The 230,686-nt window shown below is 42.7% G+C and carries 186 protein-coding genes, 1 tRNA gene and 1 pseudogene (2 of these 188 running past the window's edge); 88 read left to right on the top strand and 100 right to left on the bottom strand.

Annotation, left to right across the window (positions count from 1 at the left end; all coding sequences use genetic code 11):
- From eutC to SIO70_RS26745, 6 genes are all read left to right on the top strand, one after another.
- Positions 1-702, top strand: partial view of an ethanolamine ammonia-lyase subunit EutC gene (gene eutC / locus SIO70_RS26770; protein ID WP_320575989.1) — the 3' portion only. Its footprint begins 72 nt before the window's first position; the window shows 702 of its 774 coding nt (coding positions 73-774); its start codon lies beyond the left edge, outside the window; it ends in the stop codon at positions 700-702.
- A gap of 162 nt (positions 703-864) precedes the next feature.
- The gene (locus SIO70_RS26765) at positions 865-1,422 is read left to right on the top strand and encodes a sigma-70 family RNA polymerase sigma factor (protein ID WP_320575987.1); all 558 of its coding nucleotides are present in this window, start codon (positions 865-867) and stop codon (positions 1,420-1,422) included.
- Positions 1,423-1,468: 46 nt separating this feature from the next.
- Positions 1,469-2,389, top strand: coding sequence for a FecR family protein (locus tag SIO70_RS26760; RefSeq protein ID WP_320575985.1), 921 nt, complete (start codon positions 1,469-1,471; stop codon positions 2,387-2,389).
- A 33-nt stretch (positions 2,390-2,422) separates the two neighbouring features.
- On the top strand, positions 2,423-5,578 hold the full coding sequence (locus tag SIO70_RS26755; RefSeq protein ID WP_320575982.1) for a SusC/RagA family TonB-linked outer membrane protein: 3,156 nt from the start codon (positions 2,423-2,425) through the stop codon (positions 5,576-5,578).
- A 3-nt stretch (positions 5,579-5,581) separates the two neighbouring features.
- Positions 5,582-7,081, top strand: a complete 1,500-nt coding sequence (locus SIO70_RS26750) for a SusD/RagB family nutrient-binding outer membrane lipoprotein (protein ID WP_320575980.1) — start codon at positions 5,582-5,584, stop codon at positions 7,079-7,081.
- A 56-nt stretch (positions 7,082-7,137) separates the two neighbouring features.
- Entirely contained in the window at positions 7,138-8,163 is a 1,026-nt protein-coding gene (locus SIO70_RS26745) for a glycosyl hydrolase (protein WP_320575978.1), read from the top strand.
- Between the two features lie 65 nt (positions 8,164-8,228).
- On the opposite strand, the gene SIO70_RS26740 is transcribed toward SIO70_RS26745, so the two are convergent.
- On the bottom strand, positions 8,229-8,648 hold the full coding sequence (locus SIO70_RS26740) for a hypothetical protein (RefSeq protein WP_320575976.1): 420 nt from the start codon (positions 8,646-8,648) through the stop codon (positions 8,229-8,231).
- 91 nt (positions 8,649-8,739) lie between these two features.
- Here SIO70_RS26740 and SIO70_RS26735 point away from each other — a divergent pair, with 91 nt between their 5' ends.
- Positions 8,740-8,943 carry a hypothetical protein gene (locus tag SIO70_RS26735; protein ID WP_320575974.1) on the top strand — a complete coding sequence of 68 codons (204 nt, stop codon included), beginning with the start codon at positions 8,740-8,742 and terminating at the stop codon, positions 8,941-8,943.
- 226 nt (positions 8,944-9,169) lie between these two features.
- Positions 9,170-10,342: an AGE family epimerase/isomerase gene (locus SIO70_RS26730; RefSeq protein WP_320575973.1), complete on the top strand. Its 1,173-nt coding sequence runs from the start codon at positions 9,170-9,172 to the stop codon at positions 10,340-10,342.
- A 102-nt stretch (positions 10,343-10,444) separates the two neighbouring features.
- Here SIO70_RS26730 and SIO70_RS26725 read toward each other — a convergent pair whose 3' ends face one another.
- From SIO70_RS26725 to msrA, 3 genes are all read right to left on the bottom strand, one after another.
- Positions 10,445-11,497: an SGNH/GDSL hydrolase family protein gene (locus SIO70_RS26725; RefSeq protein ID WP_320575972.1), complete on the bottom strand. Its 1,053-nt coding sequence runs from the start codon at positions 11,495-11,497 to the stop codon at positions 10,445-10,447.
- Positions 11,498-11,526: 29 nt separating this feature from the next.
- Positions 11,527-12,207 (bottom strand): hypothetical protein, encoded by a 681-nt coding sequence (locus SIO70_RS26720; protein ID WP_320575971.1) that lies wholly within the window; start codon positions 12,205-12,207, stop codon positions 11,527-11,529.
- A 138-nt stretch (positions 12,208-12,345) separates the two neighbouring features.
- Positions 12,346-13,002: a peptide-methionine (S)-S-oxide reductase MsrA gene (gene msrA, locus SIO70_RS26715; RefSeq protein WP_320575970.1), complete on the bottom strand. Its 657-nt coding sequence runs from the start codon at positions 13,000-13,002 to the stop codon at positions 12,346-12,348.
- A 185-nt stretch (positions 13,003-13,187) separates the two neighbouring features.
- Here msrA and SIO70_RS26710 point away from each other — a divergent pair, with 185 nt between their 5' ends.
- From SIO70_RS26710 to SIO70_RS26680, 7 genes are all read left to right on the top strand, one after another.
- Positions 13,188-15,311: an endonuclease MutS2 gene (locus tag SIO70_RS26710; RefSeq protein WP_320575969.1), complete on the top strand. Its 2,124-nt coding sequence runs from the start codon at positions 13,188-13,190 to the stop codon at positions 15,309-15,311.
- 166 nt (positions 15,312-15,477) lie between these two features.
- Entirely contained in the window at positions 15,478-15,912 is a 435-nt protein-coding gene (locus SIO70_RS26705) for a MarR family transcriptional regulator (RefSeq protein WP_320575967.1), read from the top strand.
- 258 nt (positions 15,913-16,170) lie between these two features.
- On the top strand, positions 16,171-17,052 hold the full coding sequence (locus SIO70_RS26700) for an AraC family transcriptional regulator (protein ID WP_320575965.1): 882 nt from the start codon (positions 16,171-16,173) through the stop codon (positions 17,050-17,052).
- 448 nt (positions 17,053-17,500) lie between these two features.
- A complete protein-coding gene (locus SIO70_RS26695) occupies positions 17,501-18,697 on the top strand; it encodes an efflux RND transporter periplasmic adaptor subunit (RefSeq protein WP_320575963.1) in 1,197 nt (398 codons plus the stop codon).
- A gap of 186 nt (positions 18,698-18,883) precedes the next feature.
- Complete coding sequence (locus SIO70_RS26690; protein ID WP_320575961.1) at positions 18,884-22,051, top strand: efflux RND transporter permease subunit; 3,168 nt, start codon at positions 18,884-18,886, stop codon at positions 22,049-22,051.
- A gap of 20 nt (positions 22,052-22,071) precedes the next feature.
- Entirely contained in the window at positions 22,072-23,553 is a 1,482-nt protein-coding gene (locus tag SIO70_RS26685) for an efflux transporter outer membrane subunit (RefSeq protein WP_320575959.1), read from the top strand.
- A 255-nt stretch (positions 23,554-23,808) separates the two neighbouring features.
- A complete protein-coding gene (locus SIO70_RS26680; RefSeq protein ID WP_320575958.1) occupies positions 23,809-24,267 on the top strand; it encodes an RICIN domain-containing protein in 459 nt (152 codons plus the stop codon).
- A 64-nt stretch (positions 24,268-24,331) separates the two neighbouring features.
- On the opposite strand, the gene SIO70_RS26675 is transcribed toward SIO70_RS26680, so the two are convergent.
- Both SIO70_RS26675 and SIO70_RS26670 read right to left on the bottom strand, forming a co-directional pair.
- Positions 24,332-24,793 (bottom strand): GNAT family N-acetyltransferase, encoded by a 462-nt coding sequence (locus SIO70_RS26675; protein ID WP_320575956.1) that lies wholly within the window; start codon positions 24,791-24,793, stop codon positions 24,332-24,334.
- 574 nt (positions 24,794-25,367) lie between these two features.
- Positions 25,368-26,267 (bottom strand): helix-turn-helix domain-containing protein, encoded by a 900-nt coding sequence (locus SIO70_RS26670; RefSeq protein ID WP_320575954.1) that lies wholly within the window; start codon positions 26,265-26,267, stop codon positions 25,368-25,370.
- A gap of 393 nt (positions 26,268-26,660) precedes the next feature.
- On the opposite strand from SIO70_RS26670, the gene SIO70_RS26665 reads away from it, so the two are divergent.
- Together SIO70_RS26665 and SIO70_RS26660 are read left to right on the top strand one after the other, a co-directional pair.
- Positions 26,661-28,157, top strand: a complete 1,497-nt coding sequence (locus tag SIO70_RS26665) for a S8 family serine peptidase (protein ID WP_320575952.1) — start codon at positions 26,661-26,663, stop codon at positions 28,155-28,157.
- Between the two features lie 9 nt (positions 28,158-28,166).
- Entirely contained in the window at positions 28,167-28,406 is a 240-nt protein-coding gene (locus SIO70_RS26660) for a hypothetical protein (RefSeq protein WP_320575950.1), read from the top strand.
- A 34-nt stretch (positions 28,407-28,440) separates the two neighbouring features.
- Here the strand turns inward: SIO70_RS26660 and SIO70_RS26655 are convergent, their stop codons facing one another.
- Positions 28,441-28,923 carry a GNAT family N-acetyltransferase gene (locus SIO70_RS26655; protein WP_320575948.1) on the bottom strand — a complete coding sequence of 161 codons (483 nt, stop codon included), beginning with the start codon at positions 28,921-28,923 and terminating at the stop codon, positions 28,441-28,443.
- A 68-nt stretch (positions 28,924-28,991) separates the two neighbouring features.
- On the opposite strand from SIO70_RS26655, the gene SIO70_RS26650 reads away from it, so the two are divergent.
- Positions 28,992-29,402 (top strand): hypothetical protein, encoded by a 411-nt coding sequence (locus SIO70_RS26650; protein ID WP_320575946.1) that lies wholly within the window; start codon positions 28,992-28,994, stop codon positions 29,400-29,402.
- Positions 29,403-29,462: 60 nt separating this feature from the next.
- Here SIO70_RS26650 and SIO70_RS26645 read toward each other — a convergent pair whose 3' ends face one another.
- The 4 genes from SIO70_RS26645 to SIO70_RS26630 all read right to left on the bottom strand — a co-directional run bounded on the left by SIO70_RS26645 (position 29,463) and on the right by SIO70_RS26630 (position 34,445).
- Positions 29,463-29,846 carry a hypothetical protein gene (locus tag SIO70_RS26645; protein WP_320575944.1) on the bottom strand — a complete coding sequence of 128 codons (384 nt, stop codon included), beginning with the start codon at positions 29,844-29,846 and terminating at the stop codon, positions 29,463-29,465.
- A gap of 657 nt (positions 29,847-30,503) precedes the next feature.
- Positions 30,504-30,632: a hypothetical protein gene (locus SIO70_RS26640; protein ID WP_320575942.1), complete on the bottom strand. Its 129-nt coding sequence runs from the start codon at positions 30,630-30,632 to the stop codon at positions 30,504-30,506.
- Positions 30,633-30,689: 57 nt separating this feature from the next.
- A complete protein-coding gene (locus tag SIO70_RS26635) occupies positions 30,690-32,396 on the bottom strand; it encodes an amidohydrolase family protein (protein ID WP_320575940.1) in 1,707 nt (568 codons plus the stop codon).
- 18 nt (positions 32,397-32,414) lie between these two features.
- Positions 32,415-34,445, bottom strand: a complete 2,031-nt coding sequence (locus tag SIO70_RS26630; protein WP_320575938.1) for a gliding motility-associated C-terminal domain-containing protein — start codon at positions 34,443-34,445, stop codon at positions 32,415-32,417.
- A 148-nt stretch (positions 34,446-34,593) separates the two neighbouring features.
- Here SIO70_RS26630 and SIO70_RS26625 point away from each other — a divergent pair.
- Both SIO70_RS26625 and SIO70_RS26620 read left to right on the top strand, forming a co-directional pair.
- A tRNA-Ser gene (locus SIO70_RS26625) sits at positions 34,594-34,678 on the top strand.
- A 292-nt stretch (positions 34,679-34,970) separates the two neighbouring features.
- Complete coding sequence (locus SIO70_RS26620) at positions 34,971-36,272, top strand: site-specific integrase (protein ID WP_320575936.1); 1,302 nt, start codon at positions 34,971-34,973, stop codon at positions 36,270-36,272.
- Positions 36,273-36,303: 31 nt separating this feature from the next.
- On the opposite strand, the gene SIO70_RS26615 is transcribed toward SIO70_RS26620, so the two are convergent.
- The 18 genes from SIO70_RS26615 to SIO70_RS26530 form a co-directional block, all read right to left on the bottom strand.
- Complete coding sequence (locus tag SIO70_RS26615) at positions 36,304-36,591, bottom strand: hypothetical protein (protein ID WP_320575934.1); 288 nt, start codon at positions 36,589-36,591, stop codon at positions 36,304-36,306.
- 206 nt (positions 36,592-36,797) lie between these two features.
- The gene (locus SIO70_RS26610) at positions 36,798-37,154 is read right to left on the bottom strand and encodes a hypothetical protein (RefSeq protein WP_320575932.1); all 357 of its coding nucleotides are present in this window, start codon (positions 37,152-37,154) and stop codon (positions 36,798-36,800) included.
- Between the two features lie 23 nt (positions 37,155-37,177).
- Positions 37,178-38,290: a hypothetical protein gene (locus SIO70_RS26605; RefSeq protein WP_320575930.1), complete on the bottom strand. Its 1,113-nt coding sequence runs from the start codon at positions 38,288-38,290 to the stop codon at positions 37,178-37,180.
- A gap of 53 nt (positions 38,291-38,343) precedes the next feature.
- Positions 38,344-39,510, bottom strand: coding sequence for a hypothetical protein (locus SIO70_RS26600; RefSeq protein WP_320575928.1), 1,167 nt, complete (start codon positions 39,508-39,510; stop codon positions 38,344-38,346).
- Between the two features lie 40 nt (positions 39,511-39,550).
- Entirely contained in the window at positions 39,551-40,387 is an 837-nt protein-coding gene (gene traN, locus SIO70_RS26595) for a conjugative transposon protein TraN (protein ID WP_320575926.1), read from the bottom strand.
- Positions 40,388-40,408: 21 nt separating this feature from the next.
- Positions 40,409-41,716 carry a conjugative transposon protein TraM gene (gene traM, locus SIO70_RS26590; protein WP_320575924.1) on the bottom strand — a complete coding sequence of 436 codons (1,308 nt, stop codon included), beginning with the start codon at positions 41,714-41,716 and terminating at the stop codon, positions 40,409-40,411.
- Between the two features lie 9 nt (positions 41,717-41,725).
- Positions 41,726-42,196 carry a hypothetical protein gene (locus SIO70_RS26585; RefSeq protein ID WP_320575922.1) on the bottom strand — a complete coding sequence of 157 codons (471 nt, stop codon included), beginning with the start codon at positions 42,194-42,196 and terminating at the stop codon, positions 41,726-41,728.
- Between the two features lies 1 nt (position 42,197).
- Positions 42,198-42,815: a conjugative transposon protein TraK gene (traK, locus tag SIO70_RS26580; protein WP_320575921.1), complete on the bottom strand. Its 618-nt coding sequence runs from the start codon at positions 42,813-42,815 to the stop codon at positions 42,198-42,200.
- A 24-nt stretch (positions 42,816-42,839) separates the two neighbouring features.
- On the bottom strand, positions 42,840-44,066 hold the full coding sequence (gene traJ / locus SIO70_RS26575) for a conjugative transposon protein TraJ (RefSeq protein ID WP_320575919.1): 1,227 nt from the start codon (positions 44,064-44,066) through the stop codon (positions 42,840-42,842).
- Positions 44,067-44,090: 24 nt separating this feature from the next.
- Positions 44,091-44,726, bottom strand: coding sequence for a TerB family tellurite resistance protein (locus tag SIO70_RS26570; RefSeq protein ID WP_320575918.1), 636 nt, complete (start codon positions 44,724-44,726; stop codon positions 44,091-44,093).
- An 11-nt stretch (positions 44,727-44,737) separates the two neighbouring features.
- Positions 44,738-45,373 (bottom strand): hypothetical protein, encoded by a 636-nt coding sequence (locus SIO70_RS26565; RefSeq protein ID WP_320575916.1) that lies wholly within the window; start codon positions 45,371-45,373, stop codon positions 44,738-44,740.
- A 12-nt stretch (positions 45,374-45,385) separates the two neighbouring features.
- Positions 45,386-46,057 carry a conjugal transfer protein TraI gene (locus tag SIO70_RS26560; protein WP_320575915.1) on the bottom strand — a complete coding sequence of 224 codons (672 nt, stop codon included), beginning with the start codon at positions 46,055-46,057 and terminating at the stop codon, positions 45,386-45,388.
- Positions 46,054-48,510: a TraG family conjugative transposon ATPase gene (locus SIO70_RS26555; protein ID WP_320575913.1), complete on the bottom strand. Its 2,457-nt coding sequence runs from the start codon at positions 48,508-48,510 to the stop codon at positions 46,054-46,056. The genes SIO70_RS26560 and SIO70_RS26555 overlap by 4 nt, the downstream gene beginning before the upstream one ends.
- A gap of 177 nt (positions 48,511-48,687) precedes the next feature.
- Positions 48,688-49,029: a DUF4133 domain-containing protein gene (locus tag SIO70_RS26550; RefSeq protein ID WP_320575911.1), complete on the bottom strand. Its 342-nt coding sequence runs from the start codon at positions 49,027-49,029 to the stop codon at positions 48,688-48,690.
- A 47-nt stretch (positions 49,030-49,076) separates the two neighbouring features.
- On the bottom strand, positions 49,077-49,529 hold the full coding sequence (locus tag SIO70_RS26545; RefSeq protein ID WP_320575910.1) for a hypothetical protein: 453 nt from the start codon (positions 49,527-49,529) through the stop codon (positions 49,077-49,079).
- A 2-nt stretch (positions 49,530-49,531) separates the two neighbouring features.
- Complete coding sequence (locus SIO70_RS26540) at positions 49,532-49,861, bottom strand: DUF4134 domain-containing protein (RefSeq protein WP_320575908.1); 330 nt, start codon at positions 49,859-49,861, stop codon at positions 49,532-49,534.
- 355 nt (positions 49,862-50,216) lie between these two features.
- Positions 50,217-50,618, bottom strand: a complete 402-nt coding sequence (locus SIO70_RS26535; RefSeq protein ID WP_320575907.1) for a hypothetical protein — start codon at positions 50,616-50,618, stop codon at positions 50,217-50,219.
- 217 nt (positions 50,619-50,835) lie between these two features.
- Positions 50,836-52,053: a hypothetical protein gene (locus SIO70_RS26530; RefSeq protein ID WP_320575905.1), complete on the bottom strand. Its 1,218-nt coding sequence runs from the start codon at positions 52,051-52,053 to the stop codon at positions 50,836-50,838.
- A 344-nt stretch (positions 52,054-52,397) separates the two neighbouring features.
- On the opposite strand from SIO70_RS26530, the gene SIO70_RS26525 reads away from it, so the two are divergent.
- Positions 52,398-52,745: an AraC family transcriptional regulator gene (locus tag SIO70_RS26525; protein ID WP_320575903.1), complete on the top strand. Its 348-nt coding sequence runs from the start codon at positions 52,398-52,400 to the stop codon at positions 52,743-52,745.
- A gap of 277 nt (positions 52,746-53,022) precedes the next feature.
- Here the strand turns inward: SIO70_RS26525 and SIO70_RS26520 are convergent, their stop codons facing one another.
- Positions 53,023-53,301: a hypothetical protein gene (locus SIO70_RS26520; protein ID WP_320575901.1), complete on the bottom strand. Its 279-nt coding sequence runs from the start codon at positions 53,299-53,301 to the stop codon at positions 53,023-53,025.
- A gap of 427 nt (positions 53,302-53,728) precedes the next feature.
- On the opposite strand from SIO70_RS26520, the gene SIO70_RS26515 reads away from it, so the two are divergent.
- From SIO70_RS26515 to SIO70_RS33525, 11 genes are all read left to right on the top strand, one after another.
- Positions 53,729-54,241, top strand: a complete 513-nt coding sequence (locus tag SIO70_RS26515) for a hypothetical protein (RefSeq protein WP_320575899.1) — start codon at positions 53,729-53,731, stop codon at positions 54,239-54,241.
- A 58-nt stretch (positions 54,242-54,299) separates the two neighbouring features.
- The gene (locus tag SIO70_RS26510) at positions 54,300-54,572 is read left to right on the top strand and encodes a hypothetical protein (RefSeq protein WP_320575898.1); all 273 of its coding nucleotides are present in this window, start codon (positions 54,300-54,302) and stop codon (positions 54,570-54,572) included.
- Between the two features lie 78 nt (positions 54,573-54,650).
- Positions 54,651-55,109 (top strand): hypothetical protein, encoded by a 459-nt coding sequence (locus SIO70_RS26505; RefSeq protein ID WP_320575896.1) that lies wholly within the window; start codon positions 54,651-54,653, stop codon positions 55,107-55,109.
- 16 nt (positions 55,110-55,125) lie between these two features.
- The gene (locus tag SIO70_RS26500; protein ID WP_320575894.1) at positions 55,126-55,560 is read left to right on the top strand and encodes a hypothetical protein; all 435 of its coding nucleotides are present in this window, start codon (positions 55,126-55,128) and stop codon (positions 55,558-55,560) included.
- 11 nt (positions 55,561-55,571) lie between these two features.
- Positions 55,572-55,994, top strand: coding sequence for a hypothetical protein (locus SIO70_RS26495; RefSeq protein WP_320575892.1), 423 nt, complete (start codon positions 55,572-55,574; stop codon positions 55,992-55,994).
- 243 nt (positions 55,995-56,237) lie between these two features.
- On the top strand, positions 56,238-56,582 hold the full coding sequence (locus SIO70_RS26490; RefSeq protein ID WP_320575890.1) for an AraC family transcriptional regulator: 345 nt from the start codon (positions 56,238-56,240) through the stop codon (positions 56,580-56,582).
- Between the two features lie 230 nt (positions 56,583-56,812).
- Positions 56,813-57,229, top strand: coding sequence for a hypothetical protein (locus SIO70_RS26485; protein WP_320575888.1), 417 nt, complete (start codon positions 56,813-56,815; stop codon positions 57,227-57,229).
- Positions 57,229-57,669 (top strand): MauE/DoxX family redox-associated membrane protein, encoded by a 441-nt coding sequence (locus SIO70_RS26480; protein WP_320575887.1) that lies wholly within the window; start codon positions 57,229-57,231, stop codon positions 57,667-57,669. Before SIO70_RS26485 ends, SIO70_RS26480 begins: the two co-directional genes overlap by 1 nt.
- A complete protein-coding gene (locus SIO70_RS26475; RefSeq protein ID WP_320575885.1) occupies positions 57,648-58,976 on the top strand; it encodes a serine/threonine protein kinase in 1,329 nt (442 codons plus the stop codon). Before SIO70_RS26480 ends, SIO70_RS26475 begins: the two co-directional genes overlap by 22 nt.
- A gap of 417 nt (positions 58,977-59,393) precedes the next feature.
- Entirely contained in the window at positions 59,394-59,591 is a 198-nt protein-coding gene (locus tag SIO70_RS26470) for a DUF6520 family protein (protein WP_320575883.1), read from the top strand.
- A gap of 102 nt (positions 59,592-59,693) precedes the next feature.
- The gene (locus SIO70_RS33525) at positions 59,694-59,936 is read left to right on the top strand and encodes a DUF6520 family protein (RefSeq protein WP_414017881.1); all 243 of its coding nucleotides are present in this window, start codon (positions 59,694-59,696) and stop codon (positions 59,934-59,936) included.
- A 78-nt stretch (positions 59,937-60,014) separates the two neighbouring features.
- Here the strand turns inward: SIO70_RS33525 and SIO70_RS26465 are convergent, their stop codons facing one another.
- The 4 genes from SIO70_RS26465 to SIO70_RS26450 form a co-directional block, all read right to left on the bottom strand.
- On the bottom strand, positions 60,015-61,355 hold the full coding sequence (locus SIO70_RS26465) for a redoxin domain-containing protein (protein ID WP_320575881.1): 1,341 nt from the start codon (positions 61,353-61,355) through the stop codon (positions 60,015-60,017).
- Positions 61,356-61,360: 5 nt separating this feature from the next.
- On the bottom strand, positions 61,361-62,794 hold the full coding sequence (locus SIO70_RS26460) for a RagB/SusD family nutrient uptake outer membrane protein (protein WP_320575878.1): 1,434 nt from the start codon (positions 62,792-62,794) through the stop codon (positions 61,361-61,363).
- Positions 62,795-62,816: 22 nt separating this feature from the next.
- A complete protein-coding gene (locus SIO70_RS26455; protein WP_320575876.1) occupies positions 62,817-66,182 on the bottom strand; it encodes a SusC/RagA family TonB-linked outer membrane protein in 3,366 nt (1,121 codons plus the stop codon).
- 139 nt (positions 66,183-66,321) lie between these two features.
- On the bottom strand, positions 66,322-67,431 hold the full coding sequence (locus tag SIO70_RS26450; RefSeq protein WP_320575874.1) for a FecR domain-containing protein: 1,110 nt from the start codon (positions 67,429-67,431) through the stop codon (positions 66,322-66,324).
- 547 nt (positions 67,432-67,978) lie between these two features.
- Between SIO70_RS26450 and SIO70_RS26445 the strand changes: the two genes are divergently transcribed.
- The gene (locus SIO70_RS26445; RefSeq protein ID WP_320575872.1) at positions 67,979-68,566 is read left to right on the top strand and encodes an RNA polymerase sigma-70 factor; all 588 of its coding nucleotides are present in this window, start codon (positions 67,979-67,981) and stop codon (positions 68,564-68,566) included.
- An 8-nt stretch (positions 68,567-68,574) separates the two neighbouring features.
- On the opposite strand, the gene SIO70_RS26440 is transcribed toward SIO70_RS26445, so the two are convergent.
- Entirely contained in the window at positions 68,575-70,167 is a 1,593-nt protein-coding gene (locus SIO70_RS26440; RefSeq protein ID WP_320575870.1) for a hypothetical protein, read from the bottom strand.
- 210 nt (positions 70,168-70,377) lie between these two features.
- Here SIO70_RS26440 and SIO70_RS26435 point away from each other — a divergent pair, with 210 nt between their 5' ends.
- Positions 70,378-70,881, top strand: coding sequence for a hypothetical protein (locus SIO70_RS26435; protein ID WP_320575869.1), 504 nt, complete (start codon positions 70,378-70,380; stop codon positions 70,879-70,881).
- A 460-nt stretch (positions 70,882-71,341) separates the two neighbouring features.
- Here the strand turns inward: SIO70_RS26435 and SIO70_RS26430 are convergent, their stop codons facing one another.
- The 3 genes from SIO70_RS26430 to SIO70_RS26420 all read right to left on the bottom strand — a co-directional run bounded on the left by SIO70_RS26430 (position 71,342) and on the right by SIO70_RS26420 (position 73,918).
- Positions 71,342-71,878 (bottom strand): outer membrane beta-barrel protein, encoded by a 537-nt coding sequence (locus SIO70_RS26430; RefSeq protein WP_320575867.1) that lies wholly within the window; start codon positions 71,876-71,878, stop codon positions 71,342-71,344.
- A 201-nt stretch (positions 71,879-72,079) separates the two neighbouring features.
- Positions 72,080-73,009, bottom strand: coding sequence for a hypothetical protein (locus SIO70_RS26425; protein WP_320575865.1), 930 nt, complete (start codon positions 73,007-73,009; stop codon positions 72,080-72,082).
- A 6-nt stretch (positions 73,010-73,015) separates the two neighbouring features.
- Positions 73,016-73,918 carry a hypothetical protein gene (locus SIO70_RS26420; RefSeq protein WP_320575863.1) on the bottom strand — a complete coding sequence of 301 codons (903 nt, stop codon included), beginning with the start codon at positions 73,916-73,918 and terminating at the stop codon, positions 73,016-73,018.
- Positions 73,919-74,484: 566 nt separating this feature from the next.
- Here SIO70_RS26420 and SIO70_RS26415 point away from each other — a divergent pair.
- Together SIO70_RS26415 and SIO70_RS26410 are read left to right on the top strand one after the other, a co-directional pair.
- Positions 74,485-74,880: a single-stranded DNA-binding protein gene (locus SIO70_RS26415; RefSeq protein ID WP_320575861.1), complete on the top strand. Its 396-nt coding sequence runs from the start codon at positions 74,485-74,487 to the stop codon at positions 74,878-74,880.
- A gap of 60 nt (positions 74,881-74,940) precedes the next feature.
- Positions 74,941-76,833 carry a ParB/RepB/Spo0J family partition protein gene (locus SIO70_RS26410; RefSeq protein ID WP_320575858.1) on the top strand — a complete coding sequence of 631 codons (1,893 nt, stop codon included), beginning with the start codon at positions 74,941-74,943 and terminating at the stop codon, positions 76,831-76,833.
- Between the two features lie 458 nt (positions 76,834-77,291).
- Here SIO70_RS26410 and SIO70_RS26405 read toward each other — a convergent pair whose 3' ends face one another.
- Entirely contained in the window at positions 77,292-77,576 is a 285-nt protein-coding gene (locus SIO70_RS26405) for a hypothetical protein (protein ID WP_320575857.1), read from the bottom strand.
- A 146-nt stretch (positions 77,577-77,722) separates the two neighbouring features.
- On the opposite strand from SIO70_RS26405, the gene SIO70_RS26400 reads away from it, so the two are divergent.
- The 3 genes from SIO70_RS26400 to SIO70_RS26390 all read left to right on the top strand — a co-directional run bounded on the left by SIO70_RS26400 (position 77,723) and on the right by SIO70_RS26390 (position 79,995).
- Positions 77,723-78,346 carry a hypothetical protein gene (locus tag SIO70_RS26400; protein WP_320575855.1) on the top strand — a complete coding sequence of 208 codons (624 nt, stop codon included), beginning with the start codon at positions 77,723-77,725 and terminating at the stop codon, positions 78,344-78,346.
- A 61-nt stretch (positions 78,347-78,407) separates the two neighbouring features.
- Entirely contained in the window at positions 78,408-79,046 is a 639-nt protein-coding gene (locus SIO70_RS26395) for a hypothetical protein (protein ID WP_320575853.1), read from the top strand.
- Between the two features lie 67 nt (positions 79,047-79,113).
- A complete protein-coding gene (locus SIO70_RS26390) occupies positions 79,114-79,995 on the top strand; it encodes a toprim domain-containing protein (RefSeq protein WP_320575851.1) in 882 nt (293 codons plus the stop codon).
- Between the two features lie 65 nt (positions 79,996-80,060).
- Here SIO70_RS26390 and SIO70_RS26385 read toward each other — a convergent pair whose 3' ends face one another.
- Complete coding sequence (locus tag SIO70_RS26385; RefSeq protein WP_320575850.1) at positions 80,061-80,222, bottom strand: hypothetical protein; 162 nt, start codon at positions 80,220-80,222, stop codon at positions 80,061-80,063.
- A 160-nt stretch (positions 80,223-80,382) separates the two neighbouring features.
- Here SIO70_RS26385 and SIO70_RS26380 point away from each other — a divergent pair, with 160 nt between their 5' ends.
- The 4 genes from SIO70_RS26380 to SIO70_RS26365 all read left to right on the top strand — a co-directional run bounded on the left by SIO70_RS26380 (position 80,383) and on the right by SIO70_RS26365 (position 86,346).
- A complete protein-coding gene (locus SIO70_RS26380) occupies positions 80,383-80,772 on the top strand; it encodes a plasmid mobilization protein (RefSeq protein WP_320575848.1) in 390 nt (129 codons plus the stop codon).
- Entirely contained in the window at positions 80,760-82,127 is a 1,368-nt protein-coding gene (locus SIO70_RS26375) for a relaxase/mobilization nuclease domain-containing protein (RefSeq protein WP_320575845.1), read from the top strand. Before SIO70_RS26380 ends, SIO70_RS26375 begins: the two co-directional genes overlap by 13 nt.
- 26 nt (positions 82,128-82,153) lie before the next feature.
- Positions 82,154-84,136, top strand: a complete 1,983-nt coding sequence (gene mobC, locus SIO70_RS26370) for a conjugal transfer protein MobC (protein ID WP_320575842.1) — start codon at positions 82,154-82,156, stop codon at positions 84,134-84,136.
- A 1,082-nt stretch (positions 84,137-85,218) separates the two neighbouring features.
- Positions 85,219-86,346: a terpene synthase family protein gene (locus SIO70_RS26365; RefSeq protein WP_320575841.1), complete on the top strand. Its 1,128-nt coding sequence runs from the start codon at positions 85,219-85,221 to the stop codon at positions 86,344-86,346.
- On the opposite strand, the gene SIO70_RS26360 is transcribed toward SIO70_RS26365, so the two are convergent.
- A complete protein-coding gene (locus SIO70_RS26360) occupies positions 86,328-88,067 on the bottom strand; it encodes a hybrid sensor histidine kinase/response regulator (protein WP_320575839.1) in 1,740 nt (579 codons plus the stop codon). The two genes, SIO70_RS26365 and SIO70_RS26360, sit on opposite strands and share 19 nt — an antisense overlap.
- Before the next feature lie 491 nt (positions 88,068-88,558).
- Here SIO70_RS26360 and SIO70_RS26355 point away from each other — a divergent pair, with 491 nt between their 5' ends.
- On the top strand, positions 88,559-89,632 hold the full coding sequence (locus SIO70_RS26355) for a DUF932 domain-containing protein (RefSeq protein ID WP_320575837.1): 1,074 nt from the start codon (positions 88,559-88,561) through the stop codon (positions 89,630-89,632).
- 77 nt (positions 89,633-89,709) lie between these two features.
- Here the strand turns inward: SIO70_RS26355 and SIO70_RS26350 are convergent, their stop codons facing one another.
- The 3 genes from SIO70_RS26350 to SIO70_RS26340 all read right to left on the bottom strand — a co-directional run bounded on the left by SIO70_RS26350 (position 89,710) and on the right by SIO70_RS26340 (position 92,659).
- On the bottom strand, positions 89,710-90,039 hold the full coding sequence (locus SIO70_RS26350; RefSeq protein ID WP_320575836.1) for a hypothetical protein: 330 nt from the start codon (positions 90,037-90,039) through the stop codon (positions 89,710-89,712).
- A gap of 1,016 nt (positions 90,040-91,055) precedes the next feature.
- A complete protein-coding gene (locus tag SIO70_RS26345; RefSeq protein WP_320575834.1) occupies positions 91,056-91,412 on the bottom strand; it encodes a hypothetical protein in 357 nt (118 codons plus the stop codon).
- 542 nt (positions 91,413-91,954) lie between these two features.
- Positions 91,955-92,659 (bottom strand): hypothetical protein, encoded by a 705-nt coding sequence (locus SIO70_RS26340; RefSeq protein ID WP_320575832.1) that lies wholly within the window; start codon positions 92,657-92,659, stop codon positions 91,955-91,957.
- 420 nt (positions 92,660-93,079) lie between these two features.
- On the opposite strand from SIO70_RS26340, the gene SIO70_RS26335 reads away from it, so the two are divergent.
- From SIO70_RS26335 to SIO70_RS26320, 4 genes are all read left to right on the top strand, one after another.
- Positions 93,080-98,194 carry a DUF5977 domain-containing protein gene (locus SIO70_RS26335; RefSeq protein ID WP_320575830.1) on the top strand — a complete coding sequence of 1,705 codons (5,115 nt, stop codon included), beginning with the start codon at positions 93,080-93,082 and terminating at the stop codon, positions 98,192-98,194.
- A 4-nt stretch (positions 98,195-98,198) separates the two neighbouring features.
- Entirely contained in the window at positions 98,199-102,515 is a 4,317-nt protein-coding gene (locus SIO70_RS26330) for a DUF6443 domain-containing protein (protein ID WP_320575829.1), read from the top strand.
- Positions 102,516-102,560: 45 nt separating this feature from the next.
- Complete coding sequence (locus SIO70_RS26325; RefSeq protein ID WP_320575827.1) at positions 102,561-103,004, top strand: hypothetical protein; 444 nt, start codon at positions 102,561-102,563, stop codon at positions 103,002-103,004.
- 673 nt (positions 103,005-103,677) lie between these two features.
- On the top strand, positions 103,678-104,121 hold the full coding sequence (locus SIO70_RS26320; protein WP_320575825.1) for a hypothetical protein: 444 nt from the start codon (positions 103,678-103,680) through the stop codon (positions 104,119-104,121).
- A 71-nt stretch (positions 104,122-104,192) separates the two neighbouring features.
- Here SIO70_RS26320 and SIO70_RS26315 read toward each other — a convergent pair.
- Positions 104,193-105,318: pseudogene (locus tag SIO70_RS26315) on the bottom strand (IS630 family transposase).
- A 514-nt stretch (positions 105,319-105,832) separates the two neighbouring features.
- Between SIO70_RS26315 and SIO70_RS26310 the strand changes: the two are divergent.
- Positions 105,833-106,933: a hypothetical protein gene (locus SIO70_RS26310; RefSeq protein WP_320575824.1), complete on the top strand. Its 1,101-nt coding sequence runs from the start codon at positions 105,833-105,835 to the stop codon at positions 106,931-106,933.
- 39 nt (positions 106,934-106,972) lie between these two features.
- Here SIO70_RS26310 and SIO70_RS26305 read toward each other — a convergent pair whose 3' ends face one another.
- The gene (locus SIO70_RS26305) at positions 106,973-107,368 is read right to left on the bottom strand and encodes a hypothetical protein (protein ID WP_320575822.1); all 396 of its coding nucleotides are present in this window, start codon (positions 107,366-107,368) and stop codon (positions 106,973-106,975) included.
- A gap of 968 nt (positions 107,369-108,336) precedes the next feature.
- On the bottom strand, positions 108,337-109,209 hold the full coding sequence (locus SIO70_RS26300) for an alpha/beta hydrolase (protein WP_320575821.1): 873 nt from the start codon (positions 109,207-109,209) through the stop codon (positions 108,337-108,339).
- 512 nt (positions 109,210-109,721) lie between these two features.
- On the opposite strand from SIO70_RS26300, the gene SIO70_RS26295 reads away from it, so the two are divergent.
- The gene (locus tag SIO70_RS26295; RefSeq protein WP_320575819.1) at positions 109,722-113,285 is read left to right on the top strand and encodes an RICIN domain-containing protein; all 3,564 of its coding nucleotides are present in this window, start codon (positions 109,722-109,724) and stop codon (positions 113,283-113,285) included.
- Positions 113,286-113,491: 206 nt separating this feature from the next.
- Positions 113,492-115,507, top strand: a complete 2,016-nt coding sequence (locus SIO70_RS26290) for a M13 family metallopeptidase (protein WP_320575817.1) — start codon at positions 113,492-113,494, stop codon at positions 115,505-115,507.
- A gap of 236 nt (positions 115,508-115,743) precedes the next feature.
- Here the strand turns inward: SIO70_RS26290 and SIO70_RS26285 are convergent, their stop codons facing one another.
- Entirely contained in the window at positions 115,744-116,256 is a 513-nt protein-coding gene (locus SIO70_RS26285; RefSeq protein ID WP_320575814.1) for an AidA/PixA family protein, read from the bottom strand.
- A 764-nt stretch (positions 116,257-117,020) separates the two neighbouring features.
- A complete protein-coding gene (locus SIO70_RS26280) occupies positions 117,021-121,727 on the bottom strand; it encodes an MBG domain-containing protein (protein WP_320575813.1) in 4,707 nt (1,568 codons plus the stop codon).
- Positions 121,728-122,270: 543 nt separating this feature from the next.
- On the opposite strand from SIO70_RS26280, the gene SIO70_RS26275 reads away from it, so the two are divergent.
- Both SIO70_RS26275 and SIO70_RS26270 read left to right on the top strand, forming a co-directional pair.
- Complete coding sequence (locus tag SIO70_RS26275; RefSeq protein WP_320575811.1) at positions 122,271-123,260, top strand: manganese catalase family protein; 990 nt, start codon at positions 122,271-122,273, stop codon at positions 123,258-123,260.
- 5 nt (positions 123,261-123,265) lie between these two features.
- A complete protein-coding gene (locus tag SIO70_RS26270) occupies positions 123,266-123,979 on the top strand; it encodes a DsbA family protein (RefSeq protein WP_320575809.1) in 714 nt (237 codons plus the stop codon).
- Between the two features lie 7 nt (positions 123,980-123,986).
- Here the strand turns inward: SIO70_RS26270 and SIO70_RS26265 are convergent, their stop codons facing one another.
- The 13 genes from SIO70_RS26265 to SIO70_RS26205 all read right to left on the bottom strand — a co-directional run bounded on the left by SIO70_RS26265 (position 123,987) and on the right by SIO70_RS26205 (position 157,362).
- On the bottom strand, positions 123,987-125,636 hold the full coding sequence (locus tag SIO70_RS26265) for a Na+/H+ antiporter (protein WP_320575807.1): 1,650 nt from the start codon (positions 125,634-125,636) through the stop codon (positions 123,987-123,989).
- A gap of 56 nt (positions 125,637-125,692) precedes the next feature.
- Positions 125,693-128,866 carry a chemotaxis protein CheB gene (locus SIO70_RS26260; RefSeq protein WP_320575805.1) on the bottom strand — a complete coding sequence of 1,058 codons (3,174 nt, stop codon included), beginning with the start codon at positions 128,864-128,866 and terminating at the stop codon, positions 125,693-125,695.
- A gap of 526 nt (positions 128,867-129,392) precedes the next feature.
- Positions 129,393-129,599, bottom strand: coding sequence for an SDR family NAD(P)-dependent oxidoreductase (locus SIO70_RS26255; RefSeq protein WP_320575804.1), 207 nt, complete (start codon positions 129,597-129,599; stop codon positions 129,393-129,395).
- Between the two features lie 123 nt (positions 129,600-129,722).
- Complete coding sequence (locus tag SIO70_RS26250; protein ID WP_320575802.1) at positions 129,723-130,889, bottom strand: glycosidase; 1,167 nt, start codon at positions 130,887-130,889, stop codon at positions 129,723-129,725.
- Positions 130,890-130,913: 24 nt separating this feature from the next.
- Positions 130,914-132,743 (bottom strand): sodium:solute symporter family protein, encoded by a 1,830-nt coding sequence (locus tag SIO70_RS26245; RefSeq protein ID WP_320575800.1) that lies wholly within the window; start codon positions 132,741-132,743, stop codon positions 130,914-130,916.
- A gap of 3 nt (positions 132,744-132,746) precedes the next feature.
- A complete protein-coding gene (locus SIO70_RS26240; RefSeq protein ID WP_320575798.1) occupies positions 132,747-133,874 on the bottom strand; it encodes a glycoside hydrolase family 26 protein in 1,128 nt (375 codons plus the stop codon).
- Positions 133,875-134,030: 156 nt separating this feature from the next.
- Positions 134,031-135,122, bottom strand: coding sequence for an IPT/TIG domain-containing protein (locus SIO70_RS26235; protein WP_320575796.1), 1,092 nt, complete (start codon positions 135,120-135,122; stop codon positions 134,031-134,033).
- 11 nt (positions 135,123-135,133) lie between these two features.
- A complete protein-coding gene (locus SIO70_RS26230; RefSeq protein WP_320575795.1) occupies positions 135,134-136,774 on the bottom strand; it encodes a RagB/SusD family nutrient uptake outer membrane protein in 1,641 nt (546 codons plus the stop codon).
- An 18-nt stretch (positions 136,775-136,792) separates the two neighbouring features.
- The gene (locus SIO70_RS26225) at positions 136,793-139,966 is read right to left on the bottom strand and encodes a TonB-dependent receptor (RefSeq protein WP_320575793.1); all 3,174 of its coding nucleotides are present in this window, start codon (positions 139,964-139,966) and stop codon (positions 136,793-136,795) included.
- Positions 139,967-140,614: 648 nt separating this feature from the next.
- Positions 140,615-142,432: an OmpA family protein gene (locus tag SIO70_RS26220; RefSeq protein WP_320575791.1), complete on the bottom strand. Its 1,818-nt coding sequence runs from the start codon at positions 142,430-142,432 to the stop codon at positions 140,615-140,617.
- Positions 142,433-142,443: 11 nt separating this feature from the next.
- The gene (locus SIO70_RS26215; RefSeq protein WP_320575789.1) at positions 142,444-143,460 is read right to left on the bottom strand and encodes a type IX secretion system membrane protein PorP/SprF; all 1,017 of its coding nucleotides are present in this window, start codon (positions 143,458-143,460) and stop codon (positions 142,444-142,446) included.
- Entirely contained in the window at positions 143,436-147,026 is a 3,591-nt protein-coding gene (locus SIO70_RS26210) for a gliding motility-associated C-terminal domain-containing protein (RefSeq protein ID WP_320575787.1), read from the bottom strand. Before SIO70_RS26210 ends, SIO70_RS26215 begins: the two co-directional genes overlap by 25 nt.
- 355 nt (positions 147,027-147,381) lie before the next feature.
- Complete coding sequence (locus SIO70_RS26205; protein WP_320575785.1) at positions 147,382-157,362, bottom strand: T9SS type A sorting domain-containing protein; 9,981 nt, start codon at positions 157,360-157,362, stop codon at positions 147,382-147,384.
- Positions 157,363-157,666: 304 nt separating this feature from the next.
- Between SIO70_RS26205 and bla the strand changes: the two genes are divergently transcribed.
- Positions 157,667-158,524: a subclass B3 metallo-beta-lactamase gene (gene bla, locus SIO70_RS26200; protein ID WP_320575784.1), complete on the top strand. Its 858-nt coding sequence runs from the start codon at positions 157,667-157,669 to the stop codon at positions 158,522-158,524.
- Between the two features lie 268 nt (positions 158,525-158,792).
- On the opposite strand, the gene SIO70_RS26195 is transcribed toward bla, so the two are convergent.
- The 10 genes from SIO70_RS26195 to SIO70_RS26150 all read right to left on the bottom strand — a co-directional run bounded on the left by SIO70_RS26195 (position 158,793) and on the right by SIO70_RS26150 (position 176,845).
- Positions 158,793-160,616 carry an amidohydrolase gene (locus SIO70_RS26195; RefSeq protein WP_320575782.1) on the bottom strand — a complete coding sequence of 608 codons (1,824 nt, stop codon included), beginning with the start codon at positions 160,614-160,616 and terminating at the stop codon, positions 158,793-158,795.
- 111 nt (positions 160,617-160,727) lie between these two features.
- On the bottom strand, positions 160,728-162,578 hold the full coding sequence (locus SIO70_RS26190; RefSeq protein WP_320575780.1) for a hypothetical protein: 1,851 nt from the start codon (positions 162,576-162,578) through the stop codon (positions 160,728-160,730).
- A gap of 2 nt (positions 162,579-162,580) precedes the next feature.
- The gene (locus SIO70_RS26185; RefSeq protein ID WP_320575778.1) at positions 162,581-163,360 is read right to left on the bottom strand and encodes an SDR family oxidoreductase; all 780 of its coding nucleotides are present in this window, start codon (positions 163,358-163,360) and stop codon (positions 162,581-162,583) included.
- Between the two features lie 6 nt (positions 163,361-163,366).
- Positions 163,367-164,929 (bottom strand): sodium:solute symporter, encoded by a 1,563-nt coding sequence (locus SIO70_RS26180; RefSeq protein WP_320575776.1) that lies wholly within the window; start codon positions 164,927-164,929, stop codon positions 163,367-163,369.
- Positions 164,930-165,185: 256 nt separating this feature from the next.
- Positions 165,186-166,406 (bottom strand): enolase C-terminal domain-like protein, encoded by a 1,221-nt coding sequence (locus tag SIO70_RS26175; RefSeq protein ID WP_320575774.1) that lies wholly within the window; start codon positions 166,404-166,406, stop codon positions 165,186-165,188.
- Positions 166,407-166,409: 3 nt separating this feature from the next.
- Positions 166,410-168,914: a glycoside hydrolase family 95 protein gene (locus SIO70_RS26170; RefSeq protein WP_320575772.1), complete on the bottom strand. Its 2,505-nt coding sequence runs from the start codon at positions 168,912-168,914 to the stop codon at positions 166,410-166,412.
- A 347-nt stretch (positions 168,915-169,261) separates the two neighbouring features.
- Positions 169,262-170,458 carry a DUF4998 domain-containing protein gene (locus SIO70_RS26165; RefSeq protein ID WP_320575770.1) on the bottom strand — a complete coding sequence of 399 codons (1,197 nt, stop codon included), beginning with the start codon at positions 170,456-170,458 and terminating at the stop codon, positions 169,262-169,264.
- An 18-nt stretch (positions 170,459-170,476) separates the two neighbouring features.
- Entirely contained in the window at positions 170,477-171,700 is a 1,224-nt protein-coding gene (locus SIO70_RS26160) for a DUF4959 domain-containing protein (protein WP_320575768.1), read from the bottom strand.
- Positions 171,701-171,711: 11 nt separating this feature from the next.
- A complete protein-coding gene (locus SIO70_RS26155) occupies positions 171,712-173,610 on the bottom strand; it encodes a RagB/SusD family nutrient uptake outer membrane protein (protein ID WP_320575766.1) in 1,899 nt (632 codons plus the stop codon).
- Between the two features lie 10 nt (positions 173,611-173,620).
- On the bottom strand, positions 173,621-176,845 hold the full coding sequence (locus SIO70_RS26150) for a TonB-dependent receptor (protein WP_320575764.1): 3,225 nt from the start codon (positions 176,843-176,845) through the stop codon (positions 173,621-173,623).
- A 142-nt stretch (positions 176,846-176,987) separates the two neighbouring features.
- On the opposite strand from SIO70_RS26150, the gene SIO70_RS26145 reads away from it, so the two are divergent.
- Both SIO70_RS26145 and SIO70_RS26140 read left to right on the top strand, forming a co-directional pair.
- The gene (locus SIO70_RS26145) at positions 176,988-177,887 is read left to right on the top strand and encodes an AraC family transcriptional regulator (RefSeq protein WP_320575762.1); all 900 of its coding nucleotides are present in this window, start codon (positions 176,988-176,990) and stop codon (positions 177,885-177,887) included.
- Positions 177,888-178,137: 250 nt separating this feature from the next.
- Complete coding sequence (locus SIO70_RS26140) at positions 178,138-178,401, top strand: hypothetical protein (RefSeq protein ID WP_320575760.1); 264 nt, start codon at positions 178,138-178,140, stop codon at positions 178,399-178,401.
- Positions 178,402-178,414: 13 nt separating this feature from the next.
- On the opposite strand, the gene SIO70_RS26135 is transcribed toward SIO70_RS26140, so the two are convergent.
- Positions 178,415-178,924: a hypothetical protein gene (locus tag SIO70_RS26135; RefSeq protein ID WP_320575758.1), complete on the bottom strand. Its 510-nt coding sequence runs from the start codon at positions 178,922-178,924 to the stop codon at positions 178,415-178,417.
- A gap of 190 nt (positions 178,925-179,114) precedes the next feature.
- Between SIO70_RS26135 and SIO70_RS26130 the strand changes: the two genes are divergently transcribed.
- The 4 genes from SIO70_RS26130 (at position 179,115) to SIO70_RS26115 (ending at position 181,727) form a co-directional block, all read left to right on the top strand.
- A complete protein-coding gene (locus SIO70_RS26130) occupies positions 179,115-179,540 on the top strand; it encodes a hypothetical protein (protein WP_320575756.1) in 426 nt (141 codons plus the stop codon).
- Positions 179,541-179,806: 266 nt separating this feature from the next.
- Positions 179,807-180,346 (top strand): hypothetical protein, encoded by a 540-nt coding sequence (locus SIO70_RS26125; protein WP_320575754.1) that lies wholly within the window; start codon positions 179,807-179,809, stop codon positions 180,344-180,346.
- 15 nt (positions 180,347-180,361) lie between these two features.
- Complete coding sequence (locus SIO70_RS26120; protein WP_320575752.1) at positions 180,362-180,778, top strand: nucleoside deaminase; 417 nt, start codon at positions 180,362-180,364, stop codon at positions 180,776-180,778.
- 160 nt (positions 180,779-180,938) lie between these two features.
- Positions 180,939-181,727, top strand: a complete 789-nt coding sequence (locus SIO70_RS26115; protein WP_320575750.1) for a class III extradiol ring-cleavage dioxygenase — start codon at positions 180,939-180,941, stop codon at positions 181,725-181,727.
- A gap of 92 nt (positions 181,728-181,819) precedes the next feature.
- Here the strand turns inward: SIO70_RS26115 and SIO70_RS26110 are convergent, their stop codons facing one another.
- Together SIO70_RS26110 and SIO70_RS26105 are read right to left on the bottom strand one after the other, a co-directional pair.
- Positions 181,820-182,578, bottom strand: a complete 759-nt coding sequence (locus SIO70_RS26110; protein WP_320575748.1) for an SDR family NAD(P)-dependent oxidoreductase — start codon at positions 182,576-182,578, stop codon at positions 181,820-181,822.
- Positions 182,579-182,760: 182 nt separating this feature from the next.
- Positions 182,761-183,111, bottom strand: coding sequence for a helix-turn-helix domain-containing protein (locus SIO70_RS26105; RefSeq protein WP_320575746.1), 351 nt, complete (start codon positions 183,109-183,111; stop codon positions 182,761-182,763).
- Positions 183,112-183,218: 107 nt separating this feature from the next.
- Here SIO70_RS26105 and SIO70_RS26100 point away from each other — a divergent pair, with 107 nt between their 5' ends.
- The 6 genes from SIO70_RS26100 (at position 183,219) to SIO70_RS26075 (ending at position 188,309) form a co-directional block, all read left to right on the top strand.
- The gene (locus SIO70_RS26100; RefSeq protein WP_320575744.1) at positions 183,219-183,971 is read left to right on the top strand and encodes a glucose 1-dehydrogenase; all 753 of its coding nucleotides are present in this window, start codon (positions 183,219-183,221) and stop codon (positions 183,969-183,971) included.
- A complete protein-coding gene (locus SIO70_RS26095; protein ID WP_320575741.1) occupies positions 183,961-184,197 on the top strand; it encodes a hypothetical protein in 237 nt (78 codons plus the stop codon). Before SIO70_RS26100 ends, SIO70_RS26095 begins: the two co-directional genes overlap by 11 nt.
- A 159-nt stretch (positions 184,198-184,356) precedes the next feature.
- Positions 184,357-185,298 carry an amidohydrolase family protein gene (locus SIO70_RS26090; protein WP_320575739.1) on the top strand — a complete coding sequence of 314 codons (942 nt, stop codon included), beginning with the start codon at positions 184,357-184,359 and terminating at the stop codon, positions 185,296-185,298.
- A 14-nt stretch (positions 185,299-185,312) separates the two neighbouring features.
- A complete protein-coding gene (locus SIO70_RS26085) occupies positions 185,313-186,170 on the top strand; it encodes a helix-turn-helix transcriptional regulator (protein WP_320575738.1) in 858 nt (285 codons plus the stop codon).
- A gap of 216 nt (positions 186,171-186,386) precedes the next feature.
- Positions 186,387-187,358 carry an NADP-dependent oxidoreductase gene (locus tag SIO70_RS26080; RefSeq protein ID WP_320575736.1) on the top strand — a complete coding sequence of 324 codons (972 nt, stop codon included), beginning with the start codon at positions 186,387-186,389 and terminating at the stop codon, positions 187,356-187,358.
- A 39-nt stretch (positions 187,359-187,397) separates the two neighbouring features.
- On the top strand, positions 187,398-188,309 hold the full coding sequence (locus tag SIO70_RS26075) for a helix-turn-helix transcriptional regulator (protein WP_320575734.1): 912 nt from the start codon (positions 187,398-187,400) through the stop codon (positions 188,307-188,309).
- 40 nt (positions 188,310-188,349) lie between these two features.
- Here SIO70_RS26075 and SIO70_RS26070 read toward each other — a convergent pair whose 3' ends face one another.
- On the bottom strand, positions 188,350-188,952 hold the full coding sequence (locus SIO70_RS26070) for a Crp/Fnr family transcriptional regulator (protein WP_320575732.1): 603 nt from the start codon (positions 188,950-188,952) through the stop codon (positions 188,350-188,352).
- A 4-nt stretch (positions 188,953-188,956) separates the two neighbouring features.
- On the bottom strand, positions 188,957-189,652 hold the full coding sequence (locus tag SIO70_RS26065; RefSeq protein ID WP_320575730.1) for an alpha/beta hydrolase: 696 nt from the start codon (positions 189,650-189,652) through the stop codon (positions 188,957-188,959).
- A gap of 539 nt (positions 189,653-190,191) precedes the next feature.
- Between SIO70_RS26065 and SIO70_RS26060 the strand changes: the two genes are divergently transcribed.
- Both SIO70_RS26060 and SIO70_RS26055 read left to right on the top strand, forming a co-directional pair.
- Positions 190,192-190,680 carry an SRPBCC domain-containing protein gene (locus SIO70_RS26060; RefSeq protein ID WP_320575729.1) on the top strand — a complete coding sequence of 163 codons (489 nt, stop codon included), beginning with the start codon at positions 190,192-190,194 and terminating at the stop codon, positions 190,678-190,680.
- A 64-nt stretch (positions 190,681-190,744) separates the two neighbouring features.
- Positions 190,745-190,987: an Atu4866 domain-containing protein gene (locus SIO70_RS26055; RefSeq protein ID WP_320575727.1), complete on the top strand. Its 243-nt coding sequence runs from the start codon at positions 190,745-190,747 to the stop codon at positions 190,985-190,987.
- An 11-nt stretch (positions 190,988-190,998) separates the two neighbouring features.
- Here SIO70_RS26055 and SIO70_RS26050 read toward each other — a convergent pair whose 3' ends face one another.
- Positions 190,999-191,730, bottom strand: coding sequence for an FAD-dependent monooxygenase (locus tag SIO70_RS26050; protein WP_320575725.1), 732 nt, complete (start codon positions 191,728-191,730; stop codon positions 190,999-191,001).
- Between the two features lie 13 nt (positions 191,731-191,743).
- On the bottom strand, positions 191,744-191,947 hold the full coding sequence (locus SIO70_RS26045) for an FAD-dependent oxidoreductase (protein ID WP_320575723.1): 204 nt from the start codon (positions 191,945-191,947) through the stop codon (positions 191,744-191,746).
- Positions 191,948-192,010: 63 nt separating this feature from the next.
- On the opposite strand from SIO70_RS26045, the gene SIO70_RS26040 reads away from it, so the two are divergent.
- Complete coding sequence (locus tag SIO70_RS26040) at positions 192,011-192,961, top strand: AraC family transcriptional regulator (RefSeq protein WP_320575721.1); 951 nt, start codon at positions 192,011-192,013, stop codon at positions 192,959-192,961.
- Positions 192,962-193,319: 358 nt separating this feature from the next.
- On the opposite strand, the gene SIO70_RS26035 is transcribed toward SIO70_RS26040, so the two are convergent.
- Positions 193,320-194,450, bottom strand: a complete 1,131-nt coding sequence (locus SIO70_RS26035) for a nucleotidyltransferase family protein (protein WP_320575719.1) — start codon at positions 194,448-194,450, stop codon at positions 193,320-193,322.
- Entirely contained in the window at positions 194,450-194,725 is a 276-nt protein-coding gene (locus SIO70_RS26030) for a PqqD family protein (RefSeq protein ID WP_320575718.1), read from the bottom strand. Before SIO70_RS26030 ends, SIO70_RS26035 begins: the two co-directional genes overlap by 1 nt.
- 93 nt (positions 194,726-194,818) lie before the next feature.
- On the opposite strand from SIO70_RS26030, the gene SIO70_RS26025 reads away from it, so the two are divergent.
- The 3 genes from SIO70_RS26025 to SIO70_RS26015 are packed head-to-tail and all read left to right on the top strand — an operon-like array spanning position 194,819 to position 197,955.
- Positions 194,819-195,721 carry a hypothetical protein gene (locus SIO70_RS26025; protein WP_320575716.1) on the top strand — a complete coding sequence of 301 codons (903 nt, stop codon included), beginning with the start codon at positions 194,819-194,821 and terminating at the stop codon, positions 195,719-195,721.
- Positions 195,718-196,137, top strand: a complete 420-nt coding sequence (locus SIO70_RS26020; protein ID WP_320575714.1) for a lasso peptide biosynthesis B2 protein — start codon at positions 195,718-195,720, stop codon at positions 196,135-196,137. The genes SIO70_RS26025 and SIO70_RS26020 overlap by 4 nt, the downstream gene beginning before the upstream one ends.
- Before the next feature lie 3 nt (positions 196,138-196,140).
- On the top strand, positions 196,141-197,955 hold the full coding sequence (locus tag SIO70_RS26015) for an asparagine synthetase B family protein (RefSeq protein WP_320575713.1): 1,815 nt from the start codon (positions 196,141-196,143) through the stop codon (positions 197,953-197,955).
- Between the two features lie 342 nt (positions 197,956-198,297).
- On the opposite strand, the gene SIO70_RS26010 is transcribed toward SIO70_RS26015, so the two are convergent.
- The 6 genes from SIO70_RS26010 to SIO70_RS25985 all read right to left on the bottom strand — a co-directional run bounded on the left by SIO70_RS26010 (position 198,298) and on the right by SIO70_RS25985 (position 202,294).
- A complete protein-coding gene (locus SIO70_RS26010) occupies positions 198,298-199,167 on the bottom strand; it encodes a formyltransferase family protein (protein WP_320575712.1) in 870 nt (289 codons plus the stop codon).
- Positions 199,168-199,172: 5 nt separating this feature from the next.
- Positions 199,173-199,748, bottom strand: a complete 576-nt coding sequence (locus tag SIO70_RS26005) for a phage tail protein (RefSeq protein WP_320575711.1) — start codon at positions 199,746-199,748, stop codon at positions 199,173-199,175.
- A gap of 28 nt (positions 199,749-199,776) precedes the next feature.
- Entirely contained in the window at positions 199,777-200,322 is a 546-nt protein-coding gene (locus SIO70_RS26000; RefSeq protein WP_320575710.1) for a phage tail protein, read from the bottom strand.
- A 35-nt stretch (positions 200,323-200,357) separates the two neighbouring features.
- The gene (locus SIO70_RS25995; protein WP_320575708.1) at positions 200,358-200,906 is read right to left on the bottom strand and encodes a phage tail protein; all 549 of its coding nucleotides are present in this window, start codon (positions 200,904-200,906) and stop codon (positions 200,358-200,360) included.
- A 135-nt stretch (positions 200,907-201,041) separates the two neighbouring features.
- Complete coding sequence (locus SIO70_RS25990; RefSeq protein ID WP_320575705.1) at positions 201,042-201,296, bottom strand: hypothetical protein; 255 nt, start codon at positions 201,294-201,296, stop codon at positions 201,042-201,044.
- Between the two features lie 83 nt (positions 201,297-201,379).
- Positions 201,380-202,294, bottom strand: coding sequence for a LysR family transcriptional regulator (locus tag SIO70_RS25985; RefSeq protein ID WP_320575703.1), 915 nt, complete (start codon positions 202,292-202,294; stop codon positions 201,380-201,382).
- Between the two features lie 89 nt (positions 202,295-202,383).
- On the opposite strand from SIO70_RS25985, the gene SIO70_RS25980 reads away from it, so the two are divergent.
- Positions 202,384-202,980 carry an NAD(P)H-dependent oxidoreductase gene (locus tag SIO70_RS25980; protein ID WP_320575702.1) on the top strand — a complete coding sequence of 199 codons (597 nt, stop codon included), beginning with the start codon at positions 202,384-202,386 and terminating at the stop codon, positions 202,978-202,980.
- A 96-nt stretch (positions 202,981-203,076) separates the two neighbouring features.
- Here SIO70_RS25980 and SIO70_RS25975 read toward each other — a convergent pair whose 3' ends face one another.
- The 8 genes from SIO70_RS25975 to SIO70_RS25940 form a co-directional block, all read right to left on the bottom strand.
- A complete protein-coding gene (locus SIO70_RS25975) occupies positions 203,077-203,898 on the bottom strand; it encodes a hypothetical protein (protein WP_320575701.1) in 822 nt (273 codons plus the stop codon).
- A 240-nt stretch (positions 203,899-204,138) separates the two neighbouring features.
- Positions 204,139-204,969 carry an AraC family transcriptional regulator gene (locus SIO70_RS25970; RefSeq protein WP_320575700.1) on the bottom strand — a complete coding sequence of 277 codons (831 nt, stop codon included), beginning with the start codon at positions 204,967-204,969 and terminating at the stop codon, positions 204,139-204,141.
- 67 nt (positions 204,970-205,036) lie between these two features.
- Positions 205,037-205,813, bottom strand: coding sequence for an alpha/beta hydrolase (locus tag SIO70_RS25965; RefSeq protein WP_320575699.1), 777 nt, complete (start codon positions 205,811-205,813; stop codon positions 205,037-205,039).
- 23 nt (positions 205,814-205,836) lie between these two features.
- Positions 205,837-206,415 carry a histidine phosphatase family protein gene (locus tag SIO70_RS25960; RefSeq protein WP_320575697.1) on the bottom strand — a complete coding sequence of 193 codons (579 nt, stop codon included), beginning with the start codon at positions 206,413-206,415 and terminating at the stop codon, positions 205,837-205,839.
- A gap of 51 nt (positions 206,416-206,466) precedes the next feature.
- A complete protein-coding gene (locus SIO70_RS25955) occupies positions 206,467-207,132 on the bottom strand; it encodes a response regulator transcription factor (RefSeq protein ID WP_320575696.1) in 666 nt (221 codons plus the stop codon).
- 51 nt (positions 207,133-207,183) lie between these two features.
- On the bottom strand, positions 207,184-207,924 hold the full coding sequence (locus tag SIO70_RS25950; protein WP_320575694.1) for a sensor histidine kinase: 741 nt from the start codon (positions 207,922-207,924) through the stop codon (positions 207,184-207,186).
- A gap of 15 nt (positions 207,925-207,939) precedes the next feature.
- Positions 207,940-208,602, bottom strand: a complete 663-nt coding sequence (locus SIO70_RS25945) for a hypothetical protein (RefSeq protein ID WP_320575692.1) — start codon at positions 208,600-208,602, stop codon at positions 207,940-207,942.
- Positions 208,603-209,121 (bottom strand): hypothetical protein, encoded by a 519-nt coding sequence (locus SIO70_RS25940; protein ID WP_320575690.1) that lies wholly within the window; start codon positions 209,119-209,121, stop codon positions 208,603-208,605.
- 318 nt (positions 209,122-209,439) lie between these two features.
- On the opposite strand from SIO70_RS25940, the gene SIO70_RS25935 reads away from it, so the two are divergent.
- Positions 209,440-210,057 (top strand): helix-turn-helix domain-containing protein, encoded by a 618-nt coding sequence (locus SIO70_RS25935; protein WP_320575689.1) that lies wholly within the window; start codon positions 209,440-209,442, stop codon positions 210,055-210,057.
- A gap of 154 nt (positions 210,058-210,211) precedes the next feature.
- On the opposite strand, the gene SIO70_RS25930 is transcribed toward SIO70_RS25935, so the two are convergent.
- Complete coding sequence (locus tag SIO70_RS25930; protein ID WP_320575687.1) at positions 210,212-211,657, bottom strand: PLP-dependent aminotransferase family protein; 1,446 nt, start codon at positions 211,655-211,657, stop codon at positions 210,212-210,214.
- 157 nt (positions 211,658-211,814) lie between these two features.
- On the opposite strand from SIO70_RS25930, the gene SIO70_RS25925 reads away from it, so the two are divergent.
- Positions 211,815-212,084: an ArsR/SmtB family transcription factor gene (locus SIO70_RS25925; protein ID WP_083722385.1), complete on the top strand. Its 270-nt coding sequence runs from the start codon at positions 211,815-211,817 to the stop codon at positions 212,082-212,084.
- Positions 212,085-212,153: 69 nt separating this feature from the next.
- Here the strand turns inward: SIO70_RS25925 and SIO70_RS25920 are convergent, their stop codons facing one another.
- A complete protein-coding gene (locus SIO70_RS25920; RefSeq protein ID WP_320575684.1) occupies positions 212,154-213,584 on the bottom strand; it encodes a PLP-dependent aminotransferase family protein in 1,431 nt (476 codons plus the stop codon).
- Between the two features lie 116 nt (positions 213,585-213,700).
- Here SIO70_RS25920 and SIO70_RS25915 point away from each other — a divergent pair, with 116 nt between their 5' ends.
- From SIO70_RS25915 to SIO70_RS25905, 3 genes are all read left to right on the top strand, one after another.
- Complete coding sequence (locus tag SIO70_RS25915) at positions 213,701-214,231, top strand: ArsR/SmtB family transcription factor (RefSeq protein WP_320575683.1); 531 nt, start codon at positions 213,701-213,703, stop codon at positions 214,229-214,231.
- 246 nt (positions 214,232-214,477) lie between these two features.
- The gene (locus SIO70_RS25910) at positions 214,478-215,371 is read left to right on the top strand and encodes a DNA-3-methyladenine glycosylase (RefSeq protein WP_320575682.1); all 894 of its coding nucleotides are present in this window, start codon (positions 214,478-214,480) and stop codon (positions 215,369-215,371) included.
- Positions 215,350-215,880 carry a methylated-DNA--[protein]-cysteine S-methyltransferase gene (locus SIO70_RS25905; protein WP_320575681.1) on the top strand — a complete coding sequence of 177 codons (531 nt, stop codon included), beginning with the start codon at positions 215,350-215,352 and terminating at the stop codon, positions 215,878-215,880. The genes SIO70_RS25910 and SIO70_RS25905 overlap by 22 nt, the downstream gene beginning before the upstream one ends.
- 221 nt (positions 215,881-216,101) lie before the next feature.
- Here SIO70_RS25905 and SIO70_RS25900 read toward each other — a convergent pair whose 3' ends face one another.
- Positions 216,102-216,260: a hypothetical protein gene (locus SIO70_RS25900; RefSeq protein ID WP_320575680.1), complete on the bottom strand. Its 159-nt coding sequence runs from the start codon at positions 216,258-216,260 to the stop codon at positions 216,102-216,104.
- 110 nt (positions 216,261-216,370) lie between these two features.
- Here SIO70_RS25900 and SIO70_RS25895 point away from each other — a divergent pair, with 110 nt between their 5' ends.
- The 7 genes from SIO70_RS25895 to SIO70_RS25865 all read left to right on the top strand — a co-directional run bounded on the left by SIO70_RS25895 (position 216,371) and on the right by SIO70_RS25865 (position 223,623).
- Positions 216,371-217,768: a pyridoxal phosphate-dependent decarboxylase family protein gene (locus tag SIO70_RS25895; protein ID WP_320575679.1), complete on the top strand. Its 1,398-nt coding sequence runs from the start codon at positions 216,371-216,373 to the stop codon at positions 217,766-217,768.
- 146 nt (positions 217,769-217,914) lie between these two features.
- On the top strand, positions 217,915-218,829 hold the full coding sequence (locus SIO70_RS25890) for an EamA family transporter (protein WP_320575678.1): 915 nt from the start codon (positions 217,915-217,917) through the stop codon (positions 218,827-218,829).
- Between the two features lie 90 nt (positions 218,830-218,919).
- Positions 218,920-219,873 (top strand): GNAT family N-acetyltransferase, encoded by a 954-nt coding sequence (locus SIO70_RS25885; protein WP_320575677.1) that lies wholly within the window; start codon positions 218,920-218,922, stop codon positions 219,871-219,873.
- 176 nt (positions 219,874-220,049) lie between these two features.
- Entirely contained in the window at positions 220,050-220,607 is a 558-nt protein-coding gene (locus SIO70_RS25880) for an NUDIX hydrolase (RefSeq protein WP_320575676.1), read from the top strand.
- Positions 220,608-220,750: 143 nt separating this feature from the next.
- Positions 220,751-221,554, top strand: coding sequence for a 23S rRNA (guanosine(2251)-2'-O)-methyltransferase RlmB (gene rlmB, locus SIO70_RS25875; RefSeq protein ID WP_320575674.1), 804 nt, complete (start codon positions 220,751-220,753; stop codon positions 221,552-221,554).
- A gap of 243 nt (positions 221,555-221,797) precedes the next feature.
- Positions 221,798-222,643, top strand: a complete 846-nt coding sequence (locus SIO70_RS25870; RefSeq protein ID WP_320575673.1) for a hydroxymethylglutaryl-CoA lyase — start codon at positions 221,798-221,800, stop codon at positions 222,641-222,643.
- A gap of 2 nt (positions 222,644-222,645) precedes the next feature.
- Positions 222,646-223,623 carry a GSCFA domain-containing protein gene (locus tag SIO70_RS25865; RefSeq protein WP_320575671.1) on the top strand — a complete coding sequence of 326 codons (978 nt, stop codon included), beginning with the start codon at positions 222,646-222,648 and terminating at the stop codon, positions 223,621-223,623.
- 229 nt (positions 223,624-223,852) lie between these two features.
- Here the strand turns inward: SIO70_RS25865 and SIO70_RS25860 are convergent, their stop codons facing one another.
- A complete protein-coding gene (locus tag SIO70_RS25860) occupies positions 223,853-225,337 on the bottom strand; it encodes an MFS transporter (RefSeq protein ID WP_320575669.1) in 1,485 nt (494 codons plus the stop codon).
- Between the two features lie 283 nt (positions 225,338-225,620).
- On the opposite strand from SIO70_RS25860, the gene SIO70_RS25855 reads away from it, so the two are divergent.
- Positions 225,621-227,804: a patatin-like phospholipase family protein gene (locus tag SIO70_RS25855; protein WP_320575667.1), complete on the top strand. Its 2,184-nt coding sequence runs from the start codon at positions 225,621-225,623 to the stop codon at positions 227,802-227,804.
- 125 nt (positions 227,805-227,929) lie between these two features.
- Here the strand turns inward: SIO70_RS25855 and SIO70_RS25850 are convergent, their stop codons facing one another.
- Complete coding sequence (locus tag SIO70_RS25850) at positions 227,930-228,526, bottom strand: tRNA-(ms[2]io[6]A)-hydroxylase (RefSeq protein WP_320575665.1); 597 nt, start codon at positions 228,524-228,526, stop codon at positions 227,930-227,932.
- A 56-nt stretch (positions 228,527-228,582) separates the two neighbouring features.
- On the opposite strand from SIO70_RS25850, the gene SIO70_RS25845 reads away from it, so the two are divergent.
- Together SIO70_RS25845 and SIO70_RS25840 are read left to right on the top strand one after the other, a co-directional pair.
- Positions 228,583-229,695 (top strand): 8-amino-7-oxononanoate synthase, encoded by a 1,113-nt coding sequence (locus tag SIO70_RS25845; RefSeq protein ID WP_320575663.1) that lies wholly within the window; start codon positions 228,583-228,585, stop codon positions 229,693-229,695.
- Positions 229,696-230,027: 332 nt separating this feature from the next.
- Positions 230,028-230,686 carry the beginning of a penicillin acylase family protein gene (locus tag SIO70_RS25840; protein ID WP_320575662.1) on the top strand. Its footprint extends 1,765 nt past the window's final position, so the window shows 659 of its 2,424 coding nt (coding positions 1-659); it begins with the start codon at positions 230,028-230,030; its stop codon lies off the right edge, out of view.

Raw genomic sequence — 230,686 nt, 5'->3', positions numbered from 1 at the left:
GGTAGAACAGGCACTGCTATACCTTTACGTGAAGTACTGAATTTCAGACTGGCGCATGCACATGCCCGCGATGCTGTGTATTCTGCACTATCAGTAAATACTTTACAGGAGCAGCTACAACCTTTTCACATCCCTGTTTTATTATTACACAGCAAAGCAGGAGATCGACATGAATATTTGCAACGGCCGGATAAAGGCAGGCAATTAGATGTGGATAGTATTGCATTATTAGAAAAAACAGATTCCGGATACCTTCATAAAGATGTCGCTATCATTCTTGCCGATGGCCTGTCTGCAACAGCTATGAATGTGCATACAAAACCTCTTTTAGAAGTATTAATCCCATTACTTAAAAACGCTGGTCTGTCATTAGCACCCATTTGTATGGTGCAACAGGGAAGAGTGGCCAGCGGTGACGAAGCGGGTCAGATATTACAGGCAAAATTGACCCTGATGCTGATAGGAGAGCGGCCAGGTCTCAGCGCGGCCGATAGCATGGGAGCGTATATTACTTTTGCACCCAAACCAGGTATAACAGATGAAGCAAGGAATTGTATTTCAAATATCAGGGAAGAGGGATTACAGTATGAGGCTGCCGCGCAGAAAATTTTATACCTGGTCATGGAAGCGATTAGATTAAAGTTGACCGGTGTTGCATTAAAAGATAATACCAGTTTAGAGAATGCCGGCCTATTGGAATAAAATCTTTATTAAAAAACAATCCTTCCTACTCACCTTACCCTAAACCCTCCCCCGACGGCGCCAGCCGAACTAATCGCCCCTTTCCATGCTGCCGCAGGCCCCCTCAAAAAACAGTCAGTTTATCAAAAAATATTAATATTTTACCGCCCAGACACAATCAAAATGACCTGGTACGGAACTGATATTTCTGCCGCAATCGTTACCGAAGGCCTCCGTGACCGGAATATGGAAGTCTTTCAAAAACTATATCTCACCTACAGTGAAGACCTGTTCCTACTCGCCTTCCGCTGGGTAAAAGACGAAAACCTTGCAAAAGACCTTGTACACAATCTATTCGTGCACCTCTGGGAAAAAGGCGCCACCCTCACCATCACCGGCAATGTCCGGCACTACCTCTACCGTGCCGTCACCAACCGTGCTATCAATGAGTTAAAACGCCAATCCCGTCACGTGAGTGAAGACATCCTCCAATGGCAGGCGGATCCGGCCTCCCTTTACGAAACCGCCGACTACATCCTGCTACAAAAAGAAATGATCCAACTCGTCCAGGGCCTCGCCCCCCGCTGCCGTGAAATCTTCTTATTAAGTAGGGTCAACGGCCTGGAACCATCAGAAATCGCTGATAAACTGAATATTACACTAAATACCGTTTATTTTCAGCTATCTGTCGCACTAAAACACCTCCGCATCCACCTGCTGGGTGAAAAAAAAGAAAAATAATTATCAAAGTACCTCCTTCCTGAATTGTCTTAATTAATATACAATCATGAGTGTTGATGATATAAGGGAATTTTTAATCGACTGTCTGGCACATCCTGCAAATGCAGATAAACAGGCAGCACTGGGGCAATGGCTACAGCAATCCGAAGCAAACCGTACGCTTTATGCTGAACTGAAGCGGTTATGGGAGGCTACGGAACACATGCCTGTTACACCTTTTAATAAGGAGCAGGGATGGCAGGCCCTGTCTCAGCAAATTTCTGGTACATCAGCTCACGTTGTTGAATTAAAGAGGGAAATTGCGAGCAGTACCCGGGAAGAAGCACCCGGCGTTACTGCTCCATTTTTAAGGCGATACAGATGGCTGGCAGCTGCATGTTTTCCTTTATTCCTCGTAGCCAGTTACCTGCTCTGGCAAAAGGCGGAGCAACCTGTTACTATTCAGGCTACTGTAAAAAATACCATTTCCCTGCCAGATGGTTCGTCCATCCAGCTACAGCCAGGTACTATCCTGCAATATGACCCCGCATTTACCAACCGCCGCGTTTCTCTTACGCAGGGAGCAGCAGATTTTTCTGTTTCACCAGATGAAAAGCGTACATTTATTGTACAGCTGCCACGCTCCACGGTCACAGTACTCGGTACCCAATTCAATGTAAATGTCAGTGGCACAACGGAAAAAGTAGTCGTGCAGGAAGGAAAGGTTCGCCTGACTACCCTGACAGATACCCTGATTCTGACTAAAGGTCTGGCCGCCCAGGTCACAAAAGGAGGAAAACTACTTCTACCCAAACTGTCCTTTACCAACGAAGAAGCCGGTACAGTGGCTACTGCATTGTCTGAGTTTTACCTGGTGAACATTACATTGCCAGACAGCACATTCAGGAAGAAAAAAATAACAGCCAACTTCCAAAACATGTCAGCCAGTGAAGTACAGCAGGTACTCAATGCGATATTGGAGCAATAGCCGTCAGCTAATCTGACCACTGTATCGCCTATTATGAAAACCAAAGCCATTTGCTGTTTACTCACCCTGTTCCTCGTTATGTGCCACTGCGTAAAAGCGCAGGAAAAATTAACCATTCATGTGGTGAATGAACCCATCATTTCCGTACTCCATCTCATAGAAAAACAGGCAGGTGTTCTATTTGCTTATCGCAATGAAGTCATCGAAGTGAATGACCGCATTACCATCCATTGGGATAATGTGCCTTTAAAGACCATTTTAGACGTTATTTTTCCATCTTCTCTGTATGAATTACGATTCATAGGCAAACAGATTGTGATCCTGAAAAAACAGGTGCCTGTGCTTGTAACCCCGCCACCCCATATTATTGATATCACCCCGGTCGTGATCATCGCATTGGGTATCAGCAGACAACAAAGATCTTTAGGCTATGCCTACGCCGACCTGGGACCGCAAACTTTTACGATAAATCCGGTCAGTACACTATCCGGAAAAGTAAGCGGATTGAATATCACACCTGTCAATAGCGGAGTAGGAGGATCGGCCAAAGTGACCCTGAGAGGATTGAAAATTATAGGTGGTGATAATACGCCTTTGTTTGTAATAGATGGTATTCCTGTCAATAATTCGTCTCCCGGTCAGGCAGATAAATATGGAGGGTATGATTTAGGTGATGGGACTTCCATTATCAATCCTGATGAAATAGCCAGCATCTCCATTTTAAAAGGCGGTTCCGCTTCCGCATTGTATGGTAGTCGCGCTGCAAATGGTGTGATTATTATTACAACAAAGAAAGGAAACAAAGGTCTTTCGGTAGATTACACCACCAATATGCTTGTTGAAAAACTGAATGATAGTTACGACTTCCAGCATGAATATGGTAGTGGTCAGGATGGCTTTTTACCAAAAGATATTTCTACTGCCCGAGTGGATGCACAGAAAAGCTGGGGGCCAAAAATGAATAAAGACAGCACGGTCGTGATCTGGGATGGCAGAAAAGTTCCTTACGTGAATGCAGGTAATGCTATCAGTAAGTTTTTTCGAAAAGGGCTGATACTTACCAATTCCGTCTCATTATCTACAGGTACAGACAAAGCCCAGTTACGGGCTACCTATACGAATGTGAGAAACAATGATATTATTCCCCGTAGTAAACTTGATCGTCATCATATTTCCATGAGAGGTACAGCCAGGCTGTCTTCAAAACTGATGCTTGATGCCAAAGGAACTTATCTTTCCGAAGATGTTTTTAACCGCCCTGCACTCTCTGACAACCCGAATAATATTGGATATGTACTGAGTGGCATTGCTCCCAATATCGATATCAACTGGCTCAAAAAATACAAAGATTCCGCCGGCGATTATATCAACTGGAATAACAATGCCTATCAGGTCAATCCTTACTGGGCTATAAATGAACAACCCAACAACAGCACCCAGCGCCGCTTTATCGGATTCCTCTTATTGAAATACCAGTTGTGGCCGGGGTTATATATTCAGGGACGTACAGGTACGGATTATTCCCGTTTTGCATTTACTGAGTTTATGCAATATTCCACACCTTATTATACAACAGGTGGGATCGCACTCCTGCACCGGAATCTGCAGGAAACCAACTCCGATCTTTTAGTCAATTATCATAAAAAATGGAACAGGTTCTCTCTCGAAATAAATGCGGGTACCAATAGAATGGATTATACAGAAGAGGTGCGCAATGTAACTGGTAGAAATATGAAAACACGAGGCGTTAAAAATCTCAATAATTTTCAGACACAACTGAGCAGCCATCAATTGTACAGAAAGCGGATCAACTCCGTTTACGGAGGCGTCACCATGGGGTATGATGACATTCTTTACCTCGACCTGACTGGTCGTAATGACTGGTCTTCTACATTGTCCGCCGGGCAAAATGCCTATTTTTATCCTTCTGCATCTGCAAGCTTTGTGTTCTCTTCATTATTACCGTCCAGTGCAATATTATCTTTTGGAAAACTGAGAGCAAGTATTGCCCAGACAGGTACAGATGCCATCGCCCCTTATCAGACAGCACTCACGTATGCCACGAATCCCGATATCCCCAGTGTGGGTGGCTATCTCATTGGTGGCGTGGCAACAGATAAAGTACCTTATAAAAACCTGAAACCAAGTATCAGCCGTTCTTATGAAACAGGACTGAACATGGTGTTTTTTGATAACCGCATTAACCTGGATCTGACATGGTACCATTCCAATACAAGGAACCAGATATTGAATGCACCTATTTCACCAACCAGTGGTTACACCAGTGCAGTTATCAATTCAGGAGATGTATCCAACCAGGGTTTGGAGATCTCACTGGGAGGACGACCTATATGCACCAAAGATTTTAAATGGCAGGTGAACGCCAGCTTTGCCCGCAACAGGAATAAGATCATTTCCCTTAGCTCATTGGTCTCCGACTACTACACCCTTGCTTCCGCTCGCTGGGGCAATGCCAGTATTATTGCAAAAACCGGATCCGCCTATGGTATGATCACCGGCAAGAAATTTCTTCGTGATGAGAATGGGCAGATGGTACTGGATGCAAATTATTTACCTCAATATACTGCTACCGATTACAACCTTGGTAGTGCACAGTATAATTGGATCGGAGGTCTCACAAATACATTCACTTATCGCCGCTGGTCCTGCGCTGTCCTGTTAGATATCAAACAAGGAGGTAAGATATTCTCCATGACGAACTTACTTGCCTATCAAAATGGCCAACAGAAAGGTACGCTGGCAGGCAGAGAAGGCTGGGCCAGATCAGAAAAAGAAAGGATCGCTGCCGGGGTATCATCAGCAGATTGGACACCTACGGGAGGATTGCGTGTAAAAGGCGTAAAAATAGTAGGTTTGAACAGACCACAATACGAACAGGTAGATCGATATGTAAATCCTGAAACCTACTGGAAAAGAGTGACAGAAAATATTCCCGAACCTTTTGTATACGATGCAGGTATGGTAAAGATCCGCGAACTCACGCTGGGGTACAGGATTTTGAATGAAGTATCTGTATCAGTGGTTGCCCGCAACCTGCTTACATTAAGTAAACATGTACCCAATATTGATCCTGAATCCAGTTATAATAGTGGCGATGGGCAGGGCTTTGAATATGGATCATTGCCTACCCGTCGTGCCTATGGTATCACCCTGCATGCAAAATTTTGAAAGATGAAGTTTTATCATTATTGCCTTGTAATAATTTTGAGTAGCAGCTGTACGACAAATTTTGGCGTCATAAATACAGATCCTGTCAATGACACTACCATTGCAGCCGGAGAGCAACTCACTGCCGCTGCATACCTGCTGGATGGTGGCCGGGAAATGGGGTATCCAAACTTATATATATTCCAGCCAATGGTGCAATATGTAAGTGGTACATATGGTATGCGTGTAGGTGGCAAGTATATAAGAGATGAATTTTACAATGGATTGATGTGGTCCAACTATTATGGTAAATGCATCAAACAACTGGTAGACCTGTTGAAGCAACATCAGGATGATAGCACACAAGTGAACTATGTAGCTGCTGCGCGCATTTTGAAAGTATACATCTTTTCTTTATTGACAGATGCGTATGGTGATATCCCTTATTCTCAGGCAGGCCTTGCTTATTATGATAAAATTTACACCCCTGTCTACGATAAGCAGGAAGAGATTTACAAAGATTTCTTTGTAGAACTGGAAGCCGCTATTCAACAATTTGATGATCGTAAGCCGGTCATCCTCAATGATATTGTCTACAATGGTAATCTTACCAAATGGAAGCGCATGGCCCGTTCGCTACAACTACGCCTTGCCATGCGCCTGTCTGCCGCTGATCCCACATTGGCACAGGCACAGGCTGCGGCGGCATTTTCCGGTGGCGTGATGCAAAGCAATAATGATAATTTTGTGATGATACATGAAGACTACAGTTACCCTGATCTTCGTGGCAATGGCTATGCGCAGGCATTACAGGAGGAAGGTGCTTATAAATATACCATTGGTACAACCACCTTTGTCAATTATCTTAAAGCAGAAAAGGATCCCCGCTTAGGATTGTTTTTTGTAAATACAGATAGCATTACCAATTATCTTCCTATTCAACCGGGCCTTTACTGGTGGGAGGAATGGTCAGATTTTGTAGGTGAAAACGGTGAGATAGTAGGACAGGCGAATAAATATTGCCACATCAATGCACCTTTCTATCAACAGGGAGGGGCATGGTTACATCTCGGCTATGCAGAAGTAGAATTATTATTGGCAGAAGCAGCCGTTCGTGGCTGGATTGGCGGAGATGCCAATACCCATTATCAGTCAGGCTTGAAAGCGGCTATGCATCAACTGGAAATGTATCCGGGTATGACGCCGTTATCTGGTGGAGCGATCGATAGTTTTGTGGGTACACACGCTTTACCATCCAATGCAATAGAAGCTATCAGTATGCAGAAATGGGTAGCGTTATTTCCAAATGGATATGAGGCTTTTGCGAACCAACGTAGAACTGGCTATCCTGAATTGAACACGATAGTAGACATAGATGGGGAGTCTGAAACCGGCGGCCATCAGCCCAAGCGGTTATTCTATCCTGCTACAGAGGCCACATCAAATCCTGTACATTACCAGGAAGCGATAGACAGGCTGGGAGGGAGCAATGACTGGATGATACCTGTATGGTGGAATAAATGATTATAATATCTCCCGGATTATTTGTAATTCGCACGCTTATAATCATGCGTTCCACTATGTATAAACTTTATCTGGCTTTAACATTAGCTACAGCCCTGCCTGTACTCAACAGCTGCGCCCAAACAAAACTCATCCACACCGCACCTGCACCTCTCTACCGCGACCCCATTTTCGATGGCGCCGCCGACCCTACACTCATCTGGAACGATAAAGAAAAAGCCTGGTGGATACTCTACACCCAGCGCCGTGCCAGCGTCGACGCTGAAAACGTGGCCTATTGCTACGGCAGCAAAATCGGTATTGCCGAATCAAAAGACAACGGTCATACCTGGGTATATAGAGGGGCCCTGAACCTTGAATTCGAAAAAGGCGAAAACACCTTCTGGGCCCCCGACGTCGTTTACAACAACGGTACTTACCATATGTTCGTCGCCTACATTCAGGGCGTTCGTAGCAACTGGGGAGGTCATGCCCGCATCGCACATTACACCAGCAAAGATATGTGGGACTGGAAGTTCGAAGGCTTCCCCCAACTCACCTCCGAAAAAGTGATCGATCCTACGCTATACCAACTCCCGGACAAGACCTGGCGCATCTGGTTCAAAGATGAAGATCATGGCTCAAACACCATGATGGCCAGTAGCAAGGACCTGAATAAATGGACCTACGCCAGTACCAAACCAGCCATCGGCGGCACCGGACATGAAGGTCCCAAAGTATTCCGCTTCAAAGATTACTACTGGATGGTCACCGATGAATGGCATGGCATGCGTGTATACCGATCTGACGATCTGAATACCTGGACCAGGCAGGGATTAATCCTCGACGTTCCCGGCAATCGAAAAGACGATACCCCTACCGGTGCACATGGCGATGTGGTAGTTACCGGCGATCAGGCATACGTGATCTACTTCACCCACCCCGGCAGAAAAGTACATAGCGAAAGTCCGGTGAATGAAGATGGCATACAACCTTACTCTATCCGCCGTTCCAGCATCGAGGTAGCTGAACTGAAGTTTGAAAATGGTACGTTGACGTGTGACAGAGATGCGCCGTTTGATTTTTTCCTGCCTTCGAAATGATTGAGCCGGAGCACCCTGGTTACAAATCCATTTTCATTTTGAAGTATTTTCCTCTTAAAAAGAAATTACATCGTTTCCTGCTCCTCAGGGTGCTTTGGCTTATGCCAGAAATAATAATAAGCCAGGATCACCACCCCCATCAAAAAGGGAATCAGTGTCAGATGCTTGTAAGTAATACTTCCAAAGAGGATCTCCGTATCGAAATGCATAAACTCACTGATCATCCAGTAAGAATTCGCTGTAATCCACACAGTAATGGCCAGATTATGGCAGAGCTCAGACATAAACTGCCGTGTACGCCAGGCAATCACAATAGAAATGATCAGCGTTGGAAAGATCATGATAATCCCTAATACAGGCCATGCCATGCACCAGCTGATATCTTTGAGCAACCAGAAAACGATGTGCAGGTTCTCCATCTGCCGGTATTTAAGGGGAATGCTGTAAACAGGATTTTTCTCCTGCGAAATGGTGGTTTCAGCCATTGTTGATTTTGATTGAGGGGCAAAAATAAAAAATCTGGCATCAATTGGTATAACTCTTGTATTATCTCTAAGGAACCAAAAAAGCAGAGATATGAAAAAGGCATTAATAGCAGCCACTATTGTTGGTGCAGCAGCAGCAGGTGTAATTTATTATCTGACTAACAGAAGTCGTGCAGAACAGATCCTGGACGAATTGAATGATACCGCAGACGAAGGTCGTCGTCTGGCAAAAAAACATTTGCGCAAAACCCGCAAAAAAGTAAATAATATGATTCATGAGCATATGGAGTCTTAGTCAGACTATAGGCAAGCTATAGTACAACAAGTACATTAAAAGGTCACCAAAAGGTCACCTCATTATCCAGGGGATATTGAAGTGACCTTTTAGTGACCTTTTGGTATACTAAACATGACGGCATCGCGCTATGCCTTTAGGGTCAATATTTAGATAAAAAAGTATTATTCCTGCATCCGGAATAACCCTAGCTTTGAAGAAACAGTACCACGTTTTTCAAAAGACTATGGACAAGCGACTAGCGGCTTACAGGCAGGAGGTTACAACAGCGTTATACGATATCCTCCGCTACTGGCAACAATTTACAGTTGATATACAAGATGGGGGATTTTATGGGGCAATAAACAACGACAATGTCGTATTGCAGGGAAGTCCCAAAGGTGCAGTGCTGAATAGCCGCATATTGTGGACCTTTGCCGCCGCATATAAATTCGATCCACAACCACACTTTTTAGCACTGGCAGACAGAGCATACCGGTACTTACGTACTCACTTCAATGATCCTGCATACGGTGGCATATATTGGTCGGTAACCGCCACAGGCGAACCGCTGGAAACACGGAAACAGGTATATGGACAAGCTTTTCTGATCTATGCCTTAAGTGAGTACTATGCCATTCAACCTTCAAAAGAGGTATTAGATTGGGCCATTGATGTATATCGATTGCTGGAAGCGCATAGTTATGATCCTGTAAACGGGGGATACTACGAAGCATTTTCCAGGGAATGGGGGCCTATATCAGACTTGCGCCTGAGTGCAAAAGATGACAATGCAGCCAAAACCATGAATACGCATCTACATGTATTGGAAGCTTATACCAATCTGTATCGTATCTGGCCGGACGCGGAATTGCATAAAAAAATAGAGGAACTCATCGAACTCTTTTTAAATAAGATCATTCATCCTGCCACCCACCAGCAGATCCTGTTCTTCGATACCGCCTGGGAGCCGGAATCAAACGTCGTTTCTTATGGCCATGACATAGAAACATCCTGGCTGTTGCACGATGCAGCAGAGGTGTTGGCAGATGAGCCCCTTTTAAACAAAGTGAAAGAAAACGCCATCCTAATGGCCCATGCTACCATCGCCGGTGTAGAAGAGAACGGAGGTTTGCAATATGAAGATGACAATAAAGAAAAACACTGGTGGGTACAGGCAGAAGCAATGGTGGGATTTTTCAACGCCTGGCAACTAAGTGGGGAGGAAAAATATTTACACTATTCTTTAGATACCTGGACATTTGTAAAAAAATACATCATCGACACGGAAAAAGGAGAGTGGTACTGGGGCGTAACAGAAACATTGACAATCATGCCCGGACAAGATAAAGCCGGGTTCTGGAAATGTCCTTATCACAATAGCAGGGCGTGTCTGGAACTCATTCACCGAATTGTTTAACACGTATATGAACATAAAGGCCGGCATGATTAGCCGGCCTTTTTCTCTGAAAATGGTTTTCATTCCCCGTTGGTGAATTCCCCCTTTCATGAATGTTTTATTTTAATTCCATCCTTTCAGTTTCTTAATATACGCCGTCAGCTCTTTGGCAATCAGCTGATGCTCTTCCAGTGTAGGATGATCTCCACACCCACCATGGTATCTTTTCGAAAAGAAATAATAAGATGCATTCTTATCACCACTGGCGGCCACGATCCTCTTAATATAAGACTTCAATACTGCACTCAGGTCTGCATCTGCCATCGGACTGCTCAACAAAACAATACTGGCATTTGGATAATGCCCTCTCAAGGTACGAATGAACCTCAGGTAGGCATTACAATAGGTAGTGGAATCCTGCTTACCATCATTCTGCCCAAGACATACCGTCACCACATGTGGCTGATATTTATTAAAATCCCATTGCTGGCTATTATCCCGCATGTTGATCTTATCAAACACCTGCGGCATAGTGATCTTCATATCACAGCAGCTATGGATCAACCCAATGCCAGACACGGAAGACAGCATCCAATGTGCATCCAGTGCGCGTGCCGTCAATGGTCCGTAACTCATGTAGGCATTGTGCTGATCATACCATTGCCCCTGTCCACAGGGGAAGGTAGATTGATCACTCCCCGTACCACAGGTAATTGAATTCCCAATAAATTCAAGTCTTCGCGATGGAGTAGCCGTGATGGGAATGAGCTTTTTACACTGGAAACCGATAAACTCCAGGTAACCGATACCTGCTTCTGTATTTTTACAGATAGTGATGATGTGCTCTCCGTCACGCAGGTTGGAGGCGGCTTTGATCACATTGCGCTTTGCCGTGGTCTGCACCCTTTGAGGAGGTTGATTGTCAATCTGAATAGCCAGGTAATTGTGCTGGTTATTCAATACTTCGTCATCAATCACAATATTGCAGTAGGTGCCGCTAAATTTCGCACGGATATATACCCCTGGCTGCCAGAAGCGATATGTCACAAAACTGCTCTTAAAAATACGGCCGGTGTATTGGATATAAGGATGATTGGCCCTGTAGTCGACAAGGTCCTGTGCAAAGGTCTGCAGGCTGCATAGCATGAGCAGCGAAAATAAAATGCGTTGTATCATAGCAGGGAAATAAATCTCTGCGAAAAATACTAAAATAACTTAGAATATAAGCTGCCGATCGTCACCCAGATAGATGTGCGTGAAGTCGGAATTTGTCTACTCAGGTCAGGTATTTCTGCCTGCAATTCATTGTAGAGCATTTCTGCCCGCAGGTGAGAAGGCGAATCGCATTGCAGTTCCAGGATATTAGAGAGCATTATAATCGCCATCTTGTGATGTTTCTTCGCCAGTATACGGGCGGTTTTTATCACCTCCTTACAATATTCTGAGCGGAAGGAATGAAATTCATCCGGCAGTAAATTGAGGAGACAGATGTACGTGATGTCTGCAGTTTCTTCCAGCGCCACAGCATCTACGGCCTGCGCCAGTTGCAACTGATGTCTGAGTGACAATAAGAATCGCTCTTTTTCATTCAGGAATTGCAGGATAGCGGTGTAGCTCTTTTCCTCATTACAATCATCGAGCAGATGTGGATTCGCCATCAGATCGCGCATCAATTGAGTATCTTTCATTTGCAGGCAACTAATGACTGCTGCGGTAAAGACAGGTTCAAAATGAGGGGCGATGATTTGTAGTAATGCTGGTTCATTGTATCTGGGATCGTTGAGGAATCGACCTCCTTTGGGAATAGTTCCTGTTTCCAGAAACGAAATTAAAACCGCATCCCGGCGGATCAGGGTAAATAAGGATTGAGTAGTAACGTGATTCATAGCATAGGTTGGGATTGTACTACAGCAATATAGTAAATTTTTTAATATATAATATTTAAATTTTAAGATCCTGGTTTTAACTGGCATCCCCTATAACAAAAACGCTTTGTCCAAAGGACAAAGCGTTTTTGTTATAAATTAGTTTGCGTCAGCTTTGAGTTTATCCTTAAACACTTTTTTAAACTTCTCCAATTTTGGGGCTATCACAAAGTGACAATAAGGCTGTTCTCCATTCTGCTTATAATAATCCTGGTGGTAATCTTCCGCCTTATAAAACTTCGTAAAAGGCGCAATCTCTGTTACCACCGGTTTATCATAGGCGCCTGACTTATCCAGTTTGTCCTTATACAACTCCGCCAGTTTATGCTGTTCTTCATTATGATAGAAGATCACAGATCTATACTGGGTACCCACATCATTCCCCTGCCTGTTCAGCTGGGTGGGGTCATGGGCGGTCCAGAAAGCCTTTAATAATTCCTCATAAGAGACTTTAGCAGGGTCATAAGTCACCTGGATCACCTCAGCATGTCCCGTTGTGCCGGTACACACTTCTTCATAAGAAGGATTTTTTACCGTACCTCCGGAAAAACCTGACTCTACCTTCAGCACCCCATCCAGGTATTGAAACTGTGCTTCAGTACACCAGAAACACCCTCCGCCAAAGGTTGCAGTCTCTGTTTTCAGGTCTTTAGAAACTTTGATATCACCTGGAACTTGCTCGTTCGATGTTTTGCTCTGCGCACAGGCTACAAAGGTAAGTGCGAGCAAAAAGCTTAATAATGAGTATCTTCGCATGATTTTTTTCGTTTGGAGTAGTTTTGTATGCGTAACCACTTCCACCCCAGACAAGTTAAATTACGATAAGTTTGATGTAACAGATCGCCCAATTAATTAACTTTAACATTCTTTTGAAGGGCCAAAAGCCAATTTTAACCGCCTGTGCTATTGTAACCGCAGGTTTTGTATGGAATTAATTTAAGATGAAGTATTTTCCCGATTCAGCCTTAGTACAGCTGGAATTCGACAAAGTTCAGGCTTTGTTGGAGGAACATTGTAAAACGGAGCTGGGTAAAGAAATGGCGCAGGAACTGCGTTTACATACCCACATTGACTACGTCAAAACAGCATTACAGCAGGCGCACGAATATAAGCAGCTCACGCTGCTGCAGGAACATTTTCCCAACGATTATGTGCTGAACCTGAAAAGTGAATTGCGCTTACTGGGCATCCAGGGAGCCGTATTGAGCGGAGAGCAGGTAATGCAATTGCGCAAGCTGGCCGAAAGCATGGGCAGCATTGTACGTTTTTTTGATCACGACAGGCGCGTTACTTATGCGGGTCTGTTCGAAGTGATTACTCATACCCACTACGAAAAGAAGATCATCCTGATCATCGACGAGATATTGGATGAGGCAGGACTAATAAGGGATAACGCCACTCCGGAGTTATCCAGGATCCGTATGTCCCTGTTCCGCAAGCGAAATGAACTGCGCCGTGTATTTGACCGTAGTTTGTCTAAACTCAGCAAACTGGGCTACCTCGCCGATACAGGCGAAGCTTTTCTGAATGGCAGAAGGGTAGTGGCTATTTATGCCGAAAACAAGCGTATGGTAAAAGGTATTCTCCATGGAGAATCCGATACCCGTCGTACCGCATTCGTGGAGCCGGAAGAAACTATTGAGCTGAATAATGATGTTGCCGCCCTGGAAAGAGACGAAAGCCGTGAGGTGTACAAGATATTGCGTACCCTGACAGCGGACCTGAGCAAGCATTCATTGCTGCTGAACAACTATCATATCATTCTCGGTACTTACGACTTTATCCGTGCCAAAGCAAAACTGGCACTTGATATGGATGGTAATTACCCAATGCTTACACCCACTGCACAACTGCATTTGGTAGATGCATATCACCCACTGTTGCTTTTGTACAACCGTCGTAATACCAAGCCGACCATTCCCATCAACCTCACGCTGGATCAGAACAATCATATCCTCGTGATCAGTGGACCGAATGCAGGTGGTAAGACGGTAACTATGAAAACAGTCGGTTTGATCCAGCTCATGCTGCAGGCAGGCCTGCTGGTGCCGGTACATCCCAGTTCTCAGATCGGTATTTTCAGACAACTGATGATCCATATTGGTGATACACAATCCCTCGAATTTGAATTGAGTACTTACAGTTCGCACCTGAAAAACATGAAGTATTTCATGGAAAATGCGAATGGTAAGACCCTCTTTTTCATCGATGAGCTGGGCAGTGGTTCCGATCCGAACCTCGGTGGCGCCTTTGCGGAGGTGATCATGGAGGAGCTGGCTAAGAAACACGCATTTGGTATCGTGACTACCCACTACCTGAACCTGAAGGTAATGGCCAACAAGGTAAAAGGTATCATCAACGGGGCAATGGGCTTTGACGAGGAGAACCTGTCACCAATGTACAAACTGATCGTAGGTAAACCTGGTAGCTCCTATACATTCTCTATTGCACAGCGAATAGGTCTTCATCCTTCCCTGATCAACAGGGCCAAAAACCTTGTAGATGAAGGCCATTTTCAGCTGGATAAGCTCCTGAACAAGGCAGAGCAGGACCTGCAAAAGGTAGAGGCAAAAGAGAAGGAATTACAGCAGTTACTGCGCGAAAACGAAAAGTTGAAACGTGAGTACGAGATACTTTCTGACAAGGAACGAAAGAACCAGCAGTTCGGCATGATGAAGTTGCAGAACAAGATCAAGGAAGACGAACTGGCCTACCTGAAAGATATGGAGCGCAAAATGAAGCAGATCGTGATTGAATGGAAGCGTACCGACGACAAGCAGAAGGTTTTGAAGCAGGCCGAAGCGCTCCTGTTCAGAAAACGTGAAAAGGCTATCAATGACAAGCTGGAGAAGAAGGTACAGGACAAATTCCAGGAAGTAGTTGGTAGCAACCTCGAGATCGGCAACCTTGTAAAAATTAAAACAAACGGCCAGGTGGGCAAACTGATTGAAATACGTGATAAGCGGGGCATCGTGAAATTGGGTAATATCCCGATGAACGTATTGTTGGCTGATCTGATATTAGTGAAAGAACGTCCTAAAGAAAAGGAGCCCGCCACTAAATAATATTCTTTTGCAGGGGTGATTTCCTGCAATCTTGTTTTTCGGCAGTATTTCAGGTACAATAGCAACAAAAAGACCGCCTCCTTCGAAATAAAACGCTTTTACCGCAGGTAAAAGCGTTTTATTTAATTTTTATTTTATTTAGCCGGCTAATTATTATATTTGCTTCATGAACAAACCGCTTATGTGCAGTACCATTGGTCACCTATTGGTACAAATCGGCAAAGCGCACAGGAACAAAGGGAATCAAATGCTCGCGGCATACAACCTGCACGCCGGCCAGGAGATCTTCCTGCAACAAGTACTATGTCACAACGGCATCATGCTCAGTGACCTTACGACGAACATGGAAGTCACACCCGTGACCGTCACCCGCATGGCTGACCGTCTCGAAAAAAACGGCTTCCTTGTCAAAGAAAAATGCTGTACCGATCAGCGAGCCGTTCGCGTCTCCCTTACTGAAAAAGGCAGGGAAGCCGCTATGCATATCACAGAACAAACCTGGAACCAATTGGAACAACAAATGGTGAAAGGACTAAGTACAGAAGAAAGGATAATCTTAAAACGTCTGCTCATGCAGGTACTGGAAAATCTGAAGAAATAATATTTTTTACTTATTTAATTAGCCGGCTAACAATAATTGCAGATAATAAGTATATTTATCATGTAAAAATAGTTCGATGAAAAATGAAATGTAAATTATATTTTTGTCGCACTATGTAATAGATATAATCTGCTAATCATCTACTGATTACAATCCTGCCGACTAATTAATCCATGCCGATTCTGTAGCTAGAATGGCACTGCCTCTGAACTTTTACAACTGAGCCCTCTTCTTTTTAACGACTAAACTGTATGTGATATGAAGACTAATGTAGTCATACCAGTTTACAATGTTGACGATTGTGTTGATATGCAAAATCCTTTAAAAGGTTTTTTTATCAACCGCACTACCTACCTGGTACAACCAGAAGATCTGAAAGAACCGCATCGCCGTAAGCATTTCAGTATCACCCTTGTGCTATCAGGCGAAACAACTCAATATATCGACTTCGAAAAATATACTGTCACAGGTCCTGCTGTAGTGATGTTATATCCTGACCAGGTACATCAACATACCGGCGATAGTTTATGCGAAGTCGTTAATATTATCTTTTCACAGGAATTCCTTGTGAACGAAACCGGCTTAGGTAGCCCTATCTGTTGGGGTTGTGTATGCGGTACGCCTGTAATCGAACTCACAGATGCACAACTGAAAGAGCTCATGGGATTCGCGCGTCTCATGATGAGAGAAATGGAAACCAGGCAACCATTGCGGGAACTGATTATCCGCAACATGCTACATTCTCTCATTGCTGCTATCTCCCGTTTACCACAACGCGACATTGCCGCTATGCAATCAGATACGCTGCCTAACCGCATCGTACGTCAGTTCGATGAATTGTCCGATGTGCATTACAAAGACAAAACGCAGGTAGCACACTATGCAGATATGATGTATGTAACACCCGGTCATCTCAACGATACAATCAAGGCTGTGTTGGGAAAAACCGCCAAACAGATCATCGACGAAAAACGGGTGATGGAAGCCAAGCGACTTTTGTTTTATGGTGAACATACCATCAAGGAAATCGCGTGGGAGCTTAAGTTTGAAGACGATGGGTACTTCAATCGTTTCTTTAAAAAGCATACTGGTTACACACCAGCAACGTTCCAGAAGAGTATCCGGGAAAAGTACAATTAATACCGTAATTAGTTAAATGAACTTCCTTGCATATCATTGTACTTTTGTAGGGTTATAATAATCATAACATGGTGATGTTGAAATAATGTCGTCCTTAAAAAAACACTAGCACATGAAGTATCTAAATTACTCCTGCTAACCTGTTCATAAGTTTCTCTTAGCAGTAACCAATCAAAAAACTTTGTCATCTGGCTTCCCGGTTCAGGCGGGTGGGGTGGCTTTTCTATCTCCAATAACTGTCGTTATTTATTAACCGGTGACCACCGTATGTGAGAGAGGTAGGTCTTCGTAAAAATGGACCTTGTGTCTTAATCAGGAAGACTTCAAATTTACATCTCTGACAATGGTGGAATGGCTAACTGTGGCCATAGGGAGGCTTTTGCCTAAAATTTCCGCCACTGGCGGTGTGGCTATCTATTGCCATATTTTTCTTAAAATGAACAATTGTATGAATCACTTATTCTTATTACAACAAGCGCACAAAAAACACGGGCCAGCGAGTCTTCTTTATAGTATCATTATTGTCGCGTTCCTTTCATCATGCGCCTCCTCTTCTGCAAAAACAGAAAATGGAGGAGGAGCGCCAGCAGCGGTACTACCCGTGCTGAAAGTAACTTCCGTTCCAGCTACTACTTATCGTGAATACAACGCGACATTAGAAGGAAAGGTAAACGTTGAAATCCGCCCACAGGTAGATGGATACCTCGACAAGATCTTTGTAGATGAAGGTGCTTACGTAAAAGCAGGCCAACCTTTATTCCGCATCAATGACCGTCCTTACCAGGAACAACTGAGTAATGCATCTGCACTCTTACTCGCTGCACAGGCCAATGAAGAAAAGGCACTGGTAGAAGTAAACCGTCTTACGCCACTCGTACAAAATAACGTGGTATCCGACGTACAACTTAAAACTGCCAATGCTGCATATGCAGCTGCGAAAGCCAACGTATCACAGGCACGTGCCAATGTAAGCAATGCTCGTATCAGTGTCGGATACACCCTGATCACTGCACCTGTAAATGGTTACATTGGTCGAATTCCTTTCAAAAGCGGTAGCCTGGTAGGCCGTGGGGAAACACAGCCACTTACTTTATTATCGGATATAAATGAGGTGTATGCTTACTTCTCCATGAGTGAGATCGACTTCCTCCAATTCAAAAATAAAATAGCTGGTAATACCGTAGCTGATAAAGTGAAAAAATTACCGGCTGTAGACCTGGTGCTTCCAGACAATACCATCTACACCGAAAAAGGGCATGTAGAAACAATGGAAGGTCAGTTCGACAAAACAATGGGTTCCGTAAGTTTCCGTGCTATTTTCCCGAATGGTGCAGGGCTGCTTCGTTCCGGTAATACCGGTAAAGTCCGTATTCCTGAACAACTCTCTGCAGCACTGTTGGTGCCACAGGAAGCGACATTTGAAGTGCAGGACAAAGTATTTGTATTCACAGTAGGAGATAGCAATAAAGTGGCGAGCAAGCCAATTATAATCTCCGGTAAATCTGGCGCATACTACTTCGTAGAGAAAGGACTGCAGGCAGGTGAGACTATTGTATATGCAGGATTGGGAAGACTACAGGATGGTGCTGTGATTGCTCCACAGCCAATATCTATGGATAGCCTGCTGAAGGTAAAGCCATTGTAAAATGGGGCGGCTCTCTGAAGGTGATTCCATCATAAATGGATTGCCTGTCTAAAGGTGAAACCTATGTAAATGGATGACGTGTCGAAAGCAGTTCCATTATCATGAATTACCTGTAGATGGCCAAACCAGTGAAATGGATTGCTAGCTAAAGGCAAGTCCATTTGTAAAAAATTCAACTAAAGATTTATGTTAAGAAGATTTATAGAAAGGCCGGTACTGGCTACGGTGGTCTCCATCCTGCTGGTACTGTTGGGGATCTTATCGCTATTCACATTGCCGGTTACTCAGTTTCCGGACATTGCCCCTCCCTGCGTGGCCGTTACAGCATCCTACCCCGGCGCTAACGCCGAAGTGGTAGCCCGTTCCGTAGCCACCCCCATAGAAGAGGCGGTAAACGGTGTAGAGAACATGACCTACATGACCTCTACTTCCAACAACGACGGTTCCATGACCCTGAGTGTGTACTTCAAACTGGGTACGAATCCTGATCTGGCAGCAGTAAACGTGCAAAATCGCGTATCCAAAGCCACCAGCCTCTTACCATCCGAAGTAGTGAGCGCAGGTATCACCACAGAGAAGAAACAGAATAGTATGATCATGGTGGTGAACCTGATGAGTAATACTTCAGAATACGATGAAAAGTTTTTGCAGAACTATGCAAAGATCAACATCATCCCTGAATTACAACGTATCACTGGTGTAGGTCAGGCCATGGTATTCGGTTCCAAAGATTACTCTATGCGTATATGGCTGCACCCTGATCGTCTCGCTGCCAATCACCTGTCACCACAGGACGTACTGAATTCTATCCAGGAACAGAACGTAGAAGCAGCACCTGGTCGTTTCGGTGAAAGTAGTGACAGAGCATTCGAATATGTATTAAAATATAAAGGGAAACTGAACCAGCACGAAGATTATGAAAACATGGTGCTGAAGGCAAATGCAGATGGTTCTTTACTGCGCCTGAAAGACGTGGCAAGAGTGGAGTTCGGTTCCTTTACATATAGCAGTGACACCAAGGTGAATGGGAAATACGGTATTGGTATAGCTATCTATCAAACAGCGGGTTCAAACGCAAATGATATCCAGGTAGCTGCCAATGCCCTGATGAAGAAAGCATCCCTGCTATTTCCTAAAGGTGTAGAATATTTCAATATCTATAGCACCAAGGAATACCTGGATGAATCCATTGACCAGGTGAAACACACCCTGCTGGAAGCATTTATACTGGTATTTATAGTTGTATTCATATTCTTACAGGATTTCCGTTCTACACTGATTCCTGCTATCGCAGTACCAGTAGCGATCATAGGTACATTCTTCTTCATGCAGCTGTTTGGTTTTACCATCAACCTGCTTACCCTCTTTGCTCTGGTGCTGGCTATCGGTATCGTAGTGGATGACGCTATCGTCGTCGTCGAGGCGGTGCACGCCAAGATGGAGAAGATCAATATGTCTCCAAGAAATGCGACCATTACCAGTATGCAGGAAATATCAGGTGCAATCATCTCCATCACCCTGGTTATGGCAGCGGTATTCGTACCTGTTGGTTTCATGCAGGGCCCGGCGGGTGTATTCTACCGTCAGTTCGCTTTCACACTGGCGATCGCCATCCTGATCTCTGCATTGAATGCATTGACCCTGAGTCCTGCACTCTGTGCCCTGTTGTTGAAGAACATACATCATGGAGATGACCATCAACCAAAGCATGTAACAATGGGCTTCGGTAGTCGTTTCTTCAAAGCATTCAATACAGGTTTTAATGCGGTAACAAATAAATATATCAATAGTCTCCGTTTCCTCGTAAGACGTAAATGGATTGCAATAGGTGGTCTGGCGCTGATCACTGCTGTAACGGTATTCCTGGTAAAACGTACCCCTACCGGATTTATTCCTACAGAAGACAATGGTTTCGTAGTATACTCTGTGAGCATGCCTCCCGGTGCTTCATTGCAACGTACCCGGGAAGTTGTGGGTAAGGTGGAAAAAATCATGCACGACTTCGAGTCTGTCAATTCTTATCTGAGCGTTTCCGGTTTTAACATCATCACCAACTCCAGCAGTTCTGCATCTGGCGTAGGGTTTGTAAAACTCAAACCATTCGAACAGCGTGGAAAGGTGAAAGACCTGAAAGCCGTGATGGGTATGATGCAAGGCGCACTGGCAGGTATTCCTGAAGCAAATATCTTCATGTTCAACATGCCTACCGTACCTGGTTTCAGTAACGTAGATGGTTTCGAAGTGATATTGCAGGACCGTAACGGTGGCCCAATGGATAAACTGGCAAATACCACTTACGGTTTTATCGGAGAACTGATGAAGCGCAAAGAAATTGCATTTGCCTTTACCACCTTTAATGCCGGTAATCCGCAGTACAGTGTGCAGATCGACGATAGTAAAGCGAAACAACTGGGTGTGAAAGTATCAGAGATCCTGCAGACATTGCAGGTGTTTTATGGTAGCACCTTTGCATCTGACTTTAACCGTTTTGGTAAATACTACCGTGTCATCGTACAGGCGGATGTACCTGCACGTGCAGAACCTTCTTCACTGGATGAAGTGTTTGTAAAGAATGAGTCAGGTGAAATGGTACCGATCAATGCCGTGGTAAAACTGGAAAGAGTATATGGTCCTGAAACCGTTACCCGCAATAACCTCTTTAATGCGGTGAGCATCAATGGCCAGCCAAAACCTGGTTATAGCTCTGGTGATGCGATCAGGGCTGTGGAAGAAGTGGCGGTTAGTTACCTGCCAAGAGGTTACTCTTACGAGTGGGTAGGTATGACAAAAGAAGAAATTGCAGCTGGTGGTCAGGCAGGTATTATCTTCCTGTTGTGTTTGATCTTTGTATACTTCCTGCTGTCAGCACAGTATGAAAGTTACATTCTGCCATTCTCCGTGATTCTCTCTATTCCACTGGGTATCTTCGGTGTATTTGCCTTCATCAATCTGTTTGGTATAGACAACAATATATATGTGCAGGTAGGTCTGATCATGCTGATAGGCTTGCTGGCTAAAAACGCCATCCTGATCGTAGAATATGCCGTACAAAGGCGCAAGGGTGGAATGGGGCTGCTGGCCTCCGCATTGGAAGCGGCCAGGTTACGTCTGCGTCCTATCCTCATGACATCCTTTGCATTCATTGCAGGTCTGACACCACTTATGAGAGCGACAGGTTCATCTGCACAGGGTAACCGTTCAATCAGTTTCGGTGCAGCAGGAGGGATGTTGACCGGCGTATTGCTGGGCATCTTTGTGATACCGGTGTTGTTCATCATCTTCCAGTATATACAGGAGCGCATCAGCGGTAAACCTGTAAGACAGGAAGAAATGCAGACAGCAGCAGAGTATTAAAAAAATTAAAGTAAAAAGTGATGACTAAAAAATATATCAGTGTCCTAACCGTCTTCATTGCTATAATTATACTGGCAGCATGCCGGGTGGGCCGTGACTACAAACAGCCTGCCCTGGTACTGCCGGAGCGGTTTGGCGACAATGCCTCTTCAGGTACCAGTGCTGCTGGCGATAAGGCTTTTTCCGGTACCAGCACTGCAGGCAGTGATAAAGCTCCTTCAGATACCAGTATAGCTGAGATACCCTGGAAGAACTTCTTTGCCGATACGACACTACAAAGGCTAATCGCCGCAGGGCTGAGTGGCAACTACGACCTGCAACTGGCCGTAAAACGAATCGAAGAAGCATCTGCTTACCTAAAGGAGGCAAAGTCAGCCTGGCTGCCTACTGCCACACTGAATGTAACCGCGAATACCACCAATCCGTCGAATAACAGTTTGAATGGTCTCAGCTTTAGTTCGTTCCTGGGTGCCGATCATATCGAAGACTATTCATTGAATGCAGCAGTATCCTGGGAGCTGGATGTGTGGGGCAAGATTAGAAGACAAAAAGAAGCAGCACTGGCCAGTTATCTGGAAACCTACGAAGGAGCACATGCTGTGCAAACCACCCTCGTATCAGATATCGCCAATGCATACTATAACCTGCTCATGCTGGATGCACAGCTACAGGTAGCTAAAAACAGCCTGTCGCTGAGCGATACCATTGTGCAGATGATCCGCCTGCAAAAAACAGCGGGCGAGGTAACAGAACTGGGAGTACAGCAGGCCATTGCCCAACAGCAAACAGCCGCCTTGCTCATACCTCAGCTTGAACAGGCAATAGCTATCCAGGAAAATTCCCTGCGTATCCTTACAGGTGAATTACCAGGTACCATCGCACGAAGTCAGCAACTGAGTACTAACCTGATGCGCGATTCATTGCCGGTGGGTATTCCTGCCAATCTGATCAGCAAGCGTCCGGATGTGAGAGCAGGAGAGATGGCGCTGGTAGCTGCCAATGCAAAAGTAGGGGTGGCACAGGGGAGCATGTATCCCACTCTGACCCTCACTGCCAACGGCGGATTGAATGCTTTCAAAGCGAGTGACTGGTTCACCGTACCGGCTTCTCTGTTCGGAGTAGCAGCCGCAGGTATCACTCAGCCATTGTTTCAGCACAGACAATTGAAAACACAGTTGGAAGTAGCAAAGATTCAGCGTGAAGAAGCCGTGATCCGTTTCCGCCAACTGGCATTGGATGCAGTGGGAGAGGTGAGCAATTCACTCGTGAAACTGAATAAGTTGAAATCACAGCAAACCATCGCTTCCCAACAGGTGGAAACTACACAATTGGCTACCCGTCAAGCACAATTACTATTCCGCAGCGGTATGGCTAACTACCTGGAAGTGATCACTGCACAGGGGAATTTTTTACAGGCTGAGCTGACACAGGCAGACATTACCCGTCAGCAACTGAGTGCTGGTGTGGAATTGTACAGAAGCCTGGGTGGCGGATGGAATTAAGAAGCGAAGAAAGATTAAGATCTGATTAGATGGGGTCGGAAGAAGAAATGATCAGAATTGAATAGGACCGGAAGTAGATGGAGTCAGATTTAGATCTGATGTGAATAAGATCGGAAATAGATAGAATCAGATTTATATAGAATAAAAAAAATAACAGTTGTAATAGGTAGATAAGTTGTTGTTAACCCGCAGCGCCATATTCCCCGTATGGCGCTGCCTTTTTTTATATATTTGATATAGAAAAATCCAACCAGCATGAAAAGCTTATTCTGTACACTGGCGCTCATCATAGCCACTGTCAACACCTTTGCTCAGACCATCCATGGCACATATGCCATAAAGAACGTAGCCTCCGGCATGGTACTCCGTATCAAAGATGCGAATACAGCCAATGGTACCCCCATTGTTCCATACTCTCCGGTCAACTGGAAATGTGTAACCTGGGATTTCAATAATGTAGAAGGTCAGACCTACCAGCTAAAGAATCTTTTTTCTGGTAAAACATTACAACCAAAAGGAGCATTTCTGGAAGAGCAACCTATTGCGAACCAGCAGTATGAATTTCTGCCTGCAGAAAAGAATAGTTACCTGATTCGGGTAAAGGGAACGGAGTTATACATTACACAGGGGGAGGAGAACATTGTATTAGCTGCAAAGAAAAAAGATGTTCGTTCACAATCATGGACATTGGTAGAGCAGCATCCGACCATGTAGCTTGTGGAGGAAGGTTAATGCTGAACAGACGCTTTGGTCTTATAAATTTGTATGTATTATGGAATTACTCCTTGAGCAGCTTTATATAAAAAGAGTTTTCATTCTTAGGAATACCAAGAGAAGCGAATAATTTAAGTGCAAGTGTATTACTATAATGCGCTTCCAGCTCAATACCCGCAAATTGGGGATGCATACGTTCACTAGCTATTAACAGATCGATGAATTGCTTCGCCGTCCCCAATCTGCGGTATTTTTTTTTGATATATAATTCATCCACCCCCACCATCAACCCACCATATTCCTGACTCCAAAACCGAAAGATTACCGAGTACCCCGCCAGTCCACCATCACATTCAATCATCAATACTTCACCCATATTACTATGCTGCTCATAGAAACGTAGGGTAGCCACAATCTTATTCTCCGTAAAGTCTTTGCGACTGCTTATTTCGGTGTATAGTTCCATCGACATTATGGTGAGTTCTTCAGCATCTATCAGCCGCGCTATTCTATATGAAGTATTCATTCTTAATATTTTTTAAAATAATGCTTAAACTAAATGCTGAAGCGGTTAAACAGTAACGTGGATACCTGATTTTCCTGGAGATAATATTGGATCAAAGCTAGTGGCAACCAAATCCATAACCAATTGCCGGATTATCGCAACTGTTGTACAAATTATCGAAGGCGCTGTACGTATAATGGTTATTTTCAACACAGTGAAATGTACAAGGGAAAACAGTATTTATCAGTTGACTCCCACCCAATACAGGCATAGCTTTGCAGGAATTGTTACAACATAAATAGCTATAAGTGAAACAAATCAAACGAGTGAACAAAGCCGCTGTATTCCTGTTAATGACAGATACTAACTTCGAAACAGAATCTTAAAATAAATATGCCACCGGCCGTTTCCTCACAAAGAGCATGATGGTATGGTTCTGGGATAACTCTCTGCCTGATGCTGCAAAGCGTAAAGAGATCATCAAAGCATTCAAAAAATAATGGGCTTCATAAAATGATAACCTTTAAAAGCCGGCCCCAGGCCACTACGCCCAAAAAAATCGCTTTTGCCGAAGGTAAAAGCGATTTTTTGGGAACTAATTTTCCGGTGTTGTAGAAGCAAATACCAGGCACTCCTTCTTAAAATCAGAAAAATTTGTCCCAGTCGAATTCTTAAAAAACTTACTAAAATGCGCAATATCAGAAAACCCCAGATTCCACGCCACCTCCTTCATACACACATCTGAATACGCTGCTTGTCGCTTCGCCTCCAACACGATCCTTTGCCTGATATGATGACTTGCCGGATACCCCGTAATCTTCTTCACAATCTCATTCAGATAATTCGGCGTCACCGACAGCCCTCTCGCAAAATCCGCCACCTTCTTCTTACTCTTAAACATCGCCTCCACCATATTCTTAAACTTCTCCACCAGTTCAATATTCCTTGTCTGGATCGTCGTCTGCAAAGTTCCTCTTAGTTGTCTTGTCAAATAAATCAAAAAGATCTTCAGGTACCTCCGCATCAACTCCGTTCGTAATAAATACAAATTATCCGCCTCCCGCATCATCTTCAATGTAATCTCTTTCATTTCCACCGCTATCTCGCTATCAACGACTATGCCTGCCGATCGCGAAAACGCCTGAAACAACCCCGAATGATACATTAGATCAAACTCATGCTCCCCCATATACAGGAAGTCTTCCGTGAACTGATAAATGTAGCCCTCAGTATGTTCATTCCCAACCAGCTGATGGATTTGTCCGGAAGTAACACAGTATACACTATTAGCGGGCATCTCATACTTCTGCAAATCTACTATCAGCGTGCTGTGACCTTTCGTTACCCAGATGATCTCAATAAAGTTCTGACGGTGAGGAAGGGCGTTATGTGCTCTGAGAGATTCATCATCCCACCGGAAGGGATGGATTTCAAAAGGAAGATCAGCTTCCTTCTGTTTAAATTCCACCAAAGGAAAATATTCAGGATATTTCATGATAGCTGTGTTTTGCCAGAAAGTGTCATATCCTGTGCCTAACTAAATATGATTGTAAACCAATTGTTTATGAAAATATGCCGGTTTAGAAATTAACGATATATCGTTATATTGTTAAAATTGGTACGAAATATCGTTATTTACTCCATCGGGAAATGTTGTTTCCGGGTCCCCGGTTTTCTCAATTATCAGCCATTAAAAGATTAACGATATTTTATTAGATTCCGAAACAGAGCGCCATTCGCACTTTGCCCGCCGCAGGCCAATTCACGCCCCGCTAATCATATCTGTTACGTACGGTAGTAAATACGATTAGCTATATCTTTAGTACATTCATATTGTTAACTTTTTATACCATTAGAAGAATTCCATTTACTCAAAAAACTACCTGTTATGGCAAAGAGCAAATCAAAGACTGGTAACTACATCCTGCTGCCCGTCACAGATACTGAAACCACTGCCGACACGAATCCTAAAGTTGAAAACTTCCTGACAGCTGTGTTAGAACCTGCAGTAAGCATGGAGGCCGTTAGCCTGAAAACCCGTGGGCCTGAAAAATCTGCAAAGAGAATTCCTGTGAAAGTCCTCGACTCTATCCAGGACAACGGTGCCAAGCTCGTACAACTTAGTCAGGAGGAACTGGCTGATTTTCGTTTCTCCTATCCGGGTCTGCGTATTATTAAAGAGAAATTTTATAAGAAAGCACTGGTATTCCGTGAATCTATTCAACAGAAGGCAAAGAAAACGAAGACCACTAAAAAACTGGATCTGACGGTTACGGATATAGACGGTACCCCCCTGGCTGGTATTTTCATTGTTGCATTTACTGATTTTGAAAACAGAACGGGAGATTCCGGGAATACCAATGCAAAGGGGAAGCTCTCTCTGACCTTGTCCAGCAAGAATATAGAGCGGATTTATGTGTATCCGGAACATACGTACTGGGGATATTACAAAACGGGTTTTTCTGCCACCAGTCTCGCAATCAAACTGCAGAAAATAGATCCCGGTTACACCGACTCCTTACGTCATTTTTACGACACACCACAGTGGCCAAAAATTACACAGAAGCTTCGCATCGGTATTATTGATACGGGTGTAGGGCCGCATAAAGACCTGGTGGTAAGTGGCGGTCTGAATTGTGTGGCGAATGAAGATACTACTGATTATAAAGATAATGGCGAAGGGCATGGTACTCACGTAGCGGGCATTGTAAGTGCCTATGGCGGTGTACATGGACTGGCTGCCGGCGTAGAAATTTATAGCTACAGGGTGTTCCCTAAAAATTCCGATGCGTCTAATTTTTACATTATGAAAGGGTTGGCGCAGGCGATACAGGATGAATGTGATATCATCAACATGAGCCTGGGTGAATCAGAAACGGATGAAGGGATTAGTAGTTATATTAAGCAGGCTTACAATGCCGGGATATTGTGTTTTTGTGCCAATGGCAATGATGATAGGGGACCGGTGAGTTTTCCTGCCAATTACAGTCTGTCGGTAGCGGTGTCTGCAATGGGGCGTAAAAATACTTTTCCAAAAAATACGGTACAAACAGGGATTGTAAAGTCACCTTATGGTACAGATAAGGCTAACTTTATAGCAGACTTTTCCAATATAGGTGCGGAAACTGATCTGACTGCTCCTGGGGTTGGAATTATATCTACCTTTCCGGATGATTTGTATGCGATCATGGATGGTACGAGCATGGCCTGTCCGGCGGCGGTAGGTATGGCAGCGCGGTTATTGGCAGATGCGCCTGATATTTTGGCTTTGCCAAGAGCTTCCGCAAGGGCCGATGAGATGCTGAAATACCTTTCAACAAAGATTCAATCTATGGGATTTGGTGCGAATTATGAGGGAAAAGGTATGTTGACAGAAGAAAAATAATTCATTGTTATGGCAAACTATATATTACAATACAGGGGTAAAGGTATTCCTGATTCACAGCGGGTAAAGGAGACTTTACATATTTGTGGCGTGAATATTATTGATGGAAGTCTGTTGCCGCAGACGGTGCTGTTGGATATGAGTGATGGTGAGGTGGAGAACGTGCGTGGGCGGTTTGAGGCGGAGTGGTCGCTGACTCCTGAAAAGAAATATACTGTGCCGGATACAAAGAAACGTCCTTCAAAGTAAACTGGTTTTGCCATTTATGGCAAAACCAGTTTGTTTATTTCACGTCCATTATCATCCACAGGGTGGTATTATAATGTCCTGAATTTCCCATCGGTTTTTCCAGTGTTCTAAATCCTGCTTTCTCATACATCCCCACTGCAGTCGCCAGCTGATCAAAGGTTTCCAGATAGATCTGCTTATATCCCAATCCTGGTGCCGCGGCAATAGCCTGTTCCATTAATATTTTCCCTAATCCTTTTCCGCGTGCAGCAGGGGAAAGATAAAACTTCACGAGTTCCGCACATTTATCCGGCAATCCATCTGTAGGATACAATCCACAACCTCCTAATACTTCTCCATTTTCTTCTGCTAAATAATAAATACATCCGGGGTGTTGGAAAACTTCATACAATCTGTCTGTATTCGGATCGTCATAAACTGTTCCGATCAAAGGTGCGTCGAATTCAATGAAGATGTCCCTGATTATTTTAGCGAGCGCGCTATTGTCTCGTTGTTCTATTGTTCTGATAGTGGGCATCAATAATTAAAATTAGTAGGCCGTCAAAATAGACAAAATACCTATACTTGCATAACAAAGATTTGTAAATGATAGCAGATACAGACATCCGTGTGGGGAATTTAGTTTATTACTATGATTTGTATATGAATGAAACTACTTTCAAAATAGAAGGTATATTGGAGGGGTATGTCTATAATTCCTGTCTGCCGAAAAGCAAGTTGCCATTGGCAAAAGTGAATCCGATAAAGTTGGAGGTGGATCAGTTGAATGCGTTGGGTTTTGTGAGGGGGGAGAGGGAGTATGGGGAGGATATCAACGTATATTCTTATCGGTATACGCACAAGGATAGTGTTTATATTCGGGATGAGGGGTATTCTTTTCAAATGCTGGCAGAGTCACCGGCAGGACTGGTGCCGTATGGGAGGTCAATGGTGTATGTGCATCAGTTGCAGAATTTGTTTTATGATTTGACAGGTGAGGAGTTGGAGTTGATGTAATATTAATCTCCCCCGAAGAGGAGATTAATATCATTCTAAAAAGTTGTATAATTTCTGCAGCTATTCTGATTTCTTTTTTGCAACTTCATTTAATAATTTTTGAAATTCTATGGTTGCTTCAGGATTATTAAATCCCCCGTTTAGCAATTCTTCTATTTGTTCTGGTGTAAGTTTTTCAACTATTTTGATCATCATCGAATCTTTGATTTTATTTTCTTCTTCTTTTAATTCTTCTTTGAATCTGTATATAAACCACGCTATATGGAGCTCAGTAACTTTTCCATGTGTTCCCAGTAAATTAGATAAATAAGTTCTGCGATAACCTAATATATTAGCTATTTCTTCCTGGTTAATTTTTATTCCCTTTTCGTTATACTTTTCTTTCACCTTATCTACAAGCTTTTGTAGCTCCTCTTTGTTTCTTAGATCTTCGTTGTTGTCCATTTAATTTGGGCTGTGAAGTTTAAAAAGGCCAATAAGTAGTCTGAAATTTTAGACATATATTTGGTTGTCTGAAATTTCAGACATACTTTTGGTGTGTTGTAATTTTAAAAGCACATCATGTGCTTACAGAATGTCGTGCTAAAATAATCAAAATGATAATTGCAGTCTCATATCATGGGGTGATATTATCGCTTTAATATTTTCACAATTAATGTGAGAATGAAAATGTCATTTTGTTATTTAGATACTTATCTTTGCTTTAAGCGAAGCGAGATCGTTTTGCCTGATTGCTCAGGCAATTTTTACCAATGATGATTATGAATCAAATCATAAATAATTGGTACCAGCTTTAAAGAGAGGAATAGAAACTCCCATAGTTTAGGAGAGAGTTTTTTTCTTCGTATAACCATATAAAAACTTTAAGCCAGGCTTCGGCCCAGCGGTTTAGAAATAGGAAAATGCCCGTGCTATCTGTCCAAGGATGACGGGCTTTTCCATTTAGGTATCAAATATCGTTTGTTTTCCGATTATAATAATAATTGTCCATCCATTTTTCTTATCCGAATATTAATCCGTTTTAGCTTTTTCCTTCATTTACAAAAAAAATGAGGCTAGCCTTTCAGCCAACCTCACTAAATTTTTCTTTCAGTAAATCACTCAGCAAAGATTCCTCAAACTCAACCAAACCGTAGTAGTCGGCGCTACATTTTTCTCACCTTTACTCACATTCAGATTTGCAATTTTAATCTTCTGCAGGTTCAGCTTTTTCGCTTGTTGCTTTTTCATACATGTTATTTTGATGGTAATAAAGCAATCAATTTACCCCAACCCACTGCAACAATCCTACAGTGCCATCGCAACTTTCACTATTTTATTATGATCAATAGTATAAATCACTACCGCCGTCAGTGCCTTATCCTTCATCCCTGTTACCCGCTCTTCATCCACCACAGTATTCCCTGACACTATCCTCTTCACCACCTGACAATGCAATTCCGGTGCTGCTTTAAAAAGCGGCCCATAACTCCTCCTCATTGCCTCTTTACCTTCCAGTAACAATTTCCCACTTGCCTGATCATAGATCTTCACACTATCACTATAAGGCGCCAGAAATGCTTCCAGGTTCCCTGCATTATACGCATTCAATTGTTGCTGTGCGAGTATCTCCGGTGTCACCGGCAATAATTTTTCTTTAGTAAAGATCTTTCCATTATGAATAGTCATCGACACATTCCCCAACACATTCAGATCGTGTAACGGATCCTTCTCCAACAAGATCAGATCAGCGATTTTCCCTTTTTCTATACTCCCATAATCTTTCTCCTTCCCAAAACCGATCGCGGCATTCAATGTCGCATCCTTAATAATCTCAGCATTACTCAGACCCGCCTTTTGCATGGCCAACAAATCTTCCAGAAAAGAACTGGCATGCATAGTACCAATATTTCCCGCATCCGTACCTGCCGCCACCAGTACACCTGCCTCCTGGGCAAGTTTCAAATTAGTCGCCATGATCGTATCTGCTTTGTTGGGTACATGAATAAACCCACGCGCTGCTTTATAATCATATGCCTCAGGCATATGCAGTAAATCAGTCAGTGTACCCAGCATAAAAGGATCACTATAGGCCAGTTCATGTGTAGTAAATGGCTGTCGTTGTATCATGGCTCTGTAATATCCATCCATCACTCTCAGTGTCGGAATATACAGGATATGTTTATCCTTCAGCATCTTTAGCATGCCCGCATCCATAACAGCATCATCCACACTATGCACAAGAATGTCGGCACCCGCCTCTACTGCGAGTTTAGCCGTTTCGTACTGTGTAGCATGCACAGCTACTTTCAGTCCGCTGGCATGACTTTCCGCTATAGCAGCCTTCACAATCGGCAAAGTACTATCTGCTTTATGTCCTGGATAGACGATATACCATATCTTGATAAAATCCGGTTTATAAGGCAGCTCTTTTTGCACCTGCCTCTTCGCTTCTTCCGGAGAAGTCACTCTCACAATCGGCGGATCTTTTTCATCCAGTCTCTGCGGCAGGTAGGTAGAAACCAAAGGACCCGTCACCCACGTTGTCGGCGCTGCAGAATCGCTATTTGCTCTATCCCTGATTTCAAAATTAGCCATGGGACCACCTACATCAATGACAGACGTAATCCCACAAGCCAGGTATCTCGCCATGAGGTCGCTCAGGTTTGCTTTTACATAATCCTGGTCTTTTTGATAAGGATGATAATTCGTCAGGTTGATTGCATCGGGGCGTGTATACAAACTTCCACTCTGAAAGTAGTGAATATGTGCATCCGTCATCCCCGGCATGATATACTTGCCTGTACCATCAATGACGGTGGCATCAGCGGGGGCTTTTACTTTATTTGCAGGGCCGGTGGCGACAATGCGATCCTTGGTAATTATAATGGTCTGGTCGGGCAGAGTCACATTCTTTTTCACATCTATCATGTTCACATGGGCAATGCAAATTGTCTGGGCTGCAGCTGACACAGTCAGGCATAGTGCTGCCAGCAGCAAACAAGGGCTCTTCATCGTAAATATTAATTTAGGTTATCTTATCAGGGTGGCTGTCCCTTTTCTAAAAATCTTCTTTCCGGAATCCTTTACTGTGTACCTGAGCATCCACACATAAGTGCCAATATCGGCAGGTTGTCCCTTTACATTTCCGTCCCACCGTTTGGTCCAGTCGGTGGTCTCAAATACCAGTTGTCCTACACGGTTATATACAGCAAAATATAGGTCTATCGCTTTGTATGCGTTCAGTGGATAAAGATAATCATTCACTCCATCATTATTGGGAGAAAATGCATTCGGAACATCTATATAACAACTCGTTACAGCTGTAATGTAATGATCGGCGGTGTCCTTGCAATGGAGTTCGTCCTCCACAATTAACCGGATCAGGTATTGCTGTTCCCGGCTGGTCGGGAAGTATTGCTGTGGCTCTGCAGTTGGACTTACGCTGGTTACCCCATTGCCATAATCCCAGTAGTAACGGATGATATTGCCATAACTACTGTCTTTCGCTATCACTACATCCAAAGGACAGTATGGTCCTGGATCTACTGTGAAATAGGCCCCCAGTGTTTTTTCAAAGCTGATGCTGACAAATGCGGTATCTGTACATACGCCATTGGACACAATCAGTTGTGCGGTTTTGACGCCAAAGGAATTATATACTTTCACCACTTCCTGTGTGGTAGCGGTGGAACTATCTTCAAAAGTCCATAGCCAGCTGTTTACATCGTGGTCGCCATCATGCAAAAAATCAATGGTACTGATCTTACAATTGATATTTCTACTGTAGGAGAAAGTCGCATTTACTGTATCGGCCGTATGAAAAACAGTGGTTTGAGGATATAGTACTGACTGGCCACATTCTCCTAACAAGGTGTTGCCGTCACTGCCGTTTTTGATAGTGACGCTATAATTACCCTTTGTATAGATAGGGCGGGAGAGTTGCAACACGATTGTATCCGTCAGGTTATCACTGTCACAAAGGCCATAAGCGGCTGTAATACTCACTGTTGTGGGCCCGCTTATGGTGAAGTCGCTACCATCGGCCGCGATAGATCCACATCGTACCGGGGAGGATAGTCCTACTTTTAACTGGTCAGGAGCACAGCTGGTAGTTACATCCGAAACGGTGGTGATCACTGATGGCGTACCAATATGGAAATGCAACGTATCACCTACAGGTACCGGGTTGCCACAGGTATTCGCCAGTGTATTGCCATCTGTACCTGCCTGTGCAGCAATGATATAATCTCCGGGAGGTAGTGTGGTATTGAGGGTGAGCGTGATAGTATCCAGATCGAACCCGTTACTACACTGTGTGCTGGAAGCGCCGGTTACCTGGTAACCGCCTGTGGTCACGAAAGTAAAGTCGCTGCCATCTGCAGCGAGTGTCGTACAATTGACCTTTTTGGTGAGGGCCACCTTGATGGTATTATTGAGACAGCGGTAGGTCGCTGACTGCAATTTCGGAACAGTCGGATCTGTAATATCTGCAGTACCGCCATCGAAGGAAAGGCTGTACCCGCTTTGCGAATCGCCGTCGAAGTGACTGATTAGTAACAGGTAGTTATGTCCTTTGGTGATGGTGGGCATCTTACTGAAAAGTGGCTGGCCATAGCCACCACATACATCCAGGGAGGTGCCGGCAGAAGAAGCGCCGGTTTTACCGCCTTCGCCTGACCAGTTCATACAGACATACAATGACTTATCAGTAAAAACAGCATCAGGTGTTTTGTTGGTGATGTCGAAGATCTGCCAGTCGTAGTCGTCGGATAATGTATTGGGGGTGATGGTAAAACCCAGGGTACCGGAAGTATAGCAGGTGAATTTATACCAGTAAGGATTGACGTCTGTGTGGGTACCATCGCCGGGCACGTTACAATTTGGTCCGGGAATTTCGTGGGTGACACAGACGGGGACGGATTGCTGAATAAAAGATTTTGTACCACAAACCGGGAAGGCGGTGGAGGGGGTCTGGCCGATGGAGGTACAGGTTTGCGCTGTAGCAGTTTTCATAAGAGCCAGCACCAACAGGTGGTACAGGAAGAATTTCTTAATTAGCATGTTTTAAGTCGTCCGGGTAAACATTTTAGTTCTTAAAAATAGGTTTTTTTTCTTTGCAAATGCAGACTACGGTTGGATTTTAGTGGGGGATGAGGGTGGACTTGAAAATTTTTTTTTGAAAATTGTTCCAGTTTCCTACTTTTGCACCGGAGAAATGGCAGAGCGGTCGAATGCGGCGGTCTTGAAAACCGTTGACTGTAACAGGTCCGGGGGTTCGAATCCCTCTTTCTCCGCTCAGATTATAAAACTTATAATGAAAACCGTGTTATAATTAACACATTTTCAATAAAGTGCTTTACCAGCCTGCTATCGAAAGATGGCAGGCTTTTTTGTTTCCCCCAAAAAAGCTACCAAATCTTTCAAAAACGCCAAAAAAAAATAGCGTAAATCGTGGCACCTTGCAAAGTCAAAAAAAGGTGCCACGATTTCATAGTAAGTATTTGTATATCAACATGTTCATTAACTTAACATCTTGATTGAGATGACCAATAATTCGACATTTATCAACCTTTAAAATGTAGAATTATGTTGAGTGAAAGTTTTGCAGTCCTGTTTTTTTTAAAGGCCCCTAAAAAGGATTCCGGCCAGCCACGTTCCGTTTACATCCGTATTACGGTAGACGGCATTCCCAAAGAAGCATCTATTCAGCGAAAATGCGCCCATAAGCTATGGCATCAGCAATTAGGCCGTAGCGTAGGCAAAGATGAACTTTCCCAAACCTTGAACTCCTTCCTGACCACTCTGGAAGCTAAAATTGAAAAGAAACGTACAGATTTAATCTCAAGCGACAAGCAGGTAACTGCCGAGATTTTAATTGACTATGTGAAGGGGCGGGACACTCCTAAACACTACCTGCTGGAAGAATTTAAAAAGCATAATGATCAATTAAAGATACTGGTTGAAAAAGAGAAAGCCGCTGACGGGACACGCGAAAGATATGATACCGCTTATATGCATACCCAAAATTATCTCAAATGGAAATATGATAAAGATGATATCCTATTGGCTGATTTAAATTATGATTTTGTCAATGATTTTTATTTCTATCTTATGTCTGAAAGATCATGTTGTAATAATACGGCCTGTAAATATATCTCAAACATGAAGAAGATCGTGCTGAGAGGTGTTAAAAAGAAGTACATATTATCCAATCCGTTTGCTGAGTTTGAAATGCACCTTGATGAAGTTGAGCATGATGCGCTCAACGAGGGAGAACTATACCAGATCGTTAATCACAATTATGAATTTGAACGGCTGGATCGTGTTCGTGATGTTTTTCTATTCTCAAGCATGACCGGCCTGGCCTTTGCAGATGTTGAAAAGCTAAGTATGTCCGATATAGAAGTGGACGAAACGGGCAGTTGGTGGATCATTCAGGACCGTACAAAAACCAAGCGTAAAGCTGATATCCCCTTATTCGATGATGCCCTGAGCATAATAGAAAGATATGCCACCCATCCGAGACGCCAGCAAAAGGGATTACTACTCCCCGTTGTTGCCAATTCCAATTATAACTTATATTTAAAGGAAATTGCCGCAGGACCGCGGATTTCCAAAAGGCTTACCACCCATACGGCCCGCCGCACTTTCGCATCTTTGTGTCTTAATAATGGTGTTGAAATTAAGGTTATATCAAAGATGCTGGGGCATAAATCAGTGAAACAGACTGAAAAATACCTGAGATTAGAAAAAGATTACATCAAAACCAGCATGAACAAACTCAAAACGATCCTGGATGGTAAAGAACTGTCTTTCACCCGTGCGATCCGGAAGACGTTTACACCGGCCGTCAAAAACCGTGTATTGGAATCTGACCAAATAGAATAACAAAAGGGGGTTCCCCTTTTGTTATTCTATCCTATAATTTAATAGTTACCCTGCTGCCTTCTGCAGGATGATAAGACGGCTGGTAATCAATATAGCCGAAACTCTGAAGATCGTTGATGTATTTATGGTAAGTCGGTATGCCTTTGATATGTGCTGTCTCCATAACCACGCGCCTGGTTATTCTAATCTGGTCTCCTGAATTTTGTAACAAGCCTATATAAACCAGCGTTAAAAAGATCGTAATATGTTTAGGTTTTATCCTTTCGTCACGGCTCAATGTACCAATATACATCATGAGCTTTTCTATATCCCCGGCCATTTTACTTGAATAAATTATTTATATCTTTCAGGTTATAGTAATACGAGCCACGAACCTTCTTAAACCGAATCTTGCCGGAGATGCGAAGGTTCTGTAAACTGCCGGGCGACATGTCTAATAATTTTCTGGCTCTTCCAGCTTTTATCCAATCACTCATTAATGGTGAAGCCATCGTATTCAGTTTCTCATCAACAATCTGACGTATATCATTCAGCAGTTGGAGCCTGAAATGCTTTAAATCGTTTTCCGTTACCACATTTTCCATTTTCACTTTGATTTATGATATTAAAATATAAGCTGCTAGGCTCTGTACGCTTAAATGAGGGGATATAGTTGATATATCCGCAACAATGCAAATCTTTAATGTACCGATAATAACTGGCGTTAGACAAAACTTTGGTTAGTTGCTTTGCTTCATAGGAAAACAACTTTAATGGTACTGGAAAATTAAGGTTACGCCAATATTGGTACAGACTGGCGAAAACCCCTAAATGATTCACCCCTATTCGGGGATCATTTTGAGCCGCTAAAAAGAAATCGGCCAATATTTTTAATTCATCCATCACGGCATTTTTTAAAAAATGTCTTAGATACCCTTTGCCTTTGTTTTGCGATTATTGATAGGTGCAGGCCCATCCTTCTCCAGCTTGATCCCATTTTTTTTACTGTTATTAACCGATTGGGTAATCTTGGTTTTTGGATTCTTAACAACACGCTCTGCCTGGTCCTTGGATTTGCCGTTTTTCACGTCTTCGCTGGTAAATTTCTCCCCGCTTTTGTCAATGAAAATGATGTCTTTACGTTGCAAATTCAGCACCATGGTAAATGGCTTAGATTCACCGTTGACCATCACCTCCGCGTTTACAAGATTGCCGGATTTTATATCGCAGGCGATGTTCTTCCGGAAACCGGGTACATTCTTATCTTTAAAGTCGATTTTAGCAATGATATCTTCGATATTGAATGCAGGTGTAGGCTGATGTTCTTTCAGCTTTCGATTCTGATCTATATCACGGTCATTGGGGTCTAAAACAAAGTAGGAGGTCTGGATCTTTCCCTCAGAATACTCATCCCGGCCAATCGGCCTTCCTATGACTAGATTACCCATTTCCAATACTGTGAATAATCTGTCAGTTTTAGCAACATCAATAAAGTCACGGCTGCCTATTACTTTTCCATTTGGATTCTTAATGGATACGTTTAACGCCTCCAAATGAAATTTTTGCAGCTGATCTTTCTTAAACTTAACTTCAATCTCGATGTAATTCAGCTCATTAGTGTAAACTCCAATGGGAACAGTAACCGCTTCGGAATTCTTATTATAATGACGTGGCAGATCTTTGATATAGTCACCCAAATTCAACCTGGTCAATTCATTCCTGACATCTTTGAAATTATTTTGATCCCTCAGTTCATTCTTCTGGTCTATCATTTTCTGCAACTGTGGAGTCAGCAGATTTCGCACAATATTCAAAGGCCACGGATAAATATCTTTTATCAACTTTCTTCTGTCAAGATCGGCAGATTTAAAGGTAGATTTTTCGAAATCACTCAACGGTAGCTTATTGTATTTTGCGCTAAGTTCCTCATAGAAAGTAAGTTTCTCGCTGGCAATCTTTTTCTTTTGATCAGGATATAAGGATCGGAGAGTTTTCTCATGCTCATTCCATTTCATTATATCGTCTAAAACCCTATCCATGTTTGCAAAATTTAAAGAACTTCCCCCTTGAATAATTAAGGGGGAAGTCACCGTTACATTCCAACCTTCCTGCTTCTGGACCTACCGGCAGGTTTTTCACTTGGGGAATTCACCCCTTGCTTATTATTTTTCCCGGATTTTTGCGGTTTTTCATTTTCTGAAGGTGGATTGTTCTTTTTTCCGCCTTTACCAATTTTGTTCTCCGAAACGACCGGGTGCTGTTTTAGGTCTGAACCTGCCTGCAATCCGGCAGTTAATGGCGCTTCTTCTGGCGGCTTTTTCTGGTCGCTGTTTAGATGCTGAGCGCTGGGCGAGGCTGCACCACCAGATAACGATTTCTGATTAGAACTCACCTGTTGACTGGCAGACAACTCCACACCGGATTCCTTCTTTTCCTGCAATACAGGAGCAAGCGGATAGATCAAATCTTTGTACAACTCAGGGTACTTGGCGCTAAACTGTTTAAAATTTTCTTCCAGGTCTTTTCCCACACTGACGCCTTCGGCATAAACATTATGGCTTCTGGCTGGTGGGTATGCGTTGCCGGACACTAAGATTTCCCTTGCGATAGGCTTGTTATCGACTTCTTCAACGAAGACCACTCGCAGATTGGCACTCCGGCCTTTTTCCATCTCGGTATAAGCTAAATCGAGTGTCATTGGAACTTCCTTGACTTTTTTTTCATCTCTGTCGTACACCTTTAATGTATCCTCTGGCCGGTAATCAACAACTGGCAGCCGTTTCAAACTATCTTCCTGCTTGTATCCATACTTATCGTGATAAGTTTTTACCTCGGTCTGATTATGCTCATTAACAATGGCCCCTGCCCATGTATTATACGGTTCTCCTGCCTTGTTATGTAAACCACGCTTATAGACCCAACCGTTCGTGATCATTTGATAGGCTTCATCATAGGTGAACTTAAGCTCGTTTTGATTATTTGAAACCAGATCCTTTACAAAGTTTTGCGGAGCAATCTTTACAGATTCTTTGAAACCATCATAAAACCAGACTTCCGGATTTTTAGTGCCCCGTTTGAAATCCAGTGTTGTCACTACAGCGTTGCCGTCTTTAATGTCAGAAAAAGGATATTTTAGTGCGTTTTCGCCCTTTTGATCTGCAGTCACTAATGCCTGCCTCAAAGGATCTTCAATCCTGTTGGGAAATCCACTTCCCCTAATAACATCCTTTAGGATGTATTCAACGTTCTTTATCGCCATCGCAAATCACTTTCACGTTAATAATTCAATTAAATACACATTATAAAACCGATGCTCTATTCAAGTGCCGGTTGAGGATCTTTAGATCAAGATTCCGCCCGCCATTCTGCTCAGTCATTTGTACATGCAGATATTTCTGTTGGGCAAGCGTAAACTTATTTAACACAAAAACTACGGTCTGTGAGCTACGGCTATTGATACTTTTCGAATTTCCGGCAATGCTGAGCGGCAGCATTTCAATTTCCTGTGAAGCTGTGCGCTTTGATCTTTTTTTATCTGCAATAAAAAACCTGAATTGTTCTAAATCATAGCTGATGTTTGAATTGTTGTTCAGAACAAACTGGAAATAAAAAGCGTCATCTTTGACATATAAACCGGCTAATTTCAAACTGACTAAATCGTGAGCATCCCTCGGGCGATTCAGTTTGCTTTTTTTCGAAACAAGTTGCCAGGCGAAGTCACTGAATTTCGCTTCGTTATCTTTCTGTGCAGTAAAGATCACTGCACCTTTAGAACTGTTCCGGTCAGCAGGAATCTGAATGTCCAAAATACGCGGATCGGGATCATAGGATATAGTAAATGCATAAACAGCCCCGTCACTGGTAATCACCGTTAAATTAGTTGAAGGGAAGCCTGTTTTGGATGCTTTCACCTGTAGTACATTCTCAGTGCCTTTTGCCTTTTGTAATAGAATATCTTTGCTGCCACGGTCAACACTCTTTACGGCAGCTGAAAAAAGAATACTGGTCGTTTTATTTACCGTAACATAAATCTGATCCGGTATATTATGCCTTAAAACCATTGGCTCTTGCGCCATCAATCTAAATGAAAACAGCATCATCCACACCGCTGCCGTTACTACACAAACTCTTTTCATTGTACTAAATTTTAAAAATGATTATTTATTTTTTTGATTTTCGTCTTTAAGAAATACCTGATAGTTCGATTTTACAGCAACCTTCACCAGCTTTACCTTTTTACTCAGTAAACTTTTCGCAGCATCTATCCCGGCACTCATGGCCTGAGCGGAAACAGAAGGATCAAGGGAAGATAAGCCCAGCGATTGAATAGCTCTGTCACCGGATTCCTTTGCAACATCACGCGAGATCGCGCCGGGGATATAAAGCCCGGCCAAACCGTCGATATCGTAAACGCTCAATTTTACAGGGAAAATGTTATTCTGATAGCGAATAGACGTGATAGAAATATTCAGCCGCTCCCCGTTAACATTAGACTGACCGAATAGAAATGTATTCTTCGGGATCATCTGCCCGTTGATAAAAACATCTGAGGTCAATCGCAATTTGACAAAAGCACCGGTAACCAGTATCTGATCGTCACTGATCACCGCCGGAATGCTGTTTGCCGTTGGGGAAGCCAGGTCGTTAGCAATATCTTCTTCAAATCCAAAGAACCCGTTAGCACTGAATGCGGCGGAGAGTTTATTACTATCTAACGTTGTGAACGGATCACTATACGCCGTGGACACAGCAAAGACCTGACCTTGATTCCTTTGCGAGGCTTGCTGTAATCTATCCTGCACCCGTTCAGGATGCTGAATATCCAGTATCTTACCAAGCACATCCTGAATCTGCTGCATTTCAGAGTCAGGTCCGGTTTGCCCGCCTTGAACACTGGAAATCATATTTTCCAATCTGTCAATATCACTTGAATTAACAGATGATATGGTTCTACCCTTATTTAAAGATGATGTGATATCATCATGAGACTTTGGGGTTGCATTTACTGCATGATCTAATGCCGCCAGTTTTTCCCTGATCCGTTTTTCGTTTTGATCAGCAACAGATAGGCGTGACGTGGATGGGGTACTGTGATCGGTTTTTATCGTGTCATTCTCATTTGCGGTAAACTGACCGGAACGCAATGGATCATCATTTAGATTGGCATAATAGGGGTCTTTATCCATCAGCCTAATGCGGTCAACCGAATCTTTCTGCGCCTGCTCATAGAACTGCATCTTATCATAGGTACTGTCCTGGAAACGTCCCGCTTCCGGCAAACTGGATATCAGGCCGCCATTATCGGATTTAACTATTGCTTTTCCGTCACCTTTACCTCCGCCCAATGCCCAAAAAATGAGCGTCACGAATGGCAGGACCAATAGCGGCATTACAATCCGCATTTTTCTTTCCCGCAGGAACTTTTCCGAATGTGGTTGCTTTTCAACAACTTTCAACTTTTCCATTTTCCATTTTTATTTAAGTCCGTATAATTTTTTCATTGCCTTTAAACTGTCCAGAATGCCCGGATGCAACTCGATGATTTGCGCTAAGTGCCTGCGCCCTGATTCAGTTTTATTCAGGGTATCCAGGAAGTTGTCAATCTCACCGATTTGTCTGCACAACGCTGAATCTGATGCAGCTAAAGTTTCTCTGGGCATAATGACAATTGGTACAGAAACCGTTTTTGAGCTGACTGTTGACATACTGGTCTCCTTCCCCGCAATACCCTGATAGAGCGTATGCAGGCTAACCGCAGCAAGCATCAGTCCCAATACGATTGCTATCATCCGGACACGTTTAAGGGGCATTTTGCTGAATTTGTTACCTATCCAATTCGCCCAATTTCTTTGAGATAGAAGAATGAACCCGGCAATTTTAGTCACGGCGCGATCCTTAGCCCAGCCCGTAGGGCTACGCATTTTTGTTTTTTTTCTGAAAATCATTTTAACGTTTTTGAATGTTCTGATCTTTGTTTTCAATGGTCTTCCAGCGTTCGATCAGGAATCCGTGCGAGTTGTTTTCTGACCTGCTGATATTTCTAAGAAACCCTTCTGTAATGAGAGAACGATCAACCTTACTCGTTGACCGTGACAGATGTTGTGTGGCAAAGCATTTGAAATGGTAGGGATATTGATCCAAATCTAACTGCACACTGTCTACATCAATGGTTTGATAGACGTTCGCTGCAACGATGCCAGAAAAATAATTCTGTTCTTTTAGGTTGTCGTATTGTTCCTTTGCGCTGATATCAGCTAAATACAGCGCTTTAGAAATATTGGCAGTGATCGCCTTCTCATCGGGGGTTAACGTAAAAAACAACTGGTGAAAAGTCTTTACATGATCCTTTGCTTCAGCAGGTATGTTATCTTTGCGGTCAGAAGCATAGGCTTCCAATGCTTTGCCGTTAATGAGTACGTAGACTCTGTTTTGTTCTTTCATAACCACCCCGTAAGATTTGTAGATAACAAGACCACATACCACAGTAAATGCAATTACAATGATGATGGTAAACAGGCGAATAGCTTTGAACGCCTGATCTAAATTTTTTGCTTGTTTAAACATGTTGCCTCAATTTCAATTTCACAATCAGCTGTTTTCTTTCCCGGAAAGTTTATCATGCATATAAGCTCCCGCACCGCCTGCCGCGCGACCTAATGCACCGGATACACCTTTGCCGCTATGTTCCGGATTACCGGACATACCTTCCTGGATGTGCTGTCCTGCATTTGCCATTCCTCTTACTCCGGCCATAACATTCCCGGCACCAGCACTTCCGGCGCTTTGAACCATAGTGGTCATTTTTTCCACCAATGCCCCGCTTTGACCAACATTCACAACCAGACCGGCCACAGTCGGAACAGTAAAATATCCTACGATTCCGATGATCATGAATATCAGGTATCCCGTATCTGATGCACTAAAAAAAGTATCGCCGGTACTGCCGATCTGGCTTAAGTCTAACTTTAGCATCTGCTCCTGCAGCTTGCCGATGATGGCACCAAAGATGTTGCATACAGGCAACCACAAAAAGATATTCAGATATTTAGCCAGCCAACCTGTAAGCGTATGCTGAAAGCCATCGAAGACAGCGAGGCCAAAAACCAGTGGACCAAGAATGGAGAGCACCACCATCTGAAAAGTTCTGATCGTATTGATACAAAGTGCCGCAGCCTGGAATAATACATTCAAAATTTCGCTCATCCATTCCTTTACATTGTTCCTAAAGCGATAACCGGCTTTTGCCATTGCAAACGAGATGTCCGTACCGATTCCTTCGATCATTCCTTCGTCAACATCCGCTGCATCATTGGGCAGACCATGCAAAAACTTGAGCCATCGTTGTTTGTCTCCCTCTCCGTTCTGCCCCACATACATCTTATATGGATCTGTTTCTTTGATGGCTTCAGCTTTCATTTTCAGTAGAATCGCAATGGATTTGTTGGAGCCTTCGACCATTGCGGCGGTCGCTGTAACTGTAGGTTTCAGCAGACCATTGATCATATCTAAAACCAACGGAAAGAAACTAATGCAGAATCCAAGACAGAACGGACGAAACAAAGGATAAAAATCTATCGGTTCAGCATTTGCCAAATGCCGCCAAACACGACTTCCGATATAAAACAAGGCAGCAAAACCCGCAATACCACGACTAACTGAAATGAGCTGACTGCAAAGCGGCATCATTTCATCATACAGATTATCTAATACCGGTTGCATTTGCGATATTCCGTCAGCAACTCCGTCAGCCCGCGCAGCGTGGCTGATCAATAACAACGTGATACCAACCACACCCGTCATACTCAACTTTTTCATGCTTTATTTGATTTGTTATTCTAACTAATTGATTCCGTGAATTCTTTTCAGTTCTGTCACTTCGTGACTTTCCTTTAGCCTGCCCAGCAACATCAGATTGGTATCCTGATTAAATTCTTTCAGAAAGGTTAATTTGTCCTCCATCTCGTCATAAATGCGGTCGATGGCCTTAATACGATCAGCATCGGACATACGGAGTTTACCAGCGGTTGTGACGTTAATTAACTCATCCAGATTTTCAAGACTTTTATCGATCAGGTTTTTATAAACAGCAGAGATATAGTTTATTTCCTTTGACGAAAACTGATTGGATGCAGCAAATTTTTTATAAGCTGCCTTGTATTGCTTGGCCAGTTCAATCTGGTAATCTGCTATCTGTGCGATCTTATAGTATTTTTTTACGGCAGGGCTAACTTCCATCAGACCATCTAAAAAAACTTTGTGAATATTGAAATTACCCTCTGAGATATCTTTAATAGTACCGTAACCGCTTGAGACAATTTCGTATCCCTTTTTCAAATCAGTCAGTATTTGCTTAAACTGTGCTAACTTCTCTATATTCAAAGCCAACTGAGCTAACTCATTTGCTTGCGCATAGGATTTCTGATAAGTAACCAGCCACACCACAATCCCAAATAAAAAGGCGAATAATGCTTTCATAATCTTCACTTTTAATACCACGTTTTAAGTGTATCAATTTCTCTGCTTTCTTTCTGCCTGGAATCACCTAAACCCCGGATATCCTTATAGAAGGAACCTGCGAAATCATAATCATCACCCATGTTTACTTTCAGCTGGTCTATTTTTGCCAGCCGCTCGTCATCGCTCATTTGCAGGGAACCATCCGTTACCAGGTCAATGAGTTCATCAATGGTGCGCGAACAATCGTTTAATACCCTGGTGAATACACGACCGATGTAGTCAACCTCACTGGCCTGGAACGAAGTGCCGGTTTTCAGATACTCAGCTGTTGATTTATAGAGTTTCAGGATATCCGCCTGCATGGCAATGATATCGGCAACGCCCGCATATTTTTTCACGGCTGGGTTGACTTCTTTTAAAGAATTAAAGAATACTTTGTGCAGGTTAAACTCTCCGTTCTTAAAATCACTAATGGTGTTCAAACCGGTCTTGGCAATATTATATCCCTTTTCGAGATAGCCTTTATAAACCTTCAATGCCGCGATCTGCTCTGCAAGATATTTCCGCTGTGTCTTCTTTTGAGAGAAAAAGCTGGTTACCGCATTTTGACCATAGGACAATCTATAAACTGCAAGAATGCAGATCATTAATACTATTCTTTTCATAACTGCTTAAATTTATTGGAGTCCGTAAATAAATTTGACGCGGGCAATATCTGCTTCATCTGATGCACGCTGCAAACTGAGCATCGCATTCTGACGGTTAAATAAGAGCAGATCCATATAATTCTCATCAACCTTATCAGATGTTTTGTCAATGATTTCCAACCGCTTTTCATCCGCCATCTGTGTCTGCATGGAATTGATGACCATAGCTAACTGGTCGATATTTTTCACTGTCTCGTTCAGGATACCATTATAAACCTTTTCCATGTAGTCCAATTCTTTTGCAGTGAAATGACTGTCATTTTTGATCAGATTCCAAGCGTGTTTATATTCATTGATAATGCGTGTTTCCTTCTGCGTTATATCTTTAATACGCTGATAATAACTAATGAGTAATTTCACTTGCCGAAGTTCATCGAAGTACTTCTGATACTGGGCCTTCTGCTTTTCTGACCAGTCGGAGATCTCATCCAGCTTCAGTTTGCTCATATAGTTCTCCAACGTTTTTTGTGCATTCTGAAGCCAGATGACCTTATTTTGTTGCCGCTGTATGCCAAGATCAATGGCGATGATGACTTTCTTAATCGCGGCTTTCACCACCACCCATACAATGGCGTGACTTCTCTGTGTTGGAACAATAATAATCGCAACAGTCAGGAGCAATGTTATCAATAGCTTTTTCATACCCCACTTTTTTTTCTTTTCATTTCTTCACTTAAAGCTGTAATGCCCTTCTCCATACTACCGTGCTTTTGGGCATAGTCCAGTACCTTGACACGTTCTTTTCCTTCTGTGGTAAATGCCAGATACTCTTCGGCACAGAGTTCGTTCCGGTAAACCTGCTGAACTTGTCCTCCGATATCTATGAAAATCTCCCGGTCATCCTTATTTACCGAAAGCAGCATGGTTTTCGCTTTTTCAGATAAGCCCAATGTCTCCTGCAGCTTATCGAACTTGTGAAGGAATTTGCGCATATCCATCAGGATCTTGATATCCGCATTGTTAATAATCGCATCCTTGATGATCGGACTGTTAACCAGATCATCCAGTTCCTGCGTGATCACGATAGGCACGCCATTAAATTTCCTGATGGTTTTGAACGCATATTTTAAAAATTCAGCCATCCCTGATTTGGCAATGGCTTTCCACGCTTCATCAATGCACAACACTTTCCGGACACCGCGCAGCTTTCTCATCTTACTGATGAACATCTCCATCAGAATCAGCGTAACGACTCCAAACAAAATTCCGTGATCTTTAATATTGTCCATTTCTACGACAATAAAAGGCTGATCCAATAGGTTAAGATTCTCCGTTGCATTCAACAGATAATCGAATTCGCCCCCGGCATAATAGGGCCGCAATACGTAAAGGAAGTTGTCAATATCGAAGTCCTTATCGCGGACATTATGACTGCGAAGAATTGCCGTATACCGATTTTTCAGATAGTCATAAAAGCTATTGAAAGACGGAAAGATTTCAGGGTTTTGCTGTAAATAGTTGTAATACAGTTGCAAGGCATTTGATAAGGCAACGTATTCACTTCGGTTGAAATTTTCATTGTCCTGTTTCCATAAGGAGACGAGCAATGTTTTGAGACTTTCTTTCTTTTCTGTATCTAAAATTTGCCCGTCCGGCAGATAGAACGGGTTAAATTTTATCGGATTTTTTTCAGTATAGGTAAAATAGTATCCGCCAACCAATTCACACAACGCCTGATAGGAACCACCAATATCTACAATGACCACATGCGCACCCTGGTCATACATGGTTTGCAGGATATGGTTAAGGGTCATTGACTTACCTCCACCAGAGGTGCCACAACACAGCACACCCATATTGCTGCTGATACCTAACTTGCGGGGACGGTCAAACGGATCAACAAAAACCGGCCTGTTGGTTAATCGATCAGAGAACCTGATGCCTTCATTTTCGGGTACGCTGAGCGGGGCACCCTCATTATTCAAAAAACAGGATGCCTGAGCAGCAAATGTTTGAAAAGTATCATTCATCGGGAAATCCGCAGCGTTTCCCGGTATCCCTGCCCAAAAAATTTGCGCTGCGCCTATTGTCTCCAATTTTGCTCCCGCATCCATCTGAGCCAGAGCAGCGCTTACTTTGTTTTTTAAATCCTTAAGTTCAGCTTTCTCTGTTGTCCAAACCACCACGTTGTAGTGAGCGCGGACGGGCAACCGCTGCTCAGAAATGGCTTCGTTTAGAAAGTCATTTACAGCATCCCGTGAGATTGCGTTTTCACGGCTATAGCCAGCCAAAGATTGCAGGCGCAACCTTTTCTTTTCCAGTTGTTGAATCGTTTTCTGACCATCTTCTATGAAGATATACTGATTATAGATATGATTACAGGGCAGTAATTGGCCGATAGCACTGGCAAAACCGATGCTGAATTTTGTCCGGTCTGTGCTATATTTCTCATAGTTGATCCTTGACCCGCACATGGCCGGCACATCGTCCACATCGCCTAACGTATAAATCTGTACGAATTTTTCTCCGATCCTGATCTGGTCATCGAAAGCAATATCTTTAACAATGGTGGAATCACGGCTATCGGCTAAAAAACAATATTCTTCAATGACACCCGGGCGGCCCTGATCACTGGTCAGTTCATCGTTGGTAAGCTGTTCTAAAGATAATAGCCCGCAGTCCTGCAGGATTTGCCTGAATTGTCCGCAACTATCCATAAAGTCATGGAACAACGCAGGATTGATGGTCTGCTCCGGAACAAGGGAACTGCGGATCAGGTTGGATAAAACACTGCTGGACGGCCTTCTTCCTGTAGGTTTTTTGGTCAGGTATAAATAGCAACGATGGTCGAGAAAACGCCGTCCGCTAAAATGCTTGTCTGCGCATTTACGCAAAAAGCTCTTTTCGTTATCATCATTTTCCGGTTTGTATACGTTTTCTGTAAACCAGTCCTGCTTATGTAATACCGTATGTTTCGGCAACACACGAAGTGCCTTGTTCCAGGTCTGATGTATGTTTTCGTAATCATCATTCCCAAGCGTAAATATTTCAGGAAGGGTGACTCTAAATGCGACTGTTATATCGCCCTGTTTACTCAGGATACAGTCGTTCTCCACGCCCATGACAGGCAAAATTTTATCCAGTACTTTCTCCATTTCTCTCTCACTTTAATTTTGCCTGATGGCTGTAATCAATAATTCATCGATCGCTGCAAGGTTAATCTGACAGCTTAGAATCCACGTCGATTCAAATGCCTTCTTCTTTTATTAGTGTTTTACGCGGTAGTATCGGCAGCCGTTTTTATTTTTTGGCGTTAAGGTTTGCTTTTTCTGTTACTTGCCAATTTTAATTTTACCCTTCAGACCATTTATAAAGATTTTTCTGCTGCGCGCCACAATAACTTTCGGCACCGACCGTCTTGCCATTACCTTCATCATGCCGTGCTCACCATACTTGTTGCTAAGGCCATAAATTTTCATTAAAGCAAAGCCGCCAGCCATCAGAACAATCACTAAAGCGAGATACTGATTAACCCCGGCGATAAAGAGGATTGCATAGAAAATGAGTAATCCCAGCATGCTAAAAGCCACATACCAGATATATTGTGCCTTCAAACCCTTAAATTCTATAGGGCGGTTAATTCCTTTATTAACCACATACACGCTATTAGCCATTGTGAAAATTTGATTTTAAAAAAGCTATGGCGCTCTGCACCATAGCTTTAATGTTTTAAGAATTTGTCAAAATCTTCAAGAAAGAACTTCACCATCAACCCGATCGCATAAGCCAGATTCTTATCATCGCTACCCTGATTTTGGAAACCGTAATGCCGGAAGACCGGCTTGCAGGCAACGACGATATGCAGTATGACGGAGTTTAACAAACCCGTTTCTTTGAATGCAGGTAAATCATCGCGTAATGTTGATTCGAAGATTTTCTTTACAAAAAGGAATCTGGCTGGGCTGAGTTCTTCAATCAGTTCATTCAGGCGCTCAGTACATATTTCAGCATCCTGAATTCCAGCGCGTTGTAGGGTTTCGATGGTGATCAACACACCGTCAATTTGCTGTTGAATAAACCATATTGAAGGATAATCATGCTGCAGGTCGTTACATAATTCAGGGTTCTCCTGCTGTAAGCGCATCCAGAACTGTTCAATCATTAACCTCTTCATGGCTATTGAATTCCAAAGAAACTTTTAATGACAGTGGCAACAATTACGAGAAAGATACAGCTGCCAAACCAACTGGCAGCAACCTTTGACGTATCGGGTTCTCCCGCATTCCATTTCTGATAGACTTTTACAGCACCTATCAAACCCAAAACTGCGCCCACGGCGTACATCAGGTCAGTTCCTGTATCGAAATAACCCCGCACCTGATCGTTGGCTTTTTGAATCCCTGCTTTGCCATCCTGCGCAAATGCAGTCATTTCACTTAATGTTGTGAACACCAGCAGCGCAACCGCCTGCCTGATTTTTTTTACGGAAATCATGTTTTTTTTCATATACCTCATTTTTCTAACTCACTGAAACATTATTTCTCTTTCAACATGCTCGTGCCCCCGGAGCCGCACCACTCCGGGAGTTTGAGCTGTTATAAACCTCGCGAGCGCCAAACACCCATCTCGTCACTATCTCGCTCTACAGCAATGTGCAGGGCCGGGAGGTAAATTATTTTAAAAAGGGAAAGGAATTCTAAGAAATTATAAACAGGTGCACACCGACTGCCTCATTCACTGTTTCACTAACCCTAAAATGGTGTGCAACCTGTTTAATATTTTTATGGAAATAGTCGCGGGAGATAACACCCGCCTGGCCCTTCCCCGTTCACGGGGAAGGCGGCGGATGGATGCTGCAGCCTCAACTCATCCACAACTGCTCTACCTCATCCATGTCGAGGCGTGCAACATCCTGCTTTACGCATTCAGATTGAATGTATTCCTGAACCGGAATTCTGAATGCTGATGATTTTATATCTGAATATCCTGCGATCAGGTCTTTTAACAAATAGAAGCGTTCTGTTTTGTCGTACTGACCGGTGGCAATCACCTGAATCCTGTCTCTGATCTGTGGCAGTAACTCCTGTACACTTGCAGCGATAGGGTCGCTCTGCATTTCATAAGTGTATTCACTTTTTTCTGCCGGATCATTTTTCGGATTCTCCCCGGAAGGAGGCCGTTTTCCGGATAATACACGTTTAATTTCAAATGAAAAATACTTAAGGAGTATAAATCCGTAGTAGACCAGTAAGAGGCATAACATAATCCCTATGTAAGTTCCCCAACTCAGATGTGCCAACATTTCAATTTCATTTTGATTAACAATACTTTAATTTGATTTCGTTGACACAAAGTAAGGGCGATTGGAAACCGCTATAAAGTATACGCCGGGGTAAATACCCCGGCGCATACCCTTGTAAATAATTGATTTACAAGTACTTTTGAGCTAAAAAAAATTGAAAATAATTAGATAACGGCAGCTACAGATCATAAATTTCCCGGATAGCCTGTATCAATTTCGTCAAAAAAGCGATCACAATATCGATGTCACGATGCTCTGCGGCATATGCCTTCGACTTAACGCTCTCAATAGAAATATCACTTCGTTCCTGGGTAGATATGGCCGGTATGATAGAGCGGTATATGTCATTCATGGATTTACTCATGAAGAAGCCTACTTTTTTTAAACCACGCAATAAGATACCGATCTGGTCCACCGATAGTGAAATAATAGCCTTGGGCGTAGGCACCAGCAGATCATCGGGGTCCTTTTCAGGCTCGGCTGTTGGCTCAGCCAGAGCAACTGTAAATCCCGCCAGTTTATGATCGAGGTATTTTATCTCATTTTCCAGATATTCTAAAAAGTAGCTTTTGATAGAGGGGTAACGAGGGTCATAAATAAAATTGGGCAATTCTACCATTGTCGCTACATGCTTGCGCTCCACATGAAGGAAATCCAGTTTCTCTTCATTGGTTTGAAAAGCCGCTATAGCTGATTCAAGCCCCTTGGTAAAATAGGTAATACACTGTTTCGTATTCAGATTCCAGTAGACCAGTAATTCATGTAGTGGCGGGCAGTCAGAATTAACGTTGTGACTCCCCTGCGAGCGTAGAATATCCCTCACCAGTTCCTGATGATATTCCGCTTCATGCAGGGTAATGATGCCTCCACTATCTATTTTTTCAACAAAAGCATCCAGTGGAGCAATCAAAACTTCTATGGCCATGTCGCTATTGCCTGTTGCCCGGAGCATTTCCATAATTGGAAGTCGGTTTTCCATTATTTCCTCCCGGATCATTAACAGTTTCGTAACCGGATAACGTTGTTCCGGCGTAAGGTATTTTTTATACCTAAACTCAAACCATTCTGTTAATTCCCGAAGGGTATTTAAAACATGATATTGAATATCAGTCACACCTGCACGAACAGACATCTCATGCGTCCTAATCTGATAAATCCTGTTGAATAGTATAATCAGCTCATCGTGATACTTTCGGATTAGCTCCTTTGTCTTTTTATGCTCCGGTTGCTCAAAAAATAGTTCTAGCAAAGATTGCTGCGTACGAAGTTTCTCCAAACGGATTTTCTCAATTAACTGGGTGGAATTCTCATCTGGCATTGGAAAGTTCTGTAATGTAACTGGGTTTAACTCATAATTGATCAAATGCTCCACCCATTCAAACGCGTAGTTCGTCATAGCATAATGGTTTTATTTCGCGCGGATAAATCTGTAACCGCGTCCCCCTTTAAAGATTTTTTTTACAATTGGTTTCTAAGTAATTTATTATCAACGTTTAATGTATTTTTAAGTGTATATGTTTTAAATTTTTAATATTTTATCATATTCGTTTAAACATTGCTCATTGATTAAACCAAAAAGTTTCTGACACGTTATATGGATAAATTCAGCTGTCCTGCAGAATAATTCTGACTAAATCAATTGCCATTATTTTCCCATTTTATGCAGAAAGGCTAAAGCTGAATCTATATAAAAAGAGGCCGTGAAGCCTACTCCATTGCTAATTGACCTAAACGATTATTATGAATTTTACGACTAATGAAGCGATGATCATTATGGAGGTTCATGCCCTGTTAACATCAGAACCTGAACGACATAACGATCTCAATGAGCTTATGCTGATTTATGCGAATGTTATCAGTAAAACGAAACTTAAAATCGGGTTTAAGAAAAAGTATAACCTTACGCTTTATCAGTTTCACCTGCAAACGCGCATGGGATATGCCAAAGAGCAATTGAATAAAGGGCTACAAGTTAAAGTCCTGGCTTTATCGCTTGGGTATAGTACTTCCGGTAGTTTTTCTCGTGCATTTAAAAAAGTGTATCCACACCCACCTGGGTATTTTAGATACCACACATCTAATACCTGAATACTCAAATGACTAATATGGACAACTTTTTGTACCACATTGGTTAACAAATTATTGCAATCGGTTAATTAATAATGCTCAATTCTCGCGGCTTTATACTGCGGTGGGAAGTGTATTGCGGTAACCGATGTGCCGCATAGTGGAATTTATATATTTCACGCGGGGGTCATAGGCTGGACATAAACACGAGGATCTAGGGTTCAGATTACCACTTCCTTTATTATTGGACGTAGCGTTTAGCTACGTCCTGGGAGTTTGTTGACAGCAAAAGTCCGTCTTAGCAATCCGTATTTGACCTATATTCAAAAAAAGATTCGAACCATTCATTGAGGGTCGTTTGATAAATCGAATAGCTGGTTACATTTACGTCCCACATTTTATTCGTGTTCTCATTACTTTCATCGCCTTCTACAGGAGTCATCTTTGCCTCTAATACATTACCACATAAATGAAATTCATTTACTACGGCACTTGACACATCCTTTATATAAGCAACAAAAAGCAGCTCTTTTGCAGCCTGATAAGGCATGATTTTAAAAACAATAGAATTTGTCATATAGCACATAGATTTTCCCCAAGAGTAATATTTTGTTAGTCCTCTTCGATATTTTAAAATTTCTATTGCAATGAACTGCTAAAGGTAACATGCAAATATTTGAATGCTGTATAATGCATATCATAAGTGAACTTTTATCCGATGCCGTTCTAAATGCAGGTTAATGCCATCCTTTCTTCCCTAAGTCGCCTTTCCTCCAATATGGGGGAAAGGGTAAGCGAAAATATTTCGGGGCCAGGTATCAGTTGTGGCATAATGGCTGGACAGGGCTACGCCTGTTCCGTCCAGCCACCCTCCGGGACTTATACACAACTGAAAGCCCCTCATATACATTTTGCTATCCTTTCTCCCCATTAGAGGGAAAGCCGCATTGGCTCAGGGAAAAGAAAGTTTCAAATCAATTTTTAAAAAATTAAAATTTTGAAAAATGGCAAAGAATCAATCAACAAAAACCGTTACAGGTTCAAACAACGACAAGGCGCAGCCAAACGTTCAGGGTAAAGAAACATCATCTTTAGAAACTAACATTGATCAGACCAAAGATCAAAAGGAAAAAATCACTGTTGAAATCCCATCTAAAGAACCGGTGGTACCCCCTGCTTCAATTACCGAAGAAACAAAGGATTCACCAGAGGAAACATTTGAAGAACTGCAAAAGAAAATTAAATATTTCGAAGGGAAAGCCAAACTGTTAAAACAACGTGAAGCCGTACAGGACATTATCGGCAAACTCAATGCTTTTACATTTAAACAAACCGAAGAAGAAGAAAACTTCGAAACCTCAGATAGATATTACCGTGGGTGTGTAATAACGATCAAAGATGATAAGGGCGATACGTTCGCCATATCCAACCCATATTTAATTACAAAGGTCGTTGAAGCCCTCAACATGGAGTGTGAAACGAAAATCGTAGAGATTAATACAAAAATCCGCGCTTAATTCCTTCTGCGCCCTGCGATCTGCAGGGCGCTATTATCCAACCTGCAAAACTTGTATCATGTCTATATCACAGAATCCTTCTGTTATCGCTGCACAGATCAGAAATGAATGGCCCAAAATACAGGGATTACCTGCCCACTACCTCCAATATATGGATCATATGTATTCGATCCACGACCGTTACAAAGGAATGGCAGCTCCTGACGTCATTCTCAATTTTCTGTTAGCCTCAGCCGCGTGGCAAAGTGATCACGCCTCCGTGATCAAATCGCACTTATTTGTGATGATATGCGGCACATTTTTAAACAGCTACCAAGATTTACACAATTAGTGTAAATCTTATTCGATGCAGATTTATAACGTCTCATAATGCGGGAGCAAAGCCGCACACAAAGTATAGCAGCATATTATGAACTACAATTTCACAATAAAAAACCTGCATGCAGCAGGCGAACCTGAGAGTTTCGAGGAACGGATCATGTCGGCTGCAATTGAGAGATATAAATATCATCAGTTCATATTTAATAGATTCTTTAGACTGTCATTTTATAAACGCGAACTATTCCAGTTCACTAATTGGCAAGAAAAATCTTCATTCCGCAATGAAGTTTTGGTAGTCGGGCGGCAGGAGGAAGATGAAGATGCATTGAGACTCTATATGTATATATATGATCATTACCATTATTATCCGGTAGGCAGTTATTGGGGAGCTGAAAGTGGCTATGAAGAGATGTTTCTAACACATATGTATCGTTCAATTCTACCAATTGACAACCGCCTGCAAAAAATGGAAATATTAGAGATCTTTCGAAACATTTACGAGCGTCGAGAAAGATTAAAGCCAATGAAAGAACGCGATAATCGTTGAATTAAAAAGAATTAAAATGGAATATTCATTCACTATACAGAATCTTATAAAGATAGAGAACGGGAAAATTCACGGGCCACTAAGTTCAATTCTATTTGCTGAAAAAGTGATGCCCGGTATATCTATGGGGTTTAATCGTTTAGCCCGTGTACAATTTAAGGATTACCAAACCCTGCAACAATTGGAAATAGCCGGATTAACGGATCACAACTTCCTAATTATCGGCTATCAGGGTAAAATTCAGCTTGATATGACGCTCTGGATTGATTACGGTGAATATGGCATTATGCTGGCAAAATGCTACAATAATAAGTGGGAGGCCGGACTAAGTTATTGTTTTAATAAATTCCCTTTCGAAATCATGGAAGGCTATGATTTAATCCGGGAAATATTCGATTATGTCGTTAAGCATCCTGTAGTAATTGTACCTGTTTACCAAGATCATGTTTAAAAACTAATGTTATGCCAACAAACAAACAATATAAAACACTGGATGAAGTACAGACAGAATATTTGCAGACTGCCATCAAAAAGAAAGGACGGATCAGCAAAAAGATAAAACAATCTTTTATCCATGCTACAGGCCAATTGTTAAAAGAGCAAAAAATGGACCTGCAAACAGAAATCAGGCACTTGAATTTTGCGGAACAATACAGAGTTTTAGTGCCGAAGATCGGTGCAAGAAACGGTATTCATATTACCGTAAAGGATTTTAAAATTCAGGTCAGCGGAGAGGTCACACAGCACAGGCGCAGGCTGATGGCGCTGGGTTTTATCGGTGTTATACTGGGGGATACCTTTGGCTATATCTCTGTGGAAACCGATACAGATTTGCAGCACATACTACAGGTGCAAACGCTTCGCACAGTTTACCAACTGGTTTGAGGGATTTTAAGGATGGGGTATGTACGGGTTGTTCATCGATCGATGGGCAGCCCGTTTTTTTTGCGCCTGCGGCGCGATGGGGTGTATAAGGCCGATGGTTACTGATGCGCCTGGGAAGACCGCTTGTAAAATTCTTAAATTCCTATGAACGACTTAACTTATTTTTGCCATATGTGCCCGTTCAGTTACCCTAAAACGGGAATTATTATTGTTACCCAATTCTATAACTGAAAACTCAGGGAAATGACCATGCCGGAAACTGAAGATAATGCGATCAGGGAAATACATTTTTTTATTGTGAATAACTATATCCAGGGGTTTAAAATCAAAGATCTGCTGGCGAAATATCCGATTTCATCCAGCACGTTGAGGCGTGGTTTTAAATTGATATATGGAGAATCTATCGACCGGTTCAGACTAAGGCTAAGCATGCAAACGGCACGGAAAATGCTGGAATCAGGACACCAGGTCAAAGAAGTATCCTTGGAACTTGGATATAAAACGGCGGGAAGTTTCGCACGGGCTTTCAAAAAAATATTTGGTGTCACGCCGATGTATTACAGCCGTGGTTTTTTGAAGTCCGACTGAAGGATGATAGCAGTCTGTGAAAATTTCGGTTCCAACTTTTTCTTTGCCGGAATGTGTTGTTGAAGTAACTTACTGACTGTAAGTATTCACGATTGCATGTAACCCATGATTCACAGCTTATGTAAGATTGTTACCCAATTTTAACCCATCGCAAATTTATGAAAGGATTGATAACCTCAATAGGGGCTTGGCTATGCCTTTGCTTTTTGGAAGGGTGTAAACAAGATCCTATGGCCAGAATGCCGGAGTTTAGTTTCAGATTGCCAGATAGTACTACGATTATAAGCACCAGAAATATACCAGATAATACACCGGTGGTCATGATCCACTTTGAGGCGGATTGTTCGGATTGCCAACAAACAACCGATTCTCTTTTACAGGTAATGGATCAATTCAAGAATGTTAGGTTTTACTTTTTAACGATGGAACCGTTCAATAAGGTCACCATTTTTAAGAATTACTATCACATGGACAAATATCCAAATGTGGTGATCGGACAAGATTATGATCAGATCGGCTACAGCTTTTACAAGTTGAGAGGCACTCCGCTTATCGCACTATACGACAGGAAAAAGAATCTTGCCGGTATCTTCAAAGGGAAACCGATATCAGCACAGTTGAATAATGCTATAAAAGAATTACAATAATGAAAGCGGTTATTAAAAAAAACTATGCCATTGAACTGATCTGTTATGCAATCATTCTTTTGTTTGTTTATGCGGCACTCAGCAAGGTATTCATCTTCCCAATATTCGTTGAGGATTTGAAACGATCACCGCTGATCAGCAAATTCTCTGGAATATTATCTGTTCTATTGCCCTTGCTGGAATTGGGAATATCAGCTATGGTATTTTTTGAACGAACAAGGCTGCAAGGGCTATGGGGTGCATTTATACTAATGATCATCTTCACCTGCTACGTAGGATTCATCGTATTTACAGATGATTCACCGCCGTGTAGTTGTGGAGGTTTAATTCGAAATCTGACATGGAATAATCATTTGATCCTTAATGTGATGTATACATTAATGGCACTCACTGGAATCATAATTCAAAGACGTATCCAATGGAACTGGTCCAAAACCTAAAACAAAAAAAACGGGAGTATGATTACGAGCTGATAGTAAAAGAGATGGGGCTAGGGTATTCCGAAGATGATTACTTTATATATCACGGCAATACTGAACAATGCAATTGGGTCATTCACTGTTCAGTTGTCATTTCTCAGCTAGCAAATTTTATACCCGCTGTTTTAACTATAATTCATTCCAAAAACTTATCCTTTAGGCTGGTAAAAGATATAGAGTCGGCTAATTTCATATTACAGGACAAGGTTGGCAATAACACCTTCGGGCAAGTGATCAGTATCTATTGTCCCTACGATTTCAGTTATTCGGAATTGGCTGAAGAGTTGAAAAAGATCACATCCTTGTATAAAGGACCACGAATTACCGATCTTCCTGGAATTGGAGATAATCTCTACGTAGAATATCAGGGGAAGGAGCCTTTTCATCCGGACATGTGGCCATTTAAAGTATCGTTACCCAAGCCGTTTGATGAATTTAAAAAGGTTCTGTTCGGAAAGTATATGATCCTGAATATTGTTAAGGAAGATAGAAAAGGCAATGTTTTTACTGGAAAATACATCACGAACTTTTTCCTTGTAAAGAAGTGTATCATCAAACAAGGCAAATATTTGATGTGGTCAGATATGAAAGGTAGAGATGTTAAGGACAGGCTTACCTGGCAGAGGGATTTACTTGATCGCTTAAAGTACATTGTACGTGTGCCGAAGGTCATTGATTTAATAGAATCCGAGGGTGATACTTATCTCGTCATGGAGCGTATTTCCGGTGACACCTTGGATATGATGCTCAGGGAAATTTATGCAGAGAGGACATGGCGGGAGCTTTCATCTGATAAAAAACAATTTATAATCAGCGTTTTGACAGATGTATTGAGAAGTGTAAACCGGCTGCATGATCATGGCTACATTCACAGAGATCTAACGCCGGCAAACTTCATGATTAATAAGCGAGGCGAATTAGTGCTGATCGATATGGAACTGTGTTATAGTTTAAGCCAGCATTATCCCTTGCCGCCTTTTGGTGATGGAACAATTGGATTTATGTCACCAGAACAAAAAGAGAAACAAACGCCTTCACCAGCAGAAGATTATTACGCATTGGGAGGAATGATGATAGCAATGTTTACAGGCATTCCTCCGGTCAGGTTCCATATTGATGACAAAGAAGAATTGCAAACGGAGTTATTCGGTAAAATCGGAATTTCGCCATTGGTTGAGGCAATTTGTAAATGCTACTATAATGCTGTAGACGAGCGGCCTGATATAAACGCGATAACTCAGGTGATCTCCGCTATTAGTATTTCATAGCTTGGATGTTACCCTATTCCCGGATTTACCATAAGAACGGAACAAGTAAATGCATAATGATGAGGTATAGCAGCATTAATTGACTTATCAAGATACTTTTTCCACCGAATTAAAGCTATGATATTTACCAAAGGAATAATGACATTGTTTACTGCTATTTCGTTTATAATAGGCTATTTGGATGCAGATCGGCAAGATAACGGGGGGCAGTATTATTATCACAATGAGGAGGATAGCTGTTTGCCGGTTACAGTAAACAAAAGATGTGTACAACCTGGTTACGGCTGTTTAGGAACACAAGGTGAATCATTAGGCAGACAACTTTATATTGATAGTTGCTGTCTCAACCCGATCAAGGAGTAATAAAATCTTTGCGCTAAGTAGGTTTGATTATTTGTTGATTCTAAAAACATATTGATGAAAAGTTCTAAAATTTTAATGGGTATTTATGCTCTGTTATTAGCTTGTGCTTCTGCTTTTGCTACTAAAAATACATATAGAGCAACCTATTGGTATATAACAGGAGATGTATGCACCACGACTACCGCGAATAAGATTTGTGCCCAAACGGGTACAGGTTGTGTTGGCACACAGCCAGAATCGCTTGGAAGCTAATTGTATTTTAATTCAAACTGTACCACACCTATGAGAGAGGGATGATGAAATTTTACTTTATTCTTTGAGCTTTTATTCATTTACATACAAAAACAAAAAAATATGAAAAATTCAAAAATCCTAATGGGCATTTCCGCTCTGTTATTAGCTGGTGCCTCCGCTTTTGCTACTAAGAATACCCACAGGGCAGCTTATTGGTATATCTCAGCGGGCCAATGTGTTTCAACAACTGCTGACAAAACTTGTACCGTCCAAGGAACTGGTTGCTTAGGAACACAAGGCGATTCTTTTGGAGCACAGTTGTACTCAAATAATACTTGCACAAACTCCTTAAGACCAAGTTGATAACCAAATAAATTTAGGAGGGAACTCAGTCGACAATGAGTTCCCTCTTAAATACAAAAATATAGGATAGATATTAATTCAATCTCCAACTATAATTACTTCCATTTCCTTTTTGCCTTCAATTAACTTCAATCCAATATCATTAAGTTTTTCCGCAATGTCACGAGGATCAACCATATTGGCTTTAAAATAATAAGTTATATTTTCTTGAAATCCAGTACTATCAATTACTGGATATTTAAGCTCCATATTTAATACAAGTTGTTTATAGAACTTTCTGAAAGGATAGTTTACAAACGGTATGCCGTCAAAAGTCATCTTTGCAAATCTCGAGGCATTTCTATCTTTCGTTTTGATCTTCTTCAGTTTTAAGGAATCCGATACTATCAGGTAATACACTGGCAACTTTCGTTTCTCTAGCCTAATGTTATGCGCAAGGTATTTTTTTAAATCAGATTGCATGGAATTCATAAGGTAATCTCTTGAACCAAATTCTTTTGGAAACTCTAATTCGTAAGTGTATTTTAAAAAACCTTCATTTACCCCCTTTGAGTTTTCCCAAATTGGATTAGGCCAATGTTCTTCATAATCTTCATCCCAGATTTCCCAAGCATCTTTTCCAAAAAATGCAATGTTTAGTAACTCGTTGAAATTATGATTAAAAACTGTAATACGATTTAAACTTGGGCTTGAATTGAATTCTCTTGAAAGATTCACTGCATTATACCTAGGCATTGAATTATCGTAGTCTACGAGTATTGACCGAAATATGTAACTCGTATCAATTCCTCCATTTGCATTTTGACCGTTTGTTAATAGGGGAAGTTTATAATCATAATTTGCATTTTCAAGCGTTTCGAATTGTGAATAGGCTCTTTCCATGTAAGGAGTTCGGCCCGCTAAAATGGCATTAAGAGATTCCCGATTGATGGAGACTACTTTTGCCTTTATTTCCCCATTAGGTGATATGACGTATATTAGAGGGAGGCCATAGAGGCCAAATCTAAATTTCGCGGTACTGTCGAAAGATGTCGTAATGTTTAAATTATGCAGTTTTTCTAATCTTCCGTAAATATCTTTAGTAAGTTTTTCTGATTTTCTAACATCTTCTCTAGCTGTCCACTTAGTTACACCGATCATAATGATCTGAATTTTATCCCTGTATTCTTTTGCAATCGAGTCCATCTTTGGAAAGCTGTGTAAGCACCCACTGCATGATGTAGCCCAAAAATCAACGATCAACCATTTTCCACGAAAATCTTTGGTAGTTGCTGATTTAGTTTTATAATTAACTAGATCAGTAAAATTATAATAAGGGAAGCTGTCACCTATGGTAGGATATTTAGGATGAATATCTTGTCCGTATGTAGCAATGCTCAAAAACAAAAAGCTAAATACGATTATTGGTAAACTTTTCATAATCTTCAATTGTAGCCTTGATTCTGTTTTAGGTTGGGATTAGTAGCAATATCTGTTTGAGGAATAGGCCATAATTGCATATTGCTATTCCAAGCAGGTCCTCCTTTTGCAGGAGTTACCACAGACATGACACTGTTAATGTTGCCGGTACGTTTAAGATCCATCCAGCGATGCCCCCATTCTGCAAATAATTCTACCTGACGTTCTTTTAATATAGCTGTAATTAGGTCTGTTTGGTTGATACCTGGGTTGGTGTTTGCGATAAGCGGCAATCCTGCCCGGTTTCGAATCATGTCTATGTCGCTAATGGCACCTGATAAATTACTTTGATTTGCACGTGCTTCTGCTCTTATTAGATATTGTTCCCCAACTCTTAGCACCGTCGAATATTCAGAGATCGTAGCCGTGTTGAACGCTTTGTATTTATAAGGATAATTGTAATTTACACTGGGGGTGACGGAATTATCAGTGAAAGTTCCAACCCAAGCGCTTTTTCTTTTATCAGCACTGTCAAAAGCATACATTAGCCGATCGCTAATAACGCTAGAGTTAATAAAGTTATCGCCTGGCTTACTGGTTAAAATAAAATAGCTTCCTTCGTAAGTATTAAAATTATTTGTTGGTGATGGTTTGGGTATTTGTAAAATGTTCTCTTTGGTGTTCTTTAAAAAGACTTGCGTTAGATCAACTAAATCATATAAAGTTTTGTTATTTAAAACTATTGTCGCTTGTGCTTCTGCATCAGGGTATTTCTTCTGATACAGATACACCCTTGCTAATAAGGCAGCCGCAGCATATTTATTGGCACGGATGCGTTCAGTACCAGTACTAATACTGTTTGCACCAACATAATTCTCACTGAGATCATTCTCCGCAGATTTTAAATCATTGCTGATTTGATTATATATATCATTTTGGGAAGTTTTTCCGATGGTAGCATTCTTTGTGTAATCAGATGTGAGTAATAATGGTACATCCCCGTATAAATTGATTAAATAAAAATACCAGTAAGATCTCAGGAAGATAGCTTCTGCCATGATCTGCTTCTTTGCAGCCGTACTCAAAGTTGTTGAATTATTGCATCCTTCGTAAACAGCATTTGCCTGGTAAATGAAACTATACGCATTAGTCCAGATTGAATTTGTCACGGCATCACTTGGACGTAATGAATTTTGATAAACCAGCAGATTAACGGTAGTATATGTTATGAGTTCATCAGCGGCAAGGCCAGTGTAATTAGCAATCTTGTACGGCGTAAAATCATTATCTACCATTTGGGCATAGATGCCTAGTAAAGCAGCAGATGCCGTCTCATCGGAAGCAAAAACATTATTGGTGACCAGTTGGGTTTTAGGAGCATCCAGCTCGACGAACTTCTTACACCCGCAAAAGAGGTGAAGAAGTAAAAGTATGGATATGTGGATTTTGAATCTTTTCATTGGATTGTATTAATGAGAGTGTTTAGAGCGTAAGTTGAATTCCTGCAGTCATTACCCTGAGCGTGGGTAATGTTAGCAGAGCAGAACCGCTTGTTCCATACGCAGTAGTTTCCGGATCTAGCCCTTTATATTTAGTGAATGTCAATAAGTTTTGACCTTGCAGATAAATTCTTAATTGTTTAACCCCATATTTGGTTAATAGGGATTTGGGTAGCTTGTAGCTTATTGACACATTTTTCAACCTGATATAGGAAGCATCCGTAAGTGCGCCGTTACTGACGAGATAATTTGCATTTGCTGTTTGAGTCGGAGTACTGAAAGAAGCTGTGTATTTTTGAATACTTTCAGGGCTATCAGAAGGAACAGTCGAAACGAGTTGATTGGAGCCGTTTCTAAAGTAGATACCGGGAGCGGCCGCACTGGTCAGCTTATAGGCTGTTTGCTTCACAAACTGGACGAGGAAATCCAGCTGAAAATCGTGAAATGTTATGTTGTTATTTACGCCGCCATAAAATCTTTGTCCTTTGAAAAAAGGTTTAAAGTCTGCACCATAATCGAGTGTGCCATTTTTATTCAGGTCCTCAAAAGTGTATATCTTTTTCACCGGATCAAGTCCGGTATATTGATAGAGCAATTGAATATCTAATGGCTGTCCGACAACATAGCGACTGGCATAACTTGAACCTGCTAGGTTATCGAAAGCGATCAGTTTATTCCTCGGAATTGTGATATTAGCTGAAGTTGTCCAGTTGAAATCTTTATTTTTAATGTTTGTAGAAGTAATTTCAATTTCAGTTCCGGTATTTTGAATTAAGGCTGGTAGGTTCGCTTGTACAGTGGTAAAGCCGGTAGTTGATGGCAGGGCATAACCAACCAATTGATTTTCTGTGCGGTTACGATACCAGCTTACGTTTAATAGAATACGGTTGTCTAAAAATCCTGCCTCTAAGCCTACTTCTAATTTTTTCACCTTTTCCCATCTATAACTAGGATTGGTAAGTTGAGTAGGATTGAGAATACTTATACCTTGATAGGAAGTGCCATTGCCGTTATAAGTGCTTAAATAACCATAATCTGGTATCTGGTCATTGCCTGTGATGCCAACACTTCCACGGATTTTTCCGAAGCTGAGGGCAGGCAAGTTATCTTTGATCCAGTTTTCATTGGTAAAGAGATAACCGACACCAACTGCTCCGAAATTGCTGAATTGATTACCTGGACCAAATCTGCTACTACCGTCCCTGCGTCCTGTCAAATTGATCAGGTATTTATCCGCATAATTGTAGCTTAGTCGTGCATATAAAGCGTTGTATTTATATTGTGATTGAATGTCTGAGAATAAAGTCAGGGTTGTTGCAGATGATATGCTACTGATCAGCGCATCGGTACTATATCCCGAAGCAATTTGACCTATGCCTTTTTGGTCATTTTGCTGAAACGTCCCCCCGATAGATAGGTCAAAACGGTTGTTATTCAGTGTTTTACTATAACTCAGGTTAGGCTCTAATATCCAAGTTTTAAGTTCATTGTACCCGAAAAGATGCGTCCTTAAAGCCGGATTGACGGTAGTAGCTGGATTTGAGCCTTTCCACGGGCTTAATTTGTCGAAACTTAGATTGATAATATTGTAACCGCCACGCACGCCAATGGTCATACCCTCGATGATCTTGTAATTGAAGTCACCAGAAGTATTCAAATTTTTGGTGAGATTGTTTGCGCTTTGATAAATGGAACGGAGTGGGTTGTTAAAAGTTGAATTCTGATAATTTAGGTTTCCATTGTCATCATATATGGCGGGCGTATTTGGTGCGTAAAGAATATAGTTGGTGAAATCGAGGAAGGGTAACCTGTTATTGTCATTAACATAAGAGACGTTTAAATTGCTCTTGAATCTTCCGTCAACACTGGAATGGCTGATACTCATATGACCTGATGCTTTTACATCACTGTAATCGGCCGGAAATACGGTTGTCTCCCTGCGGTAGCCTCCGCCAAACATAAATTGTGTTTGTGCATTGCCTCCTGATACAGAGCCTTGCGCATCCGTGATGTGTGATGTTCCGCCAATTAACACCTTCTGCCAATCGGTGTATTGATTTGGATCACCCCATTTCCCATTAAGATCATAGTCAGTTGCTGCGGGAGTAGTGACACCATCATTCACCATCGCCTCGTTACGCATCTTGAGGTATTCCTGGCTATTCATCAGGTCTAATTTATTGGACACTCTGCCCGCTCCCTGATAAACGTTAAAATCGACCTTGGACTGACCGGCGCTGCCTTTCTTCGTACTAATTAAGATCACGCCATTGGCCCCCCTTGAACCGTAAATAGCAGTTGCATCGGCATCTTTTAAAATTTCTATTCGTTCAATATCATCCATATTAAGGCTGGCAAACGGGCTAAGTTGACTTGCCCCGCCTGCCGAGGTGCCTAATGAAAGGGTATTACTGTAAGATTGTGTGTTGTTGGCAAAGGGCACCCCATCTATGATATATAGCGGGTTGTTAGCATCAGCTCTTAAACTATTCTGCCCACGCATCTTGATGGTGAGCGCTCCCCCTGGCATACCGTTAACCTGAGATATGAATAAGCCAGGTACGCGGCCTTCAAGTGCGGTTAGCAGGTCGTTGACCGGATTTTTAGACAGGACATCGGATTTGATGGTGGTGACGTTTCCCGTGTTCAAAGCACGGGTCGTGCTGTAGTATCCTTTAATGACGGTCTCGTTGAGGTTAAAATTGCTGGGAGTGAGCGTTACGTCAACTACTTCGCGGTGCCCTACCAGTACTTCTTTAGTTTCGAAGCCAAGAAAACTAAAGATTAGCGTCTGATCTGGTTCACAATTAATATGATATGCCCCGTCGCTTTTCGTAATGGTAGCCGCGCCTGTTTCTTTCACCTTGATAGTAACACCCGGCAGCGGCTTGTTTGCTTCATCCGTTACAACCCCTTGCACCTTAAGAGGTGGCTGGTTTTTAGGGACTTCAACAACCGGACGGGAAACTACAGTGATGATCTGGTGATCAATAATGTAGGTAAAGGGTTGTTCTTTAAAGATTTTATCTAATGCGCTCTGCAAGGACTCGCTTTTCAGCATGATTGTAACTGGCCTTGCTTTTGATTTGAAGTCACCATTCAGAATGAAGCTGTACCCGGTTTGTTCCCTTACGGAGCGAAGCACTTCGTGCAGTGTGGCATGTTTAAAGTTCAGGCTGACGCTCTGAGCATTAACGACGGCGGCATAGCTTTGCAGGGATAGAGCTAAAAGAAACATGACAATTTTCATGGTCAGAATAAATTTATACGCCCGTTTGTATTTTTGGTGGTACTTGGAACATCGCCTGTTAATAAGCATAGCGATATGGTTATGAATAGCATTATTCATACATTTGCGTTGTTAGTAGTTTAATAATAGTCTGTAATGCGATTTTTTTTAAACACTACACCTACCGGGATGGTCTCAACATTCCGGTTTTTTTATGCGGGTGCTTTTTGTTGTGTCTTTGGCTGGAAATGGGAATGTGTTACTTTGTCAGATAGATCCTCCTTTCTTTAAGATAAAAATTTAAGCCTGTGCCACTGGAAAGGGCATGCAAGACAGCCGATAGTGGTGTTTTACGCGAAATCTCTGCGTTGATCGGCAGGCCATTACTGGCTGACAGGCTCTCGTCAGCAGTTACATCATACCATCTGCAAATCTGCTCGATGGCTTCTTTCAGTGGCGTGTCTTTGAAAACGATGATGCCGTCTTTCCAAGCAGTGAAGTCATAAGGGTCAACATGGATGACTTTTAGAGATGTGGGATCTGCAATGGCTTGCTGGCCGGGTGCCAAAATTGTCCTCTGGCCAGTAGAGGACAAGGTAATTTCGACCTTGCCCTCGGCCAGCGTGGTTTTCATAGGATCTTTAGCATTATTGGCATTCACATTGAAATGTGTACCAAGAACTTTGATTTTTTGATATAGAGAGGCCACGATAAATGGCCTCCGACCGTCCTTAGTTACCTCGAAGTAGACTTCTCCGGTAACAGTAACTTTTCTATCATTGGGTTCAAATTGAACCGGATATGTTAGCGTACTTTCAGAATTCATAAAGGCCAATGACCCGTCCGGCAATACCACCTCGATCTGCCCGCCGCGTGGTGTACTAATAGTATTCATTTTGTAATCCCTCTCCGGCTGATCGCCCGCAGCATGGTAAATAATCTTTCCGCTTGCAGACTTACTGATACTAACCCCGCCATCCTGAGCGATCCGACCATTGGCAAGCTGGTCTATGACGATACGCTTGCCTGTTGAAAGGGTCAGCGTAGCACGGTTGCCTCCGGGGGCAACATCGTTAACCAACGGCTCCTGGACTACAGGGGCTTTATGGAAATACACCCAGCTGGCAACCCCTATCCCAATTATTACAGATGCCGCTATCGCCCATCTTCTGGCGAGGTGGCCAAAACCTGGTGGCATCGGGATACGGTGTTGCAGTTCCTTTTCTAATTGCTGATAATCTTCGCCAACCGGCTCAGGTTGCAACGCAGCATGAATACTGTACCATGCTTCCACGGCCTTTTTTTCTTCAGGTGTACACAAACCTTCTTCGTACCGTTTCAGCAGTTCTTGCACTTTCGGATCAATCATTGACAATCTTTTGATTGGTTTCTATATATAAGGCGTTTGAGAAATGCTAAGGAGGTAGATAAAAGCAAAATATTTTTTGCTTCGAATAAATTGCTTTTTGACTTTGAATATTTATTTGAAATATCATAGCAGAGTGTTTCCTCTCAGCATCTGCTATATATCTCTATTGTAAATTCTTTAAGTCCGGCATTCCAGATATGTAGGTCCTGACCATAATTAATATATCGGTTTTAAGAAACCGTTGTAATCTTTCCAATTATATAAATCAATTATATCTCATTATCAACGATTTAGATATTGACTAAACGCTAAGAATTCTACCTAAAATTTATGGGTTTAAACATCTATCTTGTCATTTCTCACAAATAATTCAGATCATTAACATCCGGCTAACATAAATGTCAGAAAACCGTATTATCATTGTGATAGGGGAAAGCGCACAATGATCGATATTTTGAAAGCATAATTCTTTAGACATCCGTTGCATTTGTAATTACCTGGATTTTAATAACAATTATTATATTTGGTAATCTGGTACTGTTCCTGCATGTTTAATGATAGTTTACTAACGGAAAAAGAATTGGTTGAAAGGCTCCGCCTTGGCAATCACCAAGCTTTTAAGGAAACTTATAAGCGGTATTGGCCTTTAGTTTTCAATCACGCGAGGCGTATGCTGGAAGATAGAGAACTGGCGAAGGATGTTGTTCAGGATGTTTTTTGCTGGCTGTTTGAAAAAATGGAAACGCTCCGGGAAGATACACGGCTGCCCCATTTGCTGATGCGTGCAACAAGGAATGATGTAATTTCATTGATCCGGAAGGGGAAAAGCAGGAACAGCTATCTATCATCACTGAAGGTTGAAGATTTTTACAGTAACGTTACTGAACACACGCTTGACGGCAAGGAACTGCAAGTGCTGATAGAGCGTGAAATTGCCTCCTTGCCGCCCAAAATGCGCGCGGTGTTTCAAATGAGCAGATATGAAGACCTTTCCCACAAAACCATAGCGGAAACGCTGGATATAGCGGAGGGAACCGTTAAAAAGCAAGTTTCCAATGCCTTGAGTATATTAAGAGAACGACTCACCACCATAAGTTGGTTACTGATCTCCCTGGCCAGCACAATCTTCTGGTAAAATTATTTTTATTTCACCGTTATAGTTGCCTGGGCAGAAAATGGCCCCTCATTGCTGAATCCTTCCAGTAAAACAATAAATGTTCCTTTCAGATCATTGGTGTAAAATTCGAACTTCCCTTCGCCTGTTTCTTTCCAGATCCAGCCGGTATGGAAATATAATGTGCCCTGTTTTTGAGGTGCAGGAAATGTTTCGCGACCGAAATCCGGTGAATAAAATTCTATCCAGCTAGGTATCGCACGTACTTTCTTAAACCAATCTGCCGATAAATTGTCTTCAGGGCATCCGACATAATTAAAAATAGACTGTCCATCGCTATAGGTCTGCCCAATGTTGGGTGTTTTTAAATGATGCATTGGAAAATTGCATTTCCATACACCTAGTTCCCGGCAGACTGTCGCATCACATCCGCTATCTGCATAAGGTTCAATCTGATCTATAGGGATTTCGGTTAAAGTGGTATGAGTGTCTTTGAAACTTAAGGAAAATGGATTACTAAATTCATCTTCCGGTATTAAATCCGGGATTGACCTCGTTTCAAATCGGTGCTTAGTGCGTGCAATGACCTGATACAAGGAATCCCGATGATCAGTTACTGTGACCTGATACCTGGAACGTCGATCCTCAGAAGGTACAACGGTAACATAACTGGATGATCCATGCCCGATAGCTATATCAGGCAATTTAAAGTTGCCTCGCGAATCAGTCTTGGTTGACCAAAGATTTTCTGCGACGGTAATTACCAAGGGTTTTTGCGGCAATTTCCCATTAAGTCTTACATTTCCAGTAATGGGGTAAAAGTTACTATACTGTCGAGGTGCAAATTTGTGTAACCGGATGTCTTTCCCTAATTTTCTTATACTATCTGTAGCCGTATTCATATTCCAATTCATAGGCAAATAGTTTTCGAGATACTGATTATAGTAATAATACTTACAAATATCGACTTCGTTAGGAAATACGCGGCTGCTTAACGCACAGGTTGCGATAAATGAACCCTCCATCGGTTTGCCTTCTGCATTTCGTAACGTTACTTTGAACTGAGCCAACTCTCGCGTATTATATATCGATTTTACCGGGATAACTTCTGCGTGCAAATTGGCAGGCACTTTCCACTGAAGTGTATCCTGCCTTCTTTCATCTAAGAGTTCACTGTAAACTTTAATTGGTTCTCTATGAATGGGAGGTTGCTTTGTAGTGCGAATATGAATTAATGATCGGAAGATATTTTCCTTCATACCCTCTGCGTATTCATTCGTGACCACTTTTAGCAAATAATCAGCGGGAGGAATAGAAAGAGGAAGATGAATGGTCATTTGAGCCGCAGTACCATCGAGCAGCGCATCTGCTTTAACAATTGCAGAATCTGTATATGGATCAACCAAGCACACGTAAACCGAGCTATACTTCAGAACCGAGGATTCGTATGCATTCATTAAGTAAATAAATGCGTTGATATCCTCTCCAGGCATATAGATAGACCTATCTGTAAAAGCGTAAACGCCGGGATTATCTAAAGAATACTGAATGCTATCGTTTACCGATTGCGAGTTGCATGAGGTCGGGATGAGCATATTGAAATACAGAGTAATCAACAACATCAAAAACCTGTGTATAGTATGCTCATGCTTTTCGAAAGTGAATTTACCAGTATTCAATGTTCTGGACAGGTACATTTTGGTATTGCAGCAACAAAGAATGATTGTTTTTTTTAAGTATGAAAACGTCATATTTTACAGTCTTTTTCGTTAATTTAATTAAAGTGTACTTCCCCGCACCGTAGTATGCCATTAATCACAAAATTCAATGACATGAAAAAAACGATGTTTTTCGGAGCAGTAATTGCGATTTTTTTATCCGCTTGCAGTGAGCCTACTTTGCAAAAAGGAGATGCTGAAAAGATTCTCAGTAAGAAGTATAATAAGAATCTTAGCGAAGATCTTCAGCTCACCGACGAGTCTTTATACGCAAAATTAAAGTCATCTCAACTGGCTGCTGAGGGCTATGTAGAACTCCCCCCTTATTCACTAAATGATATCAATAAACCCATCATTCAACTCACGGAAAAAAGTAAAGAGTATTTGGCGGAACACCCTGCGAAAGGGGCCAAAACTTGCCGCGTCTACATTGCGCGGCAAGTTGTCAGCGAAATCAAAAGCATAGAAATAAAGGACAAGACCCACGCACATGTACGCTATCAGGTATCATATTCGGACCTTACGCCATTTGCGGAATTGTTCCCCGGTATTGCAAAAGATTCGAGTGAACATGCTGCCGATTTTACATTTGATGGCCATTGGGGTTTGAGCCAATGATAATTATACACACCCAAGAAAGGCTCGACCCAATCGGGCCTTTCTCGTTTATTGTCATCAAGGATCAGCTTGAACCGGAACTTGCCGGGAATATAAATCAGGGTTTTAATTACGGGGCCATAATTTGTTTTCCGAACGTTTATCAAAATCCGTTGAAAATGCCCCATTAGCGCGAAGTTGTAAAAGTTCCCCACCGCTGTTATTAAACTATCCCGCATCATCGGATCATCATAAGTTACAGCAGAAACGATGTCAATAATCAAATCACTGAAAGCAGTATCTATGCGGCCCCCAAATCGTGATGGATGATTAATTTCAGCCATCGAGTCATTTACATAAAAAACATCTTTATTGATTATTGTTGCCGGTGACGGAAATAGCACCTTACAGGATGCAAAGAAAAAAATGGACAAGGTTACGAAAATTAGTTTCATTACTTTAAGATTAATATCAATCACAACTATCGGCCAATTCGGACTTTCGTGCCTATTTGCAAGTCTAATAGCCGCATTTCATCACTGTTAGGAAAAGCATTGGAAGCCGAATTAGCGGATAAAATATTCTTGTCAAAGAATATGGGAATACCTGAATGGAAATAAATTGTTACTGCACCATTTAAAAAGGCATATTCTGCACCCGCCAGTAACCGAACATTCCATTTCTGATACAAATCATCATGAGGGCGATACCAAGTGATATTGCCTCTTGTTCCCGATGAATGTAATAAGTAGGAAGTTTTAATGCCGCCTTGAAGTGCGAATTTGCCGTATTTGCATCTAACCCAAACATTATTGATCAAATACTGGATTCTCTCCTTATTTAAATCATAGCTGATACCAGCGGGCAGGTTGTACATGGCTGATGTGTAGCGATAATTTAACCCATAACGCGCATACATCAATTCTGTACTAATCGCCATATTACCTGCCCAGGGAATGTTCAGATAACCTCCGAAATGAAAATAAGGAATTGGTGTGCCTATGCGTTTCTGGAACATATCAGAATAGGATGTCAGATTCAATCTGGAAAAATCATATCCCAGTATCAACCCCGCGTCCAATTTCGTACGGTAGAAGTAGTACTGAGAATAGCTTTCGCCAGACGGAAGAATAAACCATAGCAGCAGCAGTAAAAGTTTAATTATTCGCATTTTGTGATTAGGATTTTAGGGATCACCAACAAAGCATTAAAGCCCTTATTAAAAACGAGGGATCTCTTTTATTTTTGGTAACTCTTGGATCAGATCGAACTCGATAATCTTTTTAAACGTTTCCAAAAAGCCGCTAAATTTTGTACGACACGCTACTTTTTCTGATGTGCTATAATCTAACTCTTCAATTGCTGTGGAGAAATGGGGAAACATTCGGCTCAGTTCATAAAGATTCGTATTTTGAAGTAATTTTTTATCCATATCTAAAAGCGTGACGATTACATCTTTAATAGGTTCTATGATGCATTTTAGACCATAAAACACTACCTCGTTGGCTTTGTTATCTATTCCTGTATTTGAAATAAAATCCTCTATTTGATAGTCAACTGCTCTTCGTAATGCAAATTTTAATTGGGTGTAGGAATTTCTTTCGTATCCAAAAGACCCTAATGAAACCTTGTATTGGGATACCAACAACAGCTCGTAGGCAAGGACTATCATTTGATCGACACGATCGTCAAAATCATCCTGCACCATAAAAACGTCACTTTCCCGAAACTTAAGCGTCATTTCAATCACCGGTAGTGAATATAATTTGTTCACCACTTCAATTTGCTGCCCATCTGATAACAAGCCCGGTTGCACTTCCATCAGTTCATTAACACGGCAGGAGATTTTTTCGAAAATAAATTGCATGATCTCGTGATGATCTATTGCACAAATCCGCAATTCTTTGCACCAATCATTAAACTGGTTTTTGAGTGAAGCATTTCCAAGTGATTCTCTTATTCTTTTAACAAGTGATTCAAGGTCTGGTATTTCGAGTAAGTAGTTTAAATAAGTCAAGATACTTATTTCTGAACCGTTAAATGCCTTTGATCTGATAATGTCATCAAACCGCTCGGCAAGAACCATTACCGGAGATAAATCACCTACAGTTGGTGGTGTAAAGGATTTAATTGCTGTTTCTTTAACCATGAAATTTTATTTAATTCTTAATAATTCCGTCTTGGATATTGAGTTTATTAATACTTGATCAGCAAATGGCAAATATTTCTCATAAAAATTGCTTTGCTCAATCGCTGTAAATTCAATTGCTTTAAATGTTGCTGACATTGGAATAAAAAAAGATGCAAATTGCAGCTTGGCTAACAGTTTTTCCCAACAGGTGCTTGGCTTTCGTCCTGGCAAAGAATGTAGCATTTTTTCGATCTGTCGGAGAATTATTAGCTTACCCTTCAATGCGATAAAATAACCACCCGTCATATCATCATTGCCCATTTCGAGATCCGAATATGAATTTACTTTCGATATCAAGGCAGGAGCAAGCCACGTATAAAAGGACTTATCATAACGGTATTCATCAAGATTAATTTTAAAGACCAACATCATGAACATATTCATCAAATCATGATATAGCATTCCTGCTTCTTCCAGCATTTTGTTTAACCTGTCAACATCAACATGCTTCGATAATCTAAAGGTTAAGCAGCCCTGCTCCATCTTGCCATATTTGGTTACCATTCTTTCCTGCTGGTCAAACGTTAGCTCTTTGGGAAGCAATGATTTTTGCGAATCACTGCGATATTGAATCTCAGTTTTCAATGCACCGTCTATCACTTCGGGAAGGGTGACTTTTACCCATTTCTCATATAATTCGTAAAACAGGTGCATCAAATCATGTCGATTTGGTATTTGCGCTTTGATATTTGAAGCAACTACTTCAATACAAAAGTTTTGGCGTAGTAATTTCTCCCAAAAGTTTAGGCATGTTGCGGGTGAAGCACCATTTAACACTCTCTCATAAATAAATGATGAAAATTCACTTCTGATACGTAAATGAATGAATGCAATCTCCTGTTGGCTAAAGTTTTTTCCTTCAGTCATTATTTTATTTTTTGGTCAATAAACATCCTTTCCACGGCGGGGGAAACCGGGAAGATTGCTTGTTTTAAATGTTATTTTGATGGCACTACGTGCTCATGATTCGCCACACAAACCAGCCGTAATTTTTCTAATTGCGGAATAACGGGTCAGGTCGATAGGGGAATATTCTCTATATCAAAAAAATGGTCTTTGGGTTTCCTGAATGCAGGAAACATTGCGTAACTATAATTAGCACTCCCGCCCATAAAGTAACCAGTCTTCATCGAATATTTATTTTTTCTATCTGTTCTTCCTGCCTGATAACTGCTCCTGGAACACCCATTTATTCCTGCTATTTCTTTCCAGTGGAAGGGTAAAAAGCACAGCGAAACTATTCCGTTCTGCTAAAAGTTCGCCTCCTTAATAGCTGGACGCTACGCTCTAGTCCAGCTACCCGGAGGGACTTACCGGCGAACAGTTAGCAGAACTCCATGATTCAGTTGCTGTCTTTTTACCCCATCCACCGGAAAGGTTTGATAAGAGGAAAAAAGAAAAAGAAAAAAATATTCATTTAAAAACGTAAGAAAATGACAATCACAGGAACATTAGTAGCAGATGCGAAGATCATCACACCAAGCGGCAAGAAACCATTTGTAGGCTTTCGAATTGCTGTCAACAATTCTTTTAAGAATGACGAAGGTGTAGTAACACAACAGGCCACTTTTTTTTCTTGCAGATACTACACTGACACGAAGGTAGCTTCCTATATGAAGAAAGCGGACAACGTAGAAATTTACGGGGATATTTCATTCAAGGTATGGAATGATCCGCAAGGCTCTGCACGGGGTGAGGCAGACATATTTGTGAAAGATTGCAAATTCTTTGGAACTGCCAGAAGGAACCCGAGTTCTTCAACTTCCGAAACCGTACCAGCTGAAACTAAACCAGCTGAAACACTACAAACTGAAGACCTGCCATTTTAAATGGCAGGTTCTTACAACCTTCTGTCACATCTATTTTTCCTCACCATTAACACCAATATCATGAAAGGTAATCGCAATACTAAGAAAACCGTAGCAGCTGTTGAAACAACTACACCCGCAAACGACTTGATTTCTCAAATCTTTAAATCAGATGCTCCAATTCAACCCATCAATGAAGAACTGATTGATTTTTCACCTATGAACAAGCGGAGAAAATACAGTCAGGAATCTTTAGAGAAATTAGCGAAATCACTCGTTAGTAAAGGATTCATACATGAACCAACGGTAAGGAGAAAAGGTGAACTTTATGAATTAATTGTGGGCCATCGCAGGCTGATGGCTGCACGGCTTGGTGGTATCAAAATCATTCCCTGTAAAGTAGTTGATCTGGACGATACACAGGTACGCGAAATACAATTGTCTGAAAATTTACAGCGGGAAAACCAACACCCGCTGGATGAATCCGCAGTAATCTGTGAAATGATTGAAACCGGTATGAGCGTAGCGGAAATTGCGCAGCGTATTGGTAAAAGTGAAAAATTTGTTTATGCGCGTAAAAGTTTGTCTGCTTTGATCGATGAAATTAAAGATATTCTATGGGAGGATAAACTGACCATACAGCAGGCATTCGAACTATCTGCATTAAGCAACGATGCGCAGCAGGCATTTTTTGAGAGTTGCTGTAAGAACTGGCAGAATGAAAATTTCAAAATCCGTGATTTTAATTGGGAGATCAACCGGCTTCGCTGTGATCTTACCAGAGCACCCTTTGATATAGAGGCTGACAAGCTGATACCAGATGCAGGCAGCTGCAATAGTTGCCCGCACAATTCAGCTTGTACTACCAGTCTTTTTCCAGAAATGGCCGATACCGCTGTATGTTCTAACAAGTCCTGTTTCCAAAAGAAATGTGATGCGCACTTTCTCCTGATGTTCTCGGCTGCATTTTTAGAATACAAGCCGGAAGCATTAGTTTTTATCAACCACATGCCCGATCATCTAAAACAGATCCTGCCACAATTGGGAGCCGAAGAAGTACCCGTTTATACGATCTGGCAGGTGAACGAATGTCGCGAACCAAAGATGCCGGATATTAATGATTACTATACCGATGACGAAGATTGCACAGACGGTGAAACATTGACTGAAACAGGACAAGTCAGATATAACGAAGACCTCGACGAATACAAATCTGAATTGGCTGATTATCGTCTGAAATTGGAAACGGACGCAGTGAATGGTATCATTTATGATGGCCTCAAAATCAAACCATATCGTTTCTTTCCTCGTGTTAAACAGATGGAGAAAGCCCCAACATTTACCGCAAAAGACGTTGAACTTGCGATCAAAAACGGCACGGCTGACGAAGAATTGCTGAACGCAGAAGTTAAGCGTATCAACGATCGTGAAATCAGAAACAAAGAACTGGACAGGGAGAAGGTACAGAAAGAAGTACACACACAATCGTTAGCCTTCTTTGCGGAAATGGATAATAATAGGGAATTGCTGGAAGCGGATATGGTTGCCTCCCGCTATCTGGTGATCAATGCCATGAACTGGCACACAAAAGATGCTATCATGCAATTCCTGTTTCCTGATAGAGATCGTCTCAAAAACATACCTGTAGAAGAAATATACAACAGGTTGAGAGATTTAACAGAAGCAGAATTTTGTTATTTGATACGCATTACCGTAACCGGAAATGATCAATCCAAAAACGTGCAAGACTTCTTCGGCCATATATTATATAAGCTGGCCGACAGCGCTGGTGTAGATGTGGCTAGCATAGAAAAAAACCAGAAAGCGGTTACTGAAAAGCGGGAAAGCAGGGTGAAGCAACGCATCCAGTTTATGAATAAAAAATTAACCTCACTGGCTGCAAAAAAGAAACGCATGGCGGAGCAGGAAGAAGAAGGTTACGACGAAATTGAAGTTTTTGAAGAAGAAGAATAGCTGATGCGGGGAAGCAGCCGGAGCCACGCTCCGGCCTTCTTTCTTTGATACGCCTCAAAGTAAGAAGCAAAGAAAACGCGCAGCTATGGAAAGCCGGGTAATCACATAGCCCCGGTAAATTTTCACCTACAATACATGATATTATGGACACACATATTCAGATATACGGCATCATCGGCATCATTATAGGAACTATAATTCTCCTATGGATCAGGAAAAGAATTTTTGATCGTACCTCGTGGGGTGGTACACAAGTGTTCAGCAACTTTTTTTCTTTCATCCTGATCAAAATATTAGAATTTATATTCCGCATTATAGGATTACTGATTTTAGCATTCGGTATTTATTTATTGCTGATAAATTACTTCAATGCTCATTTCTGACAGACGGTTAATGCACCTAATCACTGGGATCATAATGGCATCTGAATGAAAAAAGGAACCTTTTGGTTCCCTTTTTCATTTGGTACTAAGCCCCTGTAATTTACTGCTTAGTTCTGCCAACCCCGCTTTTGAAAGGCAGTCATTGGCCAGCGCTTCCATTTCCTTACCGACATCATCCGGCAAATGGTCAATTAAACCGAGGACGCTCCCCTGATCATCGCCAAGCCCCTTTTTAATGAGCTGGCTAAGCACCAGTACATTCCTGCGGGAGATTTTGATGTCAATTTTTACCGCATCATTCATACCTGGACTACTCAAAATCGTGTCCAGCACTTTCGCTACTTCACTTGCTGTCATCATACTTCACATTTTCATTTTCACCTTAGCAAAACTACTTTTCTTACCAATACCGATCCTAATCAAAATTTAGTCAGGATAGGTTAAAGCCATCTTAACTATTTAATTTCGTGTCGATATTGATTTCAACGTGTAAAAGATTAATGTGTATGGAAAAAGAAAATCAAAATTTACCGCAGGCCCGGCAGCTTGGCCTGGTTAACATCGTCAGAATCACGCCGTTTATAGAGGATCAAAAACTTGTTGAGTTTTTGAAACAGATGCACATCCCTCAAAAAATTGCAGCCCGTTTTACCGCCCAGCTGCAATGTGAGAGAAATGGAAAAAATTTCCCGGCTATAGGATGCCGGAACCCAACGGGCAACTGGGAAATAATCGGCCCAGCAGGCAATGGCTATACCGGGCCGCTTTCCTTCACTCACCGGGATTCACATGAGCCGCGCATCGATCTTTTTAATAACCAGTTGGACTTCCTCAGCGTTCAAAAACTTCAAGACTCCAAATTAGGCCCGAACGACAGTCTTATCGTCGCAAATATGGATCAATTGATGGAAGCCTTACCCAACATCAAAAAGTACGCGCAACTGAATCTCTATTTTGATCACACCAAACAGGGTGACGCATTGCGAAACTGCACCTCACTTCTCTTTTCAGGTAGAGCCAAAGACTTCGGTAAAATGTATGAAAAGAATATTTCTTTCACCGATTACTGCCTTGAAATCGGCAACAAAGAACGGCGCGATCTGGCTCATAAAAAAAGCAAAGGAATATAAAATGCATTGGTGATGTCAGGACGCCCTGTTACCCTGCATAAAATCGTTAATTTTTAAAACAATGGATAAAAAAACTATTTCCGAAATGGGTTGGCCCTTTAAAGGCACCATTAATGTCATCGACATTGAGACAGAAATTAAAACACCTGCCTTGATCTTATTCTTACAACAGAACTACATTCCTATAACAATAGCGAACCAGTTTCTGGTAGAACTAAACTGTGAAAGGGATGGAAAGAAATTTAAAGGTTTAGGATGTCCAAATCCTACCGGTAATTATGAGATTATCGGGCCGAATGAAAATGGAAAAACTGGTAGCCTGCAGTATACATTATGGGAGAATAATGGCAGAGAAGTTAATTTATTTAATAATCAACTGGATTTCCTTACATGCCAAAAAGATAACCTGCATATTTTTGGTGATCATAATGACAGCCTTATTGTTCCCGGTCTGAATGAATTCGAAAGAGCCATAACAGTGCTTGATCGGTATGATAAGGTAAACTGCTATTTCAATCATACTGTAAAAGGGAGACTACTTACTGAGCGCGCATTAGCCGCATTCGGTGACAAAACTGACGACCTTAGTGACCAATATAAAAAAGACCTCTCCTACCACCAAGAGCGAGTTAGAGCCTCAAAGGAATTTGATCAATTTATAAATAAAAGAAGAGCCAAAAGAAGGCGAAAAGGACTATAACGCTGTCAACCGGCAACCGCACCTGCTGGATATCATAACAATCTGTGTGAATTAAGAAACGTGAAGTATGAATAACAGATTTAATAATCCTGATATAGATCAGGTATTGCAGATCGATCTGGTAGATTATCTGTCATCACAAGGGCATGAGCCGGTGCGCATATCAGGAAATGATTATTGGTATCTTTCCCCTTTAGCAGACGAAAGAACTGCATCTTTTAAGGTCAACAGAAAAAAGAATGTCTGGTATGATCACGGTCGGGGAACCGGCGGCGGAATCATTCATTTTTTAATCCGTTTTCACGGGTGTACCATTAAAGATTTTATCGAAGCACAAAGCCTGCTCCCGATAGCTCCAAAGGCATCTGCGTCCGCTTCCAAAATAGCCATTGATCCTGATCGTAAAATTGAGATTTCAGCCATCAGACAGTTAACAAATAACAATCTGCTTAATTACCTGAAGCAACGCAAAATACCTTCCTTCCTGGCTGCTGAATATTGCCGGGAAATATGGTATACCGTAGACGATCGTAAATACTTTGGTATCGGATTTAAAAACGACGCGAACGGTTATGAAGTCCGTTCTGCATACAGTAAAATTTGCCTTCACCCAAAGGCTATTTCCACCTTCAAAAACGGCTCCAATATCCTGTGTGTTTTCGAAGGCTTTTTTGACTTTCTATCCTTCATGTATATCCATCCGCCGAGACTGGATTTCCCACTGGATTTTCTCATCCTTAACGGCATCGCATTGTTCGAAAAATCACGACCAATCATGGAGTCCTATCAGGAAATAAAACTGTTTCTCGACCGCGATACAGCCGGTCTGAATTACACAGAATATGCATGCTCCATAAGTCCGAAATACCGGGATGAAAGTTCCCTTTACAGCAAGTATAAAGACATGAATGATTGGCTGGTTAATTTCGGAAAATCACCTGCTGGTTGATGCTCGTAAATGCGGCTTCACCACGGCTTCAGAAAACAGACATACTCTTGCAGCATTTTCATAGGTTAAGGAAAATGCGCCCTTGCTACAGCGGTCAGGGGCCGCTGATGACCGTTATCCCTTTCCGGCAGGGCCTGCAAGGTGATAACGGCAGCCCGGAAACGCACGGCTTTGGAAGGCCCTGCTTTGGAAGGCCGTTGAGGTTGCTGGTCTTTTGCAACCGGCAAGATGTCCGGTTATTTAATAATAACCGGTTTGAAAGAGCTTCTTATACTCCGAAGTCGTAGAAGCCAGCCAGGAAAAGCCCCGGCTTTTAATGTATTTACTATCCGCTTTTGGAGCATCCGCACCTGCTTTTAAAAGCGATCACTTTTAATAACAGCATATATGAACAGCAAAAATAAAAACCGGGTGCGGTTGCTCGGCGTGCTATTAAGCCCCGAAGAATTTAAAAGTTTTGAGCAAAACTGGCAATCATCCGGCTGTAAGAAGATGAGCGAATTCGCCCGCCGGAAACTATTTGATAAACCCATTGTAAGCTCCTTCCGAAACAAGTCCCTTGATGATTTTATGGGTGAAATGATACACCTCCGAAAGGAGCTGAATGCGCTTGCCATTAACTACAATCAGGCACTCAAAAAACTGAATTCACAGGAGCGCATTCCATCAGAAAAAAGCTGGTTTCTCCGGCTGGAAATGGAGCACAAAATTCTGCTCAGCAAGGTGAATGAAATCAAGTCAAAAATCAATTCAATAGCAGACCAATGGTTGCAGTAATCAAGTTCGGGAAATCCCTTCAAAAGACGCTCAATTACAATGAAAATAAGGTCCGGGAAGGAGTAGCAGCATGTCTGACTGCGGCCAACTATCCGAAGGATCTGGAAGACCTGACATTCACGCAGAAACTGAACTGCCTGAAGAAACTGGCAGCACTCCACGAAGGCGTTTCCCTGCCCAGTGTACACATCAGCTTGAACTTCCCTCCGGGCGAGCACCCGGACAAGCTGACGATGCAGGAAATTGCCAAAACTTATATGGATAAAATAGGTATGGGCGATCAGCCCTACCTGGTCTATGAGCATACAGATGCCGGTCACCCGCACCTCCATATCGTTTCTGTAAAAGTCAGGCCGGATGGCACACGCATAGACACGCAGAACATCGGGAAAAATCAATCCAGGGAGGCCAGACTGTTCATCGAAAAAGAATTTGGCCTGACACCGGCGCAAAAACACGGTGCACTTCATCAGGACGAGAGTGACGCTCTGAATAGTGAGGTTTTGCAGATGGGCAAAACGGCGGTTAAAAGGACTATAGAAAACATTCTCCACCGGGTGTTAAACCGTTATCATTTCGGCTCGCTGGAAGAATTTAACGCCTTATTAAGCCGCTACAATGTTCGGGCGGAAAGAGGCACCGAAAACTCAAATACCTACAAACATGGCGGGTTGATTTATAAAGGGCTGAAAGATGGTAAGCCCGCAGGTCCGCCGTTAAAAGCCAGCCTCTTTAATATTGATGGTGAAAGCCCGACGCTGAGCTATCTGGAAACCAAGTTTGATGCGAATAAAGTTTTCCGTGAGAATCATAAACAAGATCTGGCGGACCGTATTCGAATCACACTCGCACAAACCAAAAAACCAACCTTGCCGGAACTTATCGCAAGACTGCAAAAAAAAAGGATTGCCGTTGCATTGCATGTCAGTAAAGATGATCGGGTATTCGGTATCACCTTTATAGATCACGAGAAGAAAAATGTATTTAAGGGCAGTGATCTCGGTAAGGATTTATCTGCCGCTGCAATCCTGCAAAAATGCGGAATGGTTATCGAGCGTCCTGCTAATTCCAACTCGCTTAGTGAACCTCCGCCAACTACAGCTACGACGCTGCAACAGTCCCTCCCTGCATCAACTGGCAGCCGGGAAAGTGTTCCTGCTACACGCACAGCTGATCCTTCCAAAGATAACACCCATTTCATTCCCATTGGTTCAGCTAACGGACATGACGATCGCGTATTCTCTGTCAAAGGCATATTTAACATGCTGATGCATCACGAATACACACCACTACTGCCATATCCGTTCCGCATTGGCAAGTCCTCCAGGAAGAAAAAGAAAAAAAGAATGATTTAATCCATTAACCACTAACTATTACGGTCATGCAAACAGGTGAAAATGAACAGGCGCTGAGGAAAATTTTAGATATGACCCGGCTGATTTCAATTGTTATACTCGTTATCCATTTTTATTTTTTCTGCTATACAACATTCCAAAGGATCGGTATGGTGTCATCATTTACCGACCGCTTACTGATGAATATTTCTAACACCGGACTGGTGAAAAACTTCCACCTTTCCAAATGCTGGTCGCTTTTATTTCTGGTCATCTCTCTGATCGGCGTAAGAGGAAGAAAAGATCAGAAAATGACAGCAAAAGTAGCCTGGGCCTACATTGTACCCGGCTTGTTAGCTTTCTTTCTCAGTTTCGCTATTTTATATGTCCCGCTCGGTCCCGATATACGAACCTATTTGTATATCGGAGTGACCGTCACCGGATTTTTATTGATCCTTACCGGTGGCACTTACCTTTCAAGAATTATTCGTCAGGGATTAAACAATAACGATATTTTCAATGCCGAAAATGAAACCTTCCCGCAAGAGGAACGGTTACTGGAAAATGAGTTTTCCGTTAACCTGCCTGCTGTTTATAAATTAAAAGGCAAGCTCCGAAAGTCCTATATCAATTTCATTAACATTTTCAGAGGGGTACTGGTTGCTGGCTCCCCCGGATCGGGTAAGAGTTTTTTCGTTTTGCGTCATTTCATAACGCAAACAATTGAGAAAGGCTATACCGCGCTGATATACGATCTGAAGTACCCGGACCTCAGTTTGATTGCCTACAACTCCTTCCTGAAAAACAAGCACAAATACAAGGTAACACCTAAGTTTTATGTGATCAATTTCGATGATCTCAATTGCAGTCACCGGTGTAATCCACTTGATCCGGCATCAATGACAGACATCACAGATGCGGCAGAATCTGCTCGAACAATCATGCTGGGCCTTAATAAACAGTGGATCACCAAACAAGGGGATTTTTTCGTGGAATCGCCAATTAACCTGGTCACCGCGATCATCTGGTATCTCCGGAAATATAACAATGGGGAGTATTGCACGCTGCCCCATGTAATTGAATTTTTGCAACTGGAATACGATCAGTTATTTACGTTACTCCGTCAGGAAAAGGAAATCGAAATACTCGTAAACCCTTTCATTAATGCCTATATCGCGGATGTTATGGAGCAATTAGAAGGGCAGATCGCCAGTGCTAAAATTGGCATGGGACGACTGGCTTCCCCGCAATTGTATTATATCATGTCAGGCAATGATTTTACATTGGATATCAATAACCCGGACGATCCTAAAATCCTTTGTCTGGGTAACAATCCACAGAAATTGCAGATTTATGGTGCCGTGATTTCGCTGTATGTAAACCGGCTCCTGAAACTGGTCAATCAGAAGGGAAAAATGAAGAATGCGCTGATCTTCGATGAATTCTCATCCATTACGGTAATGGGTATATCCGGACACATTGCCATCGCAAGGGGATACAAGTCGGCAACGATCCTTGGACTTCAGGATTTAACGCAGTTAAGACGTGATTATGGTAAGGATGAGGCTGATGTGATTTTTGGTATTGTCGGCAACATCATCAGCGGTCAGGTAACCGGTGAAACTTCAAAACTGTTATCCGAGCGAATCGGAAAGATTATGCAGGATCGCCAGAGCCTTTCTATCAATGCCTCAGACACTTCAATCAGTCAGTCAAAACAATTGGATTCTGCAGTCCCTCCATCGAAAATTGCCACGCTTTCATCTGGCGAATTTGTCGGAGTTGTAGCAGATAATCCTGAAGAAAAAATAAACCTGAAAGCCTTTCACTGCCAGATTCAAAATGATATACCGGCATTGCAGGCGGAGGAAGCGGCTTATAAACCTATACCGGCCATCCGCGATGTAAATCAGGAAATGGTTGACCGGAATTTTATGCGCATCCGGACAGATATACAGGAGTTAGTCAACGCGGAATATATCCGGATCATGAATGATCCTGAACTGGCTCATCTGATCATTAAAAAGTGATTATGGATGCCGGATACAACAGCTGCATCCTGCAAAAAATACTTCCCCGAAATGGGGAAGTATTTTTTAAGCCACATCCCTGATCCTGCCAATCAGCATGGAAAAGGATTTGGGGGGTGATGTGATCAGTAAAATATAAATTGCTTGCATTAACCAGTCATTAACTGATAGTTCTATAGGAACAGATTATTTTTGTCAAATCAGATCTAGAAAAAGTTAACAAATCACGAAAGCTATGATGTAAGCCGGTCAAATTGACCGGCTTATTTTTTTATTAGCCCTGCTCAGTCTTTACTGAGGTCAGGGATTTTCAGTACTGTCCCTAATGCATGCTTGAAAATGCAAAAATAATTTGGGTGATCAATCTTTATGTAAAGGTCTGCACGTCCCTGGAAGCGACCGCAAAATAATATTATCAAAGATGCCGGATTGCCGGTGTTCCCAAATCAGCCCGCAGGTTTTGTCCGGCATGTCAGCCAAAAGAATTAACAGTACTTACGTAAGCTGGTCTGAAATGCATCGTAATGGTTGAAGAAAGGGTCAGATTCTGCCCGCCGGGATACATGAATGAAAACGAACTGCAGCAGGATTATCAACGCAGGTTATTACATTGGAATACTCAAATGGCGAAAGCATGTCGTGCAGCCAGGAAGTAACTATTGTTAAAAAAAACGGCTTTAAAAATGGGACCGGGGGGCGGAATATGACGAAAAAAAATCACGTTCCGCTATGATGGGCGACGAAATTAGTCAAAACAATTACTTACAGCATGGCAGATCACAGATTTTCAACAGAAGCACAAAAGGAGACAAATTTATCGATCTGGATTTCTAAACGCTGATTCGGTCACTCAATATTCTTTGTTTCCGGCCAGCAGTTAGCCGGAACGACATTTTGGGGATAATATTCATATACTTATATCAGCCTTGTAATTATATATTAACAGCTTGTTTTCTATTTCCTTTCTCATTGTACACCAATTACATCAGTACTCTTTTTTCCATTTTAGCTGTATTAAACAGCCTGCAATTTCTGTATCTTATTATTGATCATAATTTTTTGTAACATCTAAACTTTTCACCATGAAGAAAGCAATTAAAATGCTGCGCAATTCATTTTTAGAGAATTTCAAAGGCCAATATGATGCTTATCTCAACACCCATTCAGCAAAGATTTCCCTGCTTCGGGCATTCTCTTTTGGTGAATTTAATCTGCAGGACTACTGTGCTAATTTTTACCCGCATCCGAAAAACAAGCAACTGGTATATGAAGCCAAATCGTATTGCGACCAGTATGGTATCTGGCTGGATAATGCGGCACAATATATTACCTGCGCCATTTATCTGTTTTCATCTGGTCATGGATTTCGGATGAAACCGCTCTTACAGAACTGCGCCGTGGATTTTTACCTGAACGACACTTGGGGCCGCGAATTATTTGCCGGATTAGACACGGGCGAACAAACTTTAGCCCGACAGGTCATCAAAAGAATTTCCACGGATTCAGGTATTATGAACCCGCCTGAAAACGCGCATCAGATCGAACTGGCTACCCGTGAAATGATGCTTGAATTTAAGAGAACCAGCCCGGCAGGCTGGTATCAGAAATTCTCCCGGCTGTATAATTACCACGTAAAAATCACCCATAAAGATCTGAATGCCGACCAATTGGGGCGGGTTCTAACAGTGGAAGAGTATATCGAAGCCCGTTGCCATATCAGCGGTATGCATCATACACTCACCTTTCTGGAATATGCAGAGGGGCAGTTTCTTAACACCTCCTGGATTAAAAGAATTGGCTTGAAAAAGCCGCTTGAACGGCTGAATTTTGTGGTGGCAGCAATTGGCGCACTGATGAACGACCTTTTCTCCTTTGAAAAGGAAGTCATCGATCATCAATCAGACTGTAACCTGGTCGCAATCATCGCGCTGAATAATCCTGCATTCTCAATTGAACAGGTCTTGGAACAAGCTGCAGCGGTTGTGCGCAACCTGCTGGCAGAATACTTGGAACTGTCCAAAGAAATCCAGATGCAGGGTTACCTTGCGCTCCCACATGCCAGAACAAAGGTCGATGTACTGGAAAACTACCTGAACGGGCTTAACCGGGTGGTTATGGCCAGCTGGATATGGCAAATTTCAACAACACGGTATAAAAGACAATTTTCCATTTGGGAGGAGACAACCAGCCATCAGGCGGTAACCGTTTGATTTAACGCCATCCGCTGTATTGATGATATAGTACTGTAAAATTCATTCAGATCAATGGGCTTAGTAAGGTATGCATCTGCTTTGCTTTCCAATGCCTGGGAATCGTCTGTTCCCGGTTGAAGGCCACTTAACATAATGACAGGTATATCTCTTAACCGCTGATTTTTCTTCAGGATTTCCAGAGTTGCCGAACCGCTTAGATTCGGCATCTCGTTATCCATGAAGATAAGGTCAGCGGGTTTTTTCTCTAAGGCATCAATTAATTGCCTGCCATCGGTGAAGCAGGATACAATAGCATGTTTTCTGGAAAGTAGCCGTTGAATAAATAATCTGCTCATCAGATCATCATCCGCAACATAAATTCTGCAATTATCCAGACATATCATACTTGCATCAACTGCTACCGGAATATCGCCCACATTCCCTTCGATGAATGGAAGGTTCGCAAAAAATGTCGTTTTATTGTTGGCGCTGGTGACACCCCACGTTCCACCAAGCTGCTTTACAAACATGTCAATTACCACCCCTCCCAAACCTGTGCTCTCCTTTTTACCCTGACGGTCCGTTTTAAAGGGATTTCTTAAATTTTTTAGCGCGTCTTTTGTCATATCTGGTCCTTTACTTGTAACAGACAAATTAAAGTATCCGTCACCATTATTACTGATGCTTAATTCAATCTCACTGCGCTCATAACCATATTTGTTAGCGTTGCCCACCATATTAATCATGATGGAATGAAGTATATTAGGAAAGCCCTGGATAGCATCAGGCATGCCACAAATTTTCGTTGCCAGTTTCTGTCCTTTTTCTTCTAGAAGAAACCGGATCAGATTATTAAGATCGGTGATTCTTTCTGCCATTGAAAATGTGGCCACTTTTAGACCATCGTTCAATTGCGACTCTGAAAGGGTAAGCATATCATTAATTAACGCTTTAATGTCTCTGATCCCGGTAAGCTGACCACTCAATGCCTCTTCCATATCATCTCTTTGCGGCATCTCAGAAATTTCTTCCTGCATTCTTATGACATTGGCCAGTATAGCATTTAAAGGCGTTCTGATCTCGTGGCTGAGTGCTGCTATGAAAAGCCTGTTATGATAAATGGTTTTGTTCAGTGAGGGGTTGCGGTCATATTGGGATACATAAGGACGGCTGATCAGAAAAGTAAGAAAGATTATACCGAACAATGCAGATACATGCAGCACGATGCCAACACGAAACGATAGATTGAAGGGATCTATGTCTAGTGGCACAAAGTGAAATACTTCAAGTAACACTAATGTGCCAATTGCAGCAACAGATGCATAACGCCTTTCTCTCTTATGGTAGAATACCAGAAAATTGATTGCATTCAACCAAACAATCAGGGCTTCCAGATTAATGTATTTGCGCAACAATAATCCAAAATACGAAACAGCCAGACACTGCACCAGGTATGTCATTAGTCCTGCAGAGTTGTATTTTTTAACAGCATTGTAGCGAAAGGTCAGGCAGACCAGCGCAAATTCGATGACAGCAGGTACAGCGATATACAGGCTCTTCGTCAGGATAAAAAAAAGCGGGCCAATTGTCAGAATCAACATGCCAAGCGTAAAATTCAACGTATTGACAAAAATCACTTGTCTTCTTCTTTCTTCAGGTAAATCTTCATCGATGCCCAGGTTCTTTATCCGCTGAAAAATATCAGTCAGATAGAAAATCGGTTTTGAGGGTCTTAACATATCGAGTTGAGGTTTAGGTCGAAAATCAAAGGATTGCTAAAGTTTAAAGAATTCTTGTCTTATGAAGTTACCACTTGCTTCCTTAACGCCCGTTAACATCGTGTTAACGTGACTGAGTTTCTCAAATTCATCCATGGATACCCCAATTTACAGCTTCCAACTGGCTATAATTTATCCAAATTAGCTTTTCTGCAAAGCATGGAGAAATCCTGGTATGTGCTGCCGCATTAAATGTCCTGCCATCAAGGTTAATTGGTCCTGCGCCCTGTTTGGAAGAAAGCGGTAAAAGACTGGCGAAATTAGGTCACGCCGTCTACTCCGAGCGCATAATGCCGCCTCGTACCTCACCGTCACCCTCCGGGACTTATAGCTCTCCGTAGCCTTAACGCGACCAGTTCTATTTGCCGTCTTTTAACCGCTTTCCTTCCAAAACAGGTTCAATCGGAAAAAAGAAAAGAAAACAATTTTTCAAACATTAAAAAATTAAGAAAATGGCACACGAACTGAATTTCAACGAAGCAACAGGACAGTACAGCTTTTTTTCCGTTAAGGAAATTGCATGGCACGGATTAGGTCAGATTGTACAGGATTACCCCACGAGCGCCGAAGCGCTAAAATTTGCCCATCTCGACTTCACTGTAGAGAAGAGGCCCATTTTTACACAACATACATCCAACTTATACAACGACGGAGAAGATCGAAGAATCATTCCTAACATATCTGTACCCGATTATTTTGCAACAGTTAGGCAAGATAACAACGCGGTGCTGGGGGTAGTTGGCAAAGACTACCATATCGTCCAAAACACTGACGCATTCACTTTTTTTGACGCTATTGTAGGGGGAGAGGGTATTCAGTATGAAACAGCCGGAGCATTAGGTAAAGGAGAACGTATATTTATCACAGCTAAACTTCCCGGTTACATCAAAGTCGGCAACGATGATCTGATCGAAAAATATTTGTTCTTCACGACCAGCCACGACGGCAGTGGCAGTATTACCGCAGCGTTTACGCCCGTTCGCGTAGTTTGCGCCAATACTTTACGCGCAGCACTGGCAGATATGACCAACACGATTAAAATTCGTCATACTGCAAATGCACAGGACCGGCTGAAACAGGCCCACCGACTGATGGGTATTTCTAACAACCTGTCTAACGAAATGGACGCTATCTTTAACCAGTGGTCAAAATCCCGAATTTCAGACAGTGGTGTTAAAAAATTGATTCAAATGGCCTTAGCACCAAGTAAGGAAGTGTTAGCCAATGTTAAAGCCGATCAGATGGAAACCCTCACCACAACCTTTAATAATATGGTGGAAGCCGCGTATGATTATGGTATGAGCAACCCTACGCAGCAGATGAACACCACCGCAGGTACGGTTTTCGGCGCTTACAACGCGGTAACCGGATATTTCCAGAATGTAAGGAAATATAAAACGGATGAGGACAAAGTTAAATCTATATTGCTTGGGGGGAGTGCGCAGATTAAGACACAAAGTGCCTTTGATCTTTGCATGGAAGTGAGCAAGAAAGGCGAAGAATTCCTACAGTTTAATTTTAACTGATCTGGGTTTTCCAAAAATCGCGGCGCCCTGGGGGGCGCTGTGGTTTTTTTATGCCGGATTTTCTGCGGCTGGGATAATTATTTCCTGCCCTTTTTCTTCTTTATTTCCTTTTGTGCTTTGTTAGCGCTTCTTAAGAACAAAACAAACTTTATAAATTCAGTCTCTTCCGCACTACCCATTGCTTTGCTTATTTCCTCTATTTCATCCAAAGTAATTTTACCAAGATTAGCAATTCGTCTGCGTAATCTTGTTTCTTTGATACTGGTGTCCTGAATGATATCTTTTCTTTCAACATTCAAAAAGAATTGTTGAATAGTCTCAATCGAATTATCCTCGATCGCCTTTTTTACCAGTTTATACCTTGTAATTTTCTCGCTGTCCTTCAAATCTATTCCTTTATACCCCAAGCTATAAAGTTTTTTTCAATCCGGTACAATATAGGCCGGAAACGGCAAAAAAACGCTGTTTTCGGTTAATTTTCGCCGTTTTTAAATTTATTTCGCTTTATTCGGCGTTTTTTGGCCGTTTTCGGCTTTTTATTTAACTTTATGTTAGATTAAAACTGAACCGGGCACGCCATAGGCGGTCAGGTAACTTATTGTTTTTTATAATGGCTTCAGCAAAATTACTCCCAAGCTGCGAGGTGCATTTTTCGGGATAGCAGTTCAGCCACTTAGGAAGTAGGCACTAATAGGCTGGTTATGGACTTAGGGGGAAATACTTCGGCTGGCAAGATCTTTAGCATGATTTGATTGATCGACCAATGCCCTGATATAACAGAAAAAACGCTGCAATTTTCAGTTTACTGGGCATACACTTTTTTAAGCTAGAGCATTTTTTAACGGCTAACTGATACGGCCAGCTTTGTACTGGCGGTGGTAAAGATCTAGATTCCTCATGATTTTCTTCATTGGTATATGAAGCAAAAGTTAGATAGATAGCGGGACCGGTATTGACCGGTCCTTTCTTTCTTGTCCATTGATGAGTTGTAAGAAATTTAATAATTAATTGTTTGCATGATTACCTTTTCGGGTTGGTTCAATAATATCTATAACCTTTAATGCAGTTTTTATGAATTTAGAAAACCGCTCAAAAGTGGCGGATTTTGTGGAATAATCATCGAACAAAAAGGCATGTAACCCTTCCTATGGGCAACAACTGATCTAATCAAGGATGCCTGTTTATTATATTTTAAAACACCTCGCTGGTTTTCTAACGTATAAGGCTCTTTGTTATTTTTAATCACAGACTGTTGGCATGATCGGGAAGCGTCAGGTGCCGATAGTATAATGTCGGCTAACTTGAATGAAGTTGCTAACTTTTGCATCAACCATGCCCTGCAGAAAATCTTCTAAATTATTATATGCGTGAACCTGTGTTTAAAAAGAGAAGCCATAGCATGTTATGGCTTCTCTGCTATGACTTATTTTGAGGAAAAAATATGTAAGCCCACGCGGTTATCACTAGCCCCCCAGGTTTCAAGACAACCGTTATTATTCAATACAGTTATAATTTGTCTGACACTTATTGAGTCAGGATAGGACGTTTGGATCATGCAAAGCATACAGCTATCCCCACTGAATTGAAAATCAACTCCTGTTTGCTTCCTGGCTTGTTTGATCAAGTCACAAAGTCTGTATTCACCGCTTTTCAATAGGGTTTTTTTAGCAAGGGTGATATCGGTTGGGGAATCTAACGGTCGATAATGATTAGCACAATTCGCCATAAGCGTCACGAGCATAGATGTCAATAAATAAACTATTGCTTTTAATTTCAACATAGGCTGTTTTATTTATAGTAGGCGGAAAATAAAAAAAGTACTCTATCACTATAAAATAACTTCAAATCCACCATCATCATGATCACAGCTGGCTGCAATAACACCTAATTAACAATTTAACCCATAGGGATTTATTAATTTTTCGCATCAAAAAACCTTTAGCAATCCACAGGCAAAGCCTGAATCGACCACATAATTTTTAACGATCGAAAATCGAAAGTATTGGAAAAGATCATCCCTCGCCAACTCGATGGTTTAACAGCTCCATATAACTCCGTAAAAATAGGATTAACTGAATCGCAGGTATTATTCGATATAATCAGCTTGCAAGGGAATTAATTACCCAATACGCTGCGCAGCTATTAGTTCAAATCAATCGGGAGGCAGATTATCCTTTTGACTGTGACACTAGGACATAGGAAAATATTAACTAGTCAACACCACAATGAGATTGCGTTGCCTTTCTACGCCAGACGTAAGAAAGAGCTTTGGGGACTCCCCAATTGGAAGCCCCTGCTTCGTGAAGTTGATAAAAATATAAATTAGCCCATCAAATCTTCAGCGCTTATCGTTACAGTCATAGGAAATATACTGGCATTTTTAGGCCCTTTAATCAAAATTATATTCCCAACTGAAACAATTTCCTTAAAGACATAAAAGAATGCGCCAACATCCGCGTCGGTTTTATGAAGTGGTTTATCAAAAACAACCTTATCCTCGTTTCTAAGGATTAGAAAGGCTGTAACTTTCTCATCTTCAAACCTAAACACAATTTCACTTTTAATTACCTTCCCAAACAAGATCAATTCCGAACTTATTCCTTGAAGATCAGTACAGTAATTTAAGGATACTCCTGTTTCATATGCATACTTACATGCATCTACTAAGTCTTTGTTACTATGATTCTCTGCTGTCTTTATAATGTACTCACAAGCCATCTTCCAAATTAGTGCATTTTTGTCCTCTTCTGCCAGTTGTAAATACATTTCAATATCTAATACACCGTAATATGACATTGCTGGGCCTGCTATGGCGTTATAACCCTTTATTTTTCTTTGGTCATTCTCATAGGACTCCTCATCCAGAAACATAAGGTTTAAAAACTCTATCGGTTTGGATTTATACCGTTCATTTAACAATCGAGACAACAACATACCTAATCCTATTGTCCTCTTTGTCAAAGAATAAAGCTGTTCGTTATTTTTATAAAAACAAAATAATATTTGCCCTATTTTCTTGATCTTCATATTGATTAAAATGGTATTATTTCACCGGTTAAGAAATCAACTGGAAAAGGCTTATTCATACCATCTAACCTTCTTATACCAGTTGAATTATAATGCAAACTACGCATATATTTTTCCAGAACATGTGCCTCTTGCTTAGTAACTATTTCGGGAGCAAACATAGTACAGGTAATCTGGAATTTCGAAGATCGAATATATACGGTAAGACGTCAATCATTCAATTATACCACATACGTGTTATAACATTTATCTCCAACTATGAATACTTTTACAAAATAACCCTAACGTTGATCCGGGTTCTTTTTACCTTTTACCTATATAGCTTTGTTATGTGCATATAATACCCATTTCGTAAACCATTGGTTCTGTGATGATCTGTACACCATCCCGACCCATTCCCAATAATTACATCAGCATTTAATGAAAAAGATTTTATTTTCCCTATTGCTATGCTTCATCACAACACTTACCAGCAATGCACAAGACAACCCTATCGTCCCGCTACCGGCCGATCAGGCAGAATTATTCAAATACACCAGTACACCCGTCAGTCTGTACACTGGTGTACCACAGATTGCCTACCCGATTTATGAAATCAACACCGGAAAGATTAAGGTGCCTATTTCTCTTAGCTATCACGCCTCCGGCATAAAAGTCGGACAAAAAGCTACCTGGGTAGGACTTGGTTGGACCTGTATGCCTGGTGGAAACATTTCAAGAAGTATCCGTGGTGTTGAAGATGAGACAACCGAAAGAGGGTGGTTCAACCATTTTCATAACATTGACACAATTGAAACAATGAATGACTATTGGCCTATGGCTGCCTTAAAAGAGGGTACCTCCTTTGATCTACAACCTGATTTCTTCAATTTAAGCATCCCAGGCAAATCCTGCCGGTTCCTTTACTCCAGAAGAGACAAGAAATTTGTAACAGCTCCTTACCAGGCTGTCAACATAGTACATACCAGTAGCAATAACTACCAGGTGACTGATGATGATGGAACACGTTATCTCTTTGAACAAAAGCTATATTCATTCAGTGATGATCAGGGAACAAAACAACATATTGTAGGCTGGAACCTGACAAGTATCATTTCCAACGATGCAAAAGATACCATCACCTTTACATATGCAGCTGGTACGGCGGCAGAAAGATCTCCTGATGAAGTACATTCTTATACCAGATCATATCATATGAATACTTCTGATGCGGATGAAGCCAATTGGATGGTTGATGATGCAGTAAAATCGTATTCTTATTCCTATAGTTATACGCCAAAAATATCTGAGATTATTTTCCGCCAGGGAAAGGTGAAATTCTATGCCAATACTCTCCGGATTGATTACGGTAATAATGCACTGGACAGCATTGTAGTCTATAGTAAAGACAATGGTACTTACCAGCGCGTAAAAAAAGTTACCCTGGCATATGATTACTTCTTCACCGGCAATAGCTATCCATCATTTGGAGATTATAGATTAAAACTGCTCTCTTTTACAAAAGAAGACATGGCAGGGCAACAACCAGAACGTTATAGCTTTGAATATGATAGCACAAAACTACCTAATATTTCTTCAGATGGAGCCGACTGGTGGGGTTTCTATAATGGTAAAGCAAATCAAGCTACCTTGCTGCCAGCTGCACTACCAGAAGTAGAAACGTTACAACCGTATGGTAATCTGGGCCTTGCAGACCGAAACCCTTCGGCAACAGCTATCCTGGCCGGCACGCTTAACAAAGTAATTTACCCTACCGGAGGTTACACAAAATATAACTTTGGTATCTCACAATATTATGATGTAACCACCTATTCCTCTACAACTAAACTGGTGGATATTACATTTGCAGGTAAGAGCACCACCCAACAAATAGCACGCGACACTAGTATCACCTTCCAGGTAAGACCTCCTAACAATACTGATAAGAATTATGCAGTAGACATAAATGTTGCACTTTCTAAACATTCACCTAATTCAAAAACTTACGCCCAGATCGTCAACTTATATGATGTCACTACCAGTACGACTCAGCCGGTACTTACCTGGCAAACTGAAACTGATACAAGTGCACAATCTTATGCTGCTTCCTACATCTGCGATACCAGTCATACTTACAAGTTGTACTTATACATTAATGACTATAGTACAACCACAATAACGGCCACTTTAAGTATGTCCGTACTTAATCAACGCGGAACTAGTTCTATGGGTGGCGGTATCAGGATTGAATCTATTGAATCCTACAACATTGACAATACGCTACAGAAAAAAGATGTATATAAATATGGTGCTTCAGAAAACGAAGGCGGCTATTTAATTACTGCTGCTGATGAGATCAGGAACAAAAACTATACAGGCGTTATTACACAAAGAAACAGATTCAGAGGAACAGGAGAATGCATCGCAATAGCGGGGTACAGGTACAATTTTATGGGTCAGTCATATTACCCTACTGTCAATTTTCAGGGAGCAAATGTTGTTTACAACTATATAACTAAATATGAATACAGTAATAAAACTCCCAATGGTAAAACAATGTACCAATACGTATTACCAACGGATTATACAGTTGTAGGAAACCCGGGTACTTTCGCCGGAAAAGAAAGAATAGACAACTCCTTAGCAGAAGATCTCCTCGCGAATGAAAAAATATTTAAGTTCAATGCCGCTGATAGCACGTTTGACCTTATCAAATGGACCTATAATTCATATGGTATATCTAATCTCTCAGTGGATACAGGTATCCTGATGTATGACAAAATATACTACATAGATCTGTGTGGAGGCGAATCTGGGATATATAGCTTTGGATTTAACTATATTCCATTAAAGAGCGGAGGTCGTAACTTGGCTTCTACTACCGTTCGCGAGTATGATAACAATGGAACTCTATTTGAAAACGTAGTTAATTACACGTATAATAGTAAGAACTACCCCAAATCTGTTACCAAAGTCAATAGTAAGTCTGATACGATTGTCTCTAAGATGTATTATCCTGGAGAACATGCATCTACAGATGGCAATACATCCATTCTAAATAGTATGGTATACAGAAACATGATCCGTCAACCTTACTGGCAGGGCAACTACATTAATGGCACATTACTGAGTTATAAACATACCCTGTTTGGAAACAGCTGGGGCACTAATGATAGTCTGATAGCGCCTAAAATGGACAGTAGCTGGCAATTAGGTAACGACAACAGTCTGCCTGCTACCACCATTGCTTACCAAAGCTATGGCCCTTATGGTAACATCCGCCAGATCAGAGATGACAAAGGTATCACGGCTGCTTACACCTGGACTGCTGATGGCACCTATCCGGTTTCCCAAACCGCCGGTGCTGCTCTCAATCAGGTATTATATGATGGTTTTGAGGATATTAATTCCTGGACAGGTGTTACCCGCGATGCCACTGTTTCTCACACTGGTAAATATGCTGGTCTCATTAGTGGTGCAAGTACATACATCAATCCAAACTGGTTATATGTATCTCTTTCAAACACGACTACCTTCCGTTTCTCCGGATGGGTGTACAGCAATGGCCCTTCTGCTACTATAAATCTATTGACAAAAAGCAGTGCAACCAGCACCGGTTCAACCAATATAGCGAATATATCTACGTCCGAAACTGGTAAATGGGTATACATTGAAAAAGAATACTCCGTTCCTTCCGGTACCCCATACATCACTATCAGTCTGACAAATAATGGTAGCGGAAAAGTATGGTTTGATGATATCAAATTACGCCCATCAGCATCCCAGATGAGCACTTATACCTTCGATCCGCTTATTGGTATGACCAGTAAGTCTGACGAAGGGAACCATACGCTCTATTACGAATTTGATGGTCTGAACAGACTGAAAATGATTCGCAATAAGGATAGGAATATCCTGAAAATGTACTGTTACAACTATGCAGGTGAGATTGATCAGTGTGATGGCGCAGTATATTATAATGATTACCAGAGCCAGAACTTTACAAAAACATGCGCATCCGGAAGTATTTCTGTCGTGAATTATGCAGTAGAAGCGGGCAGATATGCCTCCCGTGTAAGTGTAGCTGATGCAAATTCGAAAGCACTGGCTGACATTACAGCGAATGGACAAAGCTATGCCAATAAAATGGGCGATTGTAGTTATTACCTGAGTGAGCAACTGGTAGATACCTTCTACTCTTCCAAATGTACCAATGGTGGAATATCCAATCCTATTGAATATAGGCTGGCAGGAGGAACTGATACTTCCTATATCAGTCAGGACGATGCCAACGCAAAAGCGCAAGCAAAGTTCCAGTCATTAGGACAGGCTTATGCAGATTTAAAAGGAAATTGTGTTTACTATAATACAGCACAAACCGGTAGTTTTCAGAAAACAAATTGTACGGATTCCAAGGCAGAAGGTTCATGGATAACAGCTACTATCCCGGCTAACACCTATTATACTTTGGTCAGTCTGGATAGTGCCAATGCAGTGGCAAAGGCTGCATTGAAAGATAGTGGCACCGCCCAGGCGAATAGATTAGGGATATGTTACTATTTCAGTGATGAGCAAAAAGTGACCAAAACCAAAGCCTGTGATTCCGGGTATGTGGGTACCGATGTAACTTATGTTGTAGCTGCAAGACATGACTCTACTACAATCAGCAAAGATACTGCCAATGCAATCGCGCTGCGATATGCTAATGCCAATGCGCAAAGCTATGCTAATACAAATGGCACATGTCAGACCTGCAATTTGTTGTTCAGTAAAAAATCTGGTTCTGGTAGCCTGAATCCATTTAGTATCACCGTCACCAATACTACTACCGGTGCTGTTGTATATCAAAAAACTTTTAGTCCGCTTACAGACGAAGCCCTGAAAGCATGTGCCATTATACCAACAGGGGCAACTTATACTGTGACAATGGCGTCCACAACTCAGGTATATATCACCGTAAATGGTACGACCAAAACTATTACAACCAATAGTAGTCAAACATGGACAGCAGTTTCACCTGCTATCAATGTAGTTTTATCCACTGTAGCACCTACAGTATATAGCAGTGGAGCCAGCTCCGGGTCTTATACCAAAACCAACTGTACGGGAGATTCTACGGGTGTAGCTTATATTTATACATTAGCCGCAGGTTTATACACTTCCACCATTTCCCAGGCAGATGCAAATGCCCAGGCACAGGCGTACGCTAATCAACAGGGACCGATTGCCGCTAACCAGTATGGTTACTGTATACCATCCGGTAAAAATTTTGGGGTTGTAGTGAAACGCGGAGCAACAGTGCCGGGTACGTTAAGCATTGTAGCTACGAATAATTCTACCAGTGCAAAAGCTGTCAATACCACAGCTAAGACTGAATGGCCTTATTATACAACGGTGGCGACCGGTGTCACTTACACTATTACGATGCAAATGATAACCGGAACAGGATCTTGTACAGCCAGTATCAATGGGGTTGAAAAGACTTTTACAGCCAGTACAATAGCTACTTTCACCGGCATTTCACCGACCACATTCATCCTTGTCTGGAAAAACTAAATCAATGCGACAATCAAAATTTATCTATTTATTATATATCTGCCTGCTGGGAACAATTGTTCCCGGCATGGCACAGGTACCGGTCAATACATCACGTACTGCCGCTACTCCTGTAGTGCGTCCTGCTGCGCTAAATACCTTAAAAGCAAGTTCTATCCGGGTCTGGATTCCCAGTATGATTACGACAGATCCGAATGCGGTATTTGATACCAGCAGGTCAACAGCTGATGTGAAGCTGATGACTCAATATCTGGATGGATTGGGCAGACCCATGCAAACAGTAGCAAGAAGAATCAGTCCTAACGGCAATGACATGGTCACTGCTGTAGTATATGATTCACTTGGCAGACAACAATATCAATACCTGCCCTATATACCTCAACAGGATGGTGCCCATAATGGAAAAATAAAGTCAGATCCGTTTGCGGCGCAAGCATCTTTTTATCAAAATACTGCACTCAACCCCGGCATCGCAAATGAACATGTGTACTATAGCCAGACTGAGTATGAAGCCTCTCCACTAAACCGGGTATTAAAAAAATGGGACCCCGGTGATAGTTGGGCACAAACAGGCGGAAATCATCCGGTAGAAATGCAGTACTATTACAATACCAGCGACGATGCTGTGCTGATCTGGAAAATTGCAATCAGTAAAAAGAACTGTTCCACCACTGCTACTTATGGTTCCGGTTCCGCAACTCTTCCTGATACTGCCGGCATTTACAGTACCGGGCAGCTCAATAAAAACATTTTAATCGATGAAGCAGGGCACCAGGTGATAGAATACAAGGACAAAGACGGCCAACTCATTCTCAAAAAAGTACAATTGGCCGATAGTCCTGGTAAAGCCCATGATGGATGGTTATGCACCTACTATGTGTATGACGATCTGGGCAGTCTTCGCTTTGTAATACCGCCACTGGCAGTACAAAATATCATGTCTGACTGGAAGATCACTTCAACCGTCGCCGATGAACTTTGCTTCCAGTATCAATATGATGCACGTGGCCGCATGATTTCAAAAAAAATCCCCGGAGCAGGAGCTGTTTTAATGGTATATGATAGCAGAAACAGAGTCGTATTTACACAGGATTCATTACAAAGAGGCCAGTCTTCTCCCGAGTGGCTGACTACCTTCTACGATGGATTGAACCGCCCCTATGAAACGGCGCTTTACACGGTTACCAGCAGCAGAGAAGCCCTGCAATGTACGCTGAATACTTCTACCAGCGATACCTCTCCGGTCTATAATCCCCTGCCGGACATCAGCTCGGGTGCACTCACCCCATTATCTTACACTTACTATGATAATTATAACTATACTGGTGTACATAGCTTTGTGAACGCAGGCCTTTCAAAACCGGAAGCAGGCGACAATCCTTATAGCCAGGCCAATACTTCTTCCAGTACGCGTGTCGCCACTTTCAACACTGGAACAAAGGTTCGCATATTAGGCACAGAACAATGGCTCACCACCACGAACTACTTCGACGATAATGCCCTTACTATCCAGATAATTGCAGATAATCATACAGGTGGAAAAGATGTGACCAGCCTTCTATATGACTACAATGGCAAGGTGTTAAGCACCTACCTTACGCATACCAACCCTTCCAGCACCGTTACGCCTCAGACAACCTTACTGACCAAGATGAGTTATGATGCAGCTGGTCACCTGATTTCACTCGTCAAGCGGCTGAATGACAGCACTAACCTCGAGGAAAAGATCGCAGAGAACATCTATAATGAGCTGGGGCAATTGCAGCAAAAGAAAATAGGAGTAACTGCCAGTGGGCAGTTAGATACCCTAACCTATACTTATAATATCAAAGGCTGGTTAGCGGGTATCAACAAAGCATTTGTCAATTCCACCGGCACAGAGAACTGGTTCGGTGAAGAAATCAGTTATGATGATGGCTTTGATAGCAGCCAATACAATGGCAACATTGCAGGCATCAAATGGAAAAGCAGGTCCAACGGCATACCAAGGGCATACGGTTTTGGTTATGATGGTGCCAACCGCCTCAAAAAGGCTGTCTTTAACCAGCAAAACAATACAGGAGCAGCATGGACATCAGACAAAGCTGACTTTACAGTAAGCAACCTCGTTTATGATGCAAATGGTAACATTAGCTCAATGAAACAACAGGGGTTAATAGGTACTACCAACAGCAATGTGGATAACCTGACATATACCTACCAGGCCAACAGCAATAAGCTATTGACAGTGACGGATGCCAGTAATACAAGCACCGCCAAACTAGGTGATTTTAATGATGGTACAAACACAGGCAATGACTATACATACAACGGTAATGGCAATTTAATATCCGATCAGAATAAGCATATCACTTCTATCAGTTATAACCTGCTGAATCTTCCCGAAAAAATTCTGGTCAGCGGCAAGGGTACAATTAATTATTTATATACAGCAGATGGCAGGAAACTGAAAAAAACCGTGGTGGACAGTACCTCGTCTCCTGTAAAAACTACTGTGACTGATTACATAGAAGGATTAGTGTATGAACGGGACACCTTACGATATATTATTCACGAAGAAGGCCGTATTCGTCCGGAATATGATTCCGGCAAAGCCCTCGTTTATCATTGGGATTATTTTGAAAAAGATCACTTGGGCAATGTCCGGGTAGTATTGGGAGATAATGCAGACACCAGCGTATACGCTGCTACCATGGAGACAGCCAGTAGTGCGACTGAAAACGCTTTATTCAGTAACATAGACAATACCCGCACAGCGCTTCCTGCTGGCTATCCAACGGATGAAACTACCAATCCAAATGCATATGTAGCCAGACTGAATGCAGAAAGTGGTGAAAAAATAGGTCCATCCATTGTATTACGGGTCATGGCGGGGGATACCCTGCAGCTGGGGGTCAAAGCATTTTATAAAAGCACGGCAGCCAGCACCTCCAGTACTACCACAAGCAGTATGCTGGCCGCACTCATACAGGCATTCAGTTCTTCCACTATCTCTGATGGTACGCATGCGGCTGCAGGTACAAATTCCGCTATTTCGTCAGCATATACATCCAGTGAGTACGAAGAGTTGATCAGCAAGGATGCAGATGAGAACCTTGCCACTAAACCCAGGGCGTATCTCACCTATGTACTTTTTGACGACCTGTTCAACATGGTAGATGATAATAGTGGTGTGAAACAGGTACAGGGAAATCCTGATGAATTGCAAACATTGACGGTAGAGAAGTTCGTTATTAAAAAAACAGGATTTGTTTATATTTATACAAGTAATGAAAGTGGGGAGAATGTCTACTTCGACAATCTTGTTATATCTCACAATAGTGGACCACTGTTAGAAGAAACTCACTATTACCCATATGGGCTGACGATGGCGGGGATTAATAGTAAAGCGCTTAAAGGAGCTGGATACTACAAAAATTTGCTACAATATAACGGCAAGGAAATACAGCAGAAGGAATTTTTGGATGAGAAGGGACTGGATTGGTATGATTACGGTGGAAGGATGTATGATGTACAGATATCCAGATGGCAAGGGGTAGACTTGTTATGTGAGAAATCAAGAAGGTATTCGCCATATAATTATGCAAACCTTAACCCAATTCGATTCATTGACCCCGATGGAAATATTACAATTGACGCCGTTGATAAATACAAGAACTTCATTGATGATAAAAAGGAAAAGGAAGCTAATTCTATATTTTTTAACTGGGCGATTTATAAACTTCAAAACGGAGAGTACAGTGAGGGAGAATCATCTCAGGTAGCAAACGAAGAAGATCCTCCGACAAAAGGAAAATATTCAATATTCAAAAAAAAGGAGTCAAAATCCCAATGGAACTTTAGTGCTTTTCATGTTGCAATGTCAACAACAGTGGCTCTAGCAAGTGATGATGCGACAGGTATTGGTGTATGGGATGATCTTGCGATTCCTCCTGTTTGGATTGGTTCAACTGGCTTCTTTCTGTATAGTAATGCGGACTTAATTAAAAAGGAGTTGAAAGAGTTGAGGGGCATTTTGGCAAAACCGTTTGGTCCGGATGGGTGGCAGTATACATTAAGAGCTACGATGGATGGAATGTATCCAAATGTAAGGACAGGAGTGCCAGTGTTTTTACATGCGGGTCAGATATGGAAGATTGGGGAGACGACATCTGATGATAGATATAACCCTAGTGATTTGAAATATATTGGTCCTGGTGTCGAACAATTTAATGAAATTCCAGGAAATCAAATGCAAATTAAATTTGCTGAAAAGCTGAAACTGTATAATTATTATCGTTCAAATTGGACTCTTCCTCCAGGTAACAGAATCTTTCGATAATTTTAATTACTTTAAAAACTATCTTTACTATAATCACTAATTTGTATGAAAGATTTTTCAATTAGCTTATATATAAGCCCAGAAGTGAAATTTAAACTTGGAATTATAAATCAATTTAATGAACTAATTCTTTCTTTTCTTAAGCCAAGATTTTACGGGATTGGCGTCGAATATTTATTTATTGGTTTAAACTGCATGAATCAAAGAAGCCTGAAAATTTTAAAACTTAGAAAGCCTAAATATATTGGCCCTCCTAAAATTATTAAGATGCCAGGACTTGAAGACAGGGTACTTGAGAAAGCCATCGAATATGAATTCATAGTGGATTATGCAGAGATTATGAATGCAGATGATGATAAGGTAATTGGGATAATTAAATCAAATTTGATTAATTCTATTACCGCAATTGACGTTTTAAAGATACCTGATTTTGATAAAGAGAAATTTAAGAAGGACTTTATTGAGTGTGTAAGTCAGATACAAATATGAGTTCTAATATTATATTGAATAAGGAGAAGGAAGTGTTTCTTCTCCTTATTTTAATTTTAGCTAAATCCCTGTTCCTTTATATTACATTTCAATAATTTCTAGCAGATAATACGGCCAGTCCGAATGATTATGTAGTGAATAGGACCTTCGTTAGTATTTCGAGTGATGGTGGGGGATATTATTACAATAGTTTCTAAAGCTTTTTATAAATCACTTATTTGTACCCGTTGTGCACTTATTTCAGGACATTCTCGATCGCTTAATATTTTAGCTTCCAAATACATCTGTTTGCCATTGTAAAAAATGGGTACATGCAATACGTGATTTAATTCTTCATAATAGTGCTCCATATAAATATGTTTTGCTCTAAATTAGGATGGAATGTATCCAAATGTAAGGACAGGAGTGCCAGTGTTTTTACATGCGGGTCAGATCTGGAAGATTGGGGAGACGACATCAAGTGATAGATATTCTTTTAGTGATTTACAGAGAATTGGGCCAGGAGTTAGACAATATAATGAGGTTCCTGGAAATCAGATGCAAATTAAATTTGCGGAGAAATTAAAATTATACAACTATTATCGTGCGAATTTGACGCGGCCACCTGGAAATTCTATTTTTAGATAAATTAGTTTGAATTATATATTTTTTGATCATAACGTCTTTAAAACAAATGGAAAAATTTTATATAGGTGAAATGATTAGTCCCGAAGTCGGCCCGAACCTAAGTGTTATATCAATTTTTAATGAAAAAATTTGTTCCTTTCTTAAGGAAAGAGATTATGGTAATGGTGTATTAAATTTAGTTATTGGGTTTATATGTATGAACCCTAAAAGCTTAAAGATCTTGAAATTAAGAAAACCTAGTTATGTCCTGGGGCCCAAAATTATTAAAGCTAAAGGACTTCCTGAGTCAATAATTGAAAGGAATGTTGAGTACGAATTCATTGCTGATTTCCAAAGTATATTAAATGCACAAGGAGAAGAATTAATCAAACGAATTAAAAACGAACTTATTAATTCCATTGTAGCAATTGATGTTTTGGAAATTCCTGATTTTGATAAAGAGAAATTTAAGAAGGACTTTATTGAGTGTGTAAGTCAGATACAAATATGAGTTCTTATATTGAATAAGGAGAAGGAAGTGTTTCTTCTCCTTATTTTAATTAACATAACACTAGTGTTATGTTAATTGTTAATTGACGGATATAATCTTTTTAACTTCACTCTTGCTTCTTTGTTGGTGAATTGCCAGTTTATTTGGCTGTTTTTATTGTTTCGGTGAATTTGCCATTCAGTGACCTCTTCTTTCACCTTCTCCATTGTAGATATATGCCTGTTCAGGCATTGTCCATTCAAGACGTGCAATTCTATTTCGGCCATATTTAACCAGCTTCCATGTTTTGGGGTATAGATGAATTCAAATCTGTCACACAGCCTTTTGGCTTCTTTGGGTTCAAAGGTCTCATAAAATGCAGCACCCGTATGCGTTTTAAAATTATCCATCACCAGGGTTATCTTTTTCGCTCTGGGATATTTCTTATCTGCGATTTCTTTAATAAACATTGCCCAATCTTTTCTGGCTTTGAATGCTGTTACCTCTACAAAACGCCTCCCTTTCAATGGTTCATTTGCCATGAATATATTTACCATGCCATGTTACGAACTCGTAATCTACTCTTCTTTCCTGACCAGGCTTCATAGCAACTGATTTTCTCAGTTCATCGACTAACTGCTTTGGCGACTCATCCATACAAACAACAGGATAATCAGCATCAAGGCCGCTTATATACATCTAATACATTCTCCATGCTTGCCACAAATTCACTATTACAATGAGGGGGGATTACCCACCCTTTTAATTTCCATGGCTTAAGTTCATTTTTTTTAAAACCTTTCTTACTGTTACATGGGAGATGCTTTCTACATACTTTAATTCAACCATCTTGTCTGCCAGCAGCCGTAATGATTTAGCAAACCCCTTAGGTGGCTCACTACAGCATAATGTGACTAACTTCGCTTCTATATCTCCATCCACTTTGGATTCATAAATACGAGTTGAAGGTCGTCTTTCTAATACCCCTTCAAAACCCTCTTCAATAAATTTCTTCTTAACTCGATCTATTGTGCGCATCCCTACTTTCAAAACCTTACTTATTTGCTCATTAGTCACTTTTTCCGAGTACTTCCCCTCATCGCAATTTAATAAAATATAAGCCATACGAAAGGTTTGGGAAGTATGTGAACCTTTATTTATTATGCTGTGTAATTCTTCAACTTCACTCTTTGTCAATTTAACGGTATAGCGTATCATCTTCGATAAATATTCCTCAAATATACAACTCGTAACCGTCAATTATTAATTAACATAACACTAGTTAGGATCTTCCTTTTAATTTTAATAGTATTGGCCCGTCATCATCATTTCTGTTTCAATCATCGTATCGTCAACTGATTCCTGGCCATCGTAATTATATACATCAGTCAGCATCCCAACATACTTTCCATAGTTTTTGCATGATATCTTTTTTCTATAGCATCAGCAATAATAGTTTATGCAATGAGCTTTATTTATCTTTGATAAATAAGCCCAAACTGCAATTATGTTCAACACACGGGAGATCGCCTACATAATATGGGGAACCTTACTTTTAATAGTCCTTCTTTTCTCTGGAAAAAATCGGTCATCTCTTACCGATTTGATAAAAACCTTCTTCTGTAAACGTTTTATTTACGTTTATCTGATCGCCCTGACTTATCTTTTCCTATGCGTTTGGGTACTTTATAAGGTTTACGTATGGGATTCCTCGCTGATCAAAGACACCATAATGTGGTTCCTGTTCGTCGCCTTACCATTAATGTATAATGCTGCCAAGATCAATAGCTTTAAAAAGTTTGTGAAACAGGTGGTACGGCCTCTTGTGGCTTTTTCGGTTATTTTTGAATATATCGTCGGCCTATATACATTTGACTGGTGGATTGAAATTTTAATAGTTCCTATTGCTGTGTTCATTGGTGGTATGCTGGCTTTCAGCGAAAGAAAACCTGAGCATAGGCAGGTGCATAAATTGATAAACGGCTTATATATTTTCCTGGGACTTATTTCCTTAGCTGCTGTAATTTTCCATTTGATCCATCATTATACCGACTATCTTAACCGACTGACAGCAATGCAGTTCATCATGCCGCTGTTCTTGTCGCTGATGTTCCTTCCTTTTTTATACGGAATAGCGATGTTTACCCATTATGAAACGGCATTTGTGGTTTTAAAGAGGCACTTCCGATTGCCTGGTGTTTATAAGTACGCCATGTTTAAAGCCATGCTCCGGTTTCATGGCGACCTTGAAGGAATGGAGCGATGGAAAAGAATGGTTTTTACCAAGAACCTGCAAACCCGTGAAGAAGTCGATGAGGCCATAACATTAGTTAAAACCCTGCAAAATGCGGAACAAAATCCTCACACGGTAAACGAGGGGCTTGGATGGTCACCCTATCAAGTTAAAGATTTATTGGTTGCAAAGGGAATAGAAACGCCTGACTACAGAAATATTATGGATGAGGAGTTTTGTGCGATTTCCCTTCCTTTTAAATTAACTGACGACCCTATATTCTCAGATACTATAACTTATATGGTGCTTGGTGAGCAATTGATAGCAACAGAACTCCATCTCGGGCTAAAGGTGTACAATGGAACCATCGACAACTCGTTATCCCGGATGCAATTGCTGCAATGCGCAGAAATCCTTTACCAAAGTTTATTTGGGGAGCATTTGCCCGAAAAAATCAAAGGCGCGATAATTAAAGCGAAAAATACGGTGGGTAGCAATGCTTTAGCTAAATTGTCTGTAGAAAAGAACTTATGGACAAACCAAACCAAAGGATACAGTTTGGATTTCAAGATCACCCATATCAGGCACCGTCCTAGTTAGTTGGCAGGCCTAATTTTGAAGGTATAGGTCCTTTAGAAATCATGCATTTAACCGCGCAAAAATCATCGTTTCGAGTTGTATCAATTCAGCAAGTTGCTTTTCCAGACTGTCTGTCATGGATTTAAGTATGGCCTTAGAGGGGTTCATTGTCAGGATATTTGACAGGAGTTCATCAGAAAGGTTTTTATCATACGACTCTTTCATCAATTTGATATAAGTATTAAAAGTAACCCCTTGAAAAATATCGCTTTCTCCTATGTGCTGGATATCTACCAACGAAATTAGCTGATTTCTAACCTTAACCGATGTAGCTTGCGTTGCTTTAAACTGAAGGATAAAATGTTCTATTTCTTCTTTAGGTTTATCAAGGAACGTTTTCTGATAAGTAAACCAGGCAATCAGCAAGCCTAAAACTCCGATAGTAATTTCGATCATAGCGATTTACAATGTTTGCCAATTCTCACCCTAAAAGTAAGAAGTATTACTTACTTTCATTTATAATATTATAATATGAATAGTATAATTTGCCATACCAAGCTTATTGATTCCTGACTCTGCACTAAATTTTCTGCAACTCGATACTGAAATTATACCCTATGTCGCAATACGCAATTAATGTGTTTGCTCCCATGTTTATGTTGTATTTCTTATGTCAAAAGCATAATTTTGTTTAACAAACAATCGGATTATTGTTCATTGATAAATTACTTGCTTGGCAAGCGCTAATAATCTTGGCGAGCAGGTCTGTAATAGCATTTAGGAGAGGAAGCGTAAATCGTGGCACTTCGGACAAGTCCGTTACAAGCCACTGATTATCAAATGTTTTTTTAAACTATTTGAATCCCTCCCTCTCCGCAAAATAAGTTTTTTGACAGATCGGAGGCAATTTTTGGGAATTGCGAATTTCATAAGCGTAAATCATGGCACTTCAGAAGTCGGGTTTTAAAAACCCGCTACAGTGGCTCAGAAACGCAGAACATTCGAATCCCTCTTTCTCCGCTAAATAAACTGACCGGGTTTAGCAAATATTAAAGGCTTTCAGATGAAAAATCTGAAGGCCTTTTTTGTATTTAGGGGTGTTAGAGATCGAAATGGGAGGTCATGTCGTGAATGATTTTGACTGTAACAGGTCCGGGGGTTCGAATCCCTCTTTCTCCGCTAAATAAACTGACCGGGTTTAGCAAATATTAAAGGCCTTCTGATGAAAAATCTGAAGGCCTTTTTTTGTATTTGGGAAGTTTGAGATTGAAATTGACTGTTCTGTCATGATCCAAGGAGGCGAATCACTTTTCTTCACAACAAGATAAAACATTGCTACTTTATCACAATTATTTGTTTCCCCCCTTTTATTTCTATCAGCATAATAAAATTTCGCCCGAATGGTCAACATCCAATTGTACTGGTTATTGTAAAAAGCTATCTAAATAACTGAATATTGTTTTTGTCTGATTCATGAGGCTAACATGGCTTTGATTGGGAATAATGGCCAGCTGTGATTTTGGCATTGGTTGCATATCAGCAGAAACACCCCCTCCCAATAATTTATATGTTTTTGCCAATTCGATTTTATCCATGCCATCATTGTCACCTGATATGATTAATACAGGTGCAGTGATTTTTGCTATATTGTCGTCACCCAAATTAAATGGCTCTCCGGCTAAGGCAATCATCTGTTCCAGGAACATATTCCATTTTGTTTTATCTGGTGCTGCAGCATCATAGGCGGCTTGCAAAGGCGAATTTGCAAACAACTCAGGCTTCATTTTTTTAAAAACACCCGTTATTTCGGTTATCCAGCCTTCACTTTTATAAACAGAAGATATGATGACCAATTTTCTCAATCGTTTAGGACTTTGTATCGCGAACTGGTAGGCTACCTGACCACCAAAACTATATCCCGTAATATCCGCGCTATCAATTTTCAGGTAATCCATTACCTTCTCCACATCGCTAGCTAAAGTTGCCCGGGATAATTTTCTATCTGAATAGGGTGTATGCCCATGTCCTTGCAATTCTATAGCAATTACTTTTCTTGTTTTTGCCAATTCAGGTATTAATTCCCCCCAATTCATTTCGATTGTATAATAAGCACCATGTATTAGAACAATAGGCTTACCATCACCGTATACTTCGTAATAAACTTTGGTACCATTAGCTGGTGCGTAGCCACTGCTATTAGGTTTGATTTGTTGTGCATTGGATATAGATGCTCCAGTCATAATAATTGCGGTTATGAATAATTTGAAAAGATTTCCTGGTTTTAATATATTTTCCATAATGGTGCCCGGTTTAGTTTGATTGTCCGTGATAATATAAAGGTCAGAAGCATTTTATGATTCTCCGCGGGGCAAAAACGACAATTTAGGGGCGAATCCTGACAAACACTTTTATTTAGACTCCTATTCTTTGTAATGTATAAAACAAAAAACGATAGGGTAAGACGAAAGACTTCACTTAGCGCATAGAACATTCTCCTTGCAATTATTCATTTAAAACCATTCAAATTTCTTTAATCGACACATCACTCGAATCCGGTAGTTATTTAATTTGGGGGAAACCGGTATAATTTGATTCAAAAAAAAGGAATTTTATTTAATTCCTAAGCAAAAAGCGTCAAAATTTGTCAGCTACCATTGAATCGATCATATTCCATATAAGATCCTAGACAGCTAAGGACAGTTAATCGGAATTTTATTTTTACTTTTCAAGGCTTATGTCAATTTCCCTTATGAAATTCTATAATCTGTAGTTCACGTTTTCACCAATAAACCCTCAAAATCAACAACCTATGAAGCAAAAAACAATAATGCTGTTATTGCTGGTCTGTACGTTAGCCACCCATGCCCAAGTGGTACTCTACAGTGACATTAATTATGCAGGTACCGCTATCTCATTCCCCGTTGGAAATTACAGGCTTGCAGATATGAATGCAGCTGGTTTCCCGGATGATGCCCTTTCTTCCTTTTCCATCCCTGCAGGGTACCAGGTTACCTTTTTTGCGGATGATAATTTTACCGGAAAATCCTTTAGTTCCACTGCATCTTCTACATGGATTGGTACTGAATGGAATGACCAGGTAACCTCTTTTATTGTCAGTACGATTCCCCCTTCACAGGGAACGGCCAACTGGATCTGGTCTCCTAATGCGGGTCCGGCAAATACCTGGATCGCTTTTAGGAAAAAGCTAAGCCTTGCTTCCAAACCCGCCACCGCACTCACTAAAATTGCCGCAGAAAATAAGTACTGGCTGTATGTAAATAATCAGCTGGTGGTAAAAGATGGTGGGCTCTCTATTCGTCCTGATCTGGTGAATACTTATTATGATGAAGTAGATATTGCACCCTATCTGCAGGCAGGTGAGAATACCATTGCCGTATTGGTATGGTATAAAGGAGGACAGAATGGTTATTCAGAACGGGCTGTCGGCAATGGCGGTTTATTATTTGATGCCGGTTCCGTAGTTGTGTCAGATGATACATGGAAGTACAGCGTGCATCCTTCTTTTGGAGCTACCACTCAATTAATTCTGAACGGACAGGATTACAAATGGATTGCATTCCCTGTTTCCTACGATGCCGCAAATGAACCCGCCGGCTGGACAAGCGCAGGTTTTAACGATGCCTCATGGGCTACAGCCGTAAAGAAAGGCCTCCCCCCAGTTGCACCCTGGAATTCACTCGTACCCCGCGGTATCCCATTCTGGAGAGAGGCTGAATTAAGCAATTATCAGAATTCAATACCAGCGACTGTTACAGCTAATACGACTATCACCGGTACTGTTGGTACCAATATACAGTTGCGTCCCTATTTGCACGTAAATGCTCCTGCAGGCGTGAAAATAAAAATTACTGTAAACAGGCATTACTGGCAGGAATATATCACCAAAGCCGGTGATCAGGAATTTGAGTGTTTTGCATGGCAGAACTCAAGTAATCATACCGTTACCTACGAGTTTTCAAACGTAACAGGGACAGTACAGATATTGGGTCTGAAATACAGAGAGTCCAGCTATAATGTAGATATCACCGGCCAGTTTAATTCTTCTGATGCATCGTTAAATACTTTGTGGACAAAGGCGAAGAACACGTCCAAAGTATGTATGCGTGACCAGTACTATGATTGTCCTGACCGGGAACGTGGCCAATGGTGGGGAGATGTATCTGAACAAATCCTCTACTCATTCTACTTATACGATACCAGTGTAAATAAACTGACACGCAAAGCTTTCCGCGAATTGATGAATACACAGAAAGGAAATGGTTCCCTCTATACTACAGCACCAGGTACCTCCTTTCATCTGCCTGATCAGAACCTCGCTGCAGTTGCCATGATCTGGAAGTACTATATGTATACCGGAGACAGACCTTTGTTACAGGAAATCTATCCGCAATTAAAAAAATACATCCAGTTTTGTGTAGTCAGCTCTAATGCTGATGGTATGCTCCTGTTGCAAAATGATGCATGGAACTGGATTGACTGGGGTACTAACATTGATCCCGTACCTGTAGGCAGTGCTAATACGGTGTTCAACGCACTTTATATCTCTGTGCTGGAAACCGCTATTAATACAGCTAACCTTTTAGGACAGACTGCCGATGCGACTTATTACCAGGAGCTGCAGACAAAGGTGAAGAACAACTTCAATAATTATTTCTGGAACAGCGCATCACGTGCCTATATGTCCAGCAATGTGTCATCCCGCCTGGTTGATGACCGAAGTAATGCCTGGGCTTTATCTACCGGACTGGCCAATGATCAGCAGAAAGCTGGTGCGCTGAGTGTTTTGAAAAACAGAAATGATGCAGGCCCTTACCAGGAAATGTACGTTGAAGAAAACCTGTTTAAGCTGGACCCTACTGCTGCTATTACACGCATGAAGAATCGTTTTACGCCGATGATCAACAGCTGGTCATCTACCCTGTGGGAAGATTTTACAGAAAGTAACAGTAATGCAGGATATTCCAGTAATAACCATGCATGGTCCGCCGGTCCCTTATATGTGATGAGTGCTTACCTCCTGGGTATCCGTCCTACACAACCTGCTTATGCGGAGTTTATATTTGCTCCACAGCCGGGAGGCGTTACGCAATTTGCTGGCGTAGTACCCAGTGTGAAAGGAAATATAATTGCCAGCTTCTCTCTTGACAGCACTGGTTTTACACAAAGCCTGACATCCCCTTCCGGCACCACTGCCATTGTAAGTGTTCCAAAAGATGTATTGTCTACCCTTATTGCTGAGATTAAGGTAGGAGGTATAACCGTATGGAAAAATGGTACTTTCTTAGGTGGTGTGAGTGGTGTTACGTTCTTTCAGCAGAATGATGTATCTGTACAGTTTAAAGTGAGTCCGGGAAACTGGGAGTTCACCGCTTTGGCATTTAGTAGTACAGATCCGGTGATCGCTTATGTAGATTGTAATTATAGCGGAACTGCTGTCAGTCTGCCTGTAGGCAACTATACACTGGCGCAGATGAATGCAAAAGGTATACCTGATGATGCGATCTCATCATTGGTAGTAGCCGAAGGATATAAAGTAATGCTGTATGCAGATGATAACTTTACTGGTCAGACAGAAACGCTGACTGCAAATAATAACTGTATTACCTGGTCTGCACTACATGATAAAACGACCTCTATACGTGTATTGACGAATGGGGTTACCAATCTCTCCGGTACGTATTTTTTACAGAATAGGGCCAGTGGTTTACAGATGGATGTAAACGGTGCATCTACTGCCGATGGTGCCAGTGTTATTCACTCTGATTATAACGGTAACGCCAACCAGCAGTTTATCCTTACTCACCTGGGCGATGGTAATTATAAGATCCTCGCTAAACACAGCAGCAAATCGCTGGATGTAAATGCCGCTTCTCTTTTAAATGGTACCAATGTAATTCAGTACCCATATCATGATCCGGTTGAAAGTCATCAGAATTTTATCATCGTTGCTACCGGAGACGGTTACTATAAGATGATTGCTAAACACAGTGGAAAGGTGTTGCAGGTAAATGGTGTTTCAGGCGGAGGACTGGTACATCAATGGTCAAATATCGGACAGATAAATGGTCAGTGGGCATTCACCGCCGCTGCGGCTGCTGTTGCCACAGCAACTATGTCCTCACTTTCTGTAGATCCTAACCCTGCTACAAACATGATAACGGTAAAGTTGGCTGCTACAAAAGAAGAAGACCTTTATATGCGTATTTACAATGCATCCGGAACATTGGTGAGTCCGCCCCAGAAGATTTACAGCGGTCAGCAGTTTAATCTGTCTGCATTGCCTGCCGGGATTTATATTATCAATGTTACGATTGGTGACAAAGTTGTGAGTAAGAAGGTTGTGAAGTACTAATTGTAAGGAAGGTTCATCAGGAATGATGGACCTTCCTTGTTTTTTAAATGTCAACTAAGGACAAAAATCCATTTCTTCTACCAAGTGGTACTGCATCAATTTCGATGAAATATTTACGTAGCCTCAACATCTGAATGTATGATGTATAAGATAGAAATTATATCTTTATAAACGACCATCATCATTTCGCAACCAATCTAATCCATATGCAAAACTGGTTCTTTCTATCCGTTTTCTTAGTTTCTTTTGTTGCCTGTCAACCACGAACTAACGAAAAACCCTTTATTGCTATTGAAGGTATCGACTCTGCCATCCGGCCAGGCGATAATTTTTATAATTATGTAAACCTAAAATGGTATGATACCGCACAAATTCCACCCAGCCAGTCGGGTGTGGGAGCATACCGGTTTATGAACTATCAGCAACGTCTCAGATTACAGGGTATCCTTGATAGCGTATCAAAAAGTAATCCCCCCGCTGGCAGCCTTGAACAAAAACTCGGTGATTTCTTTGCTGCCGGAATGGATACCAATACCATCGAACAACGTGGCTTTGAACCTCTCAAAACGGGGTTGTCACGGATCAATGCCATCACCAGTACTGCTGATATGCTTAGTTTCATAGTGGAGCAAACCAAATTGTCAAACCCATCCCTTATTGATTTTCAGGTTTCTCCCGATCAGGAAAACAGTAGCATGAATATGGGGCATATTTATCAAACAGGCATTGGCATGCCTGACAGGGATTATTACTTCAAGACGGACAGCGCCACTGTTGCTATACAGCAAGCATATAAAAAATATCTCTCAGATCTTTTTAATTTGACTGGAAGCGATTCTGCACTAGCCCAAAAAAATGCTGCACTTGTTTACAATATCCAAAAGCAACTGGCAACATCACATAAAACCAATATTGAACTGCGGAATATAAAAGACAATTTCCATAAAGTAGCGCTGGGTAATTTAAATAAGCAACAACCTAATATAGGTTGGAAGACTTTCTTCCAAAATCTTAATGCTACCATGGATTCGCTGGATGTAGCCCAACCAGGTTATTATGATAAATTGAATACACTCCTAAAGTCCATCCCGCTCGAGGATTGGAAAATTTACCTGAAAGCGAATTATATCAGTAATTATGCTGACTACCTCAGCAAACCCTTTGTAAATTCATCCTTTGAATATAATAAAGCCCTTACGGGACAGGCCATGCAAAAAACACGCGGCGAGACCATGTCCAGCGTTGTAGATGCCTATCTTGGCCAGGCGTTGGGACAATTATATACGAAGCTATATTTCCCGGAGTCTGCCAAAACACGCATGCTGGAGCTTGTGAATAACCTGCAGAAAGCATTTTCCAATAGGGTAGACTCGCTGGACTGGATGAGTGATAGTACCAAACAAAAAGCCAAAGAGAAATTATTTGCTATCACCAAAAAGATCGGATACCCCGATAAGTGGCGCGAATATAAAAATGTTACCGTGGTGAGGAATAAATATTTTGAAAATGTGGTATCGGCAGCCGCGAACAACTTTCAATATAACCTGGCCAAACTGGGTAAGCCTGTTGACAAGACCGAGTGGTTCACTACACCTTCCACTGTTACTGCTTATAACAATCCTTACGCCAACGAAATTGTATTCCCTGCCGGAATTCTGCAACCGCCTTACTTTGACAACAACGCGGACGACGCGCTTAACTATGGGGGTATTGGCATGGTGATCGGCCATGAAATGACGCATACATTCGACGACCAGGGGGCCCAGTTTGATAAAGACGGTAATGTAAAAAGCTGGTGGACACCTCAGGACTACGAGAAGTTTAAAGCCAAAACACAACAGGTTATTGACCTGTACAGCCAATTCACCGTATTAGACAGTATTCATGTAAAAGGGGCGCTTACAGTAGGTGAAAACACAGCGGATCTAAGCGGGATTGCCGTAGCTTATGATGCGTTTAAAATGACCAAACAAGGCCAGGATACAACGAAGATCGGTGGGTTTACACCTGATCAGCGATTTTTCTTTTCAATAGCCAGGATCTGGCGGGTGAAAATGAAAGACGAATACCTGCGCTACTGGGTCAATAACGATCCCCATTCTCCACCCATTTGGCGTGTAAATGGTCCACTGATGAATATTCCGGCATTCTACTCAGCGTTTAATGTGCAACCTGGACAGAAAATGTACCTGGAGGAGGATAAGCGGATCAGGATATGGTAAGCTGCGTATTTAGTACGTCTTCAAAAGGCTTTTTTCGTATTTAGGGAACTTGAGATTAAAATTGCTGGTCCTCATCCCACTAAAACGGGGCTGTCTCAAAACTTCGAGACAGCCCCGTTTTATTCGGGTACCTGATGGAGCGAATTTTCGTACATGCAATTCTCAGAGCCTTCCGGCAACTTATGATACATCCCCTGCACATAAAGCTTTCAATATGTAGTGTAAAGCTATCCCGATTATTGTACCTGGATTGTTGGATCCCAGAAGTAACAACCATAAAGGATCTGATTTTCCGGATTAGCCGGATCTACTTCATATAGTGCAAAATATATGGTAAAGGCTTCTGTACCTTTAGTTTTAACCTTGGACTCGAAGGAATAAAACGTTACTGAGGTCTGCGTGCCCGGCACGGCATCTGGTTGTGAAGGTACCACAGCACCGCTTCTCACTTCCTCATCTGACCGGAAAGGATTAAACACATTTGGATTACCACTGTTGGGTGATATATTATAGATGATAACAGCATCGTCAGAATTATTGGAAATAGTAGTAGCCCAGAATGCTACATAATCCTGCACATTTGCAGAGAAGATAATATTAGCCGGGTCACTCTGTCCATTGGCCTGCCCTTTATAATTCGCTTTAGGGCATATCAGGTTGATACCTTCATGATGGTCAAGACCACGGGCTTCATTCGGGCCTGCATTTCGGCCATATGTTGCTTTAATAACGTCAGTGTCAACAACCATGATTAAATTGACCGTGTTAGCTACTGATCTTTGAGTTGTCCGTGAACGGACTGGTGCTTGTGCTGTGTTTGACATAAAATGTGGATTAAAGTTTTACCTACTCTGTTTTGGCTTTTCGGTATCCGCCATAGAAATACGTATATGTATAAATGATACATATCAGAATCAGACAAAGAAATAATGATTATCTCCGGCGAGATGAATCCAGGTAAGGAGTAAACATGCGAATAGATACCAGCCTGCAGCAGGAATTAATATTATATGCCGGGGTATCATTATTTACCAGAGCAGTTATACCCATCTTTTATGTGGTGTATGTATGTTTTTATTTGTTTTGGTTATTGAGGTTAGGAAGCGGTGAACTAATTGGTTATTTGAGTTAGTAATTTTTCACTGTTAGATGACAGCCTTCTTTGAATTTTGTTCGTGAATAGAAATAATTTCCTTCAAAACGCATAGCACTGAATAAAGACAATACCCTTACCATACAGGTAGGTCATAGTGGAGAAAGTACCCCTCACTGGTTGTTAGAAACAGCTGGTCATGCAAAATCATTACGTTGATAATATTACTACTGTAATCAAAAATATAATCCGGATTGGTAGTGGGATGACTATCCAGGTTATATGCCGTAAATGCTATTACACAGCCAACTTTTCCGGAAACCTGTATTTATAACATGATGGGGGGCTTTCTTATAGGCTTTTGCATGGCAAAATTAATAACGGGCTTCAAAGTTACTTACTTCGAAGCCCGTTGTTATTTTATTGTATTAATGTCACGACACCCTGCCGTAGAATAGTGTGTCCATTAGTATCTATTGCCTCTGCGTTCCATATATATGTGCCTACCTGCTGTAGTACGCCACCATAATGACCATCCCACCCCTTTGCAGGATCATTGGTTTGATATATTTTATTGCCCCAACGATCATATATCCTCAGGAATTTAAATTCTTTTATTCCTCTCAGATTTACTCTGAATACATCATTTATTCCATCGCCATTTGGTGTGAAAGCATTTGCCGCGATGATATCATACCTGATAGTTGGGTTTACCAACAATGTGTCCGTTGTTATGCAACCTGATGGGAAAACCATCTGTATTTGATATTCCTGACTACTTTGTATTGTTGCTATAGGATTATATATAGTTACATCAGATAACCCGGTTGAAGGAGTCCAGGTGTATACTGCATCTGAAAGATTACGCGCTGATAGTTGGGTGGGTAATCCGGATGTGGTATTTATTGTAGTTAGTCTCGTAGCTGCAAGTTGTGATGCGATGTTTATAACTTGTGTTGAAGTGGCTGCCAGTAATGGGCATTCCTGTGGTGTTGCTGTTAGAGATACCGTAAAATCACCGGGAGTGGTATAGGTAAAATGGGCGTCAGTGTTATTATCTGTTTGCCCGTCACCGCTGCTCCAGGTATAATCTACCAGGCCACTTGAATGAATGTCAGATGTATTGGTGAATGTAACCGCTGTATTTACACAATATGTATTAAAGGTAAATGCTGCTGTTGGAGGCAGAATTCTGCTAACAGTAATACTATTGGTTGCATAAGCAGTACATCCATTTCCATCTGTTGCAACAGCAGTATATACACCGGTTGTTGTTAATGAAAGGGTACCGGTTTCTCCACCATTGATTTGACTATTATCCAGCAACCACTGGTAGGTATAATTTCCGGAAGCGGTAAGTGTTATGGTCGCATTGTTACCGCAAAGCACTGAGCCTTCTGTTGCGCTCAGGGTAGCTGAGGGAAGTGCATAAATGGTTAAAGTGCCATTTACATAGGAGATAGTATAGTTGGATGCTGCAGCACCAGAAGGTATGATGTCATAATTACCTGCTGCTGTAGCTGCTGTAGCAATAGTGGTGGCTACTGGCTGAACGGCTAGTTCATTAATGCTTTCTCCATTTACCCAACCATTATAGGTAAATGTAAATGATGGATCATTGGTGCCAAAGCAACGTGATTTATTGTCGGCAGTGATGGTAAGTGCGGCCTTGTTGATGGTTAATGTGCCGGTAGCATATGTTATATCATAGTTTGTGGCGGTAAGGCCGGAAGGTATGATCGTATAACTGTTTACGGATATTGCTCCCTGAGATGTACCTGTGTAAATGATAGTGCCGGTTAATGCTGTTGAAGCGTCTTCACCATTAACGAAACCACTGTAAGTTACACCGTTTCCACCGCTGAATGATATACCATCATATGTTTTGGTAAGATCACTGGCTATGATGACCAATGCAGCTTTGTTGATGGTTAATGTGCCGGTAGCATATGTTATATCATAGTTTGTGGCGGTAAGACCTGAAGGTATGATCGTATAACTGTTTACGGATATTGCTCCCTGAGATGTACCTGTGTAAATGATAGTGCCGGTTAATGTTGTTGAAGCGTCTTCACCATTTACAAAGCCTGAGTAAGTTATGCCGTTCCCACCGCTGAATGATATACCATCATATGTTTTGGTAAGATCACTGGCAGTAATGACCAATGCGGCCTTGTTGATGGTTAATGTGCCTGCAATATATGTTATATCATAGTTTGTGGCGATAAGCCCTGAAGGTATGATTGTGTAGCTATTTACCGCTGTTGCTCCCTGAGAGGTACCTGAGTATGCAATCGTGCCGGTTAATGCTGCTGATGCATCTTCACCATTAACGAAGCCACTGTAAGTTAAGCCGTTCCCACCGCTGAATGATATACCATCATATGTTTTGCTAAGGTCACTGGCAGTAATGACCAATGCAGCCTTGTTGATGGTTAATGTGCCTGCAATATATGTTATATCATAGTTTGTGGCTATAAGCCCTGAAGGTATAATTGTGTAGCTATTTACCGCTGTTGCTCCCTGAGATGTACCTGTGTAAATGATAGTGCCGGTTACTGCTGTTGAAGCCTCTTCACCATTAACGAAACCACTATAAGTTACACCGTTTCCACCGCTGAATGATATACCATCATATGTTTTGGTAAGATCACTGGCAGTGATGGTAAGTGCGGCCTTGTTGATGGTTAATGTGCCTGCAATATATGTGATATCATAGTTTGTGGCGGCAAGACCTGAAGGTATAATTGTGTAGCTATTTACCGCTGTTGCTCCCTGAGAGGTACCTGAGTATGCAATCGTGCCGGTTACTGCTGTTGAAGCCTCTTCACCATTAACGAAACCACTATAAGTTACACCGTTCCCACCGCTGAATGATATACCATCATATGTTTTGGTAAGGTCACTGGCAGTAATGACCAATGCAGCCTTGTCGATGGTTAATGTGCCTGCAATATATGTTATATCATAGTTCGTGGCGGCAAGCCCTGAAGGTATGATTGTGTAGCTATTGACCGCTGTTGCTCCCTGAGAGGTGCCTGAATAAGCGATCGTGCCGGTTAATGCTGTTGAAGCATCTTCACCATTCACGAAGCCACTGTAAGTTACACCGTTCCCACCGCTGAATGATATACCATCATATATTTTGGTAAGGTCACTGGCTGTAATAGTAAGTGTGGCCTTGTTGATGGTTAGTGTACCGGAAGCATATGTTATATCATAGTTTGTGGCGGCAAGCCCTGAAGGTATGATCGTGTAGCTGTTTACTGCTGTTGCTCCCTGAGATGTACCTGTGTAAGTGATCGTACCGGTTACTGCTGTTGAAGCATCTTCACCATTCACGAAGCCACTGTAAGTTACACCGTTCCCACCGCTGAATGATATACCATCATAAATTTTGGTAAGGTTACTGGCTGTAATAGTAAGTGCAGCCTTGTTGATGGTTAATGTACCGGTGTTATATGTTATATCATAGTTCGCGGCAGTAAGGCCTGAAGGAATAATCGTGTAGCTGTTCACAGCCGTCGCTCCCTGAGAGGTACCCGTGTAGCTGAGTGTGCCTGTTACTGCTGTTGATGCGTTGTCACCATTTACGAAGCCTGTATAAGTTACGCCATTCCCACCGCTGAATGATATACCATCATATAATTTGGTAAGATCACTGGCAGTAATGGTTAGTGGCGCTTTATTAATAGTTACAGTAAACGTCTTATTGGTAGCAGCAGCATACTGGGAGTTGCCCGACTGACTTACAGTCATTGTAGCTACCCCGGCTTTTAATATACTGATCTTCCATTTGTTTCCATCGGCGGCATCTATGTATGGTTGGGCGATACTTGCGTCAGATGACTGCAATGTAACGGCAAGGCCTGATGAGGAAGATGCTACAGGTTCAAAATCAGCATCACCATAGGTTTTCACCGCATCTGCAACCGTAATTGTCTGGCTGGAGAGGGGCTGATATTCTATTGCGCCCAGATCAATGATACCACCCGTGCTGTAATTGGCGACACGTGGTTTGCTAACCAGATCGGTGGACGTGGCACTTAAACCGGTGTATAGATTATTGCTACCCACATCTATTAATGGACTGGATGAAGTCAAAGAATAATCTCCCCCGGTAAATGGGGCCGTAGCACTGGAAGGTGCATTTACAAAATAAGGATCAGTACTGGCAGGGTTATGGTTAGTCGCATTGGCAGCTAAATTCTGCACCATCGTGTATTGTGCTGTATATGACCCGCTGATAATATAAATTGGATTAGATGTACCGTTGCCATAAATAATACTATTATTGAATGTAACGGTACTGGATGAGTTGGCCAGGACACCTCCCCAACCTGCGGCATTATTCCCGGCGATTACAACGTTAGTGAATAGGGGGGTGGACAGATATGAAAATATTCCTCCGCCATTACCAGTACCACTAATATTCGCGTTATTACCACTTATGATACAATTGGTGAATTTAGGAGAAGAGTTATATCCAATGTAAATCCCGGCACCGGCTATCGCCTGATTCCCGCAAATTATAACATTATTAATAGCTGGCGATGCTCCGTATAGTATGATGCCGCCACCTGCTATTCGCATTATGCCATTGCCGTTTACGGTTAATGTATTTGTTTCGCTACCGGTGGTTGTTGTACCTTTCATGATGGTAATGCCATTAATTTCAGCGGTGCCTACATCACCTGAAGCAATCATTACATGATAAGCATTATCAGTCAGATCATCAACTGTGCCTAAGTCGCCACTTAGAATGGTCTTATTTGCAGTGAGAGATAAATTGCGTTCGGCCAATGTCGTTTCTGTGCCGGCAAATCCGCCATATAATTTGACGTCTTTTACTACCAAAAAAGTTTTATCCCGGTTGTTAGTACTGGAAAAATCGGCGGGGTAATTAGGTAACCAGGTCCCACCAGATACCCATATTTGCTTGATGGCCGTGTTGGTCGTAGCGGCTTTTAATGCGTCAGAGAGATCTCCTGAAGCATTGGCCCAACTGGTACCAGTACCGGTGCCACCAGTTTTAATGTATACAATACCGTTGGCATCCGGCGTTTGAGCGTAAGCGTCAATGACAAACGTCAGGGATAAAATAAGAAGTCTTAAAAATCTATTCATTAGGCGGGGATTAGGCATTTTTTGTTTAGAACAATTTCATATTTCCATATTCAGGAACATATCTTTCTTATCAAAGCAGCATATACTAAAAATGAATTAACTGTATAATTCTTTGTAAATCAAATTAATGGTAATTAGTTGCGGCATATTTCTATAAAAAACGATAACAAAGATATAAATAAAGTTATTTTAAAAATAATTCAATTGTAATTAAGAAAAGGCTGCCCGAACCCATACCCCGCTGCGAAATTGCTGATTTTTATACCCGGTTGTATAGCAGTACAATCTGCCCAGGGAGCCATGCCCTCAATTTTAGATAATTCCTCTGTCGTACCGACCTGTGTTCTTAAATAGAATTTCGGGGTTAATTGTACTCATATTGATTATAAAAACGGCTTGGTGATTTGATAACAAATCCGGCATTTTTTTATCGTCTGATATTATCAATTCGTTTCCTACAGCCCATCTCTGTTACCACAAACAAACTCTACTTTAAATCCGGGAAAGGTATTTGTGCCATTAATACCAACTTAACTATTATTTATGTTTTACCATGTAAAAGACCTTCAGTTTAATGCAAGAGTGTCTCGACCAGATCCTGCATTTGCAACCTTACTCCTTGAACAATTTGGTGGTGCCAACGGTGAACTTGCCGCAGCATTACGATATTTTGGACAGGCCTTTGGCGCCCGAAACCCTTTCCCCGATAAATATGATCTGCTGATGGACATTGCCACAGAAGAGTTTAGTCACCTTGAAATCGTGGGGGCAACTATACAAATGCTATTACAGGGTGTGAATGGCGACCTGAAAAAAGCAGCTGATGAATCCGAGATCATGACTATGCTGAACGGAAAAGAAGCTAAGGAAGCATATATACACCAGGCTTACATAGCACCGCAATTTTTGGTTTCGAGTGGCGGAGGACCTGCATATACGAATAGCCAGGGGGTACCGTGGTCTGCTGCATATATTAACGGTGATTGTAATGGAGATTTGACAGTTGACCTACGTTCTAATATTGGTGCAGAATCACGTGCAAAGATCACTTATGAATACCTGTTACAATTTACTACCGATCCATATGTAAAAGAGACGCTGAATTTCCTGATGACAAGGGAGGTTGCTCACTTCCAACAATTCGAAGCGGCGTTAGATTCAATACAACCAAATTTCCCACCAGGTGTGTTACAGACAGATCCACGTTACAGCAATTTGTACTTTAATATGTCAAATGGTGCATCTGTCAGAGGCCCCTGGAACGAAGGAGAAAGTAGCCAATTTGGCGAAACCTGGCAGTATATTGATGATCCTATCCAGCACATATTACAAACCAATGGACTTACCGGTGTAGAGCCCACAGGTACAGCAAGAACAATTGACGGCGTAAGTGAATTGGACATTGCATTAAGCGCGGAGAGGAGCGAAGAAATTAATATGGCAGTTCCTATCGGGCAACAGGTATGGAGTGAATCAGCCAAAGAAAATGGACTAAATAGTTCTAAAAAGTCTACAAAGAAGCAAAAGCAATAGTTGTCATGCTGAAAAGTATAATTGGGAATGGTGATCGGTTAAATATTATTTATTTTACTGATCCCCTTTGTTGCTGGAGTTGGGTTTTCGAGCCTGTTTGGCAACAATTACGTGATACCCTGGCCCCGGTACTTACTTATCAATATTGTATGGGAGGAATGTTATCTTCCTGGAATGAATATAATGATACAGTAAACGCGGTCACTCGTCCTATACAAATGGGGCCAGTCTGGTTGCATGCAAAATATATATCCGGCACTTACATAAACGATCGCCTTTGGTTCACTGATCCTCCAGCGTCGTCATATCCTGCCTGTGTGGCGGTTAAAAGTGCTGGTATGCAGTCGGCCGCTGCAGGGGAACTGTACCTGTATAAATTAAGAGAAGCTGCACTGGTGAATAGTAAGAACATCGCCAGAAAAGAAGTCTTATTGGAAATTGCCTGCGAAGTACAGAGGGAACTCAAAAGTTCCTTTAACTACGACCTTTTTTTGAAGCAGTTAACATCAGCAGATATTATAAATCAATTCAAAAGTGATTTGGAACTGGTTCGACTACACGGTATATCCCGTTTTCCTTCGCTGCTGATTCGGGTAGAAGGTAAAAAGCAATCTGTAATCGTAACTGGATATCGTCCATACGAAGCGATTATGGCAACAATTGAAGCTCTGGTAACAATGTCAGATGCAGGGGTGCCTATCAAAACAGGCCCTAATTAACCAGGTGTTATTCTTCTCCTCTCATTAGCACCTCGTTCAGACTGAGATCATCCCGATCCAGTTCCTGCTCCAGCTTCCGGATAGATAGATTACTATAGCTACCTTCTTTATAAAGCCTGATCAACAATTCACGACGAAACCTGCTAATTTCTATTTGCGCTGTCAATATTGGGGCCATAGGAATTGACAGCCACGACTGCTTAGCAATATTTCTGTGTTGCCGGCGACTATCGTTCTCAATTTTATTTTGCAGCTGTAAAAGCGTTGCTTCATATTCTGCTTTTACCTGTCGTTTTACTTTGTCATCCAGGTGTATAGGAAATTCATGCTCAATAAAGTGAAGAATATTTTGAACAATAAATAATTTTAGTTCCTGTTCCTCTTTATGAGCCAGTAAAGTTGGCTTTACGCCAAGGATCTTTACCAATAGTGGAAGTGATAAACCTTGAATGACCAATGTAACAAAAATAACCACAAAGGTCAGGAACAGGATCAATGAACGTTGCGGAAATGGTGCTCCGCCTATCAGCGTTATGGGCAATGCCAGGGCAGTTGCCATTGATACAATACCTCTGGTACCCGTCCAGGCAACAATCAATACATTTTTCCAGGTATTTATTTTTTCATCCTGGTTATCCTTTGATGCGGTCGCTTTAATTTTATTAGAGAGTAAATTATGTGAATAGGCTGTAGCAAAGACCCACATGACCCGCACTACGATAACAACAATACTAATTAAAAACCCATAAGCAATTAATATGGGTAATGAATACTTTTCCAGCTCTTTTAAAGCATTCGGCAATTGTTGCCCGATCAGTAAAAAAATAAACCCGTTTAGGATATATACCAATGTGTCCCATACTGATTTTGACCGCATTCTTGTCTGATAGGAAAATATCTCTGGCGAACGCCAGGAAATAAATAGACTGGTACTTACCACTGCAAGTACGCCAGATAAATGTAGTTGTTCTGCCAGAATATAGGAAATGAAAGGGCTTAATAGCGTCAGACTTGTACTGGCAATGGAATTGTGGGTGATCATTTTGTGCAACCATACAAAAATATATCCGGTTATAAACCCACATATTATACCACCACAAACCAATAAGGTAAATTGTAATCCGGCTTGCCAGAATACAAAAGCGCCGGTGTTAATGGCTATCATTGAGAACCGGTAAGCGATGAGTGCACTGGCATCGTTGACCAGGCTTTCGCCTTCAATGATGGTCATTACCCGTTTGTTAATACTTAACCCTTTAGTAATGCCAGTTGCGGCTACAGCATCAGGAGGAGATACAATGGCCCCGAGTGCAAAGGCAAGTGGCCAGCTAAATCCTGGTATACAATAATGCGCTGCAAGCGCTACGGTAGTAGTTGTAAAAAAAACTAACGCTATTGCTAAAGTTGAGATAGAGAGTATTTCTTCCCTGAAATCATGCCAGGAGGTATGGGAAGCTGCATCATAAAGCAAAGGTGGTAAAAATAGTACAAAAACCACTTCCGGATCTAAAATGATCATAGGAAAATGTGGAACTATGCCTAAAATTACACCTGTAATTACTAAAAGTATTGGAAATGGAAATTTTACTTTCTCAGCAAAAGCTGATAAAGCAACGAGAACAGTTAATATAAGAACTACCGCATCAAATTGTTGCATCTTAATGGAAGATAATATATTTCACTGGCATACAACATTCAACATTTAGTTCAATGCTAAGAAGGTCTGAGATAAATGATGAATTTACTTCCCTTACCAGGTGCACTTTCAACTTTCAGATCTCCCTGTGCAGCATGTATAATCTTTCTGGCAAGGTACAACCCTATACCATGTCCTTCTACATGAAGGTTTAACCTGCCATAAATGGTAAATATCTTTTTAATTCCTTCCTGGGTCATACCTATTCCATTATCCTCTACACTCAGCATAACATATTTGCCCTCTTTCCTGCTTTGAATGTGGATCTTCGGTTTCTCCGGACCGGAAAATTTCATTGCATTGGAAATCAGGTTATACAATATACTTCTCAGATTTTTTTGGGAAAATGATATTTCTTTTACTTCAAGTTCTGTAGTGATTACAGCGTGTGTATTTTTGATTTTTTTTTCAAGGCTCCACTCAATATTACTGATCACCTCTTTGATATTTACCTGCTCAATGTCATTCATGTTGTTTTCCAGTCTGGCAACTGTGCCAATACTCCTGACAAGTAAACTGAATTTCTTAACGGAAGAATTGATAATTTTGGTAAACTCCATCAATTCCGAATTGTTATTCTCCAACAGGTTCATCAATGCAATACTTGACTCTATACTACTCAATGGATCGAGTAAATCATGTGAAGCCATATGAATAAAATGGTCAAGATCTGCATTAATACGCAGGAGACTTTCATTTTTTTTATCCAATTCTATCTTTGCCTTTTTCAATGCAGTAATATCATTAAAGGAAATAACCGCTCCTTTACGTGTATTTTCTTCCTGTTTTATGTAAGGCATAATCATCATTTGGAACCAATGCCCATCATTGGTTTCGATTTCTTTGATAATATCCGCGCCATCAGCAAGTACGTGCTTGACATCATCTACAATAGAACTCATTCTGATATTAGTGGAAATGTGGCTGATCGGTCTTCCGATATCAGCATCCTGCAGATTGATCAGTTTTACAGCAGCAGGAGAATATTTCATTAACTCAAGTTGTTCATTCAAAAATATCTGACCATTAATATTACTTCTGAAATAGTTGTTCAAATCGTCATTTATTTCCAGTAACTGTTTATTCTTTAACTGATACTCGGCATTGATGGTATGTAGTTCTTCATTCACGGATTGCATTTCTTCGTTAGTACTTTGCATTTCTTCATTGGATGAAATAAGCTCTTCGTTGAAAGACTGCATATTTTCATTGTAAGCATCAATTCTTTCATAGGCCGCGGAAAGCTTTTCTTTAACTTCTTTCAATTCACTCTCCAGATTTGATACGTATTGAACATTATATTCGCGTTCGTCAAAAACCTGGTAATCTGTATGTATACCCGAAAAGCCCGGATCTTCTCTAAAGATGATTAAAAATGAGGCTGGACTTCCATTCCTGGCCGCCAGTGGGGATATGGTGAGGTTTACTGCAATTTTTTTACCTTTTAAATCGACAGGAATACCCAGGACACCAATTTTCTTACTTGTTACAGACACCTGACTTATTAAGGTATTATATGCCAGTTTCAGCTGTTCAGGCAACAATTCCAACAGGTTTGAATTAAAGTTTTGTTGAAGCAGGTATTTGGCCGTATTACCATACGACTTGACTACCTGGTAGTTTTCATTAATAATTATAGCCAGGTAATCCAGTTCATTAGCAAGTATATCATTTACAATTTCTGCTACATCATTTCCCTTGCTTCTGCCGTCATACTCCCTCATCGGCGCAATTTTAGAGGAGCTTATAGATTCAGGTATTGAAAATGCATCGAAAGTGATCGTTCGTTTTTCACTGATATTTTTATATAATCTCCACTTTTTGTTCACCACTTCCAGGTTATTGATAATAGATGTGGGCGTTTCACTGGAACCTAAAAACAGGTAGCCATTATATTTAAGTCCAAAGAGCAGCATTGAAAATATTTTCTTCTGCAAAAAGGGAGTCATATAGATCAGCAGATTGCGGCAACTGATGAAATGCATATTGCAATAAGGAGGGTTCTTTACCAGGTCATGCTGCGAAAATATTACCATTTGGCGTATACCAGGAGATATCCTGTAGCTCTCACCCTCCTTTGTAAAATACTTCTGCAACCTATCAGTGGACATATCTTTTACACTACTCCAATGATATAAACCTTTACTGGCGTACAACAATGCAGAGCTGTCCAGATCGGTCGCAAAGAGTTTCACCGTCGTGTTTTTATACGGGCCGACCAACTGTTCTTTGATCAGTATAGCCATTGAATATACTTCCTCACCTGTGGCACAACCTGCAATCCACATTTTAAGTTCATCCCCGGGATTAAGATTAGATAGCAAATCGGGCAGAATACTTTTTTCTATGATGTCAAAGGCTTCCGCATCTCTAAAAAAAGAGGTGACGCTGATAAGAAAGTCTTTGGCCAGTGTTTCCACCTCAGCAGGATTTCCCCGCAAAAATTCAAGATAATCTTCAAGCGTGGTAAAATTAGCAGAGGTCGCCCTGCGTTTAGTTCGCCGGAGAAGGGTAGTTAGTTTGTAATCTGAAAAATCAAGAGGCAATTGCTCTTTTATATAATCAATGATAGTGATAATTGTATTTTCATTTTCCTGTTCACCGGCTGCTGTTTCCAACTGTTGCTGTACGTAATCTTCAATTACTGCGGGCATCGCGGAAGGTTCTAATACAAAGTCAACCATTCCGGTTGCTATTGCACTTGATGGCATGCTGGAGAACTTTGATGTAAAAGGTTCCCTGACAATCACCAGGCCTCCTGCTCTCTTGATGGCTATTACCCCCTCTGAACCATCAGATCCCAATCCTGATAGTACAACCGCTATCGCTCTCTTACCATAACTAATGGCGAGGGAATTAAAAAATATATTGATGGTGAGATAAGGTGCCTTTTGCATTTCCTTGCCGGTTAAGTATAACCGGCCATTGCGGACGGTCATAAACTTATCATTGGGAATCAGGTAAACATGATTGGGTAGTATGAGAATTTCATTTTCCGCTTCCTGAACCCGTAACTTGCTATGTCTGGCCAGTAAATCTACCATCCTGCTTTTAAAATGTTCCGATAGATGCTGTACAATCACATATGAAACACAGTCCAATGGTGTATTATCAAAAAAAGTATTAATCTCATCCATACCGCCAGCGGAAGCTCCAATGGCTATAATGTGATGGGGCTCTATCATGATCATTGTAATAATGTTTAACTTGTAACTTGTTGAAAAGCGGGTGCAGAAGGTAAGTCGTGTAGTTTAAGATGGGCTAATATTTTTAATAGCCATTTTTTACGGTCATAGGCCCTTATTGTTGTTCCAGGTGTAATAAATACTGTTGCTGCAAAAAACGCCCTTTTAATAGATTGCTAACTTCTGAGTGTAAAACCAACACCCAGTTCTTATTCAAACTATTATAGAGAGCGTCAAATAGTTAATTATAGTCCGGCTCGATTCAAAAGGGAATTGTAGTTTAATTGATAAGGCAAACGCCAATGTTCAGGATTATTTTCAGACCACAGTTACTACCTCATTTACCAGTGGTAGTATGTGAAGAAAGACTCTTATGAATGAATAATTGCTGCGATGTAAAGTAACGATATGTTGCTTCATATTGCTCTCAAAAGAAAGTTAAGACTTTTCCATGACATATCTTCGAACTTATTGGGGCTATAGTGTTAAGTGGAAGATTCTTTATAATTGACTGCCTCATAATGCAGTAACGTTAAGCCCGGCAGTTCCGGGGATTGCTCACATCACTTTGAATTGTATGTACATTGGAAAACTGCTGTTTGATCAGGTCCAACTTCCTGCCATCCCGGCCCGTAATAATAATACTGGCTACACCCTGTCTGGAAAGCTGCGTAAGAAATTCCAGTCCAATGCCACTTGTTCCACCTGTAATTAAGATCGTGCTGTTTTGTAACTTCATAAGTATAACATTGATTGAAGTCCAAAGGTCCACAGTTATTCAGGAAGGAATGTATCTCAAAATCGCCATCTTGTAGCCAAAAGGTAAGATAAAAGGAATCGCCCGTAATCCGGGCGATTCACTTTAAATCGTTTCATTCCCCTCAATTATCTGCAATATCTTTTCCACACTCGCTGCTGACCTTAGCCCATCCGCCGGTGTATGCACTACATAGTCCAACAACCGATCTATAGAAGAAACCGCCACATGCATCCGCGTATCTGAAGAAGCATAATAAATATAAACAGTACCATCATCATCAGCTACCCATCCATTGCTAAAAAGCACATTGGATACATCGCCTACTCTTTCTTCCCCTTCAGGAGCCATAAAGTAACCCCCGGGTTTATAAATCACCTTAGTGAGGTCTTTCAGATCCGTCATGAACACATACAATACATATCGCAGACCAGCCGCTGTATTACGCACACCATGTGCTAGATGTAACCATCCTTTAGGTGTTTTGATCGGAGCAGGCCCCTGCCCATTCTTTGCTTCATAAACAGTATGATATACTTTAGCGTCGATCACAATTTCCTGGTGAATTACCGCTGGTGTCATACTATCGGACAAACCAAAACCAATACCACCACCAGATCCCGTATTAATAAACCCATCCTGGGGACGTGTATAAAAACCATATTTCCCTTCTACAAATTCAGGGTGTAACACCACGTTCCGCTGTTGCGGAGACGGTGTCACCAAATCTGGCAGCCGTTCCCATGTAAGCATATCTTTAGTACGTACTATGCCACATTGTGCGATAGCCGCTGATTGATCACCTGCATCTGCAGAAGGATCACGACGTTCAGTACAGAACAGCCCATATATCCAGCCATCTTCATGCTGTACCAACCGGATATCATATATGTTAGTATCAGGAACTGCTAATTCCGGTATGAGCGAGGGCCGGTCCCAGAACCGGAAGTTATCTATACCATTGTCACTTTCAGCTACAGCAAAAAATGATTTACGATCGGCACCTTCTACTCTTGCCATCAGCAGGTATTTGCCATTCAGTTTTATAGCACCGGCATTGAATACGCCGTTAATACCAAACCGTTCCATCAGGTATGGATTGGTCTCTTTATTAAGGTCGTATTTCCAGGCAAGTGGTGCATGCGCAGCAGTCAATACAGGATAAAGGTACCTGTCATATACCCCATTGCCTAAAGGTTGCTTTTCATTAGGCCGGCTTATCAATTGGTCATAGGCCGTTTGTAAGGCTTCCAATCTCTTGTCAAAGTTCATATATATAATTTTTCCGGTTACTAGTTAATTTTCGAGTTTATCCCACCAGGTGCGTTTGAGTATAAAACTCACCACTATCAGCACACAAACAGTTAACAGCAGTGGCAGTTTTAACCACAATACAACATACATCGGGAGTATAGTCAGGCAGGATTGAGCGATGATACCCAACACTACATTGAACATATCCAGCTTAAAGCGCCGGTTAGCTACGAATGTAGGGTCATCTTTGATTACTAATTCATGTATCGGTTTCCAGAACCCCCACGGCTTTACGGTACGATAGAATGCTTTTAATGTTTCCGTATCCGTAGGAGGAGTGGCATAGGTGCCAATGATGCAGCCAGCCAGCGAAATGACGAATAAAAGTGGCCAGTTGTACAAAGGCAGTCCTTTGAAAATTAAAGGGAATATCAAAGCTGCGACTATACCACAGATCATTCCCCAGAAAAACCCACCCGCATTAAAGCGCCACCAATACCATTTCAGCATATTAGCAGCTATATATCCACCGTATAATGCGCCTACTATCCATTGCAGGATGCTATTCACATCCTTTGCAAAGAATCCCAGCACAATACTCACCGCTACTGTCAGGATCCCTACGATATAATTCATGGAGATGATCTTTCTGGTAGAGGCATGTGGATTTACATACTTCAGGTATATATCATTCACGATATACGCCTGTGCGGCATTCAGGGTGCCGGAAAACGTTCCCATAAATGCGCCTAACAATCCTGTCAGTACTATCCCCAATATACCCGCCGGCAAAAAAGTATTGATGGCAGAAGGTAATATCCGCTCAAAATCTACTCCTGTTGATGAAGTAATATCCAGTTGATGATAGTACAACAATGACAGTACGGTGAGCCCGATGATGAGAGAATAGCGTACCGGCAATAAAATGATAGATACAAAACCTGTCATTTTAGAAGCATCCTTAGGCGAACGGGATGATAAGACTTTCTGCATATCATAGTTAGGAGCAGGGCCTGCCAGGCTGGCGAAGATCCCTTTGAATATCATCATCATAAAGAAGAGACCAAACAGGCTATACCCATCATCTGCGATCTTTTTATTAGCTTCGGCAATGATATTGGACCAGTCAAGGTCCAGTTTCCAGCCAAAGAGTGGATTTTCCCACCCCCCCGGTACGTTCAGCACCACCCCCGGACGATGCAGGTGCACCATAGCTATCACCGCGATAGCGATACAGCCAATCGTCATGATCACATATTTAATCACATCACTCAACACAATGCTATGCATCCCTCCCAACACGGAGTAAAACATCGCAAAGAGCGTGAAAATAATCCCATAAAAATGAGCCACATAAGCGGGCGGTATAGTAAAGGGAAGATAGGGTTGTACAAGATGCCAGGGTAAAAATATCTCGATGAACTTGCCTAATCCTACAAAGCCATACGCAAGGAACCCCAGGCAGCCTATCAGCGCAAACGCTACCACCACGCTGTGAGAACCTCTTACACCTTTGCCCGTCAGACCAAAGCGGGTGGCCAGCCACTCAGCCCCGGTGTTTGCATTGGAACGGCGTAACCATTTAGCCAGGAACATCATGTTAAATACCTGGTTAAAAACCGGCCATAACCAGGGTATCCAGATACTCTTCATGCCATAAACAAAACAAAGGGAGACCATCCACATCGTGCCACTAATATCGAACATATCAGAGGCATCACTTAAACCTAACATATACCACGGCAATTTCTTGCCTCCCATTAAATAACTTTCTTTGTTTTCCCTTGCTTTCTTTCGTAGAAACCATCCGATCATCACCATTGTGATCAGATAGAGAATGATGATTGAAAGATCGATAAATGTTAATCTCATGCATTACTTGTATAGGGACAGTGCAGCCACATCTTTCTGGAACAGCGTTCTATCCTGGTTATAATAAATTATAAAGTCGTCAGCAGATACCTGTCCTTTGAATGGTACATAGTAATGCATTTTTTTCATCCATTCGTTGTAACCATGGTTACGCCAGAGCAGGGTATAGGCAATGTGATGATCCCCGATAGCATCCGTCAGTGTTTTGGTCCACCATTGTGCATAAGGAACAGCTTCATATCCCGTCTCTGCCAATGCTGGAATTTTGTTCTTTTCTTTCGCGATCGTTTCCAGTAGCGCCAGCTGCGCATTGGTCTGTTTTACAAAATTGTTGCTGGTAGCAGGATCATCCCATTGATAGGTATCAAAACTGACCACATCCACCATATCATCCCCCGGGTATCTTGCAAGGAATTGTTCTCTGCTAAATTCACCGCCGGTATTGTATACGTACAATAAGTTGTGTAATTGTTTTACCTGTTGCAGATAGTAAATGGTGAAACGCCATAGCGTGATGAATTCGTCTGTAGAACAGGCATTTTGTCCCCACCAGAACCAGGTGCCGGTCAGCTCATGATAGGGGCGGAATAAGATAGGGATAGCTTCCCCTTTTTTACCTTTCAGAGAAGCTAAAAAGTCAGCTACATTATCTAACCATTCTTTGTATTTCACATGTTCGGCGCCACCGGGAAGAATAGCCCGTACCGTACCATGCGTTGTATCCCAGGCACCTTTTTCTGCACCTAATGGACTCGTAACATGCCAGCTGATGGTGGAAACACCCCCTCTCTCATATGCTTCCTGTATATACTTACGGATCTTTTTGAAGGGTACCTGGTCGAGGTTGACGTCTTTTCCCGATTCTATACCACCCAGGTCCCAGCCATACAGTGCCGGATAATCTCCGGTCACTTCTTTCACATCACTGGCGCCTGATTTATATCGCCAGTTCACCCCATAGGCCAGGTCATCCTGGTGGCCGAAAAGATATCCTTTTTCCGGCAGTTTTTTCAGGTTCCTGTATAGATTCACTGTTTCCTGCGTAGCCTGTTTATCAGCCGGAAAATCCTGCGCAAATGCATGCGCTGAAAATGCCAGACCAATCATCATACTACAAATATTTTTTAGCATCTTAAAATGATTTTTGCGTAAGCAAGTGGAAGTATTTATCGTGGATTATATACAACTCATATTATGCAAAATTGCTGTTATTTAATACAACCAAACCCTGGCCGCTACAAAAAGGATGTATTCTTACCAGAATACACCCCTTCTGTTATGATACAATTACAGGAAGCCAATATCATCAAGATAGATGGTCTCTGCTGTACCACTGGATTCCTGTATCACCAGTGATGTCAGCGTAGTGGGAGAACCTACCTCTGTTAATAATACGGTATAGTCTGTCCATTTACCAGCTGTCAGCGTCAATGATTTAACATTACTATAATCACTGTTCACCACGATATTTACTGTATTACCATCCGTATCAGCTCCCCCATAAATGGATATCTTCAACGCGGTACAGGAGCTCAGGTCTTTGGCAGAACCGGTGTTAGCGAGAGAAACCCCTCCCCAGCCTGAAGTAAAGGCAGCCTTAATAGAATAGGTACCACGTTTTACAGGAGACGTATTGGCAAAATCATTGTTTACACTCCAGCTCCAGTCAGCCCAGTTGGCAGCCAAAGCATCATCATAAATAATATGTTGGAAACCAAATTTGGTGGCAGAGGATGATGTACCTCCCGGTGTAGTAACATAAATGTATTCCTGCACGATACCATCCGGTACTTTGACAACGATTTGGGTAGAAGTGGAAGAAACAATTTCTGCCGTTACATCGCCAAACTTTACCCCGGTTAAATTATCAAAATAAGTACCTGTGATGGTTACCGCTGTGCCGGCATCTCCCGCAGCAGGGGTAAAACTACTGATCACGGCAGCCGGTTGGGCGACAGTGAAATCATAATCAACACTACCGTGCATAGTTACAACGGTGATCTTGTTGGTAGTTGTACTGGTACTATAAGATACTGTAGTAGGAATGGTGAATATGATCAGCTCATCTGTCACCAATGTTGGATTGAAATAGATACTCACCCCATTGATGTAGATCTTCATCGTCGTTTTCAGGTGCTGCCCTACAATCCCATATTGATTACTGATAGAACCGGAAGTAATTGTAGAATCTGCGGCTACCACTACAGAAGAGGTAGTGGTAACAGACGAATCTAATGTTACCTGTTTAGTAACTGTGACCGTATCTGTCTTGCTAAGTGTTCTGATGCGGGTGATCACAGGTGCAGCTGAATCCTCCTCCTTTTTACAGGATGCGAACACGAAAAGCATTAATAAGGTAAAAACAATAGTATTTTTCATGTTTTTAATCTTTAAAAGTCATAAGCTACTGGCGCTTCTGACAGTAATGGATTAGCCGTGATTTCCACAGCAGGGATCGGGAACAGGAAGTCGTCATTCGTTGGCGTTAAATAACCATTACCATAACGAACTGGAACCGTACTGTTATCTGAAGTGCCTCTGTCCTGCTGTTTGATCAGTAGGATAGCAAGTGGGTGAGCCGTGGCGTTGTAACCATCTATACGCCCCAGGTCATACCAGAAATCGTCTTCAAAAGCAAACTCTCTTCTGCGCTCATCCAGGATATCATCTCTGTATAATGTGGTGGGCGCATTGGGATTAGTAGTAGCATTATAAGCGGCATTAGCAGTGTAATACCCTCTTTTGATCTGGGTCAGACTTGTCAATCCGGACCTGTTACGTACCTTATTTAAGGCTGCCAGCGCAGTAGCGTCTGAAGAAGAGGAAGCACCGGCCATAATAGCCTCAGCGTAGATCAGCAATACATCGGAGTAACGCATCATGTAAGTATTATTGGGCATGGCCTGTGAACCACCTACACCACCATTATCACTTGCATTCCCTACTACATATTTTTTTGTACCGGTGTGTGTACCACCAGGATTACAATCTGAACCTACGGTAAATCCACCATCGGAAGAATGTATTTCACTATAGGTATCACCTGGCACCATTACGGTAGCATGTTTACGTGCATCTCCGGCATCATACATATCCAGCAGGTCGAAGGTAGGGGAGAGCACGCCCCATCCATCGCCAAAACCGGAGATCGTAGTCGTGTAGGCCAACAATGACTGTGCAGGGTTCGCTTGTCCATAGGTAGCATTCGTAGCCCATTGCAGTTGAATCACAGATTCTTCATTGTTGTTATTCGCAGTTTTGAACAGGTCGTTGAAGGTAACGCCGGCTACATCCGCACCATACAACCTGAATTCACCGCTACTGATTACTTTTTCTGCCTTGGCACGGGCGTTGGTATAATCCTGCATGTACAGGTATACCTTGGCCATCAGTGCACTGGCGGAGCCGCTGGATACCCTTCCCTGTGAAGAATAGGAAGAACCTCTCGTCATCGTATAACAGTTCTTTTCTGCAAATTCAAGATCTATCAGTATGAATTTGTATACATCTGTTACCAGGTTGCGATGCACCTTGTAGTTACTGATATATTCTGTATAATCTTCTATAATAGGTACTGCACCGAAGATGCGCACCAGGTGAAAGTACGCCAGTGCCCTCATCAGGTGGGCTTCGCCCAGCGCATTGTTCAGCACATCTGTACTTACTGAAGAAGACGCCTTTTCATTCAGGTTTTTGATCACAGCATTACACTGTGCCACTACTGTAAAAAGGGAGTTCCAGGCGTTTACTACTTCTGCATTCACATTAGTCGCCGTCCAATCCTGAAAGTTGATCACATCAGAGGAATAGGAACGTGCATTGCCTGAAGATAATTCAGAAATACCCAATCCTGCTTTTCCCACCCATCCAAACCAGGGCACACTATATAATGCATTTGTACTGGCGGTGACCTGGGCGTCTGTTTTGTAGTAGGCATCTACGGTTACACCATCCTGGGGTGTACCATTGAAAAAATCTTTACTGCAACTCGTCAACAAAAGTACAGTTAGCAGTGATATGATTGTTTTCATCTTAACTGGTTTAATAGATTAAAACTCTGCATTGACACCAAAAGTGATCGTGCGGGCAGCCGGATACCGGCCAAGGTCTACGTTGCGGAGGAATACACTTTGGTTGTTCTGACCTACTTCAGGATCCAGACCTGAGTAGTTCGTGAAAGTGTATAGGTTTTGTCCGCTTACATAGAATTTAGCCTTGCTGAATCTGGCTTTTTTCACCCACTCTGAAGGCAAAGTATATCCAAGCATTACATTCTGTATCTTCAGGTAAGAAGCACTTTCAAGAAAGCGGTCAGAGTTGTATAAGTTTGGATTATCCCCGATCCTTGGTGCTGGAATATCTGAATTTGGATTTTCTTCGGACCAGAAATTAGCCGTATAAGCCATTTGGTTCTGATACAGAGAAGATAAACCCGCTGTTGAATATTTCAGCGCATTCAGAATTTTACCACCATAAGAACCATTCAGGAAGATAGACAGGTCAAATCCTTTATAAGAGAAGGTGTTGGTAATACCATAAGTGAAGGTAGGATTAGGGCTACCCAATATAGTTTGATCACTTGAGTTAATCACACCATCACCATTTACATCTACGTATTGAATATCCCCTAACCAGGTGCCACCGCTTGCGTTTTCAACATTTCTGCCAAACTGTAACGGTGCATTTTTCAACTGCTCGGCAGTTTTGAAGATACCTTTTGTTTTATATCCGTAAAATGCACCTACTTCTCCACCTTCGATGGTACGGGTAGCAGGTAAGCTCAGGTAACTGACTGTAATGCTCTTGTCAATATAAGGTGTACCGGACGCCAGAGATTCGACCCTGTTTTTGAAGTGAGAGAAGGTAACAGTGGTATTCCAGGTAAAGTTTTTCTTATTAAAATTATGGGTCGTGATGGTAAAGTCAAAACCCCTGTTGCTGATTTTACCACCATTGATGTAAGGAGCTCCTACCACAGCACCACTGGAATATTCAGCAGTACCGCCTAACACATATCCGGGCAAAGCCTGTTGGAAGATGAAGTTCTTGGATGTTTTGTAGAAGTAGTCAAAAATCACATCCACCCGGCCTCTAAGCAGGCTAAAGTCGATACCTGCATCTGTTTGTTGTGCAGCTTCCCATGTCAGTTTTACGTTTTCTACTTTATCTACCAGGAACCCGGTGCCCAGACCAGTGCTCACGGTGGCAAGTGCAGCGCCATATTTGTAGTTGGCTACATTCTGGTTACCGACTTCACCGTATCCTACACGGATTTTGATGTTATCAGCCACCTCTTTTACTTTAGTCATGAAAGGTTCTTCAGAAATTCTCCATGATGCAGCGAAAGAAGGGAAATACCCTGTCTGGTGGCCATCTGCAAATTTGGAGGACCTGTCAGAACGAACTGTTGCCGTCAGGCTATACTTGTTGTCATAAGTATAGATACCACGCGCAAAGAAAGACTCCATAGTTTGCTGCCCCTTATATTCACCTACAGTAGCGGTAGAGGCAGTACCATTCCCGAGGGTCTGGTTGTTGTCATCATCACCGGCTACAAAACCTTTGATGCTGGCAGTCACACCACCCCAGGTAGACTTCGTTACTTCATGGCCTAACATAGCAGTCACGCTATGTTTTGTGCCGAATTGATGTGCATAGGTCAGGTATTCTTTCCAGCCCCAATATTGAGAATTAGCCATGTATTCAGTCAGCTGTGCTGTCTCATTTGTATAGGCACCCCATTTATAGGTGGGTAAGTATACTTTCGCATTTGACCAGTTGAAGTCTCCATTTAATTCTGATCTCAGTGTCAGATCTTTATAGAGTTTCATGTCGGCGTAAAGCGTAGCATTGATATTATAACGGACAAGGTTGTTGGTGATACTCATGGCCTGCGCTACAGGGTTGATCGTTCCTTCTGTGGTACTGGAAGGACCAGCATAGGAACCATCCGCATTATACACAGGCTGATCAGGAGCATTGAGCAATGCGTTATAAATAATACCGGTATTATCGCCCAGGGTAGCGTGTTGTTCACTACGGCTGGCATTCATGGCAGTACCGGCTTTAAACCACGGTTTAACCTGGCTGTTCACATTTGTTCTGAAAGTATAGCGGTTAAAGTCATTTCCGATAATAGTACCTTCCTGGTTCAGGTAGCCCCCGGAGATATAATAGTCAGTACCATCTTTCGCACCGGATACAGATAACTGGTGACTTTGCATAGGAGCAGATCTGAAGATCGCATCCTGCCAGTTAGTGCCTTCACCCAGTAAGTCAGGGTTGGCAAATTCTCCTCTCCGTGTAGTACCTGCCAGATCCGCCAGTACATTCTGGAATTTGGCATATTGTCTCAGGTTCATCATATCCAGGAATTTTCCCTGTTCCTGCACACCATAGAATCCATCATATGCAACTCTGGCGGTACCTGCTTTACCTCTCTTGGTCGTAACGATGATCACACCATTAGAAGCTCTTGCACCATAAATAGCGGTGGCAGAAGCATCTTTCAGCACATCGATAGACTCGATATCGCTGGGGTTGATCATGGCCAGCGGGCTTACCGCTCTGCCACTGGCAGCATCGTTGCCTGCACTGCTTAACTGTACGGTACGGCCACTGGTGCTTGAGTTGGTAGCATCACCAGAGATAGGTACGCCATCGATCACATACAGCGGCTCATTCGATAAGCTTAAAGAAGTGATACCCCTGATGTTCACAGAAGTTTCACTTCCGGGAGCACCACTGTTTTGTGTGATGGTGACACCAGAAATTTTGCCTTGTAAGATCTGGTCCATACTTACCTGTGGAATGTTCGCGATCTGGTCGCTTTTAATAGAGCTGATGGCACCATTCACATCAGATTTTTTCTGTGTACCATAACCGATTACAACCACATCGTTCAGTGTAGTACTGGTGTATTCCAATACTACATTCAGTGTAGTTTTGTTACCGATATTAATTTCCTGGGGCTTCATTCCGACGAATGAAACCAGCAGGGTTTTTTCCTGCTCTGGTACAGAGATGGTGAACTGACCGTTGCCGTCAGTCATCGTGGAAATTTTGGTGTTGTTTTTCACAACGATCGTCGCTCCAGGCAACTTTAATCCTTTATTGTCTGAAATAGTCCCCTTAATGACCCGTGGATTGTTTTGAGCCCGGAGGATGCCTGGATTTGAAATCATTAATGCAATCAACACTACAAATAGTAAGACTTTTTGCATAGTTTGATTATATTAACATGTATTGTGTACATGTTTGATGTAGAAAAATGTATCTAATCTTTTTTGACTCACAGATAAAATGTCCCCATCGCTGTATCAGGTGATACAGTCAATTAGTTGTAATAATGAGATGTCAGTTTTGATTAACTAGCCTTCTTTTTCATGTTTTGTGGAAAATGTTGTGATAGGGAGATTCTAAATTTTAGTTTCATATAGTGGAATATTTATGTTAACAAATCTATAACTTCTTAATCAAATCATGATAATACTTGTTTATCTAAAAAAAATACTTTTTTAGCCAGCATGTTCTAATGGTATTCCTCTTTGTTTTCGTATTTTAACCCTCTTTCTCCTTAGCTAATATGATTTTATCGGGATATATCCGGGTGGTATAGTTAATATTTATTATAGCATTCAATAGTAGTACTTTTTTAGCTTTAAATGATATCCCCTATTTCATCTGAAAATCGGTAAGTTGCCTTAAATTATCATTTATGAATGGTAAAGAATTTGTAAATCGGCTCACAAAACTGTCTTATTCCTCTTAAACAGCGGCTACGGATCTGGAGGAAACAAAATTTCTATCTGGTAAGTAAGCCGCTATCTAACAAAAAAAGAGGAAGCATACTTCCTCTTTTTTGTTAAGTTTCAATAATATACCTTCAACGTCGACCGCCTGTTTTTCCTATGCTCTTCCTCCCCACAAGGCACCCCATCCCCACACGGATTTACCAACTCCTGCTCCCCAAGATTTTCATAATAAAGATTCTTTGGCGATACCCCGCTTTTAATCAGGTAATCAATTACAGCATAACATCTCAATGCTGACAGATCCATATTATAATCATTGCTCCCCCTACTATCCGTATATGACCGTACCATCAATTTCCATTGCGGATAATTCTTAAGCACATTCGCTACCCTGTCCAGTATTTCTCTTGAACTAGTCAGCAGGATGGCACTGTTATAATCATAATAAAAATACATGTGCTCAAGTTTATCAATAACAGCACTATCTTCCCCACTAAGCGTTTTGCGAGGAGATGAAGGAGTCTCCACTTTTGCTGCCTCCGGAACAATCCCCTCCGGAACAGTCCCCTCTGCCACCACCATCTTCGGCACCCCCACCTCCGGCTTATTCTCCAGTTTCTCCGTCACATGCGTATCCATAAAATGATAAACATCATCCCCACCACTTCCGCCGTTCCTGTTCGATGCAAAATAACCTTCATAGTAATTGTCCTTCATAATAAACCCCAGATCATCACCACCCGAATTAAAAGGCATTTTCAGGTTCACAGGTTCACTCCATTCAGTACCACTACCCACCGCACGAAAAATATCAAAACCACCAATCCCAATATGCCCTTTACTTGAAAAATAAAGCACCCCAGGTTCATTGACAGTAGGAAAAGTTTCTTCTGATGATGTATTTATAACATTCCCACAGTTCCTTGGCATCCCCCAGGTTCCATTTGCCTTTCGCTCACTATACCATATATCTGTCTTCCCCATTCCACCTGGTCTGTCAGAAACAAGGTAAAGTACCTGCCCACTGATCACAACATTCCCCGTATAACTGCCCGGTGCATTTAACTCAGTAATAGGTGCAAGTTCAGACCATGTATCACCTTTCTTAAAAGCCCAGAACAGCGACATTAAACGCTGCCCGTTGATCGGCCCCTTTTTCGTTTTGTGAAACACATCTGCATTTAAAGTCACATAAACTGTATCCTCCCTGTTATTAAAACATACCGGACCTACATGATATGGCAATTTCCCCAGCAGTTTTGGCAGCACCTCTTCCAGGTAAGTATTAGCATTACTCCCTTTCTGATATTGTTTAAATACATATGGTTTGAAATATGGCTGATCTACCCGGGGATCAATCTCAGGATGACGCTCTGACCCCGTAGTCAGCAACATCTTCCGGTATCCGTTTGAAACCAGCAGTAATCCATCTTTTACCACACCACTGATCCAATCAGCACCAGGCGTGCTCAGTTCCTTAATATTCTCTAATGCCATGGAGCGCGAATCGCTTTTCCAAAGCACCCCACTATCACAACCTGCCAATAGTCTGTTCTTCCATTGCATACTATCTGTATTTGATGTAGTATACAATGCAATGTATTTTTTAGCTGAATCATAATGTTCCATATTCATCTGTGTCTCCCCATAGAATACATTTACTGCCGAAGGACAACCGGGATGCTGCAACATCCTGAAATACCAATAACCCGCTTCTTCAAACCTCGCCATTGCCACATAACAATTTGCTGTTTTGTCCAGTAAGGCCAATGGAGCCTTTTTCCCTTTCCTGTCGGCTAACTGGCCATACAATTTGGCCGCATCTGCATATTCCTGTCTTGCAAATGCTTCGTCCCCCAGTTCTATCAGACTTTTATCTTCCTGCCCGTAACTGAATAAAGGGATCAACAGCAATACTATAAGTTTACGCAACATCTTTTCTTATTTTAAAAATACCGTGGACTTGATACACTGTACCTTTTAGGACGAAATAAAATACCTATCGAAATTTCATGCGAGCCACCCTGTGCATCCGCCAGCTCATTCAGATTCAGATCATATGCATACCCGATCCTGTAGTTGTCAGAAACATAAAATTCGACAAGCGCACTGGCCGCATTTTTTGCTTCCAGACCCGTTGACAGGTTTTTACGCCATACCGGCAATGCGGTACGATAGGAACCGCCTATCCAAAAAACACGATCTATTAGCAGCATGGCATTGAAATCTATATTTGTCGGACCTTTCAGGTCATCTTTGACCATGACGGACGGCTTGAGCTGCAACTGATCTGACAATGACAGCATACAACCGGTTGAAAGATAAAGGTGGGTTGTCTTCCGGATGTTTTCATAATTATATCCTTTCCATTTATAGTCAGCCGTAAGGTATTGGCTAAAGAGATCCAATGCCGATACACTGATAAAAAAGGAAGGGGAATGATAATAAATGCCAAAGCGGGCATCAGGAGTAAGGGCATTGACACCTCCACCCGGGAAGGTGGGGTCCTCCGCATCAAAGTACTGAAGACTTTCACCATCCAGGTGATATTGAGCCACGCCAACACCCAGACCGAAACTCAGGTGTTGTGTGCGATTCGCATTCAGCGGAATCTGATAGGAATAAGAGGCATAAAGAGAATATGCCTGTTGCGGCCCTGACATATCAGCCATTAACTGTACGCCCAGGCCCATTCCTGCCTTATCCTTATCCTGCCGTAACGGCCCATCAAATGAAACGCCGGCCGTTCGGGGGGCACCGGGTAACCCCGTCCATTGTTGCCTGTAGATCGTATTCAGGTACCACGCATTTTTATATCCTGCATATGCAGGATTTACACTGAGGCCATTGAAAATGTATTGACTGAACTGCACATTCTGCTGTGCAGTTGATTGCAATGCCCCTGTGAACAATAATAAAACTATCAGTGTACGCATGATCAGTTTCTTTTTAAGATGACCCATCCTTTATATTGTTTTACTCCATCACCTTCGTCTACATCCAGTTTGTAGTAGTATACGCCTTCGCTTAATCCAGCACCATCCCATTCATTGTGATATCCTTTTGACTGGAACACCATATCGCCCCAGCGGTTGAAAACGAACAGGGGAGCAGGTGGATATTTTTCCAGTCCTTTGATCACAAAGAAATCATTCTTGCCATCTCCGTTCGGACTCATGGCATTGGCAAAAGACAATATTGTTTTTCCCGGTGTTGTTTCGATGATAGTGCCTGGATCCCCACTGCAACCAGCTACTGCCGGGTCACAACCAGCCGTAGGTTTTGAGTTGGTGCCATCCGTAACGGTAGCGGTATTGGTAATGACAGGAATGCTGTCTAGATTATCAATCGTTTTTACAACCATAGATACTTCTGCTGTGTTACCTACAGGGATAGCAGGAATATTCCAGGCTACCGTATTATCGCTTTCACTATACGTGCCATTAGCAGTAGCGCTGATGTAGGTAGTATACTGAGGAACAGCATCCGTTATTTTGATATTTTCAATAGCAGTATTACCTGTATTTCTGATATAGATCTGGTAGGTCAGTTCTTCATCAGGCATTACTTTATCTTTTTTACTGGCAGGGGTAGCTACTTTCCAGGTGACCCAGTTTACCACAGTGTCTACAGAGATGTTCGTAGACGGACCCGGTGGCGGATTAGCAGCAGGATTATCATTGTCTCCCGGATCGGCAGGAATCGTTGGCTGATCTCCTTTGCCATTGCCATTGTCCACGGCAGCAGTATTGGTGATAAAGGTGGCGCCGGTCAGATCGGTAGTTACTTTTACCTTAAAGCTTCTCGTTACATCCGGAGCCCCCACAGCTATTTCCGGAATGGTCCAGACCAGTACATCATTAACGGGTTGAATATTTTCATCTGCACTGACAAAATCGGTATAGGCAGGAATCGTGTCCGTAATCTTTACATTGACGAGTTTAATACTCCCATTGTTGCGGATGTGAATGGTGTAAGTAACTTCATCACCGGTAGTCACACCGCCTTTGGGTCCGGTAGGTGTATAGGTGGCGCTTTTCCAGTTCAGGGATTGTTTGCCATTATCAACAGGGATTTCGGTGGATGGATCATTTGGATCCGGGTTCGTCATAGGTTCATTCGGGTTACCTGTGGTGGATGGCGTAGTCGGATGATCGCCTGAGCCATCGCCGTTGTCTACATACCCGGTGTTGGTAATGTACCCGGCATTCGTGAGGTCCTTTGCAACTTTTACTTTAAAACTTCTGGTCACATCAGCAGCGCCAACGGGAATATCAGTGATGGTCCAGGTTAGTTTACCATTCACGGGAGTAATGCCTTCGTCAGCACTTACAAATACGGTATATGCCGGTATCGTATCGGTGATGATCACATTGCTCAATGCAACATTCCCAATATTCCTGACGTGTATTGTATAGGTGATTTCATCATCTGTCTTAACCATGCCTCCTGAGCCTGTTCCGGTATAAGCAGCGCTTTTCCAGTTGAGAGATTTTTTTGCATTGTCTATCGGAATATCCACGGAGGGATCGTTAGGATCAGGATTGGATTTTGGATTATCATTATTGGAAGGATCCGGAGGTGCAGTAGGATGTTCGCCACTGCCATCACCATCATCTACACCAGCGGTATTCGTAATGCTGGTAGCACCTGTCAGATCATTCACAACACGCACCGTAAAACTTCTGATCACATCTGCGGCGCCTACTGGAATACCGGTAATCGTCCATGTCAGTTTTCCATTCACGGGAGTAATGCTTTCATCTGCACTAACAAATTCGGTATAGGCAGGAATGGCATCGGTAACGATCACATTCGTAAGGGCTACATGTCCTGTATTACGAACATGAATATGATAAATGATTTCATCACCGGGTTTGGCGATGCCTGTGAAGTCAGTACTTTTCCAGCTCACAGATTGTTTACCGCCATTATCAACGGGAACATCTGTCGATGGGTCGTTAGGGTCCGGATTGGATTGCGGCTCATTAGGATTTAACGGATCTGGTGGGGTAGTAGGATGATTGCCTGTACCATCGCCATTATCAACATTTCCGGTATTGGTAATATTGGTGACGCCAGTCAGATCGTTAGCCACAGTTACAGAAAAGTTTCGGGTGATGGTAGTGCCTACGGCGATAGCAGGAATAGTCCATGTAAGTTTGCCAACCCCATCAGGAGATATACTTTCATCCGCATTATTAAAAACAGTATGAGCAGGAACTGTATCCGTGATCTTAACATTATTCAACACCACATTTCCAGTGTTGCGCACATGAAGAGAATAAGTAATCACGTCACCAGCCATTACTGCAGTTCCTGTGTAGCTGGCTGACTTCCATTGTTGCGAAGCCATAAAATCATCGTCAGCGATGGTAACAGTGCCAACGCTGGTCCCTGTGGTGAGTGCAGGTACGCCTGTTCCAACAGAGAATCCTGTGATGGTGAGAATGACGGTTTCCGAACCTTCGATCAGGTTATCGTCTTTAACAGTTACAGCAATTGGAACATTGCTGGTACCTGCAGGAATATTTTTAGTGAGGGTGATAGTTGTATAATCTGTTCCATTAGTGGCGGTGCCGGTAATGGTGAATCTCACGAGCACAAAGCCTGTAGTATAAGTACCATTGGGCCAACCGATGGTGAAACTACCATCATTGCCGGTACCACCGGGTTCTTTACCGTTTGTGGCAGACTGAATACCGATAGGGATGTTAACATCGTCATCTTCAATATTTACAACAGCGGAAGAGCTGGCAGAAAAAGTCATTGTTCCTGAAGAGGAGAGGTTGACGGATTGCAGGGTCACCTGGACGGTTTCGGTGGGTTCAACGATGTTGTCGTCATTTACATGGACAGGGAGTGCTATGTTGTTAGTATTGGCAGGTAGAATGATTTCGCCTGTCATATTGGTGTTATTGTAGTCGAAGTTAGTCCCGGCACCTCCGGTGGCAGAGCTGGCGCCATCAATGGTATATTTCACCAGGATGTCTTCATTAAAAGTAAGCGTGCCCGGAAGGCTGATTTTAAATTCACCATTGCTGGCGTTTCCGCTGCCGAGTTCTTTTCCATCAGTTGTTTTGGTAATGGCCAGGCGGTTGTCGTTATCGATTAGTTTAGCGGTTAAGGTTCTTTGTGTACCGAGATAACTGATGCCGTCGGCATCAGTTGCGGATAGCAGACCGATTTCAATGCTTTCGTCTCCTTCGATCAGGAGGTCGTCATTGACGTCGATGATCAGTTGAGCTTCTGAAGAACCGGATTTGAGGATAATGGTACCTGAGAGGGTGGTGTAGTCTACGCCGTTGATGGCCGGATCTGATACGGTGGCATTGACGGAGTAGGTGATGGTGATATCGCTGGGTGCTGTTGTTCCGTTTAGCAGGTGGAAGGAGAGGATGCCGTTGGGGCCACCTTCTTCTGCTCTTACTAATTCATCCATGGCGATTACGTCTGCGCGTTGGGTAGGTTTGTACATCCAGCTGACAGAGAGGTGGCATAGGAATAATAATAGAAGGGTACGTTTCATTTTCCAGGGATTTAGTTGAATAAAGGGGATGTGTCATACATAAAAAGACGTCCTTATAATCTGTTATTGCGACAGCTGTTTCTATAGTGGACCAATAATATAGAATGATGTCGATAGTATATGCTAACGTAGCACCTATTCTAAAATGATCGGGTATAGTATTCTGTCCTTAGCATTTGTTATTGCGACAGCAGTTTCTATAGTGAACCAGTATAGAATGATGTCGATAGTTGTTGTTGGCGTGGCACCTATCTGTAATGATTCTGAATAGGAAGAGCCTGTATCTTTTTGAAATACCCCCAAAACTTTTTAACATTTTGGATTGACTTCAATTTTAGATACAGGCTCATAGGTTTTATCTGATAAGGATTAGTTTTTTAGTGTAAACTTTACCATTCGCACGGATAACACAATAGTGCAGGCCGGCGGGGAGGTTAATTGATCTGTATGTGAGTTTATGCACTTCACCTGCTTTTACATAATCGTTGAACAGGAGGCTTTCTCTGTTACCCTGCATATTATTGTAGATCTCTACTGATATTTTTCCATTTACAGGTGATTTGAATGTAATGGATAATTGATCAGTAAATGGATTTGGATATGCGTTGTATTCAAGCGAAGCGGCTGTTTGTTGCAAAGCAGCGGAAACAGTGTTCAAGGTGTATGTAGCGGTATTTTGGCAACCATTGGATTTGTCGGTCACCTGTAAAGTAAATATGCCACTGATATCTGGATTGCCTGATTGGTAGAGGACGGAGGCTGTTTGAGCGCCGTCGAGTATCAACCAGCTGTTATCGGAGGAGACTAATGACCATTGGTAGTTGGCATTAGAAACGCTTTGTGCACTCAGGAGGTCTACTGATAGCGGATCAGGATTTGTCGCTGGTGGCAGGATAACGGCAGTAGGCGGAGTGGTATTACTTATAACAGGTGTATTGGTGGTGGCTACGCAGCCGTTGTCCGGATTGGTCACTGACAGTGTATAAGTACCTGGTGTGGTTACAATGGCGGATGCGGTGGTGGCGACAAAGTTGTTCGGCCCTGTCCATCTGAAGGTAGTTCCGTTTGTGGAGGAGGTACCGGTGATGATCACGTTTGTTTTGAGACAGGTGAGAGGGCCGTCGTTGGATGCCTGGATGTTGGCTGGTGGCGTGATGTTTTGAGTGACCGGGGTGTTGGTGGTGGCGGTACATCCGTTTTGTGTGTTAGTGACCACTAGGGTATAGGTCCCTGCAGTTGTTACATTCGCCTGTGCTGTTGTAGCTGTGTAATTGGATGGGCCGCTCCATTTATAGGTTACATCGGATGATGTAGAAGAGCCTGTGATTTGTACGGTTGTTTTTGTACAGGTCAGTGGGCCATTGTTTGAAGCTTGTACGTTGGCAGCAGGGGAGATGTTTTGTTGTACAGTTACACTATCGGAAGTTGTACATCCATTCGCACCGCGAGCTGTTACATAGTACTTACCCGGTGTAGTGACTGCAATCGGGTTTGTGCCGGTGGTATAGCCATTCCATGTAATCGTGCCATTAGAAGAGGCAGTAAGATTTACAGAAGTAGTAGCACAAGTTAAAGTAGCAGGAGTTGTAATTGCTAATGTCGGCTTGGTGATGTCCTGGGCCACTGTCACACTATCGGAAGTTGTACATCCATTCGCACCGCGAGCTGTTACATAGTACTTACCCGGTGTAGTGACTGCAATCGGGTTTGTGCCGGCGGTATAGCCATTCCATGTAATCGTGCCATTAGAAGAGGCAGTAAGATTTACAGAAGTGGTAGTACAAGTTAAAGGAGCAGGAGTTGTAATTGCTAATGTCGGCTTGGTGATGTCCTGGGCCACTGTCACACTATCGGAAGTTGTACATCCATTCGTTCCTTTAGCCGTTACATAGTATTTACCCGGAGCAGTTACTGCAATTGGGTTTGTGCCGGTGGTATAGCCATTCCATGTAATCGTGCCATTAGAAGAGGCAGTAAGATTTACAGAAGTGGTAGCACAAGTTAAAGGAGCAGGCGCCGTTACAGTCAAAGTCGGCTTGGTGATATCCTGAGTCACTGTCACACTATCTGTGGTTGAACATCCATTCGCACCTTTAGCCGTTACATAATATTTGCCCGGAGCAGTTACTGCAATTGGGTTTGTACCAGCGCTATACCCATTCCATGTAATCGTACCATTAGAAGAGGCAGTAAGATTTACAGAAGTGGTAGCACAAGTTAAAGGAGCAGGCGCCGTTAAAGTCAAAGTCGGCTTGGTGATATCCTGATTCACTGTCACACTATCTGTGATTGAACATCCATTCGCACCCTTTGCCGTTACATAGTATTTCCCCGGAGCAGTTACTGCAATTGGGTTTGTGCCAGCGGTATAGCCATTCCAAGTGATCGTACCGTTTGAAGTTGCAGTAAGATTTACAGAAGTGGTAGTACAAGTCAATGTAGCTGGTGCCGTTACAGTCAAAGTCGGCTTGGTGATATCCTGAGTCACCGTCACACTATCTGTAGTTGTACATCCATTCGTACCCTTTGCCGTTACATAGTACTTACCCGGACTAGTTACCGTAATCGGATTAACTCCCGCATTATACCCATTCCATGTAATCGTACCATTAGAAGAAGCAGTAAGATTTACAGAAGTGGTAGCGCAGGTTAAAGTAGCTGGCGCCGTTGCAGTCAAAGTCGGCTTGGTGATGTCCTGAGTCACTGTCACACTATCTGTGGTTGTACATCCATTCGTGCCGCGTGCTGTTACATAATACTTACCCGGAGCAGTTACTGCAATTGGGTTTGTGCCATCGGTATAGCCATTCCATGTAATCGTACCATTAGAATTCGCAGTAAGATTTACAGAAGTGGTAGCGCAAGTTAAAATTGCAGGTGCCGTTACCGTCAAAGTCGGCTTGGTGATGTCCTGAGTCACTGTCACACTATCAGTGGTTGTACATCCATTCGTGCCCTTTGCGGTTACATAATACTTACCCGGAGCAGTTACTGCAATTGGATTAACTCCCGCATTATACCCATTCCATGTATTCGTGCCGTTAGAACTCGCAGTAAGATTTGCAGAAATGGTAGCGCAAGTTAAAGTTGCAGGTGCTGTTACCGTCAAAGTCGGCTTGGTGATGTCCTGAGTCACTGTCAGACTATCTGTGGTTGTACATCCATTCGTGCCCTTTGCCGTTACATAGTATTTACCCGGAGCAGTTACTGCAATTGGGTTTGTCCCAGCGCTATACCCATTCCAGGTAATCGTGCCGTTAGAACTCGCAGTAAGATTTACAGAAGTGGTAGCGCAAGTTAAAGTTGCAGGTGCCGTTACCGTCAAAGCCGGCTTGGTGATATCCTGAGTCACAGTCAGACTATCTGTGGCTGTACATCCATTCGTACCCTTTGCAGTAACATAATATTTACCCGCAGTAGTTACTGTAATCGGATTAACTCCCGCATTATAGCCATTCCATGTAATCGTACCATTAGAAGAAGCAGTAATATTTACTGAAGTAGTAGCGCAAGTTAAAGTTGCTGGCGCAGTTACCGTCAAAGTCGGCTTGGTGATATCCTGAGTCACCGTCACACTATCTGTGGTTGAACATCCATTCGTGCCGCGCGCCGTTACATAATATTTACCCGGAGCAGTTACTGCAATTTGGTTTGTGCCAGCGCTATACCCATTCCATGTAATTGTGCCATTAGAAGAAGCAGTAAGATTTACAGAAGTGGTAGCGCAAGTTAATGTTGCTGGCGTAGTTACCGTCAAAGTTGGCTTGGTGATGTCCTGAGTCACTGTCACACTATCAGTGGTTGAACAGCCATTCGCAACCTTTGCTGTTACATAGTATTTACCCGGAGTAGTTACTGCAATAGGATTAACTCCCGCATTATAGCCATTCCATGTAATCGTGCCATTAGAAGAAGCCGTGAGATTGATGGATGTAGTAGCGCAAGTTAAAATTGCTGGCGCCGTTACCGCCAAAGTCGGCTTGGTGATATCCTGAATCACTGTCACACTATCTGTCTTTGAACATCCATTCGTGCCCTTTGCCGTTACATAGTATTTACCCGGAGCAGTTACTGCAATTGGGTTTGTGCCCGCATTATAGCCATTCCATGTAATCGTGCCGTTAGAAGAGGCAGTGAGATTGATGGATGTAGTAGCGCAACTTAAAGTCGCTGGTGCAGTTACCGCCAAAGTTGGCTTGGTGATATCCTGAGTCACTGTCACACTATCTGTGGTTGAACATCCATTCGTGCCTTTAGCTGTTACATAGTATTTACCCGGAGTAGTTACTGCAATTGAATTTGTGCCAGCATTATAGCCATTCCATGTAATCGTGCCATTAGAAGAGGCTGTGAGATTGATGGATGTAGTAGCGCAAGTTAAAGTAGCTGGCGCCGTTACCGTCAAAGTCGGCTTGGTGATTTCCTGAGCCACTGTTACACTATCTGTGGTTGTACATCCATTCGTTCCTTTAGCCGTTACATAATATTTACCAGGAGCAGTTACTGCAATTGAATTTGTGCCAGCACTATATCCATTCCATGTAATCGTACCATTAGAAGAAGCAGTAAGATTTACAGAAGTGGTAGCACAAGTTAAAGTAGCTGGTGCAGTAACCGTCAAAGTCGGCTTGGTGATATCCTGAGTCACTGTCAGACTATCAGTGGTTGTACATCCATTCGTGCCCTTTGCCGTTACATAGTATTTACCCGGAGCAGTTACTGCAATAGGGTTTGTCCCAGCGCTATATCCATTCCATGTAATCGTGCCATTAGAACTCGCTGTAAGATTTACAGAAGTAGTAGCGCAGGTTAAAGTTGCTGGTGTACTTACCGTTAAAGTCGGCTTGTTAATGTCCTGAGTCACCGTCACACTATCGGTGCTTGTACATCCATTCGTACCTTTAGCCGTTACATAATATTTACCCGGACTAGTTATCGTAATCGTATTAACTCCCGCATTATACCCATTCCATGTAATCGTACCATTAGAAGAGGCAGTAAGATTTACAGAAGTGGTAGCGCAAGTTAAAGTAGCTGGCGCCGTTACTGCCAAAGTCGGCTTGGTGATGTCCTGAGCCACCGTCACACTATCTGTGGTTGTACATCCATTCGTACCCTTTGCCGTTACATAGTACTTACCCGGACTAGTTACCGTAATCGGATTAACTCCCGCATTATAGCCATTCCATGTAATCGTGCCATTAGAACTCGCAGTAAGATTTACAGAAGTAGAAGCACAAGTCAATGTAGCTGGCGAAGTAACTGCCAAAGTCGGCTTGGTAATATCCTGAATCACTGTCACACTATCTGTCTTTGAACATCCATTCGTGCCTTTAGCCGTTACATAGTACTTACCCGGACTAGTTACCGTAATCGGATTAACTCCCGCATTATAGCCATTCCATGTAATCGTACCGTTAGAAGTCGCAGTAAGATTTACAGAAGTGGTAGCGCAAGTTAAAGTAGCAGGCGCCGTTACCGTCAAAGTCGGCTTGGTAATATCCTGAATCACTGTCACACTATCTGTCTTTGAACATCCATTCGTGCCTTTAGCCGTTACATAGTACTTACCCGGACTAGTTACCGTAATCGGATTAACTCCCGCATTATAGCCATTCCATGTAATCGTACCGTTAGAAGTCGCAGTAAGATTTACAGAAGTGGTAGCGCAAGTTAAAGTAGCAGGCGCCGTTACCGTCAAAGTCGGCTTGGTGATGTCCTGAGTCACCGTCACACTATCTGTGGTTGTACATCCATTCGTGCCCTTTGCCGTTACATAGTATTTACCCGGAGCAGTTACTGCAATTGGGTTTGTGCCAGCACTATATCCATTCCATGTAATCGTACCATTAGAAGAGGCAGTGAGATTGATGGATGTGGTAGCGCAAGTTAAAGTAGCTGGCGCCGTTACCGTCAAAGTCGGCTTGGTGATGTCCTGAGTCACCGTCACACTATCTGTGGTTGTACATCCATTCGTGCCCTTTGCCGTTACATAGTATTTACCCGGAGCAGTTACTGCAATTGGGTTTGTGCCAGCGCTATATCCATTCCATGTAATCGTACCATTAGAAGAGGCAGTGAGATTGATGGATGTAGTAGCGCAAGTTAAAGTCGTTGGGGCCGTTACAGTCAAAGTCGGCTTGGTGATGTCCTGAGTCACTGTCACACTATCTGTCTTTGAACATCCATTCGTTCCTTTAGCCGTTACATAGTATTTACCCGGAGCAGTTACTGTGATTGGGTTTGTTCCAGCGATATATCCATTCCATGTAATCGTACCATTAGTAGTCGCAGTAAGATTTACAGAAGTGGTAGCGCAGGTTAAAGTAGCTGGGGCCGTTACCGTCAAAGTCGGCTTGGTGATGTCCTGAGTCACCGTCACACTATCTGTGGTTGTACATCCATTCGTGCCCTTTGCCGTTACATAGTATTTACCCGGAGCAGTTACTGCAATTGGGTTTGTGCCAGCGCTATATCCATTCCATGTAATCGTACCATTAGAAGAGGCAGTGAGATTGATGGATGTCGTAGCACAACTTAAAGTCGCTGGTGCAGTTACCGCCAAAGTCGGCTTGGTAATATCCTGAATCACTGTCACACTATCTGTCTTTGAACATCCATTCGTGCCTTTAGCCGTTACATAGTACTTACCCGGACTAGTTACCGTAATTGGATTAACTGCCGCATTATATCCATTCCATGTAATCGTGGCATTAGAAGTCGCAGTAAGATTTACAGAAGTGGTAGCGCAAGTTAAAGTCGCTGGCGCCGTTACTGCCAAAGTCGGCTTGGTGATGTCCTGAGCCACCGTCACACTATCTGTGGTTGTACATCCATTCGTACCCTTTGCCGTTACATAGTATTTACCCGGAGCAGTTACTGCAATTGGGTTTGTGCCAGCGCTATATCCATTCCATGTAATCGTACCATTAGAAGAGGCAGTGAGATTGATGGATGTAGTAGCGCAAGTTAAAGTCGCTGGCGCCGTTACTGCCAAAGTCGGCTTGGTGATGTCCTGAGCCACCGTCACACTATCTGTGGTTGTACATCCATTCGTACCCTTTGCCGTTACATAGTATTTACCCGGAGCAGTTACTGCAATTGGGTTTGTGCCAGCGCTATATCCATTCCATGTAATCGTACCATTAGAAGAGGCAGTGAGATTGATGGATGTGGTAGCGCAAGTTAAAGTCGCTGGCGCCGTTACTGCCAAAGTCGGCTTGGTGATGTCCTGAGTCACCGTCACACTATCGGTGCTTGTACATCCATTCGTGCCTTTTGCCGTTACATAGTATTTGCCCGGACTAGTTACTGTAATCGAATTAACTCCCGCACTATACCCATTCCATGTAATCGTACCATTAGAAGAGGCAGTAAGATTTACAGAAGTGGTAGCACAAGTTAAAGTCGCTGGTGCCGTTACCGCCAAAGTCGGCTTGGTGATGTCCTGAGTCACCGTCACACTATCCTTACTTGAACATCCATTTGCCCCCTGTGCAGTAACATAATATTTACCCGCTGCAGTCACCGCAATCGGATTAACTCCCGCTGTATACCCCGTCCAGGTAATCGTACCACTTGAAGTCGCAGTAAGATTTATTGAAGTAGTAGCACAATTCAATGTTGCTGGCGCACTCACCACCAACCCCGGCTTACTAACATTCTGCCTTACCGTCACCGTATCCTTCCCCACACATCCCGTCGATGCATTCGTCACCGTTAAAATATAATCCCCCGCTACACTCACCGTAGGATTCTGCAATGAAGAAGTATACCCATTCGGCCCATCCCATTTATACGTCACACCCGTCGTAGAAGAACTACCCGTCAAAACTACCGAAGTCTTGATACAAGTCAGCGAATCCGCCATCGTCGCCACTGCCGTAGGATAACTCATCGTACTCGCCCCCGTCAGACTCACATTATCAAAGAAATACCGCTCCGTAGGATCCGAATTCCTCGCCCTTATTATCACCTGTAAAGTACTCCCACTCACCCCCGCAGCAGTTACCGTTACCGAAGCCGTCCCTGTCGTCGTATTCCCTATCCCCGCATAATCCTCATACACCAACACCTCTGCACCACCATTCAGTTTATAATACACCCTCATATAATCATCCGTCTCAAACGCATCATTCACACTCGCCGTCTCACTCCTGAGCAATGCTGAAATAACCACATTCGTCTTCCCCGAAATATCCACCACCCCTGATGACCATGTAGTTTCTCCCGCTCCCGTATAAGACACCTTGTATTCATTATTCTGCACCGATGTCGTCCCCGTTCCTGTACTAACTATCGTCCATGCCGTACTCCCATTATCCGAAGTCGTCCCATTCGCCAATGTAAAATCCTCCAGCCAGAACACCGTCGGCGTTGTAGAAGAAGATGCCACCACCACAGACTTTGATGTACTACAACCATTCGCCGGATTTGTAACACTCACCGTATATGTCCCTGCCACACTCACTGTAGGCTGCTGCAGTGATGACGTAAACCCTCCCGGCCCTGTCCATGCATAGACAACATTCGCCACCGTTGATGAAGCAGATATCACCACACTCGACATACAACCTATCACCGCACCCATCGCATCCAGGTCCGGCGCTACTTTATTCTCTGTAACCGTAGCCGTTGCTGATACTGTACAACCAGACGGCAATGTCCCTGTCACAGTATACACCCCTGCCGCCGTTACAGTTGGATTCTGTAGCGTAGATGTAAAACCGTTCGGCCCCGTCCATGCATAGGATGAAACCGTACCACTTGCCGTTACCGTGATCTGTGCATTACTACTACAGGTAACCGGTCCGCTAACCGCTGTAGTCAATGTCACTGCAGGATCTATAGCTGCGATCTTCACATTGTCGAAATAATAAAATTCATCTGTCCCCGTAGCCCTTGCCCTTACTACAATCTGCAAGGTATTGCCCGTAGGTATTGACACTGAAAAAGTAGTATTCGTTGTACTATGATTATTGATAGCCGATGTCTTCTCATAAAACAACACCTCGCTACCGCCATTCAATTTGTAATAGAATCTTAAATAATCTGCATACTCTCCCGTATCATTCATCACCGCTCCTGTCGATACTGAACTTCGCACTGCCCCTGAAACAGTCACACTGGTTTTCCCCGTCATCGCTATACTCCCTGAAGTCCACACACCTTCTCCTGTCGTACCTATACCACTAATTTTAAATTCATTATTATTCACAGAAAACACACTCCCCGAAGGCGAAGTTACCGTCCATGCCGTCGTTCCATTATCTGAATTCGTTCCGTTTGATAATGTAAAGTTCTCCTCCCAGGTAGTAGTTGCCGCATTGCCCGCTGTGACCTGTACCGTCTGCGAAGTCGTACACCCATTTGCAGGATTGGTAACTTTCACCGTATAACTACCCGCTACACTTACTGTAGGTTTTTGAGAAGAAGATGTAAATCCATTCGGCCCTGTCCATGCATATGTCGCATTGGCCACTGCGGATGATGCTGATAATGTTACACTGGTCGCACATGCCAGCGAACCTCCCGTAGCACTAAGATCCGGTGCCACCTTATTTTCTGTCACCACTACAGTAGCCGTTCCTGTACCTGCACTACTGGTACCTGTTACTGTATAAGTACCTGCTGTACTCACGGTAGGATTCTGTGAAGTAGAGGTAAAACTATTTGGCCCTGTCCAGTTATAAGTGGTGCCGCTTGCTGAAGATGTTGCTGCAAGCGTAAGAGAAGGAGCGGAACAGTTGAGCACACCATTATTCCCGGCGGTAGCTGTCACTGTAATTCCCGTACCAGCACAAGGGCCTTTTTCTTTAAATACCCGATACTGTTCAATATAATATTTAGAAGTCTGCGAGCCTCCATTGTTGTAATTATAAATTCTCACAACTAATTGTACAGTACTTCCATTGAGTACTGCGGAGGTAAAATCCAATGTTCCGAAATTACCCGTTCGCTGGTCCAGCAATGTCTCTGCACCTCCATTAATTTTGTAATAGACCTTTACATATTCAGTGCTATTTAAATCGCCCTCGGCAGTGACCTTCACGGCTACCTGCCAGTCTGTATACCCTGCCGTAGAAAAGACCTTCGAATACCATACGCCTTCCCCTCCAAGTTCCTCTGCATGTAAACGATTCGATTTGACGGCAAAATAACCGGTGCTGAGTACTTTTGATGCATCCAGGTACCATCCGGTGGCTGAGTTGTCGACGGTCGTTCCATTTGCCCCCGAAAAGGTCCCGCTTATAATAGGACATTCAGGCGTCGCAAAAAGTGGAGTGCCCGCCAATAATAAAATGACGGAAAGGAAAAGCATAAAATGCTTTTGCATTAAGGATTGATGAGATTTCACAGGTGTGTGTATTTTAAGGGATATAGGAAATTGAATCTAAGAGCACATTAATTCTATAGCTACATTTTGTAATATTAGATAATATCTTTACAATGAGTGTCAATAAAAAAGCAGATGTTACTTTAATTAGTAGTGTGGATGGAAAATTATGCTGAGTATACCAGCGGTAAGTGTAAGAGTATGATATGATTAATGGGATGAGTAACAAGTAATGAGTAAATGACAGATATTACTGAGTATATTCACGCAGTTATTTAATCCTATATTGAATTATATGTTTGAAATGAGACACCTGATTTTGATCCCCTTATTATTAGTCACTTTCTCTGCCACTGCTCAGAAAGTAGCCGAACCTCCAACCCATAACAATCCTGAGTGGAGTAAACCTTACGAACCCTTTCAGATTGCCGGGAACCTTTATTATGTAGGCACCTACGACCTGGCCTGTTACCTGATTGTAACCCCCCGGGGTAATATATTGATTAACACCGGTCTGGCTGCCTCAGCCCCAATGATCAAAGCAAATATTGAATCGCTGGGATTCAAACTGTCCGACACGAAGATCCTTTTAAATACACAGGCCCATTATGACCATATGGGCGCCATGGCCGCCATAAAGAAATCTACCGGTGCCAGATTGATGATTGATGCCGCAGATGCCCCGGTAGTGGCTGACGGTGGGTATTCTGATTATTTACAAGGGGGTAGTGTCAGCCTTTTCGCGCCTGTAAAGGTGGATCGTATCTTACAGAATGGAGATACGATCGAGCTGGGAGGTATGAAACTAGTCATGTTGCACCACCCCGGTCATACAAAAGGATCCTGTAGTTTCCTGTTCGATGTAAAAGATGCTACACGTTCTTATAAGGTCCTTATCGCTAACATCCCCACTGTTATCATCGACAACAAATTTTCAGCCATCTCCAGTTACCCGGATATGGCCAAAGATTACGCGTATACTTTAAATGCGATGAAGAACTTACAATTCGACATCTGGGTCGCCTCACATGCCGGTCAGTTTGACCTGCAAGGTAAGCATAAGCCCGGCAGCGGTTATAATCCTTCCGCTTTCATAGATAGAAAAGGATACGACGAGGAACTTAAATATTGCGAGGAGCAGTACCTGGAAAAATTGAAATAAGGTGCAGGGATAAAAAGAGCGTGTATCATAATAAGATACACACTCTTTTTTATCAGATACCTGGTAGATCCGCTTTGTTAAAACGGTATTTCTACATTTGTTGAATCCCACTGATCAGAAATCGTAATATCCACATCCACACTATCCTTCCGGCTGTACAAATACCCTGTAAGAATCGTCTTCTTATTTCGATAACACCTTACATTATGTATCACCTTATACTGCGAATTTGTAGTTCATTTATTCATAATCCCCCCTCTTTTAAATATTACGCCATACTCACTTCTTCAACCACTTTACTATACACCTTTAAGCCCGCTACCCATGTTTCTATCACTTCAATATTCCGCATATTCATAAATGGGTTTTTCATCGTCAGCGGATCCTGTTGTAATACTACAAAGTCTGCAAAATTACCCACCTTCAGGGACCCTGTCCACTGCTCTGCATAACACTGCCATGCTGCATCATAGGTGATCGCTTTCAATGCCTGTTCACGAGAAATATTTTCCGCCACATTTAGCACACCAGCTGCAGGATCAGCCTCCATTATCCGCGTGACAGACTGTTCCATCATTCTCAATGGCCCCAGCGGACTTACCGAGTTATCACTATGCAGTGTGATCCGCATGCCTTGCTGCAGTGCACTCTTACAAAGATCCAGCATATTTGATTTTTCTCCGAAGATCGCATTCTTAAAAGCATATCCCCAATAGCCTACGTGGCCAATCAGGAAACTCGGAGACACCTGCAGATTTTTCATGTCTTCAAGATTCTCCTGAGTGGTCAACGAGCAATGTTCTATCCTGTGTCGTACACCTGCGGATGGATCAAGAACAAATTCCTTAAATGCCTCAATAGCGAAATTGACAGCACGGTCACCATTTGCATGGATCATAACAGGCCATTTTTTATCCTTGATAATATATCCCATCAGATCTCTGAAATATAGTGGCGGATTTATCGGCTTTTCATCATATTTGTCTGCAAAATTATACACGCCATAGTTGTTGGCCGGCTTACATAAATAAGGGTCAGACTGATAGCCTGTCAATCCCTGGTTTGAACCGTCAGAGATCACCTTCACATGACTATAGTAAATGTCTGTGTACTCACCGGGAATATTGAATGTGCCTAAATTTTGCGCATCCTCTAATGTGTCACAAACCGTAGCCGCACCAATGTGAACTGTCGGTGCAAATACTTTTAAATAAGCATCCAGTATAGATTTTTGACCACCTGTCATTCCTGCATCATGCATAAAGGTGACACCCCTGGAATTGGCGGTCTCAAAGATTTGTTTTAAGTAAATAAATGACTTCAGGAAGAAGTCTGCTTTCTGAATCAGGGGAATTGCTTTTAATGCAGGATTCATTTGCGCTGCTTCCTGCAACTGGCCCCTTGTTTTACTTTTGTATTCGTTGAATGAATGATATTCCTTCAATAATTCCAGGTTGTCCGGGAAATTCCAGATTAAAGTAAGCGCTGGCGTATTTACATACAAGGTGTGCATAGATGCACTGATGATACATACAGGAGCATCTGTGGTAATACTGTCTAACAGGTCGATGTCTATTGTTAATAACTCTGTATTGTTATTTAACAATGGCATCAATGCCGGATCAAGGTTTGCACCCAGGAACCAAAGAGTCTTGTCTATGTTACTTAATCTCTTTGCTTCCTTCGCGATAATAGTGCCTACTGACTTTATGTTATAATCCGCTTTCAACACCTGTCCGTCAAATGCGCCCAGATCTGTCCAGCCCATTAACATCGCCGTGGGTACAAGGTGGATATGGGGTTCTATCAGACCGGGCAGTAAGGTGTTACCTTTTTCCAACTCTCTGGTAGTATAGCCGGGAAAGTTTGCCTGCATAAAGGCCGTTACTTCTGCCTCGGAACCTGTCGCTACTACAACGCCATTTGCGAAACCAATGGCTTCTACTGTGTCAACAGCTCCGTTGACCATGGGACGTATTGTTCCGCCAGTGACCATGAAAGGTTCAGTTTGCTCTTTTCTTTCAGTGATCCTTTGTTGAGGGAGCTGTTCGAAATTTTCAGGGGTAAAGAGCTCATCCTTTAGGAGTTTCAAAACGGGATTGCTGCATGCACAATGAGTGCATTCATGGTGGTGGTGTTCCATATGATCTGAGGGTTTGGTTATTTTCTGCAAAAGCACATGGAATATAACAACAAACCTTTATTATTGTTTAAAGTATATTACAGCACTGCCACCTTCCACCTTTACAGTAAGTGTATCACCTACGGGAATCGTTCTTTTACTGAATAACTCCTTAAAAGTGCCGCCTTTCAATACCGGCACACGATACACCTGGTTCTGAGGGCCGTAGTTAAATAAGGCTATATATTTATTATCCTTTATAAACACATTGTTCCCATCTACCGGGCGGAAACTCTTCCCGTTTTTTGTAATAGCCAGCAATTCTTTGTCCTGTAATAGTCGTAATGCAACTTTCTTCCAGGGCCCATCAGCAGCATAATCATCACCGGTTACAAGGGAGCCTGTCACCAGTGCCGATGCTAAACGGGCTTTATTCGCATTGAAAGATGCATCTTTAAACACTACATGATCTGCATCCATATAAGGATACATCTTCGATTGCCACCAGCCATAAGCTGTACTGTTCAATGTATATTCCGTATGCGCTATTGAGTTGAAGGCATCACATGCTATCCTTCGCATATGTACATAAGGGAAGGTAGCAATGTTGGGAGAAATAGCTGCGTACAACAATATATGCTTCCCCGCCATACTATCAATCAGTTCCATCCCTTTGCGGAAAGCCTGCATACCTGTAGTTACACCAGTATCATAAAAATGATCTCCTTCAATCGCCCCATGTGATAGAAAATCTATCTTCACCATTTCATATCCCATATCTTTAAATAGCTGCATAAAATGAATGATCCGCTGCCGGGTTGCAGGATGCGTGGGGTCCATAGCGCGACCGCCGTCTGTATCTGCATACTTTCCATCCTGCGTTGTCCAGGTGTCTTTGTAACGGTAAGTACTGCCTTCTACCTGCCGGTCATATTTTCCCCAGTCCACAAAAGGTGCCCAGTAAATGCCCGGTTTAAAGCCTTTCTCCCTGCAATATGAAGCGAACATTTTTAACTGCTCGGGCGTCATATTATCCCAGTAAGAGTCAAGGTCAATGTATAGGGTATTGTCAGCAGTACGGTACCCTGTGCAGGAATCATGGAAGAAATCAACCACACCTTTCGCTTTGGCAAAATCTATTTTCGTCTGCATCACTCCCCAGCTATTCCAGCATATAGGTGTAGCGGCTTTCCATGCGGCTACGTAACGAGGAGTTTTATTCGCAGCAGCATAAGTCTCCATGGCATTTCGCCAGTCTTTATTATACCCGATAAATATCGGTGCTGAATGGCAATAACCATCTACAGGGTGTACAGAACCATGGGCTTTCTGGTCGTGGGTACGAAGAGAATCAGTATACCCACAAAATACTTTCAACGCATTGTTATGTACCTGAATCCCCGTTTTCCATACGTCCTGTTCCAGAGATCCAATCACAATTCCACTATGCTCATTATAAATCGCTGTGACTTCACTGCCTGTAAAGTCGGCCTGCTCAATGGACGGGGCATCATATCTGAACCACATATCATTGTCAAAAGGAACATTCAGCATGCGGCCGGAAGTATTGATTTTGGGAGTGTTCAAGGGAGACAGGTAGTTACATGCCATGCCTGCTATCTGTATAGCAATAATACAGTAATCTTTGCCCGGATAAGTATAAAACAATTGCTGCAGCGGACCACTGTTGACAGTATACACAGTAGCTGTGCCGGATTTTTTTATTACATACCCGCGTTTTACGGCTGTGCGGGAATCAATATCTTGCGCTATCGCATACACATTTTCAAAAGTGGACTGTCCATCCAGGATCACTGTATATGTGCCTGCTTCCAGGTTGTAAACGATTTTATTATTCTTTCCAAAGGGTATGTTTAACTGGGCATGAGCTGCAAATTGCAAAAGGAGAAAAAATGTAATAATGTACTTCATGATTAATCCTGGTATTTAAGCGCCCTGTAACCTAATTCTGCACCACCGCTTACATGCATGACATGACCTGTAATAAACCTGGCTTTTTCTGAAGCCAGAAATACACACGCATCCGCAATCACATCGCCCTCAGGACAATAGCCCAGCGGATGAATCGCATTCATATATGCGTCAATTCCCTGGCCATTGTTCTGGTACTTACCCCATTCGCGTAACATGGGTGTCCATACACCAGCAGGTGCCACCGCATTTACACGAATTTGATAAGGTGCATAATCCAGCGCCATAGACTTTGTAAGTGCATTCACAGCTCCTTTTGTCGCAGTATAGGCAGCGTGATTTTCCTGTCCTATTTCACCTACCAGGCTACTCGTATTGATAATGCATCCCTTACTGTTTTTTAATGCATCAATACCATATCGTGTAGTTAAGAAAATACTCTTCAGGTTAATGTTCATCAGGTCATCCCATTCTTTTTCCGCCGTTTCATGCAATGGTTTGGAGGGGTGAGCAATCGCGGCATTGTTATGGATCACATCGATCCTGCCATATTTCTCCAATGTCAGAGCAATCATCTGTTGTACATCAGCCGTCTGTGAAATATCTGCATAGATATTGTAATGTTTATCACCCAGGGTATTGATAGCGGTGGTCAGTGTAGTAGCATCGTTCGATACCAATACGACTACAGCACCTGCTTCCGCGTATTTTAATGCACATTCAAATCCGATACCTGTGGATCCTCCTGTTAGCAAAATTATTTTACCGGTCAAAAGTTGCATGTCTCGTTATTTAAAGATTGAATATAGGATCGCCATTACCAGTAATAACAGGACAGATAAGATTTTATAACTGCCTTTATCCTTCAACGGTTCTAATGGCGATTTCCAGTATAATGTGGCACTTACAGCGGTATGCTGCATAGGATATACAAAAGAAAATGAAACCTGTATAATACAACAGATGATGAACAGGTAAAACGCCATCATCATAAATGGAATTTGTGCAAATGAAGTAGCCGGGTAGAATTTATTAATTGTATAAACAAAGGCTCCCAGCAAAGATCCTATCAGTAGTGTAAGCTGTGCCGCCCTGGCAGAAGCCCTTGACCAGAAGATGCCCAGCAAAAATACACAGGTAATAGGAGGGGCGATATGCGAAATAATATCATTTACCCCATTGAAAATGCTATTATAGCTATTGAGTAGGGGAAGCATACAAATGGATAATAATAGAGCAATGCCTGCCGATATACGCCCCATTCTCACCAATTGCTGATCGCTTGCGGATGGTTTAAATCTTTTGTACAGATCAAAACTCACCAGCGTAGATATAGAATTCAGTGCCCCTGATACCTGGCTCATCAACCCGGATAATAATGCAGCGACAATAATACCAGCCAATCCTGAAGGTACCAGTTGTGTGATCATCACTGTGTAAATACCTTTGCTATCTGCAGGTGCAATCAGCAAACCTTTCTGTGCCAATGTGCTGGCAAATAACCCGGGCAGAATAAAAATAAAAACAGGCAGTATTTTGATAAAGCCACAAAACAATGGGCCGAGTCTTGCATGGGATTCATTTTTTGCTCCCAATATGCGCTGCACGATGGTTTGATCCGCACACCAGTACCATATACCAATCACCGGGTAGCCAAGAAACACCCCATACCAGGGCAGGTTTCCGCCACTCCGCAGCATAGACAACTTATCCAGCTGTCCATGTTCCTGTAGTACATCCGTCATAGCATGCCATCCGCCCATTTTTTGAAAACAGGCGATGGTAATGATCACTGCACCTGATACCAGTACTACTGTCTGAATACTCTCTGTGACCACGACAGCTCTCAGGCCACCGATAATGGTATAGACGGCGGTAATGCAGGCAATCACCGTTACGCTGGTGTACATGTTGATACCAAACAAGGTTTCCAGTACGATACCACCTGTGAGCAGGGAAAACGCAATGTGGATAGTGATGGCAGATATGATAGAGATCAACGTGAGCCAGTCCCTGCATGCACGGTTATAACGTTTTTCCAAAAAATCGGGTAGTGTACTGATCCCGCTAAGGATATAAAATGGAGCAAAAAATAGTGCCAGCAGTATTAAGGTAAATGCTGCCATCCATTCAAAGTTGCCACTTAGTAACCCATCGTCATAGCCACTTTGCGCCAGACTCACCAAATGAAGACAGGATATGTTTGTGGCAAATAATGCGAGGCCGATCATTGGCCAGCGCAGGGTTTTGCCTGCGAGGAAGTAGTCCTTTGGGTCTTTGTCTTTTTTTAGACCGGCCCATAGGCCGATTGTTACGATGGCTACGATGTATAGAATAACGACGATGATCATACAATTTGTTTAAGGTCACAGCTGGTGGCTATAATTCCTGCGGTGGTCAGAATAATAACGGTATTCATACAATTTGTTTAGGTCACAGCTTGTGGCTACAATTTCTGCGGTAGTCAGAATAGTAACGGTATTCATACAATTTGTTTAGTTCACAGCTTGTGGCTACAATCCCTGCGGTGGTCAGAATAATAACGGTATCCATGCAATTTGTTTAGTTCACAGCTGGTGGCTACAATCTCTGCGGTGGTCAGAATGACTATATCTGTTTAAGATCACAACTGCTACCAGGCTCCTGTGGTGTAAGATAGTATCCTTCCCTTATTTGTACCGGGTGTGTAAAATGTTGTTGCAGGTGCGGAATATGTTCCAAAAACAGCGCCTCATGCCCCAGTGAAATATGATTGAATAGCACCAGATGCTGATGTAGTTGCCCCATATCACCCACATGCGGTACTACCGGAATACCATACTTCCGGCTTAACAGGCTCACTGTAATAAACTCACTTACACCACCTACTCTCACCGCATCCACCTGTAAAAACCCTAAGCATTTAGCCTGTAAATAGTTTTTAAAAATTACCCGATTTGGTACATGTTCTCCTCCTGCCAGTTTTGTAGGAGCAATGGCTTTAGCGAGTTGTTGATGTGCGATCACATCATCAGGATGTGTAGGTTCTTCTATCCAGTAAGGGCGCATTTGTTGTAACCTTCCGCATATATTCAGTGCCTGTGGCAAGGTCCATTGCTGGTTTGCATCCAGCATGATCTTTACATCATCGCCCGTCACTTCTCTGATAAGATTTGCCCGTCGGATATCCCGCTCTGCATCCGCAGATCCAACTTTGAGTTTCATGGCGCTAAATCCTTCTGCAACGGCTTTTTTCGCATTTTCCTTTATTTGTGCATCCGGGTAGTTGAACCAGCCGATAGAGGTGTCATAACCTGGATAACCAGTAGCCGTGATCTTTTCGCGTGTCAGATCTCTGTTGGCTGTGATCAATGCAATCGCCTGCTTTGCAGTTAATTCATCTTCAATATAGGAGAGGTCCAGTGTATTTACTATTGCTTCGGGAGAAAGATCGATCAATAATTTCCATAGAGGAACACCTCGTTTTTTGGCCCACAGATCATAACAGGCATTGGTCACAGAAGCAAGGCCCAAATGAACAACACCCTTATGTGGGCCCAGCCAGCGAAACTGTTGTTCATTAGATAACCCGCGAAATATTTCTCCGAAGTTCGCCATTACGTCTTCAATATCTCTGCCTTTTAATCGGGATGCATAAAAATCGGCTGCCTTGCAAACCAGGTCATTGCCTTCTCCCAATGTAAATGCCAATCCTGTACCTGTATGGCCGCTGTCATCTTTTAATAAAGTAACGGCGTAAGAATAAACAGGGTCACGATGTATAGCATCACTGCCAGCTCCATGTCCGAGTGGATAGCGTACGTCTTTTGTCAATGTCTGTTGTATCATGAATTATTTTTTGCTGGCTATGATCTCCCTGATCTCTCCGTTAATTTTTATTTTAACCTTTTGACCCGCACGGGGCGCTGTAACACGATAACTAATCACCTCCCCGTTTTTCCATGCAAAATCTACCGTAAAATTCCCTCTTGCCTTCAATCCTTTGACAGATCCTCCCGCTTTCCAATGATCCGGAATAGCCGGTAAAAAATTAATCATCCCTGCATGACTTTGCAACAACATTTCAGCAATACCAGCCGTAGCGCCAAAGTTGCCATCAATCTGAAACGGCGGACCTGCAGATAACATATTCTGATAGACACCTCCACCTGCACCATAATTAATATCTGTTCTTACAGTAGGCTTCAGTATTTCCTTCAATAGTTTAAATGCCCTGTTACCATCCTGTAACCTCGCCCAGAATAATAGTTTATAGGCAATCGTCCAGCTTGGCCCATCATCACCTCTTACTTCCAAAGTTTTCTTTGCCGCAGCTGCCAGATCAGGGGTTGTTTCTGCTGTGATCAGCGAGGCAGGATACAATCCCCACAAATGCGATATATGCCTGTGTTGCGGATCTGTTTCTTTATAATCTTCTAACCATTCCATGATCCGGCCATCTTTTGAAATAACCCCTGCAGGAGGGAGTTGTTTTATTTTGGCCAACAGTTCATTGCTGAATGCAGCATCCAAACCCAATGCCTTTGAAGCATTGATCACATTATTAAACAGATCCCGTACAATCTGGTTATCGATTGTCGCTCCTATACAAATACTGGCATGATTGCCATTCGGAAGATAAAACGCATTTTCAGGAGAGGAGGAAGGAGACATGACGAGCCATCCTGTTTTATCATCTTTTATTAACAGACTATTATAAAACGCTGCAGCGCCTTTTAAAATTGGATAAATGTCTTTCAGATAATGTGTGTCATTTGTAAAAGCATAATGCTCCCACAGGTTGTTACACAACCAACCGGAACCTGACTTGGTAGCACCCCAGGAAGCACTTTCACCAGGTTCTGTAAAACCCCATATATTAGTGATTACATGAGCTACCCAACCTGGTGCGTTGTAATAAGCCTTTGCTGTGCGGGCACCAGGGGCGACAAGCCCGCGCACCAGCTCTGCCAGCGGTAAGTTCAGTTCTGATAGATTGGATACTTCCAGCGGCCAGTGATTCATCTGCACATTTATATCCAGGTGATAGTCGCCATTCCATGGTGTTTGTATTTGATTGGCCCATAAGCCCTGTAAATTGGGGGGTAATAAACCGGGCCTTGTACTACAGATGGATAAGTAACGACCAAATTGATAAAACATTACGGGTAGTTCGTTATCCTCTGTAGGATGATTATAAAATGCAGCTAATCTTTTGTCGGTTGTAGTTGTCAAGCCTTTCTCCGTTTTTGCGGGCAAACCTTTGTCTGTTGTTGCAGGCGAATCCTTTTCCGTTGTTGCAGGCGAATCTTTATCTTTTGTAGCAGCCAGTTTTCTTTCGGTTTTAGTTGTCAAGCCTTTCTCCGTTTTTGCGGGTAAGCCTTTATCTATTGTAGCAGCCAGTTTCTTATCAGTTGCCTCATCTGCACTCTCAAGATCAATCTGTACCCTATTAAACAATCTTCTATACTTCCTGATATGCTGCTTTCTTTCTATACCATACGGTTTTGCAATGGCAGTTTTCAACACTTTATTTATTCTTTCTACATACCTTTCATCCTTATAATCCGTACCAGCAGAAACATACAGAATAATCTCTGTAGCATTCTTAATCACCAGCGCATGATCATCAGTCGTCAGCACACCTCCCTTTAATCGCGCTTTTACTACTGCCTTATACCGCATCCCTTGCCCATCTATACCATTATCCAATTGGCCTGATAGCACCAAAGTACTATCCTCAATTCGCGTAACCCCTCTCTCTGCCCGACTCATTGTAACACGACACGTAAGCTTCTCCGGCATATCTGCCGTCAAACGAATAATGCTAACATCATCATCAAAGCTGGTAAAGTACTCTCTATGATAAGTGACACCCCCAGCTTTATACTCACAACTGGCGATCGCATCATTTAAGGAAAGTTTTCGCTCATATCCTCCCGGCGCCTCAAAAACATGTGATCCCACCGGACCATTATCAAACGCTATCTGCAATTCCCCCATCGTCTGATAACACCCAAAAGGCACACTACCCGAACCTTTCCCTGTACAAATAAAGTGTTTATCCATCAATGCCTGTGCCTCATCATTCTTCCCTTCCCGAAGCAATTGCCTGATAACCGGTAGCTGCTTATAAGCTTCATAATTATTCGCATCCTGCGGCGCACCCGACCACAGTGTTATATCGTTCAACACAATCTTCTCCATCCTTACATCCCCATCAGGCATCATCCCCAATCGTCCATTCCCGAGCGGTAACGTCTCCTCCCATACCTGAGCTGGTCTGTCATATCGCAAAGTTTGACCACAGATCACAGCGGGAATTATTCCAAATATTATTGTTAATATATACTTCATTAATTTATTTTAGTTTATCAGCCAATAACCAAAGGAATCAATTCTATAATGGCCATTAATATATACTTCATTAATTTATTTTAGTTTATCAGCCTATAACCAAAGGAATCAATTCTATAATGGCCATTAGTATATACTTCATTAATTTATTTTAGTTTATCAGCCTATAACCAAAGGAATCAATTCTATAATGGCCATTAGTATATACTTCATTAATTTATTTTAGTTTATCAGCCTATAACCAAAGGAATCAATTCTATAATGGCCATTAATATATACCTCATCAATTTATGTTAGTTTATCCACCAATAGCGATAGGATTCAATCCTATAATAACCTTTCCCCATCTATTCTCTATTCCAAAAAGTAATCTCTGAAAGGTTCACATAATTCGTCGATCCATTCGCACAATGCGTTACCCTGATCCTGATATACCTTACCGGCGGCGGATTATCCATCAAATTAACCTTAAACGCTGCATTCCCATTATCCGTTCTCGCCACTTCCTTCAACAAAGTCCATCCCTTACTTTGCATCGCCGCCTTCCACCCCGCATCATCCGAATTCAACTCAGGCACTGCATCCGTTAGATCATCAATCCCCCATACCTCAAACTGATCGGGATTATTACAACACCCTCTACCTGTTTCCTCTATTATACTCAGGTTATTATACGCCATCCCCATATCAAAACTCAACACCCTCGGCAACGACCCATTCCCATCACTATGATATATATTCGGATAATCCTGCGGTCCTACAGATCCATCCCACAATTTACTCACCCGCGTATCCGATTGATAGATCCCCATATCCCCCCACAGATCATGCTCCTGGAATAAACTCTTATCACACTGTACCAGTCGCAGTATACTGGGAAAGGTATCATAACGGGAAGTATAAAATGTATCCAATGCGCCCATAACCGGAATATAAGAAGATTGATACACGATCGGCGTACCAAATTTATAATCGGTCAGTTTCAATGAATCTTCCAAAGGTGAAACCCATACAGTTGCCACCTCTCCATTCTGATTTGTATACTTTAAAGCCGTCGTAATATTGATTGTATCAGGTGTCACAAACCGCAATGTCACCGTGTTATCATCATTAATCATATAAGGATCTGCCTCCGGTAATCTATTATGTAATGTCGATTTATAAACTGTACCATATACCCTCGCATTGTTAATCTCCGTAGCCACAGACCTGTTTCCCTGCGCATCATAAGAGTACACAATAAATGTATACACATATTCCGCCAGCCCAGCTATCGTACAACGTACCGTATCCGAAGTATTATGTGTGGTGGAATTGATGGTCATAGAATCAGTGCCATTATTCCAATATACATTGTACTTTACAATGCTCTGATCCGGACTAGGCTGCCATATTAACTGCAACCGTCCATCACCCGGTAACGCCTGTGCATTAGACACTTTACCCGGGTATACCAGTTCTGTACCATTCAAAAACTCACGGTAGTCTGTCGGTTTTTTGCTGCATGCCACCAACAGTAGCACGCATACCAGTAGATATCTCATTGTATGCCGTTTTATAGATTACCTGGGATCACCCCAGAATGTGAGTTCAGTCATGTTAAAAAATGTATTCGTCTGTGCCATATTGGATACACATTCAAAACGGATGTACCTTACCTTCGGCAAGCTCAGTGAAAAATTATAACTGAACCCATTATTCCAAAAAGCAAGATCCGCATTCGTATATTGCGGGTTGGGTAACCCGGATGGTTTGGCTGGCGCATTATAGAATCCCAGGTTAATCCATCCATTAGGTGTCGTACCGCCAACAGGAGGGAGGTGGTCCGCATCTGGCATCGTTTCGTCTACAGGTGTATCGGCTCTTCCCCAAAGCACCCATGTCTGTGGCGCACCTGCCTGCCATAACCACGTACCACTGCCATCAATACCTCTGTTCCAGATAGTATATCTGCTCAACCGCGCCGCCTGCCCCATGTCGAATGTGATCACGGCCGGCCATACCAACGGCTGTATCGGTTGCTCTGTATGATAACCGGGAGACCCTGTTGAATTGTTCCAAAGGTTCTCTATCACCCATCCAAACCCTGTCTTTGCATCTGTACCCAATGAATAGCTACGGAAGAGCGACTTATCCATCTGCGCTTCAAATACAGGTGTGATAGTTGAGAATAAGGTATCTGAAATATTCCCCCATTGGTCGGTAACGTATACGCCAAATTGCTGTGGAATCGTATCGAATCCATGCAGACTATACGAAATGGAATCTTCGTCGGTATAGTTCTGCGAAATGATCTGGTATTTCTTCGTTTTATCTGGTGCAATGGTGATAATTCCCAAATTTGCTTTCGCCTTATTCTCACAGGTAATACTCACTCCGCCAAAGTCTGGCTGCATCACCACTGTAGGTCGTGCCAGTAAATAAGGAGGCGTATCCGGATGGACTTTTACCGTCACCGGATCAGACACCACCTGTGCACGGCTCACTGTATGCAATACGACTTCATACTCTTTACTGGCTGCAAAACCACTTACTGTAATACTATCAGAATAGTAAGAAGACTTGGTCTGCCTGGTTGTTTCATCATTGATTTTATATTCTGCCTGTACATACAGGATATTTGATGAATTAGGCAATGTATAGGTGATATATGCACCACCATTGAAGTTGATCACATTTACATTCGTCACCACACCCGGCTTGGTCATATCGGTAGATACAACATCGTTATAGCCATCCAGCTTTTTGCATGAAACGATCAGTAATAAAAAAAGGAGTTTTTTCATACGTGAAATTTTTACCAGTAAAGGGTTTGTACAAGATTCGGATTGGTGAGCAGATCATAATCCTGTATAGGATACAGGTAATTCCTGATACTAAAGGAGGTCTGCTGCACCAACTTTAACTGGTAATAACCATCTGTTGTCCTGTTAAATACATTCCATCCCTGTACAGGTGTGCTCAGTACATGCTGTAATTCCTTCCACCTCCTCAGATCCCATCCTGCCTGCCCTTCGAACGCCGTTTCAATTCTTCTTTCCTGATGAATAATATCACGTAATCCATCCTTAGAGCTATATTTATTTGGATTGATTGAATACTGTGACCAGCTGGCTACAACCCCATCAAGACCTGCCTTAGCTCTCACTTTGTCTATCCATGCATACACTTCGGCACCAGGTCCGTTCACTTCATTCAAACATTCCGCATACAGCAACCAGAGTCCGGTCAATTGTATAAAAGGCCATGAATAACCCTGCTGGATGCTTGACTGCCCGAAAGTCGTCTGATAAGGTACCAGCTTCTTTGCCCAATATCCGGTAGCATTATAACGCAGCTGATCAGGTGGTGCTGCCGGACCATTTACCGCATTGATATAATTGGGATTATTATCATCCAGGTTACCAGAGCCAAACCATACACTGCCATCAAAAGCTACATCTGCATAATACCTTGGCTCCCTGTTAAAGTTACCTTTGGCACTGGTGTAACCTTTTTTGATGTAGTACGCATGCGCATCATCTCCTGCCTGTAATTTATAACGGTTGTTATAGTCGAAGGTCCTATCTTCATTAATAGGCACCCCATGATTAGAATAAAATATTTCTGATTCTGCAATAGGTACAGAGAAATTAGAATAAACTGCAAATACATTAGAAGCCGCATCTGTAGTCACACGCGGAGAAGCCATATACTGCCAGCCAAACTGCGGATTCAGCGTCCAGATCTGTTCTGCATTCCAGCTGTCTACAAAAGCACCTTGTATGGTAAGCAGACGACGGGTTGTATCAGACATATGTACAATACCACCACTTAATCTTAACTGGTAAAGCGCTGCACTACCTACATTATCAAGCGCCTCCTTACATGCCTGCAAGGCACGCTGCCATTTGCTTTCATCATATGTTGCCGGGAACAATAATACTCCATCATGATTTTTCATACCTGAATAATCAGGATTACCGTTGAACAAAGGACTCGCCTGCGTAACCAGCACTTCCGCTTTCACCGCCAGTGCAATAGTAGCGCTGATGCGTCCCTGTTCCGCTGCCAGATTCTGTATCACCGGTGGCAGGTCAGGAATCGCTTCGTCTAATAATCTCACCACATAATTAAAGCAGGAGTCAAGAGGCTGTTGTTTAATCCTTACTTCATCAATAGATGCATTCACAGGCAGGTTCACATCCACAATAGGAATAGGACCATACATCCTGATCAGCCAGTAATGAAAATATGCTTTTAAAAACTTCGCTTCTGCAGTCCATCTTTTACGCTGGTAGTCCGGCAAATCAGGAGGGATATGTACATTCTCCAAAAAGATATTACACTTCCTGATGGCCTGCCACATATTCAACCCCATGTTATAACCATCCCAATAGTTCAGCAAGGGGTTAGCGCTGTTTTGTAAACCACGGATTATGCTGAATCCTGCATCGCCACCTGCACCACCCAGTGTGGTCTGGTCCTGTAACGGATAGGGGAATATCACTTCGCCCGATGTGGTAAAACCCGGATTACGACGCACGTCGGCCAGGTTCTGCAAGGTGGCATAGCACCCAAAGAGGTAAGCCTGTGTTTCATTGGCATTGGCAAATGCACTTTCCAATGTAGCGACATCATCAGGTATGACATCAAGGTATTTCCTGCAGGATGAAAAAAGAATAAGGACTATAAATAATGTTAAGATCGTTTTCATCTGAATTCTTTTAAAGGTTTACGTTAATACCACAGTTGAAAACCTTCTGTATCGGGTAACCAAATCCCTGCCCAGCCTGTTCCGGATCCCACAGTTTAAAGTGGCTGAACGTGAGCAGATTTAATCCGCTGAAATAAATGCGCATCGTTCTGATGTACATTTTTTTCGTCAGTGACTTCGGCAAACTATACCCCAGTTCTACTGATTTGAGGCGCATAAAGCTACCGTCTCTCAGCCACCAGGTACTTTGCTGCTGATTGTTCAGGATATCGGTGGTGGAAAGTCTTGGCCACAATGCATATAAGTTCTGGTTCTCTTCTGACCAGTGATTGTCTGCATACGCCTGTAAGATCTGTGCATTGTTTACAAACGGTGCGGTACCATATTTGGCATAATACCTGTCATCCTGGGATGTGGCATTGATAAAGAAGGATTCTCTCGCAAGCCCCTGGAAGAAAGCATTGAGGTCAAAGTTTTTGTACCCTAAAGAAAATCCAAAGCCATAAATGATCTGTGGTGTGGTGGGTAAACCGATAGGCACCTGGTCATCCTGGTTAATGATACCATCCTTATTGACATCCCTGTATTTGATATCACCACCAGCAGGCACAGGTGACGCACCAAATAACTGGGTAGGTGAATTTGCCGCTTCTTTATCATCTACAAATAATCTCTCTGCAATGTATCCGAATGGCTGGTTGATCGGTTTTCCATTCTGAAAGCGGTAATCGTATTTATATTCCGGTTCTTCAAAACGCTGGTACTTGTTGGCCGTCACAGTCAGGTTACCCAGTACAGATGCCCAAAAGTTTTTGGAGAACGTTTGTTTATAGTTAATATTCAGATCCAATCCTTTGGCGGTAGCTTCGCCTACATTGGATTTCACGGCAGCTTCCAGACCCGTGGTGACGGGTATATATCCTCTTTGTTGCAGGATATTGTATCGGAATTCGTGATAAATTTCTGCGGTGATATTTAACTTGTCAAAGAAAGTGACTTCCGCTGCCAGGTTGGATTTGCGGGCAGTCTCCCAGGTTACGTCGGGGTTCGGGTAGTTCTGGATGGTCGTACCATACATCTTCACACCATTGGTTGTACCAAATACGGCAGAAGGGCCATTCACATCATCAGGCGTTACATTTGACAAATAGTAGAACCTTGTATTATCGATATTGTCATTACCCACTAAGCCATAACTCCCTCTTAATTTAAGTCTGGTAATGATATGAGAGATATCGCCTTTCCAGAACTTTTCATTAGACACGACCCATCCTGCACCGACAGTAGGGAAGAAACCCCAGCGATATTGGGTAGAGAATCGTTCAGACCCGTTATAACCAAAGTTGAATTCCAGGAAATATTTACTGGCGAATGAATAAGTCGCTCTTCCCGCTAATCCCAGGTTGCGGTAGGGAAGTGAATACTGAAGGGATGGCTGATGGGTGTTTGGATCGTTGGCGTCTGCATTTAGCTTTTGTTGCCTGGTACCGATCAGTGCAGCACTCACATTATGTTTGCCAAATGCCCGTGCATAATCCAGAGATCCCTGTAAATAAAGGAAAGTATTCACATCCTTGGTGCCGGGGTAATAACTGAGAAATTCCTGTGCGCCACCTGGCTGACTATTCAGCCAGTTCAGGGTATAAGTATTACTGGTCTGGTCATAGTTCATTACATCATAATAGAATGGTTTGTATGACCTGGTAAGGTCAAAGTATGCATACCTGTTGGTGCTGAACAATCCGTGGAATGACAATCCTTTCGTGATGAAATTGAAGTCCTGGTTCAGTTCAAACTGCGCCGATAATCGTGACTCAGAAAAACTTTTATAGCCATACATCAGGTCTGCGTATGGATTGGACTGTAAATTACCGGATGAAGTCAGTGAGTTACCGAACAGGATATGTTTGGTAAGGAGGTTGGCGCTATCAGCAGGAAAATAAGCAGGGAAAGACACGGGGCTTGTATGCAGTGCCCTGTCATACAGATCACTCGCCAGTCCTGACTGATCGCCGGTAATAGGGCCGGTATATTCATTGAAATTACCCCATAGGCGGACTACGACTTCTGTCGTTTTTGTGAGTTTTACATTCACATTGGATCGTAATTGATAGTTCTCAAACTTCATGGCAGAATTGAAGTTGTTGACAGGGTTTACCTGCAGAATACCATTGTCCTTATCATAAGAACCCGCGATATAGTATTTGGCTACATCATTACCACCCTGTACACTGAAATTGGCGCGCTGTGTAGTCGCCTGATCTTTGAACAATGTCTTCATCCAGTCCACAGCAGGGTATACATAAGGGTTATACCCCGGCGCCTTGTCCATCGTGGCCTGTGTGTTGATGATCTGGTTGGGGGTATACAGCGGTGTAGCCAGCGGATTGCGCGTAGTCAGTGCCTCGTTGTACAATTTCATGTAAGTGACCGGATCACCAAGTTTCACGGTCTGCGTAGGCCGGGAAACGGAACGTTCATAACGCACGTTCATACTTGCTTTGCCTGCTTTCCCTTCTTTAGTAGTAACCAGTATTACGCCATTGGCGCCTCTTGCACCATACAATGCGGAGGCACTGGCATCTTTCAGGATAGAGAAACTTGCGATATCATCTACCTGCAGGCGGGCCAGGTCATTGGAACTGAGTTCCACATTGTCTACCAGTATCAGCGGACTGGCACTATATCCGAATGTGGTGACTCCCCGGATGAAGAAAGAGGAATTATCCAACCCTGGTTGTCCACCTCTCTGAAAGGAGATCATACCGGCAATCTGGCCAGCCAGTGCATTTGTAAGGTTGCTGGACGGGATCTTCAGTGCACCCGGGTCTACGGTGGTAACGGAACCAACCACGGCCTCCTTTCGCTGTTTTCGGCCATAGGCCACTACTACCACCTCTTCTACAGTGGCAGAAGCATGTTTCATGACAAGGTTGATCACCTTTGAATTGGGTGATACGGTAATGTACTGTTGTTCAAAACCAACATACGAAAACCGTAGCAGGGTACCTGGTTCTGCATCCAGGATGAATTTACCTGTGGAATTGGTAGAAGTGGCAATGTTCTTTTTGTTTTCCGCCACAACGTTCACCCCCTCCAGCTTTGATCCTGAAGAGTCGGTGATTGTCCCTGTAATAGTGATCTTTGTAGGTTGTTGTGCAGATGCGCTGATGCTGATGTACAGGAAAATAGTGATCAGTATCCCTGATAGAGATACAAACGGGAATTTTGGCATAAACCAATTTTTAATTATTTCATAACTGGAATTGTGTGAAACAAAAGTATCTAATCGCAACCCTGTAATAAATGGAGGATTCATTTATTTTCATGAATTATACTACGATTTTGTATTTTGTATATAAATCCAGTAGCACGTTATGAAAACTGTAAAACGAAGAGATGGTTTTGCGGGACAGCAGCTCATCAGCCTTCCTGATGCAGTCTGGAAGAATGCCATCAAAGCGAATACTGTACTAAGCCAGCTATATATTACGCATATAGGCTATTTCCCAAAGGCGGCATTTCACTTCTGCGACAGAAAGAACGGATGTGCAGATAACATTCTTATTTATTGTACCGGCGGAAAGGGTTGGTATGAGATTGGTAACCGGCGTTTTGAGGTTGGTGTCAATGAATTCGTGATAATTCCTGCTACCAGTTTCCACCTGCGTTACGGCTCAGACGATCATCATCCATGGACGATTTACTGGGTGCATTTCAGCGGAAAAGACATGGACACCTTTAACCGGAATTTTAATATCGGTCCGTTCGATGGTCCCCGGCATATTCATGCGAATGAAAAGGGGATTGAGTTGTGGAATGCTATGTTTCAGAGTTTGAAGATGGGGTTTGGGAAGGATAACCTGGGTAAGGCGAGTTTGTACCTGTATCATTTTATCGCCACATTCCTGTATCCTGACAAGGTACCTGGTGAAAAGGATGCCATTAATGATAGGATCAATGATACGATCCGGTATATGCAGCAGCAGGTTGCTGTTACGCTGACGGTGGAGGATCTGGCAAGGAAGATCGATTTGTCTCCGTCACATTTTTCAAGTTTATTTAAAAAGGCTACGGGAATGTCGCCATTGAATTATTTTATACATCTGAAATTACAGAAGGCTTGTTTGTTGTTGTATACAACGGATATGAAGATAAAGGATGTAGCGATGGCGATAGGGTATGATGATCCTTTTCATTTTTCGAGGTTGTTTAAGAAGAGTATGGAGGTGAGTCCGGAGGGGTATAGGGGGTTGAGAAGGAAGGGGAATATTTAACCTGATTTTATCAATTATTAATATATTTTGGAGGCGCACGGAATTTATAACTGGTAGACAGGAGCAATATATTATTTTCCCAAAAGCCCGCGCAAGTCTGCGTGGGCTTTGCTATTTAGCATATGTTTTTATGCGCTTTATAACCACGGAGATGAGTGACAATTTGGGTTGATGATGACAGGTATAGCTCGAAAGCTTTGAAGCGTAGGCGCATAAATAGGTCCGTTTTATAACAGAATAATTATTCAGCATGATAAGATATTGGTTTGAATTTGATTTTAACGGGTATAACAATACACCCTATGGTACTAGAATCGGATGTGGGGTTACAGGAATAAATTATGATGATGTGATTCAGATTCTAAAGGAAAAAGTTTTCTCAGGAAAAGATCTTCCTAAAATTATCTTAGTTAAAGAGAATATTGATATCAACGAGCTTGACAATGGGCATGTATTACCTAATATGCTAGCACCCAATAGAAGAGGTGTTTGGTTTCCTATTGGCTATCAGTAATGATACCAGCTAATCATTTCATTAAATTAAATCTTATATTCTGTTCTAGTAAAGGATTTAGTGGTTTGTCATTAAATAAAGCTACACTTAATATATTCTCTCCTATGTTAGAATAGGTCATAATGAACAAACTGTTTAGATTACTATCCGATGTATATATCACATGGAAAATATCAAATGGTTCGGAAGGATTCAGGTAGGCTCCTTTCAGTGAATATCCACCTATATTCTTCTTTAATTTTTCAATACCTTTTTTATTTTCTGGTTGGTCCGCACTTACCCACACTACTGTTGTATCATGAGGGCTGAATTTTACCCAAAGATCTCCATTAACCTTTTCCTGGCAGGTAAAGTTACCGGATGGTGTAACCCGTATTTTTTCAAAATTCAAACTGTCTTTATTCCCATCAACGGATAAATAAATAGAAATATATCCTGCTGACACGTTTAAGGATGGGTGGTTTTGGCCTTTGCAATTTAGAAGGGAAAATGTGACAAGACAGAATAATAAAACTTTTTGCATTTAAATTAATTTATTTGTTGTCCAGTTGAATATGCCTTATACTTATAGATTACAACAGGCGAAAGTAAATGTATATTAATATGGCAATCGAAATTAAATTTAACATTATAATTGAAATCGGTAACATTATTTACTGATCTTACAATTTTCTCATCAGCAGACACTTGTTCAAATTTATTAGCTTAGCGATATGAAAAAAATAATTGCGCTGATCGTCATGTTAACCGGACTGGTTCAATTTGGTAAAGCGCAGGATGCGCGTAAATTAAGAGAAGGAAGCCATAACCTCACCCTGCAATGGATTAGCTGGGATAAGCCCGGTAAAGCACAAATAAAAAAGAATAGTGATGGTACATTTTCCATTAATGGAAAGCAGACAGGAGAGAAGGGCGATTTTGTAACAATCGAGGGGACGTTGACGGTAGTAACGTTTGCAGAGATGACATTTAAAGGAACGATACAAACGAAGTATTCGGGGGTGAATAATGGGGAGGTTTGTGAAAAGACGGGAACATATCATTTTTTAGTGAAAGGGGCGAGGAAGTATTGGAGATTGCAGGAGATGGATAATTGTGAGGGGAATAATGTAGTGGATTATGTAGACATATTCTTTTAGAGGATAGTTTTTTAGGTTTTTTCCTGGGCATATACTTGGCCATTTTCAATTTACATGTTAGCGCATTGTTTGCTTATACAGGCGGAATCGCCGGTTAAGCTATAGTGTAACTTCGTTACCATAAGTACATTAAAAGTACACCTGTATATCCTTTCGATATTGAGGTGCCCTTTTAGTGAAGTATTAGTACTCATTTGGTAACGAAGTTGCATTATAGTTCCGCCGAAGTTTTTAATATTGTTCCTATAACCTCAAAATTGTTTGTTATGGCACTTGTAAAAGACAACATACTTCTCCAACTTGTCAGAGGCACCCTCGGCAAGCAACTCACCATCTACGAAAGGAACGGACAGATCATCATGGCCCAAAAACGAGGTCCGTCAAAGAAAAAACCGACCAAAAAACAGCTGGAAGCCCGGTATAAGATGAAAGTAGCCGCAGCTTATGCAATGGTGATCCTGCAGGATCCTGAACTGAAGGCTTATTATAAGTCGCTGGCAGGTCCGGGGCAGAATGCTTATAATATGGCCGTGAAGGATGCTTATAAGTCCCCGGAAGTGCAGAATATTCGGTTCGAAGAAGAAACTGTGGTAGTGACGGCGAAAGACGAATTTAGGGTGGCATCTATCGATATTCGTGTGATTGATGCTGCCGGCACGATTCAGGAAAGTGGAAAGGCCGTTTTAGGCCGGAATGGCGTGGATTGGTATTATAAGGCAACAAGCCTGCCACCCGGTGGCAAGGTCGTTGTAGTGGCGGTTGATTTGCCTGGAAATGAAACCGTGAGGGAAGTGAGATTAGAATAGTGAATATATTTGGGTATGGAAGATCATACCTTTTATTTGAATCGCTGCCTGGAACTCGCGCAAATAGCCGCCGGGGAGGGGGAGAGCGCGGTAGGTTGTGTCATTGTAAAAGATGGAATAATAATCGGAGAAGGCACTGAACAAAGCCGCCGTCTAAAAGACGTGACCCGCCATGCAGAAGTGGTAGCGGTGTTGGATGCTGTACATACGCATGGTGCAGACTTATGTGAAGGAGCCACTTTATACTCCAATGTGGAGCCTTGTATCCTATGCTCTTATGTGATCAGGCATTATATGATCGCACATGTTGTATTTAGCAATTACTGCGGGGAATTGGGTGGTACGGCACAGCCTTTTAACGTGCTTACTACCGATGTGATTAAAAAATGGGGTTCTGTACCACTCGTGGAGGTGTTACCAGGTAATAAGTAAAAACATTCCTTATTAATGAGAAATAACCTTGTATGTAGCCGCTTTCCTTTTGGAAAGTAGCGATGAATATATAGTAGATGATACTAATTTTGCATCTACTATGGAAAATATCAGCGCACTAAAAAATTACACAGACCATCTTTTAGTACAAAGCAAAAAGATGCCTGTATTATTTACGTCTCATGGCAACCCCATGAACATTGTAATGAGCCGGGATGAGCATCCTTTTTGGAAAGCATTGTACGATCTAGGAAAGGATCTGAAAAGTAATTATGATGTAAAAGCAGCGCTGGTCATCTCTGCCCACTGGTGTACAAATGGCACCTATGTCAATCATTCTGCAGAACAGGCGCAAATTTTTGATTACTACGGGTTTCCCGAAGAATACTATAAAGTCTATTACAAAGCCAAAGGTTCACCAGAGATCGCCCGCGAAGTAAAGAAGGCCATTCCACAGGCAGAAGAAACTGCTGAATGGGGATTGGATCACGGTGCATGGCCTATGCTGATGCATTTGTTTCCAGATGCAGACGTACCTGTCTTTGAACTAAGCCTGGACTATTATGCAAAGCCTGAATATCACTATTCCCTTGGGCAGCAACTGAAATCATTGCGCAACAAAGGGGTATTGATCATTGGTAGCGGATCACTGATCCATAACCTCTCACTGGTCAGAACAAAAATGCAGCGGAATGATATGACACCTTTTGGCTGGGAGGAAGAATACGATGCCTGGCTGAAGAAGCAAATAGACGAAAGAAAGTTTGAGCATATTATTCAGTACCAGTCCAGTCACCAGTTAGGCCAGCTGGCATCGCCTACACCAGATCATTTTGTACCTGTATTATATAGCCTGGGACTATCGGATGCAACTGATGAGATCCGGTATTTTTATGAAGAACCACCTTTGCTTCCTGCATTTAGTGAACGTAGTTTTATGATCGGTTGATCGCTGCAGGTTCAGCAGGCGTCAACCCAAACCTGGATTGAACGATTACCGGGTGCCACACTTTGGTAAGTCCGCCACCCGGTATAAATAGTTTACCACGGGATGTTAGTATTTTCCCACCGGGTAAATGTACTACCTGGGTCATCAGGCCCAAACAAAGCCACCCTTACCACTTCACGTGATCCATCTTCAAGTGTCTCAGTGCCCTGAAAATTATTCAATGCGGTACTCGTGAATTCAGGTGATACAAGATTCACCTTGATACCGTCGTTTTCGTGCTCAATCATCATTGACAATGCCATGATGTTGAATGCACTCTTCGACCCTGCATAAGCCGGGCTAAACATTTTCCGGTATGGAAAAGAAGGATCCGCATTTAAGGTGAGCGAGCCAACACTGCTTGATACATTCACAATACGTGCATCTTTTGAATGCTTTAACAACGGCAGCATAGCCTGGTACACCGCCAGTGCACCAAATACATTTGTCTCCCAGATGGCACGTACCTCATCCAAAGAAACTGTGCTTACACCATATGTTGCTGCATAATTCTCCAGCGTGATCTCATTTCTTCCAGAACGTGAAATAGCGGCATTATTCACCAGCAGGTCTAGACGACCAAACTCACTTTCAATACGTTTGGCTGCTGCCTGAATAGAAGCGGCATCCGTCACATCCAATTGGATAGGAATCGCACCTGCTCCGATTGATTGGGCGGCTGTTTCCCCGTTTTGGTAATTGCGGGATCCGACAAGTACAATATAACCATGAGCCGCCAGTTCTTTTGCAACCTGGAAACCAACTCCCTGATTAGCGCCCGTTATTAAGGCAATTCTTTTCGTGTTATCCATAATTTGAAATTGATATTCCAAAGGTCAAAAGAAGTGAATTGCCAGTTGTAGCTCAATCGGGGATTTATGTAGTAATTGAAAATATATGGATCGGTTCGGAGGGTTACCGGAATTTCGACATATGTAACTAAGCGGAGAATACTTATTTTGCCGGGTGATTTTTTAAAGTTTGCGAACCTACACTACTTCCCGGTAATCTCCTTCCGGTGTTTGATACCCCAATCTGTCAGGTTTTCGATAATCGTTTTTAACGACAACCCATGTTCAGTTAATTCATATTGAACAGTGATCGGTTGTGTCTCTAATACCGTTCGTTTGATCAGCTTATTTAATTCCAGTTCTTTTAGTTCCTTGCTCAGCATTTTATTGGAGATCCCTCCTATATCAGCTAAGATATCTGAGAACCTTCTTTTGGAATAAAAACAGATAGAGGAGAGGATGGTTATTTTCCATTTGCCGCTTAGCACATCCATTGAATCCTGCACGGCCCTCATCTCTTTTTTATGGTCGCGTTTTAAGTTTGTACAATCCATGATTTGTCACTTTGTTACCTCCAGGTTACTGTTACTTTTGGTTACAAAATTACCAAAATAAACTGGCATCCGTTAGTTTTGTATCTCAGCATTAAATGATCAACAAAATGAAACTAGAGAACAAAGTAGCGATCGTAACAGGCGCATCAAAAGGAATAGGAGCAGCAATTGCTAAACATTTTGCAGCAGAAGGCGCAAAGGTGGTTGTCAATTATGCATCCAGCAAAGAAGGAGCGGAGAAGGTAGTAAAAACCATCACAGATAACGGTGGTACTGCTATTGCTGTACAGGGCGATGTAGCAAATGAAGCGGATGTAAACAGGCTCTTTGAAGAGACAAAGCAGGCTTTCGGTACACTGGATATATTGGTAAACAATGCAGGTATTTATCAGTGGGAACCGATTGAGCAGGTAACGGCAACCGCCTTTCATCAGCAATTCAATATTAATGTTTGGGGTTCTATTCTCACCATTCAGGGTGCATTGAAACTGTTTGGAGAGAAAGGGGGCAACATCATCAATGTTAGCTCTGGTGCGGCCAGAACACCGATGGCGACAGGATCTGTGTATTCTGCCTCCAAAGCGGCGTTAGATGCTATTACAGTGGCATTGTCAAAAGAGCTGGGTGGAAAGAATGTGCGTATCAACTCGCTGTTGCCAGGTACTGTAGAAACAGAAGGCACACATACTTCAGGGGTGATTGGCAGCGATTTTGAAAAGAAATTAGTGGCAAATACCCCACTGGGTCGTATGGGACAACCGGACGATATTGCAAAGGCGGCGGTGTTTCTGGCATCAGATGAGGCAGCGTGGGTAACGGGAGAGAAGTTGGCCGTTTCCGGCGGGATTTATGGATTTTAAGATAGATAGCCTTCAGGTGTTTTATGACCTGAAGGCTATTGCTCATTACCTGAAAGCTTTTACTTATGATCTAAAGGCTTTTAGTTTTAAGATAGATAGCCTTCAGGTGTTTTATGATCTAAAGGCTATTACTCATTACCTGAAAGCTTTTACTTATAATCTAAAGGCTTTTACTCATGAACTGAAGGCTATTACCCATGCCCTCAGGCTGTTACGCATGCCCTGAAGCCTACTCTCATGCCATGATAGCTATTGCTCATTACCTAAAGGCTATCACCTATGACCTAAAACGCTGTTACCCCAAATTCTGCTATCATTACCCCAATCTCTTTATTGATATCCCGCACAGACTTTGCTCTCTTTGCATTGATTTAAAACCAATGACATGAGAATAGTAACTATAGAAGAGCACGTCTCTTTCCCGGAATTATCAATATCGAAATCAACGGCCGCCGCCCGGCATATGCAGGAAAAACTGGCAGACATTACTGGCGAACGCCTTAGTTCCATGCAGGCAACCGGTATAACCATGCAGGTGCTTTCCGTAGAAAATACAGATGTATACTCCCTGCATGATAGCGAAGCACCCGCCTTTGCCACCAAATACAATGATCTGCTGGCTGAAAGAATGAAAGACCACTGGGAATCATTCACCGCATTTGCCCTCCTGCCCATGACCACACCGGCAGCCGCTGCTGATGAGCTGGAACGTACCGTAAAAACGCATGGTTTTCAGGGTGCCATGATCAAGGGCACCATTCTCGGAGAGTTCCTGGATGCGCCTAAATTTGCCCCTGTATTCGAAAGAGCGCAGCAAATGCATGTTCCCCTTTATATTCACCCTGGTGTACCCCCACAGGCAGTGATCGATGCTTATTACAGCAATGTTGGCGACACCACCGGTCCCAATGAAGCAATTGCCTGCTACGGCTGGGGATGGCACTCAGAAACTGCGATTCATGTACTCCGTCTATTTGCCGCCGGCATTTTTGACAAATACCCTGATCTGAAGATCATCATAGGCCATATGGGTGAAATGCTGCCGATGATGTGGACAAGGATGAATGGTATTTTTAAACAGGGTAAACGCTCGCTGATCGAAACCTTCAAAGAACAACTCTTTATCACTACCAGCGGTATCTTTACACAACCCCAACTCCAGCTGGCCATAGATACCATTGGCATAGATAATATCCTGTTCTCTATCGATTACCCTTTCAGCACGAACCAGATGGGGATCGATTTCCTGCACAACATCCAGCTACCTTCAGAACAGATCGCCAAAATTGCCCATGGAAATGCCGACAGGATACTGCGACTTAAATAGGCTATTTTTGGGGTATGAACAGTGTTCCAATAAGTAAATTACAGGATAGAAGCAACCTGGGATTTGTGCTGAAGCCCTTCCTCCCGGAAAAGGATGAGGATGAAGCTCATCGCAGGCAATCCATGGATTTAGGAGCACACCGGGATGACCACTATATATTTTTTATCATTGTAGAAGGCTCGGGTTCTACAGTGGTGGATTTTGAGGAAAAGAAGGTAGGGCCTAATTCACTCTATTATATCCTGCCGGAACAAATTCATTATCGCATCAAATCGAAAAAAGCAAAAGGGTGGTACCTGGCCGCAGATCCTGCTTTGGTAGATCCTGCATGCAGGAACCTGATCGAAAGCTGGGCCGGACAGCATGAACCGATCACTTTAACGCCGGAGGAGATAATGGATTTTGATTTATTGCTGGGTATTTTGCATCGTAAAACACCTGCTCTTCAACAAAAAGTGTTGCATGCATTGCTGCGCACTTTCTTTGAAATGGCGGCCAGCGCTATTCAGCATTCTTCAACAATAATATCGGATAATTCTAGACCTGCGATATTATCTATGGAGTTTAAAAAACTGTTGAGCGAAAATGTTATTAAATATAAAAGTCCGGCTGACTATGCAGAGATGCTCCATATTTCGGAGCCATATCTGAATGAGGCGTTAAAAAAGATCACCGGTTCAACTGTTTCATTCTGGATAAAATACAAGGTTGTAACGGAAGCTAAGCGCCTGTTATACTTTACGGATTTGAATGTAAAGCAGATAGCCGGGGAGCTGGGGTTTGAAAATCATTCTTATTTTTCCCATATTTTTCTGAAGGAAATGGGTATGACGGCATTGACATTTCGGAAAAGGTTTAGGGATAGAACGTAGCTAAGTGTAGTTATTTTGAAGGAAACGGGTACGACGGCGCAGATATTTCGGGAACAGGTTACGGGATCGAACGTAACTTTAAACTGAAAATAGTGTAGTGCTGTTTTCAAGGAACGTTTAATAAAAATTCCATACCTGTATTTCGACTAAAACAACCTGTCTTTCGACTAAACCAGATTTCCATATTTCAATGACTTTTGCTATAAAAGAAATACTATGAAAGCAATCAGAATTCATGAATTTGGAGGTCCGGAAGTAATGCAATTAGAAGAAGTACCCAAACCCCTGCCAGCGGCAGATGAAATTTTGTTAAAAGTTTATGCTACCAGTGTTAACCCTGCAGATTATATCATTCGCCAGGGAGGCAATGATTTATTAAGACCACTCTTAAAACTACCAATGGGATTAGGGCTGGATGCTTCTGGTATTGTCGAAGCAATAGGTGCAGATGTAAAAGATTTCAAACCGGGCAATAAAGTATATGGTGTTCCAAATTTTCCCGGAGATGGCGGCTACGCAGAATACCTCGCTGCTAAAGCCACCCAGTTTGCGCCCATGCCCCACAACATCACTTTTAATGAAGCCGGCGCCCTGCCTTCCTGCGCACTCATCGCCTGGAATGCGATTGTTGATTTAGGCCATGTACAACCCGGACAGCGTGTTTTGATACATGGCGCTGCAGGCGGAGTAGGTAACCTGGCAGTACAGTTTGCTAAAGCCAAAGGGGCTTATGTGATCGGCACGGCTTCTGCTCATAATTTTGACTTTTTAAAAGAATTGGGTGCAGATGAAGTTATCGATTATAACACCCAGCATTTTGAGGAACTATTACACGACATCGATCTGGTATTTAATGCCTCTCCTGTGCGTGATCAAAGTGTAAGGATGAAGTCGGCCGAGGTATTAAAAGACGGCGGTATCTTTGTTTGCTCTCAGTTGGATAGCCCATTTCCAGCAGCACTCTTGCAGGTACTGGCAGCAAAGAATGCTATCGGTACAATGGTCGGTGGCGGGAGTATCAGTTATACTTCCTCACTACATGGTACGACAGCCCTGATTGAAGAAGGTAAAGTAAAAGCGGTCGTGAGCAAAGTCTATCCATTAGCCGAAGTGGCTGCTGCACACCGTGAGAGCGAAAAAAAACATGTACGTGGGAAATTGGTATTGGAAGTGGCGAAAGAAAACTAATGAATGTAAAGGAAAATGAATGCAGGTAAATGAAATCTAATGCAAGTAAAGCGTTTCAGAACAATCAGTGAATTTCAGCAGTTCAGGCAAATGCCTAAACCTGATCATCCTTTGATCAGTGTGTTTGAGGTGGAATCGGCTGGACATATTGATATGACAGAGAATATGAGCTGGCTGTATGAATTTTATTGTATTGGTCTGAAAAAGGTAGTGGGGTCCAAAAAGGTAAAACTGAAATATGGGCAACAGGCATATGACTTTGATGAGGGCGTGATGTCTTTTGTAGCACCTAATCAGGTATTGAGTTTTACGGTGGAAGAAGATAATGAAGGTATTAAACAATCGGGGTGGCTATTATTGATCCACCCCGATTTTCTATGGAATACGCCATTGGCAAAGATCGTAAAGCAATATGATTTTTGGGATTATACAGTAAGGGAGGCTTTGTTTCTTTCTGAAAAAGAAGAGGAGACGCTTGTGGGGATCCTGAAAAATATTCAACAGGAATGTAAATCTAATATCGATCAGTTTAGCAAGACGATTATTGTAGCGCATATTGCTACGCTATTGAGTTATGGAGATCGGTATTATCATCGTCAATTCATTACCAGGGAGAAAGAAAACCACCAGGTACTGGAACGATTAGAGCAGTTATTAAATGATTATTTCAATAGCTCCCAAGGGTTACCAACAGTGACGTATGTGGCGCAGGCGCTGAATTTGTCTCCGAAATATTTAAGTAGCTTGCTGAGAGTGTTGACAGGACAAAATACCCAGCAGCACATCCACGAAAAATTAATTGAAAAGGCGAAGGAGAAATTATCTACTACAAATTTGTCTGTCAGTGAGATCGCTTATGAATTAGGGTTTGAGCACCTGCAGTCATTTAGTAAACTCTTTAAAACAAAAACGAATCAATCGCCGTTGGCGTTTAGGGCAACCTTCCATTAATTTGTATATTTGAAAGGTCTTATCTAACAGCCAATCGGTGTTACCTGAACGACCCACCTAAATTTTTCGTCATCATCACCCTTGCCCTGCTCAGCGCTTCTCTGCTCGTATACAAATATCGCGCGATATTCGTTAAAGATATGTGCTGAATAATCAGAGGCCGATTCCGAATTAAAAACCGGTACCGCTCCAATGGACTTTTTAAAGAGGGTATATACTGATGCTCCGCCTGCTCTTCCATAATATCCTGGTACACTTGGATATTGACATGTAAAATACTGCAATGAAGATCATATAAAGGGCGGACATTATTAATATTGAACCTTAAAATAACCGCATCTTCCAACGCGGTGATGTTCATATAAGATGGCTTATTATTATTGAAGCTTTGACAGTTAGTCAGAAAATCATCTGTAAAACCGAATTTCAGAATTTTCTCACTATCATCCTCCCCAATAAAACTATATTTAAAATGACCAGATAAAATAAACGCTGCATTCCGCGCTACTTTTCCCACCCGCAGGAAATGCTCACCTTTTTTAATATGCCGAACAGTCGCCAGTTGATCCAGCAAATGCCACTCCTCTTCTGATACCTGCGGATATTTCCTTATAAGTCTTTGATAATAAGATGGTAAAGACATACTGTTACAAATTACTTAAATACTGTTTCAATGCAAAATTAAACGCAACTGGTTGCTCCATCATGGGGGCATGACCACATTCATCAATGACCACTAATTTAGAATCAGGGATCATACCGGCAAATTCATGGGCGACATGGATAGGCGTGATCCTATCTTCACGGCCCCAAATTAATAAAGTTGGCGCAGATATTTGTGATAAAAGATCCGCTACATAATGTCGTTGTGCTGATTTAGCGACCCGGAGCACGCCCAGGCATTTTTGGGTATCAGTTGTAATGCTTAACACCTGTGAGATGAGGGCTTCGGTGGCGATAGCAGGATCGTGAAAGGTATATTCAACCCTGGCTTTGATATAGGCAACGGAACTTCTTTTAGGGAAACTACCCATGGTAGTATTTTCATACAAACCAGAGCTACCGGTTAAAATGAGTTTTTTTACTTTATGACGTGCAGCGTATAAAACAGCTATATGTCCGCCAAGGGAATTGCCGACAAGTATGAAGTCATTCAGGTTATTTTCGGTTATAAAGCTTTCAAGGAATTCAAGTAAATATAATAGTGGTTCTTCCTTTGGTGTATTATAAATAGGCAGGGCAGGGACATGGATGTTGTAAGATGCGCTGAATTCTTTTACAACACTATCCCAGTTGCTCAATTGTCCAAAAAGGCCGTGTAGCAGGATCATATTTTGTTTCATATTACAAAAGTAAATGTTGCAAAATAGGATGGCCGTGACTACAATCACAATCGGTTAATTCTCAAAATTCAATTGAATCACCAGGCTATGGCGACTTGTCTATACAAATATCATTCTATTCCCGATATCCCCCCCGGCTGTATCGTAATTTGATACAGCCGGGGGGGGATTTGGGTACCTGATAGCAACTACGATTCCCCTTATTTCGGTGGCATCAAATCCGCTGGATTTATGGTATACGTCAACGCCGGATATACAAAATCCCCGCTTCTGTTTTCCTGCCCTCTCAATTGAAAAACTCTTTTTCCTGTTCCGGGGTGGCAAGCGTTGGTACCTGGTATGTTTTGACTACGCGGACCTGTCAGCGATATCATATCCGTATTTAATGCCTGGTAGTCATAACCCATGTGAGGTATTTGATAGATTGTTGTATTTTGTAGGGGACAAAGCATATATTGTCTATCATTATTTAAAAGGAAATAAGCTACAGCGAACTTATCAGATAACGCCGGATGGCTCCATTATAAAATTCACCCATCATGAATAACTTATTCTTCGACTACATCCCCAATAAAGACAATAATACCCTGACCATCAAACGGGAGTTCTTAGCTGATCGTGCAAATGTATGGGACCATTATACCAAAAGTGAATTACTGGAACAATGGTTTGCACCCTCACCTATGCACATGCGGACTAAATTGATGAACTTCCGCGAGGGCGGACGCTGGCACTATGCTATGTCAGAGCCTAATGGCCCTGTGTATTGGGGATTGACGCAGTATAAAACCATTCGTCCAAAAGAGGAACTTTCATTCTCAGATGCTTTCTGTGACGAAGAAGGTAAGATCAATACAGACATTCCCAGTGCTGACTGGACCATCACATTTACAGAAGAAGGGGAGAAGACATTGGTACAAAGTGTCCTTACCTTCAAATCACTTTCAGACCTGGAACAGATCCTTGAAATGGGGATGGAAGATGGTATGAAGGCTACTTATGCCACACTGGATAATTTACTTGTTTGAATTTCGTAAGTATTTGTTTCCCTCCTGCAATAATGCACTCTGCTGCCCAGGCTAATTTTGTTGTATGGAAAATCAAAAATACCTGGGAATGTGGATGACTGCTGATAAACATATCAGGCAGGAATTATTACCCAATGGCAGATATGACGAAGCACGCGGCAACCGGCAAAGTGCCTATACGGGCCGTTATGAAATCAAAGGTGATCATATTGACTATTGGGATGACACTGGTTTTACGGCAGATGGAAAATTTGTAGATGATGATACCTTACATCATGGAGGGTATATTTTCTACAGGGAAAAATGAGGTTTGCGGAACTATATGTTCCGCAAACTACAGATCTTTTTGATAGTTTTCGCTAACTGCTCACATGGATGTAAGGCGTTTAATCTCGCTGCCACAAAATCATCTGGTCTTATTAATATTGCATCGGTAGTTGTAGCCTGCGTTAATGTCATCCATTGTTCGTTCGCAGGAAATTCTACCAGTTTTACCGGGATATGTGATAGTTTACATGCTGCCCGCCAGTGTTCAAAATGTCCGTTCGCTATTAATACAAATTGTCCTTTCACCCAGTCGAGAGAGGAACGTCCATCTTCCAGCCACATATGGGGAATACAGGTACCGGGTTCACCTCTGAAAAGGTTTGATGGTTTCACAACAGCAGTAGAGTCGTATGCATAATCTGGCAGTCCCAATAGCTTTTCTCCATATTGCATCATCTTTGATTCATCGATCAACCCGTTTTTATCAGCCATTTCTCCTGATAGATTTGCATAGAATGCACCTACGGGTTGGCGTTCAGTGTGATAGGTATCCAACAATGCATCTCCTGCCTGATGTTTTAAAACAGCGGCCAGTTTCCAGGCCAGATTCTGTACATCCTGTATGCCTGCATTCGCACCTTTGCCGGCATAGGGTGTCATGGTATGAGCAGCATCTCCGGCAATGAAGATCTTATTCACCCGCAATTGGGTGGCAATCCGGACCGTAAGTTGCCAGGGGAGGATGTTGAGAATAGAAATTTTCAGATCTGGAATACCAATCACTTTCCTGAGAATTTCATCCCAGTTCCTCACTTAATTCAAGGCCTCTGAACAACTCCATGGTACGGATATCGATCGTTCTGGCGCGGGGATGAATGGAAGTACCTTTGTGCTTTTCAATCAAAATGAAATTGACTCCCTGTTGTGCCAGAAATAATGCTGCCGTCAAACCCGTAATACCACCACCTACAATAAGAACCTGTGTGCTATCTTGTTTCATTTCTCTATTTTTATGCAAATTTCAGGGTAGCGCCTCTTGTGATTGTGCACAAAACGGATTAAAATGTACCATGATCTGCTTGAACAGCTAAAAACATTTGAATATAAAAAGGTGGAAGGGCAATTCGACGCCAGAACAGGGGTATTGCAAATTTATAGGGGAATGGATTTCATCATTTCTGATTCAGAGATGATAACTGTGGCAGATACCCCGTCATGGGAGCATTACAATAGTCCGGGATGGGCTGAGTTTACATTCGTGGTAAAAGGAAGTATCCTGCAAACGCAGGTGGGGTTATATGAAAACCGGGTACTTCCGCAGGGGAGCCATAGCTTTCTGTTTAATCCTGGTACGCTGGAAGTGAACCAGTTGATGGGGAAGGGGGATTTTAGGATTATCAGTATCCTGATGCCAGTAGAGAAGGCGATAGCCTTATTCAATGAATACTTACCTGAATTCCCGCATGTAGCGCAGCAATTAATATCCGGCAAGGCGCTTTTTCATGAATCACCTGATCTCCGGTTTTCTGACCGGATAGCGAATATTCTCAACCATTTATGGGAGTCGCCGAAACAGCCCCAGCTACAAAAGCTCTATTTTGAAAGTATGGTGAATGAGTTGTTTTGTTTGCAATGGGAGTCGATGCTGCATGAGCCGAGGGTACATACCGGAATAAAGTTACGGGTTTCTGATATTGAAAAACTGCATTATGCTGCTGGTATTCTTGCCCGATCCTATCAGGAGCCGCCATCGCTGGAGGAGTTGGCAAATAAGGCTCAGTTGAATGAGTATAAACTTAAAGCGGGGTTCAAACAATTGTATGGTACGTCTGTATTGAACTATGCGTTGAATTTAAGGTTGGAACAGGCGCAGCAAATGATAAAGGATACAGATAAGACTATTTCTGAAATTGCTTATGAATTGGGGTATGCGCATTCACAACATTTTCAGCGGGCGTTTAAAAAGAAGTTTGGGATCACACCGAATAGCTTCAGGAAATTATTTAATACCTGACAGCGTATCATCTTCCGGTTTTGGAAACCTGGTTATTGTAAACTCAACACTATATCTGATAAGTTACCTGTTATGATAAACGGATCAATCAGCAATGCTTCCACCTGGTCCAATCCTTCATCGCGAAGTTTGCGTACCGCCTGTTCTCCTTTCTCTATATCCGGCACCCCAGGTATACATAATACCCTAATTTCAACAACTGCCTGGCCGTTTCAAAACCAATACTCTTATTTGCTCCTGTTATCAATACTGTTTTCATAATAAGTGATTTAACAGTAGCAAAGTTACACGCACTCACCACTACCGCCGGAACACATCCAACGGCTTTAATGGTACATTTTCCGGATTCGTAGCAATTTCAGCTAAAAACCTTTTTAAGCCTGCTGGGGATGTTCAGCAATCGAACCGGCTTGGCCAGATAATATAGTTTAAATAAAGGTAATTGAACATTGTTGATGTCCTTCTCGTTGGGTAGTGCGAAGTAATGCATGGCTCTTAGCATTAATCGAAGTGTGTGCAAAAAGGATGAACTAAACCGTATATGCATATACATTTTCTCCCAACCAGAACGGGGTGTGGCAGTCAGCTGCCATTCTGTAATTAGTGTAGCACATTTAAGCAGTGGCTTGTCTGCCGGAACCGCCGGTGCCGGAGAATTCAACAACCGCGAAGCTAATTCCTGCCCAAGTCGTTCATAACGTCGTAACTTTGGTGGCACATCCACCACCCTGCCCTGAGACAACATCACTATATCAACCAGCGATCTTAAATTCGGATAATAATCACTGGCGCCATGATTTAACACCATCAGTCTGTAATATTGCTCGTGGGTAAAAGGAGAGGAGTCTTTCCCAAGCAACTCATCGAATCCAGGAGATTGATCCATCATGAAATTAGTGGGTCGATAGTGAAATTCAAACCCAAATAACCGACCCATCGGGCTCCGCTTATAAAAACAAATGTCCTTTTTGTTTGTTACAAAATTTGTAGGGAAGCGTCGTAAATATTCCACCTGGCTACACACATATCCTTCTGCCTTCATCACGTTTACCATGGCAGATAGTTGCCCTGGGGCAATCATCATATCCATATCCGTAAATTCACGCAAACTGATATCTCCACCATATACTACCTTTGTAAAATCAAGTCCTTTATACATTCTTACCGAAATTCCCTGTTGGCCTAATACCTGCTTTATACGTGCGGATTCTATCTGCCGTTCAAAAGCAAATACAGATAGTGCACGACAATAATTTCGAAACCTGGTTAAGGTTGGTTCGGGAATATTGGTATTATTCAACACTCTGTATACGATAGGACGTACCCGGTGCAAAGCTGCCAACCGGTACACTTCGTTCCAGTCAATGTCTCCATACGCAACAAACTGCTCCAGATCTTCCGCAGCAGCTGTTTTAATAAATACTCTGCAACAGAAAATAACACAGGCCATTTCAGGAGAATAGGTTCGGCTGATAGCTTCAATCTCCATTATTGTATATTTAACAGATGGTGCTGCTGTAATTTTTGCAAAAACTTCAGGGTATCCCCTTCACATTGTGCGGTAGAAATATCAAACTCTTCTGCCAGAGATTGGATCAGATCTTTTACAGTTACAGGTGCCGCCAGTTTATCCCATATCAAACTGCCCACCGGATTTATATTTATATAATGGCCCTTCTGAATGTCCATTAATACAACTTCATCTCCGAGGTTACTGATCATAAAGTTTTCATCATTTCGGCGGATAACATCTTCCTGATTCATAGCGATTATTTTTGGGGTGTGGAATTATTTGCTTTGTAAAAATAAGTATTATTGCATTACAAACTAATTATTTACAATCGCCCATCTTCTATCATGTCCATTTATAAATATTGGGGGTTTGGTTTAGATATTCTATCCGAAATACCGTTCCCCGAGTTATCCCCTGTTACTTCATTTGAGCAGGCTCATGTAAATATCCGAATGGGTGAAATGCCGGAAATCCCCGATGGCTTTACCTTTAGCACAGGCAGTATTTCATATACCATGAATGACCATGAGTTATTATTTACTGTACGGGATGTGGGAAAATATTATGTAAAAGATGGAGACACTATCATCATTCGTCCTGATCATGCCGGTATTGAAATGCGCCTGCTACGGCTATTTGTACTGGCAGCCGCTATGGCGGGTATCCTACAGCAAAGACGTATTATCCCCATGCACACCGGGTCATTGTTGATCGATAGCAAACTCACCCTGATAGCAGGGCGTTCCGGTGCAGGAAAGTCTACCACACTGGCCGGACTTATGAATAAACAGTATCGTATTTTCAGTGATGATATAGTCGTGCTCGCCAATGGTGCGGATCACCAGATGCACGGAATCGCATCCTACCCCATGATCAAACTTTGGGAACAGAGTATGCAGGCATTTGAATACGAAGATCGCTCTTTCCCCATCATGCCGGGAATGGAAAAATACGGACTCTTCTTCCACGATGATTTTGATACCCGGGCATACCCGATAAACAGGGTAATCCTCCTGAAACTAAGCGATGATGGCCGGTTTACAACAGAACGGCTCTCAGGCGGCAATGCCTTCGAAGCCGTTGTAGAACATATATACAAGCCCTCTTTTTTTAATTCCCCCGACATGCGGGTACTTAAATTTAAGACCATCACACAGTTGTTACAAAACACAGAAGTATACCAGATTGCCAGACCGGCAAACTGTGCCCCCGATGAATTGCTATCGCGTGTAACTGCCCTCATATGAATAAGACAGACATGAGAATGTTCACTGAAGCCTGGTTGTTGCTGGCATTGGCCAGAACAATGCTCTTGTTTTTGCCCTTCAGAAAACTTGCCCCCATTCTGGGCAAGAAATCCTTCCCTGCTGCTGAAAATGAATACCTGTATCATGACAAGAATGATAAGCTGATTCGCATAGGCAGAGCCATTCTGCGTGCCGGGAAACGGTCTCCCTGGCGTACTGAATGCTTTGAACAGGCGCTGGCAGGAAAATTGATGCTCAAAGCCCGTCGTATGACGAGTACCGTTTTTTTTGGCGTAAGCAAAAACAAGCAGAAAGGGAAATTCCACGCACATGCCTGGTTGCAATGCGGCAATTATATTGTAACAGGAAATAAACATTTAGAACAATTTACTGTTATTGTTTGTTTCAAAAGTTGAACTATGAGTGCCATATTCGGTATCATTAATAAAAGACGCAACCTACTGGACCCGGCAGCAGTTCAACATATCAGTAAAGTTTTGCAACACCGGGCTATAGATGGCATGGATGTCTGGACCGATCAATATATCGCCCTGGCCCATTGCAAACTGGCCATGAATAAGACAGAACGGCAACAAACTATGCCTTTTGTAACAGAAGACCTGGTAATAATTGCTGATATACGGATTGATAACCGGGAAATACTCCTGCAGGAAACAGCTGCTCCGGCAGACTGTTCTGATATTGTGTTGCTGCTACATGCCTGGAACAAATGGGAGAAAGCATGTGTGCAGCACCTGGAAGGTGAATTTGCTATTTGTATATGGGATAAGATCAGGCAGCAATGCTTTCTTGCCACAGACCATATTGGTTTCCGCGCGTTATATTATTATGATGCCCCTGAGGTATTTATATTCTGTAGCGAACAAAAAGGAGTGGAAGCCTTCAAACCTTCCCCTGCAAGATTCAACGAGGTGAGCCTGATTGAATACTACTTCAGGCAATCGTGCCCCACAGCCACTTATGATGCTGATGTATGGACCCTGTGTGGTGGCAATACCCTGATACTGGCCAATGGTGTGATGACTATCCACAAATACTGGGAGCCTGTCGGTGGTCGCTATCGGTTTAAGAAAGACAAGGACTGGCAGGAATGCCTGAAAGAACTGATATATGAAGCGGTGAGCAATCGGTTGAATACAGATAAACCTGTTGGTATTACACTGAGTGGAGGCCTCGACTCATCTGTTATTGCCTGCATACTTTCTGAAATATTGCAGAAAAAGAATAAACCGCTTTATGCTTTTTCTGCAATATTGCCCGAAAAGCATCATCCGGAAGAAGAAGACGAACGGACATATATAGATGTGATCGGCAGGCACTGTTGCAACCTTATCCAAACATATGTAACCGCCTCTTCCTATGGCCCATTTGATGGTATTGAAGCCGCTTTTGAACGGGACGAAACATTTCCTAACGTATTCTACTATATGGATCATGCGATCCTGGAAAGCGCAAAAGAAAAACAAATTGGCGTATTATATACCGGTTTTGGTGGCGATCACTGGGTGTCCTGGAAAGGCAATCCCGTTATCTACAATATGGTTAGAAGCGGTCGCTTGTGGGGGGCTTTGAAACTGATGAAGCAGTTTGCCGACAAAGAGGGGAAGAGTTTTTCCCAAATCATCAAACGGGAATTGATAACGAAGGTTAAAAAGGGGAAAAAAGTGGATGATGTACAGGCACCTTTTTTGCAGGAAATGTTTTTTCAAAAGTATAGCAGGGACCTGTCCTTCTCATCAGTAGATGACATCCGTGCGCATATGTGCGACAACCTCCGGAAGGGCAGAACCGGCTTATTTCCTGCCATGCTTGCAAAACGTAATGAACGGTTTGGTATGCAGAGTGCAGTACCGCTACTGGATAAAAAGGTTATGGAATTTATGATGGATGTTCCCCTGCATTTGTTTGTAAAAGGAGGATATAAAAGAAGCTTCATTCGCCATGCCATGCAGGGAGTTGTGCCTGGGGAGGTGTTGTGGCGAAAGGATAAGGGCATGTATTCGCCGGACTATATATCGCGCGTGCACAGGCATGAAGACTATATCAGAGGAGTGGATAAACAAAGCATTGCATTCCAGCGTTACCTGTCCGGAGATGGAATGACGATCAATCATACAAACAGAAAAGATACTGCTATTCTGAGGACAAACCAGTCGGTAATAGCCAGTGAGATTCTGACTGCATTAGCACAAAAAGGATACGAAATACCTTAATATTTAAAACAAAAAAGCATGAACGAACAAGCATCCCAAAAACAGGTGTGGACTGCACCTGACATTAAAGTCTACGACATAAATGACATCACCCTAGGAAGCGGCGGAGTTGGATATGACTTCGCTTCAGAGTCAAGCCACTGATTTTAAAAGGGACTCATTACAATAGGAATACCTTAATTTACTAATAAATTCAACCAATGAAAAACGAACAAACGACATCAAAGCCCATCTGGACGGCTCCAGACATCAAAGTGTATGAAGTTAATGACCTTACTCTCGGAAATGGAGGTGCAGGGTTTGACTTCGCATCTGAAGCAAGCGTCTGAATCAAAAAAGGACTCATTGCAAAATGAGTCCTTTTTTAATGCCATAATATTCCGCGTGATATGCCGGCACAAAGATATCTTCCAGCACCAGCATATTGACCTGTATACAATGACCATCCTTTACTGCGATCAATCCTTCGCTGACTATGCTCCCCGGTGGTAATGTAGTTGTCATATTACTTTGCATACCATCCATCAATTTTATTTCCTGACCGTTCAACCTGGTCGCCGCACCTTTATTCCACGGATTGCATGCCCGGATCAGGTTACATATTTCAGTGGCAGACATAGTATTCCAATCAATCGTTACATCCTTAGCCACTGGTCGTTTGTGGTAAGCAGGAGGTCCGGCAGCATGTAGATCTGGTAGTGGCATTCCGGCAGCTAGCAACTGTAAAATAAAAAAGACGCCTTCAATCACCACCTGGCTAAATATCTGGTGTACCAATGCATAATTATAATGTGGCTGATCGGGAATATTTTTTGACCAGACCACAGGCCCTGCATCAAACCTGTTAGTGAGTACATGGATGCTGAGGCAGAGTTGTGGCATCCCCTTTTTCAATTGCCAGAATACTGGCACTGGTCCCCGGAAAGCAGGGAGTGCGCCTGCATGAATATTAAAGACAGGCATAGAGAATTTACTCACATCCAGCAGTTGCGGATATCCATATACAAACACCACTGTTGGTTTACATTGTTCCAGCCAGTTATATACATCACCGGTTGCCATTGCAAAATGTGCAGCAAGCGTGTTCACTTTTTGGTTGACATATGCATCCTGTCCGGGTGCAAAAAAGATACACACCTGCAAATTGTTATTTGCAAGTGTGTATGCCAGTGGCAGAAACTGATCACTGGACGAAATAATTCCTATTGTCATATCAGTTAAGAGAAGTTAGGATATATACCCACCACTGCGATGATGAAATTAATGGTGACATAAGGCATCTGGTTATCGTGCGGTAACGAACCACCGGTGATCGTCATCGCAGTAGGATCCAGTGTTACATTGGGTGCTGATGGCCCTGATGGCAATGGCAGCGCTGTATACAGTTTTACATCAGGGTAGGGGGTCGGCGGCGGCGGTGTGCTGGTCGTACCATTCGTATTTGCAAGGAACCCATTGTTAGGTTCACCAGTAGTCGCATCGCTGGTACTTGCCATCAGATCGTGCGCATGCGAAGGTATCTGTGTGGAGAGCAATGTTACATTGGCTACACCGGCATTTTCACCCATTATATAGGTAGCACCTCCCTGCAGTGTGCCCTGCCCACAGGCTATTCTTTGCTGCAGGTTAGGCAAGGCAAAATTGGTAGTGCCATTACCACCGTAAGTGGTGCCGATAAGGGTGAACAATGCCTCATTCTCACTGATTGAGAGCAGACTCCCATTGCAAAGTAACCAGCCAACAGGTGCATAATTGCCGGCAAAAGGTCTGATTTCTCCGAGGTAATTATCCATAAAATATTTTTGAAGGTTATTGGGAATGTTATTGCCTGGATGGGTATATCCCTTGTGTGGCAATGCAGTAATTGATCACCAGGTATGGCTGCCTGTTTTCGTGAGGCAGGTTATTACCTACCGTTGTAATACAGGGACCCATCTGTGTCAAAGTGCCTGCACTTGCAGCATACAAGTTGACCGTCGCTTTATTGGCCACAGGCGATGTACCTTGTATGTCAGGATTTCCCAGGAAGTTGGTCGACGGCGAACCTACATCATAAGCACTTTTGGTAAGAACGAGGTGATTGTGTAAGGGGAGCTCATTGGAATTAATTGTCACCGATTCAGTGCCGGCAGCCTGACCTATAGGATAATTACTACCACTTTTGCTGGTACCGGTGCCAACAATATTTCTGCCGTTTAAGTTAGGTAATTGGAAATTGGTTGTGCCGTTTCCTCCGTAATATATGCCCAGTAAGGCAAATAAAGCCTGGTTCTGTGCGATAGGTAAGAGTTGGCCGTTGCAGGGAACCCAACCTCTTGGTGCCCGGCCATAACTAAATGCACGGATCTCTCCGAGATAATTTTCCATATGTGAAATTCAAAAGAGTGAATGAAAATTGTAAATCAGGGGTGTTGCGGATATACGCCTTCCACACAGATACAATAAGTCATGGCCAGGTAGGGCGACATATTATTATGTGGCTGACTTCCGCCTGCAGTCGAAATACTCTGAGGATTGAGCGCACCGGTGGCAGTATCTGCATAAGCAATAATACCCTGACTAAAACCTGAGGAGTAAGCATTGGTAAGATAAGCAGTAGGTGCCGGTACATTCGTTGCCTGTGTTAATTGGGCAGCACTTGAACGTGTGACTGCACCGATCAGGTGATTGTGTGCCGGAATAGTGCTCACCGTGAGTGTTACATTTTCAGATCCTCCGGTAATGCCTGGGATGTTATATTCGCTCTGTGCAGTATTAACACCAACGAGAGTTACACCTCTCAGATCCGGAAGCATGAAGTTCGTTGTTCCGTTCCCTCCAAATCGGTTACCGATAACGGAGAATAGGGTAGATTGTTGTTGAACCGGGAGCGTGCTTCCATCACAGGGAAGCCAGCCAATAGGCACATAATTAAAGCCAAATGCTCTGATTTCGCCAATGTAACCATCCATAATGTTATTGATTAAATGTGAGGTAATAAAAAAGGGCTATTAATAAGTTGTGGTGTTTGGGATTTAAAAATGAGTACGACAGTTTACAAACAATAGATAACATTACGGAGGAATGAAAAGTTCAAAATCTCAAAATTATTTTCGGGATTTTGAACGTAGGTACATTATGGATACATGGCCCGTCAGGTGGAGGAACTGGTCTGCGAATGAACGCATTTCAGGAGTTGGTTTCAGGCTGTAATCTTTATCCGGCATCGCATCCAGATATTCTTTGGTGTAGGCCTTTGCTCTTTCCCATTCTTTTACCAGGACTTCGGTTTGCGACTGGGCTTTGGCAATGCTGGTGGCGCCCAGCAATACTGCAAGGAGGTAGATCGTTGCTATTTTCATGAATTACAGGTTTTAGATGCCGAATTTAGGTAGGTTTTGTCATTTCCGGCAAGATGGTTTCTTTCAGTTGATCTCCTTTTATATTACCCTTTACCATCACCTTTCACCATCTCCCGTAAAAAGATCTCTTTTACTTTCGCGATCTCACCCTCATACATACTTTTCTTCCTTGTGCCAAAATAGAGCGTATTTTCGTGTATTTTACCTCCTTCCCATATCAACTTCACCTTACCCTCTTCCAGCTCCTTTTTAGCCAGAAAATCCGGTACTACAGCGATTCCATCTCCTACACTCAGGCATCGTAAGATGGAGCAGATATTCGGCACGATATAATTCGGTTTAAAATCCGGTCGTTTATCGAAATTATTAAACCAAAACCGCCGCAGGTGTTCCATATCCCCGGTTGTTCCATACCAGGTCTGTTGTTTGAGCCAGTCCAGTATGCCGGATCTGTCGTCTGTTTTCAGCAGTTTTCTGAACTTTGTTGTATTCGTTTTCGCACCACCTACCACGACAATTCTTTCTTTAAAGAATGCCTCATACTTTAATTGAGGATAATCCCCTTTTTGTGGCGTAATGATCAGGTCGAGAATGCCTGCATCCAGATCGCTCAGCATTTCCGGGTACTCCCCGAATTTAATGATCACATTAAACGGCAGGGTCGGCAGATATGGCTCCAGTGTAAACTGAAAGGTTTCAAAACACATCCCCACACTTACAGTGGGCCTTTCCGCCTCAGTACTTCTGTGAAAGTGTTGTTCCGCCTCTTCCAGCTTATTCAGGGCATCTAAAATATAGTTGTATAGCAGTTTCCCACGTTCGGTGGCAATCAATTTACGGGAAGTTCTGTCAAACAACTTATAGCCTACATAGGCTTCCAGCGAACTGAGATGCAGGCTGATTCCCGGTTGTGACACGTACAGGGCTTCTGCAGCCCCTGTAAGACTACCGGTCTCATATATAGTTTTAAAGGTTCTAAACCATTCGAGATTTACCATCTATCAGAATTATGATACAAAGGTATAATTTATATTATTTTAATAGTAGATGTTGGGGGAGTAGTTTTGCATTGTAAATAAAAACGACAATGAAAAAGATCTTCGTGATAAATGGTGGACAGGTATTCGGTCATTCCGGCGGCCGGTTTAATAAAACGATTTCTGAGGCCACTAAGGCCTTCTTCGATAAGGAGGAAGGATATGAAGTACGCTATACCGACATCAACGATACATACGTTCCGGAAAAAGAAGTAGAGAATTTTGTATGGGCAGATGCTGTGATTTATCACACACCTGTATGGTGGTTTGGTCTGCCGCATGAATTTAAGAAATACCTGGATGTAGTTTTTACTGCCGGTCAGGGCAAAGGTATCTATCGCAGTGATGGACGCAAGGCCGAAAACCCTGCTATCAACTATGGTACCGGCGGTATGCTGCATGGCCGCAAATACCTGGTCACTACTTCGTGGAATGCACCTGCTACAGCTTTTACATTGCCCGGGGAATTCTTCCTGGAAAAGTCAGTAGATGAGGGGGTACTCTTTGGGTTTCATCGCATGAATGCCTTTACTGGTATGACCCCGCTGGAAAGTCTGCATTTTCATGACGTAGAAAAGAATTCGGATATTAATAGAGATTTAAGCAGGTATAATGACCACCTGCAAAAAGTATTTACAAATAATTAAAGTTTTATTGTGGCTACTGGCTTTTAGAGGTTTAAAAGTTAGTAGCCTATTTTCCACCTGATAGAACTATCCTTGTTTCATTGAGTGTATCTATACTTAAAACCCGGCCCAACTAAACCAGCCGCGTTTCATTGTGCTTTTATTCAATGCTATGATCGCCTCTTCGAGATATTCGTTGACGTTATCTTTATTCAAACCCAGATCCTCCGCAATCACTCCTTGCAATAATAATGGTGCTATATGTCTGCCACCTGCTATCAAAGCTGGTCTTACAGGTGCTTTTGCCCAATGCTTTGCCAGTTTTATTGCCGAATCCGGCTGATCATTCTTTGCTGCCAGTTCTGCACCCAATGCATATGCTTCATCAGAATCATATTCTTCTTCTGCCAGTCTTTCAATCATTTCAAGTGCCAGCAATTCTTTGTAAGCTACCGGAAACTCATCTTCTGGCTGAAGATTCACTGCCTGCAGTGTGTCGTTCATAAAATCAGTGACATCTTCGTAATTCTCCTGTACAGGCAGTGCCCTGTTTTTAAACATACCAGCTGTAATAAAAGCTTTTCTCACCAGGTTTACGCCTGACAGTGAAGTCCATGGCATTGCGGGCATTTCGTACGCCCACTTATCTATAGCAATATAATTTCGCATAGATCTTTCAATCTCATCTATATCCCCTAACTCAAAAGGCACATCCGCAGGTACAGCACCTGCCGCCGACCATAACACCGTAAATGCAGTATCTGCCAGCCAGGTATCTCGCTCATGCCGCCTTTTGAACTTCCATAGTTCCTGCAATAGCCGGTTGCCTTCTTCAAGAAAGCCGCCAGTAGCCACAAACAGCGCAATCTCCGTGACTTTGCAATAAATGTGTGCTCTCCTTCCTTTTTCGATTTTTTTGAGATTGTCTGTAGTCAGCATAGGTTAAAGTTATAAAAAAATACCAATGATTGTTTAATATTTACCAATAAACCCGTGCAGCTATCCGGAATTTTGTCTAAAATTATTCAACCATGCAAATCGATCCTGATAGCCTCATGCGGGCAATCAATCCTAAAAGTAAAGCGTGATAGCTGGCAGGAGTACGGTGACTGGAAACATGGAGAACCGGAAGATCGTTCCATGATGGAACGTGGGGCTACAATGTCAAGGTAAGAGTTGTCAGGACAACACCTCTTTCTTATAGGCGGTAGGGCTCATCTGGTAAAACTTCTTAAACGTTTTCAGAAAATGACTTTCATCCGTAAACCCGAAGTCATGACTGATCACAGAAACGGGAACATTGTTTTTCCTGATCATACGGCCTATCATCACCATCCTGCATTCATTAATATATGCCTTCAATGACTGCCCCATATGCCGCTTAAAATAAGTACCGATATAGGTGGCAGGAATGTTGAATACTTCCGACATATGCTGTGAAGTCAGCAGCAACGGCTGTTTCATATGTTTATGTATATGTTTGACCATCTGGTCAACAATGAGCCTGTCAGGATTGGGATACCGCCTGTCTGTCAGATTACGTTCCATAATCACGATGAGTGAAACCAGCTGATGTAAGATCAGTTGTTCATTCAGCATCGTCTGATCTTTCATGGCTTCCACTGCATTGAAGATATGTGTCACAATGACTTTATCTTCAGTGCTCAATGGAACGTATGCATTCAGGGGCGATTTGGCATTGGCCATCACTACGCCATCAATATCCCACTTGTTGACATACGTTTTTAGCAGGGAGCGCAGGTCGTCACTAAACTTGATCAGCGTTGCCTTTGCCATGCGTGGAATCAGGAAGGAATGTGGTTCGCCGGGTGCAATAAAAAAGAGATCTCCTTTTTGAAAAGACACCTCCTGGTTACGAAATATATGCTTGCCTGTTCCGGAACGGATGAGGAAGAATTCATGATAGGTATGGCTTTGGGTAGTATATGCTTCTGTCAGGATTTCCCTTGTTTCTATAATTACCGGTTCGAATTGCCTGTACTTGATCATATCTGCAAGTTACATACTAAACTCTTCAGAAACGCCAATATCTGTATCATGAATGCCAGTGACTCATCTAACTATTCAGAAACGCCAATATCAGTTTCGCCGCTATTTCCGGTTGCTCCCCTGATAAATGTCTTTGCGTCACCTCTCCCAGATATCCGCCATGACCACCGGGCAATATCGCCAGCTGAGCCTTCGGAAATAATCTAAACATCTCCACAAAATGCTCCGGCACCATCACATCCTGATCCCCTCCAATAATGAGGGTAGGGGATGTAATATTCCTAAGCATTTCTTCCGGCCAGTCCTGAAATCCCACCATCCTGTCACGATCACGGTTATGCATGATCTCCAATGCTGCACGATCATTATTGATAGCCAGGTAAGCCTCCTGCAATCCCATGGGCATATTATCCAGGCTGGCAGTATTCATAAAATCAAAGAAGCCTTTAAACAGCCCATCTCTCTTATAAAACGAAGATGCGATCACCAGCTTTTTCACCACTTGCGGATGTCGTGCGGCCAGTTGCATAGCCGTATTCCCGCCATTGCTAAACCCCAGTATTTCTGCCTGTGGTATATTCAAAAAAGCCAGTAATGCTGCCACATCATCTGCATCCTGTTCAAAACTGGTGGGAGTGCCCCGGTCTTTGGTGTGCCCATGTGCCTGTAGTTCCATGGCAATGATCTGGCGATCGCCAGTCAGCAGGGGAATGAAATAGCCAAAATTGCTCTCAATAGTAGAGCCGCCACCGTGAATCAATACCAGTGGATCCCCACTACCATAAATTTCATAATAGAGGTCTAATCCATTTGCGGGTGCATAACCGGAAGTTGTGGGTTTCATAACAGGAATTTATTTAAAAATAACTAATCCAGATGAGTCGTACAATTGTACAGGTCGCAGAACCACTTAGTATCATCCACTACAAGTCTTGATACGCCTGTGTTCTTCAGTTGTTCGGTCAGTTCAAATTCAGGTGTCAGGTGACGGAGCATATGGCGGATAAAGCTTCCATGACTCACGATCAGGATCTTTTTGCCGGCATGTTCTTCCAAAAGGTCTTTCATAAATGATACGCCTCTTTCGAATACAGCATCGGCACGTTCCATTCCCAGATCCAGCTGGCGCCAGTCGGGTCCCCATTTGGCAATTCTGTCTTCTTCCACCGTACCTTCTGTCTGACCGCCGGAAACTTCACGTAGTCTTTCATCTGTCAGTACCGGTGAAAGGCCGATGGCTTCTGCAATGATTTCCCCGGTTCTTTTTGCCCTGGAAAGATGACTGGTGTAAATAATATCCCAGGGTTGTTCAGCTGCCAGTTTGGCCCCCAGTTTTTGTGCCTGTTCAATACCCTCTTCATCCAGCGGTATATCCGTGCTGCCCTGCATTCTGCCTTGTTTGTTCCATGAAGTACTTCCATGTCGGATGATTGTGATACGTGTCATAGGTCCTGATGAATGTTGATAGGACACAAATGTAATCAAGGAGGGGGGCTTTTACAATAACTCCGCTTCACTTATCAAATTATTCTTTAACGCAAACACCACCACACCGGCTGTATTTTTCACATTCATTTTCTCCAAAATCCTTGTCCGGTGGCCCTCCACCGTCCGTTTGCTCAAAAATATTTTCTCCCCGATCTGTTGGGCGGTATACTGTAAACATATCAACCGGATAATCTCCTTTTCCCGGTCCGTAAATATAATCGGGTGTGCATCACGGTAAGGGTTGAACCGGCTCCTCACAATCATCGAAGCCAGCTTGGAACTCGTCTGTCTGCAATAAAAGATCTTATCATCAAACACACTGGTGATCGCTTCCACAATTTCCTGTTTATCTGCATTTTTAAGCAAATATCCTTTCGCCCCTGCCTCCAGCATCTCCACGATTAATTCCTCTTCATCGAACATAGAAAGCGCAATGATCCTGATATGGGGAAATCGTTGTAATAATGTGCGGGTAGCGGTAATGCCATCCATCAATGGCATTTTCAGATCAGTCATGACCACATCCACTTCCGTCGTTTCCAATAGTTCCAGCAATTCCCTGCCGTCGCCTGCCTGACCAACCAGACTAATATTTGGTTGTCTGGAAAGCATCAGTGCCAGGCCATCACGGAATATCTCGTGATCATCGGCTATCACTAATCGGATGTCGTACATGTTAGTTGAATCTTTTGGGGGTAATGGTATCAGTATGATGGTAAAATTACATCATCCTGCGGGAATTTTAATGAAATAGTTCGTTCCATGCCCCGGGGCAGATTCAATCGACAAATGTCCATGCAAAATATCCGTTCTGATTGCCAGGCTTTTCATCCCCAACCCGGTAGATTCTGCTTTTACTTTCCTCACGTCAAATCCTATCCCGTCTTCTTTGACCAATACCAGGAAGAACCCGTTTTCACGACTCAGTACGATCTGTAACTGGGTGGCTTTGGCATGCTTAAGGGTATTGTGAGTGATCTCCTGGATAATACGGAACACATGGATCTCTTTCTCCGTCGGAATACTGATCTGACCGGAGGTATGAAACCGTATATCCAGCTTGGATTTGGCAGTAACCTGTCTGATAAATTCATGAATAGCATCCGTCAGTCCTTTCCGTTCCAGGGTAGCGGGTAGCAGGTTGTGAGAGATCTGGCGCAATCCCCTGATAACCTCGTCGATATAGGTACCTGATCGGGCAATGACCATTTTATCATGTTCATCATGCACCTGGATACTGTTGATGTTCAGCTTGATGGTAGAAAGTAGTGGCCCCATGCTGTCATGGAGATCTGCCGCAATCCGTTTACGTTCATTTTCCAGGATGGTGATTTCCGCTACGATCCGCTCCCTTTGCAGCTGTATATACCTGCGGTGGTAGAGAATAATGGAGACGACAAAGAATATGATAATGACCGCTATCAGCAGTGAAATAAAGACGGTCGTATAAAAGATCTTATCATCCATGGGGCATTGACGATGCTACGCTTCAAAGTGTTTTTTAAAATAATATGCAGTCTTGACGGGGATAAACAACACAGCGAGCACATAGATCAAATTTACAAAAGCATTGATATAGTTGAACATAAAAACAATCTTGAGGGTCAATATAGTATCTGACCCCACGAAGAAGGTGGCTTCATAGATGATCTGGTAAATAAAAATGATGATAAACCCCATACAGATAAGGAAACGGGAGTTACGCAACAGGTTCTTGTTGTCCTGAACAATCAGGTAATTAATTTCATTGATGCTGAGCAACACGGCAATGAATGCATACGTGACCCTGAAAACAGGGCTGAAATTTTCGATCTGTGAAAAGAAAAGATTCTCCGTGATCCAGCCGGCAGAGAGGCCTGCGGCAAGTACGATATAGAGCCGGAACTTCCGTTTTAGAAACCCCCATATATAGAACTGATACAGTACAACCATACATTCTGCCAGTCCATATAGGTTAAAAGGTATCGCATTGCTGGTATTGAGTACTTCAATGCAAATAAAGCTGATAGATTCCGAAATGAAAGCCAGGGCAAGCAAAAGGAGGAAGGGCTGATAGCTGGTCACTGTTTTGTTAAAGCGTATCAGCCCTATCACTAATGGTATAATTACAATCTGGCTGACAAAGAATGCGCCTAGATTATTCATTTATTTGGGTTGTACGACGTCTTTACAAAGTGGGGGACAACGTTGTCCGCTTTCCATTGCCTGCAGGTTACCCTGTGCTTTTGCAGATTCGATACCTGGTAGATTGAGGGCGGTTTCACGGCTTACGAGGGTGGTATGGATATCATTGCCTTTGCCGTCTACCGGCAGTAATACCAGTCGTACCTGGCCTTTTTCATCTTTACCGAGGTAAATGCGGATACCATCTGCGCCTTTGGCATTCAGCAGGGCGGCGATGGCATCACGGTTGAACATTTCAGCATTGGGAAGGTTAAACGCGCTGTCGAGATAGTTGCCTGGCAGGCGGGCCTGCAATTCTTTTTTACCACGCTGGAACCCGGTAATGAGGTTGTCAGCTTCCTGCTGAGAGATCACATGACGGCTGGCGCGTGCTTTGTTCAGCGGGATCTGAAAATTGTCGGGGTTTCGTGGGGTACATCTGCTAAAGCATAGCAGTAGTAAAACCGGTGCAAAGATACGGATGGAATCGTGGTGCTTCATAAATAAGCGTGTTTTGTAATGATTGATAATGCAAACTAGAAGAATGGGGCGATAAAGAAAAGCGTATAAATACCTGTGTTGTAAGGGTAAATATAACTTATTATCTGCATTTCGCTTTCAGCTATGGTGGGCGGCAGCAATAGTTACCGCCGGTCAAAGTCGCTCAGATTGAGAGTATGGCTGACTGAGGTCGCAATTCACACAATTTGATGTTTTCTTTCATACATAAACCTTCGCCTACCAGACCACTTTGCCTGAAAAATACTTTCATCTGGCTCTTATTCCTCAACTGTAACCACTTTACTTTTGCACCCTTACATGCCACAGAGAAAACCATCCAACTTTAGTCCGGAACAGCAGCTTCACAGCCTGGATGCCAGACTCGTTCTGTCATTACAACGCCTCAGCGACATGCTGAAAGCCTTGCAGTGGGAGCAGGCGCGAACCCTGGGGCTTACCCCCCTGCAGTTACAAATCCTCCTCTTCATTGGCTACCATCCGGCAGAACTGAACAAAGTGGCGCACATTGCCACCGAATTACAACTTAGCCGGCCTACCATCAGCGATGCTGTAGCTTCCCTCGTTTCGAAAGGCTTACTGGACATGCAACCTGACAAACGAGACAGGCGTAGCTTCTCTATGTTGCCTACTGAAGTGGGCCGGGACATCCTGCTCAAGGCAGAAGAATATGCATTACCCTTAACGGAAGTATTAGAAAAACGTCCTGCTTTTGAAAAGAACAACCTTTATCAGACCATCTTTGCGATGATAGCAGGTCTTATGAACCAGGAAAGCGGTGAGTTACAAAGAATGTGTTATACCTGTGCACATTACCAGGGCAACAAAAAAAGACAGCACAACTGTCTTTTCCTGAACAAATCTTTAGCTTCGGCAGAACTGCAGATTGATTGTATGTACCATTCTACATTGTCATAAAAGAATTCATTCCCACATGACCATAAAAAAAGAAAAAAGGCAGTATTACTGCCTTTTCCGGTTAATTTTCCATATCCAAGTATTAGAGGGCTTGTCCATGTAAATTATTACTTAAAAGTATGAATGGTTTTTTCAATGTAAATCTTCTCTTAATTTATCGTTGTAAAATTTTCGCCAGCTTATCCAATCCCTTCACAATAGCATTTTCTTCCAGGGAAGCAAATCCTAATCTCAATCCTGTTTGCCCATTATATTCTGGCGCATAAAAGCTATATGGGTTTGCGATATAAATTCCAGCTGCGTACAATTGTGAAATCTGAACCGGCTGGTGCAAACGCATCCAGATAGCCAGCCCCCCTTTCGGAATCGTAAAATCTGCAATCCCTGAAAAGTTCACTTCCATTATACCTGAAGTCAGTGTCAATCGTTTTTTATACGTAGCATGTGTCTGTTGCAGGTACCTTCTGATTTCGCCTTCCGCCATCAGGTTGGCCATTCCCTGTTCAAGCAGTCGATCACGTTGCTGACTTACCACCATCTGGCAGGAGGCCAGTGAATGGATAAATTCAACAGGACCATATACAAAACTCAATGGAATAGAAGGTGCCACACTACCGATATATACGACATTGTCTGCATGCGGCATACCCGCTACCGGCAATACCGGTTGTGCATCGAAATGATAGCTATGATCATAATCATCCTCAATGATCATAAAATGATATTGCTCACTCAATTCCAGCAACAGCTGGCGTCGTGCTGCAGGCAGCGTAGTGGTGGTAGGGTACTGGTGATGCGGAGTGATGTATACTGCTTTGAGGGATGTATGCTGACAAACTACTGCCAGTGCCTCCACATCAATGCCCTGTTCATCCACCGGAATATAGTGGAGATGAGCGCCGGTGAGCCTGAAAGCTTCCCATGCCGGCTGATAGCCGGGATGCTCTACCGCTACATGATCACCTGGGAATATCAATGTCTGCGCTACGAGGAACAGGGAATCCTGGTGCCCGTGGGTGACACAAATATTCTCAGGTGCAGCAGCGAGGCCCCTGTCGTTGTTCAATACCAGGTTAATCTCCTGCAGCAGTTGCTCATTGCCCCTTTCGTTGTAATTCTTCAGGTGCGACTTGGTGGTTTGCTGATGCAGGATCTTCCTCACTTCGCGGGTGATCTCTGGTATTGGCGACAGACGTCCATCTGGTTGACCTTCGTCGAAAACGGTATCAAATGTACCATTATTATAAGGTAGCGGCTGTGGTGGAGCAAACTGACGGAAAGTGATGTCCAGCGAGGGTTTAGCCTCCGCCTCAGGAGTGCCTGGCGAAACCAGTTCCTGGGGTATGGGATCACTAATCCTTGTCCCACTCTTATATTGAGTGGCAATCCAGCCCTCAGCGGCTAAATGTTCATATGCAAGAATGACGGTGTTACGGTTCACGCGTAGTTGCTGTGCAAGCACGCGGCTACCGGGTAACTGAGCGCCGGGCAACAGTCGCCCCCGCTTGATTTCGTTAATGATGTAAGATTTGATCTGCTGATAAATCGGAACCTCACTATTCACTGACAATTGTAGATGTACCTGACTATGATGCTTCATGGTTGGCTTAAGGTGTTCCTACCATATACGCAGTAGAAAAAGTTACGGTTGTTAACGATTTGTAATTTTGGGAGGGTTTTTGAAAGTTTTTTTCTTTTCTTTTTTGGGGATGAAAGGGGCATCCCCTCTTTTGGGAGATTTATCATACTTTTACGTAATGGATGCAGTAATGATAGAGAAAGCAGCAAATGCAATTGCAGATAAACACCGTTTATCCATATTGCTGGCGGCTTCCAGACAGTCTGCTATACAGTGTTGTGATATCACAGAGCTGACTGGTTTGTCCCAACCCACGGTTTCACATCATATTAAGATATTGGTAGACAGCGGTATATTAATATATGATAAGACGGGAAGAAACGTACAATTGACAATTAATAAGGAGATGATGAAGTATCTGAGTTCATTTTTTTCTCAACTGAGTTAGGAGATAGCTGATGATATTTTAAGGCCTTTCAATAAAAGGAGTTTATACCCGTTTGCAACCTTTATGAAATTAACTCATTAGCTTTCTTGCCAGTCGGCCAACTGTCTTTAGCCCATCTTCCACCGATTTACTCCACGGGTTACTATAGCTTATTCTCAGACAATTTGTATACCTGTCCTGTAGAGAAAAGATCCTGCCCGGTGCAAAAATAACCTTATGCTTCAGTGATTGCTCGTACAATTCAAAAGTATTGATCTTTGGATTCAATTCTATCCAACACACAAATCCGCCTCCGGGGCGGGTTACACAGGTGTCTTCCGGAAAATAATCGGAAATAGCCTGTAAATGCCGCATAAACTGGGTATGCAAAATTTTTCGCATTCCCCTCAGATGATGCTCATACCGCCCATTTTCCAGAAAACATGCGATAGCAGCACTGGGCAAAGAGGGAGAGGAGATAGCACGGTTACGTTTAATCCGTAATACTTTTTCCTTATAACGCCCCGGCAATGCCCATCCTACCCGATACCCCGGTGCCAGTGATTTGGAAAAAGAATTACACAGCAGTACTAACCCGTTTTTATCAAAGGTTTTACATAACCCCGGTCTTTCTTTACCAAAGTACATATCACCATATATATCATCTTCTATCAGTGGTATATCATATTTTTCTAATATTCTTACCAGCTCCTGCTTATGATTATCCGGCATACATGCCCCTAAAGGATTAGTGAAATTGGTCACAAAGAGACAGGCCTTCACCTTAAACTTAGGTATCGCTTTATCCAGGTAATCTAAATCAACCCCTGTCAAAGGATGTGTGGGTATCTCCAACACTTTCAACCCCAGGTTTTCGGCCAGTTGCAGGAAGCCGTAATACGTTGGGCTTTCCACGGCAATCGTATCTCCGGGTTGCGTAGTCGCAGAAAGGCATAATGATATGGCATCAGAACAACCTGCTGCAATCACACTATCATCTTCCGTCACTGCTCCTCCCCAGCCGATAGACATACGTGCGATCTGTCTGCGCAGGTCTTCATTGCCCTGTGGAGTGTCATAGCCCAGCCCTCCATTCGGTAATCTATGAATAGCCTGTACCATGGCTTTGGTCATCCTGGCAGCAGGGAGTTGGGCTACGGGAAACACGGCAGAAGAAAATTTCAGGATCTCAGGATTGGAACCATGTAAATACATGCGCGAGATCATTTCATGCACCGTTACTTCAGACGGCTTTTTGACGGCCTCTGTTTGTTTCGGCAATTCCGGCATGCGTCGTGGACTGTAGGTGACGTAATAGCCTGATTTGGGTCTGGATTCAATCATGCCTTTGCTTTCCAGGTGATAATAGGCCTGGAAGGCAGTGCTCATGCTCACGCCTTGCTCTTCACTCAGGTTGCGTACAGAAGGGAGTTTGTCTCCTGTTTTCAATACCTGTTTGAGGATGAGTTGCTCAACATTCTCTGCAATCTGCAGGTATAGATGGTCGGCAGTTTTTAACATGTGATTGAATTTCTGATATGGTCAAATGTAAGAAAAATAAATCTGTTTGTTTTAAGAAAAATAATTTTGTGCAACTAAAAAATTGCATAAATTAGCGCAACAAAAAAGTTGCTTAAATGGACGAGTTGTTCAAAGGCATTGCGGACCCGCTTCGAAGGGAAGTCCTTGACCTTCTTCGGAAGGCCCCTCTCAACATTAATCAGATCAATGATCACTTCGGCCATATCAGCCGTCAGGCGGTCTCAAAGCACTTGCAGTTATTGGAAGATACTGGTTGGATCCGTATTTATCAGGCAGGTCGTGAGCGCTTTGGGTATCTGAACAGATCTGCCTTTTTTGCTTTTAAAGAATGGGTGGAGGAGTATATTCAATGGGGAGCGCATTCAATAGACAATGATCATGGTGTTTTTCTTGATAACACGGATTATAAAAAGGGTACGCCGCTGACGCAGCCTGTTATGTTACAGGCTTTGCTGAGTAAGGATAAAAATTTCGATGGGGTATTTTATACTGCTGTCAAAACTACGGGTATCTTTTGTAAGCCTTCCTGCGCTGCCAATCCGAGGCCGGATAATGTGATATTTTATGAGAACAGGGAGGATGCTGTGAAGAATGGGTATAGGGCTTGCAAGCGGTGTAAGCCTTAGGGTGAAGTTAGGGGGAGAGATTCGGATTATGGTGTGGTGGTTGTAGTTGCAGGTTAGGGGTGTGGGTGTGGTGGTTGGTTCGGGTTATGGTGTGGTGGTTGGTTCGGATTATGGGTGCGGTTGTAGGTGCAGGTTATGGTGTAAGCTGTAGGTTCAGATTTCGGTGTAGTTGCGGGTTCAGATTACGATGTAAGCCTTTTTAAGTAACAATGTAAGCCTTGGGTTCAAATTACAATGATCGCGCACATGAAGATTCACATACCAGTTACTGACCATGCAAATTTCTCCTTCGCAGAATGCCTGGTATTCCTCAGTCGTTCTGACAAGGAATGTCTGCATGAAGTAGAAGGCAATACTCTCCGCAAAGTAATTGTGGTGAATGACACCCCTGTGCTCACTGCCATTACAGATGCGCCCAAAAAGAAAGGAATACAGGTAGAAATATCCGCTGATGCTGATAATATAGATACCAATTATATCAAAAACTATATCATTCATTGGTTACACCTTGATGCAGACCTCAATCCATTCTACAAATTTGCAAAAAAGGACGACGTTTTATCGCCACTCATCCAGGAATACAAAGGTCTCCGACTGATCGGAATTCCCGAACTGTTCGAAGCCCTTACCTGGACCATCACCGGCCAGCAGATCAATCTTTCATTTGCATACACCCTGAAACAGCGATTGATCCATGCCTATGGTGCTGCTATTTCCTCCGGCAATAAGACGTATCATGTCTACCCCCAACCAGCTACCATCGCAAAGCTGGAGCCTGCTGACCTCATCGCCATGCAGTTTTCCCGCAGCAAAGCTGATTACATCATCTCCCTGGCAAGGGCGATGGCAGAAGAACGCCTTACACTCACACATTTACAATCACTCGACTACACCGCTGCCCGTGAATATCTTATTTCATTCAAAGGCATTGGCAACTGGTCGGCCAATTACGTGCTGATGAAATTCAGCCGTTACTGGCAGGCATTGCCTCTGGAAGATGCGGGTTTACATAATGCGCTGAAACAACAATTGCAATTACCGGCAAAGCCTTCACTGGCTGAGATTAAAGGATATACACAGCACTGGCAGCAACATGCAGCTTATGCAACATTCTATTTATGGAGATCATTACAACAATAAATGATATGGAACAGTACCATTACTTTACCCCCACACCCGTAGGCAGTCTGTTGATCATAGGCACAAAAACGGCGATCAATGCACTCAGTATCCGTGATAATGATAAGACTGATCTGCCAGTCTTGAGTAAGACAGAGTTACCTGGTGTATTCGTGCAATGCGTTGCAGAGATGGATGCTTATTTTGCGGGTAGTCAGGAGGGATTTACGTTTCCTATTGCTCAGGAAGGTACGCCTTTTCAGCAGGCTGTATGGGATAGGCTGTTGACTATTCCGTATGGGCAGACGACTACTTATTTGCAGCTTGCGAAGGATTTGAATAATCCTAAGGCGATTCGTGCGGTAGGGAGTACTAACGGCCGTAATCAGCTGTGGGTGGTGGTGCCGTGTCATAGGGTGATTGGGAGTAATGGGACATTGACGGGGTATGCAGGGGGGATATGGCGGAAGAAATGGTTGTTGGAGCATGAGATGAAGCATAGGTTTGGTTCGCAGGGGCAGCTGTTTTAGGAGAGCCCTTGGTGTTAGGGCAAAGTAATCTGGCAGTACTGAATAGCCTTCAGTAACTGGGAAGACCTATTCCTGCAGAACAGAATACTTTTCTGTGCTTAGGACAACTTTTCTTCCTGAATAGAAATTGAGCTGTCGGGGAAGTTCATTTTTCCCAGGAAGGATGGCCTTCCTGGCCGGATCACCACTTAACTGCATAATCATCCTGACTGGAAAATTTTCTAGGCAGGATAACCTCTTAACAGGGTAACCTTCCTGGCCGGATCACCCCTGACCAGGTAATCTTCCTGGCCGGATAACCACTTAACTGCATAATCATCCAGACTGGATAATCTTCCTGACAGGAAATCCTCCTGAAAGGATAAACCAACCCTCTCCACATTTAAATGAACTATGCTAGCTCCCCAATCTGATCTGGTCGAAATTCAAAAAACTGAATCTGTTTTTTATTAGCTTTTTATTTCATTTTTGTGGTCTCAAACCTACCGCCATGAATGAAACACTCTTCCATGATTTACAGCATATGGACCAGTTGCTACAACAAACCAAAGACTACAGCGCTGCTTTCCTATCCGGAATAGACAGCTTACCCGTCGATGTGGCGAGAGGCAGCCTTCCTTCATTATCCCTTCCTAAACAAGGTATTGGCGCCTCACAAGCGCTCAGCACCTTCAAAAACCGATACGATTCCCTCCTCGCCGGCAATGCTGGCAGCCGTTACTGGGGATTCGTTACCGGTGGTGCTACTCCCGCAGCCATCGCTGGTGATTGGCTGACATCAGTATATGATATGAATGCCGCCAACAAAGACGGCGCCTCTTTTTATATAGAAGGAGAGACCATCGCGTTACTCAGACAGTTATTCGGTTTGCCAGATGCATACACCGGTGTATTCACTTCCGGCGCTACCATGTCGAACTTCTCTGGTCTTGCTATCGCCCGTCAGTGGCTCGGGAACAGGCATGGCGTAGATGTAGCCCAGGAGGGTGTAGCTGCATTACCTGCTATTAAAATACTCTCCTGCACCCCGCACTCAAGCACAGTAAAATCTATGGCCATGCTGGGGATAGGCAGAAACGCCCTTGTTAAAATTCCTTCCCTGCCAGACAGGGAATCAGTAGATATCACTGCACTCACTGCCTACCTTGAAGCACATAAGAACGAATCTTTAATCTTCGTAGCTGCTGCAGGTACAGTGAATACGGTGGACTTCGACGACCTGCAGTCACTCGCTGTCCTCAAACAGCAGTATGGTTTCTATCTCCACGTAGATGCGGCTTTCGGTGGCTTCGCAGCTTGTCATTCCGACTACCGCCATTTATTGCAGGGATGGGAATCGGCAGACAGCATCACTATTGATGCACATAAATGGCTGAATGTACCATACGATTCCGCCATGATCTTTACCAGACATCCTAAACTGCAAATGGCTGCTTTCAGAAATGTGGGGGCCAGCTATTTACCTGACCCCGATGAGTTTTTTGTATATAGTAATTATACTCCTGAAAACTCCCGTCGCCTTAGGGCTTTGCCGGCATGGCATACGCTCATGGCCTATGGAGCAAATGGATATGCTGATATAGTGGAGAATAATGTACGGCTTACGAAAAAACTGGGTGCATTGATTGAGGGGAGTGATACGTTCCGGTTATTAGCGCCAGTGAATTTGTGTGTGGTGTGTTTTACACTCAATGGAGAAACCGAAGAGTTGCCTGCGGCTATCAAACAATTTTTGCAGGCAATGAATGAAAGTGGGAAAGTGGTGATGACACCAACGGTGTATCAGGGTATACCCGGTATCAGGGCAGCCCTGGTGAATTGGCGTACGACGGAAGAGGATGTAGAGATTGTGTGGGAGGAGATGTCTCAGTTGATTGCAGCTATTTGAGGTAATGAGAGGGATAAAGTTATCGACATACAATAAAAGACGATGTCAACCTTTTACGGAAAGAAAATTTCTATTGCAGTTATCAAACATACCATTCCTGCAATCAATGACGAATTCACCCTTATCGAATTATAACATCGCGCACAATGAAAAAGTCTAACACGAATGCCTACATAGCATTGGTAATGGTCAGTTTTTTCTGGGGTACCACTTACCTCGCTTCCAGCGTGGGAGTACGACACATGCATGGCCTCATGCTCGCCGGCCTGCGGCAAACCGCCGCTGGCATTATCCTGATCAGCTTTTTCCTGCTGAAAGGTTACCGTCTACCTGACAAAATCGTTCTTTCCCGCTTATTTATAATAGGTGTAATGATGCTCTGTCTGAGCAATGGCCTCATTACCTGGGCTATGCAATACATTCCCAGTGGGTTATGTGCTATCATCGTAGCTACAGTCCCCATCTGGATTACTATTTTCAGTTATTTCATGGTACAGCGCACCCGCTTATCACCTTTATTAATAGTAGGCATGCTGGTAGGGTTGCTGGGGGTAACGGGTATTTTTTACAATTACCTGTCCAGTTTAATGAACCCTGCATTCAGACTAGGTATTTTCCTCACCTTCATCGCCTGTATCAGTTGGGCCATTGGCTCAGTACTCACTGCCCGCTGGGCGCTAAAAGTGAACTTTCTTTATGGTGCAGGGTTTCAGATGCTCTTTAGTGGCATCGTCATGTTGATCACGGTATCACTGATGGGGTATAGTTTTCATTTATCGGCTATGAACCTGCAATTGTGGGAGAGTTTGCTGTACCTGATTTTTGTAGGATCGATCGTTGGATATTCCTCCTATGTCTTTGCGCTCAATAACCTGCCTACTTCACTGGCATCGGTATACGCTTATATCAATCCTATTGTAGCTGTTATTCTTGGGTGGCTGATATTGAAAGAACAGCTTAACTGGACAACGGCTTTATCCTGCCTGGTTACATTGGCTGGTGTCTATATAGTTAATGTATCCGTCAATAAAAACAAGAGGAAGCCAGAGCACAGCAACTGATTATATCCGGTTAATTGACTTAGAACAGTAGCACCAGCTTCACTTTGAACAATTTAACAAGTATGCATCTCACTAAAAACAAAAGGAAATATGAACACAGCAACTGACACTATCCGGCTGATAGGCTGTGCACCAGACCTGTTGCCACACTTTGAAAGATTAAACAGACTTTGGATCGAAAAGTATTTCACCATTGAACCGGCAGATATCGCCACTTTACAACATGCCGATAAGGAAATCCTTAGTAAGGGAGGGAAAATTATCTTTGCAGCAGCCGAAGATGAAATAGTAGGCACCGTCGCTCTGAAACACATAGATGCAGAAAGTGCGGAAATGACGAAACTGGCAGTAGATGAAAAGTTTCAGGGGTACAAGATAGGTTGGCGCCTTGTAAAAGAAATCATGCGCCTTGCGGAAGAACTGGGATACAAAAAAGTAGTACTTTACTCCAATACAATCCTGGTGCCTGCGTTAAATATGTATGAAAAATTAGGCTTCAGGGAAATACCTGTAGAACCGGGGAGGTACAAACGCAGTAACGTTAAAATGGAATATACTTTTGGAAATGAGCATCCGCAGTACTCCGTAGCGGGGGAACTGAAAACGCTAATGGATGAGTGGGTACAACTACTGGGCAACATTAGCGAAATGCAGGCAGCAGCGCGGCCCAAAGCCGGAAAATGGAGTATAAAAGAAATATTGGGACACCTCGTAGATTCAGCAATTAATAATAACGTTCGGATAATACGCGCACAACAGATATCTTTGTTGCAAATTCCGGGGTATGATCAGGAATTTTGGGTAAAGGGACAAGCCTGGCAGTTTATGAACTGGCAGAATTTAATTAAATTGTGGACCATTTTCAACGAGCACCTTGTACTAACGATACGGACTATACCAACAGAAGTCTTGCAACATACAGTTAAAGTAAACGAAAACGAGCAGGTAACGCTAAATTACCTGATCGTGGATTATGTAATACATATGAAGCACCACTTATCACAGATAAACGAATTATTCAATTTGAAGAAAGATACGATTTAGATTTAGGTATGATGATCAAAGGTATTTACCGCCGTTCATCTGGTTGACATCGTCCCGCCTCTGCGCGGGACGTTTTTTTTCCCGTTTTTGATTTTATGGCCTGTATTGAATTTTTATAACCTGTATTTAATGGCAGGCCCGGCACAATCCTTGAAGCAATTCCTACATTTGTAATTATGGATCTGAATCATAACCCCTGGACGATCTTGTCCAGCAAAGTAGAATACGACAATCCCTGGATCAGTGTTACGGAACACCAGGTACTGAATCCGGCAGGAGGGAAGGGCATTTATGGCGTAGTTCATTTCAAAAATGCCGCCATTGGTGTTATTCCATATGATGAAGAAGGTAATATTTACCTGGTAGGGCAGTTCCGTTTTCCATTGGAAGGGTTCTCATGGGAGATTCCAGAAGGTGGAGGCCCCCTGGGTACGGATCCCCTCGATTCTGCCAAACGGGAGTTATTGGAAGAAACCGGTCTGATTGCAAATAGCTGGATGCCGATCGTAAAAATCCATTTATCTAATTCAGTGTCGGATGAAGCTGGTGTGATTTACCTGGCTCGTCAGCTGGAGCAGCGGGAAGCCGAGCCAGAAGAGACGGAGCAGTTACATATCAGGAAAGTTCCTTTTGAGGAGGCTTATCAGATGGTGAAGAGGCATGAGATCACGGATTCGTTGTCGATAGCTGCTATTCAGAAGATAAAACTGATGTTGCTGGAAGGGGAGTTGTAATTTCCTTTTGCATGGCTGTCTTTCAGAAGATACCTTTACTGCAATTGGAAGGGGAGTAAGTGTCATTCCCTCTGTAAGCCTGTCTTTCAGAAGATACCCCCCTGTTGCAGGAAGGACAGCTCTAAATCTTTATCTTTGCGGCAATGGAACATAGAAGACATAAGTCTGCCGGTTTTCGGCAGCATTCGCCCAGACAACATGCGCCCAGGCCAAAGGCCTCGTCCATGGTAATAGGGCGTCAGCCGTTAGTAGAGGCCATTCAGGCCGGGAAAGCCATCGAGCGCATTTACCTGTTACGCACAGCCACGGGAGATATTATCCCCCAGATCAGAAGTCTGGCTACTCAGTATAACATTCCCATCAACATGGTACCGATGGAAAAGCTGAATGGCCTTACCCAGGCTAATCACCAGGGGTGTATTGCCATTACAGGCCAAATCAGTTACCTTGACCTGCAGGATGTAATCTCTCACGTCACTGACGCAGGCGAGACTCCGCTGTTCCTTATCCTGGACGGCATCACTGATGTCAGAAATATCGGTGCCATTGCCCGTAGCGCGGTATGTTGCGGGGCACAGGCTATTATTATTCCAGATAAAGGTATTGCTGCACTCAACGAAGAAGCCATCAAATCATCTGCCGGTGCACTGGAGAAAATCTCCGTCTGCCGTGTAAATAGTCTCCTGAAAGCAATAGATACCCTACACCTGAATGGTATTAAGGTAGTCGCCAGCGAAATGGAAGCCGAAGCCAAATTGTTTGACCTGCCTTTGAATGAACCGGTGGCGGTGATCATGGGATCGGAAGATCAGGGCGTTTATCCAGCTCTGCTGAAGGCGACGGACGTACAGTTCCGCATTCCGATGAGTGGTAATTTTGAATCTTTTAATGTATCAGTGGCTGCAGGAATTATCCTTTACGAAGCGATGAAGCAGCGGGGGATCTAATTTCTTTTAAGCAACATCCACCGTGGCAGCAGGTATTATCCTGTATGAGGCGATGAAGCAGCGAGGGATCTAACTCCCTTTAAGCAACATCCACCGTGGCAGCAGGGATTATCCTGTACGAAGCGATGAAGCAGCGAGGGATCTAACTCCCTTTAAGCAACATCCACCGTGGCAGCAGGGATTATCCTATAAGAAGCGATGAAGCAGCGAGGGATCTAAACTTACTTTCTAAAATCATCCACCATGAAACTCATTGAATGTCCCCGCGACGCAATGCAAGGTTGGCACCGGGCCATCGACACCTCCGATAAGGTGAAGTACCTGAACTCCTTGCTACGCGTCGGTTTTAACACAATAGACTTTGGCAGCTTTGTATCTCCCAAAGCCATCCCACAAATGGCCGATACAAAACAAGTGCTGTCAAAACTAGACCTGTCCGGTACTAAAAGCCGGCTCCTGGCTATTGTGGCAAACCAGCGGGGGGCAGAAGAAGCCGTGGTGCATGAAGAAATCGCTTACCTGGGATACCCGTTTTCCATCTCAGAAACCTTTCAGCTACGTAATACAAACAATACGATTGCCGATTCACTGGAACTCGTAGATACCATGCAGGAGCTCTGTATCAAAAACAGCAAACAACTGGTCATCTACATTTCCATGGGTTTTGGCAATCCCTATGGAGACCCGTACGATGCAGCGATAGCCCTGGAATGGGTAGAGAAACTGGTAGAAATGGACATCGTTACTATTTCACTGGCAGATACGGTAGGGGTAGCTACACCTGATATCATTACAAAGCTCTTTTCTACATTAATAAAAGCATACCCTGTCGTGGAATTCGGTGCGCATTTCCATTCTGCTCCCCACAACTGGGAGGAGAAGGTGGCCGCTGCTTACGCAGAAGGGTGTCGCAGATTTGATAGTGCTATCAAAGGGATCGGCGGCTGTCCGATGGCAAAAGATGAACTGGTAGGCAACCTCGCCACAGAGCGCCTGCTGGAATTCTGCCTGCAGCAGCACGAGCCCTTACACCTGGATATGGAGGCTTTGCGCACCGCCCAGCAGATAGCAGACAGTATTTTTTATTAGTCATGAACTTTCGCCTTACATTTCCGGTTACGCCTTTTTCCTCACCATTGCAATACGCAGATCGCTTATTGCTAATGGGGTCCTGCTTCGCAGAAGAGATAGGAGGGCGGTTGCAGGGGCATTACTTTGATGCGCTGGTCAATCCGCATGGTATTTTGTACAATCCAATCAGCATTACCCAGTCGATTCACAGCTACTTGGATAACAAAGTTTATACGCAGGAAGATCTATTCCAGCAGGGTGACCTTTGGCATAGCTGGGATCACCACAGCCGTTTTTCGGGATTGAACCCTCAGACCGTACTGGCAGGGATCAATGCCCAACAGGAAGCTGCTGTCAAAAGACTGGAAGAGGCAGATTGGTTAATGATCACCTTAGGTTCTGCCCATACCTACACCTTACAGGAAAACGGAAAGGTAGTAGGCAATTGTCATAAAGTACCTGCATCAGCTTTTTATAAGAAAATGCTGTCTGCACAGGATATCATCTCTGCCCTGGACAATGCAATGCACCGGTTGTTTTTCAGAAATAGAAAAGTAAAGATCCTGTTTACAATAAGTCCTGTAAGATATGTAAGAGATGGGGTAGTGGAGAATAACCTGAGCAAGGCCATCCTCTTACAGGCTGTACATCATATGGTCAATAAGTTCGACCGCCTGTTTTATTTTCCTGCGTATGAGCTGGTCGTAGATGATTTGCGGGATTACCGGTTTTATAAAGAGGATCTTGTACACCCCAACGAAATGGCGATAGATTATGTATGGGAACATTTCATCAATGCCGGACTTGCTGATAAGACCTTATTCAATCAGATCACTGACTTAAATCGTGCAGCTGCGCATCGGCCATTTAACCCGGAAGGAAAACAGCATCAGCAGTTTGTAAAAACTTATTTAAATAAGGTGGAACAACTCATAAAAGAGCATCCTTCTTTGCCGCTGCAAAGTTTATCAGACAGCTTCACCTCACAACTATCATAAGCGGTTGCGGAAATAAAAAAGTGGTTTCGATTCGTCAGATCCAACACCATCGCAATTAAATTCCTTCAATAAAAAGCGGTTGCGGAAATAAAAAAGTGGTTGCGATTCGTCAGATCCATCACCATCGCAGCTAAATTCCTTCAATAAAAAGCGGTTGCGGACCACCAGGTCCGCAACCGCCTCCACTAAAATCCGGAAGAGTTGCGCAGCAATTCTTCCGGATTTTACCCTATTCCTTAGATATCATATCTTCCTTAATAAACACCATCCCAATCACAAAACAAATCACCGCCACCGCAATCGGATACACCAACCCCGCCAAATGATGATGCGTCTGTGTCACCAATATCGTCGCCACTGTAGGCAACAACCCTCCAAACACCCCATTCCCCAAATGATAAGGCAAACTCATCGAAGTATACCTGATCCTCGCCGGAAACAACTCCACCAAAAACGCCGCTATCGGCCCATACACCATCGTCACAAATAACACCTGCACCCATACCAGCAATACCAATTGTATCAACCCACTTGTACCTACTATCACCTCCGTCTTCTTCTCCTCTTTCCCATCTGTATTCACCACCGTCTCCTTCACCTTCGTCTCATCATCATACACCCTCGTCTTCACGGTCTTCTCCACATTCTGCATCTGTTCATTCCTCGTCATTGTATTCTCTATCGTATACTTCGCCTTCTCCTCCGTCTTCAAACCAATATTCCCAATCTGATCCATCCTTGCATATATGGGATAATACGCCAGCGCCGCTACCAACATCCCCGCCATCATAATTTTCTTTCGCCCGATCTTATCCGACAACCATCCGAAATAAATAAAGAACGGCGTTCCCAACACCAGCGCCACCGCTATTATTATATTAGATTGCACGAATTCAATATTCATCGTCTTTTGCAAAAACGACAAAGCATAAAACTGCCCCGTATACCAGATCACCCCTTGCCCCATGGCCGCTCCAAACAACGCCAGCAACACTACTTTCAAATTCTCTTTCTTTCCAAAACTCTCTTTTATCGGGTTCTTCGCTGTCTTTCCCTCCGCTTTCAACTGCGCAAACTCCGGCGACTCCTGCAACCGGATCCTGATATAATAAGACATCAACACCAGCAACACCGACAACCAGAACGGCACCCGCCATCCCCAGTCATTGAACTGATCGGTCGTCATACTACTCCTGGTAATCAGGATCACCGCCAGCGATACAAACAATCCCAACGTAGCCGTCGTCTGTATAAAACTTGTATAATACCCGCGCTTGTCATGTGACGAATGCTCTGCCACATAAGTTGCAGCACCTCCATATTCTCCACCCAGCGCCAATCCCTGTAATAGCCGTAATATCAATACAATAACCGGTGCCAGTAAGCCTATCGTACCATAACCCGGTACCAGGCCAATAGCAAAAGTAGACCCGCCCATGATGAGCAGGGTAAGTAAAAAAGTATACTTCCTCCCGACAATATCCCCCAATCTCCCGAACACAATCGCGCCAAAAGGCCTGACCACAAACCCCACTGCAAAAGTGGCCAGTGTCATGATGTAAGCAAGATCAGGATTGCTGGGCGGGAAAAACTTTTCAGCAATTATAGCAGACAAACTGCCAAAGATGTAGAAATCATACCATTCTATCAGCGTGCCAGCCGAAGAAGCCAGGATCACCTGCCAGATGTTGTGCGCGGTCGTGTTTTTTATCATACTTGTGGAAATATAAGGTAGTCCTAATAGTTTGAAATGCTACAAATAGTTGTATAAAATAATAAAAAAAACGCAAATATTATATTTTTTGAAGAGGCAGTTAAACCGTAGATTTTGGATAAAATTGAGTCTCCCTATGCCTGCTACAGGTCATTGCGGGAAAACTCATTTTTTAAACTTATTCTGCTACCTTCGGGTCAAATCAGGGAACTTACAGTCTAGATATATGCGTTTCAGAAGGGTATTTGTTTGTTGGTTAGGGATCATTTTATTTCCTGCTGTCATGTTTGCACAGCAGCCGGGGACCGGCCGTCCCAAAATAGGAGTGACCCTCAGCGGTGGAGGCGCCAAAGGCCTGGCTCACATCGGTATTCTCGAAGCCCTTGACAGCGCCGGACTGAAAGTAGACTACCTCACCGGCACCAGTATGGGGAGCATCGTTGGTGCCCTCTATTCCATGGGCTACTCCGGTTCCGACATAGAAAGAATGGCCAGGGAACTCGACTGGAACAACCTTTTTACCAACCAACCCGTGCTCACCGACATCTCTTACGAAGAAAAGAAAGAGTATAATAAATATATCATCGAAATCCCCTTTGAATTTGGCAAACCCAAACTAGCCTCCGGCGTAATTTCCGGTGAACAGCTCTGGCTAGAGCTTGCTCGTATGTGCTGGCCTGCCAATGGTGTGAGGGATTTCTCCAAATTCAATATTCCTTTTAAATGTATCGCCACCGATGTGTCCAATGGAGCCATCGTCACTCTCGATACCGGCGATATCGTCACTGCTATCCGTGCCAGTATGGCCATTCCTTCTATCTTTACAGCAATCACTATAGGTGATCGTAAGTTGGTCGATGGCGGTGTAGTCCGCAACTTCCCGGTTATCACCGCCAAGGAAATGGGGGCCGACATTGTGATCGGGTCCAACGTATCAGAAGGTCTTCGCAAATCAGATCAGTTGCAAACACCGCTGGATGTGATCCAGCAACTCGGTTTCTACAAAGACGCCGACGACTTCAAAGATGAACGACAACTCTGCGACATCTTCATTCAGCATAAACTGGAAAACTACAGCGCCGCCAGCTTTGGCAGCGTTGATTCTATCATAGAAATAGGTAAGCGCAGGGGCAGAGAGATGTACCCCGTGTTCAAGCACCTGGCCGATTCACTACAGGCCATCTATCCATTGCCCCCTTTCGAAAAGAACCGTTTACCTTTTACCGCTGATATTGAACTGACTGAAATTCGTATAAATGGTCTCAAGCATTCAGATGAGAAATTTTTCCTGGGACGCCTTGGGCTCAAAACCGGTGGCTGCTACACTTCCCAGCATATCAAAGAAGCCGTGCTGAATGTATTTGGTACCCGATTCTATAAAATGATCACATACGACCTCATACCGGATAGCAAGCGCCAGACCATCATGAACGTAAATGTGGAAGAGAATCCGCTCACGTATGTAAAATTCGCACTTAGTTATAATAGCTTTACAAATGCCAGCGCGATCGTCAATGTTACACAACGCAACTTTATCATACCTAACTCCCGTGCATTTGTGACCGTGGCTATCAGCGAAAATCCGCGTGTGCAGGCAGAGTACTTTAAATATACCGGTCATGACAGGAACTTCGGTGTAGGCCTTGGTTTTTACTTCGAAGATAACTCGATGACACAGTATGAAAACCTGAAAGCAAAACAGGATTATCATAGTAAATACTTAAACACCGATATACATTTTCAATGGACATTGAATAGTATGATGGCCATGGGGATAGGTACCCGTTGGGAGTTCTTGAACCTGAACCCCCGCTATGCAGATGAGCAGGAAATACGTGGAAACAGCACACAGTTAAACAGCTATTTTTATATCGGTATGAACTCGCTCGATAGGAAGATCTACTCACGCAAAGGGATCGATCTGCAGTTTGAAGCAGGCTGGATCTATAATGAAAACCCGGGTTTCAGGGTGTATCGTGATGGGGTGCAGCAATCACTGGATTCTACCAATATCAACTTTGCCGATTATCAGCGGGCTTTGTTGCAGGCAAAATATCATATTCCATTTGGATATAAAGGAGCTTTGCAGATTCAGGCCGGTGGCGGTGTGAACTTCAATCACAAACAAGGTCCTATCAATGCTTTCCAGATTGGGGGATTGAACAATGTACTGCGCAACCAGTTGCCGTTTGTAGGGATATTGGAAGGTGAGGTGAGTACATCTTCTGCCGCTACATTACAATTGGCGTATCAGTATGAAGTGGCACGGAATATCTTCACCACGCCAAGGGTTGGTGCAGCAGTGTATGATTTTATGGGGGATGTGGAAACGAAATTTAAATACCTGAGTGGGTATGGCATATCAGCTGGCTATTCTACATTCATGGGCCCGATAGAAGGCACGATGATGTATTGCGATCAGGATGGCCGGTTACGTTTTTATGTAAATATTGGGTTTAATTTTTAAGCTATAAAGAAGGCTTCAATGGAACCACCATTGAAGCCTGTGAATAATTACTTGTATAGATGCTGTCCCGCTGGTTTCAGTATTGGTTTCAATGATGAACCATGTAGGATAATGAAAGTCTGCTTCTAATGAATCCTATCTCCCCTCACTTCCATTTTATCCATTATATCCGCCTCAATCGTCAGCCATTCCTGCCAGCGCGCTCTTACCTTCTCTTCCGGTAAATACTCATTTGCCAGGTCGATAAACAACCGGTAATGTCCTGCTTCAGAAATCATAAATTTCCGGTAAAACTCACGGAGGTATTCATCTTCCAGCTCTTCACTTAATAATCTAAACCGCTCACAACTCCTTGCCTCAATCAGCGCAAAAGTCAGCAACCGATCCAGGAACACCGTATCCGGATCACCCCCTTTATTCTGATGCAGCATCAACGCATTTACGTATAGATCTTTTCGTTGTTTCCCCAACTGAAACCCTCTCTTTTTCATCTCTGCCAGTACCTGCCGGAAATGTCCCCACTCTTCAGTCACGATCGGCGCCAGTTCCTGTACCAGTCTATCTCTGTGCGGATAACGCTGAATCAAAGAGATACAGGAAGTTGCAGCTTTTTGCTCACAAAAAGCATGGTCTGTCAATACTTCTTCCAGGGAAATAGCGGCCAGGTTTACCCAACGTGGGTCAGAAGGAAGATGAAGTCCAAGGATAGATACTTTACTCATGCGCGTTAAGTTGCTTTTCATTAATTATCGTCCACAAAGTTACTTAGCTTTGAAAGATGAAAGAAGATTTTCTTTTAGCGCAACTAGCAGCACGCAAAGAACAGCACGCCCTCCGGCAGTTAAGCCTGCCGGCACCCGGTATGGTAGACTTTTGTTCCAACGATTACCTTGGCCTGGCAAAGAGCATGGCCATGCAGGAAGCCGTACATAGTCTCCTTGCCGCACGACCTTTCGCCCACGGCAGTACCGGCTCCCGTTTACTGGCAGGCAATTACCCCTGGGTAGAAGAAACGGAAATTATGTTGGCCGGTTTTCATCAAAGTGCCGCCGGGTTAATTTATAACTCAGGTTACGATGCGAATCTTGGATTATTCAGCGCTGTACCCCAAAAAGGAGATACGATCATTTACGACTCTCTTATCCATGCCAGTATCCGTGATGGCATCCGGCTTTCCAAAGCGCAGGCATTTTCTTTCCTGCACAATGATACTATTGATCTTGAAAAGAAACTCTCCAACGCCACGGGCAATATCTTCGTGGCAGTAGAGTCTGTGTATTCCATGGATGGAGACTTTGCCCCTTTATCTGCCATCGCGGCCATTTGTGAAAGGGCAGGCGCCCACATCATTGTAGACGAAGCCCATGCCACGGGAGTAGTCGGTACAAAAGGTGAGGGCCTTGTACAGCACCTGGAATTGCAGGCACAATGTTTTGCCAGGGTACATACATTTGGCAAGGCTGTAGGATGTCATGGTGCCGTTGTGTTGGGTTCAAGTCATTTACGTGATTATCTTATCAATTTTTCCCGCTCATTTATATATACCACGGCCCTGCCACCTACTGCGATGGCAGCAATCATGGCCAGTTATGAATTGTTTCCTTATATGCAGGAAGCCAGAACTCACCTGGCGGCATTAATTGCCCGATTCCGGAAGGGAGTGGCGGCGCTGGATACATTGCCAGGTGAAACGCCTATTCAGGTTGTTTTGACCCCTGGAAATACGGCTACGAGGGAATTAGCGGCGCGACTTCAGGGAGAAGGATTGGATATCCGGCCCATTTTACATCCTACTGTGCCCAAAGGAAAGGAAAGGCTGCGTATTGTATTGCATAGCTTTAATACGGAAGAGGAAGTGGATAAGGTGATTGGGGGTTTGACTAAGGGGTAAATAATGGGAACTCGAAGGTTATCGTATTTCTTGCTAAAAGGTAGTCTATACCCCCTCACGGGATGTCGCTTTTCGCACTAAAAAGTAGCTAATTCACCCTGCTGGTTACAACCGTAGCCATAGTACTTCTTTTGCATTCTCAGGGAGATAAGCCGCCTATAAGCCGCCTATATCCTGCCTTTAAACCGTCAATATCCCGCATCTATAAAGAGGCGGGTTATTGGCGGCTTATAACCGGCTCACCTACGATTCACCTATATGATTTCATTATTGCCATCCATCAAAATCACCGCGGCTGAAAAAATTGTATATTAGCTATTCACTTCCTTGCTATGAGAATCATACCATTTGCCATTACGACCGGAATAACCGCTTTACTTATTTTTGCTTTGTCCCACAAATGGGGTGCACTTCCCCCTGTTGGCCCATTACTTAGTCCTCAGGAAGGTTTTTGGCAAAACGCCACCCCCATCAGCAAGGATTATAATGAAAACATCCACCTCACCGGCCTCACCGGCAAGTCCGAAGTCTGGCTGGATGACCGCATGGTCCCTCATATCTTCGCTGAAAACGACGCAGACGCCTACTATATAGAAGGTTTCCTCCACGCCCGTGACCGCCTCTGGCAAATGGAATTGCAGATCTTCGCCGCCTCTGGTCGTCTCTCTGAAATACTCGGCCCTAAAATGGTCGATTACGACAGAATGCAACGCCGCCGTGGCATGGTTTACAGTGCTGAGGTCGCACTGAAGGAAATGGTAAAGGACCCTTTTACCAAAACCGCCATCGAATCTTACGCTGCAGGTGTAAATGCTTATATTCAAACATTGAACAAGGCAAGTCTGCCCATAGAATACAAGCTCCTTGACTATAAACCGGTGCCCTGGACCACGCTGAACTCCGCTATCCTCCTCAAACTGATGGCAAACGATCTGGCCGGTGAAGCCGAAGACCTCGAATACACCAACGCCCGCCGTATTTTCAGTAAGGA

Origin of the sequence: Chitinophaga sancti (assembly GCF_034087045.1) — a bacterium.
GTDB classification, from domain to species: domain Bacteria; phylum Bacteroidota; class Bacteroidia; order Chitinophagales; family Chitinophagaceae; genus Chitinophaga; species Chitinophaga sancti_B.
Note: the sequence above shows the minus strand (reverse complement) of the source record. Positions and strands in the feature narration are given on the sequence as shown.

Bases quoted from the DNA above. Each gene is read 5' to 3' on its own strand.
- SIO70_RS26105 (WP_320575746.1), bottom strand. From the start codon at position 183,111: ATGGATTGTACAAACTTAAAACGCGACCATAAAAAAGAGATGAGGGCC.
- SIO70_RS26750 (WP_320575980.1), top strand. From the start codon at position 5,582: ATGAAGTTTTATCATTATTGCCTTGTAATAATTTTGAGTAGCAGCTGT.
- SIO70_RS25990 (WP_320575705.1), bottom strand. From the start codon at position 201,296: ATGAAAATAGCAACGATCTACCTCCTTGCAGTATTGCTGGGCGCCACC.
- SIO70_RS26605 (WP_320575930.1), bottom strand. From the start codon at position 38,290: ATGGATAGGGTTTTAGACGATATAATGAAATGGAATGAGCATGAGAAA.
- SIO70_RS26100 (WP_320575744.1), top strand. From the start codon at position 183,219: ATGAAACTAGAGAACAAAGTAGCGATCGTAACAGGCGCATCAAAAGGA.
- SIO70_RS25890 (WP_320575678.1), top strand. From the start codon at position 217,915: ATGAAAAAGTCTAACACGAATGCCTACATAGCATTGGTAATGGTCAGT.
- SIO70_RS25965 (WP_320575699.1), bottom strand. From the start codon at position 205,813: ATGAAACCCACAACTTCCGGTTATGCACCCGCAAATGGATTAGACCTC.
- SIO70_RS26455 (WP_320575876.1), bottom strand. From the start codon at position 66,182: ATGAATAATGCTATTCATAACCATATCGCTATGCTTATTAACAGGCGA.
- bla (WP_320575784.1), top strand. From the start codon at position 157,667: ATGAGACACCTGATTTTGATCCCCTTATTATTAGTCACTTTCTCTGCC.
- SIO70_RS26035 (WP_320575719.1), bottom strand. From the start codon at position 194,450: ATGGAGATTGAAGCTATCAGCCGAACCTATTCTCCTGAAATGGCCTGT.
- SIO70_RS25935 (WP_320575689.1), top strand. From the start codon at position 209,440: ATGCCACAGAGAAAACCATCCAACTTTAGTCCGGAACAGCAGCTTCAC.
- SIO70_RS26685 (WP_320575959.1), top strand. From the start codon at position 22,072: ATGACTAAAAAATATATCAGTGTCCTAACCGTCTTCATTGCTATAATT.
- SIO70_RS26080 (WP_320575736.1), top strand. From the start codon at position 186,387: ATGAAAGCAATCAGAATTCATGAATTTGGAGGTCCGGAAGTAATGCAA.
- SIO70_RS26270 (WP_320575809.1), top strand. From the start codon at position 123,266: ATGCTGAAAAGTATAATTGGGAATGGTGATCGGTTAAATATTATTTAT.
- SIO70_RS26290 (WP_320575817.1), top strand. From the start codon at position 113,492: ATGCAAAACTGGTTCTTTCTATCCGTTTTCTTAGTTTCTTTTGTTGCC.
- SIO70_RS26400 (WP_320575855.1), top strand. From the start codon at position 77,723: ATGGAAAAAGAAAATCAAAATTTACCGCAGGCCCGGCAGCTTGGCCTG.
- SIO70_RS26610 (WP_320575932.1), bottom strand. From the start codon at position 37,154: ATGGATGAATTAAAAATATTGGCCGATTTCTTTTTAGCGGCTCAAAAT.
- SIO70_RS26145 (WP_320575762.1), top strand. From the start codon at position 176,988: ATGAAAACTGTAAAACGAAGAGATGGTTTTGCGGGACAGCAGCTCATC.
- SIO70_RS26505 (WP_320575896.1), top strand. From the start codon at position 54,651: ATGAACTACAATTTCACAATAAAAAACCTGCATGCAGCAGGCGAACCT.
- SIO70_RS26630 (WP_320575938.1), bottom strand. From the start codon at position 34,445: ATGCTAATTAAGAAATTCTTCCTGTACCACCTGTTGGTGCTGGCTCTT.
- SIO70_RS26415 (WP_320575861.1), top strand. From the start codon at position 74,485: ATGACAATCACAGGAACATTAGTAGCAGATGCGAAGATCATCACACCA.
- SIO70_RS33525 (WP_414017881.1), top strand. From the start codon at position 59,694: ATGAAAAATTCAAAAATCCTAATGGGCATTTCCGCTCTGTTATTAGCT.
- SIO70_RS26295 (WP_320575819.1), top strand. From the start codon at position 109,722: ATGAAGCAAAAAACAATAATGCTGTTATTGCTGGTCTGTACGTTAGCC.
- SIO70_RS25980 (WP_320575702.1), top strand. From the start codon at position 202,384: ATGAAAAAGATCTTCGTGATAAATGGTGGACAGGTATTCGGTCATTCC.
- SIO70_RS26260 (WP_320575805.1), bottom strand. From the start codon at position 128,866: ATGATCATGATAGAGCCCCATCACATTATAGCCATTGGAGCTTCCGCT.
- SIO70_RS26410 (WP_320575858.1), top strand. From the start codon at position 74,941: ATGAAAGGTAATCGCAATACTAAGAAAACCGTAGCAGCTGTTGAAACA.
- SIO70_RS26460 (WP_320575878.1), bottom strand. From the start codon at position 62,794: ATGAAAAGATTCAAAATCCACATATCCATACTTTTACTTCTTCACCTC.
- SIO70_RS26600 (WP_320575928.1), bottom strand. From the start codon at position 39,510: ATGGCGATAAAGAACGTTGAATACATCCTAAAGGATGTTATTAGGGGA.
- SIO70_RS26445 (WP_320575872.1), top strand. From the start codon at position 67,979: ATGTTTAATGATAGTTTACTAACGGAAAAAGAATTGGTTGAAAGGCTC.
- SIO70_RS25915 (WP_320575683.1), top strand. From the start codon at position 213,701: ATGGACGAGTTGTTCAAAGGCATTGCGGACCCGCTTCGAAGGGAAGTC.
- SIO70_RS26450 (WP_320575874.1), bottom strand. From the start codon at position 67,431: ATGATTGATCCGAAAGTGCAAGAACTGCTGAAACGGTACGAAGAAGGT.
- SIO70_RS26030 (WP_320575718.1), bottom strand. From the start codon at position 194,725: ATGAATCAGGAAGATGTTATCCGCCGAAATGATGAAAACTTTATGATC.
- SIO70_RS26375 (WP_320575845.1), top strand. From the start codon at position 80,760: ATGGTTGCAGTAATCAAGTTCGGGAAATCCCTTCAAAAGACGCTCAAT.
- SIO70_RS26110 (WP_320575748.1), bottom strand. From the start codon at position 182,578: ATGGATAACACGAAAAGAATTGCCTTAATAACGGGCGCTAATCAGGGA.
- SIO70_RS25855 (WP_320575667.1), top strand. From the start codon at position 225,621: ATGTTTGCACAGCAGCCGGGGACCGGCCGTCCCAAAATAGGAGTGACC.
- SIO70_RS26240 (WP_320575798.1), bottom strand. From the start codon at position 133,874: ATGCTAAAAAATATTTGTAGTATGATGATTGGTCTGGCATTTTCAGCG.
- SIO70_RS25910 (WP_320575682.1), top strand. From the start codon at position 214,478: ATGAAGATTCACATACCAGTTACTGACCATGCAAATTTCTCCTTCGCA.
- SIO70_RS26620 (WP_320575936.1), top strand. From the start codon at position 34,971: ATGTTGAGTGAAAGTTTTGCAGTCCTGTTTTTTTTAAAGGCCCCTAAA.
- SIO70_RS26000 (WP_320575710.1), bottom strand. From the start codon at position 200,322: ATGGAAAATTATCTCGGAGAGATCCGTGCATTTAGTTATGGCCGGGCA.
- SIO70_RS26185 (WP_320575778.1), bottom strand. From the start codon at position 163,360: ATGCAACTTTTGACCGGTAAAATAATTTTGCTAACAGGAGGATCCACA.
- SIO70_RS26720 (WP_320575971.1), bottom strand. From the start codon at position 12,207: ATGAATCACGTTACTACTCAATCCTTATTTACCCTGATCCGCCGGGAT.
- SIO70_RS26285 (WP_320575814.1), bottom strand. From the start codon at position 116,256: ATGGTTGTTGACACTGACGTTATTAAAGCAACATATGGCCGAAATGCA.
- SIO70_RS26440 (WP_320575870.1), bottom strand. From the start codon at position 70,167: ATGTTGTTGATTACTCTGTATTTCAATATGCTCATCCCGACCTCATGC.
- SIO70_RS26425 (WP_320575865.1), bottom strand. From the start codon at position 73,009: ATGGTTAAAGAAACAGCAATTAAATCCTTTACACCACCAACTGTAGGT.
- SIO70_RS26535 (WP_320575907.1), bottom strand. From the start codon at position 50,618: ATGTTATGCCTCTTACTGGTCTACTACGGATTTATACTCCTTAAGTAT.
- SIO70_RS26220 (WP_320575791.1), bottom strand. From the start codon at position 142,432: ATGTTGCGTAAACTTATAGTATTGCTGTTGATCCCTTTATTCAGTTAC.
- SIO70_RS26550 (WP_320575911.1), bottom strand. From the start codon at position 49,029: ATGGCTAATAGCGTGTATGTGGTTAATAAAGGAATTAACCGCCCTATA.
- SIO70_RS25960 (WP_320575697.1), bottom strand. From the start codon at position 206,415: ATGACACGTATCACAATCATCCGACATGGAAGTACTTCATGGAACAAA.
- SIO70_RS25860 (WP_320575669.1), bottom strand. From the start codon at position 225,337: ATGATAAAAAACACGACCGCGCACAACATCTGGCAGGTGATCCTGGCT.
- traK (WP_320575921.1), bottom strand. From the start codon at position 42,815: ATGTTTAAACAAGCAAAAAATTTAGATCAGGCGTTCAAAGCTATTCGC.
- SIO70_RS26325 (WP_320575827.1), top strand. From the start codon at position 102,561: ATGAAAGATTTTTCAATTAGCTTATATATAAGCCCAGAAGTGAAATTT.
- SIO70_RS26210 (WP_320575787.1), bottom strand. From the start codon at position 147,026: ATGAAACGTACCCTTCTATTATTATTCCTATGCCACCTCTCTGTCAGC.
- SIO70_RS26320 (WP_320575825.1), top strand. From the start codon at position 103,678: ATGGAAAAATTTTATATAGGTGAAATGATTAGTCCCGAAGTCGGCCCG.
- SIO70_RS25850 (WP_320575665.1), bottom strand. From the start codon at position 228,526: ATGAGTAAAGTATCTATCCTTGGACTTCATCTTCCTTCTGACCCACGT.
- SIO70_RS26755 (WP_320575982.1), top strand. From the start codon at position 2,423: ATGAAAACCAAAGCCATTTGCTGTTTACTCACCCTGTTCCTCGTTATG.
- SIO70_RS26485 (WP_320575888.1), top strand. From the start codon at position 56,813: ATGGCCAGAATGCCGGAGTTTAGTTTCAGATTGCCAGATAGTACTACG.
- SIO70_RS26680 (WP_320575958.1), top strand. From the start codon at position 23,809: ATGAAAAGCTTATTCTGTACACTGGCGCTCATCATAGCCACTGTCAAC.
- SIO70_RS26310 (WP_320575824.1), top strand. From the start codon at position 105,833: ATGTGGTTCCTGTTCGTCGCCTTACCATTAATGTATAATGCTGCCAAG.
- SIO70_RS26130 (WP_320575756.1), top strand. From the start codon at position 179,115: ATGAAAAAAATAATTGCGCTGATCGTCATGTTAACCGGACTGGTTCAA.
- SIO70_RS26010 (WP_320575712.1), bottom strand. From the start codon at position 199,167: ATGACAATAGGAATTATTTCGTCCAGTGATCAGTTTCTGCCACTGGCA.
- SIO70_RS26495 (WP_320575892.1), top strand. From the start codon at position 55,572: ATGCCAACAAACAAACAATATAAAACACTGGATGAAGTACAGACAGAA.
- SIO70_RS26565 (WP_320575916.1), bottom strand. From the start codon at position 45,373: ATGAAAAGAATAGTATTAATGATCTGCATTCTTGCAGTTTATAGATTG.
- SIO70_RS26520 (WP_320575901.1), bottom strand. From the start codon at position 53,301: ATGACAAATTCTATTGTTTTTAAAATCATGCCTTATCAGGCTGCAAAA.
- SIO70_RS25865 (WP_320575671.1), top strand. From the start codon at position 222,646: ATGAACTTTCGCCTTACATTTCCGGTTACGCCTTTTTCCTCACCATTG.
- msrA (WP_320575970.1), bottom strand. From the start codon at position 13,002: ATGCGAAGATACTCATTATTAAGCTTTTTGCTCGCACTTACCTTTGTA.
- SIO70_RS26085 (WP_320575738.1), top strand. From the start codon at position 185,313: ATGAACAGTGTTCCAATAAGTAAATTACAGGATAGAAGCAACCTGGGA.
- traN (WP_320575926.1), bottom strand. From the start codon at position 40,387: ATGAAAAGAGTTTGTGTAGTAACGGCAGCGGTGTGGATGATGCTGTTT.
- SIO70_RS25925 (WP_083722385.1), top strand. From the start codon at position 211,815: ATGGATGCAGTAATGATAGAGAAAGCAGCAAATGCAATTGCAGATAAA.
- SIO70_RS26530 (WP_320575905.1), bottom strand. From the start codon at position 52,053: ATGACGAACTACGCGTTTGAATGGGTGGAGCATTTGATCAATTATGAG.
- SIO70_RS26560 (WP_320575915.1), bottom strand. From the start codon at position 46,057: ATGAAAAAGCTATTGATAACATTGCTCCTGACTGTTGCGATTATTATT.
- SIO70_RS26165 (WP_320575770.1), bottom strand. From the start codon at position 170,458: ATGAGATATCTACTGGTATGCGTGCTACTGTTGGTGGCATGCAGCAAA.
- SIO70_RS26390 (WP_320575851.1), top strand. From the start codon at position 79,114: ATGAATAACAGATTTAATAATCCTGATATAGATCAGGTATTGCAGATC.
- SIO70_RS26255 (WP_320575804.1), bottom strand. From the start codon at position 129,599: ATGAAGTTACAAAACAGCACGATCTTAATTACAGGTGGAACAAGTGGC.
- SIO70_RS26570 (WP_320575918.1), bottom strand. From the start codon at position 44,726: ATGAAAGCATTATTCGCCTTTTTATTTGGGATTGTGGTGTGGCTGGTT.
- SIO70_RS25895 (WP_320575679.1), top strand. From the start codon at position 216,371: ATGAATGAAACACTCTTCCATGATTTACAGCATATGGACCAGTTGCTA.
- rlmB (WP_320575674.1), top strand. From the start codon at position 220,751: ATGGAACATAGAAGACATAAGTCTGCCGGTTTTCGGCAGCATTCGCCC.
- SIO70_RS26150 (WP_320575764.1), bottom strand. From the start codon at position 176,845: ATGCCAAAATTCCCGTTTGTATCTCTATCAGGGATACTGATCACTATT.
- SIO70_RS25920 (WP_320575684.1), bottom strand. From the start codon at position 213,584: ATGTTAAAAACTGCCGACCATCTATACCTGCAGATTGCAGAGAATGTT.
- SIO70_RS26525 (WP_320575903.1), top strand. From the start codon at position 52,398: ATGAATTTTACGACTAATGAAGCGATGATCATTATGGAGGTTCATGCC.
- SIO70_RS26190 (WP_320575780.1), bottom strand. From the start codon at position 162,578: ATGAAGTACATTATTACATTTTTTCTCCTTTTGCAATTTGCAGCTCAT.
- SIO70_RS26760 (WP_320575985.1), top strand. From the start codon at position 1,469: ATGAGTGTTGATGATATAAGGGAATTTTTAATCGACTGTCTGGCACAT.
- SIO70_RS26045 (WP_320575723.1), bottom strand. From the start codon at position 191,947: ATGAAACAAGATAGCACACAGGTTCTTATTGTAGGTGGTGGTATTACG.
- SIO70_RS26090 (WP_320575739.1), top strand. From the start codon at position 184,357: ATGAGAATAGTAACTATAGAAGAGCACGTCTCTTTCCCGGAATTATCA.
- SIO70_RS26345 (WP_320575834.1), bottom strand. From the start codon at position 91,412: ATGTTGAAATTAAAAGCAATAGTTTATTTATTGACATCTATGCTCGTG.
- SIO70_RS26515 (WP_320575899.1), top strand. From the start codon at position 53,729: ATGGCAAAGAATCAATCAACAAAAACCGTTACAGGTTCAAACAACGAC.
- SIO70_RS26635 (WP_320575940.1), bottom strand. From the start codon at position 32,396: ATGAAGAGCCCTTGTTTGCTGCTGGCAGCACTATGCCTGACTGTGTCA.
- SIO70_RS26675 (WP_320575956.1), bottom strand. From the start codon at position 24,793: ATGAATACTTCATATAGAATAGCGCGGCTGATAGATGCTGAAGAACTC.
- SIO70_RS26480 (WP_320575887.1), top strand. From the start codon at position 57,229: ATGAAAGCGGTTATTAAAAAAAACTATGCCATTGAACTGATCTGTTAT.
- SIO70_RS25870 (WP_320575673.1), top strand. From the start codon at position 221,798: ATGAAACTCATTGAATGTCCCCGCGACGCAATGCAAGGTTGGCACCGG.
- SIO70_RS26710 (WP_320575969.1), top strand. From the start codon at position 13,188: ATGAAGTATTTTCCCGATTCAGCCTTAGTACAGCTGGAATTCGACAAA.
- SIO70_RS25905 (WP_320575681.1), top strand. From the start codon at position 215,350: ATGGAGATCATTACAACAATAAATGATATGGAACAGTACCATTACTTT.
- SIO70_RS26650 (WP_320575946.1), top strand. From the start codon at position 28,992: ATGATAGCAGATACAGACATCCGTGTGGGGAATTTAGTTTATTACTAT.
- SIO70_RS26585 (WP_320575922.1), bottom strand. From the start codon at position 42,196: ATGATTTTCAGAAAAAAAACAAAAATGCGTAGCCCTACGGGCTGGGCT.
- SIO70_RS26705 (WP_320575967.1), top strand. From the start codon at position 15,478: ATGAACAAACCGCTTATGTGCAGTACCATTGGTCACCTATTGGTACAA.
- SIO70_RS26175 (WP_320575774.1), bottom strand. From the start codon at position 166,406: ATGATACAACAGACATTGACAAAAGACGTACGCTATCCACTCGGACAT.
- SIO70_RS26330 (WP_320575829.1), top strand. From the start codon at position 98,199: ATGCGACAATCAAAATTTATCTATTTATTATATATCTGCCTGCTGGGA.
- SIO70_RS26545 (WP_320575910.1), bottom strand. From the start codon at position 49,529: ATGAAGAGGTTAATGATTGAACAGTTCTGGATGCGCTTACAGCAGGAG.
- SIO70_RS26225 (WP_320575793.1), bottom strand. From the start codon at position 139,966: ATGCAAAAAGTCTTACTATTTGTAGTGTTGATTGCATTAATGATTTCA.
- SIO70_RS26040 (WP_320575721.1), top strand. From the start codon at position 192,011: ATGTACCATGATCTGCTTGAACAGCTAAAAACATTTGAATATAAAAAG.
- SIO70_RS26115 (WP_320575750.1), top strand. From the start codon at position 180,939: ATGCCTGTATTATTTACGTCTCATGGCAACCCCATGAACATTGTAATG.
- SIO70_RS25985 (WP_320575703.1), bottom strand. From the start codon at position 202,294: ATGGTAAATCTCGAATGGTTTAGAACCTTTAAAACTATATATGAGACC.
- mobC (WP_320575842.1), top strand. From the start codon at position 82,154: ATGCAAACAGGTGAAAATGAACAGGCGCTGAGGAAAATTTTAGATATG.
- SIO70_RS26020 (WP_320575714.1), top strand. From the start codon at position 195,718: ATGAATAAGACAGACATGAGAATGTTCACTGAAGCCTGGTTGTTGCTG.
- SIO70_RS26490 (WP_320575890.1), top strand. From the start codon at position 56,238: ATGACCATGCCGGAAACTGAAGATAATGCGATCAGGGAAATACATTTT.
- SIO70_RS26690 (WP_320575961.1), top strand. From the start codon at position 18,884: ATGTTAAGAAGATTTATAGAAAGGCCGGTACTGGCTACGGTGGTCTCC.
- SIO70_RS26420 (WP_320575863.1), bottom strand. From the start codon at position 73,918: ATGACTGAAGGAAAAAACTTTAGCCAACAGGAGATTGCATTCATTCAT.
- SIO70_RS25930 (WP_320575687.1), bottom strand. From the start codon at position 211,657: ATGAAGCATCATAGTCAGGTACATCTACAATTGTCAGTGAATAGTGAG.
- SIO70_RS26280 (WP_320575813.1), bottom strand. From the start codon at position 121,727: ATGAATAGATTTTTAAGACTTCTTATTTTATCCCTGACGTTTGTCATT.
- SIO70_RS26430 (WP_320575867.1), bottom strand. From the start codon at position 71,878: ATGTTCCAGAAACGCATAGGCACACCAATTCCTTATTTTCATTTCGGA.
- SIO70_RS26735 (WP_320575974.1), top strand. From the start codon at position 8,740: ATGAAAAAGGCATTAATAGCAGCCACTATTGTTGGTGCAGCAGCAGCA.
- SIO70_RS25975 (WP_320575701.1), bottom strand. From the start codon at position 203,898: ATGCTGACTACAGACAATCTCAAAAAAATCGAAAAAGGAAGGAGAGCA.
- SIO70_RS26215 (WP_320575789.1), bottom strand. From the start codon at position 143,460: ATGGGTCATCTTAAAAAGAAACTGATCATGCGTACACTGATAGTTTTA.
- SIO70_RS26155 (WP_320575766.1), bottom strand. From the start codon at position 173,610: ATGAAAACGATCTTAACATTATTTATAGTCCTTATTCTTTTTTCATCC.
- SIO70_RS26645 (WP_320575944.1), bottom strand. From the start codon at position 29,846: ATGGACAACAACGAAGATCTAAGAAACAAAGAGGAGCTACAAAAGCTT.
- SIO70_RS26500 (WP_320575894.1), top strand. From the start codon at position 55,126: ATGGAATATTCATTCACTATACAGAATCTTATAAAGATAGAGAACGGG.
- SIO70_RS25880 (WP_320575676.1), top strand. From the start codon at position 220,050: ATGGATCTGAATCATAACCCCTGGACGATCTTGTCCAGCAAAGTAGAA.
- SIO70_RS25940 (WP_320575690.1), bottom strand. From the start codon at position 209,121: ATGAAGCACCACGATTCCATCCGTATCTTTGCACCGGTTTTACTACTG.
- SIO70_RS26300 (WP_320575821.1), bottom strand. From the start codon at position 109,209: ATGGAAAATATATTAAAACCAGGAAATCTTTTCAAATTATTCATAACC.
- SIO70_RS25950 (WP_320575694.1), bottom strand. From the start codon at position 207,924: ATGGATGATAAGATCTTTTATACGACCGTCTTTATTTCACTGCTGATA.
- SIO70_RS26230 (WP_320575795.1), bottom strand. From the start codon at position 136,774: ATGAAAACAATCATATCACTGCTAACTGTACTTTTGTTGACGAGTTGC.
- SIO70_RS26065 (WP_320575730.1), bottom strand. From the start codon at position 189,652: ATGAAACAAAATATGATCCTGCTACACGGCCTTTTTGGACAATTGAGC.
- SIO70_RS26555 (WP_320575913.1), bottom strand. From the start codon at position 48,510: ATGGAGAAAGTACTGGATAAAATTTTGCCTGTCATGGGCGTGGAGAAC.
- SIO70_RS26305 (WP_320575822.1), bottom strand. From the start codon at position 107,368: ATGATCGAAATTACTATCGGAGTTTTAGGCTTGCTGATTGCCTGGTTT.
- SIO70_RS26135 (WP_320575758.1), bottom strand. From the start codon at position 178,924: ATGCAAAAAGTTTTATTATTCTGTCTTGTCACATTTTCCCTTCTAAAT.
- SIO70_RS26665 (WP_320575952.1), top strand. From the start codon at position 26,661: ATGGCAAAGAGCAAATCAAAGACTGGTAACTACATCCTGCTGCCCGTC.
- SIO70_RS26170 (WP_320575772.1), bottom strand. From the start codon at position 168,914: ATGAAGTATATATTAACAATAATATTTGGAATAATTCCCGCTGTGATC.
- SIO70_RS26265 (WP_320575807.1), bottom strand. From the start codon at position 125,636: ATGCAACAATTTGATGCGGTAGTTCTTATATTAACTGTTCTCGTTGCT.
- SIO70_RS26180 (WP_320575776.1), bottom strand. From the start codon at position 164,929: ATGATCATCGTCGTTATTCTATACATCGTAGCCATCGTAACAATCGGC.
- SIO70_RS26730 (WP_320575973.1), top strand. From the start codon at position 9,170: ATGGACAAGCGACTAGCGGCTTACAGGCAGGAGGTTACAACAGCGTTA.
- SIO70_RS26470 (WP_320575883.1), top strand. From the start codon at position 59,394: ATGAAAAGTTCTAAAATTTTAATGGGTATTTATGCTCTGTTATTAGCT.
- SIO70_RS26005 (WP_320575711.1), bottom strand. From the start codon at position 199,748: ATGGATAATTACCTCGGAGAAATCAGACCTTTTGCCGGCAATTATGCA.
- traJ (WP_320575919.1), bottom strand. From the start codon at position 44,066: ATGAAAAAGTTGAGTATGACGGGTGTGGTTGGTATCACGTTGTTATTG.
- SIO70_RS26140 (WP_320575760.1), top strand. From the start codon at position 178,138: ATGATAAGATATTGGTTTGAATTTGATTTTAACGGGTATAACAATACA.
- SIO70_RS26275 (WP_320575811.1), top strand. From the start codon at position 122,271: ATGTTTTACCATGTAAAAGACCTTCAGTTTAATGCAAGAGTGTCTCGA.
- SIO70_RS26740 (WP_320575976.1), bottom strand. From the start codon at position 8,648: ATGGCTGAAACCACCATTTCGCAGGAGAAAAATCCTGTTTACAGCATT.
- SIO70_RS26380 (WP_320575848.1), top strand. From the start codon at position 80,383: ATGAACAGCAAAAATAAAAACCGGGTGCGGTTGCTCGGCGTGCTATTA.
- SIO70_RS26695 (WP_320575963.1), top strand. From the start codon at position 17,501: ATGAATCACTTATTCTTATTACAACAAGCGCACAAAAAACACGGGCCA.
- SIO70_RS26540 (WP_320575908.1), bottom strand. From the start codon at position 49,861: ATGAAAAAAAACATGATTTCCGTAAAAAAAATCAGGCAGGCGGTTGCG.
- SIO70_RS26615 (WP_320575934.1), bottom strand. From the start codon at position 36,591: ATGGCCGGGGATATAGAAAAGCTCATGATGTATATTGGTACATTGAGC.
- SIO70_RS26340 (WP_320575832.1), bottom strand. From the start codon at position 92,659: ATGAAGATCAAGAAAATAGGGCAAATATTATTTTGTTTTTATAAAAAT.
- SIO70_RS25955 (WP_320575696.1), bottom strand. From the start codon at position 207,132: ATGTACGACATCCGATTAGTGATAGCCGATGATCACGAGATATTCCGT.
- SIO70_RS26060 (WP_320575729.1), top strand. From the start codon at position 190,192: ATGAATAACTTATTCTTCGACTACATCCCCAATAAAGACAATAATACC.
- SIO70_RS25845 (WP_320575663.1), top strand. From the start codon at position 228,583: ATGAAAGAAGATTTTCTTTTAGCGCAACTAGCAGCACGCAAAGAACAG.
- SIO70_RS26660 (WP_320575950.1), top strand. From the start codon at position 28,167: ATGGCAAACTATATATTACAATACAGGGGTAAAGGTATTCCTGATTCA.
- SIO70_RS26095 (WP_320575741.1), top strand. From the start codon at position 183,961: ATGGATTTTAAGATAGATAGCCTTCAGGTGTTTTATGACCTGAAGGCT.
- SIO70_RS26355 (WP_320575837.1), top strand. From the start codon at position 88,559: ATGGCACACGAACTGAATTTCAACGAAGCAACAGGACAGTACAGCTTT.
- SIO70_RS26205 (WP_320575785.1), bottom strand. From the start codon at position 157,362: ATGCAAAAGCATTTTATGCTTTTCCTTTCCGTCATTTTATTATTGGCG.
- SIO70_RS25970 (WP_320575700.1), bottom strand. From the start codon at position 204,969: ATGATCAAGTACAGGCAATTCGAACCGGTAATTATAGAAACAAGGGAA.
- SIO70_RS26395 (WP_320575853.1), top strand. From the start codon at position 78,408: ATGGATAAAAAAACTATTTCCGAAATGGGTTGGCCCTTTAAAGGCACC.
- SIO70_RS26360 (WP_320575839.1), bottom strand. From the start codon at position 88,067: ATGTTAAGACCCTCAAAACCGATTTTCTATCTGACTGATATTTTTCAG.
- SIO70_RS26640 (WP_320575942.1), bottom strand. From the start codon at position 30,632: ATGAAAAAGCAACAAGCGAAAAAGCTGAACCTGCAGAAGATTAAAATT.
- SIO70_RS26235 (WP_320575796.1), bottom strand. From the start codon at position 135,122: ATGAAAAATACTATTGTTTTTACCTTATTAATGCTTTTCGTGTTCGCA.
- SIO70_RS25995 (WP_320575708.1), bottom strand. From the start codon at position 200,906: ATGGATGGTTACATTGGCGAAATCAGAGCATTTGGCTTTAATTATGTG.
- SIO70_RS26125 (WP_320575754.1), top strand. From the start codon at position 179,807: ATGGCACTTGTAAAAGACAACATACTTCTCCAACTTGTCAGAGGCACC.
- SIO70_RS26745 (WP_320575978.1), top strand. From the start codon at position 7,138: ATGTATAAACTTTATCTGGCTTTAACATTAGCTACAGCCCTGCCTGTA.
- SIO70_RS26765 (WP_320575987.1), top strand. From the start codon at position 865: ATGACCTGGTACGGAACTGATATTTCTGCCGCAATCGTTACCGAAGGC.
- SIO70_RS26465 (WP_320575881.1), bottom strand. From the start codon at position 61,355: ATGAAAAGTTTACCAATAATCGTATTTAGCTTTTTGTTTTTGAGCATT.
- SIO70_RS26120 (WP_320575752.1), top strand. From the start codon at position 180,362: ATGGAAGATCATACCTTTTATTTGAATCGCTGCCTGGAACTCGCGCAA.
- SIO70_RS26670 (WP_320575954.1), bottom strand. From the start codon at position 26,267: ATGAAATATCCTGAATATTTTCCTTTGGTGGAATTTAAACAGAAGGAA.
- SIO70_RS26365 (WP_320575841.1), top strand. From the start codon at position 85,219: ATGAAGAAAGCAATTAAAATGCTGCGCAATTCATTTTTAGAGAATTTC.
- SIO70_RS26025 (WP_320575716.1), top strand. From the start codon at position 194,819: ATGTCCATTTATAAATATTGGGGGTTTGGTTTAGATATTCTATCCGAA.
- SIO70_RS25945 (WP_320575692.1), bottom strand. From the start codon at position 208,602: ATGAATAATCTAGGCGCATTCTTTGTCAGCCAGATTGTAATTATACCA.
- SIO70_RS26435 (WP_320575869.1), top strand. From the start codon at position 70,378: ATGAAAAAAACGATGTTTTTCGGAGCAGTAATTGCGATTTTTTTATCC.
- SIO70_RS26055 (WP_320575727.1), top strand. From the start codon at position 190,745: ATGGAAAATCAAAAATACCTGGGAATGTGGATGACTGCTGATAAACAT.
- SIO70_RS26070 (WP_320575732.1), bottom strand. From the start codon at position 188,952: ATGTCTTTACCATCTTATTATCAAAGACTTATAAGGAAATATCCGCAG.
- SIO70_RS26015 (WP_320575713.1), top strand. From the start codon at position 196,141: ATGAGTGCCATATTCGGTATCATTAATAAAAGACGCAACCTACTGGAC.
- SIO70_RS26475 (WP_320575885.1), top strand. From the start codon at position 57,648: ATGGAACTGGTCCAAAACCTAAAACAAAAAAAACGGGAGTATGATTAC.
- SIO70_RS26700 (WP_320575965.1), top strand. From the start codon at position 16,171: ATGAAGACTAATGTAGTCATACCAGTTTACAATGTTGACGATTGTGTT.
- SIO70_RS26510 (WP_320575898.1), top strand. From the start codon at position 54,300: ATGTCTATATCACAGAATCCTTCTGTTATCGCTGCACAGATCAGAAAT.
- SIO70_RS25885 (WP_320575677.1), top strand. From the start codon at position 218,920: ATGAACACAGCAACTGACACTATCCGGCTGATAGGCTGTGCACCAGAC.
- SIO70_RS26405 (WP_320575857.1), bottom strand. From the start codon at position 77,576: ATGATGACAGCAAGTGAAGTAGCGAAAGTGCTGGACACGATTTTGAGT.
- traM (WP_320575924.1), bottom strand. From the start codon at position 41,716: ATGGAAAAGTTGAAAGTTGTTGAAAAGCAACCACATTCGGAAAAGTTC.
- SIO70_RS26335 (WP_320575830.1), top strand. From the start codon at position 93,080: ATGAAAAAGATTTTATTTTCCCTATTGCTATGCTTCATCACAACACTT.
- SIO70_RS26250 (WP_320575802.1), bottom strand. From the start codon at position 130,889: ATGAACTTTGACAAGAGATTGGAAGCCTTACAAACGGCCTATGACCAA.
- SIO70_RS26075 (WP_320575734.1), top strand. From the start codon at position 187,398: ATGCAAGTAAAGCGTTTCAGAACAATCAGTGAATTTCAGCAGTTCAGG.
- SIO70_RS26160 (WP_320575768.1), bottom strand. From the start codon at position 171,700: ATGAAAAAACTCCTTTTTTTATTACTGATCGTTTCATGCAAAAAGCTG.
- SIO70_RS26245 (WP_320575800.1), bottom strand. From the start codon at position 132,743: ATGAGATTAACATTTATCGATCTTTCAATCATCATTCTCTATCTGATC.
- SIO70_RS26655 (WP_320575948.1), bottom strand. From the start codon at position 28,923: ATGCCCACTATCAGAACAATAGAACAACGAGACAATAGCGCGCTCGCT.
- SIO70_RS26725 (WP_320575972.1), bottom strand. From the start codon at position 11,497: ATGATACAACGCATTTTATTTTCGCTGCTCATGCTATGCAGCCTGCAG.